Below are 228,499 nucleotides of genomic sequence, written 5' to 3'. Positions count from 1 at the left end.
AAGGCGTTCACCGAGCTGGGCGCCCGCCGCGTGGTCGCCGAGACCATGACGGTCAACAAGGGCTCCCGCCGCGTGATGGAGAAGGCCGGCCTGACCTACGTCCGCACGTACTTCGGGGACTGGCCCGAGGCCATCGAGGGCTCCGAGCACGGCGAGGTGGTGTACGCCCTGGACCGCGCCGACTGGGAGGCCGGGTGAGACCTCCCCGCCGCCGAGCGGAGCCGGGCATGCCGGGCATGCCGGAGCGGCCCGGGGCGTGCGCACACGGCGGCCGGGCCTTCCGCCGCCCGGGCGCGCTAGCCGGCGCCCGACTCGGCGCGGAGCTCGGCCAGGAGCTTGCCCTGGGTGTCGAGCATGTCGGTGAGGATCTGCCGCGCGGCGCCGAGGAGTTCGGCCACGTCGGAGGTGGACAGGGCGTAGACGACCGTCGCGCCCTCGCGGGTCGCCGTGACGATCCCCGCGCGGCGGAGCACGGCGAGCTGCTGCGACAGGCTCGACGCCTCGACGTCGAGCTCGGCGAGCAGGTCGCGCACCGGGCGGGGTCCCTCGCCCAGCATCTCCAGGACGCGGATCCGGACCGGGTGTCCCAGCGTGCGGAACAGCTCGGCCTTGGCCTGGTAGAGCGGCACGGACATGTCAGGAGGCCCTGCCAAGCCCGCTCGTCGCCTCCCCAGCGCTATCGTGTGGCTTCCAGCGCCGCGGGTCGGGTCCGGGTTCATGAGTGGCTCGTGCGCTCGTCGTGACTCCGGTCCGACCTCGCTTCCCGCCAGGCATCATCTCTTCATCGTGGGGCAAGTTTCAGAATTCTTCAACTTGCCAACGCATAATGTATGATGCTTACCCACTCTTCAGATGACACCCGGGGTCTCGGCCGGGCCACATGCGGGCCGGGAGCCCCGTGGTCCCGGACCGCGAAGTTCCGGACGACGAGAGGCCCGACACGGCCGGTGTGAGGGGGAGCCCATGGGGCGAGGTCGAGCCAAGGCGAAGCAGACGAAGGTCGCTCGCAGGCTGAAGTACACCGAGCACTCGATCGATCTTGACCGCCTCCGTCAGGAGCTGTCGGGAAGCGATGACACCGACCAGGTGGGCGAGGACGCCGAGGAGTACCTGGCCGCCGACCGTCCCTAGCGGTCCCGGCCCGTCCCTCCGTCCCCACCTGTCATAGCGGAAAGCGATCCGCGCGATCCGGCGGCGCCCGCTCATGCCGTACGGCCTGGGCGACGGCGCCGCCGTTCGCGGGGTCTCGCGATCTCGCGCCGGCCCGGATACGGCTCGGATACGGCCCGGGTTCTCGGGCCTGGGCCGGATACGGCCCGGGATGCGGCCCGGGTCCTCGGGCCTGGGCGCATCTGAGACCTCGGGTGGCGCTGGCGAGGGCCGCGGGTTTCGTCGCATGCGGGAGGCACGGAGGCGGTCGCCCCTGGGGATGCCTTGTGAGGGTGATTACCCCTCGGTAGGGTGATCAGGCGCTTGACTTAAAGTGTCGAGCATCCGCATCACAAGGTTAGGCGGCGCATGACCGACGGCGTTGACCCCGCACTGGTGGACCTGGACCGCCTCGCGGCCTGGATGGACGCGCAGGGGCTGCCGTCCGGCCCCTTCGGGCGGGTCGAGACGCTGGCCGGCGGCACCCAGAACGTGCTCGTGCGGTTCGAGCGCGGCGGCCGGGAGTACGTCCTGCGCAGGCCGCCCCGGCACCTGCGCCGCGCGAGCAACGAGGTGCTGCGCCGCGAGGCCCGCGTGCTCGCCGCGCTGGCCGGGTCGGACGTGCCGCACCCCGGGCTGATCGCCGCCTGCCCCGACGAGAGCGTGCTCGGCGTCGTCTTCTACCTGATGGAGCCCGTGGACGGGTTCAACCCGACCGCCGGGCTGCCCGCGCCGTACTCCCGGGACGAGTCCTGGCGGCACGCGGCCGGGCTGGACGTGGTGGACGGGATCGCGGCGCTGGGCGCGGTGGACCACGAGGCGGTGGGCCTGGGCGACTTCGGCAAGCCCGACGGGTTCCTGGAGCGCCAGGTCGGCCGGTGGATGCACGAGCTGGACACCTACGGCGAGCTGGACGGGTACGGCGGGCCGCGGATCCCCCAGCTCGACCGCGTGGCGGCGTGGCTGGAGGCCAACCGGCCGAGGACGTGGACGCCGGGGATCATGCACGGCGACTACCACCTGGCCAACGTGCTGCTCGACCGCGAGCGCCCGCGGCTGGCCGCGATCGTGGACTGGGAGATGTGCACGATCGGCGACCCGCTGCTGGACCTGGGCTGGCTGCTGGCGATGTGGCCGGTGGGCGGCGCGGAGCTGGGCGTGGCGACCTCGCTGGCGGACGTGAGCGGCTTCCCCGGCCCCGGCGAGGTGATCGCGCGGTACGCCGAGCGGAGCGCGCGCGACCTGTCCGCGATCGACTGGTACACCGTCCTGGCCTGCTTCAAGTGCGGCATCATCCTGGAGGGCACCCACGCCAGGGCCTGCGCGGGCAAGGCGGACAAGGGTGTCGGGGACCTCCTGCACGCGATCACCCTGGCCCTGTTCGCGAAGGCGGACACCTACCTGTAGGAGCCCCCATGGCCATCGACTTCACGCTGTCGCCGGAGCAGGAGGAGGTCCGGCGGCGCGTACGGACCTTCGTCCAGGAGACGATCATCCCCGCGGTGAAGGACTTCGACGACGAGGAGAAGGCCACCAGCCGCGAGGAGTACATCCGGACCCTCCTGGACCTGCGCGAGAGGGCCAAGGCCGAGGGGCTGTGGCTGCCGCACATGCCGGCGGAGTGGGGCGGCATGGGGCTCGGCCACGTGGCCCTGGCGATGGTCCAGGCCGAGGCCGCCAAGACCCGCCTCGGGCCGTGGATCCTCAACTGCATGGCGCCCGACGAGGGCAACATGCACACGCTGCTGCACTGGGGCACGGACGAGCAGAAGGAGCGCTACCTGCGCCCGCTCGCCGAGGGCACCAAGATGTCCTGCTTCGCCATGACCGAGCCCGAGGTCGCCGGGTCCGACCCGACCCTGATCCGCACGACGGCCGTCAAGGACGGCGACGAGTGGGTCGTCAACGGGCACAAGTGGTTCATCTCCAGCGCCCGCCGCGCGAGCTTCGCCATCCTCATCGCCCGCACCGAGACCGACGTGCCCGAAGGCCACCGGGGCGCGAACACCGCCTTCCTCGTGGACCTGCCGGCGGAGGGCTGGAACGACGTGCGGGAGGTGGAGACCATGCACGGCTCCACCGGCCACAGCGAGATCGTCATCACCGACCTGCGCGTCCCCGACGCGAACGTCCTCGGCGGCCGCGGCAACGGGCACCGCCTGGGGCAGTACCGCCTGGGCCCGGCCCGGCTGGCCCACTGCATGCGCTGGGTCTCCCAGGCCGAGACGGCGCTCGACATGATGGTGGACCGCGCCCTCAACCGGTACAGCCACGGCTCGGTCCTGGCCGACAAGCAGGGCGTCCAGTGGATGATCGCCGACTCGGCGATGGAGCTGTACCAGTGCAAGCTGATGATCCTGCACGCCGCGTCCAAGATCGACAAGGGTGAGGACTTCCGCACCGAGGTGTCGATGGCCAAGCACTTCGTGGCCAACAGCCTCAACCGCATCCTCGACCGCGCCATCCAGGTCCACGGCGCCCTCGGCTACTCCACCGACACGCCCCTGGCCAAGATGTTCCAGCACGCCCGCTGGGCCCGCCTCGCCGACGGCGCCGACGAGATCCACCAGATGCGCATCGCCCAGCGCGTGATCGCCGCCTACCGCGACACCGGCACCACCCACTCCGCGACGGGAGGCCTCCCCCTGTGACCCACACCGATTCCGGCGGCCTCCTCAGCGGCCTCGGCGCGCCCGCCCCCGTGCCGAGCCCGGTCGGCACCGGCACCCTCCCCGGCAAGGTCGCCCTGGTCACGGGCGCGAGCAACGGCATCGGCGCCGCCGTGGCCCGCCGCCTGGCCGACCTCGGCGCCTCCCTCGTCCTGGCCGACGTGGACGACGACCGGGGCAAGGCCCTGGCCGATGAGCTGGGCGCCGCCTACGTCCACTGCGACGTCTCCGACCTCGCGGCCAACAAGGCGGCGGTGAGCGCCGCCCAGACCGCCCACGGCCGCCTCGACCTGGTCTTCCTCAACGCCGGCATCGCCTCCGGCTGCGGCGTCGGCGACGACTTCGACCCCGAGCGCTACCGCCGCGCCATGGGCGTCAACCTCGACGGGGTCGTCTACGGCACGGTGGCCGCCCTCCCCGCCCTCAAGGCCGCCGGCGGCGGCACCATCGTCGCCACCGCCAGCATGGCCGGCATCGCGGGCATCCCCGGCGACCCCATCTACGCCGCCAACAAACACGCGGTGGTCGGCTTCGTCCGCTCCCTGGCCCAGGAGGTGGCCCCCCAGGGCATCAAGGTCCAGGCCCTCTGCCCCAGCTTCACCGACACCGCGATCCTCGGCGAGGGAAAGGCCGTCCTGGAGCGCATAGGCTTCCCCGTCCTGGAGGTCGGCCAGGTCGTGGACACCTTCACCACCCTCCTGGACAGCGAGGGAACCGGCGAATGCTGGTTCGTCATCCCCGGCCGGGAGAGCCGGCCCTTCACCTTCCGCCGAGCCCCCGGCCCCCGCGTCTAACCCGTCACCCGGTACGGCCCCCACGGCACCAGACGGCGGAAGCCGTACGGCCACCGTCTCGGCCGGCGCGTCCACCGACCCGCCGGGATCGGCCCCGAACGCTCGGCACCCGGTGCCGCCGCCGAGGGAACCGCGTATGTCGCAGCAGGCCGCCCGGGCGTGACTCCAGCTCCTCGACGTGGTGCCCGGCCAGGCCGAGCACGTGACGACCTGGCGCGCGGACACGCTTCCCGTCTCGGTGACCAGTACGCGCAACCGCCCCACCTCCGCCGGTCCCGACGACCCCCACTCCGCTCACGATGCCGCCCGCGCCCCCGTGCGCCACCGCCTCCCGCCGCCCCCGAGGCGTACGGCGGAGCGTCCGGTGTCAGGGGTGCCGCCGTGCCTTTATCGATCTCGGGGCCGGTCCCGGGGCCTGCCGGGGACACGCAGGGCGGGTCAGGGGAGGTGGCGCTCGGTCCAGGCGCGGGCACCGGGCAGCGCCTCGGGGAGGGGGAGGGCTCCGGGATGCCAGGCTTTCTCCCACTCCAGGCTCACCCAGCCGCGCCAGCCCGATCCGCGCAGGAGGGCGCCGGCCTCCTCCAGGGGGACCGCGCCGGACCCGAGCGGGATCGGGGTGAGGTCCGCGGGGGAGGCGACGTCCTTGATCTGGACGTACGCCAGGCGGTCGCCGAGGGCCGCCATCGTCGCCCCGGGGGATTCGCCGTGACGCCAGGGGTGCAGGAGATCCCAGATCGCGGCCGCGCCGGTCCCGGCGAGCAGGCGGGCCACCGCCTCGCCGGTGGGGTGGGAGTCGTGGGTCTCGACCAGGAGGCGCACGCCCGCCGCGTCCGCGTCCGCCGCCAGCGCGTCCAGCCGGCGGACGGCCCGGTCCTCGTCCGCGCCGTCACCCACGCCGCCGGGGAACAGCCGGATCGCCGCTCCGCCGAGGTCGCGGGCCAGCGCGATCGCCGCCCTCGCCTCCTCCAGCACCTCCCGATCCGGGGCGTCCCCGCATATCCGCACGTAGGTGGCCAGGCAGGGGACCTCCAGCCCCGCGTCCGCGAGGAGCGCCCGGATCCGGCGGCGTTCCCCCGTGTCCAGCCCGAGGCGCACCTCCTCGTCCGGGTGCACGCGCAGCTCCAGCCCCGCCGCGCCGTGCTCCCGCGCCAGCCGCACCGTCTCGGCCAGCGGCGCGCCCGGCACGCCCAGCGTGCTGAAGGCCCAGCGTGTCATGGATCCCCTCCCCGGCGGAGGCTCGCCGCCCTGGCGTCCTGTCCGCCCATCATCCGGTACGGCTCGCGCCGGGAGCCCCGCGGCCGCCGTTCCCCGGCCCGGCCCCGATCAACCCTTACGTGTGGGTTCGCCGTGTCCCGTACGGCTGGCGCCCGGCGACACCGGCGGGCGCCAGCCGTACCGGAGGTCAGACGACGTGTTCCTCGTAGCGGGCCCTGACCAGGGCGAGGACGTCCTCGCCGGGCATGGCCCACAGTTCCTCGTTGAAGATCTCCGCCTCGACCGGGCCGGTGTAGCCCGCCGTGTCCACGGCCTCGCGGAAGCGGCGGAGCTCCACGCAGCCGTCGCCGAGGAGGCCGCGGCCGGTCAGGACGCCCGCCGGGAGCGGGGTGGTCCAGTCGGCGACCTGGAAGGCGGCGATGCGCCCGGGGGCGCGGGCGATGTCCGCCCAGACCGCCGGGTCCCACCAGACGTGGTACGTGTCCACGCACACCCCGACCTGTTCCACCGGGAAACGGGACGCGAGGTCGATCGCCTGCCCGAGCGTGGAGATCACGCAGCGGTCGGAGCAGTACATCGGGTGCAACGGCTCGATCGCCAGGCGCACCCCGCGCTCGCCCGCGTACGGCGCCAGCTCGGCGAGCGCGTCCGCGACCCGCTCCCGGGCGCCGTCGAGGTCGCGCGAGCCGTCGGGCAGGCCGCCGCTGACGAGCACGAGTACGGCGGTGCCGAGCGCGGCGGCCTCGTCGATCGCGCGGCGGTTGTCGTCGAGGCCGGCCGCGGTGGTGAAGAAGCCGCCCCGGCAGAGCGAGGTGACGTCCAGCCCCGCGTCGCGCACCAGCTTGGCCGCGCGCTCCAGGCCGTACTCCCGCACCGGCTCGCGCCACAGCCCGGCCCCGACGCCCTCGCGGGCGCAGGTCTCGACCAGCTCCGGGAGGGGCCAGTGGCGGGCGGTCCACTGGTTGAGGCTGAACCGGGTCCCGCTCACGCGCTCACCCCCGCGACGGCGAGGAGAGCGCGCATGCGGGCCGCCGCCAGGTCCGGGTCGGGCAGCAGCCCGGCGGCGTCGGCCAGCCGGAACAGCTCGGCCAGGTGGGGCAGGGAGCGGGCGCTCTCCAGCCCGCTCACCATGCGGAAGTGATCCTGGTGCCCGGCCAGCCAGGCCAGGAACACCACGCCCGTCTTGTAGTTGAAGGTCGGCGCCTCGAAGACCTTCCGGGCGAGCGGCAACGTCGGCTCAAAAATCGCGTCATAAGCCGAAATATCACCAGCGTCCAGTGCGGCGAGCGCGGCCGCCGCCGCCGGGGCGATCGGGTCGAAGACGCCCAGCAGCGCGTCGCTGTGGCCCCGCTCGTCCCCGCGGATCAGCTCCGGGTAGTTGAAGTCGTCCCCGGTGAACAGCTTCACCCCGGCAGGCAGCCGCCGCCGCAGCGCGATCTCCCGCCCCGCGTCCAGCAGCGACACCTTGATCCCGGCGATCTTGCCGGCGTGTTCGCCGATCAGCGCGACCACGTGGCCGGTCGCCTCGTCGAGGTCGCCCGACCCCCAGTAACCGTCGAGCGCCGGGTCGAACATCGGCCCGAGCCAGTGCAGGATCACCGGCCGCGACACCTGGCCCAGCAGCCTGCCGTACACCTCGGCGTAGTCCTCGGGGCCGCGCGCCACCGCCGCCAGCCGCCGGCTCGCCATCAGGATGACGTCCGCCCCGGCCGCCTCGACGACCGCGAGCTGCTCCTCGTACGCCGCGATCACGTCGTCGAGCGTGCCGGTCCCGGGCGCGAGCTGGTCGGTGCCGACGCCGCAGGCGATGCCGCCGCCGCAGGCCGCCGCCTCGGCCGCGCCGCGCTCGATCAGCTCCCGGGTCGCGGCCCAGTCCAGGCCCATCCCGCGCTGCGCGGTGTCCATCGCCTCGGCCACGCGCAGACCGTACGACCACAGGTGCCGCCGGAAGGCCAGCGTGGCGTCCCAGTCCAGCACGGCCGGAGCGCCCGGCGTGTTGTCGGCGAGCGGGTCGGCGACGACGTGCGCGGCGGCGTACACGACCCGCGACCGCGGCTCCCCGGACGGCCGCGCGAACTCCCGCGGCTCACCCGTGGTGTACGGCCGCAGGCCGCCGTCGCCGTACGGCAGGCGCAGGGTCGCGCTCACGCCGTCAGCTCCGGGACCTCGATCCGGCGGCCCTCGCGCCAGGACCGCAGGCCCAGCTCGGCGAGCTGCACGCCGCGCGCCCCGGCCAGGAAGTCCCAGGCGAACGGCTCCCCGGCGTACACGTGCCGCAGGAACATCTCCCACTGGGCCTTGAAGCCGTTGTCGAACTCGGTGTTGTCCGGGACCTCCTGCCACTGCGAGCGGAAGTCGATCGTGGCGGGGACGTCGGGGTTCCAGACCGGCTTGGGCGTGGTGGCGCGGTGCTGGATCCGGCAGCGGCGCAGCCCCGCGACGGCGCTGCCCTCGGTGCCGTCCACCTGGAACTCCACCAGCTCGTCCCGGAAGACGCGCGTCGCCCAGGACGAGTTGATCTGCGCGATGATCCCGCCCTCCAGCTCGAAGAGGCCGTAGGCGGCGTCGTCGGCCGTCGCGGTGTACGGCGTGCCGTCCTCGGCGACGCGCTCGGGGATGTGCGTCGCCCCGAGGCACTGCACGCTGCGGACCCGGCCGAACAGGTTGTCCAGGACGTACCGCCAGTGGGCGAACATGTCCAGGATGATCCCGCCGCCGTCCTCGGCCCGGTAGTTCCAGGAGGGGCGCTGGGCCTCCTGCCAGTCGCCCTCGAACACCCAGTAGCCGAACTCCCCGCGCACCGACAGGACGCGGCCGAAGAATCCGCCGTCGATGAGCCGCTTGAGCTTGAGCAGGCCCGGCAGGAACAGCTTGTCCTGGACGACGCCGTGCCTGATCCCGGCCTGGTTCGCCAGCCGGGTCAGCTCCAGCGAGCCGGCCAGGTCCTCGGCGAGCGGCTTCTCGGTGTAGACGTGCTTCCCGGCGGCGATCGCGGCGCGGATGGCCTTCTCGCGCTGGTTGGTGACCTGGGCGTCGAAGTAGACGTCCGCCCCGGCCAGGGCCTCGGCCAGGTCGGTGGTCCACCGGGTGAGGCCGTGCGTCTCGGCCAGGCCGCGCAGCTTGGCCTCGCTGCGGCCGACCAGGACCGGCTCCGGCCACAGCACCGTGCCGTCGGGGAGGGGCAGGCCGCCCTGCTCCCGGATCGCCAGGATGGAGCGGACGAGGTGCTGGCGGTGTCCCATGCGCCCGGTCACGCCGTTCATGGCGATGACGACCGGCTTCCTGCCTTGAGTCACGGGTGCTCCTGAAGTGCGGGGGAACGGGAAAGCGCTCTCAGAAAGCGCTTTCCCGGCGTACAGTAGGCTCCTGCCGTACCGCCGTCAAGGGAGGCCCGTGACCCACACCACGCTCGGCGACGTCGCCCGCACGGCGGGGGTGTCGCTCGCCACCGCCTCGCGCGTGCTCAACGGCTCCACCACCGTCCGGGCCGACCTGCGCGAGAAGGTGATGGCCGCCGCCGAGGCCCTGGCGTACCGGCCCAACGCCCACGCCCAGGCCCTGGCCCGCGCGTCGAGCCAGGTCGTGGGGCTGATCTGCCACGACGTGAGCGACCCGTACTTCGCCGCCGTCGCCCGGGGCGCGATGCGGGTCGCCGCCGACCACGACCTGATGGTCATGCTGGCCAGCACGTTCCGCGACCCCGACCGCGAGATCGCCTACGTCTCCACGCTGCGCGCCCAGCGGGCCCGCGCGATCCTCCTGGCCGGCTCCGCCTTCCAGGACCCCGCCTGGGAACGCGCCCTGGACGCCGAGCTCACGCCGTACCAGGAGGCGGGCGGCCGGGTCGCCGTGCTGAGCCGCCACCGCGCCCGCGCCGACGCCGTCCTGCCCGACAACCGCGGCGGCGCGGCGTCCCTGGCCCGGGCCCTCCTCGGCCTGGGCCATCGCGACTTCGCCGTCCTCGCCGGCCCCCCGGCGCTGACCACGGTGGCCGACCGCGTGCGCGGCTTCCGCGAGGCCCTGGCCGAGGCGGGCGTACGGCCGGCGCCGGACCGCGTGGTGACCGGCGACCTCACCCGCGACGGCGGTCACGCGGCGGCCCGCGAACTCCTGTCCCGGGGGCCCCTCCCGACCTGCGTCTTCGCGGTCGCGGACGTCATGGCGATCGGCGCCCTCACCGCGTTCCGCGAGGCCGGGCTGCGCGTCCCCGAGGACGTGTCGCTGGCCGGATTCGACGACATCCCCGTGGTGGCCGACCTCACCCCGCCCCTGACGACGGTCACCCTCCCCCTGGAAGACCTGGGGGAACGCCTCATGACCCTCGCCCTGGCCCCCGCTCCCAGGCGTCGCCACCACCGGGTCCCCGCGGAGGTCACCCTGCGCGCCTCCACCGCGCCGCCCCGCCCCGCCTGACCCCGGCCCCCGCGCCGCCTGACCCCGGGCCCCCGCGCCGCCGTGATCACGCGGCTCGGAGCACCAGGTGTGCGCGGAACCGCGTGATCACCGCGAGCGGAGGGCGCCGGGGGCGCGAGCCGTACGGCCGGAGGCGGCGTCAGGCCGAGAAGTACTCCTTGGCCGGGGCGGACATGAGCAGGCCGATGATGACGGCGGCGACGACCACCGAGAAGACGCCGCCGGCGAAGGACTTCGACAGGGCGGCGTTGACGAGGGCGACGACGGCCGACAGGCCGAAGAACACGATGATGCCGGTCCGGGTGCTCGCCTGGCGGCGGGGGATGCGCAGGACCAGGATGAGCTCGGCCACGAGGAAGATCGCCGAGAGGATCGTCAGGCCCCAGAGCGCGCCCATGGGGGGCGGCTCGACCCCGGCGGCCTGGAACGCGCTGCCCGGCGACAGGAGCAGCGGGAGGGTCAGGACCAGGGCGATGACGCCGAACGCCACGCCGATCCACATCAGCACCTGGACGGCTCGTACCTGGCCGGGCATCGCCGGATTCGGGGCGTGGTTCTGCGCCATGGGCACTTTCCTCTCCTCGACGTGAGGGAAGGGTAGGAGCGGTGCGACCGCCGCTCCAGGGCCCAGGGGTCTCAGAACGGTTGCGAAGCGCGGCGGTCCCGCCGGACCCGTGCGCCGGAGGACGTGCGCGGGGCGGCGAAGCCGGGGATCGTAGGGGCGGGAGCCGTACACGGACTACCGGGAGGTCGCATGGTGGGCAGGCCCTTCGCGTCCTCCGCCGATCTGGCGGAGAAGCGGCGGACGCTGGAACGGGTCGGGGACGGGGTGTACGCGCTGACCGCGGAGGGGGACCCGAACGTGGGGGCGGTCGAGGGGGAGGACTTCCTCGTCTGCTTCGAGGCCATGGCCACGCCGGTCGCGGCGCGGGAGTGGCTGGAGGCGCTGCGCGAGCACACGGACAAGCCGATCCGGTACCTCGTGCTCTCGCACTACCACGCGGTGCGGACGCTGGGGGCGTCGGCGTTCGGGGCGGAGGTGATCGTGGCGCACGAGAACACCCGGGCGCTGATCGCCGAGCGCGGACGGGAGGACTGGGCGTCGGAGCTGGCGCGGATGCCCCGCCTGTTCAAGGAGCCGGCGTCGATCCCCGGGCTGACCTGGCCCACGCTGACCTTCGGCGACCGGCTGACGATCCAGCTCGGCGGGGACCGGGGCGAGCTGGAGCTGCGCCACCTCGGGCGGGGGCACACCGAGGGCGACATCGTGGCCTGGCTGCCCCGGCAGCGGGTGCTGTTCGCCGGGGACCTGGTGGAGGCTCGGGCCGCGCTGTACACCGGCGACGCCTACCACCGCGAGTGGGCCGCGGGCACGCTGGACCGGGTGGCCGAGCTGGAGGCCGCGGCGCTGATCGGCGGGCGCGGCCCGGTGGCGCACGGCCGGGACGCGGTGGACGCGGCGATCGCCCAGACGCGGGACTTCCTGCGCACCATGCTCGCCGAGGTGGGCCGGGTCCACACGGCGGGCGGGACGCTGAAGGAGGCGTTCGAGGCGGCGCGCGCCGCCCTCGCCCCCCGCTACGGCGCCTGGCCGATCTTCGAGCACTGCATGCCGTTCAACGTCGCCCGGCTGTGGGACGAGCTGTCGGGGGTCGGGCGGCCCGTGATCTGGACGGCGGAGAGGGACAGGGACGTATGGAACGCGCTCCAGTCCTGATCGCCGGGGCCGGGCCGGTCGGGCTCACGACGGCGCTGCTGCTGGCCAGGCAGGGGGTGCCGAGCGTCGTCCTGGACCCGGTCGCCGACACCGGCGGCGCGAAGGCCCGGTCCCGGGCGATCTGCTTCCAGCGGGACGTGCTCGACGTGTTCGACCGCGCCGGATGCGCCGAGCCGATGCTGGCCGAGGGGGTCACCTGGACCACCGGCCGCACCTACTACCGCGACCACGAGCTGTTCCACGTGACCTTCCCCGACCCGGGGCCGGGGACGCCGCCGCCCTGGATCAACATCTCCCAGGCCCGGGTGGAACGGCTGCTGACCGGGCGCGCGGTCGCCGAGCCGCTCGTGGACCTGCGCCTGGGCACGGCCCTCACCGGCTACCGCGAGACCGGCGGCGGCGTCGAGGCCGTCACCACGGACGGCGTCGTCACCGGATCCCACCTCGTCGGCGCCGACGGGGCCCACAGCACCGTACGGCGGCTCGCCGGCGTCGCCTTCCCCGGCCGGTCGTTCGACGACCTGTTCCTGATCTGCGACATCCGGGCCGAGCTGCCGTTCCCCAACGAGCGGCGGTTCTACTTCGACCCGCCGTGGAACCCCGGCCGCCAGGTCCTCGTGCACCAGTGCCCCGACTCCACCTGGCGCATCGACTGGCAGGTCCCGCCCGGCTTCGACCTGGCCACCGCCGACGTGGACGCGATGGTGCGCCGGATCACGGGCGCTCTGCCGTACGACATCGTGTGGGTGACGCTGTACCGGTTCCACGAGCGGGTGGCCGAGACGTTCCGGCGGGGGAGGGTGTTCCTGGCGGGGGACGCGGCGCACCTGTACGCCCCGTTCGGGGCGCGCGGGCTCAACTCCGGGACGCAGGACGCGGAGAACCTGGCCTGGAAGCTGGCGCTGGGCGGGGAGGACCTGCTGGACACCTACGACACCGAGCGCCGCGCCGCCGCGCTGGAGAACCTGCGGGTCACCGGGCGGACCATGGAGTTCCTGGTGCCGCAGACCGAGGAACGGCGGGCGTGGCGGCGCGAGACGCTCGCCCGCGCGGTCCACGACCCGTCCGCCCGCCGCGAGATCGACTCCGGCAAGCTGGCCGAGCCGTACTGGTACACCGACTCGCCGCTGACGACGTACGGCGGGCCCGTGCCGGACGGGCCGGGGGAGGCGCGGCCACCGCTGCCCGGGGTGATCTGCCCGGACGCGCCGGTGACCCGCGGCGGGCGCGGGACGCGGCTGCGGCGGCTGCTCGGGCCGGGGTTCACCGTGTTCACGGCCGCGGCCGGGCGCGCCGGGGACGTGCGGCGGGCCTGCGCCGGGCTGGGGCTGCCGGTCACCGCGCGGGCGCTGCCGGAGTTCGACGAGGAGGGGTACGCCGCCAAGGCCCTCCACGCCGGGCCGGACAGCGTCCACGTGGTCCGCCCCGACGCCCACCTCGCCGCCGTCCTGCCCGTCTTCGCCGAGGCCCCGCTCCGCGCCGCCCTCCTCCGCGCCGCCGCCCGCCCCCTCACCCCCTGACCCGGTCCCGCCCGGTCCTGCCCGTGCCCTCGTCCGCTCGGTCGGGCTCCGGCCGTACGGCGGGGCGGTGGCCGTACGGCGGGTGGCCGTAGGGCGGGGTTGTGACCGTACGGCGGGGCCGGTGGGCTCAGGGCGGGCGGAAAAGGGTTTGATCTCGGCTGGGCGGCGGGGCGTAGCATGGTGGGGATTCGGAGAACGCCGCGGAAGGAGGTCGGCCATGACACTCGGCATGGTGCTCGGCGACCTCCCGGCCCGCGCTTCGACGCCGGAGCCGCGCGCGACCTGAACCACCGGCTCCCGTCGAAGTGATCACGTGCCCCCGTCACGTCCGATCACCTGGAGCCCCGAGTGCCCGAGATCCGCTGGACCGAGTCCGGCGCCGTGCTGACCGCCCGCTGGCGTTCCGAGAACGGCGCGCCCCCGCCCCGCCGCGTCCGGCCCGCCGACGAGGCCCTGCCCGCCCCCGTGGCGTACCGCCTGGCCTGCGAGGGGACCGCGCTGCTGTGGCGCGGCGACTACCAGTCGGCGCGGCGGCTGCTGCGCGCGATGTCCCGGCGCGTGGACCGCGTGCCCGTCCCGCGCGGGAAGACCCCGGCCGAGACCTTCCACCTGCACCGCCGCGCCCGGGGCCACCGCGCCCGCGTGCTCGGCATGCTGCTGGTCCCGCTCGGGCCCGACCACGGGCTCGCGCTGCCCCGGTCACCTGACGTGCGGCGGGCGTGCGAGGAGGCGTACGGCCCCGCGGACGGTTCCTCGGTGACCTCGCTGCGGGAACTGCTCGGCGTGATCGGCGCGCACGAGTGGCGGCGGCGGGGCGTGGAGGTCCCCGCCCTGGGCGCCAGGATCCACCCGCACTACGGGGTGTTCTCGCCGGTCAGAGGGGAGTACGTGGACCTGGTCGCCGCCGCGCCCCTCCCCGCGGCGCACGACCTGGCCTTCGACGTGGGCACCGGCACCGGCGTCCTGGCCGCCCTCCTGGCGCGGCGCGGCGTCGGCCGCGTGGTCGCCACGGACGCGGACCCCCGCGCGGTGGACTGCGCCCGCGACAACATCGCCCGGCTGGGCCTGGCGGATCGTGTCGCGGCCGTGCGGGCGGACCTGTTCCCGCCCGGCCGGGCCCCCTTGATCGTCTTCAACCCGCCCTGGATCCCCGCCCGCCCCACCTCGCCCCTGGAACACGCCGTCTACGACCCGGACGGCCGCCTGCTCCGCCGCTTCCTGAGCGGGGTCCCCCGGCATCTGACCGAGGGCGGCGAAGCCTGGCTGATCCTCAGTGACCTGGCCGAACACCTGGCCCTCCGCACCCGCGCCGACCTGCGCGAGATGTTCGCCCGCTCCGCCCTCCGCGTGGTCGGCACGACGTCCACCACCCCCCGCCACCCGCGAGCCGCCGACCCCGAAGACCCCCTCCACCCCGCCAGATCCGCCGAGACCACCACCCTCTGGCGCCTGACCCTCACCCCTTGATCGCGGCTCCGGTACGGCCGGCGCACGGGCCTGCCGTACGGGAGCGGCCCCCGCCGCACCGCCGTGATCTCGCGATCCAGCGTCGGCGCCGGCCCTGGCCGAAGCCCCGGCCTGTAGGCGGGCAGGCGCGCGATCGCGAGATCACGGGGAGGGCCGGGGCCCTGGCGGGTGGGCGCGGGATCGCAAGACGGCGGGGGGGGCGGGCGCTCGCCGTCAGCGGGCGAGGAGGGTGCGGAGGATGTCCTCGGCGTGGGTCCAGAGGATGGCGCCGCCGCTGTCCGGGATGACGTGGCGGCGGGCCTTGGGGATGCGGGCGGCCAGGGTGGCGCCGTGGTCGGGGGAGTGGACGGAGCCGGGGTCGTGGCCGCCGTACCAGAGGTCCACGGGCACGGTGATGTCCGCGACGTCGAAGGGCCAGGGCCGGTAGGCCAGGGTGAGGTCGCGGGCGTACCCGGCGGCGCCCTGGGAGAAGCCCTCTGTGAGCGAGCGGCGGTAGGCGGGCTCGAAGGCCGGGTGCGCGTAGATCTCCATGTCGCGCTGCGGGCTGAACCGCTCGATGACGCCCCAGAGCATGTCGGCGTCGGCGTGGGAGGTGAACGACACCTCGAACGCGGCCGGGTCGGCGGCGGCCAGCCGTACCAGCTCGGCGACGTCCGGGTCGAGCAGCGGCGCGAGCTCCGGCCGGCTCAGCTCGTCCAGCCCGGAGACCACGGCCGCCGCCGAGAGCACCCCCGCCGCCGCGCAGACCAGCGTGAACGGCGCGCCGTGCGAGAACCCGACCCCGCGCGCCCCGGTCAGCCCGAGCCCGTCCACGAGCTGCGACACGTCCGCGGCCCAGTCCGTCAGCGACCGCTCCGGGTCGGCGTCGGAGGAGCCCAGCCCCGGCCGGTCCACCGAGATCAGGCGTACGCCCAGCCGCCCGAGCACGTCACCGCCGAACCCCAGGCTGCGTCCCATCGCCGAGCCGGAGAAGAACAACACCGGCGTCCCGTCCTCCGGTCCCCACTGGGCCCAGCCGAGCTGCCTGCCGTCTTCGAGCCGTACGGCCCCCAGCCGCTCCGGCTCCCTCACCCCGAATTTCATAGTGCCCGACGTTAGCCACCGCCCGCCGCCCGACGCCAACGCATTTCCCCCGCGTTTCCCGCCGCCCCTTCCGCCCCGCGGCCCCCGCCCCGTTCCCGCCCCACCAGCCCCGTCCGTTCCGCCCCACCGGCCCGTCCGTTCCGGCCCGCCGGCCCCCGCCCGTTCCCGCCGAAGCGGCTCCGGCCAGGGTGAGGACGTCGCGGCGGGGTGCCGAGGCCGCGGAGCATCGGAGGCGGGGGCACGGCCGTCCTTTTCGTGGAGTGGGGGCGGGGCGGCGCGCCGTACGGCGGACGGGGTGGGATGGGGGTGCGGGTTCGCGCGGGTCGGAAGCGGTGGAGAGGGCAGAATGCCGTACATGATCACGCGCGGTGGAGTGAGGGGGCGGCGGTGGAGCTACCGCTGAGGAGGCTCGGAGCGGTGCTGGTGGGAGGGAGCGCCGACGACCGGTACGGCCGCCGCCTGGTCGTGGCGCTGGCGGTGACGCAGACGGCGGGATACGGGGCGCTGTACTACGCCTTCTCGGTGTTCCTCACGCCGATGCAGGGCGAACTGGGCGCGGGGGTCGCGTCGCTGACGGTCGCCCTCACCCTCGGCCGGGTCGTCGCCGGGATGGCCGCCCCGGTGGTGGGGCGCTGGCTGGACCGGTGGGGCGGGCGGTGGCCGATGACCGCCGGTTCGCTGCTGGGCGCGGCGGGCCTGCTCCTGTGGTCGCGGGTGGAGACCCTGCTCCAGCTCTACCTGGTGTTCGTGCTCATCGGCGTGGCCTCGGCGATGGTGCTGTACGACGCGGCGCTGACGATCGTGGTCGGGTGGTTCGACCCGCGGCGGCGCGCCAGGGCCCTGCTCGCGGTCACGATCGTGGCCGGGCTCGCCTCCACCGTGTTCGTGCCGCTCACCGGGTTCCTCGTCGAGCGGTACGGCTGGCGCCTCGCGCTGGTGATCCTCGGCCTCGGGTACGGCGTGGTCGCGGTGCCCCTGCACGGGCTCGTGCTGCGCCGGAGGAAGACCGTGGACCGTTCCGAGGTGGCCCCGCCGAACGGGGCGGTGCGCGAGCGCGCGTTCCTGCTGCTGGCCGCCGCGTTCGTCGCGCAGACCTGCGCCACGACCGTCGTCGGCGTCCTCCTCGTGACGTACCTGATCGTGCTCGGCCACTCCCCGGTGTTCGCCGCCGCCGTGGCCGGGCTGCTGGGCGTGCTGTCGGTGACCGGGCGGCTGGTCACCTCGGGCCTGCGCACGCGCTTCCCGGTGGCGCTGGTGACCGCCGCCGTCTTCGCCCTCCAGGCCACCGCCGCCGCGCTGCTCCCCGTGGTCGGCCGCTCGCCCGCCGGGGCGATCGCGGCCGTGGTCCTGTTCGGGCTGGGCTTCGGCGTCGCCACGATCGCCCGCCCCACGCTGCTGGCGGACCGGTACGGCACCGCCGGGTACGGCGCGCTCAGCGGGGCCCTGGCCCTGCCGGTCACGGTGGCCGCGGCGCTGGCCCCGCTCGCGGCGGCGCTCCTGGCCGAGGAGGCGGGGTACGCGGTGGTGCTGTCGGCGGTGGCGGCGGCGTGCGCCGTGGGCGCGGTGGCGCTGCTGGGGTACCACCGGATCCCCGTGGTGTCCTCCGAGGCCGCCTGAGGCGTACCGGCGTCGCGGGTTCTTGCGCCGCGACGGTGTAAACGCAGGTCGGAGCGGCGCAAGTTGCGCCGCAAGAGGTCGGCGCCGCGGGCTGTGGCCGGGCCGGGAGGGGCGCGGAGAAGGTGGGGGAGCCCCCGGGGGCGGGGCGTCCATCCGCTTCACTCTGAGAGGAGTCCCATGCGTCATCGTCCGCTCTCCGCCGCGATCGCCGCCGGAACGCTCGGCGTCACCCTCGTCGCGGCCCCGGCCGGCGCCGCGTTCGCTGGGTCCGCCGCCGGGTCCGCCGCCGGGTCCGCCGCCGGTTCCGTCTCCGGTTCTGTCTCCGGGGCGCGGTCGGCCTCGGCCGCCGACCCGGGCGACCGCTCCGCCGCCGACCCGGCCGGCCGCTCGGCCTCCGACCCGGGGAGCCGGTCCGCGTCCGACCCCGGAAGCCGGTCCGCGTCCGACCCGGGGAGCCGGTCGGGGTCGGACCCGGGCGGGCGTGAGGCCGCGCCCGGGGACCGTTCGGAGACGAACTCCCCGCGCGGGCGGGCCGTGTCCGCGCCGACCCTGGCCCGGTGCGCCGGCGACCGCGTCACCAGGGAGGCCGTGACCGTCTCGGGCCGGACGGCCGCCTACCTGCACCTGTACTACGACTCCCGCACCCGCACCGCCTGCGCCTTCCTGAACTCCACCAACCGCACCTGGGGCACGGCCAAGGGCATGTGGCTCAAGATCAGGCAGTGCGCCGGCAGGCAGAGCGGGCAGTGCCTCCAGCCCGCCGGGGGCCGCGCCTGGCACACGTTCAGCGGCGTCCGGAAGGGGCGCAGCGGCGGAGTGTGGGTCCCGGTGAGCGTCGGCTGCTTCCAGGCTCACGCGAGCGTGCGCCTGGGCGGCGTCGGCTCCGTCTCCACCTCCATCTACTGTCTGCGGTCGCGCGTCTGACCGCGTCCATCCGCGGGGGCGGGGCCCCGTCCGCGTCGAGCGGGCGGGGCCCCTTCCCCGTCACGAGGGCGGGGCCCTTCCCCGTTACGAGGGCTGGCCCGCCGCGTCGTGCGGGCGGGCTTGTCGCGTGGGGCTCGTGTGGGGGTGTCGTGCGGGCCGTTCGGCGGGGTCAGCAGGCCCGGATGGCGTCCATGCGCGCGCCGAAGCGGCCGGGGTCGGTGTACTTGGCGCTCCAGTCGGTGGGCTCCGTCTCGCGCTCCTCGCCCGACTCGGTGTCCCGGAAGCAGGCGCGCGCCGACGCCACGAACGACCCCACGTGGTCGCGCAGGTCCGCGGGCAGCTTCCCGTCGCGGTCCTTCCCCGGCGTCCAGACCCGCATCTCGCCCCGGAACGCCCGCTCCGGCCACAGGCAGATCGCCCCTTCCCGGCAAGCCGGAGGCTTCACCGACGGGGTGGTCGACGGCGGCACCGGGGGCGTCGTCGGCGGCACCGGGCCGGGTCCGGGCCCGGACATCGAACGGCCCAGCAGGACCGCGACCAGCACGATGAGCGGCACGCCCACCCCCGCGACCACCAGCCGCGACCGCGCGAGCCGTACGTGCCAGGGCACGATCACCGGCGTCGGCGCGGTGACCTCCCCCGGCCCTTCCGGCGGCGGGCCGTCCCCGAACGCGGTCTCGGCCGGCCCCGGCCCCGCCGCCCTCCCCGCGCCGGCCGTATCAGCCGTATCAGCCGTATCAGCCGTACCGGTCGTGCCCGGCGCGCTCCCCGCGTCCGCCCTGCCGCCCGCTCCCGCCCTGCCGCCCGCGTCCGGCGTACCGCCCGAGCGTCCCGCGTCCGCCGTACCGGGCGTGTCCGCGGGGTTCTCCTGGCTCGTCGTCTCCGCCGGGCTTCCCGGGCCGGACGCGCCCGGCGGGCCGAGGAGGGCGGCGGCGCGTTTGCGCCAGGAGCGGTCTGCGGCCTCCAGCCGGGCGCGCAGGTCGTCGACGCGGCGGCCGAGGCGTTCCAGCTCGTCCGCGGCGCGGCCGGTCAGGCCCAGCGCGGCGGCGATCGCGCGGGTCTCCCCGGCGCCGGGCAGCTTCTTGCCGGAGGTGAGCTGCCCCCGCCCCTTCATCCACAGCGACACCAGCCCCTGGTTCACGCCCAGGCGGTTCGCCAGAACCTTCTGGGGCTGTCCCTGGAGGCCGATTTGTACGGCTTGCGAGATCTCGTCCAGGACCGCGGCGAGTTCCCGGGCCGTTTCGTCAAAGGACCACCGGGCCACTATCTCCCGGTGGTCCTCGCGCGATCAAGGCTACTGGTCGCCGCCCTGGTCCTGACGGAGCTGACGGCGGGTGGTCTCCCCGGTGTTCCGGTCGGGCACCTCGCGCTCCGCCTGGTCGGGGTCGGCGCCGATCGACTGGCGGGCCGCCTCGCCGCCCGTGCTCTGGTCGCCCAGCGCGCTCCGGGTGCCGGTGCCGCCCATGTCGCCGATGCCCTCGACCTGCCCGCGCGCGTCGCCCTGGTCCTTGGGCGGCTGCTCCCCCTTGTACCGCCGGCCGCGGGCCTCCGGATCGGTGCCGCCCCGCGCGGTCTCGCCGGACAGGTGCTGCACGTGCTCGGCCGCGACCTCCTGGAGCCGCTTGTTCCGATCGTCGCGTTCGCTCATGTGGGTCCTCCCTAGTCCACCCCGTCACCTGCCCACTTTCCGTCCTGCCAGCGGAGACGGCGCCCCATGTCTTGGCAATGCCCGCCCCATGCCCGCCCCGCCGGGACCGCCGCCCGCCCGCCCCGCGCCGGGCCGGGGCGCCGCCGTCGGGAGCCGGGGTACGGCGGCGCGAGCCTCTCCCGGCCGGAGGGCCGGCCTCGTCAGGCGGCGGGGCGATCTCCAGCGCGGCAGTCGGCCGTACGGCGGGCGGCGCAGGGGGCGCGGGCGGCGGGGCGGGCGCGGTGCCCCGCCGTGCCGTACGGCATCAGCGGGACGGCGGGGTGGCGGGAGCGGGGAGAGAAGGGCGCATACCGGTCCGGCCGCTGCCCTCGGGGGTGCATCCTTGGGGGACGGCGATCACGAGGAGATCAGATGTCGCAGGCCCCCGGTGCCCAGCCCGCCCTCAAGCGCACGCCCCTCGACTCGGACGAGAGGGCGCGGGCGGCGGCGAACTTCGTCCCGCTCGTCACCGAGCGGCTGACCGCGGACGGGAGTTTCCGGGTGAGCGCCGACACCCCGGAGCTGATCGACCTCTTCCAGGACGTCGCCCGGCGGGCCGGCGAGGTGCTCGGCCGCCCCGTGACCAGCTACGCCAACGGCCGCTACATGATCATCACGTTCGTCTCGGATCAGGGCCGGGCGCAGCTCCAGGGTTGACCCCGGCTCACCTCAGGTCGAAGAGCGCCTTGCCCCTCACGCGGCGGTCGCGCAGGGCGTCGGCGGCCTCGGCGAAACGCTCCCAGGAGCCGCGCCAGCCGATCTCGGGGGCCAGGACGCCCTCGGCGGTGAGCCGGACGAGTTCGGCCAGGTCGCCGGCCGCGCCGAACTCGTTGACGTAGGACACGAGGGTCTTGGGCGGCCCGACCGTGGCGTACGGCGGGAAGACGGCCGGCTCGCCCGAGGTCCACCCCACGGACTGGAGGCTGCCGCCGGGGGCGAGGAGTCCCCAGGCCGTGACCAGGTGCGATCCGCCGACGGTTTCCACCACGACGTCCACCGGCTCCTTGACGTCGTCCAGGCCCACGACCACCTCGGCGGCGCCGGCCCCGGCCAGGCCCTCGCCGCGCGCGGGGGAGCCGACCGAGGCGATGACGTGCGCCCCCGCGTGGGCGGCCAGCCGTACGGCGTAACGCCCGACGCCTCCGGAGGCGCCGGTCACCAGCACGCGCTTGCCGGGACCGGCCCCGGCGGCCCGCAGCGAGCGGAGCGCGGCCAGGCCGGCCGTGGGCAGGGCGGCGGCCTCGGCGAGCCCGACGCCGTCCGGGACCTCGGCCACCGACGACGCGTCCACGGCCACCCGCTCGGCGAACGCGCCGTCCGCGAACAGCACGACCCGGCTCCCGGCGGCGGGCCCGGAGCCGTCCGCCGCCGCCCGCACCACGATCCCCGCCGCGTCGAGCCCGAGCGGCGCGCCGGCCGGGATCCGCCCGGAGACCGCGTTGTTGAGGTCCGCGTAGTTGAGCGAGGCGTGGGCCACCTCGACGAGCACCTGGCCGGGCCCGGCGACGGGTTCGGGGATCTCCCCGAACCCGATGTTCCCGGGCGCGGACGGATCGACGATGAGGGCGCGCGTGGACATGGCTTCTCCTGTGCGTGGGAGGTTGAACGACAAGTGAGACCTTAACAGATGGTTATAAAAAAGACGATCTGTTTGTCTACTACTTGTCCCTCCTGAAGCCTCGGAGATCCACCGGGATCAGCGGGATCAGCGGGATCAGCGGGATCAGCGGGATCAGCGGGGATCACCGGAGATCAGCGGGAAGCCGCGAGGAGCCTGGCCCCGCGGAGCCTCGGGAAGCCCCAGGGGCTCGCGGGCGCTTCCGGGGTCGCGCGGCCTCACAGGGCCAGGGCGAGGCCGGCCGCCAGGGTGAGCAGGGAGGCGGCGATGAGCAGGGCCCCGGCGCGGGTCAGGAGCAGGCCGGGAGACCTCCCGCCCTCCTCGCCGACGGCCAGGTGCAGGAAGAAGCCGCCCGACTGCGCCAGCACCCCGGCCAGCAACGCGCCCCCGGCCAGCCACTCCAGGGCGGCGGGGAACCCGGCGCGCGGCAGGTGGAGCAGGTAGACGAGGGACAGCACCAGGAGGACGCCGGCGTGCGCGTGCCCGGCGCGGAAGAAGCGCTCGCGGAACGCGCCGAGCCGGCCCCGGTCCGTGGTGACGAAGCGGAGCAGCGCGTGCCCGCCGAACTCCACCGTGACGACCGAGACCAGGGCGACGATCGCCATGATCTTCGGCGCGGCGCTCGCTGACTGTCCCATCGGACCTCCTCACCTCGACGAACGACGCGTCGATGCTCGTGTGACGACCGGCGTGCGTGATCGGCACGCCCGGCGCACGAGATCGTCACATCCGCCGGATTCGGGCGGATAGTGCCCGGTGTCATCGGAGCCGCATGCGTTTCGCATGGCCCGGCGGAGGCCCACGGCGCGTGCGCCGGGCCCGGGTCAGATCCAGTCGGCCTCGGAGGCGATGCGGATGGCGTCGACCCGGTTCCGGGCGCCCAGCTTGGTCGCCGCCGACGCGAGGTAGTTGCGCACGGTCCCGTAGGTGAGGAACAGCCGCTCGGCGATCTCCACGGGCTGGGCGCCGGTCGCCGACATGCGCAGCACCTCGGTCTCGCGCTGGCTCAGCGGGCTCTCCCGCGCCTCCATCGCGGCCAGCGCCAGCGACGGGTGGACGGCGCGCCCGCCGCCCGCGACCGTCCTGATCGCCGCGGCCAGTTCCGCCGGCGGGATGTCCTTGGGGACGAATCCGGCCGCCCGCAGGCCGAACGCCCTGCGCAGCGCCCCCGGCTTGGTCAGCGCCGTCAGCAGGACGACCCGGCAGGAGGGCAGTTCGCGCCCCAGCTCGGCCGCCGCGCTGACCCCGTCCATCCCCGGCAGGTCGATGTCGATCACGGCCACGTCCGGCCGCTCCTCCAGCGCCGCGGGCACGATCTCCGTCCCCGCCGCGACCCCCGCCACGACCTCGATGTCCGGCTCCAGCGAGAGCAGCTCGGCCAGCGCCTCACGCAGGATGTGCATGTCCTCCGCGATCAGGACCCGGATCACGCCGCCCCCGCGCCGCGATCCCGCGGGACCGCCCCGGAGACACCCTCCGCCCGCGAGCCCGACCCGCCACTCACCATGATCGCCACACCGGCGACCCTACCTCCCGGCCCCCGCCCCCGCGGCCTCCGCGCCCGCCCCGGCCGTACGACCTGAGACGGGTCAGGCAGGGGGGATGGCCTGGGGGAAGTCGAAGAGGCGGGCGGGGTCGTAGGCGGACTTGACGCGGCGGAGGCGGGGCAGGTTGGGGCCGTGGTAGGCGCGCTGCCAGTCGCGCAGCTCGGGGTCGGTGTAGTTGACGTAGGCGCGGGGCCCGAGGTGGCGGTCCATGGCGCGGTGGACGGCGCGGAGCCAGGGACGGTCGCCGGGGGAGGAGAGGTACTGCAGGGAGAAGAGCGCCGAGCGGTGGGGGAAGGCGGTCGCCCCGGCGGGCACGCCGGAGACCGCGCCGCCGAGGGCGTCGAGGATGACGCTGCGGCCCCGCCCGTCCACGCGGCGCACGAGGTCGTGTACGGCCGGCGCGGGCAGCGGGCGCGTCGCGAAGTGGGACTTGGCGGTGTAGTCGGCGCGGGGCCAGCGGCCGGACGGGGTGGTGCCGGGCAGGGTCCCGCGGCGGTGGCACTGCTCGACCGTCATCGACGAGCACTCCGCGACGCTCATCATGGTCTCCTGGTAGGACCGCCGCCGGGCGACGCGCCCCGCGGGCTCGGCGCCGACGCGGGCCTCCAGCCGGTCCAGGTGGCGGTCCAGGTCGGCGGCGTCGCCCAGGAACACACCCATGACCTCGATCGTCGGCGGCCCGTAGAGCTGGACGTTCGACCACAGCTCGGCCGGCGCCCCCGGCCCCCACTCCTGCCAGGCCCGCAGCACCGCGGCGGCCCGCCGCCACGGCCACCACACGCGGAACATGGTCACGTCCTGGGTCCGGTGCGCCTGGAACAGGAACGACACCACGACCCCGAAGTTTCCCCCGCCGCCGCCGCGCGAGGCCCAGTACAGGTCCGGATGCCGCCGCGCGTCCGCCGTGACCAGCCGCCCGTCCGCCGTCACGATCCGGACCTCGCGAATGGTGTCGCAGGTCAGCCCGTACTTCCGCGACATCACCCCGATCCCGCCGCCCAGCGCGAGCCCCGCGATGCCCACCGTGGGGCAGGTGCCTCCCGGCACGCTCACGCCGTCCCTCGCGAGGCGGGCGTACATGTCCACCAGCCGCGTCCCGGCCCCCACCTCGGCGAGCCCGGACGCGGCGTCGTACCGCACCCGGTCCAGCGCCGACACGTCGATCACCAGGCCCGGCCCGGTGGACCACCCGGCGTACCCGTGCCCGCCGGACCGCAGGGCCGGAGGTACGGCGTGCCGCCGCGCGAACTCCACGCATTCGCGCACGTCATCGGGGTTGGCGCAGTAAGCGATCCCGGCCGGCCGCCGCCCGTCGAACCGGGGCATGTGCAGCCGCCGCGCCTGCGAGTACGCCGCGTCCCCCGGCCGGATCAACCGACCCTCAAGCCCCCGCTCCAGCGCTCCCCAGGGCACCCCCCGCCCCGTCGGGGCCGCGCGCGGAGCGGGAGAGCCGGGTGTTCCTGAAGCCGTCACCGCGGGCGTGGCCCGCCCCCCGTTCCCGCGTTCCGCGTCCCCGCACCCGCCGAGCGCGGCCGTCCCCGCCACTCCCATGAGAAACCCCCGCCGAGGCACCCTCTCCCCAACGTCCACGCGCCCAACATCCCCGCAAACCCTCCGATCAACCCGCGTAAGGAAAGGAACTACAAAACCCCCACCACCCGGCCACCCTCCCGCGAGCGCCCCCGGCCCGCCGCCCGCACCTCCGCGCGCCCCTGCCCCGGTACGGGTGAACGTCCGCGGAGAGGGAGGGGGGTCACGGCGGCCTCCGATGTGGGCGCAGCGCCCCCACGCCGGTGACCGGCGAGGCCGTCACGGCCCGGGGGAGGCGGCTTCCGGCGGGGAGTCCAAGGTCGGAGGCGGCGCCAGCCGTACGAGGACCCAGGTCGCCCGTCACCCCGCTGGGCGCGCAAGGGGGAGGCCGTCCGCCGAGGCGCGCCAGGGCCCAGGCCCGAGCGGCGGCGGCCTCAGGATCGGCGCGCGCCCTCTTCCGCCGAAGTCCGCCGGATCGCCGCGAGATACGGAAGGTCGTCGTTCTGGACGGCGGGCTTCAGCTCGTCGTAGGGGAGCACGGACCGGTGGCCGGGATCGACGGTGAGCATCCACGCCGCCCACGCGTCATGGACGTCCTCCGCGGTCGTCGCGACGCCTTTGGCCCGCACCAGAACGGCGTATATGAGAAAGAGGGCATCGGCTTCGGCCGGAGGGCGCGCTTCGGCGGGAAGATTCTCGCGGATGCGGTGAGCGATCTTCTCCAAGTAGGTCATCCAACGGTTCTCCCCGCTAAAAGCAGAATGTGCACTGCTATGAACACGAATGGGATAAGACGCTCGCTCACTCCCAGTTCGGCGTAGCGAGTGCGCCAGGACTTCACCGAGCCGCGTTTGAGCGCCGACCACTCGTCGGAGAAGACCTTGACGGGAAGCCGGTCCTCGATCCTGTTGATCACCTCGAACTTGGCCCGGTTCAGGTCGCGGTAGCTCTTGAGCTGCAGCCACCAGGTCGCCGACAGGGCGATGCCGGCCAGAGCCACCGCGATGGACGCCCACATGGACAGGGCGAGCTCAGGCGCCGACAGGCCGAACACGGCGACGAAGGCGGTCTGCACCGACAGGAAGAAGGAGTTGGAGGTCCCTCTCCGAGCTGATACCCGGTCGGCCATCTCCACGGCCAGCTTGTAGAGATCGACGACCTCCGGAGAGGGGCCGGGGACCTTCGGGGAGGGGTCCGGGACCTCCGGAGAGGGGCCGGGGATCTCTGGGGAGGGGCCGGGGATCTCTGGGGAGGGGCCGGGGATCTCTGGGGAGGGGTCCGGGACCTCTGGGGAGGGATCGGGGACCTTCGGGGAGGGGCTGGGCCCGGGATCTGGGCTCATCGTACGGAGCGCCTCCTCAATCTCGTTCCTCCGCCGGCGCGCCGGCTTCTCCGCGGCGGTCTTCCTCGCCTCTCTCACTCCGGCCCGAGTCGCGCTTCGCCCGCAGTGCCGCCTCCAGTTCCTCCTTGAGGCGCTCAAGCTGGGTGTTCCGGGGGATATCGGCGAAGGACGTGCCGAGCTCGGCGAACGGCAGGACGACCGGCGTCCAGTCCGCGTCGAAATGGATCGCCGCGCGCAGGGCCGGTTCCCGGTCGGGGTCGGGAACCGGCGGGAGCTCCCCTGGCAGGAGTACGTCGGCGACGGCGGCCCGCTCGCCGCCGGAGAGGGCCGCGCGGCGTTCGGTGAGGGCTCGGCCCGCGGCCGCCCGGAACGACGCGTATTCCTCGTCGGCTTGCTCGCCCGAGGGGACGAGCAGCACCAGACGGCGGGGCGGCAGCAGCCGTACCGCCTCGGTGAACTGCCAGAGGGTCGCCGGCGCCGTCCCGACCGTGGGCAGGAAGACCAGGTCGGCGTAGGGGAGCGCCCTGGTGAGCACCTCCCTCCAGCCGTCCTCGGGAAGCGGCAGCCGGGCCGGTCCGGTCGGCGGTGCCGTGGGCGGCAGGTGCCCGACCCGGAGCAGCCTCTTGTCGTCGGAGAGCACCACGTTCAGGTCGAGATCCAACGGGCCCGCCCAGGGAGAGAAGGGGAGCGGGTCGCCCGGGTGCGGGCGCAGGTACAGCCTGAAGGGCTCTTGGACCAGGTCCGTGGGGATGCGAGGCCGCAGCAGCCGTTCGTACATCAGCCGGACGTTGCGGCGGAGCCCGATCGCGTGCCGGGCCATCAGGAGGAGGAAGACCGCCACGCTGATCACGAGCTGCTCCGCCGGCAGCCGGTGGAGCAGGCCGAAGGGGAGGGCGCCGGCGGCGCCGAGGCCGAGGACGACGGCGAAGAGGACGACGGAGACCGGGATGGTGAGGAGGTGGTGCAGGGCGCGCGTGGCGAACTGGCGGCTCGTGGTGCCGGAGTGCACGTCGATCCGGTCGACGACCAGGATTCGGCCTCGCACGACGACGCCGCCCACGACGGGGTGGGTCCCGCGCGACACCGTGCTCCTCCGCACGGTGAGAACGCCGCTGAACGGCCGCGGCGCCGGAATGACGTCGCCCGCCTCGTCGAAATGCTCCTTGACGACGGCGAGCCCCAGCCCGCGAGGCCCGGGCCAGCGCACGACGTGCTCCCGGATGAGGCCCCTCGTTCCCGGTCGCGGGGCGGCGGTGCCGGAAGCGGGCCGTGGTTCCCGCTTCGCCGCCTCGGCGAGCCGAGCCGCCTCGGGGAGCCGGACCCCGATCAAAGCGTCGCCCACGATGAACCGGGTGCGTATCAGCGCGATGAGCCCGAAGAACATGGCCAGCGTCAAGCCGGTGAACCGCCAGAGCGGTCCGTCGCGCCAGGCTTCCACCAGCCAGTGCCCTATCCAGGCGAGGAACAGCAGCCCGAGCACCACGAAATGCGGGTGCGGGCGGACGGTCGCGCGCACGGCCTGCCCTGGCAGTCGCCGCTCGAACGCGTCCGCCCAGGGCTTGATCTGATGTCGCTGTGCCCCGCGCCATCGCGCGTACGGCGTGAGGCCGCGTTCGGCGGTGACGTCGAAATGCACGAACCGTGCGGTCCAGTCCTCGGCGAAGGTGACGACGCCGTTGAAGGGAAAGCCCCTCCCCGCCTTCCGCGGCCGTCGCGGCTCCGGCCAGGCGGGCAGGGCGGGCGGCGGCCGAACCGTGATCCCGGACGCCTTCAGTTCGGCGGCCCGGCGGCGGTGGTAATCGGTGGCTCGCGTCCGGAACCGCTCATAGGCGTCCCGTCCCGCGCAGGAGACCAGCACGATCCGCGACGGCGGCAGCAGCCGCAGCGCCTCGGAGTACTCCCACAGGGTCCCTTCGCCGCCGGCCGGGTTCTTCCCGACGGCGGCGACGATCACGACGAGCCGGGCCCGCTGAATGAGGTCGCTGACCTTGTCCTTCCAGACGTCGCCTTCCTTGCCCAGGGGGAAGCGCCCTATTCCTGGGGGCGTGAACGACTTGTCGGGATCGTCGACGGCCCGCACCCAGCCGAATCGCTCGAACACGTGGGCGAGGCGACGCTCCCAGGTGTCCTCCAGGTGCCTGGGATGGCGCACGCTGAACACGCTCGCCAGGGTGGTCGGGAGGTTCACCCCGCCCACCCGGTCGGACTCGAACAAGAGCGCGTCCACGGGAAACGTGCGGAGGAACAGGACGAAGTCCCGGTCTCCCCTCGGGGCTTCCCCCGCGGTGCGTCCCAGGAGGCGGCCGGTCATTCGCTTCCCGAGCCGCCGGTCGGCGCCCGCGACGATGACCAGGTTCGCCAGCGCGAGGGCCACGTACGGGAGCTGGGGCCAAAGAGACGAGCCTTCCTCGATGCTCTTGACCACCAGGGTTGGGACCATTATCAGGAGATAGGCCGTCGAGATCGAGAAGATGACGGTGACGACCCACGACCACCTGTTGTCGGGCTCGTGATCCGGCCCCTGTCGCCCATCCGGGGAAACCGTCACCACATAATCGTCACAGATCATCGCCGCATTGTCCGGAGAACTTTCTCCATGTTCGCCGGACAATGCGGCCTGGTATCTGAGATCGTCGTTTATCGCGGGCGCTTGCTCCGGCCATCCCTGGACCGCGAGCGCCTTTGGACGGCCGCCCGCACCACCGCGCGCCCCTGCCGCCGGTGAGGGTGGAGGTCTGCGGAGAGGGGAGGGGGTTCGCGGCGACCTCCGATGCGGGCGTGGCGCCCCCGCGCCGGTGCCGGGCGAGGCCGTCACGGCCTGGGGAGGCGGCTTCCGGCGGGGGGTCCAAGGTCGGAGGCGGCGCCAGCCGTACGGCGCGTGCGGGGGAGGCGGGGATCGGGGTCAGGGGGCGGGGACGGGCGGGGTGGGGGTGGTCTGGGAGGGGCGGGTCGCGGCGGGGGTGGGGGCGCGGCGGAGGGCTCCGGCGGCGATGCAGGCCAGGGGGACGGCGACCAGTTGGTAGCGGGGGTCGTAGGTGGTGATCACGGGCGGGGCGGTGATGAGGGCCAGGGCGGTGAGGGCGGGGAAGAGCGCGGCGCGGTTGTGGCGGCGGCGCAGGCCACCGGCGAGGGCCGCGACCAGCAGGACGCCGAGCACGGTCCCCGGGAGGAACACGAACCGCTCGTAGACCTGCATGACCTCGGTGAAGGGCGGCGTGAGCCGGGTGTTCGCCGGGCCGTCGCCGTACACCGCCGCCTCCTCGCGCGCGGGCAGGCCGCCCCGGAGGCGCACGGTGCCCGGGAGGGGGCCCTCGACGGGCGGCCAGGAGTACTTGTTGTAGACGTGGGGCCGCCGGGGCTCGGGGTTCCAGACCTGCCAGGCGAAGGTGCGCCGGAGGTCGTGGAAGACCGTGAGCGCGTAGTCGCCCGGCTGCGCGGCGATCGCGTGCAGGGCCAGACCCCGCGCCCTCCGGTCGATCTCCGGGGCCATCCGGTCGGCCGGGTACGCCACCGGATGCCCCGGGACCCGCGTCAGCGGCGAGTCCGGCCCCCACATGTAGTGCGGCGACGACGTCCGCCTCCCCGGGCCCGGGCACAGGACCGCCTCGTCGGCCGGCGGCGAGATCACCCGGCAGTCCGCGAACGGCGCCACCCGTGCCCACAGCCAGACGCCGTTCCCCCCGGTCAGCCCCGCCCTCCCGTGCACGGACGCGAACCAGCCCGCGTAGGCCGCCAGCGGGACCACGGCCGCGACCACCAGCGCCGCGCCCGCCCGGAACGAGTCCCGCCGCAGCACGAGCGCGAGGATCACCAGCGGCCCCAGCGCCAGCCCGATCGACCGCGTGAGCGCCGCCGCCGCCACGAGCCCGCCCGCGACCAGCGCCCGCCGCGCGCTCAGCCGCGGCTCCCACAGGACCACGATCACGGCGAGCGTCGCGGTGAGCGTGAACACGGTGTCGCTGAGCACCGTGTGCTCGAAGAAGATCTGGTAGGCGTCCAGCACCACCGGAGCGGCGAACAGCGCCGCCTTCCCCTGGGAGGCCCCGAAGCGCCGCCGCAGCAGCGCGTAGACGGCCACCCCCAGCGCCGGCCCGGTGAGGTGCTGGAGCAGGATGACCGCCGCGAACCCGGGCAGCGGCCCCAGCGCCCAGAGCAGCAGGGAGTACCCGCTGGGCCGCACGAGGTACGGCTCCGGCCGCAGCGCGACCCCCACGTACTCGAACGCGTCGTCGAACCACACCGCCGGCCAGAACCCCAGCGAGGCCACCACGCGCACCGCGACCCCGAACCCCAGCACCCCCGCCATCGCCGGATGCCGCCGCGCGCCCCCCGCCGCCCGCCGCGCCAACCCCCACGCCGCCAGCAGCCAGCCCCGCATCAGCCCGTCCTCGCCCGCCCGCCGACGCGAAGGCCGAACAGGACATACGCCACGTCTCGCCTAAGACCGAGTGACGCATGCTACGGGACAACCCCGGGCCCCACCCCCCATTTCCCGACATTTCCCGACCCGCCCCCAAGGCTCAGCCGTACGGCCGCCCGGCAACCTCGGTCATAGCCCGCGAAGACCAGGAGCGGCCAACACGCCGGCCCCAGACAGGCGTGCGGACAAGACGCAAAGAGGCGACGGAACAACGAGCGCCAGGTGGGGGGCGAAGATCAGCCCGAGCGGCCGGCGACAAGCCCGGGCGCACCGCCCGAGCCAGACGCCACAGGCCCCCAACCCGAAATCAGCGGCGCGAGAAGGCCCAGAACTACGCTAAGGTTGTACACGCCAGCCCGACGAGGGAGGGCAACGACCGGGACGTAGCGCAGTTTGGCAGCGCACTTGACTGGGGGTCAAGGGGTCGTGGGTTCAAATCCCGCCGTCCCGACTGGTCAGAAGGGGTCTTCCGTGATCACGGAAGACCCCTTTTCGCGTTGAGTGACTAAGCGAGTGACCAACTGCCTCCCTCTCCGGCCGCGCTAGCTCCCTGTCCTGGCTCCCGTCGAAGAGACGACCATGACGGTGGCGCCGGCGAGCAGGACCGGCCGGATCTGCAAGCGGTAGACCGCTTCCGTGACGGCGGTCCCGCTGTGATGTGGTGGGCGGCGGCGGCGACGCTGAGCCGTCCCGCGAGGGCAAGGCAGGATCTCCGCGCCGCCGCCGCCGTCTGGGCCCCGCGGCCGGAGCGCCCGCCCCATCCCCCAAGGAAAGAAGGCAGGCCCGCCCGGCCGCGGGGGGTCAGTGGCCGTTCATGTGGGCGATCATGTGCTGTTCCTGGAGCTCGCGGGCGAAGGTGACCAGGTTCGGTGCGGCCACCTCGGCGCGGAATCCCGCCTGCCGGAGCTGCTCGGGCACCGGGGCGAGCCAGGTCGCGCGGTAGGCGCCGGCGTCGTGGTGGTGCCGCCAGCCGGGGCACGCGGATTTGAGCCACCCCAGGACGTGTACCGTGTAGGCGTCGGCGAGCAGCTTGGCCACCTGCTCGACCTGCTCGGCCGGGTGGGCGTGCCCGTCCCAGATGAGCGCTTCGGTGGTGGCGGTGACCTCCTGGTCGCCGAGCCGCAGCCGCGCGGTGTCGCCGTCGAGGCGGACCGCGGCGGCCTTGACGTACAGCCCGTGCGCGGCGAGCTGCTCTCGCAGTGCGTCCATGAGCGCGGTTGGGGTCATGTGGTCCTCCCGGGGTGGACGCCGGGCCCGGCGATCAGCCAGAGCCGGTTCCCGGCGGCCTTGCGTTCCTGTGCGGCGATCAGCCCGCCGAGTTCGGCCAGGCTCTCGGCGTCCAGCCGCGCGAGGAGCCCGTCGCTCTCCTGCCGCGGGGTGGGGCGGCAGCGCCGCTCAGCGGTCCAGGTCTTGTTCTCGCGCCGGGTGATCTGCCAGCCGGGGTGGAGCGCCGCCATCGCCTCCAGCCGCCGCAGATCCTCGGGCGCGATCGTGAGCTCGGGGTCGTTCCACCAGCGCGTCACGACGCGCTCCGCACGCCCGGCTTCGTCCGCCGATTTCTCGCCGCGAGGGCCTGGCGGCGCTCCTGCTCGCGCAGCTTGTCCGCGAGCCCATCGAGGTCGTCGGCGTCCACCATCCGGTCGCAGCACTCGGCCATCTCGTATCGGGTCAGCTCGCGCCGGAGCGATGCCCACCATCGGCCCGCGTTGCTCTGGAAGGTCATCCAGCCGGGGAACTGGTCGGCGACCTGCTGTGACGTGACCATGACTCCTCCGGGTGAGAGGGGATAGGGGGCGCGGCGGGCAGCCCGCTCGCGGTGGGAACCTGGGGGCCGCTTCGCCGCGCCGCTCAAGGGGAGGCGTCCGCGCGCCGTAGGACATCTCGCAGTGCTTCGATGTCCGGAGCGCGCAGAACGCGATTTTCGTCGTCTCGGTGGATAGCCAGCCAGTCGCCGTGCCCCGCCTCGGTGAGCTCACGTTCGATCACCCAGTCGAGGTGCAGCGCCTGAACTTCCTCCGCGACGCTTGGCCAGCAGCCGCGCTCGCCGCTGTGGTCCGCATCCCGTGGTCGCATTCGCATCTCCCACCTCCGACACAAGGAAGGTAGAAGGCCGTCACACAGCGCGACAGCATCGAGGCGCAGTCCTTCGACTGCGCCTCGACGGGAAGGGCTATGGAACGTAGTCCCTTACTGCTTGACCCTGAGGAAGTCTGCTATCTCGCGCTGCTCGGCCGTGGGCAGCCTGGTCCGCGCGCGCAGGATGTCGTCGGCGATGTCCCGTGCCCGTTGCTGATAGCGCAGCCACTCGGGCGCCTTCGCCTTCAGGGACGCGAGCACCTCTGTGGCTTGGTCGGCGTCGCCCACGTCTACGAGCGCCTGCGCCTTCTCCAACTGGCCCCGGTTCCACGTTGAGGTGCTGGGTCGGCCGATGCCGCGTGGAAGGTTCGCCATGACCTCCAGGGCCCTGCCCGGCTCCCCAGCGATCATCTCCGTCTCGGCCCGCATCAGCGCGACCGATATCGGCCCGAAGGTCTTATGCCCTTCCAGATCTTGCTGCTCGCGCTCCATGCGTGTCCCCGCCGTGTCCGCCAGCGTCAGCAGCTCGCGAGCCTCGGCGGTCCGGTTGTTGCGAACGGCGGCAGCGGCGGCGCGTAGCAGCAGCCAGCCCCAGGCAGACAACTCTCCTGCTGTGGCTTGCGACATGCGCGGCTCGATCTGCTGAGCGGCTTGCACGCACAACCGCTCGACCTCGGCAAATCGGCCTTGCCGCATCATCGCCCACGCCTGGCTGCCCACGCCGGAGGCGGCCAGAGGCATGTCTCCGATCTCCAGCGCATCGCGGACCGACTGCTGGAGCGCGGTGAGGGCCAGGTCATGCGCCCGCACTTGGATCAGGTACCGGCCGGCGAGCCCGAGGAGGTCGCCTCGTAGCCGTACCGCCTGGCGGTGCTCCTCGCCGCCGTCGAACCGGGCCACGTGGTAGCCGGCGGAGCGGATGAGCGCGGGGAGGACCTGCGCGAGGTGGTCGTACTTGTTGCCGTGATATGCCATCGCGATGGCGGAGACCGCGCCAGCGAGCCGGGGCAGGGCGACGTCGTCGCCGTCTGCGGTGCCGTACATCGGGGTGCCCGACAGCCCGACCGGGGGCGCGATCGCGGCCCGCATGTCGGAGAGGAGCGCCACATCTCCTGTCTCGGGGACGGGCTCCGGCGAGCCGGGGGCGACGAACCAGACGGTGGTCACGCCGAGGGTGTTCGCGATCTGCCGGTAGGTCTCCATGCGGGCGCTGCCGCCCTGCTCGATCTTCTTGATGCACTGGACGCTGAGCCCGGCCATCTCCGCCAGGCGTTCCTGCGTGAGTCCCCGGCGGCGGCGAAGTTCGCGGAGTCGGTCGCCCGGCTCGCCTGAGGTGTTAACGTCATGCATAGCCCTGCGCCTCCTGAGACCTCGACAATCTCAGGCTAGGCGCAGGGCTTACTGCATGCGAGGGATATGCGGCAGGGGCCGTCACGGTTTCGACGGCCCCAGGAGGAGATCGGGAAGCTCCGTGAGGCGATCGATACGCCAGTCCGCCGCGCGGGCCGACACCTCGTCGTCCGCCCACAGGTAGCCCCAGGGGCCGCGCCGGATGAGCGCCGTGCGAAGTCCGGCGGCCCGGGCGGCGAGCACGTCGTTGTCGCGGTGGTCGCCCACGTAGACGATCTCCTCCGGCGCCCCCGGCGCCCAGGCGACGAGCCGCTCGAAGAAGGCGGGCTCCGGCTTGGCCGCCGACCACTCTCCCGAGGTCGCCACCGCGTCCACCGGAAGGTCGAGCGCGCGCAACAGCTCCGCAGCCCGAGCGGTCTGGTTTCCGGCGACGCCGACCCACAGCCCGCCCGCACGCAGCGCAGCCAGGGCCGGCCGGACATCGGGATACAGATCCGCCTCGGCGATCCGCTCTCCCCGTCCGGCCGCCTCACGCGCCTGGCGCTCGCGCACGAGGTCCAGGCCGGGACGGATGAGGCGAAGGGCCTCGGCGTTGTCCCGGCCAAGGGCCGTGACGGCGCCGACGAGCGCCGAGACGGTGTGCGGTGGAACGCCGAGCCAGTCGGCCCAGGCGCCCCACTCGCGCGTGTCATCGAGCAGCGTCTCCCCGATGTCGAACACCACGGCCCTGATCACGTCCACACCCTACGGCTGCCGTCGGTTCGTGGTGTAAGGGTCTGCGCGACGCTGGTTTCGGCGATGCGGCGTACGTTCCGGCCCCACCGCTCCTCTCATCCGTGGGCGAGGGCGATCTCCCGCCCGGTCGCCCGCCGGCCGGTGGCTTGCCATCGCTCGACCGCCCAGGCGGCGGCGCGGGCGTACGGCGTCGCGGCCTGGCTCGGCCTCGTGCCGCTCCGGCTCACTGGCGACCGGCTCCGGCGGCGGGGTGCCTTGGCGATCAGGGAGCCGGTCCTTGGCTGGACGCGTTCGGGGTCGGTGGGGATGGTCAGGGTTTGGCTTGGAAGCACTTGGTGGTGGCCGTGATCAGGCTTTCGCCGTTCTTGAAGGCGCGTTCGAGGCACTGGGCGAGGGTCATGGGGTCGGGCTCGGCGCTGGCGGGTACGGCGGTCGCGGCTCCGCCGGCCAGGAGTGCCCCGGTCGCCACCAGTACGGCCGTGGCCCGCCGGAGCGGGCGCTTGTGATCGGACATGAGACCTCCTCGTGGTCGCGGCCCGCGGGGTGGGGGCCGGAGCGGGATGGGACCCGCCTCGGCTCCCCGGGCCGCCGCGGCGGGAACGGACCGCCGCCTCTGCGGGATGCTGGGCCGGGTATAGCCCTTGACCTGGCACTATCCGTTCTCGGGGCGGCAAACCGCGGGCAGGGGCATTCGTTCCCGGTGACCCACGCGCGACCGTGATCCGTTCCCTCCTCCCTCCCGTGACCTCGCGACCGGGGCGCAGCGGATGGGCCGCGGCGGGGCCACGGGATCAGGGGAGGGCGGGCGGGTCGGGCCTCAGGCGGCGGGTTCGGGAGCTCGTGCGGAGGCCGGGTCCGCGGGCCGGGGAGGCCGGGTGTCCGTGCGGCGCAGGGTGAGGAGGCTGACGGGGATGCCGAGCGCCACGATCGCCGCGGCGATGATCAGGGCGAACTGGTAACCGTCGAGGAAGGCGGGCAGGCCGGGCACGGGGAAGGCGCTCTGCCTCGCGCTGACGATCGCGCCGAGGACGGTCACCCCGAGGAGGCCGAAGATCTCGCGGGACACGTTCAGCACCCCGGCGGCGGCGCCCGCGCGGTCCTGGGGGAGGGCGCCGACGATGGTGTTGGTCACGGGGATCAGGAGACCGGCGCCCAGGCCGTACACCAGGAACCAGGGGAGCAGGTCGCCGTAGCCCGCGGTCGCGCCGGCGAAGGAGATCGCGAAGATCGAGACCGCCATCAGGGCGACCCCGGCGGCGACGACGCCGGCCGTGCCGTACCGGCGGGCCAGGGCGGGGGCGGCGACGGCGACCCCCGCCATGACCACCGCCATCGGGACGAACGCGGCGCCGGCCTGGATCGGGGTGAAGCCGAGCACGTTCTGCACGTAGATCGCGGTGAAGAAGTAGATGCCGAAGACGCCGAACGACCACAGGCCCATGGTGAGGGTGCCGCCCCCGAACGCCCGCCGGCGGAACAGCGACAGGTCGATCATCGGGTCGGCGGTCCGGCGCTCGGCCAGCGCGAACGCGACCGCGGCCACGGCGGCCACCGCGAACGCGCCCAGGATCTCTGGCGAGGTCCAGCCACGGGTCCCGCCCTCGATGAGCGCGTACGTCAGGGACGCCAGGGCGGCCGAGGAGGTCAGCATGCCGGGCAGGTCCAGGCGGCGGCGGACCCGGCGGGCGGGGGCGGGGAGCACGCGCGCGGCCAGCGCGAGGGTGGCGACCCCGATCGGCACGTTGATCAGGAAGATCCAGCCCCAGTGCAGGTTCTCGCTGATCAGGCCACCGGCGAACGGCCCCAGCGCCATCGCCAGTGCGCCCGTCGCGCCCCAGATCCCGACGGCGGTCGCGCGTTCGCGCGGATCGGGGAAGATCGCGGGAAGCTGCGAGAGCGCGGTCGGGGTGAGCATCGCGGCGCCGACGCCCTGCAGCGCACGCGCGGCGATCAGCCAGCCCGCGTCGCCCGCGAGCCCGGCCGCCAGCGAGGCCAGCGTGAACACCCCGAGCCCGGCCATGAAGACCAGGCGCGCCCCGAACAGGTCGGCCAGGCGTCCGCCGGTGAGCAGCAACGCGGCGAAGACCAGGACGTATCCGCTCACGATCCACTCCAGGCCCCCGAGGGTGAGCCCCAGGTCCCGCTGGATCGTCGGGAGGGCGACGTTGACGATGTTGTTGTCCAGATACGAGACGAACGTCCCGAGTGAGACGGCCAGCAATCCCAGCCACTTGCGCTGCATGACACCCCTCTACGACGTACTTGTACGATGTATATGTACGTCGCATAGGAGAACATGTACGACGTATAGTTGGCAAGTGGCCGCAGAGAAGCTGACCCGAGAGACCGTCGTGGAGCGGGCGCTGGACCTCGCCGACCGCGAGGGCCTGGACGCCGTCACGATCCGCCGGCTCGCCGGTGAACTGGGCGTGACCCCGATGGCGCTCTACTGGCACGTCAAGAACAAGGACGAGCTGCTGCTGGCCATGGCCGACCACGCCATCGACCTCGTCGCCGCCCGGTCACGCCCCGGCGAGCCCTGGGACGTCCGCCTGCGCGCCATGGTCGAGGCGCTGGTGGACGCCATGCGGCGGTACCCCTGCCTGCCCGTTCTGCTCGGCCACGTCGACAAGACCCGCGCCGAGTCCTTCCGGCGGGCCACCGACACCGCGCTCGACGTGCTCGCCGAGGCCGGATTCACCCTGGCCGAGGGCTACCTCATCGCCAGTCATCTCCTGGTCGGCGTCGCCGAGCTGGTCAAGAACATCCCGGCGGTGCCGGCCGGCATGACGGACGCCGAGGCCGCCGAATGCGCCCGCCAGGCCCGCCTCCGCCTGGAGATGCTCCCCGCCGACCGCTACCCGAACCTCGTGGCCTACGCCCCCGCGCTCACCGCGCCCCCCGACCCCGACGCCTACCTCGCCTTCGGCCTGGACCTCCTCCTGTCCGGCGTCGAGGCCCAGGCCGCCCGCCTCGCCGACCCCGCCCAGCCCCGCTACGGCACCACCCCCTGACCCCTCCCGTACGGCTCCGCCACCCCGGGCCCGTGGCGTACGGCGCTCGCCGGCCCAGGAGCGTGGCGTACGGCTCGCCACGCGAGATCACGGGAGGGGGGCGCGCGAGGGGGGCGCGGGTGGGGGCGCCGGGAGGCGGATCCGGAGGGTGGTGCCCTTTCCGGGGGCGGTGTCGATCTCGGCGGCGCCGCCGTGGGCCTCGGTGACGGCGGCGACGATGGCCAGGCCCAGGCCGGAGCCCTCCGGGCGGGCGGCGCCGCCGGCCGGGGCGGTCCGGGCGCGGGAGGGGTCCGCGCGGTAGAAGCGCTCGAAGACCCGTGCCGCCCGCTCCTCGTCCAGGCCGGGCCCGTCGTCCGCCACCTCGATGACGGCCTGGCCGCCGTCCCGGCTCACCCGCACCCGCGCCTCGGTGCCCTCCGGCGTGTGGTGGCGGACGTTGGCCAGCAGGTTCGCGACGACCTGGCGCAGGCGGTCGGCGTCCCCGCGGACGACCACGGGCCCGCCCGGGGCCGTCTCCAGGTACACCAGGTGGGCCGGGCCGAGCACGCGGGCGTCGTCCACGGCCTCGGCCGCCAGCGCCGTCAGGTCCACCGGCTCGCTGAGCAGCGGCAGGCCCTGGTCCAGCCGGGCCAGCAGGAGCAGTTCCTCGACCAGCGAGCCCATCCGGCGGGCCTCGGCCTCGATCCTGGCCATCGCCCGCGCGAGGTCGTCCGGACGGCTCGCCGCGCCCCGGCGGAACAGCTCCGCGTACCCCCGGATCGCCGCCACCGGAGTGCGCAGCTCGTGCGAGGCGTCGGCCACGAAGCGCCGCAGCCGCGCCTCGGCCCGCCGCCGCTCGCCGAAGGCGGACTCGATCTGCCCGAGCATCGCGTTCAGCGCCGCGCCCAGCCGCCCCACCTCGGTGCGCGGACCGGCCTCCGGCACGCGGCGGGACAGGTCGCCGCCGCCGATGGCCGCCGCCGTGTCGGCGATCGCGGCCAGCGGGCGCAGGCCCCGCCGTACGGCGTGCCACGAGAGCAGCGTCACCGCGAGCAGGGCGGCCGCGGCCGAGGTGGCCGCCACCACGGCGGTGCGGGAGATCAGCTCGTCGGCCCCGGCGGTGCGCATGCCCACGATCAGCAGGCCGTCGGGGAGGCGGGACGTGTGCAGCAGCCAGCCGGGCGTCCGGCTGAGCACGCCCCCGCGCGGGCCGCCCCCGGAGGGCGGCGGGAGGACGCGCGGCAGCCCGGGCGCGGCCCCGAAGCCGGCCGTCTCCCTGACCCGGCCGTCCGGGGTCCGGATCTGGAAGAACGAGGGGACGTCGGCGCGCTCGGCCGCCGCCGCCCAGACGGCCGTCAGCGGCCCGGCCGCCGGGATCGCGAGCGGTTCGCCGGGCCGCGCGGCGAGGTGGCCGCGGAGCCGGAGCGCCGCCGCCTCCAGGACCTCGTCGCTCTGGTCGCCCCGCCAGTCCTGGAGCGCCCCGAACGTGGCGCCCACGGAGACCGCCATCCCCAGGGCGAGCAGCCCGGCGAGCACCAGGACCAGCCGGGCGCGCAGGGTCACGCGGTCTCCGCCTTCCGGGGCTCCGCGTCCCGGACCCGGATCACGTAGCCGACCCGCGGGACGGTGTGGATCAGCGCCGGCTCGTACGCGTCGATCTTGCGGCGGAGGTAGGAGATGTACGTCTGGACGACGGCGTCGCTGCCGCCGAAGTCGTACTCCCAGACGTGCTCCAGGATCTGCCGCTTGGTCAGCACCCGGCCCGCGTGCGCCACCAGGAGGCGCAGCAGCTTGAACTCGGTCGGCGTCAGGTCCACCACCGTGCCGTGGCGGCGCACCTCGTGCGCCTCGTCGTCGATCTCCAGGTCGGCGAAGGTCAGCTTGGTGCGCCGCGCGGGGTGCGCGGTCCGGCGCAGCACCGCCCGCACGCGCAGGATCAGCTCCTCCAGGCTGAACGGCTTGGTGAGGTAGTCGTCCCCGCCGATCGCCAGCCCGGCGATCCGGTCCTCGGTGGAGTCCCGGGCGGTCAGGAAGATCACCGGGGCCTCGCATCCGCCGTGCCGCAGCCTGCGGGTGGTGTCGAACCCCGACCCGTCCGGCAGCATCACGTCCATCACGATCAGGTCCGGGCGGAACTCCGCCACCCGCGCGAGGGCGGCGGCCCCCGTCCCCGCCACCGCCGTCCGGAACCCCTCGTAGCGCAGGGCGGTGGCGACGAGGTCGGCGAGGTAGCTCTCGTCGTCGACGACCAGGACACGAAGCGTCGTAGAGGTCACGGAGCCAGTGTGACCCGGTTCGGGAGGGTTCGGGGGAGCCGCCGGGCGATTGACAGAGATCTCTAAGAACGGTCACCGGGCGGCCGAAGAACGGCCTGGTGACCTGGATGCCATGAAGACCCTCTGCGACCTCGTCCTCGGACGGAAACGACTCGTGTGGGCGCTCGTCGTCCTCCTGCTGCTGGCCGGCGCCGGCGCGATCGCGCTGCTGGTCCCGGCGGCCGACGAGCGCAACGCCTATCCCGGGCTGCCCGCCTACGAGGCGAACCAGAAGATCATGCGGACCTACGGGAACGGCGGCCACGAGCGCCCGTTCGTCCCCGTCGTCACGTTCCCCGAGGGACGACGGGCCGACGCCCCCGGGACCCGGGAGGCCCTCGGCCGAGCGTTCGACCGGGCGGCCGGGGCGGTGCGGGGACGCGCCGCGTCGTACGCGAACACCGGCGACCCGGCCTTCCTTGGCGAGACCGGAAGGACGACGTTCGGCCTGGTCTTCGGCCCGCCGGCCGAGCAGGGCGGGCTGCCGGGCAGCGCCCTGGGCGAGGCCCCGGCCCTCGGCCCGCTGATCGCCGGCGCGATGCGGGCCGAACTGCCCGCGGGCGCGGAGGTCCGGGTGACCGGCCTGGACACCCTGGCGACCGGCGCGGACGCGGGCGGCCTCAACGTGCCGGCCAAGCTGCTGGTCACCGTCGGCGCGGCGATCGTCGTGCTGCTGTACGCCTTCCGGTCCGCGCTGGCGTTCGTGGCGCTGCTCACGGCGCTGGTCGCGGTGCCGGTGTCGTTCCTGGGGCTGCTGGCGGTCAGCCCGTTCATCGCCGTGCACGAGACGACGGTGATCACGTTGCCGCTGCTCGGCGTCGGCATCGCGATCGACTACGCGCTGATCCTGGTCACCCGGTGGCGCGAGGAGGAGGCCCGGGGCCTGCGCGGCGACGCGGCGGTACGGCGGGCCATGGCGACCTCCGGGCACGCCGTCCTCTTCTCGGCCGGCGCGGTGGCCCTCGGCCTGCTCACCATGGTGCTCCTCCCGATCCCGCTGCTCCGCAGCCTCGGCGTCGGCGGGATGATGGTCACCGCGGCGAGCGCCCTGGTCTCGCTGACCCTGCTGCCGCTCGTGCTCAGCGGGTCCGGCCGGCGCCTCGCCCGCAGGCGCGCGGCGGGCCGGCCGGTGCGGGGCGGGCCGGAGCGGGAGGCGGCCGCCGGGCGGTTCTGGAGCGCCGTCGCCCGGCGCGTGGTGCGCTTCCGGCTGCCCGTGGTGGTGGTCACCGGCGGCGTGCTGGCCGCCCTGGCGGTCACGGCCCTCGGCCTCAACCTGTCGGTGCCCACCACCGACCGGCTCGCGGCCTCCGGCCCGGGCCGCGCGGGGCTGACCGCGCTCACCGGCGCCGGCGTCCCCTCCGGCGTGCTGACGTCCTTCGACGTGTACGTGCCCCCGGGCGCCGACCCGGATGCGGTCGCGGGGTCGCTCCGCCGTACCGAAGGGGTGTTCGCGGTCGCGGCGCCCGGCGGGCCCGCGTGGCGCAGGGACGGCTCGGCGGTCCTGACGGTGCTCCCGCGTGAGGAGGGCGGCTCGCCCGCCGGGGAGGCCACCGTCGCCCGGGTGGCCGGGGAAGTGCCCGGAGGCGTCCTGGTGGGCGGCAACGTGACGCAGCAACTCGGCCACGCCGAGGCCGCCTACGGCGCGTTCCCCTGGATGCTGGGGGTGTTGTCCCTGGTCACCTTCGTGATGCTGGCGCGGGCCTTCCGCTCGCTGCTGCTCCCGCTCAAGGCGATCCTGCTGAACCTGCTCTCGCTCGGGGCCGTGCTCGGCGCGATGGTCGTCCTGTGGCAGTGGGGCTGGGGGACGGAGGCGCTGTTCGGGGTCGCGCCGGACGGCTCGATCGGCACGTTCGTCCCGATCACCCTCTTCGCCTTCCTGTACGGGCTGTCCATGGACTACGAGGTGTTCATCCTGGCCCGGATGCGGGAGGAGTACGACAGGACCGGGTCCACCGAGGCGGCGGTGATCGGCGGGGTGGGCAGGACCGGCCGCCTCGTCACCTGCGCCGCGCTGATCCTGTTCTGCTCCTTCGCCTCGATGGCCTCGGGCGGGGAACTGGACGTCACGATCTTCGCCTCCGGCGTCGCCCTCGGCGTACTGCTCGACGCGACGCTCATCCGCGGCCTCCTGGTGCCCGCCGCCGTGGCGATGATGGGCCGGTGGAACTGGTGGCTCCCGGCCCCGGCCGCCCGCCTCCTCCGCGTCCCGCCCTCCCCCCTCCGCGACCGCGCCGCCGGCCCCGCGGATCTCGCCGACCCCGCCGATCTCGCCGACCCCGCCGATCTCGCCGACCCCGCCGACCTCGCCGGCCCTGCCGGTCCCGCGCCGGAGCCCGGGGCGCCTCCCGCCGGAGCCGGAGCCGGGGCCGGGGTCACAGGACGCGGATGAGGAGGAGGCAGATGTCGTCCTCGGACTCCTCGGCGCCCAGGTCGCGGAGGAGGGTGTCGATGTCGCGTTCGGGGTCGTGGCCGTCGAGCGTGCCGGCGGCGCGCATGAGGTGGCGGACCCCGACCTCCAGGTCCTCGCCGCGGCGCTCCACGATCCCGTCGGTGTAGAGGATGATCATGTCGCCGGTCCGCAGCTCGGTCCTGGTCAGGGTGTACTCCACGTCCTCGAAGACGCCGAGCATCGTGCCCGGCTCGGTTTCGAGCAGGCTCGACTCGCCGTCCCTGACCAGGACCGGCGGCGGGTGCCCGCAGGAGGTCCACGCGAAGACGTGGTCGGCGGGGGAGTAGTGGCCGATGATCGCCGTGCCGGTGGCGGTGAACGACTGCGCGGTGTGGAAGGTCAGCTCGTTGAGCCAGGTGGCGAGCCGGTCGGAGGACGCGCCGGTGTACGCCAGGCCGGCCAGGCCCGCCTTCATCTGCGACATCAGCGTGGCGGCGGTCAGCCCGTGGCCCACCGCGTCGCCGATGGCCAGCAGCACGCGGTCGTCGGGCAGCGGGCGGGCCTTCCACCAGTCGCCGCCCAGCGGGGCGGGGTGCCCGGCGGGCAGGTAACGCACCCCCACCCGCAGCCCGGCGACGTCGATGACCCCGCGCCGCCGCGGCATGATCATGCTCTGCAGGCGGCCGGCGACGTTGTGCTCCTCCTCGGCGCGCTGCCGGTCCCGGGATGCCTGCTCGTGGGCGGAGGCCAGGGCGCGCTCGCGGCGGCGGCTGCGCGTCACGTCCTGGGCCAGGATGCGGGTGGCGATGGGCATGCTGCGCTGGTCGAGCACCGGCTCGATCACCACCCGCAGATGCCGGATGCCGTGCCGGTGCCGGATGCGGAACTCGGCGTCGGTGGCCTCGCGGTAGTCGAACAGGGTCCGGAGCTGCTCCTCCAGGATGGGCAGGTCCTCGGAGAGCACGAGCGAGGGCAGGTCCTCCAGCGGGGCGGGCCCGTCGAGGGGGTCGCGCTCGAAGATCTCGTACATCTGCCGCGTCCAGATCACCTGCCCGGAGTAGAACCCCCACTCGCCCCAGCCCAGTTCGGCGATGCGCTGCGCCCGGTCCCAGCCGGAGATCAGCCGCTGCTCGTCGTCGTGCGCGCGCCAGGTCATGAGCAGCCCGTCGCCCGCGGCGACGATGCGCATCGTGACCACCGAGGGCCACAGCCGGTCGTCGCGGGCCTCGATGTACTCGAACGGGCCCTCGGCGAACGTCCGCCCGCTCACGCACACCCGCTTGAAGACGTGGAACATGCCGGAGCCGGTGCTGCCCGGCCACAGTTCGAGCGCGCGCCGGCCGCGCATCTGGCCGGAGGTGCGCCCGGTGACGTCGCGGGCCCAGTCGTTGGTCTCGGCCACGAGGAAGTCCACGATCTCCCCCGCCTCGTCCCTGATGGGCAGCAGGTACGCGCCGGAGACCTGGATCGCCTCCAGGGCCCGGCACACCCAGTCCGGCACCTCCACCCGCTCCGGCGTCGGCACGCTCGCCGCGCGCTCGAAGTCCTCGCCGCCGTCCTCCCGGGAGCTCGGGGGCGGGCCCATCTCCTGGCGCAGCCGCTGTGCCTCGCGGCGGATGAGTTCGGCCAGCTCGATCGCCTTGGGTGACCGCAGATCGACGTTGATCGCCCTATCGCCTTTCCCTCGCGCCGGCGCCCGTCGGGTCAGGCGCCTTCCTGCCCGGTTAGTTGCCCGGCGGGGCCGCGCGTATAGGCCCCGGAGGCCGGGGTAGGGGATGCGCCCCGTGAAATTACGGCAACGCGCTTAATACCGCGTTAAAGGAGGATTCCGGCGTGACCGAGGACAAGGCCACGGGCGACGGCGGCCGGACGGCGAAGGACCGCCAGCTCGATGGGTACCGCGTGTCCCAGGAGGGCACGGCGCTCACCACCGACCAGGGCGTCCGCGTCGCGGACACCGACAACTCCCTCAGCGCCGGGGAACGCGGGCCGACGCTCCTGGAGGACTTCCACTTCCGCGAGAAGATCACCCACTTCGACCACGAGCGCATCCCCGAACGCGTCGTGCACGCGCGCGGGTCGGGCGCGCACGGTTACTTCCAGGTGTACGAGCCGCTGACCGACATCACCTGCGCGGACTTCCTCTCCGATCCCGCCCTGAAGACCCCGGTGTTCGTGCGCTTCTCCACGGTCCAGGGCTCGCGCGGCTCGGCCGACACCGTCCGCGACGTGCGCGGGTTCGCCACCAAGTTCTACACCCGGCAGGGGGTGTACGACCTGGTGGGCAACAACATGCCGGTGTTCCCGATCCAGGACGGGATCAAGTTCCCCGACTTCGTGCACGCGCTCAAGCCCGAGCCGCACAACGAGATCCCGCAGGCCCAGTCCGCGCACGACACGCTGTGGGACTTCGTGCAGCTCCAGCCCGAGACGCTGCACTTCATCATGTGGCTGATGTCCGACCGGGCCATCCCGCGCAGCTACCGCACCATGCAGGGCTTCGGGGTGCACACCTTCCGCTTCGTCAACGCCCGGGGCGAGGGCACGTTCGTGAAGTTCCACTGGAAGCCCCGGCTCGGCGTGCACTCGCTGGTCTGGGACGAGGTGCTGCGCCTGCAGGGCAACGACCCCGACTTCAACCGCCGAGACCTGTGGGAGACGATCGAGCGCGGCTCCACGCCGCCGGAGTGGGAGCTGGGCGTCCAGCTCGTGCCGGAGGAGAACGAGCACGACTTCGACTTCGACCTGCTCGACCCCACCAAGATCATCCCCGAGGAGGTCGTGCCGGTACGGCCCATCGGCAAGATGGTGCTCGACCGCAACCCGGAGAACTTCTTCGCCGAGACCGAGCAGGTGGCCTTCTGCACGGCCAACATCGTGCCCGGCATCGACTTCACCAACGACCCGCTGCTCCAGGCCCGGAACTTCTCCTACCTGGACACGCAACTCATCCGGCTCGGCGGGCCCAACTTCCCGCAGATCCCCATCAACCGCCCGGTCGCGCCCGTCCACAACGACCACCGCGACGCGTACCACCAGATGACCATCCACCGGTCGCGCACGAACTACGCGCCCAACTCCATCAGCGGCGGCTGCCCCGGCATCGGCTCGCACGGGGTCTTCCAGCACTACCAGGAGCGCGTGGACGGGCACAAGATACGCCGGCGCAGCCCCAGCTTCGGCGACCACTACAGCCAGGCCACCCTGTTCTGGAACAGCATGTCCGGCTGGGAGAAGGAGCACATCGTCGCGGCGTTCCAGTTCGAGCTGGCCCACGTCGAGCGGCGGTACATCAAGGAGCGGATGGTCGAGCACCTGGGCCTGATCCACCCGGACCTGGCCGGGCGCGTCGCCGCCGGGCTCGGCCTGCCCGCGCCCGCGGTCACCTCCGTGCACGACCGGAGCTCGCCCGCGCTGAGCCAGGCGCGCACCGCGTTCGACTCGATCGCCACCCGCAAGGTCGCGATCCTGGTCACCGACGACGTGGACGCCGCCCTGGTCACCGCCGTACGCCAGGGGCTCGAAGCGCGGGGCGCGATCTGCGAGGCGCTGGCCCCGCACGAGGGAGCGGTCGGCGAGCTCACCGCCGACCGGATGCTGACCTCGGCGGGCTCGGTCCTCTACGACGCCGTCTTCGCCGCCGGCGGCGACGCCCTCGCCGGGGTCGGCTACGCGGTGCACTTCGTCCGCGAGGCGTTCAAGCACGGCAAGGCGGTGGCCGCCGCGGGGGCGGGGCTGCGCCTCCTGGAGGCGGCGGCGCTGCCCGGGCCGCTGTCCGGCGTCGTCGAGGCCCCGGACGCGGACGAGGCGTTCGTCGGGGCCTTCGCCGACGCCATCAGGGCCCACCGCCACCACGACCGCGACACCGCCGCGGTGGCCGCCTGAACCTGCCGGCCCGCCCGCCGCGGCCGTACGGCTCTCGCCGCGGCGGGCGCGGGGGCGCGGGGGGCGCGGGGGGCGCGGGGAAGGGGCGGCGCGAGAGGGCGGGCCCGGGTGGATCGTCGGGGCTCGCGGGTAGCCTCGGGCCGTGGGCAGGAGGTGACGGTGGGCAGGCGGCAGAGCGTCCCGGTGGAGTTGCTGGCGTGCCTGCGCCGGGCGCGCGACCACATGGACCGGCACTACCGGGAGCCGCTGGACCTCGACGCGCTGGCGCGGGTGGCCGGCGTCTCGAAGTACCACTTCGCCCGCTGCTTCGAGGCGACGTACGGCGAGACGCCCATCCGCTACCTCACGCGCCGCCGCATCGAGCGCGCGCAGGACCTGCTGCGCGCTGCCAACCTCACGGTCACCGAGGTGTGCATGATGGTGGGCTTCTCCAGCCTCGGCTCGTTCTCCTCGCGGTTCTCCCAGCTCGTCGGGGAGAGCCCCGCCGTCTACCGCGACCGCTGGGCGGCCCGCGGCGGGGCGCGCGTCCCGGGCTGCTTCCTGTTCATGCGCAGCGTCTACGACCCCTCGGGCACCGCCGCGCCCCGCGCCGCCGTACCGGGCTCCGGCGGCCCGGGCGGCCCGGGAGGCTCCGACCGCTCCGGGAGCTCGGGCGGCTCCGGGGACTCCGACCGCTCCGGGGGCCCGGGTGGCCCGGGTGGCTCCGGGGGTTCCGACCGCTCCGGGGGTTCGGGCGGCTCACGCGATTCCGGTCTGCCGGGGGCACCGGCAGGCCCCGGCGGTTCCGGCCGGGAGGGCGGGCCCGCCGATCCGGGGGACCGGGGAGGGGCGGACGAGCCGGAGGAGACGGCTTCGCCGGGCGTGCCCGACTCGCCCGACGTGCCGGCGTCGCCCCGGGTGCCGGACTCGCCGGACGTGCCCACCTCCCCCGGCGCGCCGGACTCCCCGGACGTGCGCGACGGCGCGGCGGCGCGGCGCGGCACGTTGCGCAATTTGGGAGAAGCCCCAGGTCAGGGTGGGCGCGTACGCTCGGCCGTATGATCACGAACGTTTCACTCTGCACCGTTTACTGCCTCGACCAGGAGAAGGCCAAGGAGTTCTACACCGAGATCCTGGGCTTCGAGGTCCGCACCGACGTCACCATGGGCGAGGGGTACCGCTGGCTCGCGGTGGGACACCCGAGCCAGCCCGAGCTGGACATCACCCTGATGCTCCCGGGCCCGCCGCTCGACCCCGAGGCCGCGGACTTCTTCCGCAGGCAACTGGAGAAGGGGTCGCTCGGCGGCCTCGGCCTCCACGTGGACGACTGCCGCAAGACCTACGAGGAACTCAGCGCCAAGGGCGTGACGTTCATCCAGGAGCCCTCCGAGCGCCCGTACGGCGTCGAGGCGGTCATGCGCGACAACACCGGCAACTGGCTCGTCCTCGTCGAGCCCCGGGAGTACTCACCCGCCGACTTCGCCGAGTGAGCCCCCGCGCGAGCCGTACGGCGGAAGCGTGAGCCCCGCACGAGCCGTACGGGCGGAAGGTGGAAAAAAGGGGACGTGGAGTAGGAGAAGAACTACGCACCGCAGCGAAATTCCTAGTCATACCATGTATAAAGCGGCATAAACGTGATTCGGGTGTGACTTGGTAAACATTTAGGGCAAACCGGAAGTCCAGCGGAAAGTCGGGCGTTCCACCTTCGACGTTCCGTCAAGGTTAAGGATTTCCCGTGCGCTTCCCCGCGGCATCGCTGCGCGCCTTCCGCCATCGCAACTACCGGCTCTGGGCCGGGGCCGACATCGTCTCCGTTACCGGGACGTGGATGCAGGTCCTCGGTGTCAACTGGCTGATCCTGAAGGCCACGGGCTCGGCCACCAGCGTCGGCCTCAGCCTCGTGCTCACCGCCCTGCCGACGATGATCCTCGGCATGTGGGGCGGGTCGCTCGCCGACCGGCTGCCGTCCCGCCCCGTCGTGGTCGCCTCGCAGATCGCGCAGGCCGCGCTCGCCGCCACGCTGGCGATGATCGCCCTGAAGGACCCCGGCAACATCACGGCCGTGTACGGCGTCGCGCTGGCCGGCGGCGTGGTCACCGCGCTCGGCGGCCCGGCGCTGGGCCGGTTCGGGGCCGAGGTCGTCCCGCCGGAGGACCTGCCGAACGCCCTGTCGCTCGGCTCGGTGCTCAACTCCGCCGGGCGCATCCTCGGGATGAGCCTGGCCGGCGTGCTGATGCCGGTCGCGGGCATGCCGGGGCTGTTCATGATCAACGCGGTGAGCTTCTTCGCCGTCCTGGCCGCCCTGGCCATGATGCGCCGCTCCGAGATGTACGTCCTGGAGCGCGCCTCGGGCGAGAGCCGGGGCATCCGGGCCGGCGTGGCCTTCGTGCTGCGCACCCCGTGGCTGCTGACGATCTTCGGGCTGGCGCTCGTGCTCGGCAGCATGGGCCGCAACTACCAGGTCACGATGGCCTCGATGAGCGCCGGGCCGCTGGCCGCCGGCGCGGGCGGGTACGCCCTGCTGTCCACGGTCTTCGCCGTCGGCACCGTGATCGGCGGGATCGCCGCCGCCGGGCGTCCCCAGCTCACCATGCGGCTCCTGCTGGCCACCGCGATCGTCACCAGCCTCGCCCAGGCCTTCAGCGGCGTGATGCCGGTGCTGAGCCTGTTCGCCATGGTCATGCTGCCGATCGCCGCGGGCGGCGTGGTGATCGACACCACGATCGGCTCCCGCATCCAGCTCGACACGCCCGAGAAGATGCGCGGGCGCATCCTGGCCGTCAACGGCATCGTCGGCGCGGCCGCGGGCGCGATCGGCGGCCCCGTGCTCGGCTGGATGTGCGACAACCTGGGCCCGCGCAACGCCCTGGAGATCTCCGGCCTGATCACCGCCGGGGCGGCCCTGCTCGCCGCCGTGGCCCTGGCCCGGATCAACGGCGTGTCGGTCGCCGGCCTGCTCGGCCTGCCCTCCCTCCCGGTCCGCCGCGTCGCCGCCGCGGTCGAGGAGATCTGACACCGCGCCGCCGCCGTACGGCGTGAGCCCCGCCGCGCCGTACGCGAACCGGCCCCGTCCCTCGCTCCGAGGGGCGGGGGCCGGGGCGTTTTCGGCTGATTTGTTTCGCTCGGCTCCCCGGGGACACGAATAGCCCGTGCGCAACAGGGAAGATGAACATAGGCTGAGTCGATACGGTCAGAGGGGTGTCACGCGCCTCGGGCCGGCAGGAACCAGCGGCCCACCCTCTGACTGACACGACGATGCCCCAGGTACAACACCCGCGCCGACCCGACGGCCATGGGAGATTGTTGCTCGAAGCGGTCTTCACCCTCGGCGATCTCGTGCTGGTCCGCGGTTTCGTGAGCGAGCAGGCCGCGCGCGCCGGCCTGACCGGCCTGCGCCTGAAGGACTTCGTGCTCGCCGTCCACGAGCTCATGGCCAACGCGATCCTGCACGGGGGCGGCGGCGGCCGGGTGTCGCTGCGCCGCCACGACGGGCGGCTCCTGTGCACCGTCTCCGACCAGGGGCCCGGCCTGGGCGACCGCACCCTCCCCTCCGAGCAGCCCGGCCTGGACAGCTCGCGCGGCGGCCGGGGCCTGTGGCTCGTCCGGCAGATCGGCGACGAGGTCGACGTCACCACCGGGCCCGCGGGGACCTCGATCACGATCAGCATGGTCCTGATCTGAATCTCACTCTTTGCATCGCTCCGCTTACACTCACCGCGGCCGAGTGTCTAGACTCGACCCACGCCCATCGTCCCGGCCGAGCACCCCCGCGGGTGCGCAGACGCTCACGAGCGCCAGTGGAGGGACCGTGCCATCCACCTTCGCGGACCTACGTCTGGGCGACCACGTGTGCCATCCCTTCATCAGCGACGACGAGCGGCTGGCGGCGACCGTGGAGATCGCGGCGGACGCCCTGCGCCGCGGCCGCCGCGTCATGGTCTGCGCTGAGTCGCTCACCCCGCAGGTCACCAGCGCCTGGCTGCACGCCCGCGTCCCCGGATACGCCGAGGCCGCCGAGCGGGGGCAGGTCGAGGTGCTGCCCTGCGCCGAGGTGCAGCTCGCCGGGGGAACGTTCGACCCCGCGCGGGTGCGCGAGGCGTTCGCCGGGGTGGTCGCCGACACGACGGCCCGGGGCTATCCCGGCCTCCAGGTGATCACCGACATGGCGTGGGCGCTGCGGCAGCCGTACGCCCTGGACGCGCTGCCCGCCTTCGAGGCGTCGATCAACGACCTGTTCGCCGACGGGCGGCTGTCGGCGGTGTGCCAGTACGACCGGCGGCTGTACGACGGCGACCTCTTCCACCGGGTGTGCTCCGCCCACCCCGTCACCCCCGGCCAGGCCCTGCTGCGGTTCGCGCGCGCGACCGGCTCGCCCGGGCTCGTGCTGGAGGGCGAGGCCGACGTCACCAACCGCGACGCCCTGGCCGCGCTGCTCGCGTCGCTGCTGCCCTCCGACGGGCACGTGCTCATCGACGCCACCGGGCTCGAGTTCGCCGACGTGGGCAGCGCCCGCCTGTTCGCCCGCTTCGCCGCCCAGCGCGGGGACCGGCCCACCACCCTGCTCGGCTCCCAGTCGCTCACACACCTGCTGCGCCTGCTCGGCGCCCACGACCTGGTCCGCCTCCAGCCCGCCGAGGACCGCCGCGCGGCGTTCCGCGTGCGCCCGCTGCGCGACCCGCCCGGCCTGCGCCTGGAGGGCGACGTGGACGACTCCACCGCCCCGGTGCTGTCGCGCGCCCTGACCGACGCCGCCACCCGCGAGCCCGGCGACGTCCACGCCGACCTCAGCGGCGTCCGCTTCATCAGCCTGGGCGGCATCCGCGCCCTCGTCTCGGCCGCCCAGGGCCTCGGCGGCGACCGCGCCCTCGTCCTCGGCCCCGTCCCCGGCCACGTCCGCGAGCTCATCGAGATCACCGGCTGGTCCACCACCCCCGGCCTCCGCCTCCCCGGCCCCCCGCCCTCCGGCCCCCTCTGACCCCCCTCTGACCCCCTCCGGCCTTGTCCGGCCGTTTCCGCGCCCCCAGGCGGCCCGCCCGCCTCCGGCAATCGCTCCCGCGGCCTCGCCGTGATCCTGCGGTTCCGCGCCGGCCCCGGCACAGCCGAGACGCTTGGGCGGGGTGGGCGGGGTGGGCGGGGTGGGCGGGGTGGGCGGGGCGCGGACTCGCAGGATCACGGCGGGGATCGGGCGCGGGGGATCGGGTGCCGGGGATCGGGGCGGGGTCCGGGGGCGGGAGGCCGGCGCGGCGGGCCGGCGGCGGGCCTGGGGCGCCGGCCGTACGGGGGTCAGTATTCGTAGACCTCGACGCGGGTGGGGGAGTCGTGCCACATGGCGATGACGGCGGAGCCGCGGGGGCCGTTGACGAGGTCCACGCGGAACCAGCCCTTGTTGCGCCAGGTCTTGACCTGGTAGCCGGGGTTGGGGGTGGCGGAGACCAGGCGGGCGGAACGGGGACCGAGGGCGAGGGCCACCCGGCCACCGCGGACGGTGTAGCTGCGCACGTCGGTCTGGGCCGGGGGCGTCGCCCGGGGCCTGGGGGAACGGGTGGGGGTGGGCGCCGGGCGGGGGGCGCGCGGGGCGGCGGTGCGGGACGGCGCCGGCGACCGCGGGGCGGGGGAGGCGAGGGTCGTCTCGCTGACGGCCAGGGGCGGGCGCTCCCCGCGGGGGACCACGGTGACCACGCCGGGGTCGTCGAAGACCGCGCCGTGCAGGACCTCGCGGACGCCGAGCCACGAAACGCCGGAGGCGAGTACGGCCGCGCCGAGCCATGCCGCGGCATACCCGATCGCCCGTCGCATGCGTTGAATTATGGGGGATGCCGTACCTTTCGGTGCCATGGCGACGGTTCTCGTGGTGGAAGACGACGACATCGTGCGCGCGGCGGTGATCCAGGGGCTCACGCGCCTGCGGCACGCGGTCCGCAGCGCCGGGTGCGCGCTGGACGCCCTGCGCGAGGTGGCGCAGTCGCCGCCGGACGTCGTGATCCTCGACCTCGGCCTGCCCGACCTCGACGGGGCGGAGGCCCTGAAGATGATGCGCGGCCTCGGCGACGTGCCGATCATCGTGGCCACCGCCAGGGACGAGGAGGCCGAGATCGTGCGCCTGCTCCACGCGGGCGCCGACGACTACCTGGTCAAGCCGTTCTCCGCCGACCACCTCAACGCCCGCCTGGAAGCCGTGCTGCGCCGCGCCCGCGGCACGGCCGCCCGGCCCGCGGTGCTGCGCGTCGGCGGGCTCCAGGTCGCCCCCGAGCGCCGGGAGGCGCTGCTCGACGGGCGGCCGCTGGAACTGACCCGGCGGGAGTTCGACCTGCTGGCCTACCTCGCCGCGCGCGCCGGGCAGGTGGTGAGCCGCCGTGAGCTGATCAGCGAGGTGTGGCGGCAGGCGTACGGCGGCGACCAGACCATCGACGTGCACCTGTCGTGGCTGCGCCGCAAGCTGGGGGAGACCGCGTCCAGCCCCCGCTACCTGCACACCGTGCGCGGGGTCGGCGTCAAGCTCGTCGCGCCATGAGGCGCACCCTCGCGCTCGTCTCCTTCGCGGTGACCGCGCTGGTCGCGCTGGCCTTCCTGATCCCCCTGTCGATCACGGTCAAGGAGATCGCCAAGGACCGCGCGATCTCCGGCGCCGAACGCCAGGCCGCCGCGCTCATCCCCGCCCTGGCGATCACCACCGACCGGCCCGCCCTGGTCAAGGCCATCGCCAGCACCCAGGCGGGCGCCGCCGGGCGGCTCGCCGTACACCTGCCGGAGGGGCCGCCGCTGGGCCGTCCGCACGCCGCCCCGGACCTGGTGGCCGAGTCCGTACGGCTGACGCGGGCCCTGGCCGCGCCCACGGCCGACGGATACGCGCTGCTGCGGCCGGTCGCGCTCGACGGGGGCCGGGTCGCGGTGGTCGAGGTGTACCTGCCGGAGGGGGACCTGAGCCGGGGCGTGCGGCACGCCTGGGCCGTCCTGGCCGGCGTGGCGGTCGTGCTCGTGCTGGCCTCGGTGTTCGCCGCCGACCGGCTGGCCTCGCGCGTGGTGGGCGCCTCGCGGCGGCTGGCGGCGGCGGCGGGGGCGCTGGGCGCGGGGGACCTCCGCGTGCGCATCGAGCCGGAGGGGCCGCCGGAGCTGGTGGCGGCGGGCCGGTCGTTCAACGCGATGGCCGACCGGGTCGTCCAGCTCCTGGACGCGGAACGGGAGCTTGCCGCCGACCTGTCGCACCGGCTGCGCACCCCGCTGACCGCGCTGCGGCTCGAACTCGGCCAGCTCGGGCCGGCCGCGGAGCGGAGCAGGCTCGCGGTGGACCGGCTGGAGCACGAGGTGGACGAGATCATCGCGCAGACGCGGCGGCCGTCCCGCGACCAGGGGACGAGCTGCGACGCGGCGGCGGTGCTGCGGGACCGCCTGGAGTTCTGGGCGGCGCTGGCCGAGGACCAGGGCCGGCCCTGGGAGCTGATCGGGGCGGACGGCGGGCCGCTGGAGGTGCCCGTGTCCGCGGCGGACCTGACGGCGGTGGTGGACGCCCTGCTGGGCAACGTGTTCCGGCACACGCCGGAGGGGGTCGCGTTCACGGTCACGCTGCACCGGGGGCAGGAGGTCGCCGGGATCCTGGTGGCCGACGCCGGGCCCGGGATCCCGGACCCGGACGCGGCGCTGCGGAGGGGAGGCAGCGGGGCCGGCGGCACCGGCCTGGGCCTGGACATCGCCCGGCGCCTGGCCGAGTCGGCGGACGGGTCGCTGCGCGTCGACCGGTCCTCGCTCGGGGGCGCGCGGGTCCAGCTCTGGCTCCGGCTGGGACCACGGGCCGGCGGCCCGGCGAAGCGCGCGGGCAGGAGGCTCCTGCCCCGGCGCCGCCGGGCCGCCGGCGTCAGTTGAACTCGCCCCAGACGTGGTTGGAGCGGACCTTCGACCGGAAGATGAAGTAGTACTTCCCGCCGCTCAGGTCGTAGCTGAACTCACGGCGCTGGTGGTTGCAGGGCACCACGATCAGGGAGCCGATCGGCGGATCGGGCCGCCAGGGCCGGTCCCGGTAGAGCTGGGCGGTGATCTGCGCGCCCGGGCAGGTGGCCGTCATGTGGCCGCTGTGCTTCCCGGCGCCGACGTCCCAGCGCGGTGACTCGCCGCTGCCGTTGAACCACTGGTCGAACCCGTGGGCGTACGCCGCGGTCGCGGTGAACATGATCGCGGCCGAGGCGCCCGCGATGACGGCGGCTGCGGAGCGTCGTTTCATTACGCGTTCCTCCTCTTGATGGGGTCTGTGGGCCTTTCCAGTGAATTCGCGGGAATCCGCGGCTGGGCACCGGAATTACGCCCTGGAGTGGGACCCATCCTGCTGCCGTCACGCATCCGGGTTGCATAAACGGCGCACAATCGACGGGGTGGTACCCCCTTCCTAACCTGGGGTTCCACGGGTTATCCAGGAAGCATGGCCACATCGAACGCCTCCGGGCCGCACACCTCGCACCTGTCCGGAAGCCGTTTTCCCCAAGCCGAGTCGTCCGTGCGGTTCGGTCTTTTGGGCCCCCTCGATCTGACCGTCCGGGGAATGCCGGTCCCGCTGGGCTCGGGACGGCAGCGGGCCGTCCTGGCGACGCTGGCCCTGCGCGCGGGGCGGGTCGTGCCGGCCGCCGAGCTCGTGGAGTCGGTCTGGGGTGATGACGCGCCCCCCTCGGCGGCGGCGAACCTGCGGGGCTACGTGACGGCGCTGCGCCGCGCGCTGGGCCGGGCGGGTGAGACCGAGCCCCGGCTGCTCGCCAGGCCCGGGGGTTACCTGCTGCGGGCCCGCCCCGAGGAGGTGGACCTGCTCGTCTTCGAACGGCTGGCCGCCCACGGCCGTACGGCGCTGCGCGCCCGTGACTACGGCACCGCCGTCGCCCGCCTCCGCCGCGCGCTGTCGTGCTGGCGGGGGCGGGCGCTCGCGGACGTCCCGCTGGGCCCTCGCCTGGACACCGAGACCGTCCGGCTGGAGGAGTCGCGGCTCGCGGTGGTCGAGCACTGCCTGGAGGCCAGGCTGGCCCTGGGCGACCACGCGGCGGCCGTCCCCGAGCTGCGCGGCCTGGTCGCCGCCCACCCCCTGCGCGAGCGCCTGTGGTTCCACCTCATGCTCGCGCTGTACCGCTCGGGGCGGCAGGCGGACGCCCTGGCCGCGTACACCCGCCTGCGCGCCCACCTCGCCGAGGACCTCGGCCTCGCGCCCAGCCCCGAGCTGCGCCGCCTCGAACACGCCATCCTGCGCGCCGACCCCGCCCTGGACCTCCGCTCCACCCCGTCCGCCCACCGCCCGCGCTGCCTGCGCCCCCGCCCCCGGCCCCGCCCGCGCCCCCGCTGAGCCGTACGGCGGAGCGGCCGGGACGGCCGGCGGACCGGCCGGAGCGCGGCGGCCAGGGGACAGGGGGCCAGCAGGCCGGGAGACTCAGCAGGCGGGGAGACTCAGCAGGCGGGGAGACCCAGCAGGCGGGGAGACCCAGCAGGCCGGGAGATGAGGAACGGGAGCCGGGACGGCGGGCGCGGGGGTCAGGAGCGGCGGGCCCGGGAGCGGCGGAGGCGGGAGACGACGAAGCGGACGAGCAGGAGGACGATGACGGCGATCACGGCCCAGGTGAACCAGTCGGCGTACCGCGAGACGCGCTCCCACTGGGTGCCCAGGCCGTAGCCGAGCAGGACGAACGTGGTGTTCCACAGGAGGCTGCCCAGCGTCGTCAGCAGGCAGAACCGGGTCACCGGCATGCGCTCGGTGCCCGCGGGGATGGAGATCAGGCTGCGGACCACGGGGGCGAGCCGCCCGAAGAACACCGCCTTGCCGCCGTACCTCCGGAACCAGTTCTCGGCCTTGTCCAGGTCCTCCACGTCCACCAGCGGCAGCCGGTCGAGGACGCGCTCGGCCCGGTCGTGCCCCACCAGGCGCCCCAGGCCGTACAGGATGAGCGCGCCCACGAGCGACCCGGCCGTGGCCCAGGCGATCACCGGGATCAGGCCCAGGCGGCCCTGGCTCGCGGTGAACCCCGCGAGCGGCAGCACGACCTCGCTCGGGATCGGCGGGAACACGTTCTCCAGCGCGACCAGCAGCCCCACGCCCGGAGCCCCGAGCGACTCCATGACGCTCGACGCCCATCCGGCGAGACCTCCGGGATCCTGGGCCCCGTTCTCCAGCAGCACGCGCGCCTCCCCAGCCGGTTCGGACACAGGGCCTTCCCCGGCAGGGCCGGATGATTCATCGCCGGGGCGGGGAGGGCTCCTCCATCGCCCGCAGCCGCAGGCGCTCGGGGTTCACGATCATCGCGTGGATCACGCCGCCGACCCACGTGGCCAGCACGAACCCGACCGCGGCGTCGGAGAGCCAGTGGTCCTCGGGCGTGTTCGCGACGGCGGCGAATCCCGTGACGGCAAGCACGAGGTAGACCCCGCCCCACACGAGCCAGGCCCGCCTGCGGGCCCGCGCCCCGATGTAGAGGAAGGACACCCAGGTGAACATCCCGAGGAGGAGCACGGGCAGCATCCAGAGGCTGTGCGCGAGCTTCCACCCGGCGGGCAGGCCCGCCGTCGGGTTCCCGCCCGGGTACGGCCGCCCGTAGGCAGTGCCGGGCCCGAGGGGCCCGCTCCCGTACGCCGGGGGAGGCGTGGGCGCGGCGCCGTACGGCGGGCCGGTGGGCGGCACGCCGTACGGCACGGCCGGGGTGGGCGGCGTGACGCCGGGCCCGGGCGGAACGGAGCCCGCGCCGGGCGGAACCGAGCCGGCCCCGGGCGGCGTGACGCCCGCTCCGGGAGGCGTCACGCCGGCTCCAGGCGGCGTGACGCCCGCTCCGGGAGGGGTGATCCCGGCGCCGGGCGGGGTCGGCCCCGCGCCGGGCGGGACGGGCCGGCCGCCGGGCCCCCGCGGCGGGGTGACGTGGCCCGTGCGCTGGACGCCGGAGGGCGGGTACGGCCCACCGGCGTACGGCCCGGGGGCGGCGGGCCGGCCGGGCGGGCGCGGCGGCGTGTACCCGGGACCCGTGAGGCCGGACGGCCTCGGCGCACCGGGCCGCGCGCCGGGCCCCCCGGGAGCGGCGGGACCGGCCGGACCGCCCGGTCCCGCCGGGCGGGGCGGGGCCGGGGCGGTCACCTCGGGGAGGGTGGTGACGGCGGGGGCGGGGCCGAGGCGCGGCTCGAACGGGAGCCGGATGCCCGCGAGCGGCGGCGCGGACGTGATGTGCGGCACGAGGCGGCGGTAGACCTCGGCCGCGCCGCTCGGCCGCCGCCGCGGGTCCTTGGCCAGCAGGTGCAGGACCAGCTCCTCCAGGTCCGCCGGGATCGTCGGATCGCTCCAGCGCAGCCTCGGGGGCGGCTTCTCCATGTGCTGGTAGGCCATCGCGTGGTGGGAGCCCTCGAACACCGGACGGCCGGTGAGCATCTCGTGGATCACGCAGCCGAGGGCGTACAGGTCGGTGCGGGCCGTCGGGTCCTCGGCGCGGAGCTGTTCGGGCGACATGTAGGCCGGGGTGCCCACGCTCTCCCCCGTGCGGGTGATCCGGGAGGCGTCCAGGACCGCGGCGACGCCGAAGTCCAGCACCTTCACCGCGCCGTCGAAGGCCAGCATGATGTTCTGCGGCTTGAGGTCGCGGTGGATGAGCGACTGCCGGTGGGCGGCGTCGAGCACCTCGCACACGCGCGCGGCGATGGCGGCGGCCCACGGCACCGGCAGCGGCCCGTGCTCGGCGATGAGGCGGCCCAGGGTGTGCCCCTCGACCAGCTCCATGACCAGGTAGAGCGAGCCCTCGAACGCGCCCGCGTCGTGCACCGCGGGGACCCCGGTGTGCCGCAGCCCGGCCGTCACCGACGCCTCCCTGCGGAACCTGCGGGCCAGGTCGTCGGCGCGGTCGGGCCGGGCCGCGAACCCGTCGTCGCGCATCAGCTTGATCGCCACGGAGCGGTCGAGCAGCGTGTCGTAGGCCTTCCAGACCTGTCCCATCCCGCCCCTGCCGAGCGGGCTGACCAGTTCGTAGCGGCCCGCGATGACCGACTGATCCACCACTGCGCCCCATCCGCCTTCCGAGAGGCCACAAGTGTGACGGATCGGCGCGGCAAACCGAAACCGAACGGGGCGTATCCGCGGCTCCGGGGTACGGCGGCGCGGGCTCAGTTCTCGACGCTGGTGGCCCCGTGGGGCGCGCCGACGGGCTTGGACTCGGGGGAGCCGCGCTGGCGCAGGAAGACCGCCAGCGACACCATCGACGCCACGGCCAGGAACTCCGACTGCCAGTTCTGCAGCGTCCGGTTCCAGAACTCGGCCGAGCCGACGTACTGCGCCCACGTCACCGGATCCTCGAACGCCCCGAGCTGCTCGGCGTTGTACGCCGACAGGCCGGCGACGGACTGCCCCAGCCACGACAGCAGGAACAGGACGCCCATGACCAGGCCGAGGGAGTTGGACAGCAGCCAGCGCCGGATGCCGCCGGCCCGCGCCCAGCGGGGCGACCCGGCCCGCGCGAACGCCCCGACCATCGCGTCCTTGTCGGACCCGGCGCCCTCCTCGCCCGGCTGCTTCGACTCCGGCGACCCCTTCTGCACCAGCCAGACGGTGACCACGATGAACAGGAAGAACTGGAGGTACTCCGACTGCCAGTTCTCCGCGACGTCCACGGCGAAGTCGCCGGAGGTGACGTAGGCGAGCAGCGAGACCGGCGCCGCCCCCTCGGCCACCAGGTCGTGGTTGAGCCGGGCCATGCCCGTCACCGCCTGCCCCGCCAGCGCGAGCAGGAAGATCAGCAGGAAGAACAGCGTCAGCGCGTTCTCCCGGACGAAACGTCTCATCGTGCCTCCCCGATCAGTTCCCGGCCGGGCCCGGCCCTCGGGGCCCCGCGGCCCTCCCGGATCGGGTCCGGCCCGCTCAAAAGCGCCCGCTCATCGGTGCAGCAGCCCGATGACCAGCACGAAGGCCAGTCCCGCAGCGATCAGTGCGAGCGTCAGGGTGAATGTTGCGCGCATCTCAGGCCTCCACCTCGCAGTCGTACGGCTCGGCCGGGCGCGGCTCGCAGCCGGCGGCGGTGACGCGCCAGCCGGACGCGAAGCGCGTGAGGAAGAGCGTGTCGCCCGCCGTGCGGACCTGGGCCGCGCGACCCCAGACCCGCACCTCCCGGACGTCGCCGCCCGCCAGGTCCAGCCGGAGGATCTCCTCCCGGCAGACCGCGCCACCGGTCTCCAGTCCCTCGGCGGCGCGGGGGGCGAGCAGGGCGCAGGCGGCGTTCCCGTCGCGCCGCGCGAGCGCGTCGTGCAGGGCCCGGGCGGCGTCCGCCGCCTCGGCGTCGCGGGCGGATCCGGCGCACCCGGAGAGCCCCGTCACCGCGATGAGCAGGGCCGCGACCACCATCCCGGTCCGCAACCGGGTCCACTCGGTCAACAACCGCATCATGCACGGCCCTTACCCAAAGAAACCGCGACAATTACCCAAAGAGACGACTACGGACCGGCGTCGCAGGTCGGCGGAGCGTCAGGCGCGGGCCGTGTTCCGGCATTCCTCTCATCGCGCGGTTTAGTTGTTCAGGATGTCAAATATCGTCGGATGCGCGAGGATCGGGCACAGCCGAAGCATCAAGAGGAACACCAGGACGGCCATGCACCCGAACTCCACGACCCCCGGAACCGGCACGCCCGGCACCCCGCCCCCCGGCGCGCAGCCGTCCGCCCACCCCCACGAACCCGCTCCCGCCCCAGCCGAGGCGGCGCCGTACGGCGGGCCGCTGCCCAAGCGGGAGAGCAAGCTGCCGCCGCCCGACGGCACGGCGGCCCCCGGCGTGGTCCCCGCGCGTCCCGGTCCGCCGGGCCCTCCCGGTCCGCCGGGGCCTCCCGGTCAGCCGGCCGGCCCCGGCCCGCTCCCGCCGCCGGGTCCGCCCGGCGGGGAGGGCCCCGCGCTTCCCCCGCACCAGCCCCAGCCCGGGCCGCCGCCCCAGCCGCCCGCGCCCCACGGCCCCCAGCCGCCGTATGAGCCGCCCCGGCAGCCTCCGCGGGGGACGCGCCCGCAACCGCCGCACCCGGCCCCGCAGCAGCCGCCCCAGCCGCTTCAGCCGTCTCAGCCGCTTCAGCCGTCGCAGGCGCCCCGGCCGCCGCAGGGCCCGCCGGCGTCGGCGAACGCGGGCGTGCCCGGCCACCCCGAGCACGTGGGCGTGCCCAGCCCGCCCGAGCACGGGGCGACCGGCGAGCACGAGATCCCGCTGGAGGAGCGGACCCCGGTGGACCCGATCGAGCGGTTCATCGGCTACCTCGACCGGATCGAGTGGGCGCCCCAGGCCGTACGGCTGCGCCGGCTGTCCTACGACCTGCTGGCGGAGGGCCCGGCGGGGCTCACGCTGGACGCGGGCAGCGGCGGCGGGTGCGCGGTGGCCGAGCTGACCGAGCAGGGGCAGCAGGCCGTGGGCATCGACGTGGCCGAGCGCATGATCGAGATCGCGCGACGGCGGTTCCCGCACTGCGAGTACCGCATCGCGGCGGTGGAGGGCCTGCCGTACGACGACCACACGCTGGCCCGGTACCGGGCCGAGGGCGTCTACCAGCACCTGGCCAACCCCGAGGTCGCGCTGGCGGAGGCGCGGCGCGCGCTGGTCCCCGGCGGGCGGATCGTGCTGCTGGACCAGGACCACGACATGTGGGGGCTGGACGCCGACGACGTGCAGCTCACCCGCGTGATCACCCGGGGGTACACCGGGGCGATCGCGCAGCCGTGGATCGGGCGGCGCTACCGCGACCTGCTGACCAGGGCCGGGTTCGTCAACGTGGCGGTGGACATCCACCCGATGGTCTACACCGACATCGAGCACACCGGCGCGATGCTGCCCCGCCTGGCCGAGGCGGCGGTCAAGCGCGGCGCGATCCGCCCGGCCCAGGCCAAGGCGTGGCTCGCCGAGCAGGAGGAACGGGACGTGGACGGCCGCTTCTACCTGGTCATGCCCATGTTCGTGGCCTCCGCCAACACCCCGACCACCCCCTGACCCCACCCCCGCCCCAGCCCCCGGCCCCTTCACCGGGTCGCCGTGCCGGGTTCCCTTCATGCCGAGCATGGAGGTCAGCGAGCCGGCCAGGTCGAACCGGCTCCCGTTCACCGGGGCCCCTTCACCGGGCCGCGGACCGCCCCGGCGCCTGTCCCTCGTCGTGATCATGCGGTTTCGCGCACACGTTGTGATCAGAACCGCATGATCACGGCGAGGGGAGGGGCCGCCGGGGCGGGAATGCGGGGTGCGCGCCGGGGGTGGAAGGCGCGACGGCCGCCCGCGAGTGGTCCGCGGGCGGCCGTCGCCGGTTCGGCGGGGGTCTACTCCAGGACGAAGGTGACCATCATGTTCACCTTGTAGCCCGTGATCTTCCCGTCCGGGCTGAGCTCGACCTCCTGCTCCTTGATCCAGGCCGACTGGAGGCCCCGCAGCGTCTCGGAGGCGCGGGCGACCCCGGTCTTCACGGCGTCCTCGAAGCTGATCTCGGACACCGCGCTGATCTCGGTGACCCTGGCTACGGACGACATGGCACTCCCTTCCAGGGGGTTGCGGAGTTTGCGGAGCCCTTTACCCGTATTTACCGGGAATATCGCCGAATGTTCTGGCAATGCCGAGTAGTCCCCGCCCAGCCCGTACGTCTCGGACGCCCGCGGCCCGCCGTACGGCACGGCGGTCTCGCCGCGCGATGGGCGGCGGAGGGTCGGGGATGACCGATAGATCCCCGTATCGGGGGTATGGCGACTGATCAGGATGTGACGAGGGAGGCCGACGATGACCGAGCACGACCCCCGGTCCCGGCAGGAGGACGAGGGAATCCCGGACCTGCAGGACAGCAGCCCCGAGCGCATGTGGTCGGTGGACCCGCAGGAGCAGCCGATCCCGGGCGAGCGCCCGGCCGGCGTGGAGGAGTTCGGCACGACCGACGAGGAGCAGGCCCAGGGCGAGTCGCTGGACCGCAGGCTGTCGCGCGAGGAGCCCGAGGCGGAGTACGCCGGGAGCGTGCGGGAGACGGCGGGGCGGCTGGTTGAGCCCGACGAGGGCGTGCACCTCGACACCGAGCCCGACGCGATCGCCGAGGACGTGGGCGGCGACTTCGGCGGCTACACCGCCGAGGAGGACGCGATGCGCGTCTACCGGCCCGAGTAGGCGCCGGGCGCGGGGCCCGCGCGGCCCGGCGACCGGACGGGCCCGCCGGCCCGGTGGCCCGCGCGCCGCTCTTCCGCCACCATCGTCCCCATGCCGTACGCACTGGGGGCGATGTCGTGAACGCACTCTCCGAGCCCGAACGCGCCCTGTGGGCCGCCTTCCCCCACGGCGGCCTCGTCGACCTCCAGGGGACCGGGCAGGAGGTGCGGGCGGAGTTCGTCAGCGAACTCCTGCTCGGCGGGCGCACCCCCGCCGCCGGCCGCGTGCCCGCCGTGCGGGTGCTCGGGGCGCGGGTCACGGGCCCGCTGGACGTGTCGTACGCCCAGCTCAACGCGCCGGTGCTGATGCGCGGGTGCGAGTTCGACGAGGCCCCGGTGTTCCTGGAGGCGAGCACCAAGGCGATCGACCTCAGCGGCAGCCGCCTGCCCGGCCTGGACGCCCGCGGCGTCCGCACGGACGGGGGCCTGGTGCTCTCCGATTGCCGGTTCGCGGGCCCGCTGATCCTGCGCGGGGCCCGGATCGGCGGCTCGCTCTACCTCGACGAGACCGAGATCGGCTCGTCCGGCGAGGACCCGGTCAACGCGTCCAACATCGCCGTCGACGGGGACCTGGCCGCCCGGGGCCTGTCGGTGGAGGGGCGGATCCGGTTCTACAACGCGCGGGTGTCCGGCCGGGTGATCCTCAACGGGGCGCGGCTGGTCCACCCCGGCAGCGTCGCGCTCGGGCTGGGCGGCGCGGTCGTGGAGGGCGGCGTGTTCTGCTCGCGCGGCTTCCATGTGGAGGGCGAGATGCGGCTGCCGGGCGCGCGCCTGAGCGGCAACCTCACGATCCAGGACGCCACCCTGGCCAACCCCGGGGGCCTGACGCTCAACCTGGAGCGCGCCACGATCGCCAACGTCGAGGCCCACCTCGTCTCGGAGGGGGAGATCCGCCTCGTGGGCCTGCAGGTGCAGGGCCGCGTCGATCTGAACGGCACCAGGGCGGGCGGCGGCGCCACCGGGCGCGCGATCAACGGCGACGGCATGGTCGTCGGGGACGCGCTCATGCTCAACCACGTGCGGGCCGAGGGCGAGGTACGGCTGCGCACGGCGCGGGTCGGGGGCCGTGTGCTGATGTTCGGGGGGAGGTTCGAGAACCCCGGGGGCATCGCCGTGCGCGCCTCACGGATCGAGGTCGGGTCGGACTGGTTCGCCGACCAGGCGGTGTTCCACGGCGAGCTGCGCATCTCGGGGGCGCGGATCGGGCGGCTGACGATGTCCGGGGCGCGGCTGGTCAACCCGGCGGGGCCGGCGCTGCGGGCGCCCTCGCTCACGGCCGAGGAGATCGAGTTCCAGCCGGCCGAGCGCCCCGAGGGCGAGGTGAACCTGCGGCACGCCAAGCTGTCGGTGCTGCGCGACCGGCCGGAGACCTGGCCGGAGACGCTGGAGGCCGGCGGGCTCGTCTACGAGACGCTGGAGCCGGTGCTGCCCGCCCGCGACCGCCTGCGCTGGCTGGCCCGCGGGCCGTTCGCGGCGCAGCCGTACGAGCAGCTCGCGGCGACCTACACCCGGATCGGGCACCACCTGGACGCGCGGCGGGTGCTGTACGCCAAGGAACGGCGGCAGCGGAGCACGCTCGGGCCGCTGGGACGGGCCTGGAACGTGCTGCAGGAGGTCACCGTGGGGTACGGCTTCCAGCCCTGGCGGGCGGCGCTGTGGCTGGTGGTCCTGCTCAGCGTGGGGACGGGGGTGTACGCGGCGAACGAGCCGCAGGCGCTGAAGGAGAACGAGGCGCCGCACTTCAACCCGCTCATCTACACGCTGGACCTGCTGCTGCCCATCGTGGACCTGGGGCAGGAGCGGGCGTTCAACCCGGAGGGGGCGTTCCAGTGGTTCGCGTTCGGGCTGGTGGCGGCCGGGTGGCTGCTCGCCACCACCATCGCCGCCGGGGTGGCCCGCACGCTGTCGCGCCGCTGAGCGGCCGGCCCCCGCTGAATGCCAGGGCCTCGCGGGAAAGCCCGGGGCCCGGCAGGCCGCGGATTCCAGGTCGTGAGGGAAGGCGGGAGAAAGGGGTGAGGCCGGGACGGCGGGGGACCGTCCCGGCCTCGGGGCTCCGCGGGGCGCGAAGTGGGTGGGTGGCGCGCCCGCGGACTCGGGGAGGCTCTACTCGTCCACGCTGTGGTGGCGGCCCTGCCGGCTCCCGCGGACGCGCTGGACCAGCGCGGCCGGCTTGAGCGCGGCGAGGGAGAGCTTGCGGGTGCGCACCTGCGCGGCGATCACCGCGGTGGCGAGCAGCGCCGTGAGCACGCCCGCGGGGACCGCGGAGTACTGCACCGCGTCGCCGGCCGGCGGCAGGCTGGGCATCGCGTGCGCGGCCAGCGCCGTCGTGCCGCCGTTGAGGCTGACCTGCTGCGCCGGGAGCGACCCGCCGTCAGCGCCGTTGCCGCCGTTGCCGCCGCCGCTCACCGGGACGGCCGCGGTGTCGGACGACTCGGCCTTCCGCGCGGACTGGGGCCGGGCGTCCGGGGTGGTCGCCGCGGTCTTGCCGGCGTCCGCCTCGGCCTTCCGCGCGGCCGCCTGGTTCCCGGCCGGGGTGAGGCCGAACAGGGTGGCGAGCGACTGCTCGGCAGCCGCCGGGGCCTGCGCGGGAGCCTGGGCGGCGTCCTCGGCGGGGGCGGGGGTGGGGGCCTCGGTGGGGGTCAGGGCCTGGGCCTTGGCGGCCTCGGCGTCCTTCCGCTCCTTCACCTTGGCCGGCAGGCCGTATCCGACGATGTCGCCCTCGTCGCGCACCTGGCGCTTGACGAAGATGCCGTCGGAGTTGCCCTCGATCGTGTGGACCTTGCCGTTCTCCCCGGGCTTCTCGACGATGCCCACGTGATCGATGTTGTCGATCTCCTTGGAGCCGCCCCAGTCGAAGAACACGATCGCGCCGGGCTCGGGCTTGTCGGTCCAGGCGCCCTGCTCCTTGAACCAGGCCGCGTGGTAGGGGGTGTACGCGAATTCGCCGACGTATTCCTGCGCCCCGACCTTGTGGCCCGCCCACGTGAGGAACATGTCGCACCACGCGGCGTTCTTGAACACCGGGTCCTTGTCGATGTTGACGCTGTACCAGTCGCCGAACTTGCTGTAGCCGCCGGGGCCCTCGGTGTACCCGATCTGCTCCGAGACCACTTTCAGCATGTTTTCAGAGATTGGATCCATGAAAAAAAGCCGTTGCTCCTCCTTGGCCGCCTACCGGGTTAGCTGACGGGTTCGGGCCAGGAGTAGCCCTACCGCTGACGTGCGGATTCACCCCAATGGAACCTGGGTCCCCGGCTCCCGCTGACGCGGGACTCGGCGGTCGGCCGGGCGCCTCCGACGAAGGCGTACACCCGACCTGTGTCCGGAACTGTAATAACGTTTCGCCCGATTTGCCAAAACGGGATAGGTAAAATCCAAAAAGGATCTACCTTGCCACTCCGGCGATCACGGCGTCGTATCACGGTCCGGAAAAGATCGTCGATCTCCGTCACATCACGGTTCGGCGCATAAAAAAGATCTCGCGGGAACCCCGGTGACACCGGGGTTCCTGCGAGATCGCGGGGACGGTGATCAGGCGCGCGCGGCGAGCTCCGGACGCGCGCTCTCGGCCGCCGGACCGGGCTCCTGCGGGCGGCGGCGCCCGCGCCCGCGGCGGGCCCGTTCCTTTACCTCCTCGACCAGCGTGTAGAGGGTCGGGACGAGCACCAGCGTGAGCAGCGTGGAGCTCACCAGGCCGCCGATCACGACCACCGCGAGCGGCTGCGAGATGAACACCCCGCCGCCGGTCAGGCCGAGCGACATCGGCAGCAGCGCGCAGATCGTGGCGACCGCCGTCATCAGGATCGGCCGCAGGCGGTGCCGGCCGCCCTCGATCACGGCCTCCCGGATGCCCATGCCCTCGGCGCGATACTGGTTGATGAGGTCGATGAGCACGATGGCGTTGGTCACGACGATGCCGACCAGCATGAGCATGCCGATGATCGCCGCGACGCCCATGGGCGTGTCGGTGATCCGCAGCAGGCCCAGCGCGCCGGTGGCCGCGAACGGCACCGACACGAGCAGGATGAGCGGCTGGATCAGGCTGCGGAACGTGGCCACCATCACCAGGAACACGATGGCGATCGCGGCCAGCAGGGCGATGCCGAGCTGGGCGAAGGACTCCTGCTGGTCGGCGCTGACGCCGCCGATGGAGGCCTTGGCGCCCTGCGGCAGGGTCAGCGCGTTCACGCGCTCGGTCAGGTCGGCCGTGACGGTCCCGAGGTCGCGGCCCTCCGGCTTGGCCGTCACCTTGGCGGCCCGCTCGCCGTCCACGCGGCTGAGCTGCGTCGGGCGGCGCACCTCGCGCACCGTCGCGACGTCCTCCAGGTCCACGGTCTTGCCGGTCGGCGAGGTGATGTCGAGCTTGCGCAGGTCGGCCGCCGTCTCCGGCACCACGCCCGAGCGCAGGTACACGTCGCGCTGCTCGCCGCCGACCAGCGCGCTCTGGCGGGTGCCGTTCAGCGCCGTCTGCACGGCCTGGGCGATCTGGGCGTCGCTCAGGCCCGCCTCGGCCGCCTTGCGCCGGTCCGGGGTCACCGAGACGCCCGGCTCCTCCGCGGCCAGGTCGCTGGCCACGTCCGCGGTGCCCTGGACGCCCTTGACCGCCGTCACCACCTGCGCGGTCGCCGCCTCCAGGCTCTCCTGGTCGGGCGCCTGGACCAGCACCTCGATCGAGGTGCCGAACCCGCCGCCGCCGGCCTCGCTGATCTGGAGCGTGCCCACGCCGTCGAGCCCGGCCAGTTTGCGCCGCAGCGAGTCCTCGAACGCCGTCTGGTCGATGTCCGGCTTGGTGTTGATGGTGTACCGGGCGCGGTTGCCGCCGCCCCCGCCGAACACGCCGCCGCCGTTGCCGCCCACGGTGACCTGGTAGTTGTCGACCCCGTCCAGCTCTCTGACGGCCTGCTCGACCTTGCGGGCGGCGGCGTCGGTGGCCGCCAGGGACGTGCCGGCCGGCATCTGCTGGGTGACGTTGAGCGTGTTCGCGCCCGCGTCGCCGAGGAAGTCGGTCTTGAGCCCGGAGGTCAGCCCGAACGTCCCCACGAAGATCACCAGGGCGACCACGATCGTGATCACCTTGTGGCGTACGGCGAAGCGGATCACCGGCACGTAGGACCGCTGCAGGAGGCTGCGCCGCTCCTTCTCGTCGGCGCGCGCCCGGATCTCGCGGACGGCGGCCTCACGCGCGGCGGGGTCGTCGCCGGCCTTGTCCAGCGCCTTGAGGACCGCGCGGCCGGGCTTGAGGAACCAGTACGCCAGCACCGGGATGATCGTGAGCGACACGAGCAGGGAGGCCAGCAGCGCGATCGTCACCGCCACCGCGAACGGCCGGAACAGCTCGCCGACCTGCCCGCCGACCAGGCCGATCGGCAGGAACACGGCGACCGTGGTGATCGTCGAGGCGGTGACCGCGCCGGTCACCTCGCGCACCGCCGTGAGGATCGCCGGTCCGCGCGCCTCGCCGTACTCCAGATGTCGCTTGATGTTCTCCAGGACCACGATCGAGTCGTCCACCACGCGGCCGACGGCGATGGTCAGGCCGCCCAGCGTGAGGATGTTCAGCGAGTGGTCCCCGGCGTACAACCCGATCATCGCGATGAGCAGCGACAACGGGATCGACACGGCGGTCACGAGGGTGGACCTGAAGGAGAACAGGAACAGCAGGATCACGACCACCGCGAAGATCAGGCCGAGCAGGCCCTCGTGCGTCAGCCCCTCGATCGACTCCTGGATGAAGGGGGCCTGGTCGGTGATCACGGTGAGGTCCGCGCCCGGGCCGAGCGTGGTGCGCAGCTCGGCGACCTTCTCGCGGATCTCCTCGGAGATCTGCACGGTGTTGCCGTCGCGGGTCTTGGTGACCGAGATGCCCAGCGTGGGCTGGCCGTTCGTGCGGGTGTACGCCGTGGCCTTGGCCTCGATCATCCGTACGGTGGCCACGTCGGCGAGCTTGACCGGCTTCTTCGGCGCCTGCGGCGGCAGCCCGGGGATCATGGGGGAGGGCGCCGGGGCGAGGTAGATGTTCTCGATGTCCTTGACGGAGCGGAAGGAGCGGCCCACGTCGATGGACAGGGCGCGGCCGTTCGCGTCGAGGCTGCCGCCGGGCAGGACCAGGCCGTTGGCCTGCAGGGCCTGCGTCACCGTCTGGTTGTTCAGGCCCTTGTCGAACAGCTTCTCCGGGTCGAGCAGGATCGAGACCTCCTGCTTGCGCACGCCGGTGACGGTCGCGTCGCGCACGCCCTCGATGCCCTTGAGCGCGGGGACGACGGCGCTCTCCAGCCTGCGGGACAGCTCCTGCTGGGTCATGCCCGCGCTGGCCGCCATCTGGATCACCGGGAAGTCGTCGAAGCTGCCGGCCTGGACGACGGGGTCCACGTTGTCCGGCAGCCGCCCGGAGATGCGGCCGATGGCCTGCTGGATCTCCTGCACGGCCCGGTCCAGGTCGGTGCCGTACGCCAGCTCCACCTGGACGCTGGACATGCCCGTCCGGGAGGTGGAGGTGATCGTCTCCAGTCCCTCGACGCCCTTGATCGCGTTCTCGATGGGCTCGGTGACCTCACGCTCCACGACATCGGGGGAGGCCCCCTGGTACGGCGTGGCGACGGCGGCGATCGGGAACTCCAGCGAGGGGATGAGCTCCTGCCGCAGGGAGGCGGTCGCCACGAACCCGAACGCCATGACCAGGATGGTCGCCAGCGCGATCAGGCTGCGGTTGGCAAGGCTGAGCCCGGCCAGCTTCGACATGGGGATGTCCTCGTGTTGTGCGGATGACACGGTTGTGCGTATGACACGGTGTGCCCTGAGGGCGCGGCTGTACGGCTCGCGCCGTCCGGGCGCGGGAGCGGCAAATTACTTCGCTCCACACTGACTATACGGGCGAGGCGTTGCATCAGTTCCGGAGCGGGTACCTTTAGCCGGGCACAGAGAGGTGTTGATGGAAGAGAAGGACGCGCTGATCGACGCCATCGAGCGGTCGGAGCGGCAGTTCCTCCGCCTGAGCGCGCGGGAGCGGTCGGTCGGGCTGATGGCGCTGGATCTGACGATGCAGCAGCTCAAGGTGCTGATGGTGCTCCAGATGGAGGACAGCGTCCCGGCCAACGACCTCGCCCGCCGCCTCGGCGTCGGCCTGGCCACCGCCACCGGCATCGTGGACCGCCTCGTCGCCCGCGGCCTCGTCCGGCGCCGCGAGGACCCCAGCGACCGGCGCGTCCGCCGGGTCGAGATGACCGGGGAGGGCCTGCGGGTGATCCAGGAGGTCTCCGACGCCGGGCGCGAGCGCAAGCGGCGCGTCCTGCACCGCCTCGACACCGGCACGTTGCGGGACCTGGCCCGGATCATGGACGAGGTGTACGCCGCGCTGGAGGCCGACGTCGCCGAGTCCGGCGAGGACCGGGAGCTCGACGTCTCCTGACCCGCCGGGTAAGAAGGGTTTCCGGTTGGATGTCCGGAAGGTCCCTTCGCCGTCCGCCCGCCGGTGCTACGTTCCCGATCATGACCCGCTTCCCCCGTTGGTCGGAGATCCCGCAGGCCGCGCCCACCGCCGAGATCGATCCCGACGTGCCCAGCCCCGCCCGCATGTACGACTACTTCCTGGGCGGCAAGGACAACTTCGCGGCCGACCGCGCCGCCGGCGACCGGGTGATCGCCGCCGCGCCCGAGGTCCTGGCCGCCGTCAAGGACAACCGGGCCTTCCTGCGCCGCGCGGTCACCCACCTGGCCGGCGACCTGGGCATCCGGTACTTCCTCGACCTGGGGGCCGGCCTGCCCACCCAGGGCAACGTGCACGAGATCGCCCGCGCCGCGCAGCCGGACAGCCACGTCGTCTACGTGGACAACGACCCCATCGTGCTCTCCCACGGCCGCGCCCTCCTCGCGGGCGACGCGCACACCCGGGTGATCCAGGGCGACGTGCGCGACCCGGCCGCGATCCTGGCCGACCCGAGCGTCGCGGCGATGTTCGAGCTGGGCGAGCCCGTCGCGGTGCTGTTCGTGGCGGTGCTGCACTTCGTCTCCGACGAGGAGGACCCCATGGGCGTCCTGGACACCTTCCGCGCCGCGATGCCGCCGGGCAGCCACCTGGTCATCACCCACGCCAGCCCCGGCGGCAACCCCGGGGGAGCGGCCGCCGCCGCCGAGGCGTGGCGGCGCAGCACCGCGAACATGCACCTGCGGTCCCCGGCCGAGATCGCCGCCTTCTTCAAGGGCTTCGAACTGCTCGACCCGGGCCTGGTCCCGGCCCAGCGGTGGCGCGCCGACGCCCCTCCGCCGACCGGCCAGGGCGTCTTCCTCGCCGGGGTCGGCGCCCTCACCTGAGCCGCGCCGAGCCGCGCCGCGCCGGCCGCCCCCTGGCCGTACGGCGGGCACGGCCGTACGGCGGCACGGACCTCGCGCCGGCCGTACGGCGGCACGGACCTCGCGCCGGCCGTACGGCGGCACGGACCTCGCGCCGGCCGTACGGCGGCACGGACCTCGCGCCGGCCGTACGGCGGCACGGACCTCGCGCCGGCCGTACGGCGGCACGGACCTCGCGCCGGCCGTACGGCGGCACGGACCTCGCGCCGGCCGTACGGCGGCACGGACCTCGCGCCGGCCGTACGGCGGCACGGACCTCGCGCCGGCCGTACGGCGGCACGGACCTCGCGCCGGCCGTACGGCGGCACGGACCTCGCGCCGGCCGTACGGCGGCACGGACCTCGCGCCGGCCGTACGGCGGCACGGACCTCGCGCCGGCCGTACGGCGGCACGGACCTCGCGCCGGCCGTACGGCGGCACGGACCTCGCGCCGGCCGTACGGCGGCACGGACCTCGCGCCGGCCGTACGGCGGCACGGACCTCGCGCCGCGCCCGCCGTACGGCACGGGGGACGCGTCGTGAGGACGGCGGGCTCAGCGGGTGTCGTCGTCGTGGTCGGGGTCGTAGTCGGTGGGCTCGGCCGGGAGGGTGTAGCGGCGGTTGACCAGGTCGGCCACGCGCTCACGGGTCTCGCGGGGGTCGCCGCCCGCGCGCTCCACCTCGGCGACGTGCCCGGCCAGCTCGTCGTCGCCGACCTTGTCGCGGATCCAGGACGAGTAGTCGCCGCGTTCCAGGTGGTGCAGCCAGGTCTCGTCGTCCACGCCCTCGGCCAGCTCCAGGAACATGTCGAGGTTGCGCGCCCGCAGCTTCAGCCGGTCGTCCGGGCCGGTGAAGTAGAAGCTCTTGTCCCGCGACATCGTGCCCGCGGCGTACTTGCGGCGGTGCCGGGTCCGCTGCACCCGGGCCGGCAGCAGCCGCACCGCCTGGGCCGCGCCCTCGGCCGTACGCCACAGGACCAGGTCGGCGTCGTCCCAGCCGGGCGCGGGCTCCGGCGCGGGGCGGTCCAGGGCGCCCGCGAACGCGGACAGGGTCCGCTCGGGGTCGTCCCCGACGGCGACCACGGTGTCCACCTGCGTGAGGGCGGCGGGGCTGATCGACTCCGGGTGCACGGTGATCATCAGGAGCGCGCCGACGTCCTCGGGAGAGCGCAGCGGGATCTCGCCCAGCTCGGCGGGGAGCAGATGGTGGGCCTCGTCGAGGATCACCCAGTGCGGATGGCCCAGCCGGGCGCGCAGCCCGGCGAGCCGGGGCAGCAGCTCGGCGCAGAAGGCCGGCCGGTCGCGCAGCGGCATGCCCAGCAGGTTCACCACCAGGCTCTGCCGGGGCGGCTCCAGCAGCCGCAGCGCCTCCTCCACCGTCGGCACCCGCTCGGGGTCGCCCAGCACGTTCGCGTCGGGGTACTCCGCGTAGTCGCCCTCGGGGTCGATGATGCAGCACTGGTACCCGCGCGAGGTGAGCCGTTCCAGCAGCGCCGTCGCCGCCGTGGACTTGCCGCTCCCCGACGGCCCCGCCACGACCACGCCCGAGCCGTACGGCGCCAGCCGTACCTCCGACTCGTCGCGCGTGTGGCCCAGCACGACGTCCCAGCGGGAGACGTCCACGTCCGCGAGGTCGTCGTCCAGGAGACGTTCGGCCAGCTCGGTCACGCCCTGCCCGTCGGGCCGGGCCAGCACCAGGTCGCAGGCGTCCTTGAGCGAGGGGAGCGCGTCGGCGACGGCCACCCCGCACTCGGCGGCGGACAGGAAGGCGTGGTCGTTCTCCGCGTCGCCCACCCCGACGACGTTGTGCGGCGACATGTTCAGCCGCTCCAGCGCGGCCGCCAGCCCGCTCGCCTTGTTCACCCCGGGCGGCAGCACCATCACCGCGCCCTTGTTGTAGATCACGTGGAGCTCCAGCCCCATGTCCCGGATCGCCTCCAGCACCGCCTTGTCGTACGGCTCGCGCGTGGCCACGATCACGTGCCCCACCCCGAGCGGCGAGGCGCACTCGGCGCGCAGCCGCTCCACGAACGCCGGCGGCGGGGGCGCCGCCAGCGGCTGTACGGTCCGGTGGGCCGGCTCGTACAGCACGCCTCCGTTCTCCGCGACGATCAGGTCGAACAGGTCGCAGTGCGGGAACACCCGGAAGAGGTCGTCCAGCTCCCGCCCGGTGACGAGGATGAGCTTCCGCCGCGATCGCGAAACCCTCTCCAGCGCCCCGATCGTCTCCTCGCCCACGGTCCCGCCGTGCGCGATCGTCCCGTCGTAGTCACAGGCCAGCGCGTGATACCGCATGCCAACCCGGTTCCCGCCCCACCGGTTTCACACCCGCGGGCGCGGGGGGACCCCCGGCCGCCGGGGCGAACGCCGAGGTCATCCGGCACGCGGCCGGGACCGATCGGCCGCCGGGACGGGCGCGGATCAGTCGCGCCGGGCGCGGAGGACGACCTCCAGCTCGAAGCGGGTGTCGGGGTCCTGGAGCTGGTCGCCGAACAGCTCCTCGATCCGGCGCAGGCGGTAGCGGACGGTCTGCGGGTGGACGTGGAGGCGGGCGGCGATCTCGGGTGCGCCCCGGCTGTGCTGGAGCCAGGCGAGCAGCGTCTCCGACAGCCGGTCGCGCTGGTGGGGGCGCAGGTCGGCCAGCGGGGCCAGGCGGGTGGCGGCCAGGAGGTCCACCAGTTCCTCGGAGTTGTGCACGATCAGGTCGATCATGTGGTCCTGGCAGCGGAAGACGCCCGAGCCGTTGGCCCCCGCGTCCCTCCGCGCGAGCTGGAGGCCCAGCCTGGCCCAGTGGAGGGAGCGGGCGGCCCTGGAGACGGGCATGGTCGGGCCGACGGCGGCGCGCCAGCCGCGCAGGGCGCGGTCGAGCATCTGCGGGCGGCCGGGCCCGTCGGGGTCGGGCACGATCAGGCAGGGCTGCGCCCGGCCCAGGTCGGACAGGACGTCGGCGGGGAGGGCGGGCATCTGGAATCCGGCCTCGTCCAGCGCCACCGCCGCGACCGTGCGCGGGACCTGCCACTGGGCCAGGCGGGCCAGCTCGGCGACGGCGTCGCGCGGGGCGGCGGGCTCGGCGAGCAGGAGGTCGAGCAGGCGCAGGCGGCGGCGCTCCATCTCCCCGGCGGAGCGGGCGCGCATCTTGGCGTACCCCTCGGAGGCCGCGGCGGCGATCTCGTCCAGGAACACGAAGATCGCCTCGGCGAGCGCGCCCACCGTGCGCGTGGTCAGGTTCAGGCGCTCGCACTCCTCGGTGAGGCGGCGGCAGGCGATGCGGGACGCGGTGCGCATCGCCTGCTGGAGCGAGTCGAGGCTGCGCCCCTCGGCCGCCTCGACCTTGCCCAGCGTGTGGAACACCTCGGCGACCCGCTCCCGGGACTTCTCCGGCTCCCGGACCCACACCATGAACTGCTGCACGGCCTGCTCGACGCCGAGCCGGATGTGGTGGCCGTACGCCTCGTCGCCCGGCCGGGCGTACTCGGCGATGCCCGCGTAGATCTCCTCGATCATCTCCTCGGAGATCGCGGCCATGTACGGCTTGAGCCGGTCCACCACCTCCCTCGACAGAGCGGGCCACGGCGCGGGCGGCGCTGACATGCGGACCTCCCCGGGGGAAAGCTCTCGCGGTCAGCGCACGGTACCCCGCCGCGGCGGGCGCATCTGCGTGCCCGCACTCACACTCTCGCGGCCCCTTTGTCACCCGGGTGACAAGCCGCCCGCCGCGCCCGCCGCGTTCACAGCTCCAGCAGCGAGTCCCAGAACCACGTCTCGTAGGCGTGCAGCAGCCGGGCGGCGCGCACGGCCTCGGCCGGGTCGTCCCCGGCGTCCAGCCCGGCCTGGATCACCGCGGTGGCCTGGGCGGCGAACCCGGGCGGCGGGGCCGAGAAGAACCGGAAGAACTCCACCGCCTCCTCCGCCAGGCCGTACGGCCCGGCCAGGATCTCCGCGACCCGCGCGCAGTACCCGCCCCACTCGTCGAGGTTGGTGAGCATGGCCGTCACGATCGCCGAGCGCGGGCCGTACGCGGCGCACTGGGCCACGAACGCCGGGTAGGCCTGCGCGGACGGGTGCGGCTCGTAGGCGGTCAGGTCCGGCTCGGCCCAGCCGAACGCGCCCGCGAAGCGGTGCAGCAGGGTCAGCGCCCGGCCCTCCCCGGCCGCGAGCCCGAGGAACAGGTCCCCGGCCGGGTTCTCCGGGAAGCGCGAGGCGAGCAGCGAGAAGCTGCGGCGGTCGCTCACCAGGATCCGGTACTGCTCCCCGGCCAGCCGCCGCAGCCCCGCCTCGGTCACCCGCCCGGCGGCGAGCTCCTCCAGGAACCGGTTCGGCTGGGGGCGGGTGCGGGCCCGCGCGGCTTCGATGATCTCTTCGGCCTTCATGCCCTCCAACCCAGCACCCGGCCCCGGGAGCGTCAAGCGGACGCGGCGGCCAGGTCCAGGAACAGCGCGGCCGACCAGCCGAAACCGCTCGTGGCGCGGGCGGCCCTGGCCCCGGTGAGCGGGTTCCAGTACTCGTAAAGCCCGCCGCCGTCGCGGACCATCGCCAGGGTGCGGTCCGCCAGCTCGTCCGCCGTGCCCGCGTGCCCGGACCGGCGCAGCCCGTCGATCAGCAGGTGGTTGACGTTGAGCCAGACCGGCCCGCGCCACATCGCGTCCGGCTCGAACAGCGGGTCGCCGAACGCGACGGTCGGCACCGGCCGCTCGCCCCAGAAGGCCGGCGAGCGCAGGTCCGCCACCAGCCGGTCCGCGATCTCGGCGGGCAGCCGCCCGGTGAACAGCGGCATCAGCTCCAGCGGCGTCCGGGTCTCCACGACCGTCTCGTACGGCGACCCGCCCGCCGCGATCGTCCGGAACCGCGTGCCGGACCAGCGCCGCCGTACCAGGAGGGCGGTGTGCTCGCCGGCGCGCTCCCGCCAGCGGGCCGCGTCGGCGCCGCGGCCCAGGACCTCCGCGATGTCGGCGAGCCGGTCGTACTGGTGGGCGAGGTAGGAGTTGAGGTCGGGCGGCTCGGCGCGGGGGCCGTGGTCCCAGATCGGGCTGTCGTCCAGGCCGGAGGAGTAGGGGTGCAGGTATTCGGGCAGCCCGTCCCCGTCCGGGTCCGAGTGCGTGAACCACCACTCCTGCGCCCGCGCCAGCGGCTCGTAGACCTCGGCCAGGAACGCCGGGTCCGGGTCGGCCTCGTGGATCTTCCAGACCGCCCAGGCCGTGAGCGGCGGCTTGGTCACCGGGACGACGCCGCCGATCGGCCCGTCGCCCTCGCGCGCCCCGCCGACGTGCTGGGCCAGCCGGGCGTGGTCGGACCGGGGCAGGTCGGTGGTCTCGGCGAGCACGCCGTGGTCGTGCACCACGTCCGGCAGCAGCCCGTCAGGGAGCTGGTGGCCGAGCAGGACGCGGAGCTGCTCGCGCGCGAGCTCCGGCGCGCCGTGCCGCAGGCCGACCGCGTGGAAGCAGGCGTCCCAGTTCCACAGCCCGACATATCCGTACTTCGAGGGCACGAGCGCCTCGTGCCCCCGGATGTCCACCAGGTTGACGCCCAGCGTCCACCACGCCTGCTCGGCCCGTTCCCGCAGGTCGGCCCGTACGGCGGGCATCCGCGCGAACCACGCGGCCCACCGCTGCGCCGCGCGGGCCAGGACCGCGGGGCCGTCATGGCGCGCCGAGCCGGACAGAGTGCCGGACAGAGTGCCGGACAGAGTGCCGGACAGAGTGCCGGGCGGTGCCCCGGGCGGGCCGCCGGTCAGGGCGAGGCAGCCGTCCACGGCCGCCCCGCCGCCGTCCCAGCGGGCCTCGAACCCGGGGCCGGGGGCGGTCAGCACGAGCGTCTCGGCGTCGGCGAACGCCAGGCACGCCCCGCCGTCGAACTCCACCCGGTCCGGCGCGGCCCGCCGTACCCGGGCCTCGGCCCCGCCGGCGAGGACCCGCAGGCCCGTGAGCACGGTCGTGTCCGCGAGAGGGGTCTCGTAGAGCGCCCGCGCGATCCGCAGCGAGCCGTCGTCGCAGGCCATGACCAGCAGCCGGGACCCGCGGTCGGTGAAGGGGCGCTCGCGCAGGTCGAGCGTCATGGACACGGACATCAGCGACCTCCCAGGCCGGAGGCGGCCATCGAGTTGATGATGCGGCGCTGCCCGATCAGGAACGCGATCAGGGTGGGCACCACGGCGATCGCCGAGGCGGCCAGGATCAGGCCGTACTCGACCGCCCCGTGCTCCCCGGAGAACCGCTGGAGCAGCAGCGGGAGCGTGGCCAGTTCCTCGGTGTTGAGGAAGACCAGCGGCATCAGGAAGGAGTTCCACGAGGTCAGGAACGTGATGATGCCCAGCGCGCCCAGCCCGGGCCGGATGTTGGGCAGCACGACGCTCCAGAAGATCCGGAAGCGGCCCGCGCCGTCGATCCGCGCCGCCTCCTCCAGCTCCACCGGGACCGCCCGGATGAACTGCCGCAGCAGGAACACCGCGAACGGGTTGGCCACGGCCGGCAGGATCAGCGCCAGGTGCGAGTCCACCAGGCCGATCCTGGCCAGCATGAGGTACAGCGGCACCAGCGTGACCTGGATCGGGACCATCTGGGTGGCCAGGAACAGCACGAACAGCACGCCCGAGCCGCGGAACCTGATCCGCGCGAAGGCGTAGGCGGCCATCGCCGACGTGAGCAGCGTCAGCGCCACGGTGACGACGGCGATGTAGAGGCTGTTCCAGTAGGCCCGCCCGAACGGCATCTTGCCCAGCGCGTCGGGATAGTTCTGCGGGCGCCACGGGTCCGGCAGCCAGTCGAGCGGATTGTTGATCATCTGGTGCACGCCCTTGAAGGACGTCAGCAGCATCCAGACGAACGGGAACAGCATGGCGAGCCCGCCGAGCAGCAGCACGGCGTGCAGCGCCGCCTGCCCGGGACGGACGCGGCGGGGCGTGCCGGGCGTGCCGGGGGTGGGGGTGATCGCGGCCATGTTCTCGCGCCCCTAGGAGTCGTAGTGGACGAGGCGCTTCTGCGCCGCGAACTGGACGAGCGTGACGAGCAGGGTCAGCACCAGCAGGAGCAGCGCGGCGGCGCTGCTCGGGCCGAGCTGGAACTCGCGGAAGCCCAGGCGCCATACGAGGTACACGATCGTGCGCGCGCCCTCGTTCTTGTACGGGTCGACCAGCACGTAGATCTGGTCGAACGCCTGGAGAGAGCTGATCACCGCGACGATCGTGGAGAAGAAGACCGTGGGCGAGAGCATCGGCAGCGTGATCGACCTGAACGTGCGCCAGGGGCCGGCCCCGTCGATCCGGGCCGCCTCCATGAGCTGCGGCGGGATCGTCTGGAGCCCGGCCAGGAAGATCACCACGTTGAGCCCGAGCGAGGACCAGATCGTCACGATGGAGATGGAGACGATCACCCACTGCGGGTCGAACAGCCAGTCCGGCCCGCTGATCCCGAACCAGCGCTCCAGCGAGGTGTTCAGCACCCCGTTCTCGTTGTCGGCCAGGATGATCTGCCACATCAGCGCCGCCGCGACCGAGCTGGTCACCACCGGCAGGAAGTACAGCACCCGGTAGACGTGCGCGGCCCGGCCGCGGATGCTGTTCAGGCCCACGGCGATGGCCACCGCGAGCCCCAGCCCGACGGGGACCGTGATCAGCGCGATCTTGATGGTGTTCCAGGTGGCGTCCAGGAACGCGGGACTGGTGAGCTGCGCGCCCAGGTTGTCGAGTCCGACGAAGGTGACCGGGCCCAGGCCGTCCCACTGGACGAACGCCAGCACCAGGGCGAACGCCAGCGGGAAGGCCAGGAACAGCAGCAGGCAGAGCACCTGCGGCGCCAGGAAGAACGCGGCCCACCAGCCGTCCCGGGTCCGCACGCCCCGCCCGGCGGGCGGGGCGGCGGCGGCCCGGGGGCGGGCCCGGGTGAGGAGGGCCATGACTCAGCCCTTGTGGTTCTCGACGAGCTTCTGCAGCTCGGTCATGCCCTGGTCGAACGGCAGCTTGCCCTGCCAGACCTTGAGCAGGTGCTCGTTGATGGCGAACGTGAGGCCCGGCACGGCGACCTCCTCGGGGTAGTTGGCGAAGCCCGTGTCGCGCACGTCGATGAAGGTCTTGGCGTGCTTGGGGTAGCCGCCTTCGAGCACCAGCGACTCGGCGCCCTTGACGGACGGCACCGCGCCGCCGCTCTTGAGCCGGATGAGCTGCCCCTCCTTGCTGACGAACTCGGTCAGGAAGGTGAAGGCCTCCTTCGGGTGCTCGGTGTCCTTGTTCAGCGCGAGGTAGGACGCCGCGACCGCGCCGGGCATCGGCTTGCCGTCGGGGGAGGGGAACGGGACGATGTCGTAGTTGTCCTGCTCACCGCCCTTCTTCACGATGTCGATCATCCACCGGCCGCCCGCGTAGAACCCGGCCTTGTGCTTGACGAACTGGGTGTTGGCGCTGTCGCTCTCCGGGAGCAGGTCCACGCACAGGAACGTCTTGTCCTGATATCCCTTGGCCAGCGTCTCCAGCGCCTGCCGGGTCTTGGGGTCGGTGGTGGCGACGAACTTCCCGCCGTCCCACACCTTGCCGCCGAAGCCGCCGACGAAGCTGTAGGTGGAGCCGTACCAGTTCCAGAAGAGCGACCCGGCCTTGCCCGCGGCCTTGAGCCGGGCGTTCATGTCGAGGTACTTGGCCATGGTCCACTGGCCGGCCTCGTGCAGCGCCGCCGGGTCCTCGGTGATCCCGGCCGCCTGGAGCGCCTTCTTGTCGTACCAGAGCACCTCGGGGTTGGTGTCGTTGGGGACGCCGTAGATCGTCCCGTCGCGCTTGGCCCCGCCGTACAGGCCCTCGCCGAAGTCCTCCGGACGGCTCTTGGAGTCCGGGCCGGCCAGCTTGTCGTTGAGCGGGGTCAGCACGCCCGCGGTGACGAACTTGCCGATGTTGTCGTCCCCGACGAAGATCACGTCCGGGGCGGTCTTGCTGGTGAGCTGGGTGAGCAGCTTGGGGTGGTAGTCGGCGTACTTCGGCACCGACTCCAGCTTCAGCTTGATGTTGGGGTGGCGCTTCTCGAAGTCCTGGGTGAACTCCTCGTACAGCTTGATGTCGTCGGCCGAGCCCCAGGTGGACCACCGGATGGTCACCTTGCCGCCGGATCCGCCGTCCTGCCGCACGCCGGGGCCGGTGCCCCCGCCGCCGCTGCACGCGGCCGCGGCCATCGCCGTCAGGGCGAGTACGGCTAACGCACGCTTCATGGTCTTACTCCTTCGGGGGATGGTGCGTGGGGCTAGGCGAGGCCGCCGCCGTCGACGACGAGGGCCGAACCGGTGACGTAGCTGGAGGCGTCGCTCGCCAGGAACAGGACGGCCTGGGCGATCTCCTCGGGGGAGCCCGCGCGGCCCATCGGCCGGTCGGCCGCGTCGGCCGCGAACGCCGCCCAGTCCTCGCGGAGCTGGCGCGCCTCCTCGCGCAGCATGGGCGTGTCGGTGTCGCCGGGGTTGACGGAGTTCACCCGGATCCCGTCCCGCGCGTGGTCGATGGCCAGCGCGCGGGTCATGTTGACGACGGCGGCCTTGGACGCGCAGTAGGAGATCGCGTTGCCGCCGCCCTTGAGTCCCCAGCCGGAGCCCGTGTTCACGATCGAGCCGCCCTCCGTCATGGCGGGGATCGCGTACTTGCACATCAGGAACACCGAGCGCACGTTGACGGCCATGACCCGGTCCCACTCCCCGGCGTCCAGGTCCAGGACGGTGGTGCGGCGGATGATCCCGGCGTTGTTGAACAGCACGTCCAGCCGGCCGAAGCCGTCCACCGCGCTCTTCACGACCCGCTCGCAGTCGGCCGGGTCCGAGACGTCCGCCGGTACGGCGAGCCCGTCGGCGCCGATCTCGGCGGCCGTCGCGGCGGCGCCGTCGGCGTCGATGTCGGCCACGACGACCTTCGCGCCCTCGCGGGCGAACAGCAGCGCCGTGGCGCGGCCGATCCCGGACCCGCCGCCCGTGACGATCGCGACCTTTCCGGCAAGGGTGTTCATATGTGCTCCTCGTTCGCCGCGGCGACGCGGTAGATCGTGCTCTCGCGGTATCCGGTGATCACCTGGACGTGCCCGCCGAGCCTTCTGTCGGTGTCCTCCTCGCCGGTGTCGGCGAGGAGCGGCCGGCCGCCGAGCGCGGCCAGCTTCTGCTGGGTGGCCAGCACGAGCAGGTGCCGCACGGCGCGCAGCACCCGGGGCGAGAGCTGCTGGTTGCCCCGCCCCAGCAGGAACCCCTGGCCCCCGATCACCGACAGGACGGCGACCGCCTCCCGGCCGGTGACCAGCTCGAACAGCTCCCGCTCCGAGACGTCGGCGGCGACCAGGCGGGGGCCTTCCCCGCCCGTCTCGACGACGTCCACCCCGAGCAGGGTGGTGGGCAGCCCCAGTTCCCTGCCCACGGCGGCGGTGGTCGCGCCCGGGCCGAGCACGTAGCGCACGCCCGGCCGCATCCGCGACACGACCTCGCGGGCGATGCCCTCGGCCGTGCCGGGCGCGAGGGTCCCCGAGCCGGTCTTGCGCCCCGACAGCCGCTCCCGCGCGGCGGGCACCCGCAGCGTGCCGTAGAGCCGGGCGGAGACCAGGCCCGCGCGGTACGGCTCCTCGTCGAGGTCCACCACCTCGGCCTCGGTCAGCCCGCCCGCGCCCCGGCGGCCCGGGGACGCGGCGCGCTCGCCGTACTCGCCGTACTCGCCGTACTCGGCGGCCAGCAGCCCCGCCGCCGCCGGGCTCACCGCGAAGCAGCCGGAGTAGACCTTCACCCCGGCCGGGATCCCGAGCACCGGCGGCGCGGCGTCCCCCAGCTCGCGCACGGCGTCCAGCACGTCCCGCGCGGTCCCGTCCCCGCCCGCGAAGAGCAGCAGGTCCACGCCGGACAGGGCGCGCACGGCGGCCCGGGTGTCGGCCGCCGTCGTCCCGGCCACCTCGTCCCACGCCACGGCTCCCGCGCCCGCCGCCCCGGCCCCGCCGTCCGCCCCGGCCCCGCCGTCCGCCCCGGTTCCGCCGTCCGCCCCGGCCCCGCCGACCTCCGCGATGGCGGCCGGGACCGGCGCGAGCCGTACGGCGGCGCCGCCCGCCCCGCCGGGCGCGGGCCGTACGGCGTCGGCGGGGGGCGCGATGAAGACCAGGTCGTGGTCGGCCCCGGCGGCCCAGGCGCTGTGCTCGCCCATCGGCCCGGGGACCGTGACCAGCCGGGTGCCCGGGCGGCGGGCGAGCAGGGCGCGCACGGCCTCCGCCGCCCGCGCGCCCGCCCGGGGGGCCGCGCCCCGGGCGACGGCCTCGCGCTGCACGTCGTCGCCGTCGCTGCCCTTGAGCCCGGCCGGGCCGCCCAGCCCGGCGACCGGGTTGACGACGAGGCCCGCGGTGAACGCGCCGGACACGATCAGCCTTCCGACCCGGAGCCGGACAGGTGCTTGCGGACGTAGGCGCGCCAGGTCGGCGCCCACCGCTTCGGGTCGTCCAGCGCCGTCGGGTCGATCTTGTGGATCGTCTGGTTGTACGGCGCCCCCTTGACGAACTCCGGATCCCGGCGGGCCTCCTCGGCGACGTGGGCCAGGATCGCGGCGTACTCGTCGAGGTCCTCCCGGGAGTACGACTCGGTCGGCTCCAGCGTGAACGGCTCCGGCACCAGGTAGGGGTGGTGGCTGGTCCAGTAGTGCACGCCGAAGTCGGCGGCGCGGACCCCGATCTCCTCCGAGTGCACGCCGGTCTCCTCGGCCAGCTCCCGCCAGGAGTAGCGCACCTGCTCGACCCGCCGCTTGTCCCACGGCGCGGACGCGCCCGGGATCTGGAGGATCTGGTGCATCAGGTAGTTGTTGTTGAGCACGGCGGTCTCGGCCACCTCGCGCAGCCCCTCCGCGCCCAGCGCCATGATCCAGGCGTACGCCCGCACGATGTTCGGCGTGACCCCGAGGAACGGCCGGATCTTGCCGACCGACCGCTCCGGCGTCTCCAGCCCGTACCGCTCGCCGTCGAAGGAGACCACCGGCCCCGGCAGGAACGGCTCCAGCTCCGGGGCGACGCCGCACGCGCCGGCCGCGGGGCCGCCGCAGGCGTGCGGGGTGGAGAACGTCTTGTGCAGGTTGAAGTGGCACAGGTCGAACCCGGCGTCGCGGGCCCTGGTGATCCCCAGGATGCCGTTGGCGTTGGCCTGGTCGTAGCAGGCCAGCCCGCCCACCCCGTGCACCAGCTCGACGAACTCGCGGATGCGCGGGTTGAAGATCCCGGTGTCCTCCGGGTTGGTGATCATCAGCGCGGCGGTGCGCGGCCCGACCGCGGCGCGCAGCGCCTCGATGTCGGGGTACCCGTCGGCGTCCGGCATCAGCGTGATGACCTCGTACCCGGCGGTCTTGGCGCAGGCCGCGTTGGACGGGTGCGAGAACATCGTGGTGATGACCTGGTCGCGGTGCCCCTCGCCGCGGGCCGCGTGGTAGGCGCGGATCATCGCGATGTTGGCGTAGATCGCGGCCGAGCCCGAGCCCGGCTGCAGCGACACCCGCGACATCCCGGAGATCTCGGCGAGCATGCGCTCCAGCCGCCAGTAGATCTCCAGCACGCCCTGCACCGTGTCCTCGTGCTGGAGCGGGTGCAGCTCGGCGACGGCGTTCGCGAACGTGTCGTTGACCTTGGGGCTGTACTTCATCGTGCACGTGCCCTGGCCGACGTCGATGTTGAGGTCCACGCCCAGGTTCTCCTGCGACAGGCGCAGGTAGTGGCGGAGCACGTGGAGCTGCGACATCTCCGGCAGCGCCGGCGGGTTCTCGCGCCGCACGCCCTCGGGCAGCTCCACGGGCGGGGCGTCCGGAGCCGGTACGGCGACGCCGCGGCGGCCCGGGTGCGACAGCTCGAAGATGATGGGCTCGTCCCAGCGGGCCTGGTGGAAGCGGCGCAGCGGCGGCTTGGGCGCGACCGGCAGGTCCGCGAACGACTCTCCGTGGGAACTCACAGCGCCTCCCGCACGGCCGTGGCCAGCCGGTCGATGTCCGAGATGGAATGCCGCTCGGTCACGCAGACCAGCAGCGTGCGGTCGTCCAGCGGGACGCCGCCGTAGATGTCCCGGGCGCGCAGCGCGTCCAGCAGCGCGCCCGCGGACGGCACCCGCACCGCGAACTCGCGGAAGTGGATCGCGTCCTCGTGCAGCACGGTCGCGCCGGCCGCCTTCAGCGCGTCCATGGCGTACCGGGTGCGCGCCAGGATGGTCTCGCCCACCTCGCGCATGCCCCGCGGCCCCATGAGCGCCAGATAGACCCCGGCCGTGATGCCCCACAGGGCGGCGGCCGTGCCCACCCACTCCTTGCCCTCCTCGCGCAGCGCGAAGGAGGTGCGGTCGTAGAACACGTCGCCGAAGCCGTACTCGCCGGGCACCTTCGTGGGGGCGATCCCGAACAGCCGGGAGGGGAACTCGGCCACCAGCGGCTCGTGGTCCTGGGTCGCGATGTACCCGGCCTGGCCGCCGCCGTGGTTCTGGTGGATCCCGAGCGACTGGATGTCCCCGCACGCGATGTCCGCGCCGTACGCCGCGGGCGGCGCGAGGACGCCCAGCGAGATCGGGTCCGCCCCGACGACCAGCAGCGCGCCGTGCGCGTGCGCGAGGTCGGCCAGCTCCCGGCCGCGGGTCTCGACCACGCCGTAGACGTTCGGCGTCTCCAGGTAGACCGCGGCGTACCCCGCGTCGAGGGCGACCTCGCCGATCTCGCCGTTCCCGGCGACCGGGGCCAGGACGATCTCGATGTCGGGGGCGAGGAAGTCGCGCAGCTTGCTCAGCTTGTCGGCCGCGATCGCCGAGGTGACCAGCACCTTGCTCCGCCCGGTGTACCGGCAGGCCATGCGCAGCGCGGTCCCGGCCGCCTGGAAGCCGTCGTACGTCGGGACGTTGACGACGTCCATCTCCAGCAGCTCGCCCATCATGCTGACGTACTCGAACAGCGCCTGGAACCGGCCGTGGTCCTCGTACGGCTCGCCCGCGTACGCCGTCAGGAACTCGCTGCGGGAGTTCACCTCGTCGCACACGGCCGGGACGTGGTGCGGGTAGCAGCCGTGCCCGAGGAAGCTCAGCGCGCGCGTGGTGTCCGTGGTCCGGTCGAGCAGGCCGCGCATGTGGCGGACCAGGTCGTGCTCGGCCACCAGCGGGGCCGGCAGGTCCAGCGGCCGGTCCAGGCGCAGGTCCGGCGGGATGTCGGCGTAGAACTCCCCGACGCTTTCCGCGCCGATCGCGGCGAGCATCGAGGCCCGCGCGCCGGGCTCGGCGTTGGGGATGTAGGGGTGGGTCACTTCTCTCCTTCGATCCGCAGCACGATCGCGTCGCGGCCGGCGAGCACGATCTCGCCGTCCAGCCGCCGCCGCGACAGCAGGTCGAACCCGGCGGCGGGCAGCGCCAGCCGCGCCGGCTCGGTCGTGTGGTTGAGCAGGAACAGGTAGCCGCCCCTGCGGGTGGCCTCGACCCCGGGCGGCACCGCGGCCACCGGGGCGACGCCCGTCTCCGCGAGGGCGTGGTCCAGGATCGGCGTCACGTCCTCGGGCAGGCAGCTCACGTAGGTCGCGCCGCCCTTGCGGGTGATCGCGGGCAGCCCGTCCAGCTCCCCGCCCTCGTAGCGGGCGACCACCTCGGCGTCCAGCACGCGGACCCACTCGGCCCACGTGCGCGCGGTCAGCCGCGGCTCCCCGCCCTCCGCGGTCCCGGGCCGCACGGCCCCGGGCACGAGGCGCACGGACTGGGTCTCGCCGTCGGGCAGCGGCCAGAACTCGTCCACGGCGACGCCGAGCAGGTCGCGCAGCGGGCCGGGGGCGCCGCCCTCGTGCACCTGGTCCGCCGCGTCCACGACCCCGCTGAACGGGCCCACGATCAGGCGCCCGCCGTACGCGGCCAGGGCCTTCGCGTGCTCCTCGGTGCACAGGTAGAGGTTGGGCACGATGACCAGCCGGTAACCCGACAGGTCGCGGCCGGGCGGGGCGAGGTCCACGGCGACGCCGCGCTCGTGCAGCGGCCGGTACCACGTGAGGAGCAGATCCTTCAGCCGCAGCCGGTCCGACGGCATGGACTCCGGCGCCTCCAGGCCCCACAGGCTCTCCCAGCCGAACACGATCGCGACGTCGGCGTCGGTCCCCGTCCCGGCGATCTCGTGGAGGTTCCGCAGGTCGTCGCCCAGGCGGAGGGTGTCGCGCCAGCCGCGTGCCGCGGTGCCGCCGTGGGGGAGCAGCGCGGAGTGGAACTTCTCCGGGCCGTACTTGGCCTGCCGCCACTGGAAGAACATGACGCCGTCGGAGCCGTGCGCGAGGGCCTGGAGGCTGTGCAGCCGCATGACGCCGGGCGGCTTGGGCGCGTTGACCTCGCGCCAGGACACCGCGCTCGGCGCGGACTCCAGCAGCAGCCAGGGCCGCCGCTTGAGCGAGCGCATCAGGTCGTAGCTCAGCGCCGTCGCCACGTGGGACGCGGGGTCGGCCGGGTCGGGGTAGGCGTCGTCGCTGACCAGGTCCTCGGCCTCGGCCCAGCGCCAGTAGTCCAGGCCGGGCAGGAGGCTCATGAAGTTCGTGGTGACCGGAACGTCCGGGGTCAGCTCGCGCAGCACGGCCTTCTCCGCCTCGAAGCACTCCAGCAGCGCGTCGCTGCAGAACCGGCGCCAGTCCAGCAGTTGCCCGGGGTTGATCGGCCCGGGGGCCTTGCGGGGCGGGTTCACCTGGTCGATCGAGGTGTAGTGCTGGCCCCAGCAGGAGGTGCCCCACGCCGCGTTGAGCCCGGCGACGTCGCCGTGGCGCTCGGTCAGCCAGCGCCGGAAGTGCCGCGCCGACTCCTCACAGAAGCATTCGAGCGTGTGGTCGGCGTACTCGTTGCCGACGTGCCACATCGCCAGCGCCGGGTGGCCGCCGTAGCGGTCCGCCATCGCGCGCGCCAGCCGTACGGCGTGCGCCCGGTAGATCGGGGAGCTGGGGCAGTAGCCCTGGCGGGAGCCGAACTCCAGGCGGGTGCCGGCCGCGTCCACCGGCATCGCCTCCGGGTGGTCGCGGACGAGCCACGGCGGGGGAGTGGCGGTGGCGGTGGCCAGGTCGGCGGCGATCCCGTGGGCGTGCAGCAGGTCGAGGACCCGGTCCAGCCAGCCGAAGTCGTACTCGCCGGGGCGCGGCTCCAGCCGTGACCAGGCGAACACGGCGACCGTGGCCATGTTCACCCCGGCCTCGGCCATCAGCCGGGCGTCCTCGGCCCACACCTCCTCCGGCCACTGCTCGGGGTTGTAGTCCCCGCCGAACAGCAGGCCAGGCACCCGCGTCAGCACGCCGCCACCTCCTCAATGTGACATGTAATATTTTGTATGCAGAATTCTTAGTGCAGTATTTTGGACGTCGTCAAGAGCGGGATCCGGACGGCCGGGACGCCGGTCAGGAGGAGTGGAGATGGGGATCGAGCGGCGGCCGTTGCGCGAGCAGATCAGGGAGGAGCTGCTGCTCAGGCTCGACCGCGGCGACTTCGCGGCGGGCACCGACATCAACGAGGCCGCCCTCGCCGCCGAACTGGGCGTCAGCCGCACGCCGCTGCGCGAGGCCCTGATCACCCTGGCCGGGGAGGGGGTGCTGGAGAGCAACCAGGGCCGGGGGTTCCGGTTCGCCCCGGTCAGCCGCAAGGAGTTCCGGGAGCTGTGCGAGATCGTCGCCGCCTTGGAGACGCTGGCGCTCCGCCTGTCCGACCCGGCCTACCTGCGGCGCGTCGCCCCCGAACTGCTCGCCCTGGCCCGCGGCTTCCCCGACGCGGTGGCCGAGCGGCAGGTCATCGAGCGCCACGACGACGAGTGGCACGACCTGCTCCTGAGCGGCTGCCCCAACGAGCGCCTGCTCGACCTCATCACCAGCGTCAAGGCCGGCATGCGCCGCTACACCCACCTCCTGGCCGGCGACGACGCCCCGCTCGAACGCGCCGCCGCCGAGCACTGCCGCATCGCCGAGCACCTCGCCGAGGGCGACCTCCCCGCCGCCGCCGAGGCCCTGCGCGACAACTGGGTCAACGGCATGGAGCGCATGCTCTCCCGGATCCCCGCCCCCTGACCGGCCCCGGCCCGGCTCGGTGAGCCCCGCCCCGGTGAGCGCTTCGGCCCGCCTCCGCCGTGGCGGTGTTTCGGCCCGCCCCGGCGTGGCGCGTGCCGTACGGCGTCAGCGGTGGCGCGTGCCGTACGGCGTCAGCGGTGGCGGCGGGCCAGGAGATCCTCCACCTGCTGGTTGAGCTTGGCCCCGCGCGGCCAGCCGGCGTAGTGGGTCAGGAAGAGGACGATCTCCCGGAGGTCCCGCGGGGTCAGGTCGCCCTGGTTGAGCGCGCAGTCCAGTTGCAGGGCGGTCACGTCGTCGAGGCCCTGGCCCACGAGCAGCCCGACCAGCAGCAGCCGCCGGTCCCGCAGCGACAGCCCCTCCCGGCTCCACACCTCGGCGAACAGGTGGTCCACGGTCATCCGCACGAAGTCGCCGTGATCCCCGTCGCCGACGTCCCAGCCGTACACCTCGCGCATCTTCGCCAGCCCGCGGGCCCGCGCGTCACCCTCCATGGCCTCCTCCTTCACGATTCCGGTCTCCCGCGGTCCGGCCCCGCGCGGCTTCCGGGCCGGCTCCCCGGGGCGTGCGCCGCGTCTGACCGGGGCGGGTCAGGGGTGGGGGACTCCCAGGTCGCGGGCGAATCGGGCCCGGGAGATGCGGGCCAGGGGCACGTCCACGTCCAGGTCGGCGGCCAGGTCGAGGGCCAGGGAGAGGTCCTTCTCGGCCAGGGCGCGGGTGTGCAGGAGGATGTCGCGCAGCGGGTCGCCCTCCGGCGCCGGCGCGGTCGTGTCGCGGATCATGATGGCGCCGGGACCGCCGGTCACCGCGTCGGAGTGGCGGACCACCCGGGCCAGGTCGCGCAGGTGCACTCCCGCGGCCTCGGCCAGCCGCTGCGCCTCGAACGCCGCCGCGAACGCCACGAACTGCAGCAGGTTCCGCGCCAGTTTGGCCCGCGTCCCGGCCCCCGGCGGCCCCACGCGCACGATCAGCCCCGCCCACGCCCCGAACACCGCCCGGCAGCGCTCCGCCGCCGCCTCCGACGCGCCGAGCATGACCGCCAGGTTCCCCTCGTGCGCGCCCATGAAGCCGCCGCTGACCGGCGCGTCCGCGATCTCCACGCCGTACGGCCCCGCCCGCGCGGCCAGTTCCTCGGCCGTGCCGTCGGCGATCGTGGAGTGGATCGCGATCACGGTCCCGCGCGCGGCGGCCGGGAGCATCGCGGCGACCACCTCCCGGACCTGCGCGTCGTCGCGCACCATCACCAAGATCACGTCGGCCGCCGCCGCCACGGCCGCCGGGTCCGCCCCCGTCCGCGCCCCCGCCTCCGCGAACGGCCGCACCGCCTCCGGCCGTACGTCGCAGACGACCAGCCCGCCGTCGCGGCCGAGCAGCCGCCGCGCCATCGGCTCGCCCATCTGCCCCAGCCCCACGAACCCGGCCCGCACGGCCGTGACGCTCTTCGCGGCGTGCTCGCGGGCCCCGGGGGCGGCGGGCCCGCCGTTTCGGGGGGCGGCGTGCTCGCTCATGCCCGGAACACCTGCCCGCCGTCCACGTTGAAGACCTGGCCGGTGACCCAGGACGCCTCGTCCGACAGCAGGAACAGCAGCATGCCCGTCAGGTCCGCCGGCGTGCCCAGCCGCTTGATCGCGAACTGTTTCACCAGGTCGCCGATGTACGGCTCGGGCACGACCGTGCGCGTGGCCTCGGTGTCGGTGGGGCCGGGCGCGATGGCGTTGACCCGGATGCCGCGCCCGCCCAGCTCGTGCGCGAGCTGCTGGGTCAGCCCGTTCACCCCGACCTTGGCCAGGCCGTAGAAGCCGGAGTACACCCAGGCGGCCGTGGAGGACTGGTTGACGATCGCGCCGCCGCGCCGCATGTGCGGGTAGCAGGCGCGGGCGCAGTTCAGCGCGCCGTCCAGGTTCACCGCCATGAAGCGCTTGTAGTAGTCCCAGTCCACCGTGATCAGCAGGTCGAGCCGCATGCCGCCGTAGATCGCGGCGTTGTTGACCAGGAAGTCGATCCCGCCGTACCGCTCCACGGCCAGGTCCGCCATCGCCCGGGCCGAGTCCGGGTCCGACACGTCCACCCGCGCGAACACGCCGCCCACGGCCTCGGCGACCTTCGCGCCGCGCTCGGCGTCCAGGTCCGCGACCACCACCGAGGCGCCCTCGCCCGCCAGCGCCCGCGCGTACGCCTCGCCGATCCCGCGCGCCGCCCCGGTGACGATCGCGACCTTTCCCTCGAATCTCCCCATCGCACACCTCTCAGGCGGGTTCCGCCACCGTCTTGGTCTCCAGGTACTCCTCGAACCCGGCCACGCCCATCTCGCGCCCGACGCCCGACTGCTTGTAGCCGCCGAACGGGGCGTCCCCGCCGTACCACTGGCCGCCGTTCACGCTGACCGTGCCGGTCCGCAGCCGCCGCGCGACCGCCCAGGCCCGCTCCGGGTCCTCGGAGTGCACCGCCCCCGAGAGCCCGTACGGCGAGGCGTTGGCCAGCCGCACGGCGTCGTCGTCGCCGTCGTGCGGGATCGCCACGAGGACCGGGCCGAAGATCTCCTCCTGGGCGACCCGCGCCTCGTTGGGCAGCCCGGTGATCAGCGTCGGCTCGATCCAGAAGCCCCGGTCGCGATCCGGCGGGCGGCGTCCCCCGCAGGCGAAGCCGCCGCCCTCCTCGCGGGCGAGCCGGAGGTACCCCTCCACCCGGTCCCGCTGCCGGGCCGAGATCAGCGGCCCGCAGATCGTGCCCCGGTCCCGGGGGTCGCCCACGCCGATCGCCCGCATCGTCTCGGCCGTCGCCTCGACCGCCTCGGCGTACCGGGCGCGCGGCACGAGCAGCCGGGTGGTGATCGCGCAGCCCTGCCCGGCGTGCGCGCAGACCGCGAAGGCCGCCGTCGCGCAGGCCGCGGCCAGGTCGGCGTCGTCGAGCACGACGAACGCGGACTTGCCGCCCAGCTCCAGGAAGACCCGCTTGATCGTGGCGGCGGCGGAGGCCATGACCGCCCGCCCGGTCGCCGTGGATCCGGTGAACGACACCAGGTCCACCCGGGGGTCGGCGGCGAGCCGCGCGCCCAGCTCATGCGAGGAGGAGGTGACGATGTTTACCACCCCGGGTGGGATCTCTGTCTCCTCGGCGATGATCCTTCCTACCGCCGCCCCGCACCACGGCGTGTCCGGCGCGGGCTTGAGCACGACCGTGTTCCCCGCGGCCAGCGCCGGGCCCAGCTTGGCCAGGTTGATCTGGTGGGGGAAGTTCCACGGCGTGATCGCCCCGACCACCCCGGCCGGCTCCTTCAGCACCCACCGTCGGCTGCGCATGCCCATCGGCGCGGCCTCCCCGAGGTCGGTCCGCCAGGCGTACGCCTCGGCCAGGTCCGCGAACCAGCCCAGGTCCGCCACGGGCGTGTCGAACTGCGGCCCGCGCGTGAGCAGCACCGGGCAGCCCACCTCCGCCACCGTCCGCTCCCGCAGCTCGGCCGCGTTGCGCCGCAGGGCGTCGCGCAACTGCCGCAGGCAGCGCACCCGCAGGTCCAGGTCGGCCGCCCAGGTCCCCTCGTCGAACGCGCGCCGCGCCGCCGCGATCGCCGCGTCCATGTCGGCGGCGGTGCCGTCCGCGACGGTCGCGGCCACCTCCTCGGTCGCCGGGTCGATCGAGTCGAAGACCGACTCGCCCGGGCGGATCTTCCCGTCGATCAGCACGGGTCAGTCCCACAACCCGGCCGGGGCGCGGCCGATCCGGTACCAGCCGGGCGGACGCGTGGCCAGCCGGTCCATCCGCCGCCTCATGCCGTCGCTGAGCGTCCCTGCCTCCATCATCTCCACGAACAGCGCGGTCGCGTTGCCCACGTCGAAGAAGTCGCGCTGCCACGACCACCTGCCGCCCCCGCCGTACCGGAACCAGCTCCCGCCGATGCCCGGCACCTCGTACGGCGAGCCGTCGGGGCGCTTGGCGTCGGCCACCTGCTTCCAGAAGCCGACCACCTCGCCCTGCCGGTCGTCGATCAGGATCCGCTGGTACGGGTAGCTCCAGCCGTCCAGGCCGCCCATCTCCAGGCCCAGCGCGACGTCGCGGATCTCCTCGCGGCCGACGGCCATGAACTCGTCGCGCGGCCCGAGGTTCCAGCCGTAGGTGGCGTCCTCGGTGTAGAGATCGGCCAGCGGCCGCCAGTCGCCGCGCGCCTCGCACTCGCGGTTGGCGGCGAGCCAGCGCTCGACCATCTCCTCCAGCTCTTCACGGGGGTAGGCGGGCATTCAGTCCTCCAGCCTGAGCGCCTGGGTGGGGCAGTTACGGACGGCCTCGCGCACGGCGGCGCGCAGCGACTCGGGGGGTTCGGGGTCGAGGATCTCGGCGACGCCCCCCTTGGGCACCGCGAAGACCTCGGGGGCGGCCAGCTCGCACTCGGCGTGGCCCTGGCACAGGTCGCGGTCCAGGCGGATCCACGCGCCGCGTCCCGCGCGCTCCTCCTCCGCCGTCCCCCGGGACGCTCGTCCCGCGCCGCCGGCTCGCGGGCCCGCCGCTCCGCGCCGCCTCCGGTAGCGGACGGCGCAGGGCTGTTCGAGCTGGACGACCATCTTGCTGTGGTCGTTCCGGTACGTCTCGGACGGCTGCGCGAGCTCGAACTCCCAGTCGCGCAGCAGTACCGAGAACACCGCCTTGAGCTGGATCATCGCGAACGCCGCGCCCACGCAGCGGTGCCGCCCGGCCCCGAAGGGGATCCAGGTCCACCGGTTGACCAGGTCCTCCTGCCGCGGCTCGGCGTACCGCTCCGGCCGGAACCCGTCCGGGTCGGGGAAGTCCCCGGGCAGCCGGTTGGAGACCGCCGGGCTGACGGCGACCAGCTTGCCCGGCGCCAGCTCGTACCCCAGGACGGTCCGCGGCGTCTTGACCTTGCGCATCAGGATGATCAGCGGCGGGTGCAGGCGCAGGGCCTCCTTGATCGCCGACTCCAGCAGCGGGATCTCCCGCAGCGCCCGGAAGCTGATCGCCGCGCCCCCGGCGTACAGCTCGTCCAGCTCGGCGACCACGCCGGCCATGAGGTCGGGGCGGCGCAGCAGCTCGATGAGGGTCCAGGCGGCGGTGCCGGAGGTGGTGTGGTGCCCGGCGAACATCATCGAGATGAACATGCCGGTGACCTGGTCCGCCGAGAAGCGCGGCGTCCCGTCGCCGTGCCTGATCGACATCAGGACGTCGAGAAGGTCGCGGTCCTCGCCCGGGTCCCTCTCGCGGGCGTCCATGATCTCCTGCACCAGTCTGACCAGCTCGGCGCGGGCCGCGTCCCTGCGGGCGAAGCTCTCGATCGGGGCGTACGGGTCCACGAACGCGATCGGGTCGGTCCCGCGTTCGAGGTCGTGGTAGAGGCGCGCGAACCGGCCGTCCAGCGAGCGGCGGAACTTCCGGCCGATCAGGCACGAGGAGGACGTGTAGATCGTCAGCTCGGCGAACCAGTCGAGCAGGTCGAACTCGCCCTCGTCGGCGAGGCCGGCGGTCATCTCCCGGACCTCGGCCTCGATCGTCTCGGCGTGCCCGCGCATCTGCTGCGCCCGCAGCGCCTGGTTGTGCAGCATCTCGCGGCGGCGCTCCGGCGGCGCGTCGAACACCACGCCCTCGCCGAAGATCGGCGTCATGAACGGGTACGCCTCGGCCTGGTCGAGGTCCTCGTCCGGCGCGCGGAAGAAGAACTCGTTGGCCTCGGCCCCGGTCAGCAGCACCACCGGCCGCCCGGACAGGGAGAACTCCCCGACCTGGCCGCACTCGCGCCGCACCCGCCACATCAGCGAGATCGGGTCGGTGCGGAACTCCTCCATGTGGTCGTCCCCCGAGACCTTCGGAGGACTCTGCACGCTCGTGCCGGTCACGCGGTCACCCCTCCCCGGGTCGCGGTGATCTCTGGTCGTGCGGGCCGTCGTCCGCCGGGGCTCTCTTGCGCAGCGGGGCCTCGGGTTCCACCTCGACGAGGGTCAGGTGGGTGCCGGGCGGCGCGGAGACGACGGCCAGGACCGCCGCCGCGACCGCGTCCGGGGACAGGAACCGCTGGTGCCGGGCCACGCCCCAGCGCACCCACTCGTCCAGCACCTCGACCAGGGTCGCGGGGTCCCAGTCGGCGCCCATCTCCGTGCCGCCCGTCGGTCCCGGCCGGACGATCGAGGCGCGCACCCCCGTGCCCTCCAGCTCCATCTGCATCGTGCGGGCCAGCCCCTCGACCGCGTGCTTGGCCGCGATGTAGGCCCCCATCCGGGGCCGCGGCGCCCGCACCACGTCGGAGCTGACGAACACCAGGTCGCCGCGCCGCCGTTCCCGCATCCCCGGCAGCAGCAGGGAGACCAGGCGCTGCGGCCCGGCGAGGTTCACGTCGAGCTGGGCCCGGAACCGGTCGGCGTCCAGGTCGCCCACGGGGTCCGGGCTGAGTGCCCCCGCGTTCGACACGACGATCTCGATCGGCCCCAGCGCCTCCTCGGCCACCGCGGCGAACCGCTTCACCGAGTCCGGGTCCGTGAGGTCCAGCGCCGCCGCCACCGCCGTCCCGCCGTCCTCGCGGATCCGCCGCGCCACCTCCTCGCACCGCTCCACCCGCCGCGCCCCCACCGCCACCGGATGCCCCGCCGCCCCCAGCCCCCGCGCGATGGCCGCCCCGATCCCCGCCGACCCCCCGGTGACCACCGCCGCCCGCACGCTCGGATGCTCCCGCCCCATCACGCCGCCCTCCTTCGCAGCCCCTCCAGAACCCCCACACCCACAGACCGCCCCCGAGCGCCCGCAGGCCGGGACCCCCGCACGCCCCCTTGCGCGCCTCCGCCCACTCGTCCGCCCGCGATCGGGCCCGCCCCTCGGCCCGCCGGCCCTTCTCGTGATCTTGCGATTCCGCCCCCGGGTGGACACCGGCCGGGGCCTCGGGTGGGGCCGGGGGCGGGGCGGCATTGCAGGGTCACGGGCGCGGGGAGGGAGGGCGCCGGGCCGTACGCGCTGATGGCGGATCTGGGCATCAGGGGACCTTGACGGTGGTGGGGAGGGTGGCGAAGCCGCGGACGTTGGCCGAGTGGACTCGGCGGGCGCCCTCGGGGTCGATGTCGTACGTCCTGACGCGGCGGACCAGTTCGGTGAGGGCGACGCGGGCCTCCAGCCGGGCCAGGGAGGCGCCCAGGCAGAAGTGGCGGCCGCTGCCGAAGCTCACCAGTTGCGAGGTGTCGCGGGTCAGGTCGTAGCGGTCGGGGTCGGGGAAGACCCGGGGGTCGCGGTTGGCCGAGCCCACGATGAGGACCATCGGCTCGCCCGCGGGCACGCGGGAGCCGTACAGCTCCAGGTCGCGCGTGGGGGTGCGGGCGATGGACTGGGAGGAGGTGTCGTAGCGCAGGGTCTCCTCGATCCACGGGTCGATCGCGCCGGCGAACGCCGCCGCCCGCTGGTCCGGGTTGCGCCACGCCCAGTACCAGGCGTTTCCCAGGAGCTTGGTCGTGGTCTCGTTGCCCGCGACGACCATGAGGAAGAGGAAGGCGATGACGTCGCGATCCGTCAGGCGGTCGCCGTCGATCTCGGCCCGCAGGAGCGCGCTCGTCAGGTCGTCGCGGGGGACGCGGCGGCGTTCGGCGATGAGCTCCTCGAAGTACGCCACCAGGCGCAGCGACGCCTCCATGCCGGCCGGGGGCACGTCGTTGAGTCCCTCCTCGCGGTGCACGACCACGTCGGCCAGGGCGCGCAGCTCGTCGCGGTCGGCCCCGGGAACGCCCATCAGCTCGCAGATCACGTCCATCGGGAGCTTCCCGGCGAAGTCGGCGATCAGGTCGAAGGACCCCTTCTCCAGTGCCGGTTCCAGGTGCCGCAGCGTCAGCTCGCGGATCCGCGGCTCCAGATCGCGCACCCGCCGTACGGTGAAACCGCGGCTGACCAGGGCGCGCATGCGGGTGTGCCGGGGGTGGTCCATGGCCAGGAAGGACATGGTCCGGTGGGCGTGCGGGCCCCACGCGGTCGGCTCCAGGGAGACGCCGTTGGCGCTGGAGTACGTCTCGGAGTCGCGGAACGCCGCCACCACGTCGGCGTGGCGCGACAACGCCCAGAAGCCCAGCTCCTCGTCGCGGTAGAGCGGGGCCTCCTCGCGGAGGCGGGCGTAGATCGGGTACGGGTCCTCGTGGACGGCGTAGTCGAACGGGCTGTAACGCAACCTCACGCGGTGCCTCCGCAGATCAGCTCGGCGGCCTCGGTCAGCCGGTCGGCCATGCGTTCGTAGGTGAGGTGGCCCATGCCCGCCTGCACCATCGCGCCGGTGTACGCCAGCTCCAGCGCGCCCAGCACCCCGGGCGCGGCGGCGGGCCCGAGCGCGTGGGCCAGCCGGCGGTGGATCCAGCCGCCGATGCGCTCGCGCAGGTGGCGCACGTCGGGCTCGCTCGTGAGCATCGCCGCGGTGCAGGCCCGGGCGAGCGCGGGCTCGTCGGCGACCAGCAGCACCACGTCCCGCAGCGCGGCCACGGCCCGGGCGGCCAGGGAGTCGCCGGGGCCCGGCGCGGGGTCGGGGAGCGCGCGCAACCGGCGCCAGAACACCTCGGTGACCAGGTGGTCCTTCGAGCCGAAGTAGGTGTACGCGGTGGCGGGCGCGACCCCCGCGCGCCGGGCGACGTTCCGCACGGTGAGCCCGTCGTACCCGTGCTCCCGCAGCTCCGCCACGGCCGCCTCGACCAGGCTCCCCACCGTGGCCGCCTGCCGCCCGGTCAGCCGCCGCCGGGGAGCCTCCTCCGGTACGGCCTCGCGCGCCGCGCCCGGGACGCCGCCCGGCTCCGCCGTACCGAGAAGGGGTTCGGGCATGGGCTGCGCTCCCTCACTGGACACCTGTCCGGAAAGTAGTCCGGTAAGTGAGGACTGACAAGGCCCAAAGCGGGATTCATCCGGCGGACGGCGGCTCCGGGATGTGCGGGGTGCCGTCGCGCATCGGCGGGAAGACGGCGCGTGCGGCGGTGGTCCCCCTGGTCAGGCGGGTGATGTCGGCCTCGGGCAGGACCTCGGTGTCGTCGTCGATGGTCAGCTCCCACCGGCAGTGCGGCACGCGGCCGGCCGGGTCGCGCGGCGGCCGGTGCACCGCCCGGATGCGCGCCTTCGGGTTGATCGCCTGCGCGGTCACGTCGAACGTGCCGTCCTCGATCGTGTGACACATCCCGCGTACGGCGCGCTCGCCCCACGGCTCGACGTCGAGCAGCGCCCCGCACGACTTCAGCTCGAAGTACCCGTGCTTCTCGTCCACGACCTCGTAGCGCACGTCCATGTAGTGGTGCGGGAAGCCGGGGTCGACCTGGAGCACCTTGAAGATCGCCGCGCAGTCGTCGCCCTCGATGTTGAGGATCCGCCGCAGCCGCTCCCCGTAGATCGGGCTCGCCCCGCGCCACTCGTCGATGGCGATCTCCTCGACCGCCTGCTGGCCGTACCGCATCCCGATCGCCGCGAACACCGACCTGTCCAGCAGATGCACGATCAGGGCGTACTCCCGCACCAGCCGGACCAGCGCCTCCTTCGACAGATCCTCATACCGGAAGTCCGGATCGAACGCCCCCGAATAATCCTGCCGCCCGCCGCCCCCGCCCGGCCCAGCGTCCTCACCCACAGCGACTCCTCCCTACGAGACCCCCCGATAATGACCCGACCAACCAACCAAGCGCTAGCCCACCAAGCCCAACGCCCGGCCGCCCCCACCCCCACCCCCACCCCCACCCCCCAGCCTCCGAGCCCCTCCTCGCCGTGATCATGCACTTTTGCGCACGGGGTGTGATTAAAACTGCATGATCACGGCGAAGGGGAGGCCGGCGAAGTCGGGCGGGGAGGGCCGAGCGGGGAGTGGGGAACGTGAGCGTGGGCGCGGAGCGATGAGCGGGGGCGGTGGGCCGGGGGTGGGCGAGGGACTAGGGCGGGGACGCGATGAGCGAAGGGCGGGGATGGTGGAGTTGAGGGGTTAGGGGGTGAGGGTGGGGGTCAGGTCTTGGATGACTTTGATCAGGAGGTCTATGTCGGCCTCTGTGGTGCTCCAGTTGACGATGGCGGGGCGGAGGGCGGTCTTGCCCCGGTAGACGGTGGTGCCGGCGTAGACGCGGCCGTCGGCCAGGAGGGCGGCGCCGAGCCGGCTGTTCAGGTCGTTGAGGCGGTCTTCGGGGACGCCGGGCGGGTGGTAGCGGAAGCAGGCGATGTTGAGCCGGACCGGGGCGAGGAGCTCCAGGTCGGGGGCCTCCTCGACGAGGCGGCCGAGGCGCTGGGCGAGGTCGAGGTGGCGTTCGACCATCGCGCGGTGCCCTTCGCGGCCGTACGCCCGGAGCGCCGCCCAGATGGGGAAGGCGCGCGCCCGCCGCGAGGACTCCGGCCCGAGGAAGGCGTAGTTGAGGTGGTCGTCGCCCGCGCCGGGCAGGTAGGGGGCGTCCCACGCGCCGAACGCCCGGCCCATCCGCGTCACGTCGCGCACGAACGCGAACCCGCTCTCGTACGGCACGTTGAGCCACTTGTGCCCGTCGCCGATCACCGAGTCCGCCCGCGCCACCCCGCGCAGCAGGTGCGCCGTACGCGGGGACACGGCCGCGAACAGGCCGAACGCGCCGTCCACGTGCAGCCAGGCCCCGTACCGCTCGGCCAGGTCGGCCATCGCGTCGATCGGGTCGAAGTCCCCGGTGTTCACCTCGCCCGCGTTGGCGATGATCACGGCGGGGGCGTCCAGCTCGGCCAGCGCCCGCTCCATCGCCGCCAGGTCCACCCGCCCGGAGTCGTCTCGGGCGAACCGCCGTACGGTGTCCCGGCCCAGGCCCAGCATCTGGAGCGCCTTCCGGCTGCTCACGTGCACGTACCCGCTGGACAGCACCGGCATCGGCGGCAGCCCCGCCAGCCCGTCGGCCGTCACGTCCACACCGTGCCGCTCGGCCCACCAGTGGCGCGCGCAGGCCAGGCCGGTGAAGTTGGCGAACGTGGCGCTCGGCGTGAGCACCGCCCCGTGCGACTCCGGCAGGCCGAACAACTCCTTGAGCCAGCCCAGCGCCACGGTCTCGGCCGTCGTCGCCAGCGGGGAGGCGATCCAGTTCCCCGGGTTCTGGTCGAGCAGGGACGTCAGCCAGTCCCCGGCCAGCGCCGCCGGAGTGGTCCCGCCCACCACGAAGTGGAAGAACCGGGGCCCGCTCGAATGCGTCGCGGCCGCCGTGCCGATGGACACCAGCCGCCGGACGCTCTCCATCGTCCCGTCGCCCTTCTCCGGCAACGGCCCGCCCAGCCCGTCGATCAGCCCCGCCGCCTCCGCGTCGTTGACCGGCCGGGTGGCCAGCGACTCCAGGTACGGCCCCGCCGCGTCCGCCACGACCCGCACGGCCTCACCCGCGAGCCGCCGCTCCTCCAATGGATCCGTCATGGGGAAAGAAGATCACACCACTTTCCCGGGAAACCACCCCATCGACGACATCCCCGCCCATTCCCCGCCCCTCTGTACGGCGGGCACTGAGCCTCTTGCGCGAAGGGTGGGGTCCGCCTCGCCGCGAGCGCCCGCGCCGGGGGACGGGCGGCCTGCCGTACGGCGGGCGGAGCGCGTGCCGGAAGCGGCCGCCGTACGTCCGGAGGGGCGCCGGCTCGCGGCGAGACGCCCGCCCGCTGTACGGCGAGACGCCCGCGCAGGCTGTACGGCGAGGCGTCCGCCCCGGGTACGGCGAGAGGCGTCCGCCCCGGTGCGGCGGGGCGCATGCCTCGGGCCGGGGGCTCGCCCGCCGTACGGTGACCGGGTCAGCCCTGGTAGGGCGGGGCGACGCCCCAGCCCCAGCGGGGGACGGGGGCCTTGCGGGGCGGGGTGGCGCCGGGCTGGGAGTTGGCCAGGGCCAGGCGGGTGCCCCATTCGAGGTAGCTCGCGAACGCGGCGCGGAACTCGGGGTCCGTCGGGAGGCCCGCGTCGTCGGCCGCGTCGTGGAGGAGTGCGACCCAGCGGCGGCGCTGCGCCTCGGTGATCCCCTTGCCCAGGTGCTTGGAGAGCATGTGGGGGTAGCCGCCGTGCTCGTCGGTGTAGCGGGCGGGCCCGCCGAAGACCTCGGCCAGCCAGTGGGCGACGTGGCGCGGGTGCTCGGGGTCCATGTGGCGGAAGAGGGGTTCCAGGAGGTCGTCGGCCAGGACGCGGCGGTAGAAGATCTCCGTCAGGCGCTCGAACGCCTCGGCGCCGCCGGCCCAGGCGTACAGGGTGGGCACCGCGCCGCCCGTGCCGCGCACCCCGGTCGGCTCGTAGTGGCGCATCTCCTCGATGGCCGTCACGTAGGGCTTGATCTCGGCGAAGAAGGCGGGGAAGTGCTCGCCCCGGCGGAAGCCGTCCAGGTGGTCGGAGGCGGACGTCCAGGTGATGCGCAGGATGTAGACGTCCTTCTCCTCCGCGCAGCGGCTGAGCTCGTAGTCCAGGCACTGGGGGGCGGCGGCCAGCGACGTCGCGGCGCGGGCGTAGGCGTCCTCGAACCGGTCCCCGCCGCCGTCGGGGACGCGGTAGCGGATGTACTCAACGATCACGAGCCCGATGAAATCATGTAATCACTGCAAATGACAGGCTTCGCCGGCAAAGCGGGAAAACCTGGCCGCCCAGCCATCGCGAGGCCGGTCCGGTACGGCGGGCCTCGCGATGGCGGCTCGGCGTGATGCGGTGCGGAGGCGCGGATATGCCCACCCGCGCGGCCGGGGGGAGGGGCCGCGCGGGTGGTGGGAGGGGTGGAGGTGGATCAGAGGGCGGGGAAGGACGGGGGGAGGGCGGCTTCGAGGTGGGCCGCGAGCGTGAGGGTGGTGAGGTCCTCCAGGTGGGGGCCGATGATCTGGATGCCCACGGGGAGGCCGTCGGGGCTGAGGCCGACGGGGGCGGCGGTGGCGGGGAGGAGTGCCGCGCTGGCCAGGCCGGTCCAGGCGTTGATGGGGATGTCGGGGGAGACGCGCTGCCCGTTGACGGTGATCGGGCGCTCGCCGGGGTCGCGCGGGTGGGGGAAGGCGGTGGCCTGGACGACGGGGGTGAGCAGGACGTCGTAGTGGGTGAAGAAGTCGGCCCAGCGGGCGCGCAGGAGGCACCGCTCCTCGTCCGCGAGGTTCCACTCGCGCTTGCTCGTGAGCACGCCTCGGGCGTAGTCCCCCGCCCTGCCCTGGTCCGACGCCCGCGCCACGTGCCCGGCGAACTCCTCCTCGGGCAGGACGTGGCTGAAGAGCGAGGCGCTGAGCACCGTGAACATCCGGTGGTGGGCCGCGAGGCTCCCCATCGGCTGGTGCACCTGCGTCACCTCGGCCCCCGCGTCCTTCAGCGCCTTGACCGCCGTCTCCAGGCGCAGGCGCACCCCGTCGTCGAGCGGGGTGTAGGGGTCGTCGAACCAGTAGGCCACCCGCATCGGCCAGGGGCGGGCGGCGGGCAGGGTGAGCCGCCAGGCCAGGGCCTGGTCGTCGAGCGGGCCCGCGGTCACGCGCAGCGCGATCTCCAGGTCGCGCGCCGAGCGGGCCAGCGGGCCGAGCACGCCGAGGTCGGGCTGCGCGTGGCTGCCCGGCATCGGGGGGATGTGGCCGAGCGTCGGCACGAACCCGTGGGTGGGCTTGTGCCCGAAGACCCCGCAGAAGTGGGCGGGCATGCGGTTGGACCCCGCGTCGTCGCCGCCGAGCTCCAGGGCGGTCAGCCCGGCCGCCAGGGCCGCCGCCGAGCCGCCCGAGGAGCCCCCGGCGGTGCGCGTGGGGTCCCACGGGTTGCGCGTCACGCCGAACAGGGGGTTCTCGGTGATCGCCATGGACTCCAGGGCGGGGGTGTTCGTCTTGCCGAAGATCACCGCCCCCGCGGCGCGCAGCCGGCCCACCACGGGCGCGTCCTCGGCGGGCACGTGGTCGGACAGCCCCGGCAGCCCGCACGTGGTGCGCACCCAGGCGGTCTCCACGCTGTCTTTCACCGTCATCGGCACCCCGTGCAGGGGCCCCAGCGAACCGCCCCGCGCCCGGATCTCGTCGGCCCGGAACGCCTGCTCCATCGCCCGCTCGGCGTCGAGCGTCACGATGGCGTTGACGTGCGGGTTGATCCTCTCGACGCGGTCGAGGTAGATCCCGAGCACCTCGCGCGAGCCGATCTCTCCGGCGGCGATCATGCGGGCCAGCCGGTGGGCGGGGAAGTAGGCGAGTTCATCCACGCGGTCATCGTGGCACGAGGGAAAGCCCTGCTCTCCGGGCCGGGAGAGGATCCCCTACCTCCGGCGGAGACATCTCCGGAACCCGGTGTAGTCACGCCTCACCTAAGAGTGAACACCCTCTCCCCGGACGCCCCCCGCACCCCCGGTCTCCGCCCGGAAAGCACGGCATGAGCCCCGTCCATCCGCCGTACGGCATGAGCCACGGGACGGCACGCGCCGCCGTACGGCATGAGCCACGGGACGGCACGCGCCGCCGTACGGCATGAGCCGGGCTTCCGGCGGCGGGAGGTCAGTCGCAGGGGAGGACCCGGCCGAGGACGCGGGCGTACATCCGCCCCGGGCTCGGGACCGAGGGCGGCGTGAGGAACCCCGGCAGCATGGGCAGGTCCACCGCGAACGGCTGGAGCCGCTCGAACAGCGACCCGGCGTCGGGGGGCCGGTTCTCCGGGTCCTTCTCCAGCAGGGCCGACAGCAGCCGGTCCAGCTCGGCCGGCGCGCCCGGGACGCGCGGCGGCGGCTCCTTGACCTGCTTCTCGAAGATCGCGTACGCCGTGGGCCCGGTGAAGAGCTGCCGCCCGGTGAGCATCTCGTGCAGCACGCACCCGAGGGCGTACAGGTCGCTGCGCGGCCCGGCGACGCCCCGCTGGATCTGCTCGGGGGCCATGTAGGCGGGGGTGCCCAGGATCTGCCCGCTGCGCGTGAACTGCGCGACGTCGGTCTCGCGCAGCATGGCCAGCCCGAAGTCCAGCACCTTCACCCCGCCGTCGGGGCACAGCATGAGGTTGGTCGGCTTGAGGTCGCGGTGGCAGATCGACAGCGAGTGGGCGGCGGCCAGCACGGCGCACGCCTGCGCGGCGATCGCGGCCGCCCAGGGCACCGGCAGCGGGCCGTGCTCGCTCACCAGGTCGGCGACCGTCACGCCCTCGATGAACTGCATCACCTGGTACAACCGGTGCTCGAACATCCCGAAGTCGTACAGGATGGGCGCGCCCGCGTGCTCCAGCCGGGCCAGGATCCGGGCCTCCCTGATGAACCGGCGTTCGAGCTCGGCGTCGCGCCCGCCCGGGAGCTGGAGGAACTTCACCGCCACCCGGCGGTCGAGGTGCTTGTCGTGGCCGCCGTAGACCGCGCCCATGCCGCCCTGGCCGAGCGGGAGCTCGTCCAGCTCGTATCGGTCAGCGATGAGCATGCGGGACCTCGGGCCGGCTTCTCGGCCGCAGATGGCCGTCGATCAGACCGTCAAAGCCTAGCCGGACCAGCGTCCGCCCGAGTTCGGCGCGCCGCCGCACCTCGTCCTCCAGCGCCGCCAGCCGCCGGAACGCCTCGCCGTACGCCCGCTGCCCGCGCAGGCTCAGCCGGGGCACGCGGGTCCGGCGGGCGTCCAGGCGGCTGTGGCTGACGTTGGGCCGCAGGTCGGCCGACCGCAGGAACCCGGCGAGGAAGTGGGCGTCCAGCCGCTCGGGGTCCACCCGGTACAGCGTCAGGTTCGGCCCGAGCACCGTCCCCGGCTCCAGGTCCTCGCCCAGCACCCGCACGTGCCCGATCGGCGAGGCCACCACGTCCCCGGCCCGCAGCTCAGTCAGCCCCGAGTCGTACGGCGCGCGCCCGGTCGGCGTCGTGCCCTCCACGAGGTCGTCGGCCAGCAGCACCGGCGTCTCGCCGTCCCCGGACGGGGGCCGCACGGGGGAGTGGTGCACGGTGACGAGCCCGGCCTTGGCCAGCTCCCCGATGGTCGTCGTCGGCGGGCGCTGCGGCTCGTCCAGCACGTCCAGCTCCGGCGGCCCGGCCGAGGGCGCGGAGAACGCCTCCAGCGCCGCGGCGAAGTCCGCCCCCAGGTCGGGTCCCCGCTCGCGCAGCCGCTGCCGCGCCGGGCTCAGGTCCACGTCGTCGTCGAGGAGTTCGATGATCCGTACGGCGGGCGGCGCCTCGGGGTCGGCGAGGTACGCCTCCCACGCGGCGGGCACCGCCGAGAGGTCCTCCGCCTCCATGAGCAGGATGTGCGAGCGGGGCCGCTCGCCGGGCACGGGCCGGCGCAGCAGCCACAGGTCGGGCCCGCCGCCGGGGAGGGTCACGACGGCGCGCAGGGCCCCGGCCCGTAACAGGTTGGCGCGGATGCGGCGGCCCGGGCGGCGGCCGGCGGCGGCCGTGGGCATGAGGATCGCGACGAGCCCGCCGGGGCGCACGTGGGCCAGGCAGTGCTGGACCCAGGCCAGCTCCGGCTCGCCGCGGGGCGGGGTGCCGTACTCCCACCGCGGGTCGCCGGTCAGCTCGGCGTGCCCCCACGCGCGCTCGTTGAAGGGCGGGTCGCACACGACGGCGTCGGCGAGTTCGCCGTCCAGAGCGTCGTCACGCAGCGAGTCCCCGGCGACGATGTGCGCCTCCAGCCCGGCCAGGCGCAGCCGTACGGCGCTGATCAGGGCCGCCGCCTCGCCCAGCTCCTGGCCCAGGGCGCGGGCGGGACGGCCGCCGGGCGCGCCCTCGGCGAGGAGCAGGGTGCCGACTCCGCAGGCGGGGTCGAGCAGCGTGCCCCCGCCTGCGGGGAGGGCCAGCCTGGACATGAGCGCGGCGGTGGGGGCCGGGGTGACGAAGAGCTGGCGGGAGTGGGCCTCGGCGTAGCGCTCGCAGAGGAACTCGAACGCCTCCCGGTGGCCTCGCTCCTCGGCGAGGTCGGTGAGCAGCCGGGCGAGGCCGGGGTCGTCGAGGTCGCCCGGGTCGCCGGGCAGGCCCTTGCGCAGGGCCGGGTCGCGCAGGCCCAGCAGGAAGGCCCCGGCGCGCCCGACGAGGTGGCCGAGGCGCAGGTCGTCGCCGGAGGCGCGGAGGCGCTGCCAGGCCAGATCGGCGTCGGACAGGCGGTGTCGCTTGCCGTTGCGGCGCAGCCAGTCTTGAATCTCTCGCAAGGAGAACAGCGGGCTGGACGCGGTGCCCCCGACAGGACGGGGGAAGTCCTCGTGCCGCCTGCGCCAGTTGCTCACCGCGGCGCGCCCCACGTCGGCCAGCCGGGCGATGTCGCCCGCGTTCACGGTGGGGTCCTGGTTGCTCACCACTCCCACCCTAGGGGATCGCGTGCGAACGGTCCACCAAGTCTCTGCTTGTGAATTCATTCAACCAGTGGTTCACTTCCACCATGACAGACAACGGGCTGCTTGAGCTTCGCTACGCCGTCGGGTCCGACACCGGCCTCCGCCGCGAGCTGAACGAGGACTCGGCCTACGCGAGTCCCCGGCTGCTCGCGGTGGCCGACGGGATGGGCGGGCACGCCGCGGGCGAGGTGGCCAGCTCCGTTGCCGTGGCCGCGCTGTCCGACCTGGACGACGGGCTGCCCGAGGACCTGGGCGGGGTGGACCTGATCGCCGCGCTGTCGGCCGGGGTGGCCGACGCCTCCCACCGGCTGAAGGACCTGGCCGAGCGCAACCCGTCCCTCGAAGGCATGGGCACGACGCTGACGGCCGTGCTCTGGCACGACGGGCGCATGGCGCTGGCGCACGTCGGGGACTCACGGGGATACCTCCTGCGCGACGGGAAGCTGTACCAGATCACGCGGGACCACACGCTGGTCCAGTCGCTGGTGGACGACGGGCGGATGGACCCCGAGCGGGCGGCCGAGCACCCCCGCCGCTCGATGCTGATGCGGGCGCTGCAGAGCACCGGCTCGGCCGAGCCGGACCTCGTGATGCGCACCGTGGTGCCCGGCGACCGCTACCTGCTCTGCTCCGACGGCCTGTCCGGCGTCGTCCAGCCCGAGACGCTGCACGAGATCCTCACCGACGTGGACGACCGCGAGGAGGCCGTCCGCAGGCTGATCGAGCTGGCCAACCAGGGTGGCGGCCCCGACAACATCACCTGCGTCGTCATCGACGTCGTCGAGGTCACCCGCCCCGCCCCGCACACGGGCGAGAAGAGCCTGGCCGGCGCCGCCGCCAACCCCCGCTGACCGCCCGGCCGTACGGCGGGCGCCCGCCCCGGGCGTCCCGCCGTACGCCCCTGGACGGCGGAGGGGGCCTCCGACGAGATCGGGGAGTCCGCTCGCGGGCGCGCGCGGGACCGTATGATGCGCGTGCATTAGACGTCGAGGGCGGGGGAGCGATGCGGACCGGGGAGCGCGGAGGACGGGCCGGCGGGGGCGCGGGGACGCGCGAGCGGCTGATCGCCGCGGCGGAGGAGCTGTTCGCCGAGGAGGGCGTGGACGCGGTCAGCCTGCGCGAGATCGTGCGGGCGTCCGGGGCGCGCAACGTGACGGCCCTGCAGTACCACTTCGGCGACCGCGAGGGCCTGGTCGCGGCCCTCCTCGCCAAGCACCACGCCGGCGTGGACGCCCGCCGCCACGCCCTCCTGGACGCCGCGCGGGACCCCTCCCTGCGCGACCTCGCCGCCATCCTGGTCCGCCCGCTGGCCGCGAAACTCGCCGACACCGACGGCGGCCCCGCCTACCTGCGGATCCAGGCCGAGCTGATGAACCGCGCCCGCCCCTGGATCGACCCGGCCGCGCTGGACGACCCCTCCAACAGCATGTACCGCTGGCGCATGATGGTCGCCCCCCACCTGACCGAGGACGCCCTCAGGCTCCACCGCCGCTTCGTGGCCTACCGCTTCACGGTCGGCGAACTCGCCCGCCGGGCCCGCACCGCCCCGCACACCGACGACCGCCTCTTCACCGAGCACCTCATCGACCTGGTGACCGCACTCCTGGCCACCCCGCCCAGCCCCGAGACCCTCCGCCTGGAGGCCGAGAAACAGGCCGGCCGCCCCCCGGCGCCGTGACCGGGGGGGCGCGGGCTTCCTCTGCTCAAGGGGCTCAGGGGAGGAGGTCGGCCATCCAGGACTCGATCTCGTCGGGGTGGCGGGGGAGGGCGCCGGACATGAGACGGGCCCCGTCGGCCGTGATGACCAGATCGTCCTCGATGCGGACGCCGATCCCGCGGAGCTCGGCCGGGAGGGTGAGGTCGTCGGGCTGGAGGTAGAGGCCGGGCTCGACCGTGAGGACCTGGCCCTCCTCCAGCACGCCGTCCAGGTACGCCGAGGCGCGGGCCTGGGCGCAGTCGTGGACGTCGATGCCGAGCATGTGGCCGCTGCTGCACAGGGTGTACCGGCGGTGCAGGCCCGAGTCCGGGTCCATCGCCTCGTCCGCCGAGATCTTGAGGACGCCCCACTCGCGCAGGCCCTCGGCGATGACGCGCATCGCGGCGAGGTGGAAGTCGCGGAAGCGCGCACCCGGCCGCAGGGTCGCGATCGCCGCCTGCTGCGCCTCGTACACCAGCTCGTAGACCTGCCGCTGCACCGGGCTGAACGTGCCGGAGACGGGCAGCGTGCGGGTGATGTCGGCGGTGTAGAAGGAGTCGGTCTCGACGCCCGCGTCCAGCAGGAGCATGTCCCCGCGCGGCAGCGGCCCGTCGTTGCGGATCCAGTGCAGCACGCACGCGTGCGCCCCGGCCGCGGCGATCGTCTCGTAGCCGACGCCGTACCCCTCCAGCCGGGAGCGCAGCCCGAACACGCCCTCGACGTACCGCTCGCCGCGCGGGTGCCGCGACGCCTCGGGGAACGCGCGCACGACGTCCTCGAACCCGCGCACGGTGGCGTCCACCGCGTGCTGCAGCTCGGCGACCTCGAACTCGTCCTTGACCAGCCGCATCTCCGACAGGAACGTGGTCAGCTCCGCGTCCTCCCCGGCCACCCGGGCCGGCGCCTTCGCGTCGAAGGAGTCGATGTGGGCGCACGCGATGCCGTACATCGCCTCGGCCTCGGCCAGGTCGGGACGGCGCCCCACCCAGAACTCGCCGTACCGCCGGTCGCGGTAGAACTCCTGCCCGTCGCGCGGCGACCGGGGCCGCATGAAGAGCGTCGCGTCCCCCTCCGGCGAGATCACCAGCACGTCGTCCGGCTCCTGCGCGCCGGTGAGGTAGGCGAAGGCGCTGTACGGCCGGAAGCGGTAGTCGCAGTCGTTGCTGCGCACCTTGAGCCCCCCGGCGGGGATGACGAGCCGTTCTCCCGGGAAGCGCGCGGCCAGCGCGGCCCGGCGCTTGGCGGTGTACGGCGCGACGCGGACGGTCTCGACGTCCGGCGCGGTGGTGTCCGCCCAGCCCGTCATCATGAAGTCCGCCAAGGCCGCGGGCACCGGCAGATCATGGCTTCCGGTGTTGAGACGCTCGTTCACCCGAGCCCACCCCCTCGTTCTGTGCAGTCGGGACATTTTAGGCGTGTCCGGCAATATTCTTGGGCGGATGGCGACGAGCACGCTGCCGCGCGGAGACGCGCGGCCCCAGCCCCCCGCGCCCCGCCGGCTCGCCTGGCTCGACGCCCTCCGCGGCGTCGCCGCGCTGATCGTGGTCTTCGAGCACTCGATCGACCCGCTCTACCCCGAGATGTTCTCCATCAGCAAGCCGTGGTTCGACGCCGGCAAGTGCGGAGTGCTCGTCTTCTTCCTGGTCAGCGGATACGTGGTCCCGGCGTCCCTGGAGCGCCGCGGCGACGTGCGCGCCTTCTGGACCGGCCGCCTCTTCCGCCTCTACCCCCTCTGGCTCGTCGCGATCGCCGGGGCGATCCTCCTCGCGGTCACCGGCCTGGACCCCATGGGCCGCGACATGACCGACCGCCCGGACGTCACCGTCCTGGCCCACCTCACCATGCTGCAGGACATGCTCCGCGTGCCCAACGCCCTGAACGTGCTGTGGACCCTGTCCTTCGAGATGGTCTTCTATCTGCTGGTCACGGCCATGTTCGTGGCGGGCGTCCACCGGCGCAGCGCGGAGACGGCCTTCGCCTTCGCGGCGGGAGCCCTGGCCCTGGGCGCCGTGCTCCCCGCCGCCTGGATCTCCCGCACCCTGGGCGTCTCCTGGACCGTGTACGGCGTGAGCGCCCTGATGGCGGCCGGCATGGTCCTGCTGCTCCGCGAGCGGACCCGGCGGTACGGCGCGGCGGTGCTGGGCGTGCTGGCACTGACCCTGCTGGCGGTGAACAGCCGGGTCGGGGTCTGGGAGGCGTTCCTGATCCTCGCCACCATGTTCTCCGGCACGGCCCTCTACCGGCTGGAGCGGGGCACGCTGCCCAAGTGGCGGGGCGTCCCCCTGGTGGCGGCCGTGCCCGTCCTGTCGGTGGCCGCCGCGATCTGGCTCTCCGCGGGCTGGTCCCTCACCGACTCCGACCGCGGCGTGTTCCTGTGGACCTGGTCCAGCGCGGTGGTCGTCGCCTGGGCGGTCTTCCTGGCGGGGATGGCCCTCCGCGGCCGCGAGATCCCCCGCGTCCTCACCTGGCTGGGCATGATCAGCTACTCCGTCTACCTCCTCCACCCCCTCGTCATGGAGACCTTCGACGGCCTGATCGCCGACCCCGCGGCCCTGCCCCTGTCCCTCCGCCTCGCCTTCGGCGTCCTCGCGCTCCTGGTCCTGCTCACCGCCAGCGCGGCCGCCTACCGCTGGATCGAGGCCCCCATGCAGAACCTCGGCCGCCGCCTCTCCCGCCGCCCCGCCCCGCCCGCGCCCCACCCGATCCCCCCGGCCCCCCGCCCCGCCCCCTGACGCCGTACGGCCACCGCCCCGTCCCGTCCGGTGCGGGCCGTACGGCCGGCGGGCGCGCCGCGACGGCCGTACGGCGGGCGCGAGCCGTACGGGCGTGCGGCGTACGGGCGTGCGGCGTACGGGCGTGCGGCGTACGGGCGCGGACGGCGGGGGGTCAGGTCGCGGGCGGGACCTGGCCGATGTCGTAGACGAGGTGGTTGCGGTCGGCCGCGTAGACGGTGACGATCAGGCGCAGCGGCCTGCCGTGCTGGTCGAAGCCGACGCGGGTCACGCCGATCATCGAGATGCTGCCGTCGTCGGGGATCCGGAAGAACATGCTCTCGATCTTGTTCGGGGGGCGGGCGATGAGCCGGTCCCGGAAGCCGGTCTCGCGCAGGTCCAGGGTCTCGTCGAGGTACCGGGACACCCCCTCGCGGATCGGGTCGGCGACGCGCAGGCGTTCGGCGCCCTCCTCGACGAGCCGGTGGGGGTAGAAGGTCGTGTGCAGGGAGCAGGGCCGCCCGTCCACCATGCGCTGCTGGTGCCGCAGCACGACCAGCTCACCCTCCCCGATCCGCAGCCCCGCCGCGACGTCGGCGTCGGCCTTCTGGATCTCCACGCGCGGAGTGGTGAGCGTGCTGTCGCGTCCCTGGAGGCGGCTGTCCTCCAGGTAGGGGTCCGTCTCGCCGCCGCCTGGACCCGTGGCCGTCATCGTGACGACGAAGGGGTCGACCGTCTCGGCGACGAACGTGCCCCGGCCTGCTCGGGATTGGACCAGGCCCCTGGTCGAGAGCCATTTCAGGGCGTCGCGGACGGTGTTGCGGGAGGCGTTGTACCTCGCCCTGAGCTCCACCTCGGGCGGGAGCAGGGCCCCGGGCCGCCACTCGCCTCTCTCGATCTGCTGCTGGAGGTCTTCGGCGATCTCGCGCCACAGCGGCTGGGCACCCATCGGGAGCTCTCCCACCTATCCCAACGACCCTGATAATCGGAAGTCTAGCCATCGGAAGGGATGATTCCGGATGAATCGGTAACCATGCTCCGGGGGCATTCGGAAGACCTCGGCGGCCGGGGGCGCGCGGGGCGGGCGCGAAGTGTTTCCCCTGCCTATGACGGCGGCGGCATAGGCAGAGGCGGCGCCTGGGGCCCGATGTGTGAGCCCTTCCGCGGGAAGGCGCGAGTGCCATTCGGGCATGAGGTCAGGCGCGACGGCGGGGACCGCGGTGGACGCGCAGCCCGAGAAGTCGCCGCGTCCCACTGAGGAGAGGGCCGAGAGGCTCGTGATCGAGCTTCCCCGCCTCCTTCGCCGTGGCATCCTCCCTGCGGATCCCCCATGCCATGACCAGCATGAGGGCGGCGAAGAAGCCGATTCCCGCCGCGAGCGCGTGGCTGACGAGGAAGTGCATGCGGGCCCCTTTCCATCGCTCCTTAAGCGAGCGCTGGCATGGGGCCTCCTAGTGGGATTGTCCATCCTGTCCCAACATTTGGGGTAAGTGGGGTTTTTCCGGGATTCGCGGCTTCTAAACATGGTCGTCCGCAGTCGTCCCCGGTTCCGGCGGCCGGGCGGAGCGGCCGGTTAATTCGTCAAATCGATACGGGTGGGATGCGGCGGGGGATCGGAGCGGGTCGTTAGCATGCCGAGCATGTCGGGTATCAGGGTTCGCTTATTGGGGCTTGTCCTCGCCGTGACCGCGATCGCCGGGTGTTCCCCGGGCGGGGGCGAACGCCCCGGGGAGACGCTGCCGCCGGCGGGGGATCTGCTGAAGAAGTCGGCGACGGCCATGAGCGGGCTCAAGTCGGTCGGGTTCCGGATCGAGACCGAGGGGGAGGCGCCGGTCCCGCTCAAGCGGGCCGAGGGCAGGCTCGCCGCCTCCGGCGACGCCCAGGGGTCGCTGCAGATGGACCAGCTCGGGCAGCGGATGGAGATGGAGTTCGTGGTCGTCGGGGACGACGTGTACTTCAAGGGGCCGACCGGCGGCTACCAGAAGCAGCCCCGGCAGCTCACGACCGCGATCTACGACCCGGCGGCGATCCTCGACGCCGAGCGGGGCGTGCCCAAGCTGCTCGCCACCGCCACGAACGCCAAGACCGCCGCCAGGGAGGACGTCAACGGGCGGCCGGCGTACCGCGTGAACGGGACCCTGGCGCAGCAGACGCTGGGCGCGCTCGTGCCCGGGATCACCGCGCCGATCACCGGCGACATGTGGATCGACAGCGCCGACAACCGCCTGCTCAAGGCGAAGCTGCCGGTCGCGCCGGGCGCGGTGGTCGTGCACTTCAGCGACTTCGACGCGCCCGTGGACATCAAGGCGCCGGCCGGGTGAGGGGCGCCGGCGGGGTGAGGGGCGGGCGGCCCGGGGTCGCGATCACGGTCGGCGGGGTGGCGGTGCTGCTGGCCGCGCTCGACGCGTACGTCGTGGTGACCCTGCTGATCGACATCGTGCGCGACGTCGGCGTGCCGGTGAACCACCTGGAGCGCGCCACTCCGGTCGTGACCGGCTTCCTGCTCGGGTACGTCGCCGCGATGCCGCTGCTCGGGCAGCTCTCCGACCGGTACGGCCGGCGCCCGCTGATCCACGCGTGCCTCGCCGGGTTCGCCGCGGGGTCGGCGGTGACCGCCCTGGCCACGGCGATGCCCGCGCTCGTCGCCGGGCGCGCGCTCCAGGGCGTCGCGGGCGGCGCGCTGCTCCCGATCACGATGGCGCTGGTCGGCGACATGTTCGACGAGCGCCGCCGTCCCGTCATCCTCGGCGCGGTCGGCGCGGCGCAGGAGCTCGGCGCCGTCCTCGGCCCGCTGTACGGCGCGGGCCTGGCCGCCCTCGTCGGCTGGCGCGGCGTCTTCTGGGTCAACCTGCCGCTCGCGGTGGTCGCCGCCGTCGCCGTGCACCGCGCCGTCCCGCCCGGCAGGCCCGCCGCCCCGTCCCTGACCCAGCCCCCGCCCGCGTCCCCGGCCGAGTCCCGGCCCGCGTCCCCGGCCGGGTCCCGGCCCCCGTCCCCGGCCGGGTCCCGGCCCCCGTCCCCGGCCGGGTCCCCGCCCGAGTCCCCGCCCGGGTCACGGCCGGGGGCGGAGTCGCCGTACGGCGGGCGCGGGCGCGTGGACGTCGTGGGCGGGGCGCTGCTGGCGCTCGCGCTGGGGCTGCTGGTCGTGGCCGTCTACAACCCCGAGCCGCAGCACGCGGTGCTGCCCTCCTGGGGGCTGCCGGTGCTGGCGGCCGGGGCCGCGGCGCTCGCGGCCTTCGCGGTGTGGGAGACGCGGTCGCGGGTGCGGCTGCTGGACCTGACCGGGGTGCGCCGCGCGCCGGTGTTCGGCGCGCTCGGCGTGAGCTTCCTGGCCGGGGCGGCCCTGATGGTCACGCTGGTGGACGTGCAGCTCGTCGCGCAGACGATGCTCGGCGAGGACGCCGTGGGCGGGGCCGTGGTGCTGGCCAGGTTCCTGGTCGCGCTGACGGTGGCGGCGGTGCTCGGCGGGGCGCTGGCCCGGCGGATCGGCGACCGGCCGACCGCGTGCTGCGGGTTCGCGATGGCCGCCGCCGGATACCTGCTGGTGTCGTCGTGGCCGCTGGCGGTGCCCGGCTGGCGGCTGACCCTGGACCTGGTGATCTGCGGCCTGGGCCTGGGCCTGGTGATCGCGCCGGTCTCGTCGGCGATCCTGCGCGCCGTGCCGCCCGCCCGGCACGGCGTCGCCTCCGCCGCGATCGTCGTCGCCCGCATGATGGGCATGCTCCTCGGCGTGGCGGCCCTGTCCGCCTGGGGCTTCCACCGGTTCCAGGCCCTGACCGGCCACCTGGACACCCCGCTCCCGTTCGGCGTGGACCCCGCCGACTACGCCCGCAGGCTGGCGGAGTACCAGCTCGCGGTGAAGACGGCCCTCCACACCGAGTACCGCGAGATCTTCCTGATCACCGCCGTCCTGTGCGCCCTCGGCGCCCTGGCCGCCCTGACCCTCACCCGGCGCGACCCCGCCCCGTCACCCGCGTCCCCGCAGGAGTCCGAGCCGGTCCCCCAGGGCTGACCCGCGTCCCCGCCGTACGGCGAATCGCCCTGGACGCTCCCGCCGTACGGCGGAGGCCCGGCGCTGTACCGCGAGGCGGGGGCCGGCGGTGCCGTACGGCCGGAGGAGCGGGGCCGTACGGGCGGGTCATCAGGGGCGGCGGGTCATCAGGGGGGATCGGGTCACCAGGGGCGGTGGGTCACCAGGGGTAGGCGTAGAGGCCGTAGTAGCTGGCGGCGAGCATCAGGAGGCCGGTGCCGCCGACGGGGCCGAGGACGGCGAGGTACTGGCGGCGGCTGAGACGCCACCCCTCGCGCAGCCCCTCGATCACGGCGGCGACGGTCGTGACCTGCAGGACGAGCATGAGCAGGGTGGTGCCGCGCAGGGTGATCCAGCCCAGGTGGAGGCCGACGAAGGACCCCGCCTGATGGATCGAGAAGAGCACCACCGTGGCGATGAAGCCGAGGAAGGCGACGATGAACGCGACGCCGCTCAGGGCCAGGCGGAGCAGGCGGCGGTTGAGGGTCGCCCAGGGGAGACCGCCGTCGCCGGAGCGGCCCCGGCCGTCGCGGGTGCGCAGGCGGGAGACCAGGGCGGCCGTGGGCCAGGCGAGGTAGCCGGCGCAGGCCAGGATCACGGCGGCGAAGGCCATCGAGCTGCCGCCGTACCAGGGGGTCTGGGGCACGTCGATCGCGGCGTACCGCTGGACCGGGGTGCCGCCGGCGACGCGGGGCTCGGGGGCGGCGGTGGCCGGCAGGCCGCGCATCCAGTTGGCCATGCTCTCCAGGTAGCCGGGGACGAAGCCGGATCCCGGGATGCGCATGCCGTGGTTGGCGTTCGGGATGAACCGGATGGAGTAGGAGGTGTTCCCGGCCCGGTCGAGGGCGTCCGACAGGGCGCGGGCGCTCTCGATGAAGGGGATCGCCGGGTCCGCCGTGCCGTAGATCGCCAGGACCGGCTGCCGGATCCGCTCCAGCACCGGGATCGGGTCGTACCGCAGGAAGTCGAACTCGGCCAGGCCCATCGCCCGCCCGAGCATCTGGCGGGCGCCGTCGGGGGCGTGCAGCCTGCGGAGCTGCTCGTTCATCGCCCAGGCGACCTGGCGCAGCGGCGACACGTTGGGCGCGGACACCAGGATGAGGAAGGCGACCTCGGTGCTCTGCGCCGCCGCGATGGGCGCGACCCAGCTCCCCTCGCTCACGCCCCACAGGCCGACGCGCGAGGGGTCCACGTCGGGCCGCGCCCGCAGCACCCGCAGGGCGGCGAGCGCGTCGTCGGCGAGCAGCCGGAAGTCGCGGTGGCGGAAGGAGTAGCCGACCCCGCGCTTGTCGAACGACATGGTCACGATCCCGGCCGCCGCCAGCCGCCGCGCCTGCCCGACGAACTCCGACCGTTTGGCGCTGCCCGACCCGTGCACGAACACCATGGCCGGGTGCCGCCCGGGCGAGGCGGGGTAGTAGATCGTCGATTCCAGGACGGTGCCCTTGACCGGGATCCGCAGGTCGATCTGGCGCACGGGGGCCAGGGGCGCGGGGCGGACCTGCTCGGCGGGCGGGATCGGGGGCAGGGAGGAGTACCGGGGCTCCGCCCGCAACGGCGGGGGATCGAACGCCGGTGGCGAGAGAGTGCCCCCGGTGATCGCGAGTCCGATGAGCACCGCCCCGGTGATCAGGCCGAGCCTGTGCCGCCCAGGAACCATGCCGCCCTCTTCCGGTCAAAGCGCCGGTTCCACACCACCTCCCAAGTGTGACGATCCGATCAACTCTCGGGAAGGGGGAGCGGAAGCCGCGGTTACCCCTTGGTTTATGCGTACCCAGGAGAAAGCCCAGGTCGCAGGAGGTTTGCCGGAGAGGCGAAGAAGGTTCGGTAAGAGAGGTTTCCTTATTGTTATTGGCGCACCGTCCGCCGGGTGCACTAGCCTGATCCACCGCTATCGATCATGCGGGTACATACAACCACAGACCCCCTGACCTGGGGCGTGCTGTGACTAGGAGGTCCACGATGAGGCTCGGCCGCGCCGGTCTCGTAGCGCTCACCCTCGCTCTGTCCCTGACCGCGACCGCGTGCGGCGGCGGCTCCGATTCCGCCAAGAGCGGGGACAACCCCAAGGGACTCGAGAAGACCAACCTCAACATCGGGCTCGTCCCGGTCCCCGACTCCGCCGCCGCGGTGATCGCCGATCAGAAGGGCTTCTTCAAGGAAGAGGGGCTGACGGTCAAGTTCACCCCCATCCCGGTCTCGGGCGCGGCCACCCCGCTGATGCAGAACGGCTCGATGGACTTCGCCCTGCTCAACTACGTCTCCACGTTCATGACGCAGGGCCAGGGCGCGGTCAAGTTCAAGTTCGTCTCCGACGCCTACCAGGGCGTCCCCAAGGGCTTCGCCCTCCTCGCCAAGAAGGACTCCAAGATCCAGACGGCGAAGGACCTCAAGGGCAAGAAGGTCGCCGTCCCGGCGCCGCAGTCCATCACCCACCTGCTCGCCCAGTCGGCGGCCCAGGCCGACGGCATCGGCAAGGACGACTTCGAGGCGGTCAAGGTCGGCCTGCCCGAGATGATCGGCCAGCTCGACAAGGGCACCGTGGACGCGATCGCGGCGGTCGAGCCCTTCATCACCGAGGCCCAGAAGAAGATCGGCGCCCGCATCGTCGCCGACCTGGTGAGCGGCCCGACGGCCGACTTCCCCGTCGCCGGCTGGGGCGGCCTGGCCTCCTTCGTGGACAAGAACCCCAAGACCGTGGCCGCCTTCCAGCGCGCCCTGGCCAAGGCGCTCAAGGTCGCGCAGGACCGCCAGGAGGTCGTCAAGGTCATCCCGTCGTACACCACGATCAAGGCCGACACCGTCTCGATCATCGCCCTGGGCACCTACCCGACCACTCTTGAGCCCGCGCGCCTCCAGCGGGTCGCCGACATGCTCGACCAGTTCGGCTACCTCAAGAACAAGCTCGACGTCCAGCAGATGATGGCCCCTCAGCCGAAGTAATGAACACTCTGCTCAACGGCAAGACGGCACGCGGGGCCATCGGCTTCGTCGTCTTCTTCGCCCTCTGGGAGGCCTGCTGCCGCATCGGGGTCATCGACCCCGACCTGCTGCCGCCGGCCTCCGTCACCCTGGCCCGGGCGGCCGAGCTCGCCGTGGACGCCGAGTTCCTCGGCTACGTCGGCGAGACCCTGGTCACCTGGGCCATCGGCCTGCTCGTCGCCGCGGTCGTGGCGATCCCCCTGGGCGCGCTCATGGGATCGCTGCGGCCGGTCGAGAAGGCGCTGCGGCCGCTGGTGGAGTTCCTCCGGCCGATCCCCGCGGTGTCGATCATCCCGCTCGCGATGCTGCTCATCAGCGACGTGCAGCGGATGCAGATCACCATCGTGGTCTACGCCGCGACCTGGCCGATGCTGATCAACACGATTTACGGCATGCACGACGTGGACAAGGTGGCCAAGGAGACGCTGCGCAGCTTCGGCTTCAGCCCCGCCGCCGTCGTGTGGCGGGTGTCGCTGCCCAGCGCCGCGCCGTTCATCGCGACGGGCGTACGGCTCAGCGCCGCCATCGCCCTCATCGCGGCGATCAGCGCGCAGCTCCTCGGGCCGGGCTCCGGCATCGGCGGCTTCCTGATCCAGGCCCAGTCCGGGCTGGACAGCCTGGACACCCTGGTCGCCGCCGCGCTCTGGGCCGGGCTCCTGGGCGTGGTGACCAACGCCGCGCTGGCCCTCACCGAGCGCCGGATGTTCCGCTGGCACATCGCCAAGGCGAAGGGGGGCCGGGCGTGAGGCGTCTTCTCCACCTCTGGATCGTCCCGGCGGTGCTGGTCCTGTGGGAGGTGATCACGCGGCTCAAGGAGGACCCGTTCTTCCTGCCGCCGACGAAGATCGTCGCTCACATGCACGAGGTGTGGTTCTCGGGCCCGCCGCAGCGCCTCTTCCTCACCGACGAGGCGATCGGCAACATCCTGCCGAGCCTGCAGCGGCTCCTGCTCGGCTGGCTCATCGCGTGCGTGCTCGGCGTCCTGCTGGGCGTGGCCATCGGCCGGTCGCGCCGGCTCGGCGACTACGTGGACCCGCTGATCAACTTCCTGCGGGCGATCCCGCCGCCGGTGCTGGTGCCCGTCTTCATCGCGATCTTCACCATCGGGGCCGAGATGCAGCTCGCCACGATCGTGTTCGGCGTGGTGTGGCCGGTCCTGCTCAACTCGATCGACGGCGCCCGCTACATCGAGCGGCTGTACTTCGAGACCTGCGACGTCTTCCGCTTCTCGCGGAGCGTCCGGCTGTTCCGCGTGATCATCCCGGCCGCGCTGCCGAAGATCTTCGCGGGCCTGCGCCTGAGCATGTCCACCGCGCTCATCCTCATGATCATCTCTGAGCTGGTGGGCTCCACCGACGGCATCGGCTACCTGGCCATGCTCGCCCAGGGCAGCATGGACATGGGCGGCCTGTGGTCCAGCATCGTCCTGCTGGGCATCCTGGGCCTCCTTCTCAACTTCATCCTCCTTCGCGTGGAACGCCGGGTCCTGACCTGGCACCACGCGGCCCGCACCTGAGGACGAGGTCTTCCAGGGAAGCCGCCGGGGCATGAGGCCCCGGCGGCTTTCCCATGCCCGCGCCGCCTATCCCCCCTCCCGCCGGGCGCGTTCCGTCATCCCCCGCAGGATCCGCCGCGCCTTCTCCACCGTCCGCGCCACGGGCACCCCCTCCGCCACGCCGTACGGCAGCGCCCCCGGCCCGAGCAGCCCCCCGCTCCCGCCGTACGGCCCGGCGGGGCGCTCGGCGGGGTCCTGCGGATCGCAGACGGCCAGGAGACTCCAGGCGGCGGCCAGCCGGTCCTGGGCCGCGAGCTTCGCGCCGAGTTCGGCCAGGCTCGCGGCGGAGAGAGCGCCCACGAGCCCGGCGGCGGCCTCCCGGGGACCGAGGACGCCGCGCCGCACCGCGCTCCAGCCGCCGCCGTTCTCCCGGCTCAGCTCCCAAACCGGGTAGAGCGCCGCCAGCGCGTCCAGCCGCACCCGGTCCCCGGGCCCCAGCCCCGCCCCCGGGTCGTTCCACCACCGGCTCACGGCGCCACCCACCCCAGCCCGAGCGCCGCCCGCTCCCGGTCCGCCCGGACCCGCGCCGCCCTGGCCCGCCGCACCTCCTGCTCCCGCAGCACGGCCGCCAGCCCGCCCGGATCGTCCCCGTCCACCACCCGCGCGCACCCCTCCGCCATCTCCTCCCCGCTCAACCCCCGCCGCGAGGTGGCCCAGACCCTCCCCGCGTCACTCCGCCACACCACCCACCCCGGAAACTCCTCCGCCAGGGAGGCGATGGTGATTTCGGGGGATTGCGCGATGACCGGGACACCGGCTCGGGGGCCGGGGAAGGACGTGGATTCGGACACGGCTCTGCCACCTTCCTGGTCGGGAATCTCGTCGCGGCGGTGAATTCGCTGCGTTGGGTTCAGGACTCCTCACGGAGTGTGAGACCTGTGGTCTCATGGTGGCCGGGGGTGGGGGATCAGACCAAGAGCCCGATGCTGGAGCCTCGGCCTCCAGCCATCACCAGATACTCGGAGCCGCACATGCCGCGCCCGCTCACACCGGTCAATCCGGCGCTGTCTCCCTGGCACCTGCTCGGAGCCGCCATTCGGCACTGGCGCGATGAGGTCCGGGGCCTCTCGCAGCCGGGACTCGCGAAGGCCGCATATGTGGACTCCGGGGATTTATCCAAGTGGGAGAGGGGGCTCGCCCGGCCGTCGGCGAAGGCGGTCGCGGACATGGACGCGGCACTCGGCGCGGGCGGACAGCTTTCGGCGCTGTACGCCACTGTCGTCGAGCTGGAGCGCTTTCGTACGCTGGCGAGGGAAGGCTCTCCGGGAGAGGAGGAGGCCACGGAACGGCGACGGTTGCTGGGGCTCGCCGCGGGTGCCGGGGCGGGGGCGCTCGGGGTGCCGGCGGAGCAGGCGCGGCGTTTGCTCGAGCTGTCCTTCGGGGCGGAGGGGCCGAGCGTCGAGGAGTGGGAGCTGACGTGCGCGGACCATCTTCATGGGTTGCGCACCCGGGCGCCGGCGGGGGTGGCGGCCGACCTGCTCGCCGATCTGCGGGTGCTGCGCGGGCAGTTGGACACGGCCCGCTCGGGTGAGGTGGGGGAGTTGTGGCGGGTGGCCGCCATGCTGTCCGCCGTCCACGCGAACGCCCTGACCAGGCTGGGTGACCACGGGGCGGCGATCCGGTGGTGGCGGACCGCGCGGAGGGCCGCCGACGCCTGCGGGGAGCCGGGGATCCGGCTGCTCGTCCGCGACGAGGAGGCCGGGCACGGGCTGTACGGCCAGCGGGAGCCCGCGACGGTCCTGCGGCTGGTCGAGGACGCCGGGCGGATCGCGGGCCGCCCCTCGGTGGGGCTGGTGACGACGCGGTTGAAGGCACTGGCGATGCTGGGCAGGCACGACGAGGCGCGGGCGGGGCTCGCCGCGCTGCATGACGCGGCGGACCGGGGGGCTGACGGGGACCCGGTCGGCTTCTGGAAACCGGACCAGGTCCACTTCGCCGAGAGCTGGGTCCACGCCGCGCGCGGGGACGAGGACGCCGCCGGGGCCGCGCGGGACAGGGTGCTCTCGCTGGCCCGCGACTACCAGTACCGCGCCAACGTCACGCTCCACGCCGCGTGGTGCGCCGTCGCCGCCGGAGGCGTCTCCGAAGGCGTACGGCAGGCCACCGAGCTGGTCGCCTCCCTCGCCCCGGCCTACCGCAGCCACCACATCCTCGAAAGCGCCCGCGTGGTCCTGCACGCCGTGCCTCCGGGGCGCCGGTCCCTGCCTCAGGTCAGGGACCTCCGCCGCGTCCTCGCCGCGCCCCTGTGAGGGCCCGCCCCGCGCCCGGGGGCGGAGAATCCCCGCGGTGATCTTGAGCGCGATCGCGGCGGATTCCCGTGGGGTCAGTCCGTGAGGAGGTGGCGGGCTTTGAGGGAGAGGTGGAGGAGGAGGCGGTCTTCGCCGTTGGCGAGGTTGAGGCCGGTGACGCGGGCGGCCTTGGAGAGGCGGTAGTAGAGGGTCTGGCGGTGGATGTTGAGGGCGGTGGCGGTCTCCTGGGCGTGGCCGGCCTTGTCGAGGTAGGTCTCCACCGTGCGGATGAGGTCGCGGTCGCCCTCGGCCAGCAGGAGGTACGCCGGGGGGTCGGCGGCCAGGTCGCGCAGCTCCGAGCGGGAGAGGCGGGACAGGGGACGGTAGACGCCGAGGTCCGGCCAGCTCGCGACCGGGCCCATGCCGGGCACGGCCGTGGCCACGCGGAGGGAGAGCACGGCATGCCGCCAGCTCCGCCACGCGTCCTCGCGGTGGGCGGCGGAGCCGATGCCCGCCAGCGCCCGGCCCGGCGGCGACGCGGCGCGGTCGCGCACGCCGTACGCCTCCAGCAGCTCCCGGGCGACGCGCCCGGCCTGGGGCGAGGGGGCCAGGACGGCGTACGGGGTCTCGGAGGTGTCGGCGATCACGCCGTGCGGCGGGGTCCAGATCGGGGTGGCGGCGGGGGTCACCGCGATCAGCGTGACCTCCGCCCCGGCGGGGACCAGGTCCTCGGCCGCCTCGCGCACGTCGGGGGAGGGCGAGATGAGGTCGCGCAGGCGGCGGCCCCGGTCCTGGCGGGCGCGGGCCTCCTGGGCGAGCAGGAGCGCCACGCGGTCGATCGCCGGGCGCAGCGGCAGCAGCCGGTTCTCGTCGATCTCCCCGGCGTCGTCGAGGAGCCACAGGTAGCCGTACGTCACGCCGGCCCGCCGTACCGGCACGCACAGGCGGCCCAGGACCGACAGCCCGGGGTTGGGCGGCACGCGGACCGGGTGCTCGGCCGTGCCGATGCCGAACCCCTCGAAGTAGGCCCTGACCTCGGGAGACGCGCGCCGGCGGAGGATGGACTCCTGGCGCACGGAGTCGATCTCGCGGTCCTGCGCGCTGGACGCCAGCAGGTTGAAGGCGCGGTCCTCCAGCGTCGCGGGCGCGCCGGTGACCCGGGCCGCCTCGTCCACCGTCTCCTGCATCACCCGATCATTGTCATACAGATGTCTGAATGCTTGGGACGCAAGAAGTGGCGGATGTCCATATATCGCGCTGACCTGGGTATTTAGTGTTGAGTCATGCTTGGATCGGTACTACTCGCAGCGTCCCGGAGCCCGCGCGTACGACGCCTCGTCTCCGGGGTCCCCGTCACGCGCTCGGTCGTGGACCGCTTCGTGGCGGGGGACTCCCGCGCCGACGCGATCGCCGCCACCAAGCGGCTCGCGGAGAGCGGGCTGGACGTCACCCTCGACCACCTCGGCGAGGAGACCCGCGACGCCGAGGCCGCCGCCGCGACCGCCCGCGCGTACGGCGAGCTGCTGCGCGACCTGGCCGGCCTCGGCCTGGGCACCCGCGCCGAGGTCTCGGTGAAGCTGTCGGCGGTCGGGCAGGCGCTCGGCGCGGACGGCGACAAGATCGCGCTGGAGCACGCCCGCGAGATCTGCGTGGCGGCCAAGGAGGCCGGCACCACGGTCACGCTCGACATGGAGGACCACACCACCGTGGACTCCACGCTGGAGATCCTCCACGCGCTGCGGGAGGACTTCCCCGACACGGGCGTGGCCATCCAGTCGTACCTGTTCCGCAGCGAGTCCGACTGCCGCGACCTGTCCCACGCCGGATCCCGCGTCCGCCTGGTCAAGGGCGCGTACGCCGAGCCGGCCTCGGTGGCGTACCAGGACAAGCGCGAGGTGGACGCCGCGTACGTCCGCTGCCTGCGCATCCTCATGGACGGCGCGGGCTACCCCATGATCGGCTCCCACGACGGCCGCCTGATCGCGATCGCCGGGCTCCTCGCGCGCGACGCCGGCCGCTCCCGGGACTCCTGGGAGTACCAGATGCTGTACGGCATCCGCGCCGACGAGCAGCGCGACCTGGCCAGGGAGGGCTTCGGCATGCGGGTCTACGTCCCGTACGGCGACGACTGGTACGGCTACTTCATGCGCCGCCTCGCCGAGCGCCCCGCCAACGTGGGCTTCTTCCTCCGCGCCCTGGTCTCGCGCGGCTGACCTCGCGCGCGGGTCTCGCGCGGCCACCTCGCGACGACCGGCGGAGCGGGCCCCTTCCCGCGCCGGTCAGGTGATTTCCGCCTCCAACGGCGTGGGCGGGGATCACCTGACCGGCGCGGGGGAGGGGCCGGCCCGCCTTCCCCTCACGCCGCGGCCCCGATCCGGCCCGCGGCACCCCGATCATCCGTACACCTTCAGAAAGGCGGTCCCCTTGGACGCTGTGACGAACGTTCCCGTCCCCGCCAACGAGCCGGTCCTCGGCTACGCCCCCGGCAGCGCCGAGCGCGCCTCCCTGGAGGCGGCCATCAAGCGGCTGACGGCCTCCGAGCTGGAGCTCACGATGACCGTGGGCGGAGAGCAGAGGATGGGCGGCGGCGACCTCATCGACGTGGTGCAGCCGCACAACCACGCGCACGTGCTCGGCCGTACGGCGAACGCCACGGCGGCCGACGTGAAGGGCGCGATCGACGCGGCGCTCGCGGCGGCCCCGGCGTGGCGGTCGCTGTCGTTCGACGAGCGCGCGGCGGTCTTCCTGAAGGCGGCCGAGCTGCTGGCCGGGCCGTGGCGGCAGACGCTCAACGGCGCGACCATCCTGGGCCAGTCGAAGTCGGTGCAGCAGGCCGAGATCGACGCCGCCTGCGAGCTGATCGACTTCCTGCGGTTCAACGTGGCGTACGCGCGGCAGCTCATGACCGAGCAGCCGATCTCCTCGCCCGGCGTGTGGAACCGGATGGAGTACCGCCCCCTTGAGGGCTTCGTGCTGGCGATCACGCCGTTCAACTTCACGGCGATCGCGGCCAACCTCCCGGCCTCGGCGGCGCTGATGGGCAACGTCGTGGTGTGGAAGCCGTCGCCGACCCAGCAGTTCGCCGCGCACTTCACGATGCGGCTGCTGGAGGAGGCGGGCCTGCCCCCGGGTGTGATCAACATGGTCACCGGCGACGGGCAGGCGATCTCCGAGGTCGCGCTCACGCACCCGGAGCTGGCCGGGATCCACTTCACCGGCTCGACCGCGACGTTCCAGCACCTGTGGGGCGCGGTCGGCGCGAACATCTCCGGCTACCGGTCCTACCCCCGGCTCGTCGGCGAGACCGGCGGCAAGGACTTCGTGATCGCCCACCCGTCGGCCGACCCCGACGTGCTGCGGACCGCGCTGGTCCGGGGCGCGTTCGAGTACCAGGGCCAGAAGTGCTCGGCGGCCTCCCGCGCCTACGTGCCCCGCTCGGTGTGGTCGCGCATGCGGGACGAGTTCGTCGCGGTCACCGAGTCGCTGACGGTGGGCGACGTGGCGGCGGACCTGTCCACGTTCATGGGCGCGGTCATCGACGGGCGCGCGTTCGCCAAGCACAAGGCCGCGCTGGAGCGGGCGCACGCCACCGCCTCGATCGACGTGCTCACGGGCGGCACCTGCGACGACTCCACCGGGTACTTCGTCCAGCCGACGATCCTGGAGTGCCGCGACGCCGCCGACCAGGTCTTCACCACCGAGTACTTCGGCCCGATCCTGGCGGTGCACGTCTTCGACGACTCCGACTACGACCGGGTGCTGGCCCAGGCGGCCGACATCGCGCCGTACGCCCTGACCGGCTCGATCATCGCCCGCGACCGGCACGCGATCGCGGCGGCCTCGGAGGCCCTGCGCTTCTCGGCGGGCAACTTCTACGTCAACGACAAGCCCACCGGCGCGGTCGTCGGCCAGCAGCCCTTCGGCGGCGCCCGCGCCTCCGGCACCAACGACAAGGCCGGCTCGGTGTTCAACCTGATCCGCTGGGTCAACGCCCGCACGATCAAGGAGACCTTCGTCCCGCCGACCGACCACGCCTACCCCCACATGGGCTGACGTCCGCCGCGTCCGTACGGCCCCGGCACTCCGCCGCCGGGGCCGTACCCCTTTTTCCGGGCCGCCTTTTCCGCCGTCCGCCCCCCGCCGTGCCGTACGGCTCACGCGGGGCGGGACCGGCGCGGCCACGGGGCGACCGCCGGAAGGAAGGGGAGGGCCGCGCGGCGGCTCAGGACCGGGGCGGGGCGACCAGTTCGGCGACGGCGGCGCGGTCCACGCCCAGGGCGCGCAGGGTGAAGCGGGCCACCGCGGCCCACGCCTCGTCCAGCGTGGTCTGCCCGCGCAGCAGGGGCACCCGCTGGGCCCCGATGGCCGCCAGGATCAGCCGCGACGCGCCCTCCGCGTCGGTCTCGTCGAACTCGCCGGAGTCCATCCCGGCCTGCACGATGTCGCACAGCACCCGCTGCATCGGGGCGACGTGGTCGGCGAGCGCCTGGTAGGCGTCCGGGCCGAGGGTGGCGCCCAGCTCGGCGGCGGCCGGGTGGGGGTGGGCCATCAGCCCTTCGAGCTGGAGGTGCACGAAGGCGCTCAGCCGCACGGCCGCCGTGGCGTCGGTGGGCAGCTCGGCCTCGTAGCGCTGGATGAAGTAGGACGTCACCCGCTCGGTGAACGCCAGCAGCAGCGCGGCCTTGTCGGGGAAGTAGTTGTACAGGACCGTGCGGGTGATGCCCGCCGCCGCCGCCACCTCGGTCATCGAGATCTCGTCGATGCCCCGCTCCCTGGCCAGGCGCGAGACGGCCGCGAGGATGCGCTCCTCCGTCTGGGCGCGGTGCTCGCTGATCGTGGCCGCCGAGATCCTTGGCATGCACTCATCGTCGCACAGCGGGACGGGTCAGGCGACGAGGTGCTCCCGCGTGACCCGCGCCAGCTCGTCCATGATCTCGATGTTGAGCTGGTACGCCAGCCGCGTCTCGCGGATCACCCGCCGCCGCTCGGCCTCGTCGAACGGCAGCGCGTCGAGCCGGGCCCGGTAGTCCTTGCGGAACGCCGGCAGGCTCGGCACGTCGTCGAACACGTAGGACTCCAGCCCGCGCCGCTCCAGGCCGTACGTCTCGCGCATGCGGCGGCGGATGACCTGGCCGCCGGCCATGTCGCCCAGGTAGCGGGTGTAGTGGTGCGCGACGTAGCCGCCGGGCCACTCGGCCACCTGCTCGATGCGGGCGACGTAGGTCCGCGTGGGCTTGGAGGGGGAGATCCGGTCGCGCCACGCCGCGCCGTACAGGAACTCCAGGTCGCGCTCCAGCGCGGGCACCCGGTAGATCTCGGGGATCACGAACGCGCCGGCCACCGGGTGGCCGGCCAGGTCGCGCGCCGCCGTCTCCAGGGCCGCGTAGGCGAAGTAGTGCTGCGCGAGCATCTCGGCGTAGCCGTCGCGGCTCAGCCGCCCGCCGAGCAGCCAGGTGATGTAGCGCCCGTCGGCGGCCTCCTCGTGGCTGGGCCACGTGGACTCCTTGAGCACCTCCGAGAACGGACCCTCGCCCACGATCGACTCCTCCCGCCTCGCCGCGCGTTTCACGACACAGTGTCGCAAAACCTGGAGGGCCTCGCAAGATGGTGACGACACGTCGTCATATAAACGTCGTCATAGGAACGGCCGGGCCGTGCGCCGCAGCGAGACCGCCGCGACCGCGGCCAGCCCGAGCGCGAACACCGGCAGCAGCGCCAGCCGCGCGGCGATCCAGTCGGGCGAGTCGGGCGCGGCGTGCAGGCCCGGCAGCGGGGCGCCGGGGAGCGTCACCAGCACGGCCAGGACCAGCACGGACTGGTGCCACAGGAACACCGGCATCGCCGCGAGGTTCGCCAGCGCCACGGCGCCCCACAGGCGGGGCCGCCGCATGAGCCGGGCCAGCGGCTCCCGGAGCAGCAGCGCCAGCCCGGCCTGGGCGGACCCGAAGGCGACGGCGGCCAGCGACGGCGGATCCAGGTTCGACACCCGCGCCCCCGTCACGCCCACCATGCTCGCCGGATAGCCGAACCACGTGATCAGCGCGCCCGTGACGGCCGCCCCGCCGAGGAACAGCCCCCACGCCGCCCGCCGCCCGCCCAGCCCGCCGCGCGCCAGGTCGCTCCCCAGGGCGTACGGCACCAGCCACCCGGCGACCACGTTCACCGCCCCGGCCCAGGCGGGCCCGCCGGCCCCGAACCGCGCGACGTCCGACACGAGCACGACGCCGGCCATCGAGGCGGCGACCACCCCGCGCGGCGCCCGGATGAGCATCGGCGTGCACACCGTGACCAGGACGTACACCGCGACGAACCACAGCGGCCCCAGCCCCGTCATCGCCATCGCGCGCATGGTCGTGGCCGGGACCCCGGCGTACGCCATCGCCGCCAGCAGCGCCCCCCACGCCGCCAGCAGCGGCACGACCGGCCGCGTCAGCCGCGACCATCGCGCCGCCACCCAGTCGCGGTACGGCACGGCCGCGCGGACCCCGCGGACCCCGCGGGTCGCGACGTATCCGCCGACGAAGAAGAACACGGCCAGCGTCTGCAGCGCCCACGACACGGGCGACAGCTCCGGCATGTGGGCCAGGGGACTGTCCGTCAGGTGGCCGCCTCCGGCGGCGGGCCGGAACGCGCTGACCAGCCAGTGCCCGAGGACGACGCCCAGGATCGCCGCCGCCCGCAGCGCGTCCACGCCCCGGTCCCGCCCCGCCGGCGTCGCCTCCGCGATCCCGCCGAGGACCTCGCGCACGCCCCGCCGCGCCCCGCCGCCGCTCCGGGAGGGGGCAGCGGGCCGGGGCCCGGTCATCGGGCCGCCTCCGGGGTACGGCCCAGCGCGATCCGGGCGAGGCTGGCGAGGGCGGGGGAGCCCGGGGCGAAGTAGCCGCTGTGCCCGGCGTCGCCGGCGTCGAAGACCCCCGCGCCGTACTCCCGCGAGGTCGGGTCGGCGCCGAACCCGACCCCGCCCAGCCGGACGTTCGGCACGAGGCGGATCCAGTCCGAGGTCCCCCGGCCCGCCCACACGCGCGCCGTGGTGCCCAGGTCCGCGGCGGTGTCCACGCCGGTGCCGGGGCTGCCGAAGAACGCCACGTCGGTCACCGGCAGGCCGCGCAGGCCCTTCGCGCAGACCACCGAGCCGTAACTGTGGCACAGCAGCCCGATCCGGGCCCGCGAGGAGGACGCGAAGCCCCGCACGTAGCGCCGCAGCGCGTCCGCGCCCGGCGCCGCCATCGCGTCCGTCAGGATCTCGGCGCTCTTGGCGCGGGGCGTGGTGTAGCCGAGCCAGGCGACCACCGCGAGCCGCGCGGACGGGTCCTGCCGCAGGGCCTCGCCGTACAGCGCGCGGGCGTCGCGGAGCTGGCGGTCGAAGGTGCGCGTGGTCATGTCCGAGCCGGGCACGACCACCACGACCCGGTCGGCGGTGGCGGCGTCCCCGACCACCTCGACCCGGCGTTCCCGCCGTACGGCGTCGCCGGGATCCGGTGCGGGGGGCGCGACCGCCGCCAGGACGGGCAGCGCGATCAGGGCGCCGGCGAGGAACCGGGGACGGGCCGGGCTCTTCCTGTCATGGCTGGTCACGACGGAAAAGCTAGGAATCGGGGGGCCTCGCCCGCGTCCCCCGCGAGGGCGCAATCCCCGCGTCACCCGCGCGGGTGACGCGGGTGAGACCCGCGGCTACTCCCCGGGCCTGACGAGGCCGGTCTCGTAGGCGTAGACGATCGCCTGGGCGCGGTCGCGCAGGCCCAGCTTGGCCAGGACGCGCGCGACGTGGGTCTTGACGGTCTGGTCCGAGACGACCAGCTCGGCCGCGATCTCCTGGTTGGACAGGCCCTGCGCGACCAGCCCCAGCACCTCGCTCTCGCGCTCGGTCAGCGCCGCCGGCCGCTGCCGCGCCGGGGCGCGCCGGGCTCCGAGGCGGGAGAACTCCGCGATCAGCCGCCGCGTCACCGAGGGCGCGATCAGCGCGTCCCCGGCGGCGACCACGCGCACGGCCTCGGCGAGCTGCTGCGCGGACGCGTCCTTGAGCAGGAACCCGCTCGCCCCCGCCCGCAGCGCCTCGTACACGTAGTCGTCCAGGTCGAAGGTGGTCAGGATCAGCACCCGGACCGGGCCGCCGCCGTTCCGGCCCGCGTCCCCGCTCCCGCCCGCGTCCCCGCCCCCGGCTGTGCCCCCGGCTGCGCCCTCGGCTGTGCCCTCGCTTTCGCGTGGGCCGAGGATGGCGCGGGTGGCCGCCAGGCCGTCCATGACCGGCATCCGCACGTCCATGAGCACCACGTCGGGAGTCAGCTCGGCGACCGCCCGCACGGCCTCCTCGCCGTTGGCCGCCTCGCCCACGACCTCGATGTCCGGCTGCGTGCCCAGGAACACGCGGAACCCCGTCCGCACCATGCCCTGGTCGTCCGCGATCAGCACCCGGATCGTCATTCGCCCTCCTGGAGGGGGAGCGTAGCGGTGACGACGAACCCGCCGTCCGCGCGGGGCCCGGCGGTCACGCTCCCGCCCAGCATCGCGGCCCGCTCCCGCATCCCGACCAGCCCGTGCCCGGTCCCCGGCGCGGGCGGGGCGGGTTCGGCCGCAGGCGGTCCGTTCTCCACGCGCAGCCGCAGGTGCCCGCGCCCGTGCAGCACGTGCACCAGCACCCGGGAGCCGGGAGCGTGCCGCATGGCGTTGCTCAGCGACTCCTGCACGATCCGGTAGGCCGACAGCCCCACCCCGGGCGGCACCTCACGCTCCGGCCCCGAGACGCGCGCGGTCACGTCGAGCCCCGCGCCCCGCGCCGTCTCCACGAGCTCCGCGATCCTGTCCAGCCCCGGCTGCGGAGCCGTGTCGCCCGTCCCGTCGCCGTCACGCAGCACCCCGAGCACCCGCCGCATCTCGGTCAGCGCCTCCAGCGACATCGTCCGGATCTCCGCCAGCCCCGCCTTCAGCTTCTCCGGGTCGTCCCGGGCGCTCAGCGGCGTCGCCTCCGCCTGAATCGCGATCACCGACATGTGGTGCGCGACCACGTCGTGCAGCTCCCGCGCGATCCTGGCCCGCTCCTCCAGTACGGCTCCCGCCGCCCGCGCCTCCTCCGTGGCCCGCCGCTGCTCGGCCAGCCGCACCTGGGCGGAACGCCGTACGCGCACGTTGTAGCCGAGCAGGGCGATCGGGGTGAGCACGAGCACCGCGATCGGCAGCGAGATCGGGTGAATCACGAAGGTGCCGATCACCGAGGCGGACCAGGCGGCGACGGTGATCCGCCGCTGGCAGCGGGCGGCGAGGGTGTACAGGCACAGCAGGTAGACGCCGATGACGAGAACGTCGTACATCTGGAAGAGGGACTTGTTCACCCACCCGGACATCGCGATCCCGGCGAGGGCCACCCGCCAGGCTCCGAGCGGCCACCGGCGGCGCAACACCAGCGGGGCCGATCCGGCCAGCGCCACGAGCGCGAAGGTGAGATCGCTCCACGGCGGCCCGATCCCTGTCCGCTCCCAGTAAGGCGTCAGGCCGTTCTGCGTGGCCGCCAGGCTGTTGAAGGTGACCAGGAAGACCAGGCAGGCGACCACGGCCTCGAACGCCGTCAGGACGTCGAGGCGGCGCCCCAGCAGCCGGGGCGACCGCGGCACCTGGACGGACCCCCAGCCGGACGGGGACGGCGCGGGATCCGCCTCTCCCGTCGCCAGGGCCTCCGCGAACGGGCGCGCCAGCCGTACCGCGAACTCGGGCACGCCAAACACCGCAGCAGCATATGCCGGACATGCCGGGGTGCGCGTGCCCCCTGAGGGTGATCCCGGCGGGTCACCCGAAAGGGTGACGGGACCGCCGGAATAGGGGCGGGGGTGGGATGGCTGTAGGGGGTATCCGCCCGGGGCTGAGATCGCTTACAGCGAACAGGCGCAACTTCGGGAACAATGCGGGACTGAAACAACTTGAGCCAATCAGACTCAAGTGAGGATGGACTGTGATGAGCGAGATCTTGACCCTCCCCGTGCTCCCCCTGGACGACGCGGTCGTGCTGCCCGGCATGGTCGTCCCGCTGGACACGTCCGAATCCGAGATCGGCGCCGCGGTCAACGCGGCCCAGGCCGTTTCCCGCCCGAAGGGCCCCGGCATCCGCTCCGCCGGCAAGCCGACCGTGCTGCTCGTGCCCCGCGTCGAGGGCCGCTACGCCGCCGTCGGCACGCTCGGCGTCGTCGAGCAGGTGGGGCGCCTCCCCGGCGGTGAGCCCGGCGTGGTCGTGCGCGGCGTGTCCCGCGTCCGCGTCGGCGCCGGCGTGACCGGTCCCGGCGCCGCCCTCTGGGTCGAGGCCACCGAGGTCGAGGAGCCGTCGTACGCCCCGGGTCGCGCCGAGGAGCTGATCGGCGAGTACAAGGCGCTGGCCACCGCCCTGCTCTCCAAGCGCGGCGCCTGGCAGGTCGTCGACGTCGTGCAGCAGATCGACGACCCGGGCGAGCTGGCCGACAACGCCGGCTACTGGCCGTTCCTGAGCACCGAGCAGCGGGTCGAGCTGCTGGAGACCGCCGACCCGCTCGCCCGCCTGGAGCTGGTGGTCCAGTGGACCCGCGACCACCTGGCCGAGCTGGACGTCGCCGAGACGATCCGCAAGGACGTCCAGGAGGGCATGGAGAAGCAGCAGCGCGAGTTCCTGCTGCGCCAGCAGCTCGCCGCCGTCCGCAAGGAACTGGCCGAGCTGAACGGCGACCCCGCGGACGAGGAGGACGACTACCGCGCCCGCATCGAGGCCGCCGACCTGCCCGAGAAGGTGCGCGAGGCCGCCCTCAAGGAGGTCGACAAGCTGGAGCGGTCCTCCGACCAGTCGCCCGAGGGCGGCTGGATCAGGACCTGGCTCGACACGATCCTCGACATCCCGTGGAACGAACGCACCGAGGACACCTACGACATCGCCGGGGCGCGGCGGATCCTCGACGAGGACCACGCGGGCCTGGACGACGTCAAGGAGCGCATCGTCGAATACCTCGCCGTGCGCAAGCGCCGCCACGACCAGGGCCTCGGCGTGATCGGCGGCCGCCGCAGCGGCGCCGTGCTCGCCCTGACCGGCCCGCCCGGCGTCGGCAAGACCTCGCTCGGCGAGTCCGTCGCCCGCGCCATGGGCCGCAAGTTCGTCCGCGTCGCCCTCGGCGGCGTGCGGGACGAGGCCGAGATCCGCGGTCACCGCCGCACCTATGTCGGCGCGCTGCCCGGCCGCGTCGTCCGCGCCATCCGCGAGGCCGGATCGATGAACCCGGTCGTGCTCCTGGACGAGGTGGACAAGGTCGGCGCCGACTACCGGGGCGACCCGACGGCCGCGCTGCTGGAGGTGCTCGACCCGGCGCAGAACCACACGTTCCGCGACCACTACCTCGAGGTCGAGCTGGACCTGTCCGACGTGCTCTTCCTGGCCACGGCCAACGTCATCGAGGCCATCCTCGGCCCGCTGCTGGACCGCATGGAGGTCGTGCAGCTCGACGGCTACACCGAGGACGAGAAGGTCACGATCGCCCGCGACCACCTGCTCCCGCGCCAGCTGGAGAAGGCCGGTCTGACGGCGACCGACGTGACGGTCTCCGACGACGCGCTGCGCAAGCTCGCCGGGGAGTACACCCGCGAGGCCGGCGTCCGCACCCTGGAGCGCGCGATCGCCCGCGTGCTCCGCAAGATCACCGCGGGTGTGGCGCTCGGCGACAAGGAGCTGCCGGTGTCGGTCGGCGCCGACGACCTGGTCGGCTACATCGGCCGGCCGCGCCACCTGCCCGAGACGGCCGAGCGCACGGCGGTGCCGGGCGTGGCCACGGGCCTGGCGGTCACCGGGGCCGGCGGCGACGTCCTCTTCGTCGAGGCGTCCCTGGCCGACAAGGAGACCGGCTCGACCGGCGTCACGCTGACCGGCCAGCTCGGCGACGTGATGAAGGAGTCCGCCCAGATCGCCCTGTCCTACCTGCGCTCGCGCGGCGCGGAGCTGGAGCTCCCGGTGGGCGACCTGAAGGACCGCGGCGTCCACATCCACGTCCCGGCGGGCGCCATCCCCAAGGACGGCCCGTCGGCGGGGGTGACCATGACGACCGCCCTGGCGTCGCTCCTGTCCGGCCGCCCGGTCCGCTCCGACGTGGCCATGACCGGCGAGGTCTCCCTGACCGGCCGCGTCCTGCCCATCGGCGGCGTCAAGCAGAAGCTCCTGGCCGCTCACCGCGCCGGCATCACCACGGTGCTGATCCCCAAGCGCAACGAGCCGGACCTGGACGACGTCCCCGCCGACGTCCTGTCGCAGCTCACGGTCCACGCGGTCAGCGACGTCCGCGAGGTCCTGGCCCTGGCCCTGGAGCCCGCCCGGATCGCGGCCCCCGCCGCGGCCGCCTGACCCGGGGCGCGGCGAGCGCCTTCCGCGCCCGCCGCGCCCGCCGCGCCGGCCCGCCGTACGGCGAGCCGCCCGAGAACGCGCCGCCCCGTGTGGAAGGGGGAACCCACACGGGGCGGCGTCCTCATGCCCTGTTCGAAGCCGCTAAGGTGACCTGATGATCTCGCTGGAACCGCTCCGGGCCGACCACGCGGCGGCGCTGCTCGCCTTCGAACTGGAGAACCGCGCCTACTTCGCGGCGTCGATCCCCGACCGGGGGGACGCGTACTTCGCGGAGTTCGAGGAGCGCCACCGGGCCCTGCTGGAGGAGCAGGAGACGGGGACGATCCGGTTCCACGTGCTGGTGGATCCGGCGGGGGAGATCCTGGGGCGCATCAATCTCATCGACCTGGCGGAGGGTTCCGCGGAACTGGGATACCGGATCGCGGAAAAGGCCGCCGGGCGCGGACTCGCCACCGAGGGCGTGCTCCGCGTGTTCGCGCTGGCCTCCGGGGAGTACGGCCTGCGCGAACTGCGCGCCGTGACCAACCTCGACAACATCGGCTCCCGCCGCGTCCTGGAGCGCACCGGCTTCCGCCCGGTCGCCGAATTCGACCTGGACGGCCGCCCCGCCATCCGCTACCTCCGGCCCCTCCCCTGACCCCTTAGCCGGGCCCGCCCACCCCTCCGCCAGAGACACCCTCCTCGCCCGCCCCCGGCACCGCCTCCTCGCCCGCCCAGAACCTCGGCGCTCCCTCCTCGCCCGCCCCCGCCCCCGGCGCCCTCTCCTCGTCCGGCCTCACCCCCGGTGCCTCTCCTCGCCCGGCCACATCCCCGGCACCGCCCCCTCGCCCGGCCACATCCCCGGCACCGCCCCCTCGCCCGGCCACATCCCCGGCACCGCCCCCTCACGCGGCCAGACCTCGGAGCTCCCTCCTCGCCCCGGCCGCACCCCGGTGCCCCTCCTCGCGCGGCCCCGCCTCCGGCGCCCGTTTCCCCTGCGGCCCTCACCCCCGGGAGCCCTTTCCTCGCGGTGATCATGCAGTTTTAAGCACACCCTGTGCTTAAAACTGCATGATCACGACGAGGGGGAGGGTGAGGGGGCGAGGGGCGGGGGATGTGGAATCGCCGGAAAAGGTATTACGGCCTGGGGAAACATCCTTAATCCCGGTGTTCGTGAAATAGGCGAATGATGCGGTGGAAAGGGCTGTCCGGCGTCATACTGGGATGCCAGGTGCGCCAGTGAGCAATGTGGTGCTGATCTCCCCGACTGCCCGTGATCATGTTTCGCGCTCGGTCGGCGTTGAGGGAGCGGATCATGGAGCAGCGTACGGCTCCGGCCGGCGGGCGGCGGGCCCGCTGGGCCGAACGTGAGAACCACCGGCGGCAGCAGGCCCACGCGGCGGCCCTCGCCCGGTGGCAGGCCGACGAGGCGGAACTGCGGGCGATGGCCGAGGCCGCGCGCTCGCCGCGGCCCGCCCGCCTCCCGCACCCCGCCGACCTGCGGCGCGGCGAGACCCCGCGCTGGGCCTGCCCGCGTGCCGCGATGGTGGAGCCGGCCGCCCCCGGGCCCCTCGAAGGCGTCGGCCACGCGGGCTTCTCGCTGGAGACCGTACGCCTGCGGGCCGCGTCCGGGCCGCCCCCGCCCGCCGTACGCGACCAGGGCACCGTGATCGTGACCGACCGCCGCGTGATCTTCCAGGGGGCGCGCGCCAACCGCGAATGGTCGTACGCCAAGCTCATCGGCCTCCACCACGACCCGCGCCTGCCGTACACGCTGATGCGGGTCGGCAACCGGAAGAAGGTGTCCGGGATCCTGCTCGACCCCGGCGACGCCGCCGGGTTCCGCTTCGCCTGCACGCTCGGCCTGGCCGAGCACGCCGGCGACCGCGCGGGGTTCGTCGCCCACCTGGAGCGCCTGCTCGACGCCTGCCGGCGCGCCCGCCCGCAGCCGCCGCCCCCGGCCCGGCCGGACGAGGCGCCCGCGCCGATGGGCGCGATCGTGGGCGCCGCCGTCGCCGTGGTGGTGGTGATCCTGCTCATCGCCGGGGCGCTGGCCCCCGACCCGCCGGCCGCCGAGCCGAGCCTGGCCGCCGACCGCTCGTCGTCGTCCCCGGCCGCCGAGCCGCAGTCCGCGTCCGCCGCCGCCTCGCCCGCCGCGTCGGCCCCGGTGACGCCGGCCTCCGAGACGCGCACCGTCACGGAGACCAGGAAGATCCCCTTCCCGGTCAGGAGGGTGCGGGACCCCGCGCTCGCCGAGGGCGTCACGAAGGTGAGGCGGCGCGGCGTCCCGGGGGTCAGGACCCTCAGGTACGAGGTCACCGTCGAGAACGGCGTGAGCAAGGGCCGCAAGCTGCTGGGGGAGACGGTCACGAGGAAGCCCGTCACCCAGATCGTCGTCGTCGGTACCAAGCGGCCCCAGGCCCCCCGGTGCCACCCGAACTACGGCGGCGCGTGCGTCCCCATCGCCAGCGACGTCGACTGCGCGGGCGGGGGCGGCAACGGCCCGGCCTATGTCTCCGGGCCGGTCCGCGTGATCGGCGAGGACGTCTACGACCTGGACCGCGACGGCGACGGCATCGCCTGCGACTAGCCGCCGAGCCCCGGGCCGCGTCAGAAGAAGGAGCGGGCCACCGGCGTGCGGAAGGCTCGCCACACCCACCACTGCGCGGCCGCCATGAAGGGGAGGAGGGGGAGGGCGACCAGCGACATCGCGCCGAGGGTGGAGGCGCTCGCGGTGTGCGCGAGGAGGTACGGCAGGAGCGCGCCGAAGGTGGCCAGCGCGGGCGCGGCCGCCGCCAGGGCGGTGGCGGGGAAGGAACGCGTGGCGAGGAGGGCGGCGGCCACCGCGAGCACGGCCGCGGGCCACGCCCCGGGGTGGGCGAGGACGACCGGGACGGCGGCCACCGCGGTCAGGAGCACGGCGGGGAGCGCGGCGCGCCGGGCGACGGCCCCGGCCAGCGGATCGGGCCCGCCGCCGGGGGCGGGCAGCCGGCGGGCGGCGAACCCGGTCCCGTGGGCGGCGAAGAGGGCGGCCAGGGCGGCGCCGTAGGCCACGCCGGTGAGAAGGCCGCCCCCGATCGCGCCGGAGAGGATGAAGCCCCAGCTCAGGGTGAGCCCGGCGCTGCCGGCGACGACGGCGGCCTCCCACGTGCGCCGCCAGGCCGGGCTCTTCTCGCGCAGGCGGAACCAGAAGCCCGCGTCCCGCACGACCCAGGAGAGCAGGAGGGCCACGAACGCGGGGTAGAGGCCGCTCAGCACCTCGCCTTCGAGGACGGGGAAGACCCCGACGAACACGCCCGCGAGGGCGACCAGCCAGATCTCGTTGGCCAGCAGGAACGGCCCCACGGCCGCGATCAGCCGGTCGCGGCGCTCCGGCGTGCGGGCGAGCACGGGCAGGAGCAGGCCCACGCCGATGTCGAAGCCCTCCAGGGCGAAGTAGCCGGCCAGCAGAAGGCCGAACAGCGACGGCCAGACGACGTCCACGACGTACTCCTCACAACTCGTTCGGCGGGCCGGACCGGAAGGCCAGGGCGGATCGGAAGGTCCGGGCGGGTCAGAAGGGCAGGGCGGTTCGGAAGGTCCGGGCGGTTCGGAAGGTCCGGGCGGGTCAGAAGGTCAGGGCGGGGGCGCGGCGGTCGGCCTCGGCGGGCGGGGGAGCGCCGAGGGCGACGTCGCCGGGGCCCCGCCGTACGGCGCGCATGATCAGGAACCAGTCGATCAGGGCGAGCAGGCCGAGGACGGCGGTGAAGCCGACCAGGGAGACGAGGACCATCTCCCGGGTCACGCCGGGGGAGACGGCGTCGGCGACCGTGAGCCGGCCGTACACGAGCCAGGGCTGGCGGCCGATCTCGCGGACGAGCCAGCCGAGGATGGAGGCGGCGAACGGCAGCGGGACCAGCAGGATCAGGAAGCGCAGGAACAGCCGCCGGCGGGCGTACCAGCGGCCGAACAGCATGAACGGCAGCACGAAGGTGGACACCAGGGCGAGCAGGTTGCCGAGCGCCATCATGAGACTGAGGTGGTCCCCGACCGTGTCGAACTTGCCGGGCTGGGTGCCGCCGACGACGCCGAACTGGGCGTAGCCGAAGCCGACCACGACGCCGCCGCCGAGGATCGCGACCGTCGCCGCCAGGCGGGTCGAGCGCACGAAGAACTCCGGGTCGGGGGTGCGCCTGAGGAAGTGGTACGCGCTGACGCCGATGATCACGAAGCTCGCCGCCCACATGCTCGCGCCGATGACGTGGCCGAGGGCCATGCCGAGGTTGGGGTTGGTCAGCAGGGCGCCGAAGTCCACGAGCTTGAGGCGGTCGCCGGCGAGGACGCTGCCGACGGGGTTCTGGAGGAACGAGTTCGCCACCATGATCCAGAAGGCGCTGGCGTACGCCGTGAGGGTGACGAGCCAGATCAGCGTCAGGTGGAGCCCGCGCGGGATCCGGTTCCAGCCGAAGATCCACAGGCCGAGGAACGTGGACTCCAGGAAGAACGCCACGAGCGTCTCCAGGGCCAGCGGCGCCCCGAACACCTCGCCGGCGAAGTGCGACAGGCCACTCCAGTTCATCCCGAACTGGAACTCCATCACCAGGCCGGTGAAGATCCCGAGGGCGTAGTTGATCACGTAGATCTGGCCCCAGAAACGGGTCATGCGCTCCAGGACCGGTTCGCGGCCGAAGTGCGCCCGGGTCTGCATGATCGCGACCAGCGGCGCCAGGCCCAGGGTGAGCACCACGAACAGGAAGTGCAGGCTCGTGGTCAGGGCGAACTGCAGCCGGGACAGCTCAAGTGCGTCCATCCGCGTCTCCTCGTCAGGCTGGATACGTAGACACTCTACATGTAGGTTGTCTACGTATGGAGAGCGAGGGTGGCCGGTGTCTCTAGACTCATTCGGTGTGAACGCGGATTCCCTGCGTGGGCACATGGACGCGCTGATACTCGCCGTGCTGGAGGCCGAGCCCCTGCACGGCTACGCCATCATCGAGGCGCTCCAGCAACGGAGCGGGGGAGCGCTGACCGTCCCCACGGGCACGGTCTATCCGGCCCTGCGCCGGCTCGAACGCGCGGGCCACCTGGCCGGCGAGTGGGCCGTCGTGGGCGGCCGCAAGCGCCGCACCTACCGCCTCACCCAGGCGGGCGCCAAGGCCCTGGCCGGGGAACGCGCCGCCTGGCGCGACTTCACCTCGGCCATCGGCAGCGTCCTGGACCCCGAGACCAAGTCCGGCCCGGCGTGAGGCACGCCCTGGTACGGAGGACGTCCTGGGACGGAAGGACGGTCAGGCGTCAGGGGCGGTCACGCGTGAGAGGTGGTCACGCGTGAGAGACGGTCAGGCGCGAGGAAGCGGTCAGGCGTAGGCGGCGGCCTTCCGGGCGGCGCGCACGCAGCGCACACCGCTGAGGACGGCCCAGGCGCTCAGGGCGGCGCTCACACCTGAGGCGATCGTCGCCGGCGTGCTCGGGGCCGGGGCGACGCCCGCCGAGAGCGCCGCCGACAGCAGGTAGATCACCGGGACCTGCACGATGGCCAGAATCCCGACCGCCCGCGTCACCACGCGGGTGCGCGCGGGCCCGCCCCGCCGGAACGCGTACGCCGCGGCCACCGACGCCAGCGCCACGCCCGCCTGCAGGTAGTCCAGGGCCCGCGCGAGCGGGTGCGCCCACTCGGCCCCGTCGTCCCAGCCGGCCCCGCCCCCGCCGGGGAAGACCCGCCAGACCCCCCACCACATCAGCACGCTGCCCACCAGCGCGAAGAACTGCACGAGCGCCGTCCACCGGCCCTGCGCCGCCGTCAGCTCCGCCTGGAACCCTGCCGCGACCTCACCCACGCCGCCGAACTCGGCCACCGCCTGGCGCCGGGCCTCCGCCTCCGGCATCCCCTCGGCGACCAGCGCCTCCGCCGCGTCCTCCAGCCCGTCGCGCACCTCGGCCACGAAGTCCCGCCGCACCCGCCGAGGCCCGTACAGGACCTCGTCCAGCTCGCGCACGAAGCCCCCGACCGCGTCCCCTCCCACGCCCGGAATCCTAATCGCCCCGCTTCCCCCGAGGAATCCCATACGCCCCGGATCCCGCAGGCCCCGGATCCCGTACGCCCTCGGATCCGTACGCCCTCGGATCCGTACGCCCTCGGATCCGTACGCCCCGGATCCCGCGGGCCACGCACGCGCCCGACGGCGGGTCATGCCGTCCGGGCGGGGACGCGGAGGCTCGGGCCGTACGGCACACGGCCGCCGGGCCCGGTCAGAGGCCGGGTTTGTTCTGGGGGGGTTGGGTGCCGGCCAGGTCGTCGGAGATGAGGAGGTCGCGGCGGATCCTGCGGGTGCGGTAGGCGGCGCGGCCGGCCATGTGGGCGGCGACGGGGACGGTGAGGAGCTGGAAGGCGGCTATGAGGACGAGCATGCAGATGTCGGCGGGGTCGCGCAGGCGCAGGCCGAGGCCGACGAGGACGAGGAGGAGGCCGAGGACCTGGGGCTTGGCGGCGGCGTGCATGCGGGTGAGGGTGTCGGGGAAGCGGAGCAGGCCCACGCCCGCGATGAGGCTGAGCAGGGATCCGAGGACGAGGCAGACTCCGGCCGCGGCGTCGAGGGCGCCGGTCACGTGGCGTTCCTGTCGGGGCGGGAGGCGAACCGGGCGACCGTGACGGAGCTGGTGAAGCCCAGGACGGACAGCACGATGAGGGTGGGGAGCGTGGTGTCGTGGCGGCCCACCGCGGCCTCCACGCTGACGGCGGCCATGACCACGGCGACCATGGCGTCGAGGGCGACGGCGCGGTCGAGCATGGACGGGCCGCGCGCCAGCCGGGCGACGGCCATGGTCGCGGCGGCGGTGAGCAGGAGCACGGCGACGGCGTAGAAGACGGTCACGAGCGTTCGACCCTCCGGAGATCGCTGGTGGAGCCGACGGCGCGGACGAGACGCCGCTCCAGGTCGCGCACCTGGCGGCGGACGCGTTCGATGCCCTCCTGGTCCGACACGTCGAGCGAGTGCACGTACAGGGTGCCGGTGGCGCGGCGCACCTCGATGATCACGCTGCCGGGCACCAGCGACAGCGCGAGCGCGATCAGGGTCAGCATCAGGTCCGAGCGGCTGCGCAGGTCCACGGCGACCACCGCGCAGGACGGCTCCCGGCCGAAGCGGAAGATCGCGCGGGTGACCTGGGCGCTCGCCTGGACCAGCTCGACGGCGAACCGGCCGAGGAAGCGCAGGCAGGCCAGCGGGCGCAGGTGCTGGCCCCGCTCGGGCGGGGGCTGGGGGAACAGCAGGGCCATGAGGACGACGAGCGCCGTGCCCGCGAGCACGTTCGCGACGCTGAGGTCGCCCCAGAGCAGCACCCAGATGATGACCATGCCCAGGGTGAACCCGGGCGTCATCGTGCCGCGCCGCGTGCGCCCGCTCACCGGCCGATCCCCGGGAACACGGCGTGGATGTAGGCGTCCTGCCGGAGCGACTCGGTGGCGGCGCGGTCGGCGTAGGCGATGAGCGGGCCGGCGAACGGGGTGAACGCCAGGCTCATCACGACCAGCGCGATCGTGGAGCCGAGCATCAGCCGGGGGAACCGCGCGGCCGTCACCGAGCTCTCGCCCAGCCCGGTGGTGTCGGTGCGCAGCTCCGGGCTCCGCGCCGCGTGCTCCTCGGGCCCGGGCGAGGAGACCACCGTGCCCGGCTCCGCGACCGGCCCCCGGGGCCTGCGCCAGAACGCCGCCCCCCACGCCCGGCTCACGGCGTACAGGGTGAGCAGGCTGGTCGCGATGGCCGCGCCCAGCAGGACGTACGCCGCGGGGGTGCCCATGATCGCGCCCGCCTGGAGCAGTCCCAGCTTGCCGAGGAACCCCGACATGGGCGGGATGCCGGCCAGATTGAGCGCCGGGACCAGGTACACCACCCCGATCAGCGGCGACACCCGCGCCAGGCCGCCCAGCCTGCCGAGGTTGGTGCTGCCGCCGCGGCGCTCGATGAGCCCGGTCACCAGGAAGAGCGTGGCCTGCACGGTGATGTGGTGGAACGCGTAGAAGATCGCGCCGGACATGCCGTCCACGGTCCCGAGGGCGACCCCGAAGATCATGTAGCCGATGTGGCTGACCAGCGTGAACGACAGCATGCGGCGGAGGTCGGCCTGCACGATCGCGCCGAGGATGCCGACGATCATCGTGAGGAACGCGCCGACCATGAGCAGCAGGCCGAGCCGGTCCCCGGGGAACAGCAGGGTCTGCGCGCGGATGATCGCGTACACGCCGACCTTGGTGAGCAGCCCGGCGAACGCGGCGGTCACCGGGGCCGGGGCGGTCGGGTAGGAGTCCGGCAGCCACATCGACAGCGGGAACACCGCCGCCTTGACCGCGAACGCCGTGATCAGCATGACGTGGAGGACCAGCGCGACGTCGGGCGGCAGCAGCGCGATCCGCACGGCGAGCTGCGCCATGTTCACCGTGCCCGTCGCCGCGTAGATCATCGCCACGGAGACCAGGAACGACAGCGACGACAGCATGCCCACGATCACGTACGTCGCGCCCGACCGGATGCGCGGGCCGGTGCCGCCCATGGTGATCAGCACGTAGCTGGCGACGAGCAGGATCTCGAAGCCGACGAACATGTTGAACAGGTCCCCGGCGAGGAACGCGTCGGAGACGCCGGCGACCAGGATCAGGAACGTCGGGTGGTAGACGGTCAGCGGGCCGGACGCGCCCTGGTCCACCGCGCCCTGGCCGATCGAGTAGATCAGGATGCACAGCACCACCGTGGACGTGATGACCAGCATCATCGCCGACAGCCGGTCGGCGACCATGGTGATGCCGACGCCCGGGGAGAACCCGCCGAGCGTGAGGACCAGCGGCCCGTCGCGGTCGTCCGCGGCGAAGAGCAGGGCGATCTCGGTGAGGAGCGTGACGATGGTCACGACGACGCTGATCAGCCCCTGCAGCCGGTTGCCGCGCGGCCCGATGATGAACTTCACCCCGGCGGCGAGCAGCGGCAGCACCACGGGGAGCGGGATCAGGTACTCGACCTTCACAGCTCCTCCTCGTCCTCGACGTCCTCGGCCCGCGCCTGGTGGACGCGCGACTCCCGGATGTGCCTGCGCAGCTCGCGCCGGGCCGCGCGCCACTCCCAGAACATGGCCCGGCGCGCCTCCCGCTCCCGGCGGCGCTGCCAGCGCATCTTGTCGCGCAGGTCGCGCTCGGCGGCGGCGATCCGGCGCTCGTGGCGGGCGTACTCCGACAGGGCCTCCAGCCGGTCCCGCTCCGCGCTCTCGCGGGTCTCCGGGTCGTCCGAGGGCGCCGCCTCGACGCGCTCCACGCGCTCGCGGGCCTCGGCGAGCAGCCGCTCCAGCTCCGCCCGCCGTTCGCGCTCCTCGGCGCGCACCTCCTCGAAACGCCGCCGCAGGCCCTCGCGCCGTTCCGCCGACCGCCGCCGGAACCGCTCGCGTTCCTCGCGCAGCAGCTCGCGGACCTCCGCGCGCTCGGTCCTGGTGACGATGCGCCGGTCCTCGACGTCGTCGGGCACCTCGTCGTCCCCGAAGAGCTGCCAGCCCCGGTACGCCATTGCCAGCAGGAACGAGGTCATGCCCATCGTGATCACGATGGCGGTGAGGATCATGGCCTGGGGGAGCGGGTCGGACATCCGGTCCGGCGGTGTCACCCCCAGCACGGGCGCGCCCCCGCCGGGCCCGCCCGCGGCCAGGAGCAGCAGGTTCCCGGCGTTGCCCAGGATCACCATGCCCATGATCACCCGGGTCAGGATCCGGTCCAGGATCAGGTGCACCCCGGCGGCGGCCAGCACCCCGGCGGTCACGAGCAGCACGAGGGAGGTCGTCATACGACCGTCTCCTCGCGGCGTTCCCCGGGCCGGGCCTCGCGCTCGACCTGCCCGTCGATGCCCGCGCCCAGGCTGCGCAGGATGTCCAGGACGAGCCCGGTCACCAGCAGGTAGACGCCGAGGTCGAAGAACAGCGAGGACGACAGGTGCACCTTGCCCAGCAGCGGGACGGCCCCCTCCCACACGCCCAGGGTCAGCACGGACCCGCCGAACAGCAGCCCGGCCAGGCCGGTCAGGCAGGACAGGGCCAGGCCCAGGCCGATCAGCAGCCCGGGGCCGACCGGGGCCGCCTCCGACAGCTCGTACCGCCCGCCCGCCAGATACCGGATGACCAGCCCGAAGCCCGCCACGATCGCCGCCGCGAAGCCCCCGCCGGGGCTGCTCCCGGCACTGAACAGCAGGTACAGCGAGAGCAGGATGATCGGGGGGAACACCAGCCGGGCGACCACCTCGAAGATCAGGGAGCGCCGCTCGTCGGCCAGGGTCTCGCTGCCCCGCAGCCACGGCCGCTCGGGCCGGTCGGCCTTGGCCTGGCTCCACTCCGGCGGCGGCTCCTCCTCGTCGCCCTCCGGGGACCAGGCCCACACGTTCCGCGGCGAGGTCTCGGCGGCCGGGTCGGGCAGGTGCCGCGGCGCGCGGTGCCGCAGGAAGATCAGGCTGGTGAGCCCGGCCGCCGCGATGCCCAGCACCGCGCTCTCGCCCAGCGTGTCCCACGACCGGATCTCGACGATCAGGGCACTGATGATGTTGTGCTCATGCAGGTCGGCCACGGTCTTGGGGAACACCACCGAGACCGGGGGCAGCGACCGCGCCCCGGTCGCGAGCACGCCCACCACGACCACCACCACCCCGACCGCCACCGCGATCACCGAGTGGGTCACGCGGCGCACGGGCGAGAGCTTCTCGGTGAAGTGAACCGGCAGCCGCCGCAGCACCAGGATGAAGATCACCAGGCTGAGGGTCTCGACGAGGAACTGCGTCAGCGCCAGGTCCGGCGCCCCGTGGAGCACGAACAGCATCGCCGTGCCGTACCCGGTGACGCCGACGAGCACGACGGTGGTGAGCCGCCGCCGGGCCCGCAGCGCCAGCGCCGCCCCGACGATCACGAAGCCCGCGGGCACGAGCTGGGCCGGGGCGTCCCACACGTGCGCGATCGCCGGCGGCCACGGCGAGCCCAGCAGCAGCGCGCCGGTGACGAGCACGATCGCGGTGACCAGGATGACGCCGAGGTACGACGGGAGTGAGCCGCGCTGGGTGTACCCGGTGATCTGGAGGGCGGCCCGGTCCACCCGGTACAGCAGGTCGCGGTACACCTCCTGCCCGTCCGCGAGCGCGAGCCGCGCCCCCAGCCGGGCCACCGGCTCCCGCGCCAGGAACAGCCCCGTCCCGGCGGCGATCACGAGCAGCGTCAGCGCGAGCGGGACGCCCACGCCGTGCCACAGCGCCAGCCCCTCCACCGGCCGGTCGCCCTCGGGGAAGGTCCGGGCGTACGGCGTGAGCGCCGCGTTCAGCGGGCCCGCCACCAGCCCGGCGACGAGCCCGGCCAGGGACAGGACCACGGGCGCGGCGAGGAACAGCGGGCCGGGGCGGTGGACCTCGCGCGGCTCGGCCCCCGGCTTGGGCGCGAACGCCCCCCACAGGTAGCGGGCGCTGTAGGCGAACGTGAGCACCGACCCGGCCACCAGCGCCGCGAGGGTCACCGTGGCCGTCGTGCCGTCGTGGGTGTAGGCGGTGAACGCCGCCTCCTTGGCGACGAAGCCCAGCAGCGGCGGCAGCCCGGCCATCGAGGCCGCGGCGAGCACGGAGGCCCAGAACGGCACCGGCAGCTCGCGCCGCAGCCCCGTCAGCCTCCGCAGGTCGCGGGTCCCGGTGGCGTGGTCGATGATCCCGGTGACCAGGAACAGCGTGGACTTGAACAGCGCGTGCGCGAGCAGCAGCGCGACGCCCGCCAGCGCCGCCTCCCGGGTGCCGGTGGCCACCAGCGTGGTCAGGAACCCGAGCTGGCTCACCGTCCCGTACGCCAGCACCAGCTTCAGGTCGGTCTCCCGCAGCGCCCGCCACCCGGCCAGCACCATCGTGAGCGCGCCGAGCGCCATCGCCGTGACGCGCCAGGCGGCCACGTCGTGGAACGCCGGGGACAGCCGCGCGACCAGGTAGACCCCGGCCTTGACCATCGCCGCGGCGTGCAGGTACGCGCTGACCGGGGTGGGCGCGGTCATGGCCGACGGCAGCCACACGCTGAACGGCAGGATCGCCGACTTCGACAGCGCCCCCACGAGGATGAGCACCAGCGCGGCGGTCACCTCGGGCCCGCGCGGCGGCTGGGTCACGATCACCGAGAGCCGCCACGTCTCGGCGACCGTGCTCAGCATGACCAGCCCGAGCAGCATGACCAGGCCGCCGAACGTGGTCACGAGCAGGGCCTGGAGCGCCGAGCGCCGGGCCTCGAGCCGCCCCCCGTCCTGCCCGATCAGCAGGTACGAGAAGACCGTGGTCAGCTCCCAGAAGACGTAGAGCAGCACCAGGTCGTCGGCGAGCACCAGCCCGAGCATCGACGCCGCGAACGCCAGGAAGTACCCGGCGAACCTCGGCAGGCCCTCCTCGCCCGCCTCGAAGTACCGCGAGCAGTACAGCACCACCAGCCCGCCGACCCCGGTGACCAGGGCCGCCATCAGCAGCGACAGCGCGTCCAGCCGGAAGGCCAGGTTCAGGTTGTACGACGGCACCCAGTGGATCAGGTCGAGCCCGCGCCGGGTCGCGAGCAGCCAGCAGAGCGCGGCGAACAGCGGCACGGACAACAGCACGAAGGCGTTCCGCCCGATGGACCGCACGACCCAGGGTGCGGCGAGCGCCACGACGAAGAGCGCGGCGACGAGTGCCGTCACGCGTCACCTTCCCCCCGGTAAGGCCCCACCCGTCCCCGGCGAGTCTAAAGATCAGGCCCTCTCACCTGCGCTTTCCCACGCCGCCCGGGCCCAAATCCGTTGCCGGGCGCCCGCCGGGCCCACGCCGTACGGCGAGCGCGGGCGTCCCGGAGACGCGCACAGGCGGCGGCGCACGGCGAGCGGCGCGCACGGCGAGCGGCGCGCACGGCGAGCGGCGCGCACGGCGAGCGGCGCGCACGGCGAGCGGCGCGCACGGCGAGCGGCGCGCACGGCGAGCGGCGCGCACGGCGAGCGGCGCGCACGGCGAGCGGCGCGCACGGCGAGCGGCGCGCACGGCGAGCGGCGCGCACGGCGAGCGGCGCGCACGGCGAGCGGCGCGCACGGCGAGCGGCGCGCACGGCGAGCGGCGCGCACGGCGAGCGGCGCGCACGGCGAGCGGCGCGCACGGCGAGCGGCGCGCACGGCGAGCGGCGCGCACGGCGAGCGGCGCGCACGGCGAGCGGCGCGCACGGCGAGCGGCGCGCACGGCGAGCGGCGCGCACGGCGAGCGGCGCGCACGGCGAGCGGCGCGCACGGCCAGCGGCGCGCACGGCGAGGACCGCCGCGCGCTGCACCGCGCTCAGGAAAGGGGAGGGATCAGTCCCCGGCGACCGAGAAGAAACCGTCGGCGACGAGGGGGCGGAGGGCGGCTGGGGCGCGGTCGCGGAGCGCGGCCTCGTCCTCCCCGGTGAGCTGGGCGATCGCGGACAGCAGCGGCCCGAGCGGCATCGTGCCGTCGCAGACCCCCGCGAGCGCCGCCTCGACCGTCCCCACCTGGGCGGACCGCATCAGCCCCCGCGTCTGGCGCAGCACGATCCGCTCGGGGTCCTCGGCCCCGGGCGGTCCCACGCGCTCCTCGACGAGGCCGTCCGCGGCGCGCAGCACCACCGAGTCCCAGGACTCCACGCGCTCGGCGGTGGTGAACGCGCCGAACACGTCCCCGGCGTACGCCCCGACGGGCAGCTCGACGCGGTGCCGCAGTTCCTCGACCCGGACCACCGGCCGTTGCGCCCCGGAGGCGTGCAGGCTGATCCAGCCGAAGCCGATCCCGGTGACGCCGAGCGAGTCGAACCAGCCGAGCCAGGAGTCGTACAGCTCCGTGTAGCGCGCGGTCCCGGCCTCGACCGAGTCGCGCAGCCACAGCTCGACGTATTCGGCGGGGTCCTGCACGTCGCGCTGCACGACCCAGCCGTCACACCCGGTGCCGGCCAGCCAGCCGCCCACCCGGTCCTGCCAGGGCTCCGCGTCCGTGTGCAGCCAGTTCGCCAGCAGGTGGCACCAGCCGTCCGGCTCCAGGTGGCCGGGCGCGCCCCGCACCAGCTCGGCGCACACGTCATCGCCGTTCAGCCCCGACTCCCGGTACGTGAACCGCCCGCGCGGCGAGATCACGAAGGGCGGGTTCGACACCACCAGGTCGAACCGCCGCCCCGCCACCGGCTCGAACAGCGAGCCCTCCGCCGTCTCCACGTTCGCGACGCCCGAGAGCGCGAAGCTCAGCGCGGACAGCTCCAGCGCGCGAGGGTTCACGTCGGTCGCGGTGACGGCCCCGGCCCGCCGGGACAGGTGCAGCGCCTGCACCCCGCAGCCGGTGCCGAGGTCGAGCGCGGTCTCCACGCCGTGCCGTACGGCGAGCTGCGCCAGGTTGGCCGACGCGCCGCCCGCGCCGACCACGTGGTCGGGCCGCAGGGCGGGGTCGCCGGGCCGTACCTTGAGGTCGGACACCAGGTAGAACGTCTCGTCGCCGTCCTCCCACGGCTGGATGTGCACCGCCGCGCGGACCTCGTCCCCGGCCACGGTCACCAGGCCCGGCGGGAGGTCGCCGAGCACCCGCCGGGCGTCGGCCGCGCCCACCGGGACCTGCAGCCACCACAGGCGGATCAGCACGCCCAGCGGGTCGAGGTCGGCCGTGGCGCGCAGCGCGGGGACGATCTCCTCCCTGGACAGGGCGGTCGCGGCGGCGTCGCCCAGGCGCCGCCGTACGCCGTCGATGGTGTAGTCGCAGGCGAGGAAGGTCTCGCGGAGTCGTTCGAGCACGAAGCCTATTCTCAGCGAGGATCAAACCGAGTAGCGTTCGGTTTCATGCACCTCGGAGCCGTCGCAGCGCAGACGCCCGACAGGCCGGCCGTGATCATGGCGGGTTCTGGGCGCGTCATCACCTACCGTGAGCTGGACGAGGAGTCGAACCGGCTCGCCCGGCTGCTTCACGCCGAGGGCCTGCGCCCCGGCGACCACATCGCGTTCATGCTGGAGAACCATCCGCTGTTCCTGGCCGTCGCGTGGGCGGCGCAACGGTCGGGGCTCTACTACACGGCGATCAGCCCGCGCCTGCAGGCCGACGAGCTGGCCTACATCGTGGACAACTGCGAGGCCAAGGTCTTCGTCTCCTCGGCCGCGCTCGCCGGCGTCGCCACCTCGATCACCGCCGGCACGCCCCGGGTCGCCCGCCGGCTCATGCTGGACGGCGTCGCGGAGGGGTTCGACTCCTACGAGAAGGCCGTGTCCGCGCACCCCGGCGAGCCGCTTCCGGACGAGTGCGAGGGCGTGGACATGCTGTACTCCTCCGGCACCACCGGGCGGCCGAAGGGGGTCAAGCCCACGCTGTCCAGGGCCCCGATGGGCACGCCCGGCCCGCTGCTCCAGCTCATCCAGTTCCTCTTCGACCCCGCGCCCGGCTCGGTGTACCTCTCGCCGGCGCCGCTCTACCACGCCGCGCCGCTGCGGTACTGCATGACGTTCCAGCGGCTCGGCGCGACCATCGTCGTCATGGAGAGGTTCGACGCCGAGGGCGCGCTCGCCGCGATCGAGCGGTACGGCGTCACGCACAGCCAGTGGGTGCCGACGCACTTCATCCGCATGCTCAAGCTGCCGGAGGAGACGCGGCGGAAGCACGACCTGTCGAGCCTGCGGTACGCCATCCACGCCGCCGCGCCGTGCCCGATCCCGGTCAAGCGGGCCATGCTCGACTGGTGGGGGCCGGTGGTGCACGAGTACTACGCCGGGACGGAGGGCAACGGCTTCCTGTACGCGGGGCCGCGGGACTGGCTCGCGCACCCGGGCACGGTCGGCCGGCCGCTGCTCGGCGTGGTGCACATCCTGGACGAGAACGGCGACGAGCTGCCCCCGGGCGAGCACGGCACGGTCTACTTCTCCGACGGGCCGCGCTTCGAGTACCACGGCGACCCGCGCAAGACCGCGGACTCGCTGGACCCCAAGGGCCGGGGCTGGTCCACCCTCGGCGACATCGGGTACCTCGACGAGGAGGGCTTCCTCTACCTCACCGACCGCAGGTCGTACATGATCATCTCGGGCGGGGTGAACATCTACCCGCAGGAGGCCGAGAACGTGCTCGCCGTGCACCCCAAGGTGGCGGACGTGGCCGTGCTCGGCGTGCCGCACCCGGAGATGGGCGAGGAGGTCAAGGCCGTCGTCCAGCCGGCGTCCCCCGGCGAGGCGGGGCCGGAGCTGGAAGCGGAGCTGATCGCGTACTGCCGGGAGAGGCTCGCGCACTACAAGTGCCCGCGCTCGGTGGACTTCCGCGACGAGCTGCCCCGGCACCCCACGGGTAAGCTCTACAAGCGGCTCCTCAAGGCGGAGTACTGGGGGACCTAGTTCCGGTGTGAGGGGTTTGTTCCCGTACGGCTTGGCAAGTCTGCGCCGTCGTCCTGGGAGACGCGGGAGGGTGTTCGGCAGGTTACGCCAAATTCGCCGGAAAGTTGCGAAATCGTCGAAACCCACCCATACGCTCCCGACCATGCGTCTTCTCTCCCGGGCGGCGGCCGCCCTCACCACGGCGGGTCTCGCCGTGGGCGGCCTCGTCTCCCTCAACCTCGCCCCGGCCTCCGCCGAGCCGGGCGCCGTCGTCATCAGCCAGGTGTACGGCGGAGGCGGCAACTCCGGCGCCCCCTACACCCACGACTTCGTCGAGCTCTTCAACCGGGGCTCCGCCCCGGTGTCGCTGGCTGGCTGGACCGTCCAGTACACCAGCGCCGCCGGCACCGGGCACTTCGCGGCCAACAAGGTCGCGCTGTCCGGCACCGTCGCGCCCGGCGGATACCACCTCGTCCAGCTCGGCGCCGGCGCCGGCAACGGCGCCGCCCTGCCCGCCCCCGACACCACGGGCGGCATCGCGATGGGCGGCACCGGTGGCAAGGTCGCCCTCGTCGGCTCCGCGGACGGCCTGGCCTGCAACGGCAGGTCCGCGCCGTGCACCCCCGAGCAGCTCGCCCAGATCCGCGACCTCGTGGCGTACGGCTCCGCCGACTTCTACGAGGGCACCGGCCCGGCCCCCGCCCTGTCGAACACGACGGCGGGCCTGCGCAAGGGCGGCGGCTGCGCCGACACCGACGACAACGCGGCCGACGTCGAGGCCGGCGCCCCCGCGCCGCGCAACTCCGCCTCCCCGGCCGCCCCGTGCGGCGGCTCCACCCCGGACCCGACCCCCACGGCGACGGCCACCCCGACCCCGACGCCGTCCCCCACGGCCTCGCCGGACTGCGACACCCCGGTCACGCACCAGATCGCCGAGGTCCAGGGCACGGGCGACGCGAGCCCGCTGGCCGGCAAGGCCGTCCGGGTCGAGGGCGTCGTCACCGCCGACTTCCAGGCCCCCGGGCAGCTCAACGGCTTCTACGTGCAGGACGACACCCCCGACGCGGACCCCAGGACCTCCGAGGGCCTGTTCGTCCACGCCCCGGCCTCCGCGGGCGATGTCAAGCCCGGTGACCGCGTGCGCGTCTCCGGCACGGTCAAGGAGTACGAGGGCCTGACCGAGGTGACCTCCGTCAGCGACCTCGACGTCTGCGGCACCGGCTCCGTCCGCCCCCTGGCGTACAAGCTGCCCCGGCCCGAGGGCGTCACGTTCGAGCCGGTCGAGGGCATGCTCACGACCTTCCGCGAGCCGCTGACGGTCACCGACCACTACCGCCTCGGGCAGTACGGCGAGATCGCCGTCTCCTCCGAGGGCCGGGTCTTCCAGCCGACCGACCGCGAGGGCGTCTCCAAGGAGCTCAACGCCCGCCGTACCCTCGTCATCGACGACGCCGCGCCCGGCACGTTCCCGGCGACGATCCCGCACACGACCCCGCGCGTGGTCCGCCTCGGCGACACCACCCTCGGCGTGACCGGCGTGATGAGCGAGTTCAAGGGGCACCGCCTGCTGCCCACCAAGCGCGTGGACTTCCTGCGCACCAACCCGCGCCTGCCCGCCCCGCTGCCGCTGTTCGGCAACGTCAAGGTGGCCGGCTTCAACACGCTCAACTGGTTCACCACCGACAACCCGCCCGGGCGCGGCGCCAACAACGCCGCCGAGCGGGAGCGCCAGCTCGCCAAGCTGGTCGCGGCGATCAAGGGCCTGAACGCCGACGTCGTCGGCCTCATGGAGGTCGAGAACAACGGCGACACCGCGCTGAACGCCCTCGTCGAGGCCGTCAACGCGAAGCTGGGCGCGGGCACCTACAAGGGGATCACGCACCCGCTCCCGGGCACCGACCAGATCAAGGTCGCGATGATGTACAAGCCGGCCAAGGTCTCCCCGGTCGGCGCGGCGATCTCCGACCCGAACCCGGTCTACAGCCGCCCGCCGCTCGCCCAGACGTTCCAGCGCGCCGGCGGCAGCGAGCCGTTCACCCTGATCGTCAACCACTTCAAGTCCAAGGGCTGCGGCGACGCGACCGGCCCCGACGCCGACCACGGCCAGGGCTGCTGGAACGCCACCCGCGTCAAGCAGGCCGAGGCGATCAACGCCTTCATCGCCGGGAAGAAGCTGCCCAACCCGATGGTCCTCGGCGACCTCAACGCCTACGGCGAGGAGGACCCGATCAAGACCCTGGAGAAGGCCGGCCTGCGCAGCGTCACCAAGCGCTTCGTCCCGGCGCCCCTCCGGTACAGCTACCTGTTCCAGGGCCAGCTCGGCGAGCTCGACCACGCCCTCACCGGCGGGAACCTGAGCGCCCGCGTCACCGGCGCGACGATCTGGCACATCAACAGCGACGAGACCGCCTTCCAGGATTACAACATCTACAAGGACGACAAGCAGCCGGACTTCTACACCCCGGACGCCTTCCGCTCCTCCGACCACGACCCGGTCCTGATCGCGCTGAACCTGCGCCGCCGCTGACCGGACCCGCCATCCCGTACGGCCCCCGCCCCGTGGCGGGGGCCGTACCCATCCATATTCCAGGAAGACCGATGGGGCGGCGTTGATGTGCCACGGGGCCCGGGGATGTTCAGGGGGGACCGGTCGGGGTATGCGGGGCGGTTGACCGTTCCCTCCGACGGTGGAAGTCGCCATGGAACTCAAGATTCTGAACCCCCAGCCCAGGTACCGCATGGTGCCGTTCCAGGAGCCGTCCCCCAACGGCTACATCCACCTCGCCGCCGCCGTACGGCCGCCGTCCGGGCGGGTGCCGCGCCCCGGGACGGGGGCGGGGAAGCAGGCGCTGCTGGCCCGGCTCAAGACCCTGGCGCACGACCTCGACGACCTCGGCGACGTCGTCAAGGCGACCGTCTACCGCGCGGTCGTCATCCCGCCCGTCGTCACCGGCTACGCCCGCATCGCCGCCGCCCGCCCCGCCCGGTACGACGTGGTCGTGCTGGTCGAGACGGCCACGCCGGACGTGATCGGCGCGGTCGAGGACAGCGAGCCGTACCGCCAGATGCTCCAGGCGGTGCAGGGCGTCACCAAGGACGTGCACGTCATGAACGCGCGGTGCGCCCGCCGCCTCGGCGACGTGGACAAGAACCGGCAGGGCCTGTTCCTGTTCAACTACTTCGTGGCCGAGGACCCCGGCGTCGCGCTGGAGCTGTGGGAGCACCTGGCCGGCTGGTTCGTGGTCGAGACCGGCCTGGACAACTCCACCCTGCTCCAGCCGATCGGGGAGTCCGCCTACACCTTCGTCAACCACGCGCGCTGGGACGTGAGCTTCCCGCGCTTCGCCGCGCGCGCCTTCGCCAAGCCGAGCTTCCGCTCCTACGTCTCGGCCAACCTCCTGCTCAACCGCACCGGCTCCATGCCGGCCTTCTACCGCCTGGCCTGATCACGGTCGTACGGCCCGCGCCCGCTCTGGCGCGGGCCGTACGGCGGATCAGTCCTCGACCATGTCGTCGAACTCGCCGTCCTTGACGCCGAGGGTGAAGGCCTCCCATTCGCTGGGGGTGAAGGCGAGGACGGGGCCGTCGGGGTTCTTGGAGTCGCGCATCAGGTAGAGGTATTCGGCGTCGGCCTTGTGTGGGATGTCCACCTCCCCGGCCGCCACCCGCGTCACCTCGACGCAATCCCCGCCCGTGGAACCGCTGCGCCGGGACTTGCGCCAGACCGTGCCATCTGCGTCCATGCCTTCTCCATCTCGCGGAGCAGGTCGACGCTCGCCTTGGCCGGAAGCGCGACGGCCCGGATGGCGTCGAACCTGACGTTGGCTGCTGCTACGTCCTCATCTCGGTCGGTCACGGTGCCGCCGAAGGGACCCTCAGAGTAGACGCTATCGCGCCCGTTGTCGCCGCGGCGCGTGGCGAGCGCGAACGGCCCGGGAAGCCCCGCGTGGGCTCCCGTGTCGAACGGGATGAGCTGGATCGTCAGCCGGGGTCTCACGGCGGCCTCGACGAGGGCGGCGAGCTGACCGGCCATGACGGCGGCCGACCCGACCGGGCGGAGGAGCGCCGCCTCGTCGATCAGGGCGGTGAAGATGGGGGCGTCGCCGCCGGAGAGGATGTCCTGCCGCTCCAGGCGTGCCTGGGTCAGCCTCTCCACCTCCTCGGCCGACTTGTCCGATTCCACGCTGAAGAGCGCGTGGGCGTACTCGTAGGTCTGGAGGAGCCCGGGGACGACGAGGGGCTGCCAGGAGCGCAGCCGGTAGGCCTCCTGTTCGATCTCGAACCAGGAGCGGAACCAGGCGGGGTAGGCGGCGGCGCGGGTGCGTTCCCAGAGGCGGGTGAGCGCGCCGCCGGTCTGGAGGACCCGGTCGCAGTGGTCGACGAACGTGGAGTCGGGGGCGCGGCGCGCCGTCTCGACGTGGCCGACCTGGCTGGAGGAGTAGCCGATGCGGGCGGCCAACTGCTCCTGGGACATCTCCGCCTGCTGGCGCCAGATCCGCAGCTCCTCGCCGAACCAGCGCAGGTGATTATCGCTTTTGGGCATGACTCACCTTCCGGTAAGAGCGCTTTTCCGATACGCGGAAACTACATCTCGCCTACGGGAAAGGGGGGTGGAAATGGAGGGGGATGGAGTTATGGAGTGTGTGCGGAGCGTATCGCGGGCGTGGTCATATGGCCACACGAAGGGAAACGCGAACGATTCGAGGTGGTGGGGCCGATGGCCGGGGAAGAGCTCGTCGCGCATCTGAGGAGGCTGGGCGACGAGGTCGCCGAATTCGGGTTGCGGGCGCGCGTGTGCGCCGAGCGGAATGGCTGGCCCTATCTGCGGGTGGTCAACCCCGAGGCGGAGACCATGGCCGAGAACGTGAGCTGCGCGACCGGCGCGTACGTCTGGAGCTGGGGCGACCGGATCGGCCCGGTGGGGAACCCGCGCCGCGTCGCGCTGGTCATCGCCCGCGTTCTCGCCGTACGGGAGGACGCCCCCGGCTGAACCCGGCGACCCGGGTACGGCGGGCGTCCGGAGCCGGGGCGCCCCGCCGTACCCGGGATCGCCGATTCCGGCGGTCCGGTTTTCGGCTTCCGTCAGTTGTATGCCGTAAGGTCTACCCCTGTCCGCGTATATGCGTAGGCCGACCTATGCCGTGAGGATGATGCGCGAATTCGAGGGGACGCCGCCTCCGAAATCGGTGGTGCGGCGCGTGTCGGGGTGGATCGGCGATCACTGGCAGCTCGCGGACGCCCTCCTGGCGGCGGGGGTCTGCGTCTTCCTGCTGATTCACGTGCCGTATTCCGGGCACAGCATCACCGCGCGCGTGCCCTGGAGCTTCCTCGGCGACCTGGCGGCGTACGCCAGCCTGGCGCTGCGGCGGAGGTACCCCATCCCGGTGCTCGTGCTCGTCTGGGGGCTGTGGCTGGCGAGCGGCCGGTGGGACGTGTGGACGGAGTTCAACGGGACCTGGGCCGAGCTGGGCACCCCGACCGCGCTCATGTACACGCTCTACACCGCCGCCAACTGGTCCGGCTCACGGTGGAGCCAGGTGGTGCTGGCGGCCACGCTCGCGCCCGCGCTGGTGGCGCTCGCGCAGGCGGCCGGGGTGGAGACGCCCGCGTTCGTGCCACCGCCGAACCCGCCCCAGTCCTACCCGCTGTCGTTCCTGCTCTGCGCGGGGGTGTGGGGCGTGGGCCGGGCGCTGCGGATCCAGCGGGCCGCCGCCGAGAGCGCGCGGGAGAACCACGCTCAGGCCGTACTCGCCGAGGAGCGAGTGCGGATCGCCCGCGAGCTGCACGACATCGTCGCCCACAACGTCAGCGCCATGGTCATCCAGTCGGCGGCGGCCTCGGCCGCGCTGCGGTCCCGGGACGAGGCCGAGGCCGCGGTCGCGCTCAAGGCGATCGGGTCGCTGGGCACGACGGCGCTGGACGAGCTGCGCATGCTCCTCGGGGTGCTGCGCGACGCGCCGGTCGATTCGCGGCCGGGGATCGAGGCGATAACCGACCTCGCCGACCGCCTGCCATTGGATGTGCGATTGAATATAGAACCGCCTCCCCGGGAGATCCCCGAGGAGGCCGCCCTGACGGCCTACCGCATCGTCCAGGAAGCTCTGACCAACACGCTCAAGCATGCTGGGAAGGACGCGACCGCCACCGTGCAGCTCAGCTACACAGACAAGGGCCTGGCCGTCGAGGTGGCCGACGACGGCGGCCGCAACCGGCCGGACCGCCCGAGGCTCCCCGGAGCGGGGCACGGCCTCGCGGGCATCCGCGAACGCGCCGAGACGCTCGGCGGCGTCGTCGAGGCGGCACCGCTGCGGCCCCGCGGGTTCCGGGTGAGGGCGCTGGTGCCGTGGACGTGATCCGTGTCGTCCTGGTGGACGACCAGGAACTCGTGCGCACGGGTTTCCGCCTCGTGCTGCGCGGCGCCGAGGGCGTCGAGGTCGTCGGCGAGGCCGCGGACGGCCGGCGCGCGCTCGACCTGCTGGAGACCGTCGAGGCCGACGTCGTGGTCATGGACGTGCGCATGCCGGAGATGGACGGCCTGGAGGCGACCCGCCGCCTCTGCGCGCGCGGCCCGCTGCCCAAGGTGCTCATCCTGACGACGTTCGACCTGGACGAGTACGTCTTCGACGCGCTCAAGGCCGGGGCGAGCGGCTTCCTGCTCAAGGACACCGCCGCGCACTCCCTCATCGAGGCGATCCGCGTCGTGCACGCGGGCGACTCGGTGATCGCGCCCTCCGTCACGCGCCGGCTCATCACCCGCTTCATCCCGCGCCTGCCCGGCCGGGACGACGCCCCGGACGAGCGTGCGTCCCGGCTGAGCCCCCGCGAGCGCGAGGTCCTGGCCGAGATCGCCGCGGGCCTGTCCAACGCGGAGATAGCCGAGCGGATGTACCTCTCGGAAGGCACGGTCCGCACCCACGTGAGCCGGATCCTGAGCAAGCTGGGCCTGCGGGACCGGGTCCAGGCGGTGGTCTTCGCCTACGAGAACGGCCTGACGCAGCCGGGGTGACCGGGCCCGCCGCGCCGGCGCCGCGACGGCCTCGCGCCCGGCACTTCCGGATCCGGGGGTACGGCGGGCCGTCGCGGGAGCCGGTAAAGCCGGTAAAGCCGGTAAAGCCGGCGTCAGCCGTACCGGCCGGGCGTTGACCCGGCGGCCGGGGGACGGCGAAGATCTCTCCTCGGGACGGTAATCGGGCCCGCCGCGGGGAATCCCTGGATCGAAGGGCGTGTTGGAGGGGGCATGGCGACAATCGAGGTAACCGAGCAGAACTTCGATCAGGTGGCGGACGAGGGCATCGTCCTGCTCGACTTCTGGGCGGCCTGGTGCGGCCCGTGCCGGATGTTCGGGCCCATCTTCGAGAAGGCCTCGGAGAAGCACACCGACGTGAAGTTCGGCAAGATCGACACCGAGGCGCAGCAGGCGCTGGCGGCCGGGTTCGAGATCACCTCGATCCCCACGGTGATGGCGATCCGCGACGGCATCGTGGTCTACGCCCAGCCGGGCGCGCTTCCGGCCGAGGCCCTGGAGGACCTGATCGGCCAGGTCCGCGCGCTGGACATGGACGCGATCCGCGAGGAGATCCGCAAGGACATGGCGGCCAACGACCCCACCGGCTCCGCCAACCCCGACACCCGGCAGTGACACCGCCGGCGACCTGACGACTTCCCGGGCCGCCCTCGCCCGACCGGCGAGGAAGCGGCCCGCCGTCGTTCATGGCGCCGCCCGTCCAGCCGCGAGCCGGGCCGCCGTGAGGCGTCGCGCCCGCCGTTCAACCTCGCGCCAGCCGTACAACCTCGCGCCGGCTGTTCAGCACCCGCTCCGGGTCGTCAGACGGGGCCGTCAGACGTCGCGACCCGGCCCGTCCGTGGACGGGCGCTCGGCGGTCGCGGGGGAGGGGCCGGCGGAGGCGTCGAACGCCGCCTGTCCGGCGCGCCGGGACTCGATCTCGCGCGGCGTGTCCTCCTCGTCCCGTCCCGCGGCGGACGGCTCGTCCGTACGGCGGGGCTTGGCCGGGGCCAGCTCGCCGGTGCCGGTGAAGGCGCTGGTGATCGTCTGGAGGGCGGAGGTGACCTCGCCCGGGATGACCCAGAACGTGTTCCCCTGGCTCTCGGCGATCTTCGGCAGGGTCTGGAGGTACTGGTAGGCCAGGACGCCGGGGTCGGCCTCGTTCTCGTGGACGGCCTGGAAGACGTTCTCGATGGCCTTGGCCTGGCCCTCCGCGCGCAGGATCGCCGCCTGGCGCTCGCCCTCGGCGGTCAGGATCGCGCTCTGCTTCTCGCCCTCGGCGGTGAGGATCTTGGCCTGGCGCTGGCCCTCGGCCGTGAGGATCGCGGCGCGCTTGTCCCGCTCGGCGCGCATCTGCTTCTCCATGGCCTCCTTTATCGTCGCCGGCGGGTCGATGGCCTTGATCTCCACCCGGTTGACGCGCAGGCCCCACTTGCCGGTGGCCTCGTCGAGCACGCCCCGCAGCAGGCTGTTGATCTGGTCGCGCGAGGTCAGCGTCTTCTCCAGGTCCAGCCCGCCGACCACGTTGCGCAGCGTCGTGACCGTGAGCTGCTCGACCGCCTGGATGTAGTTGGCGATCTCGTAGGAGGCCGCGCGCGGGTCGGTGACCTGGAAGTACAGCACCGTGTCGATGTTGACGACGAGGTTGTCCTCGGTGATCACCGGCTGCGGGCGGAACGAGACCACCTGCTCGCGCAGGTCGATCAGCGGGCGCACCCGGTCGATGTACGGGATGACGAAGTTCAGGCCGGGCGTCAGCGTGCGCTGGTAACGGCCCAGGCGCTCCACGTTGGCGGCGCGCGCCTGCGGAACGATGCGCACGGTGCGCAGGACCGTGATGATCACGATCAGCGCGGCGACGATTCCGGCGACCAGGCCGGCGATCTCCATGACTACTCCCGCGGGTAGACGAGGGCCGTGGCGCCCTCGATCTCCATGATGTCCACGGTCGCCCCCGGCGGGATCACCAGGGTCTCGTCGTAGGCGCGCGCGGACCACTCCTCGCCGCCGATGCGCACGCGCCCGGAGCGGCCGGTGACCTCCTGGACGACGTACGCGCTGCGCCCGACCAGGGCCTGCACGCCGAACCGCTGCGCCTGCGGCTGCTGGAGGAACCGCTTGGTCAGCGGCCGCACCAGGATCAGCGCGGCCAGCGAGGCGACCGCGAACACGATCAGCTCGACGCCCACGCCGAGCCCGAGCGCCGCGACTCCCGCCGTGAGCAGCGCCGCCACGGCGAGCAGCCCGAGTGAGGCGGTCAGCGTGAACACCTCGGCGATGCCGAGCGCCGCCGCCACGATCAGCCAGATGATCCACGAGTCCATCGCATCGGCCTCCCGGAGCCCCTTGCCCCAACCGTATCTCCCGAAGGGCCCCGATGGTCAGAGGGACTTCCGCGACATCAAACCGTGACAGCGTCCGGTAAAAGCGGAAAGTGCCATCTATTACTGTGTAGCCATCGAAATCGCGCGCCTGGTCAGGCTGTTCACCGTACTGCTGGCGATCGCGCTCGGGGGGACGGTGATCGCGCCCGTGCCGGCGCACGCCGCCGGGCCGCGGGTCGTCCTGATCGGCGTGCCCGGGCTCGCCTGGGATGACATCACCCCCGAAGGCGCCCCGGCGCTGCACGCCCTGACGGCGTCGGCCTCGCCCGGCGGCATCTCCGCCCGCGCCGTCGCCAACCCCTCCTGCCCGGTCGACGGCTGGCTCACGATCTCCGCCGGGACGCTCGCCGACGGCGCCGACGCCTCCTGCCCCTCGCCCCGCGAACCCGGCCCCGACCTGCGCGTCCCCGGGTGGGACACGCTGCGTGCGGTCAACGGCGCGACCATCTGGAAGCCCCCGCTCGGCCGCCTGGCCGACGCCGTCGCCCGCGCGGGGGGCTGCGTCACCGCCGTGGGCCCCGGGGCCGCGCTCGCCGCCGCCGACTCCACCGGGCGCGTCGCCCGCTACGCCCGCACGGTCGCCGAGGCCGACTTCGCCGCGTGCCCGGTCACGATCGTGGCCGCCGGGGAGATCGCCGAGGCGTACGCCGGAGGCCGGGAGGTCACCGCCGCGCGGCGCGCCGAGGCCGTACGACGGGCGGACGCGACCGTCGCCGCCGCCCTCGGCCGTGCCCCGGAAGGGGCGACGCGGCTGGTCACGGCGGTCTCCGACACCGAGGGGCCGCACCTGCGCCCGGCGTTCGCGCTCGGCCCCGCGCCGGGCGGGGGCGAGTTCGGGTCCCACGTGCTGACCTCGCCGAGCACCCGGCGCGCCGGGCTGGTCAAGGTCACCGACCTGACCTCGACCGTCCTGGACGCGGCGGGCGCGCCCCGGCCGGAGGGCCTGGCGGACGTCGCCTGGCGGCCCTCCGGCGTCGAGCGCGGGCCGGACACCGCCGGGCTCCTCTCCTCGGCCGACCGCCGCTCCCGGACCGTGCAGGACCTGGCCGGGCCGTTCTTCGTGGCCGTCGGGATCGCGCACCTGCTGGCGTACGGCCTGCTGGCCCTGGCGTACCGCCGTACGCGCGGGCACGGGGGACCCGGCCGCACGGCGGGCAACCCGCGGCGCGAACGCGTCCTCGCCGCCGCGCGGACGGCCGCCGTGGTGCTCGGGGCGGTGCCGGTGGCGATGCACCTGGTGAACCTGCTGCCGTGGTCGCTCGCGCCGGTCCCCGGGATCGGGCTGATCGCCGGGATCGCGCTGGTGGTGGCGGTGGTCGCAGCGTTCGCGCGCGGGCGGCGCGGGCCGCTGGGCCCGGCGGTGGCGATCGCGGCGGTGACGGCCGGCACGATCACGCTGGACCTGCTGACCGGGTCGAACCTGCAGATCGACAACTTCAACGGGCTGTACCCGATCAACGCGGGGCGGTCCTTCGGCCTGGGCAACGAGGCGTTCGCGGTCTACGTCACGGCGGTCCTGCTCGCGCTGGCCGCGCTGGGGGAGCGCCTGCGGGCGGCGGGCAGGCCCCGGTTCGCCGCCGCCGCCGTGCTCGTCCCCGGGCTGGGCGCGGTCGCGGTCGTGGGGTCGCCCTCGTGGGGCGCGGACTTCGGCGGCGTGCTGGCGCTGACCCCCGGCGTCCTGCTGCTGACCCTGCTCACGGCGCGGGTCCGGCTGACCGTCCGCCGCGTCGGCGGCGCGGTCGCGGCCGGCGCGGTGGCGGTCCTCGGCCTGGCCTGGCTGGACTCGCTGCGCCCGAGCCCCACGCACTTCGGCCTCTTCTGGGACGAACTCGTCACCGGCCGCGCCGGGGAGACGATCACCCGCAAGCTCGCCATGATGCTCGGCTCCCTCGGCGGCCCGTGGGCGACCCTGCTGGTGGTCCTCCCGGTCCTGGCGCTGACGCTCGCGATGGCGTACGGCACCCGCGCCGCCCCGCCCGCGCTGCGCGCCGCCTACGCCCAGGCCCCCGCCCTGCGCCACGCGCTCCTCGCGGTGTGGCTCACCATCGCCGCCGGGTTCGCCCTCAACGACTCCGGCGCCGCCGTACCCGGCCTCGCCCTCCTCCTCGCGTTCCCCCTCACCCTCTCCGCGGCCGCCACCGCCGCCTCACCTCCGCACCCGCCTCCCGTCCCCGCCGAACTCCCCGAGACCTCCGAGGACCTCCAGGCGCCGGGCCTCCCCAGGCCCGCGGAGCCCCCTCAAGACCGCCCGAAACCCCAGCCCATCTCCTGAGCCCGGCCCCCTCGGCCCCCTCCGTCGCCGTGATCACGCGGTTTCAAGCACACCCTGTGCGTAAAACCGCATGATCACGGCGAGGGGGAACCACCTGAGGAGTGGTCGCGGGGCGCGTGGATTCTCGGGATTCGCCCGGCTCCGGTGGCCCTGGGGGGCGGTGCGGCACCGAGCGTCTCCCTTCCGGGGTCGGCGCGGCATGCGAGAGCCCGCCACCGGGCCCCGGGCGGGGCGGGTGGCGGGCTCTCGGGGGTCAGTGGGTCTGGCGGTACATCTCGGCCACGAGGAAGGCGAGGTCCAGCGACTGGCTGCGGTTGAGGCGGGGGTCGCAGGCGGTCTCGTAGCGCTCGTGGAGGTCGGCCTCGGAGATCTCGGCGCCGCCGCCCACGCACTCGGTGACGTCGTCGCCGGTGAACTCGATGTGGATGCCGCCGGGGTGGGTCCCGAGGGCGCGGTGGACCTCGAAGAAGCCGGCGACCTCGTCGAGCACGTCGGTGACCCGGCGGGTCTTGTGGCCGCTGGGGGCCTCGAAGGTGTTGCCGTGCATCGGGTCGCAGATCCAGGCCACCTTCGCCCCGGTGGCGGTGACCTTCTCGACGAGCGTGGGCAGGGCGTCGCGCACGCGGGAGGCGCCCATGCGGGTGATGAACGTCAGCCGGCCCGGCTCGCGCTCGGGGTCGAGCTTCTCGATGAGCGCCAGGGCCTCCTCGGGCGTGGTCGTCGGGCCCAGCTTCACGCCGATCGGGTTGCGGATGTGCCGCAGGAACTCCACGTGCGCCCCGTCGAGCTGGCGCGTGCGCTCCCCGATCCAGACGAAGTGCCCCGACACGTCGTACGGCAGGCCCGTGCGCGAGTCGGTGCGGGTGAGCGCCCGGTCGTAGTCGAGGATCAGCGCCTCGTGGGAGGAGTAGAACTCCACGGTGTGGAACTCGGCCGGGTCCGCGCCGCAGGCCTGCATGAACGTCAGCGCCCGGTCGATCTCCCCGGCGAGCCGCTCGTAGCGCTGCCCGGCGGGGGACTCGGCCACGAAGTCCTGGTTCCAGGCGTGGACCTGGCGCAGGTCGGCGTAGCCGCCCATGGTGAACGCCCGCGCGAGGTTCAGCGTCACCGCCGCCGAGTGGTAGGCGCGCAGCAGGCGGCGCGGGTCGGGCGTGCGGGCCTCGGGGGTGAACTCGAACCCGTTGACCATGTCGCCCCGGTACGCCGGGAGCGTCACGCCGTCGCGCGTCTCGGTGGGCTTGGAGCGCGGCTTGGCGAACTGGCCCGCGATGCGCCCGATCTTGACCACCGGGACGCTCGCGGCGTACGTCAGGACGACCGCCATCTGGAGCAGCGTCTTGAGCTTGTTGCGCACGTCGCTCGCGGTCGCGCCGGCGAACGTCTCGGCGCAGTCCCCGCCCTGGAGGACGAACGCCTCACCGCGGGCCACGGCCGCGAGCCGGTCCTTGAGCTGGTCGCACTCGCCGGCGAACACGAGGGGCGGGAGCTGGGAGAGCTCGTCGACGACGGCCTTGAGCTCGCCCGGGTCGGGCCACTCCGGCTGCTGGACGGCGGGGAGGTCACGCCAGGTGTCGAGGTTGCTGTTGGTCGGAAGGACGCTCACGATGGACCAGGTTATTGCAGCGCCCGTCCCACGGGTAACGGCGTCCAGGTGCTGAGAATCCGGCCCGTCCGGAACGGCCACGCCGCCCGCCGTACGGCCGCCCGACCCCTTTTCCGAAAGGCGGACGACCGTAACCGGGATTCCGGCGTGAATTCCGGGCGGCCGGGCGGTGACCGGAAGGTTGACTCGCGCGGTCATGACCTCTCCGCGTCCGTATCCCCGCCCTCCGCGTTCCCGCGTGAAACGGAGCCGGGCGGTTCGCCGCGGCGAGCCCGCCCACGGTCCGGGTGATTTCCGGGAGTTCCGATGAGTGGCGGCGGCCCCGGTCGTGGGCACGTCGCGGGCGCCCGCCGTACGGCGCGGGCGGCGGCGCCGCCGATATCTAGATCGTTTTCCCGGTGTGACGGGGGAGCACTCCCGGGTGATTCTGACTCATCTGAAAAATAAGCAATTAACGGGTCCTGACAGAGATCGTGGCTCTTTCTATGCTTCGATACATGTCAGATGAGCCTGTGGCACCGGCCGGCCTCATCGAGGCATACGCCGACCGGCTGTACGACTACTGCCGGTCCCACCTGAGCGTGGAACGGGCCGAGAGCGTGGCCCGCGCGACGCTCCTGCAGGCCCGCGGCGACCCCGCCCTGCAGGAGGACCCGCGCGGCCTGCGCGCCGAGGTGTACGCCCGGGCGCGCGCCGCCTGCCTGGACGAGGAGACCGGGCCGCGCGGCGAGCTGGCGGCCGAGGCCACCGACGACGGGCGGCCCATGGCCCTGCTGGTCACCGAGGGGCTCGGCGGGCTCGGCCCGGTCGAACGCGAGGCGCTCGACCTGTCCGTACGGCATGAGCTGCGCCCGGACGAGGTGGGCCGGGTGCTGGGCGTGGACGCCGAGGCGGCGCGGCGGCTGCTCGCCGGAGCCGAGGACCGCCTCGAACGCTGGATGGCGGCCGTGGTGCTCGCCCGCGACGGGCGCTCGCCCTGCGTCCCCCTGTCGGAGCTGGTGCGTCAGTGGCTGGCCGAGCCGACGCCCGCGCTGCGGGCCCAGCTCAGCCGGCACGTGCGCTTCTGCGAGGTCTGCGACCGGGCCCCGCGCCTCGGCGTGCCCGCGCAGGCGCTGCTGCGGCGGCTGCCGCTGCGGCGGATGCCCGTGCGCGCTCCGGACGACCCGGACGAGGACTTCTGGGCGGTCGCGGCGGACGAGAGCGACCCGGAGAGCCGGCTGCGCGTGCGCCCGCTGGTCGTCGTGGCCGCCGCCTCCACGTTCGTGGTCGGGCTCGCGCTGGTCATGGGCGGCGAGTCGGACCGGCCCCCGGCGGTGTCGCCGCTGGCCCACGCGACCAGCACCCCGGAGAGCGAGCCGGTCCGGCCGCCGCAGAGCGCCGGGCCGCGGGCCCAGGGCACGGCGCTGCGGCCGCCGCTGTTCACGCCCGCGCCGATGGCCTCCGCCCCGGCCGAGCCGCCGCCCGCCTCGCCCGCGCCGCGCCTCGTGCTCCCCAAGCCGACCGCCCCCGAGACGGCGGTGCTCACGCCGGTGAAGGCGAAGGCGGGCAAGGCCCCCGAGCGCAAGGCGGGCGAGCGCGGCCAGGGCGCGTCGGCCCGGAGCCAGGGCGGCCGTCCCACCGGCAAGGCCCCGGCGGCCAGGACCCCCTCCCGCGACGACCCGCCTCCCAAGCGGCGCTCCCCGGTCAAGCCCAAGACCCCTCCCAAGACGCCCCCCAAGCCGCGCAAGCCCGTCTCGTCCGGCCGGCTGGCGCTGTCCACGGCGTACATCGGCATGGGCTCGGTCCGCAGCGCGCCGGTCACGATCACGGCCGTGGGCGGGCCGGTGAGCTGGTCGGCGTCCGGCGGCGGCGCGTTCGCCAGCCCGGGCGGCGGCAGCCTGGGCGCGGGCCAGAGCCGCAGCATCCGGATCGTGGTGTCCGGCTGCGGCGAGGGCTCGGCGACGGTCGTCTTCTCCTGGCGGGGCGGCAGCCGGGGCATCCGCGTCGTCTGGGACCGGTGCCAGTGACGGTGTCCTGACCACCCGGTTCCGAGGAGGGCGATCAGCCCGGCGCGAGGAGGGCCGAGCCGTCGTGTTCGCTCACGCGCGGCTCGGCGCCCAGGACCGCCAGGGCCGCGACGTGGCCCGGGGGCGGCGTGAGGTCGCGCAGGGCGACGTCGAGGCTGGGCCGGTGCGGCCAGGAGAGCAGGCGCGGGGGCTCGTCCCCGCGCGTGAGCGTGAGCGAGGTGAGGCCGCCGGACAGGCCGTCGCCGGTGGCCTTCAGGAGCGCCTCCTTCCGGCTCCAGGAGGTCAGCAGGGCCAGGACGGGGTCGGCGGGAGGCCGCCCGGCCAGTTCCTCGCGCTCCCGCGCCGACAGGGCCATGCGCGCCAGCGAGGAGTGGTCGCCGAGGGTCTTCACCAGCTCCACGTCCACGCCCAGCTCCACACCCGCACCCGCGCCTGCGTCAGCGCCCACACCCGCACCCGCACCCGCACCCGCGCCCGCGCCCGTGCCCCTGCCCCTGCCCCTGCCCGGGGGAGCGTCCCGCCCAGCCCCCGCCCCGGCGTCGCCGGCCAGCGCGACGACCACGGCCTCGCCGGAGTGGGACAGGGAGAACGCGGGCCCCCCGTCCACCGCGGGCTTGCCGTGGTCGGACGCGCCGCAGGTGCGGCAGCTCACCACGTACTCGACGGAGGCCGGCTCGATCCCGAGGCGGCGTCCCAGGAGCAGGCGGGCCAGCGCGTGCGACGCGAGATACCGGTCGCGGTCCTCCTCCCGCCGGAACCGGGACCAGCGCTCCCGCTCCCCGGGGTCGAGCAGCGGCAGCAGATGGGGCCCGGCCGCGCCGCGCGGCGCCCACCACACCTCGACGTCCAGATCCCGCACTCCGCCCTCCGTCCCGCGCCGGCGTCGCCGCCGCACCGCCGCGCCCCGCTCCGCCGTACGCCCTGGGGCCGTACGGCGGGCGGCGCCGAGGCACACGGTATCCCGGCGCGGCCGGGCCCGCCTCAGATCCGGGCGGGGGCCGGGGCCATGACGGCGACGAGGTCGGCGATGCGGGACAGGCGTTCGAGCTCGGCGGGGTGGAAGGACGGCCCCGACTCGCGGGCGGCGATCACGCGGGCCTCCTCCAGCGGGACGCACATGTAGTGCACGCCGCCCCGGCTGTGCAGTTGCGGGCGGGGGAGCGAGGAGTCCGGTAGCACGGGCTCGTCGGGGGCCTGCCAGCTCCGGTGCGCCACCGCGCCGTCCCCGGACACCGCCACCGCCCAGTCCGCGCTGACCAGGTGCGGCACGGCGTCCACCAGGGCCGGCAGCGCCCGCTGGGGCTCGGCGGCGACGTGGGCGAACAGGTCGTAGTCGGGCAGCGCGCCGGGCGCCTCCCGGGCCACCCAGCTCCCTTCCACGCGCACCCCGGGGAGCGCGCCGATCCGCTCGGCCACATCCGCGCCGGGGTCGCGGCCGGCCACGATCGACGCGGACGGCAGGGAGACGGTGAAGTCGTCCACGGCTCGGCCGGTCTCCCGTTCCAGCACCGTGACCTGCAGGATGTCCGCCCCGAGCACGCCCAGCACCCGGGCGACGTGCCCGAGCGTGCCCGGCCGGTCCGGCATCGAGACCCTGAGCCGCAGCAGCAACTGCCTCACCTCCGTCTGGCGTCCTGGGCAACCGAGTGTGACCTGGATACGTTTCCGCGGAGTTACCGGCGTATGCCGGAAAAGTTCGAAATTTACTGATTTGGCCAAAACCCTCGCCGTGACCAGAACCCGGATAGAAGGGATCTTTGGCATCGGAAGAGGACGGGGGCCCGGCACGGCACTAGGCTGTGCGGACAACCGGCGCGAGCGGCGCGGCGGGCACGTGATCAGGAGGCGGGTGTGGAGCGTCGTCGCGCGTTCCCCGCGGCCCTCATCCGCGCCCTGCTCGCGATCCTGCTCTCGTCCGGCCTCGCGGGGCTGGCCCACCGCGCCACCGAGGCCGCCGTCCAGGCGGGCAACGGCCCCGCCTGGGACACCTCGGGGGAGCCCGCCGACAACGCGGCCGGTGCGCCCATCCGCAGCGCCAAGCACGCCGGGGTCCTGGCCCACGCCGTGCAGACCGGCGCGCACGCCTCGCCGGCGGGGCTGCTCACCCCGTCCCCCCGGCCCGCGGGGCCGGGCCGCGCGCACCGGGCCGCGCCCGCTACGGGCCCGGACGCGCTCCCGTCCGTGCATGTGGGCGCCACGCCGGGCCGGTCCCCGCCGCGCGCCGCGAATCCCTGACGCGTCCGGCGCGCCGCCCCTGACCGGCGACGCGCGCCGCCGTCCCCCGCGCCGCACCCCGGCCGGGGCGCCCCGCCGTACCGCCTGACCGGGCGGCCGCGCGGCCGCGCCCCGAGCCGTGGACGCGACGCCGTACGACCGCGCCGCGGCCCCCGCGACACCTCGCCGGGAGCGGCGCGCTCCGCCGTACCGAAGATCCAGACCGTCACCGATTCGTGGAGGCTCTCGTGTCTCGCGCCGCCATGGTGCGGGCGCTCCTCGCGCTTGCCGTCATCGCGGGATCCCTGTGGATCACGCTCACCCAATCGCCGCGCCTAGGGCTCGACCTGCGCGGCGGCACCCAGCTCGTCTTCGAGACCAAGGACTCGCCGACCGTCAAGGCCAACGCCGAGTCCACCGACCGCACCCTGGAGGTCCTGCGCAGGCGCGCCGACGCGCTCGGGGTCGCCGAGCCCACGCTCGTGCGCTCGGGCGAAAAGCGCATCGTCGTCGAACTGCCCGGCGTCCAGGACCCCCGCAAGGCCGCCGAGGTCATCGGCAAGACCGCCCAGCTCACCTTCCACGCCGTGAAGGGGGTCGGCGACGACAAGACCAAGCCCGGCCCCGGCGAGCAGCTCGTCGCGGACGAGAGCGGGCAGAAGCTGCTGCTCGGCCCCGCCGCCCTCACCGGGGACGGCGTGAGCAAGGCCGAGGCCGGCATCGACTCGCAGGGCACGGGCGCCTGGTTCGTCCAGGTGCAGTTCCGCGACAGCGGGGACAAGGCCTGGGTCAAGCTCACCGGCGACGCCGCGTGCAAGCAGCCGGGCGACCCGGCCCGGCGCGTCGCCATCGTCCTCGACAACAAGATCATCTCTTCGCCGCAGGTCACCGAGTCCATCCAGTGCCAGGTCGGCATCCAGGGCGGCACCACCCAGATCACCGGCTCGTTCACCGGTGAGGAGGCCAACGAGCTGGCCATCCTCATCCAGGGCGGCGCGCTGCCCGTGCCCGTCACCATCGTCGAGCAGCGGACCGTCGGCCCCACGCTGGGCGCCGCCGCCATCGACGCCAGCTTCGGCGCCGGGATCATCGGCGTCGCGCTGACCGGGCTGTTCATCATCGTGATGTACCGCCTGTCCGGGTTCCTGGCCACGGTCGCGCTCGCGTCGTACGCGCTCATCTCCTACGCCGTGCTCGTCGCTCTCGGGGCGACGCTCACCCTGCCCGGCCTGGCCGGGTTCGTCCTGGCGATCGGCATGGCGGTGGACGCGAACGTGCTGGTCTTCGAACGCGCCAGGGAGGAGTACGCCGAGAAACCCGAGCGCGGGCTGCACAAGGCGCTGCTCGCCGGGTTCCGCAACGCCTGGAGCGCCGTCGCCGACTCCAACGTGACCACGGTGCTCGCCGCCGGGCTGCTGTTCTTCCTGGCCTCGGGCCCCGTGCGCGGCTTCGGCGTCACCCTGACCATCGGTGTGCTCGCCTCCATGGTCTCGGCCATGCTGATCACCCGCGTCCTGACCGAGACGACGATGAAGCGCCGCTTCGTCGGCACCCGCCCGGTCATCACCGGCATCGGCAACACCGGCGCCGTCCGCCAGTGGCTCACCCGCCGGAACTTCGACCTGATGTCCCGGCGCAAGCTGTGGCTGGCGATCTCCGGGGCCGCCCTCGTGCTCGCCGTCGCCGGCATCGCGGTCAAGGGCCTGAACCTGGGCATCGAGTTCACCGGCGGCCGCCTGATGGAGTACTCCACCAGCCAGACGCTCAGCGCCGACCGTGCCCGCGAGCTGGTCAGCGGGGCCGGGTTCTCCAACGCCGTCGTGCAGAACTCCGACGACGGCATCTCGGTCCGCACCGGCCAGATCGGCAACGACGACCAGGAGCGCATCCGCGCCGCCCTGGCCACCGAGGGCGGGAACGTCGTCAAGCTGCGCGACGAGCTGATCGGCCCGTCCCTCGGCGACGAGCTCCGGCAGAACGCCCTCATCGCCCTGGCCGTGGCCCTGCTCGCCCAGCTCCTCTACCTGGCCGTCCGGTTCCGCTGGACGTTCGGCCTGGCCTCGGTGCTGGCCATGTTCCACGACGTGGCGATCGTGGTCGGCGTCTTCGCCTGGCTGGGCAAGCCGATCGACGGCGTGTTCCTCGCGGCGATCCTCACCGTCGTCGGCTACTCGGTCAACGACAAGGTCGTCGTCTTCGACCGCGTCCGCGAGATGTGGGGGGCCGACCGCACCGGGATCTTCGCCCGCATCGCCAACTCGGCGATCCTGCAGACGGTCCCGCGTACGGTGAACACCGGCCTCGGCGCGCTGTTCATCCTGGCCGCCCTCGCCGTCCTCGGCGGCGACTCGCTGCGCGACTTCGCCATCGCCCTCCTGGTCGGCATCGGGGTCGGCACCTGGTCCTCCGCCTTCACCGCCACGCCCCTGGCGATCGTCCTGGAGAAGCGCAACTCCGCGCCGCCGCCCAAGCCGGTCCGCGCCGCCAAGCCCAAGCCCACCCGCTACGCCGACCGCCGGGACTCCGGCGCCGTCGTCTGACCCACCCCGCCCGGCGCCCCCGCCTCCACCAGGAGCCGGGGGCGCCCCCATCTCCACCCCCGACGCCCCCGTACGCCCCGGGAGGGCCCGGCGGCGCCGTACACCACCGGAAGCACCGGCCACACACCTCGGGCGGGCGGAGCACCACGCCGGGGAAGAGCCGTCCGTGCCTCGCGGGTGAGCGGCTGTGCGAGATGTTGGGACGGCATGGGTGGGGGGTCGCGGCGGGGGTCGCGGGCAATCCGGGCGCCTCGGCGGGGTTGCTGGAGGCGGTGGTACGGCGGGCGCCCGCGCGCGAGGCGCTGAAGCGGGTCGCCCGCCATCCGAACGCGAGTCCGGCGGCCCTCGCGGTGTGCCTCACCGACGAGTACGCGCGCCCCCTGGCCGCCGCCCACCCCGCCCTCCCGGTCCCGGTCCTGGTCGCGCTGCTGGGCGACGAGGACGAGGCGGTCGCGGAGGCCGCCGCCGCGAACCCCTCGCTGCCACCCGCCGAGATGGCCCGGCTGATCCCCTGACCGGGCCCGGGAGCAGGCGATCGCCCCCCGCGCGGGGGGCGCTTCCGTTCTCAGGGACCGGGAGGAGGGGGCGCGGGAAGAGGGGAGGACGGGGGTGGACAGGGCAGGGGTCGGGTGTGATGATGTTATTCATCAGGCGTTGAATTCCTAGTCCGGGAGGTGCGCTATGGGGCGCATCGAGACGACGACCGTGGCCATCGCCGGGGGCGGGCCCGCCGGGGCGATGCTGGCGCTGCAGCTCGCCCGCGCCGGGGTCGAGGTGGTGCTGCTGGAGAAGCACGCCGACTTCCTGCGCGACTTCCGCGGCGACACCATCCACCCCTCGACCCTGCAGGTCCTCGACGAGCTGGGGCTCGCCGAGGAGTTCCACCGGATCCCGCACCGCAAGACGCGGCGCATCAGCGTCTACACCGACGAGGGGATCCAGCCGTTCGCCGGGCTGGAGAACATCCCCGGGAAGTACAAGTACGTCGCGTTCGTCCCGCAATGGGACTTCCTCAACATGATCACCGAGAACGCCAAGCGCTACCCGACGTTCAAGCTGGTCATGCGGGCCGAGGCGTACGACGTGATCCGCGAGGGGCAGGCCGTGCGCGGGCTGCGCTACCGCGACGCCGAGGGCGAGCACGAGCTGCGCGCCACGCTCACGGTGGCCGCCGACGGGCGCGACTCCCGCATCCGGCGGATGGCCGCGCTGGTGCCCACCGACATCGGAGCGCCGATGGACGTGGTCTGGTTCCGCGTCGACCGGGGCGAGGGCGACCCGCCCGACTCGTTCCTGCGCATCTCCAGCGGCTACATGATGGCGGCGATCAACCGCGAATCCTACTGGCAGTTCGCCTACATCATCCCCAAGGGGGCGGCCGGGGAACTGCGCGAGGCCGGCGTCGAGGCGTTCCGCGACCGCGTGCGCGGGCTGCTGCCGTTCCTCGGCGACCGGGTCGGGCAGGTCCGGGCCTGGGACGACACGAGCGTGCTGCGCGTGCAGGTCAACCGGCTGCGCCGCTGGCACCGGGAGGGGCTGCTGTGCATCGGGGACGCCGCCCACGCCATGTCGCCGGTGTTCGGCGTCGGCATCAACCTGGCCGTGCAGGACGCCGTGGCCGCCGCGAACGCGCTGGCCGGGCCGCTGCGGCGCGGGGGACCCGTCCCGCGCTCGGTGCTCGCCCGCATCCAGCGCCGCCGCATGCCGCCGACCGTCATCACGCAGGAGGCGCAGCGGTTCGTGCAGAACCAGGTGATCAAGCGGGTGTTCGAGGGCGACACCCCGCCCCCGGCCGTGTTCCGCCTGATCCCCCGGGTGCCGCTGGTCCGTGACCTGATCCCGCTGTTCGTCGGCCACGGCGTGCTGCCCGAGCACGTCCGCACCCCCGAGGCGCTGACCCCGGCCCCGGTCGCCCAGCGGGCCTGACCCGGCCGTACGGCCCCGCGGCCGCGCGACCTGACGCCCGTACGGCCGTAGGGCCCGCGCCGTAACGGGCACACGGCCCCGGGCCGTACGGGCGCGGGGCCGGGGGCGAGCGCGGGCGGTCAGGCGGAGGCGCGGACCACCAGGTGCGTGTCGAGTATGAGCACCGACTGCTCGGAGCGCTCCCCGTTGATGCGGGTGACGAGCAGGTGGGCCATCTGGCGGCCCATCTGCTCGGCCGGCTGGTGCACGGTGGTCAGCGGCGGGTCGGCGTGGGCGGCGACGGGGGAGTCGTCGAAGCCGATCACCGCCACGTCCCCGGGAATGCTGCGGCCCTGCTCGCGCAGCACCCGCATCGCCCCCACCGCCATCGGGTCCGAGGCCGTGAACACCGCGTCCAGGTCCCCGTGCTCCGCCAGCAGGGCGCGCATCGCCTCGACGCCGCTCTGCTCGCTGAAGTCGCCGTACGCCACCAGCTCCGGCAGCTCCGCAGCCGCCAGCGCGTCGCGGTACCCGGCGAGGCGGTCCACGCCCACCCCCATGTCCTGCGGGCCGGCGATCGCCGCGATGCGCCGCCGCCCCCGCTCGGCCAGGTAGCGCACCGCCTGCCGCGCGCCGGCCCGGTTGTCGGCGTCCACGTAGCTGACGCTGGCCGCGCCCGGGGGACGCCCGCCGAGCACGACCGGCACGCCGATGCGCTCCAGCCGTTCCCACAGCGGGTCGCCCCCGTGCATCGAGATCATCAGCACGCCGTCCACGTGCCGCCCCGCCAGGTAGGTCTCCAGCCGCTCGTGGTCCTCCCGCGTCTGCGCCATCGCCAGGATGAGCTGCAGCCCGGTCTCCGACAGCGCCGACCCGATGCCGCGGATGATCCCCGCGAAGTACGGCTCCGCGAAGATCCGCTCCTCCGACTCCGAGACGACCAGCGCGACCGTGTCCGTACGGCGGGTCACGAGCGACCGCGCGGCGCGGTTGGGGACGTACCCCAGCTCCTCGACGGCGCGCAGCACCGCGTCGCGGGCCTTCGCGCTCACCTTCGGCGACCCGTTGATCACCCGGGAGACCGTGCCCCGGCCGACCCCGGCCCGCGCGGCGACCGCCTCCAGGGTCGGCCGCCCGCTCACCGGCTGGTGTTCCGCGCCCACCGCACGCCCCCCTTCCGAAACGCTCATTCTGCCGGAGCCCGGCGCGCCTTGATCACCTCCGCGTACCAGCGCGCGCTGTCCTTGGGGATCCGTCGCTGGGTCGCGAAGTCAACGTAGACGAGGCCGAAGCGCTTGCCGTAGCCCCACGCCCACTCGAAATTGTCGAGGAAGGTCCACGCGAAGTATCCGATCAGCGGCACGCCCTGTTCCACCACGTCGCGGCAGGCCCGCAGGTGGGCGTCCAGGTAGGCCAGCCGCTCCCCGTCGTGCACCTCGCCGTCAGGGGAGACCTCGTCGTCGAAGGCCGCGCCGTTCTCCGTCACCGCCAGCTCGACGCCGGGGTAGTCCCGCGCCAGCCGTACCAGGATCTCCGACAGGCCGGTCTCGTCGATCTCCCAGTTCATGTTGGTGACGGGGAGGTCGTTGGACAGGAAGCTCACGTGCTCGCTGCCCACCCAGGGGGAGCCGGCGCCGGTGGGGGCCGCCGAGGCGTTCTCCTTGCCGGTGCCCGGCGTGCCGCTCACCCGGTAGCGGCTGTAGTAGTTGATGCACAGCGTGTCGATCGGGACCGAGATCGTCGCCAGGTCGCCCTCGCGGATGAACTCCTCGGGGGCGGTCACGGCGCTCAGGTCCTCCAGCACGTCCGCCGGGTAGGCCCCGCGCAGCACCGCGTCGGCGAAGAACCGGTTCTGCAGCCCGTCGATGCGCCGGGCCGCGTCCCGGTCGGCCTCGCTGTCGCTGGCGGGGGCCACCGGGTAGAAGTTCAGCCCGACCCCGATCCGCGCGCTCGCGCTGCGCGCCCTGATCGCCTGCGCCGCCAGGCCGTGCCCGAGCATCAGGTGGTGGGCCGCGTGTACGGCGGCGCGGGGCTCCCGGCGGCCCGGGGCGTGCTCACCCGAGGCGTACCCCACGAAGGCGGCGCACCAGGGCTCGTTCACGGTGATCCAGTTGGACACGCGGTCGCCCAGCGCGCCGTGCACGACGTCGGCGAACTCCGCGAACCGGTACGCCGTGTCGCGGTTCGGCCAGCCGCCCGCGTCCTCCAGCGGCTGCGGCAGGTCCCAGTGGTAGAGCGTGATCCACGGCTCGATGCCCGCCTCCAGCAGGGCGTCCACGAGCCGCCGGTAGAAGTCGAGCCCGGCCTCGTTCACCGCCCCCGAGCCCGCCGGCACGATCCGCGGCCAGGCCACCGAGAACCGGTACGCCGTCAGGCCCAGCTCGGCCATCAGCCGCACGTCCTCGCGGTAGCGGTGGTAGTGGTCGGACGCGACCTCGCCGGTGTCGCCGCCGACCACCTTGCCCGGGGTGTCCGCGAAGGTGTCCCAGATCGAGCGCCCCCGCCCGTCGGCGGAGACCGCCCCCTCCACCTGGTAGGCGGAGGTGGCGGCGCCCAGCGTGAACCCGGTGGGGAGCACGGGCGGGGCGTCGACGCGGCCGGGGGTCCATTGCGTGGTCACGCTTTCACGGCACCTTCCATGAGTCCGCCGACGATCTGGCGGCCGAACAGGACGAAAATGAAGAGCAGGGGGACGACGGACAGCGCCGTGCCCATGAAGATCAGCGGATAGTCGTTGGTGTACTGGCCGTTGAGGTTGCTGATCGAGAGCTGCACCGTCGGGTTCTGCGGGTCCAGCACGACCAGCGGCCACATGAACTCGTTCCAGGTCTGCATGAAGACCAGCAGCGCGAGCACCGCCATGCCCGGCCGTACGGCGGGCAGCACGACGTTCCACCAGATGCGCATCGTGGCGGCACCGTCCACCCGGGCGGCCTCGACCAGCTCGTCGGGCACGGCCTGGGTGGTGTACTGCGTCATCATGAAGACGCCGAAGCCGTTGACGAGGAACGGCAGGATGACGGCCTTGAGCGTGCCGTTCCACTCCAGCTCCACCATCATCAGGTAGAGGGGGACGACGCCCATCTGCTGGAGCGGCACCATCATCGTGATGAGGATCGTCAGCAGCAGCACCTTCGCGCCGCGGAAGCGGAGCTTGGCGAAGGCGAACCCGGCCAGCGTCGAGATGGCCACGACCGACAGGGTGACGGTGGCCGCCACGATGAACGAGTTGGCCAGGCCCAGCAGGAAGTGGGCCTCCTCGGCGTCCAGCAGGCGCTGGACGTTCTCGCCGAGCCGGCCGCCGGGCAGCAGCGGGGGCGGCACGTCCACGGCCTCGTCGTTGGTCCGGGTCGCGATGATGATCATGAAGTAGAGCGGGAACGCCGACAGCAGGACGCCGAGGGCGAGGGTGATCTTCGTGAGGGGGCCGGCGTGCCAGACGCGACTCCCGGTCGCGGTGCTCACTTTCCGCCTCCGATCCGTCGTGCCAGCGAGTAGTTGACGAGGGCGCCGATCAGGATCAGCGCGAACAGCAGCCAGGCCGCGGCGGCGCCGTACCCGTAGTCGAACTCCCGGAAGGCCTCCTTGTAGATCAGCATCGCGACGGTCTGGAACTGGCCGTCGGTGCCGCCGTCGGCGAGCCCGCCGTCGAAGATCATCGGCTCGGCGAAGAGGGTGAAGCCGCCGATCGTGGAGACGAAGACCGTGAAGATGATCGTGGGGCGCAGCATCGGGACGGTGATCTGCCAGAACTGCCGGCGGGGGGAGGCCCCGTCCAGCTCGGCCGCCTCGTACACGTCGCGCGGGATGGTCTGCATGGCGGCGAGGTAGATGATCGCGTTGTAGCCGGTCCACCGCCAGTCGACCATGGACGCGATCGCGATCCAGGAGGACCACTTCTCGCCCTGCCAATGGATGTTGTCCACCCCGAACAGCCCGAGGAACCAGTTGATCAGGCCGTAGTCGCGCTGGTAGAGCTGGCTGAACACGACCGCCACCGCGACGACCGAGGTCACCATCGGCAGCAGGATGGAAAGGCGCAGGAACAGCCGCGCCCGCAGCCGCTTGTTCAGGGCGTTGGCCAGCATCAGCGCCAGCACGAGCTGCGGGACGGTGGACAGCGCGAAGATGCCGATGGTGTTCAGGACGGCGTTCCAGAACACCGGGTCGGAGATCAGGTAACCGTAGTTTTCCAGGCCCAGGAACGTCTTGTCCCCGGCGAGCTCCCAGTCGTGGAGCGAGACCCAGGCCGTGTAGACCAGCGGGAACACGCCGAAGATCGCGAAGAGCAGGAAGTACGGCGCGACCAGGACGTAGCCGCTGGCGCGCAGGTCCAGCCAGGACAGCAGGCGCCGCCCGCGGGCGGGAGGGGGCGGGGCCGCGCGCTCGGCGGGCGGCGCCGCGACGTGGAGGGTCATCGTGGTCCTTTCGACGTGCGCTGGGGTGACCGGCCCGCTGCCGGGCCGGTCACCCCAGGCGCGGCTCCGGTCAGCGCGCCGCGCTCTTGCCCGCGTCGAGGAAGCGCTGCCAGGCCTGGTCGTACTTGATCGAGCCCTGGTCCATGCCCTCGACCACCCGGCCCACCGCGGCCTTCACCGCCGCGTGGTCCTTGCCCAGGAAGACCGGCTGGAGGCTGGTGACGGAGGCGGTGAAGATCTTGCCCACGGGGGCGTTGTTGAAGTACTCACTGGTGAGCCCGGTCACCGCCGCGTCCTGCTGGGCGGGCAGCGAGCTGGGCAGGCCCTTGGCCTCCTTGAAGGCGCCGATGTGGCCGTCCTTGCTGGTGAGGAAGTTCAGCAGGTCCGCGGCCTCCTTGGGGTGCTTGCTCTGCTTGGGCACCGCCAGCCAGGAGCCGCCCCAGTTGCCGCCGCCGCCCGGGACCGCCGCGACGTCCCACTGGCCCTTGCCCTCCGCGCCGGTCTTCTCCTCGATGATGCCGAGCATCCACGAGGGGCAGGCGATCGTGGCGAACTGGCCCTTCTTGAAGCCGGTGTCCCACGTCGGGTCGAAGGCGCGCAGCTTGGCCGTCAGACCGGCCTTGCTGACCTGCTGCACGTAGTCGAACGCGGCCTTGACCGCCGGGTTCTTGTCCACGACGAGCTGGTTCTGCTTGTCGAAGTAGGTGATGTTGCCGTTCTTGGCGGCCTCCTGCGCGAGCACGGCCTCATAGACCGTGTTCGGGCCGTCGACGAACTTCGGGTCGTCCTTGCCGGTGTTCTTGGCCGCGAACTTCTTGCCGGTCTCCAGGTAGCCGTTCCAGTCCGGCCAGAGCTTGGCGACCTCCTCGCGGTCGGTGGGCAGGCCGGCCTTCTCGAACAGGTCCTTGCGGTAACACATGTTCAGGCCGCCGACGTCGGTGCCGAGGGCGAACAGCTTGCCCTCGGAGTTGATCCCGGCCTGCCACTTGAAGGGCGGGAACTCCGACTCGCGCTTGTCCAGGCCGAACTGCGCCAGGTCCGTGAAGTAGCCGGGGTTCGCGGCCATGAGGCCCATCGCGCCCTCGTCGATGCCGATGACGTCGCCCGCGCCCCGCCCGGCGTTGAGCCACTGCGTCATGCGGGGGAGGTACTGGTCCTCGAACCGCTGGACGATCCGGTGCTCGATCTTGATGTTCGGGTGGGCCTGCTGGTACTGGTCGATCAGCGCCTTGTAGCCGAAGTTGCCGAAGGTGTCGAGCGTCAGCGTGATCTTCCCGCCGCTCTCGCCGCCGGACTTGCCGGCGCCGCCGCCGCTCTCGCCGCCGCCGCCGCAGGCCGCGGCCGCGAGCAGGGCGGTCAGCGCCGCCGCGACCGCGGCGAATCTTCCGTGCCGCCTGTCGATCCTCATCGCGGACCCCTCTCAGGTCTCTGCCAACTGGTGCTGAAGCCGCCTCCGGCCCGTCCCCGATCGTCCGGTGACGCGGTGTGCGCGTATGTGGGAGCGCTCCCACGAAGTGAATCCGAGGCGACACACGGGCGTCAATAGCCTGAAATCCAACCGTTACCGGGCCTTCGAATCCCATTCGGGCGGGCTCCGAGGGGGTATATGGGAGCGCTCCCAAACATCCTGGCCGGTCACCGCGCCTCCGCCGCCCGCGCCGCCCGCGCTGTACGGCCACGGGCCCGCCGTACGGCCGCCGGCCCGCCGCGCGCACGCCGTACGGCCGGCGCGGGCCACGCCGTGCCGGACGGGAACGCCGAGGACGGCGGTGGCACGGGGGAACGCCGGGCGAGGCCGTACGCGGCGGCACGGGTGAGGGCGGCCGGGCGCGGGGTCAGGCGGAGGAGGCGGCGTCGTCCCAGCCGGGGTCGCCGATGATGGCCTTCTCGTCGCGCTTGAAGGCGAGCACGTTCTCCACGTACGACCGGGTGGCGGCGGGCAGGCCCACGTCGTGGCCCGCCGCCTCGGACAGGAACCAGCGGTGGTCCAGGACCTCGTGGTAGAGCTGGGCCGGCTCCAGCTTGTGGCGCAGCTCCTTGGGCACGGCCTCCACCGTGGGGTGGAACATCTCGGCCAGCCAGCGGTGCGCCACGATCTCCTCGCTGTCGGAGCGCTCGTGGGCGGGGAGCCGGGCGCGGAAGGTGTCCAGGTCGTTCAGCAGCCGCCGCGCCTGGTTCTCCTCGACGTCCAGGCCGGTCAGCCGGAGCAGCCGCCGCTGGTGGTGCCCGGCGTCCACGACCTTGGGCTGGACGATCACCCGCGCCACGCCCGGCTTGCTGCGCACCTGGAGCTCGGCCACGTCGAAGCCCAGCTCGTTCAGCCGCCGGATGCGCTTGTCCACCCGGCGCCACTCCACGATGTCCACGACCTCGGGCTGGGTCAGCTCGTTCCACAGCGCGGTGTACCGCCGGCAGATCTCCTCGGAGGTCTCCAGCGGGTCGATCGAGGGGTGCAGCGCGCCGCCCGCCTCCAGGTCCAGCAGCTCGCCGAAGATGTTGACGTGCGCGACCTCGATGTCGTGCAGGCGCTGCCCCTCGCTGATCGTGGGATGCTGCTCGCCCGTCTCGGCGTCCACCAGGTAGGCCGCGAACGCGCCCGCGTCGCGCCGGAACAGGGTGTTCGACAGCGAGCAGTCGCCCCAGTAGAAGCCGGTCAGGTGGAGCCGCACGAGCAGCACGGCCAGCGCGTCGAGCAGCCGCGTGATCGTGTCCGGCCGCAGCGTGCCGGAGAACACCGCCCGGTACGGCAGCGAGAACTGCAGGTGGTGCGTGACCAGCGCGGAGTCCAGCTCGCGCCCGTCGTCGGCGGTGCGGCCGGTCACGACGGCCACCGCGCGCACTGAGGGGAAGTCGATCCTGGCCAGGTCGCGCAGCCGCTGGTACTCCCGCCTGGCCAGCCGTTCCCCGATCTCCTTGATCGCGTAGACCTTCCCGGACAGCTTCACGAAGCGCACGACGTGCCGGGAGATGCCGCGCGGCAGCGGCACGATCAGGTGCTCCGGCCAGTCCTCCAGCGGAAGGTGCCACGGCAGGCTCAGCAGCGCCGGGTCGCCGGGTGCTCCGGTGATCTGGAGGGGCATGTGAATTCTCCGCCTTTGTCCGATCTTGTTCGGCCAAAGACACCCTATTCATCCCACTCGTCCCGCGCAGTGCCCCGGGTACGGCGGGCGCCCGCCGTACCCACGCGGAAGCGGGGCGGAGACGGGGGCGGACGCGGTGCGGGGACGGAGTGAGGACGGATGTGAGGGGTTCTCTGTACAGAGGCCGGTGTGGCTACTTAATGTGATAGCAATCTGACGGTAAGCGACCGACAGTCCGGAAGTCCTGGAGGACGTCATGCTGGTAGCCGCGCTGGCGGCCCTCGCCGCGGTGCTCGCCGTGGTCGTGGCCGCGCTGATCTTCCGGAAGGTCGGGCGGGCCACCGACGACGGGGAGCCGGACGGCCCCACCGCGGGGCACGCCGGCGCCATGCTGTCGGCGCTGTTCCTGCTGGTCTTCGCGATCGCGATCGTGGTCCCTTGGACGACCGCCGACGCCGCCAGGGTGAACACCGGGTCCGAGAGCCACGCGATCGCCGAGGCGTACTGGGCGGCGGGCGGCCTGCCGTCCCCCGCGGCCGGCCAGATCCAGGGCGAGCTGCGGGAATACGTCCGCTTCGTCGCCGAGCGCGAGTGGCCGATGATGCGGCGCGGCCACCTGAGCTCCGAGGGCTGGACCCGGCTCGACTCCATACGCGCCCGGGTGGACGGCCTCAAGGTGGAGGGCGACGACGCCAAGGACGCCCAGGCCGACGTGCTGGAGAAGCTCGGCGACGCCTCCGCGGCCCGCCGTCAGCGCGGCCTGGACGCCAGTGCCTCGCCCCCGTCGGGGCTGCTGGAGCTGACGGCGGTCACCGGCGCGCTCGTCGTGCTCTTCCCGTTCATGGCCGGGGCGCGCCCGCGCCGCCTGGCGATCCTGCCCATGATCGCGACCGCGGCGCTCGTCGGCCTCGGGGTCTTCGTGACCTACGACATCGCCCGGGTCTTCGACGGCCCGCTCGCGGTCCAGCCCGAGGCGTTCACCGCGGTCATGCAGGAGTTCCAGCGCATCCCCGCGGGCGGCTGAGATGCGCCCCCGCCGGGCCGCCCTCCTGGTCGCGGCCGCCTTCGCCGTCCTCGCCGTCGCCCCCGCCCCTCCGGATCCGCCCGACCGCCGCGCCCCGGCCCAGTCCCGGGACCATTCCGCGCGGTCCGAGCCCCGTCCTGACGGCGCCGACCCCGGCCGCGACGGCTCGGTCCGCCGTCACACCCCGCGTGCCGTACGGCCCGGGCCCGCGCACGCCGTACGCCCGGGGAGCCGCCGCCCGGTGCGGCCCGAGGTGCGGGTCCGGCTGTTCCCGCCCCGGGGCGTGACGGTGCGGGTGACGCCGAACCCCCTCGCGCCCCCGCCCCCGCCGCCCGAGCCCGTGGACCCCGACCGGCGGCCGGAGCCCGAGACCCGGTGCGTGGACGTCGACCCCACGAGCGTGAGCAAGAGCGACCCGTACGCCGCGTGCTCCCGCCCCCGCCGTCCGGTCCCGTCCCCGGAGCCGCGGCCGGAGGCGCGTCCCGCCGTGCCCGCCCCGCGTCCCCCGGCGCGGCCCATCGCGCGGCCCATCGTGCGCCCGGCCGCGCCCCCGGCCGAGCCGCGGGCCGAGCGCCCGGCGGAGTCCGCGCGGCCCTCGCCCCCGGAGCGGTGGCAGCGGCGGCGGGCGGACGCCGCGCCGGCGCCGCGCCGCCGCCACGCGCTCGCCAGCGTGGTCGTCCTGGTCGCCGTCGTCACGGCCATCGCCGCCGGAACGGGCATCGCCTTTTCCTCCCGGTGACAATTCATGGCCGCCGCGGCGCGTTCACATGAATTGTTTTGGATGTCCCGGTTGAGGGCTGTTCAATTGTGAGGAACTCTCGCTGATCACGCCTCTGAAAAGGGCTTCGACAACCCATTGTGATCCGCGTTAACGCCACGTAATGTGAGGGTCAAAGGGCGCGCGATTTCGCCGGTCCCCCCGGCGATGCGATCGTGAATTCGCGCGTCCGGACCATTCACGTTCGCAATCGCTGATTGGTGGTGTGCCATGTCGGAGTCCGCGGGCATCGAGGTTCGGCAGGAGGAGCAGCGGCGGTCGCTGGGCACGGCGGCGGCGCGGAACCTCGCGACGACGACCAAGTCCGTCCCCCAGATGCAGGAGATCTCCTCCCGCTGGCTCCTGCGCCTGCTGCCGTGGGTCCACGTCAAGGGCGGCGCCTACCGCGTCAACCGCCGCCTGTCCTACTCCGTCGGCGACGGCCGGATCACGTTCACCAACGAGGGCGCGGCCGTGCGCGTGATCCCCGGCGAGCTGTGCGAGCTGGGCCTGCTGCGCGGGTTCCCCGACGACGAGGTGCTGGCCGCCCTGGCCGACCGGTTCACCCAGGCCGAGTACGAACCGGGCCAGGTGATCGTGAGCGAGGGCGACGCGGTGGACCGCGTGATCCTCATCGCCCACGGCAAGGTCGCCAGGATCGGCACCGGCCCCTACGGCGACCCGGTGGAGCTCGACGTGCTGGCCGACGGCGACTTCCTGGGCGAGCGGGCCCTGATCGACGACGACGGCGACTGGGACTTCACCGCCAAGGCCGCCACCGCCTGCACCGTCCTGGTGCTGGACCGGGCCGCGTTCGCCGAGGTCGCCGAGAACTCCCCGGACCTGACCCGCCGCCTTGCGGCGTACCGCGCGGGCCGGAACGTCCCCCAGAACGACCACGGCGAGGCGGCGATCGCGCTGGCCGCGGGCCACTCCGGCGAGCCGGACCTGCCGGGCACGTTCGTGGACTACGAGGTCTCGCCACGGGAGTACGAACTGAGCGTCGCGCAGACCGTCCTGCGGGTGCACACTCGTGTGGCCGACCTCTACAACGAGCCGATGGACCAGGTGGAGCAGCAGCTCCGCCTCACGGTCGAGGCGCTGCGCGAGCGGCAGGAGCACGAGATGATCAACAACCGCGAGTTCGGCCTGCTGCACAACGCCGACCTGCGCCAGCGCATCCACACCCGCACCGGCGCCCCCACCCCCGACGACCTGGACGACCTGCTGTCCATGGTCTGGAAGAACCCCACGTTCGTGCTCGCCCACCCCAAGGCGATCGCCGCGTTCGGCCGCGAGTGCAGCCGGCGCGGGGTCTACCCGCAGAGCGTCGAGATCATGGGCCACCACGTCCCGGCCTGGCGCGGCGTGCCGATCTTCCCCTGCAACAAGATCCCGATCAGCAAGGCGCGCACCACCTCGATGATGGTCATGCGGGTGGGGGAGAAGGAGCAGGGCGTGGTCGGCCTGCACCAGGTCGGCATCCCCGACGAGTACCAGCCGAGCCTGAACGTCCGCTTCATGGGCATCGACGAGAAGGCGATCATCTCCTACCTCGTCAGCGCCTACTACTCCTGCGCCGTCCTCGTCCCCGACGCCCTCGGGATCCTCGACAACGTCGAGATCGCCCACGGCGCGGCGTGATCCCCGCACGCGCCATGACAGGGGGTGATCGCCGGTGACCGGACCGGCGGACGTCCGGGACCCGCGCCGCGCGCTCGGCACCGCGGCGGCGCGGAACCTGGCCACGACGACCAAGACCGAGCCGGTGATGCGGGAGATCTCCTCCCGCTGGCTGCTGCGCATGCTCCCCTGGGTGGACGTGCGCGGCGGCACCTACCGGGTCAACCGCCGCCTGACCTACACCGTCGGCGACGGCCGGGTCACGTTCACGAACGACGGCGCGGCCGTGCGCGTCATCCCGCGAGAGCTGTGCGAGCTGGGCCTGCTGCGCGGGTTCGGCGACGACGAGGCGCTGGAGGCCCTGGCCGGCCGGTTCACCCAGGTCGAGTACGCCCCCGGGGAGGTGATCGCCGCCGAGGGCGGGCCGGTGGACCGGCTGATCCTGATCGCGCACGGCAGGGTCGGGAAGACCGCCGCCGGGCCGTACGGCGACCGCGCCGAGGCGGGCGTGCTCGCCGGCGGGGACTTCCTCGGCGAGCGGGCGCTGACCGATCCGGGCGCGGTGTGGGAGGCGGAGGCGCGGGCGGTCACGGCCGTCACGGCGCTGGTGCTGGACCGGGCCGCCTTCGCCGAGATCGCCGACGTCTCGCCCGCGCTGCGGGAGCGTGTGGCGGCGGTCCGGGCGGGGCGGCGGGCCCCGCGCAACAAGTACGGCGAGGCGGAGATCGCGCTGGCCGCCGGGCACTCCGGCGAGCCGGACCTGCCGGGCACGTTCGTGGACTACGAGCTCTCGCCCCGGGAGTACTCCCTGAGCGTCGCGCAGACCGTCCTGCGGGTCCACACGCGCGTCTCCGAGCTCTACAACGACCCGATGGACCAGGTGGAGCAGCAGCTCCGGCTGACCGTCGAGGCGCTGCGCGAGCGGCAGGAGCACGAGATGATCAACAACCGCGAGTTCGGCCTGCTGCACAACGCCGACCCGCGGCAGCGGATCCGCACCCGCACCGGCCCGCCCACCCCCGACGACCTCGACGAGCTGCTGTGCCGCCGCCGCGGCTCCCGGTTCTTCCTCGCGCACCCGAAGGCGATCGCCGCCTTCCGCCGGGAGTGCACCCGGCGCGGCCTGTCGCCGCAGGACGTGGAGATCGAGGGGGAACGGCTGACCGCGTGGCGGGGCGTGCCGATCCTGCCCTCAGACAAGATCCCGATCACCCGGTCGCGGACCACCTCGATCATGGTGATGCGCACCGGGGAGAAGGAGCAGGGCGTCATCGGCCTGCACAAGACCGGGATCCCGGACGAACACCGGCCGAGCCTGTCGGTGCGGCACATGGGCGTGGACGAGAAGGCGATCGCCACCTACCTCGTCAGCGCCTACTACTCCGCCGCCGTGCTCGTGCCCGACGCGCTCGGGATCCTCGACGATGTGGAACTCTCACGCTGACCAGGGGGGTCTGGCACATGCCGTACGGCGAAGAGACGAGGACCGCGCGCGACGCCCGCGAGGTGCTCACCTGGGCACGGGGCCTGCTGGAGCCGGGGCTGCGGGAGGTCGTCGAACGCCTTCCCGCGGCCACCCGGCACGTCGCCGGCTACCACTTCGGATGGTGGGACGAACGCGGGAGGCCCGGCGACGGCGACGGCGGCAAGGCGATCCGGCCGGCGCTCGTGCTGCTGGCCGCGGAGGCGGTCGGCGGCACGGCCGAGAAGGCGGTCCCGGCGGCGGTCGCCGTGGAGCTCGTCCACAACTTCTCCCTGCTGCACGACGACGCGATGGACGGCGACGTCATGCGGCGGCACCGCCGTACGGCGTGGAGCGTCTTCGGCCTGAACCCGGCCATCCTGACCGGGGACGCGCTGCTCATCCAGGGCTTCGCCGTCCTGGCGGCGACCGGGCACCCGGCGGCGCGGGACGGCGTGGCGACGCTGAGCACGGCGGTGCGGGAACTGGTGGACGGGCAGACCGCGGACATGTCGTTCGAGACGCGCTCGGACGTCGACCTCGACGAGTGCGTGCGCATGGCGGGGGAGAAGACCGGGGCGCTGATCGGCTGCGCGTGCGGCCTCGGGGCGAGCTTCGGGGGCGGCACGGCCGACCAGGTGGCCCGGCTGACCGGGTTCGGCACGCGGCTGGGCCTGGCGTTCCAGCTCGTGGACGACCTGCTCGGCATCTGGGGCGATCCGGAGGTCACCGGCAAGCCGGTCTACTCCGACCTGCGCAACCGCAAGAAGTCGCTGCCCGTGGTGTTCGCGCTCACCTCGGGCACCGACGCGGGGAAGGAACTGGCCGCGGCCTACCACCGGGTCAACCCGCTGGCCGACCCCGAGCTCCGGCACGTCGCGGCGCTCGTCGAGGCCGCGGGCGGGCGCGCGTGGGCCCAGGCCGAGGCCGATCGGCTGCTCCGCGAGGCCATGGGCGACCTGGCGGACGCCGTCCCGTCGCCGGGCCCCGCCGCCGACCTGGCCACCCTGGCCCGGCTGATCACCCAACGCACGAGCTGACGCCGCGCCCGGCCCCCGGCCCCCGGCCCGCCCGCTCGTGTCGGCGGGCCGGCGGGCGCGGCTGGTCGGGTGGCGGGGTGGCTCGGTGGGTCGGCGGGCCGCTGGGCGGGGCCGCCGGGTGGGGCCGCCGGGTGGGGCCGCCGGGTCAGCGGGCCAGGGCCGTGACCCGGCGGTGCAGGTCGGTCACGTACGTCTCGGACTCGGGCTTCATGAGCACGCTCCGCAGGACGCGCACGCCGTCGGCGTCGGCCGCCGCCCGGTGCCCGCGCGCGGCGAACGCCTCCGCCGTGACCCGCATCGTGGAGACGAACACCTCGGCGTCCCGCATGCCCGCGTCCAGCACGTGCGCGGACGCCGCGTCGATCGCCGACAGCCGGTCCCGGCGCGGGTAGTAGGTCACGATGTCCAGCTCCGGCCGCTGGTACGGCGCCAGCTCCGGCGACTCCTCCAGCAGGTCCGCCCAGCGCAGCGCCGCCCGGCGGCCCGCCGCCAGCACCTCGCCCAGGCCCTCGCGGGTCGGCGGGAGCACCTGGAACGTGAGCCACAGCGCGGCCGCCGCCGCCCCGGCCCGCGAGCACTCCAGGCTGATCTCGCCCAGGTGCAGGTCGTCCGAGGTGAAGTACGTGTACGGCGAGTCGTGCGCGTAGAAGCGGCCCACCGCCGGGTCCCGGAACAGCACCGCGCCGCAGCCGTACGGCTGGAGCCCGTGCTTGTGCGGGTCGATCACCACCGAGTCGCACCCGGCGATCGCCCGCCACGGGCCCTCCTCGACCAGGTCCCCGGCCAGCAGCGTGAAGAACCCGCCGTACGCGGCGTCCACGTGCAGGCGCACGCCGTACCGCTCCCGTAGGGCCAGGGCCTCGTCGATGGGGTCCACCGCGCCGAGCCCGGTGGTGCCCGCCGTGAGCACGACGGTGCCGACCTCGCCCGTGCGCAGCAGTGACTCCAGGGCGTCCAGGTCCATCCGCCCGCGCGCGTCCGTGGGCACGGCGTGGCCGCGCACGCCGAGCACGTGGCACATGCGCGAGTGCGTGTAGTGGGCGTCGGCGCTGTAGGCGACGCCGCGGCCGGGATGGGACTCGCGGGCGACGAACAGCGCCTCCAGATTGGCGATCGTGCCACTGCTCGTGAGATGGCCCAGGTGGGTCCCGAAGCCGAACATCTCCGCGAGGCGGGCGACGACCTCCTTCTCCATGCGCGCCGTGGCCGGGCCGCCGTCCAGCGCGTGGTTGTTCGGGTTGATGAGCATCGCCGTCAGGTAGCCGACCACGGCGGCCGGGTGCGGCGGCTTGAGCATCTGCCCGGCGTACCGGGGGTGGAAGAAGGGGTAGTTGTCGGTCAGGCGCTCGGTGAACTCCCCGAACGCCTTCTCCAGATCCGCCTCCAGCGAGGGGTGGGCCTCGTAGCGCCCGAACCCCGCCTGCCACGCCTCGACCGCGGCGATGCCGCGCTCCACCCAGTGCCGCAAGTCCACCCGCCGACTATATGGCGATATGTGCCCACGTTTGCCGCGGGGCCGGGCTAGATCCGCTCGGTCAGGACCACGGACACCGTGTCGCCGGCCTCCTTTCCGATCGCGGCGCGCACCTCGGACCTGACCGGGAGCTTGTGCGTGCCGTCCCCCAGGGCCATGAACGCGCTCTCGAACGCGTGCCCGTCGATGGTCCCGCGCACCTTCACCAGCCCCCGCGTCCCGAAGAACGCCGCCGACTCCGGCCACACCACGAACGTGTGCCCGCCCTTGGCCGGACTCCTGCGCAACTCGGCGTCGAACCGCACATCGATCTCCATGACCCCTCCACCTCTCGGCCGCCCCTCCAAAGAGCCGCCCCACCCTTACACGAACACCCCCACCCAACCTCGACACCCCAGCCCCCCTTTTTTCCACCCCACCCCCCGTACGGCGCCGCAGGCAGCGCCCCCCGACCCGCGCCGCCAACCCCTCGCGCCCCGGCCCCCCGGAGCGCCCCCTCGCCGTGATCATGCAGTTTTAATCACACCCTGTGCTCAAAACTGCATGATCACGGCGAAGGAGTTGCCGGGAGGCGGGGGCGGTCTCGGAGTGGGTTGCCCGGCGATTCCGCCACCGGCCCTTGATTCCGGGGTGGGGAGGCTCTGGGTGGGCTCGCTCGTGGTGCCCTTCGGCGGCGTGGGGAGGCGCCGGGGGTATATGCGCCCGGGGTGGATCCGTCGTCGTGATCATGCAGTTTTAATCACACCTTGTGCTCAAAACTGCATGATCACGGCGAGGAGTTGCCGGGGGGCGGGGGCGTCCCGGGCGCGGATTCCTTCGTGACCCCGCCACCGGCCCTCGATCCCGAGATGGGGAGATCCTGGGTGGGTTCGCTTGTGGCGCCCTTCCGGGGGCGTGGGGAAGCGCCGGCGGTGTGCGGCCGGGGTGGGTGCGGCGTCGTGATCATGCGGTTTCGCGCACACCCTGAGCTTGGGACCGCGTGATCACGGCGAGGGGGCGGGCCGTGAGGGGTGCGGGTCGCGGGGCTGTCGAGGGCGGGGCGGGGGTGTGCGGGGTGGTGGGAGGTCAGGGGGTGAGGAGGGTTTGGAGGGCGTGTTCCAGGGCTCGGGGGCAGGTGGCGGGTTCGGGCCAGGGGAAGCGGATCTGGTCGGGGCCCACCTGGACGGTCGCGCCGAAGCGGTCGAGTTCCCAGAGCCAGACCTCGGCCGGGGGAGCGGGCCTGCGCAGGGCGTGGGTCATCGCGTGGGCCAGGCTCTCGCGGTGGGACTCGTTCACGTGGGCGAGCATGCGCTCGGCGGCCCCGGCGATCGGGTCGGGCTCGGCGGCGAGGTAGTCCTCGGCGTCCAGGGTGCCGTGGTCGCGCCCCGCGACGTACATCACGGTGGCGACGTCGACGCGGGCGAGCAGCGGGAACGCGGGCTCGCCGGGATATTCGAGGGCCAGGAACAGATCCTCGTCCGGGTGGCGTTCCGCGATGAGGACGGCGGCCTCGCGGCGCTCGGGCGCGGGCACGGGGGCGGCCCAGCCCTGGATACGCAGCAGGGCGCGGGGGCGCTCCTCGTCTCCGATGCGGCGGGTCACGGCCAGGTTGACGGTCACGGCGGCGTCGCACGCGGCGTTGAGCGCGGAGCGCAGCGGCTCGCCGGGCTTGAGCAGCAGGAGCGGGCGGCCCGCGCGGTCCACCGCGCCGCGGGCGCCGACGAGCGCCGAGGGGGCGTCGGCCAGGGCGAGGCGGGTGGGAACGGCGTCCGCCGCGAGGGTGCGCACCCGCGATCCAACGGCATTCTGGCGCAAACCGGGTCTCCTTCGATAAGGTTAGGCATACCTAAGTAAGGATTACCTAACCACAGAGGGGTTCTGTTGCGCTATACCGGTCCCAAGGTGCGGCTGTCCCGCCGGGCGGGCGTCCCGCTGACCAAGAAGGCGGTGCGCTACTTCGAGCAGCGGCCGTACCCGCCGGGCGAGCACGGCCGCAAGACCAACCGGCGGCAGGCCGGCGACTACGGCGTGCGGCTGATGGAGAAGCAGCGGCTGCGCTGGTACTACGACCTGTCCGAGCGGCAGCTCCGCCGTACCTTCGACCAGGCCCGCCGCCTGGAAGGCCGCGCGGGCGCGGAGCTGGTGACGCTGCTGGAGTGCCGGCTCGCCTCGCTCGTGCTGCGCGCGGGACTGGCCCCCTCGATCTACGCCGCGCGGCAGTTCATCGCCCACGGGCACATCACCGTGGACGGCCGCAAGGTGGACATCCCCAGCTATCTCGTCCGTCCTGGCCAGGTCGTCGGCGTGCGCGAGCGCTCGCGCAAGATGGTTCCGTTCGTCGAGGCCGCCGAGGGCGTCCACGCCGACGAGCGCGTCGCGCCGTACCTGTCGGTGGACCTGCCCAACCTGACGTTCACGCTGGTCTCCCGGCCCGAGCGCGCGCAGATCCCGGTCGAGTTCGACGAGCAGCTCGTCGTGGAGCACTACTCCCGCTGACCCCGCCCGCCGCCCCCGCCCTCCCGGCCGAGCGCGGGGGCGGCGGACGTTAGGGCCGCGCTGGCGGGGTAGGAACCCGGGGCACGATCACCGGACGTCACATCGGGAGGGCAGTAATGACCGAGGGAGTCGACCCCCGGGAACTCAGTGACGAGGATCTGTTCCGGGAGCTCCAGCACCTCCACGAGACCCGCACGGACACCCTGCTGCACGGTTCCGACGACGCGCTCGAACGCCACACCTCGCGCACGCAGGAGCTGGAGGAGGAGTACCTCCGCCGCTACCCCGAGCGCGACGTGGACCCCGACCGCCTCCGCTCCGGCGCCCGCCGCCGGGGCTGACCGGCCCCGCCGCCGAGCTGACGACCCCGCCGCCCGTACGGCGCACCGCGCCCGCCTCCGGCACGTACGGCGGCGCGCCGGCTTCCCCCGGCGTACCGGCGGCGCCCGCCTCCCCGGCGTCCGCTCCCACGGCGTACGGCGGCGCTCGCTCGCACGGCGTACGACGGCGCTCGCTCGCACGGCGTACGGCGGTGCGGCGATGCGGCGGTGACCGAGGGCGCGCCCCGCCCGGCCGTACGGCGTGGGCTCAGGAGGCGGCGGGATGGGCCGCGGGCTCCTCGGCGGGGGCGCCGCAGAGGTGCTCGCCCTCGGGCGGGCCCTGCTCCAGGTGGTCCTCGTAGACGCGGATCTTGAACTCGATGAGGTCCATGCACTCGTCGAGGCGGGCCATCCGCTCCCGCACGCGATCGCGGTGGGCGCGCAGGAGGGCCAGGCGCTCGGCGGCGGTGTGCCCGCCGCGCCGGACCAGTTCGGTGTACTCCCGGATCGCGGGCAGCGGCATCCCCGAGGCGCGCAGCAGCACGCACAGGTTGAGCCACTCCACGTGGTGCTCGCCGTAGACGCGGCGCCCGCCGGGCTCACGCCGTACCGGATCGGCCAGGATCCCCTCGCGCTCGTAGAAGCGGAGGGTGTGGACGCTCAGCCCGGTCCGCCCGGCGACCTGGCCGATCGTGAGATCTCCCGACATGTCGCCCAGCATACGGACTTGAGCTAGAGCCGACTCGAACTCCTAGGCTGCGACGCGTTCGCGGCGGAACCCCCGCCGCGGGCGTACGGCATCGCATCTGAGGAGCACGGCATGCGTTATCGCGTTCTCGGCGGCACGGGCATGGAGGTCAGCGTCTTCTGCCTGGGCGCCATGATGTTCGGGACCGTGGGCAACCCCGACCACGACGAGTGCGCCCGCATGGTCCACACGGCGCTGGACGCGGGGATCAACTTCGTGGACACGGCGGACATGTACTCCCTGGGGGAGTCCGAGGAGATCGTGGGCAAGGCCCTGGCCGGCCGCCGCGACGAGGTGATCCTGGCGACCAAGGTCCATTTCCCGATGGGGGAGGACCACGACGACCCCCGGCCCAACAACGGCGGCAACTCCCGGCGCTGGATCGTCCGGGAGGTCGAGGCGAGCCTGCGCCGCCTGCGCACCGACTGGATCGACCTGTACCAGGTCCACCGGCCCGACCCGCGGACCGACATCGAGGAGACCCTGTCGGTCCTGGGCGACCTGGTGACGCAGGGCAAGATCCGCGCGTTCGGCTGCTCCACGTTCCCCGCGGAGGAGATCGCCGAGTCGCACCACGTCGCCGAGCGCCGGGGCCTGGCGCGGTTCCGCACCGAGCAGCCGCCGTACTCCCTGCTCGCCCGGGGCGTCGAGACCTCCGTGCTCCCGACGGCCCAGCGGTACGGCATGGGCGTGCTGACCTGGTCCCCGCTGGCGTCCGGCTTCCTGACCGGCCGCTACCGCAAGGGCGAGCCCGTGGACCTGACCAGCGGCCGCCCGGCCCTGGTCCCGTTCCGCTTCGACCCGTCGATCCCCGGCAACGCCGCCAAGTACGACGCCGTGGAGTCCCTGCTCGGCGTCGCCGCGGACCTGGGCCGGACCCTCCCGGAACTCGCCGTGGCCTTCCCCGCCGTCCACCCGGCCGTGACGTCGGTGATCATCGGCCCCCGCACGCCCGGTCAGCTCCGGTCCCTCCTCAAGGCCGCCGACCTCGTCCTCGACGACGCCACCCTGGACCGCGTCGACGAGATCGTCCCGCCCGGCACCGACCTCTACCACCCCGACGGCTCCTGGCGGCCGGTCTCCCTCACCGACGTCTCCCTCCGCCGCCGCGCCGTGGCGGACCGCGCCGCCGCCTGAGCTCCGGTACGGCGTCCCGCCGCGTCCCCGGTCCCCGGATCGGGGACGCGGCGGCGGGCGGCGGCCGTACGGCGATTCGCCGGCCGCGTGGCCCTCAGCTCCCGGCCCGCGCCCGCGACGCCCAGCCGTGGACGTGCCGATCGTGCGCCCCTCAACCGCCCCGGCGGCAGAATTCCAGGGCCATGGACCACCAACTGTCCGGCTCCTCGAAGGAGAACGGATCCAGGGCCCTCAGCCGGCTCGACAACTCGCGGAAGGACTCGTCCCGAACAGCGGGGTCCTCGGCGGAACGGACTTCGTGGATCTTGATCTGGTAGAGGAATTCGATGAACTCGCCCAGGTTGTTGTTCACGACTTCGCCCTTCGGGCGAGGTCCGTTCAACTGGACCAGCATGACGAAGCTCTCGTACGCGCTCAGCGAGAACCGCAGGCCGGAGTCGCCGGGCGGGCCTCCGATGATCACCTCTCGGTGGTTCACGCCGTTGGACGTGGTGACGTCGAAGGTGGCCAGGAACCTGGGCCCGCCCACGACCTCGGTGGTGAAGAACGGGGAGCCGCCGACGGGAAGCCCGACGGTCCCCAGCGCTTCGGCGTCCCGCGGCGTCAGCCCGAACTTCTCGAGCTGCGCCGCCGTCGCCGTGAAGAGGTTCTCACGACCGTAGAGAGCCGCCATCTGCTCGTGTGTGGGCACGTCGTTCCTTCGTGTGGTGCCGGACGGGAATTCCCCGCGGTGATCTTGCGAGCCGGCGCTCTCTGAGGCGCGGCCCCGGGGCGTGAACGATCACGATCAAGGGGGAGGGGGAGCGGCCCCGCGACCTCGGCGCCGTACGGGATCGAGATGGCGCGAGTCCCCGGGGGACGGGGGCTCGCGCCATCGGGGGTCCGGCGAGGGGCGGGTGGCCCCGGTCAGGGGGCCAGGGGCTGGCCCACGCGGCTCTCGGCGCTCAGGTGGGCGAGGATGTCGAGATCGCCGCGGTGGCGGAGGCGGGTGAAGAGGCGCTCGCGGTCGGCGTCGTTCTCGTTGTCGCCGATGCGGCGGGCGATGAGGCGGACCGCCTCGTCGAAGGTGGCGGGAGCCGTGTGGCCGACCAGGCGCAGGGCGCGGGCCAGCGGCGTCGGGCCGTTGCCGTTGAGGTGGGCCAGGCCGGGCAGGCGGTGCACGTCCAGGCGGTGGTCCTTCATGGCCACGAAGACGTGGTCGCCCGGCTCGGCGTTCAGCAGGCGCAGCAGCGGCTGGACCGAGTCGAACGCCGGGTGGTCGCGCCACACGAGCACGATCGCGTTGCCGCCGGGGCCGGTGACCGACAGCACGCTGCCGGGGCGCAGGCCGTGGTGGGCGGCGTACCCGTCGGGCACGCTGACCGGGCCGCCGCGGAGGTGGTCCACCGTGACGTCGATGCGGTGCCACCAGCGATGGTCCGGCGCCAGGAAGCAGCGCGGGGACTCCTGCACGCTGGCGCGCGGCTCAGGAGGGCGGGCGGCCCCGTTCCCGTCGTCGCGCCGGCCGAGGCCGCTGGCCCCGGGCTTGCGCGACGGCAGCGAGGACGAGGACGGCGAGGACGAGCCGCCGGTCGCGGCGCCCGTGGAGGAGGCGGCGGCGCCGGGGGAGGGCTCGGCGGGCAGCTCGGGGATGGTCGAGAGCCACTGGCGGGCCGAGTGCGGGCGGATGCCGATCTGGCCGAGCAACTCGATCACGTCCGCGCCGGGCTGCCGGGTGGACAGGAGCTGGCGCGTGCGCTCCCGCAGCGCGCGGGGATCGCCGACGATGAGCCAGCCGTCGTACATCCGCCGGTCGGGCATGAGCGCGACCAGGACGCGCCACAGGGCCGTCCGCAGCGTCGGCACGATGGTCGGGTGCGCCGCGTCGGCTGCGATCAACTGCTCCTCCGTGGCGGCGACACCGAGGCGCTCGGTGAGGGCGAACAGATGGCGGGTGAGGGGCGCGGCCTCGGGCGAGCGCAGCCAGCGGATCACGCGCTCCTCGGCGGAGCGCTGGGCGCGGCGGAGCCGCTCGCGGTCCACGCCCAGGCGGGGCGCCAGCGCCCGCAGGCTCACCGGCTCGGACGCGAACAGCCGCTCCACCGCGACCGTGTGCTCCAACTGGTCCCAGCCGCGGAAGGCGCGGTCCACGAGATCGACCAGGCCGGTGGAGGCGGGCGTGCTCAGCGGCGCCTCGGGGCGCGCGCCGGGGTCGCGGACGACGGGCTGCGGCCCGGTGTGGCTGCCGTGCACGACCGGCTGCGGTCCCGTCGCGTCACGCCGTACGGCGGGCTGCGGCCCGGTCACGTCGCGGCGGACGACCGGCTGCGGGCCGGTGGCGTTGCGCGAGACCTGGCGGAACGGGCCGGTGTTCTCGCGGGGACCGCGGACGGCGCTGACCCGGGTGAAGACCTCGCGCAGCACCGAGACGATCACGGCGGCGGGGTCGGCGGGCGTGGGATGGGACCAGCGGCGCAGGTCGGCGGGGGTGAGGCGGCGCAGACCGTCCCAGCTTCCGACGTTGCCGGACACGGCCTCGCGCACGGGGGCGGGCCAGCCGGACATGGCCGGCTCCAGGTCGGCCACCATCAGCGCGGGCACGATGTAGTTCAGCGGGAGGTGGTCCCACTGTGCGGCGGCGAGCCGGGCCAGGCGGTCGCACAGCCACTCGACGCCGGTGGTCGTGGTGACGCGCGGCAGCGAGACCGACATCCACCAGCCGGCGGGCAGGCGGGGGTCGGCCAGGGCCTCGGCGATCTGCGCCGGGTGGCTCCAGCGCAGCGCCGGAACCAGATCGCTCAGGCAGATCGGCGACTCGGTGTCCATCAGCGGACCGTAACCTCCCCGGTCGGATAACCCATGGGACCAAGGGGATGCTAGCGGTCAACCGTTACGAATGTCGCGAACTGCAGCCGTTTCTCTTCTCACTTTTTCCGCCCCAAGACCCCCATTCAGGGTGTCCTTAAGTGCTCTGACCTCGGCTTGCAGGCTCGCGAGCTCCGCCAGGATCCGGTCGTCGCGGTCCGCGGAATTCTTCTCGGACGCCGCCCGCGAGTCGGCGGCGGTCTCGTCCTCCATCGCGCGTACGACGACCGCGATGAAGAGGTTCAGCACGACGAAGGTGCACACGAGGATGAAGACCACGAAGAACACCCAGGCCGACGGGTGCTTGGCCATCACCTCCTGCGCCACGTCCGACCACGCGTCCCCGGTCATGACCTGGAACAACGTCAGCAGCGACGTCCCCAGGTCCGAGAAGTAGCCCGGGGCGGCCGCGCCGTACAGCTTGGTGGCCATCACGGCGGCGACGTAGAGCACGAGCGCGAGGAGCACCCCGATCGAGGCCATCCCGGGAACGGCGGTCAGCAGCGCCGACACGACGCGGCGCAGGCTCGGCACCACCGAGATCAGCCGCAGCGCCCGCATTATCCGCAGCGCCCGCAGCACCGACAGCCCGCCCGTCGTGGGCAGCAGCGACATGCCCACGATGAGGAAGTCGAACACGTTCCACGGGTCGCGGAAGAACCGCAGCCGGTAGGCGTAGACCTTGGCCGCGAGCTCCGCCACGAACACGTACAGCGCGGCGTGGTCCACCGCGTGCAGCGCCCCGCCGTACTCCCGGAGCATGGCCGGCGAGGTCTCGATCCCGAGCGTCGCCGCGTTGACCAGGATCACCACCGTGATCACCCGCTGCGCGCGCCGGGACTCCACGGCCGCGCGCACCCGCTCCCGCGAGAGGACGGCCGGTCGCGGCGGCGCCGGGACGAGAGGCTCCGAACTCACGCTCCAGGACCCTAGTGGATCTCCGCCCCCCAAGATCACCGAAGTCCCGCTCCGCCAGGGGCGGGCCCGCGGGCTCCGGCCGGGACGGAGCCGCGTGCACGGCGGACGGGGAAGGGCCCGCGCCCCGCGGCGGGCGGGACGCGGGCCCTGGCCGGGCGGCGTGGATCACCTGGAGATGACGGCCTCCACCGTGACCGTCGAGCCGCCGGTCAGGCTCATCTCCATCGAGGCGCTGATGGAGCACTTGAACGCCGTGGCGACGTCGGCGACCTCGTTGACGCGCACGATCACCCGGTCGCCCTCGCGCAGCGCACGCGCCACCAGGGAGAAGGTGGATCTGGCACGCTCCAGCTTGATGCGCTGCACCGCCGCCTGCCGGGCCGGGGTGAGCGCGAACAGCTTGGCCAGCAGCCGGCGGGGGTCCCGGTCGAGCTCGGCCGCGACCTGCCAGGCGAGCTCGTCGTCGGCGCAGATCTGGTCCACGACGCGCTGCGCGTCCTCGGTGGTGACCGGGGTGGAGCGGGGGATCTTCGTGAGTGTGTCGGTCATGTTCGTCTTCCCGTCGAGGTGATGGACACCCCTACTTCGTCAGACGGCCCCCGGCGGATGTCCCCGCGTCTCCCTCGCCCGCCCGCACGCCGCGGAGCCCGCGCCGCCCGGCCGAGGCCGCTGCGAGAGGGGAACGGGCCGGGGGCGGCCGGGGTGGGCCGCCGGTGCGCGGCCGAGGCGTGCCCTGGGGCGCTCAGGCGCGTACGGCGGAGCGGGCGGGGACGGCGGCGGCCGGAGGCGCGGCGTGGAGGGCGTGGGTCACGGCGTCGGGGGCGAGGATGTGGTCCAGGACGAGGACGGCGCACCCGGCGACGGCCGAGCGCTCGCCCAGGGAGCTGGGGTTGATGCGCAGGCGGCGGGAGGCCAGGGCGGTCGCGCGCTGGTAGACGACCTCGCGCACCCCGGCCACCAGCGGGTCGAACGCGTCGGCGAGGTCGCCGCCCAGGACGACGACGTCGGGGTTGAGGAGGTTGACGGCCATGGAGACGACGTCCCCGAGGCGGCGGCCGGCGTCGCGGACCAGGGCCTCGGCCTCGGGGTCGCCCTCGCGGAGGAGGGCCACCACGTCGCGGGCGCGGATGGCGGTGCGGCCGAGCTCGCGCAGCCGGGCGGCCAGGGCCGCGCCGCTGGCCACCGCCTCCAGGCAGTCCACGTTGCCGCAGCGGCACTCGGCGCCCAGGCCCTCGCGCACCGGGATGTGGGCGATCTCCCCGGCCGCGCCGAGCGCGCCGCGCTGGACCTGCCCCCCGGCGACCACGCCCGCGCCGATGCGCGTGGAGACCTTGACGAACAGCAGGTCGTCGGCGTCGCCCTGGTAGACGAGCCGGTGCTCGCCGAGCGCGATCATGTTCACGTCGTTGTCGACGAACAGCGGCACGCGGAACCGCTCGGCGACCAGCGGCGGGATCGCGACGCCGTTCCACTTGGCCATGACCCGCGTGCTCTGGACCCGGCCCGCCGCGAACTCCACGGTCGCCGGGAGCCCGATCGCGGCGCCGCGCACGGCCGACGCGGGCACGCCCGCCTGGCCGAGGAGGGCGTCCCACTCGTCGAGGATCATCGGCACGATGACCGACGGGGACTCCTCCACGTCGAGGTATCCGTCGCTGCGCGCCACCTCGTCCCCGGCCAGGTCGCAGACCGCGATCTGGGTACGGCTGACGCCGAGCGCCGCGGTGAGGACGACGCCGCCGGAGGCGTTGAACTCCAGCCGGACCGGGGGCCGCCCGCCGGTGGAGGGGCCGTCGGTGCGCTCCACGACGAGCCCGTGCGCGAGCAACTCCTGCACGCGCAGCGCCACCGCCGGCCGGGACAGCCCGGTGATGCGGCCGATCTCCGCGCGCGTGACCGCCTCGCCGGTCCGGATGAGGTGGAAGACCTCGCCGCTGGTGGCGAGATCGGAGGCGGGGCGTCGGGCCATTGACACAGTGAAGCACATCCATTACGCGAGTGGAAGTTCACGAAGTCCGCGAACTTATTCATCTCAAGTTACAAAACTACGCTTGTGTAAGAGCAGAACCCCCGCTACCGTTCCAATCTCGCACCACCAGCCCGTGAGACCCCTCTCTCCACCCCTCTGCACGCACCGGAGACGACCGATGTCCCAGCCTCACGCCGCCGACCTGATCGTGTTCGGCGGCACCGGCGACCTGGCCATGCGCAAGCTCCTGCCGGCGCTGTTCCACTCGGACCTGGACGGCATGCTCGCGGACGAGACCCGCGTCATCGCGCTCTCGCGCGGCGGTCTCGACGACGCCGACTACCGGGGCAAGGTCGACGCCGAGGTACGGCTGGCCGGGGCCGTGCCGGACGAGGACCCGGCGGCCTGGGAGCGGTTCCGGGCGCGCCTGCACCACGTCACGGTGGACGTCGGCAGCGGCGAGCCCCTCGGCGGCGAGCTGGGCGCGCTGCTGGCCGGGCACGAGGACCGCGCCCGCGTCTTCTACCTCGCGTCCCCGCCGATGACCTTCGGCCCGTTCTGCCGCGCGATCCAGGAGGCCGGCCTGGTCACCCCGGCCTCGCGCGTCGTGCTGGAGAAGCCGCTGGGCAAGGACCTGGCGAGCGCGCAGCGCATCAACGACGAGGTCGGCGCGATCTTCGACGAGAACCAGATCTTCCGGATCGACCACTACCTGGGCAAGGAGACGGTGCAGAACCTGCTGGTCCTGCGCTTCGCCAACACCTTCCTGGAGCCGATCTGGAACTCCCGCTGGATCGACCACGTGCAGATCACCGCCGCCGAGACGGTCGGCACCGCGGGCCGCCGCGGCTACTACGACGGCTCCGGCGCGCTGCGCGACATGGTCCAGAACCACCTGCTCCAGCTCCTCTGCCTGACCGCGATGGAGCCGCCGCTGCGCAACGACCGCGAGGCCGTGCGCGACGAGAAGGTCAAGGTGCTGCGCGCGCTGCGGCCGCTCACCGGCGGCGACGTCGCCCTGCACACCGTGCGCGGCCAGTACGCCGCGGGCGTGTCCGGCGGCGCCGAGGTGCCCGGTTACCTGGACGAGCCGGGCAGCACCCCGCCCACCGACAAGTCGCGCGAGGTCGAGACGTACGCCGCGATCGAGGCGCGCGTGGAGAACTGGCGCTGGGCCGGCGTGCCCTTCTATCTGCGCACCGGCAAGCGGCTGGCCTCCCGCCGCACGGAGATCGTGGTGCAGTTCAAGGACGTGCCCCACTCGATCTTCCCCGGCGGGGCGCCGAACCGGCTGGTCATCCGGCTCCAGCCGAGCGAGGGCATCCACATGCACCTCGTCGCCAAGGAGCCGGGGTCCGGCGAGCTGCGGCTGCGCCCGGTGGCGCTGAGCCTCAGCTTCGCCGACACCTTCGAGACGCGCGTCCCCGAGGCGTACGAGCGGCTGCTCATGGACGTGCTCGCCGGCAACCCGACGCTGTTCATGCGGCGCGACGAGGTCGAGTCGGCCTGGCGCTGGATCGATCCGATCCTGTCGGCCTGGGAGGGCACCATCCCCGAGCCGTACGTCGCGGGCGGCACCGGGCCCGCGGCCGCGGACGAGCTGATCGGCCGCGGCGGCCGCACCTGGCACGAGGAGGGCTAGCGTGAACCCTGTCATCCAGCGGGTCACCGAGCGGGTGATCGAGCGGAGCGCGCGGACCCGCGCGGCCTACCTGGAGCACATCCGGGCGGCGGCGGCCGAGAAGGCCGGCAAGCCCATGCGCACCCAGCTCGGCTGCGCCAACCTGGCGCACGGCTTCGCGGCCTGCTCCCCGGCCGAGAAGCTGGCGCTGCGCGGCGACGTGAAGCCGGGCATCGCGATCGTGTCGTCCTACAACGACATGCTCTCGGCGCACCAGCCGTACGAGACCTACCCGGCCACGCTCAAGGCGGCCGTGGCCGAGGCGGGCGGCGTCGCGCAGTTCGCCGGCGGGGTGCCCGCGATGTGCGACGGCATCACCCAGGGCCGCGCCGGCATGGAGCTGTCGCTGTTCAGCCGGGACGTGATCGCCATGTCCACGGCGGTCGCCCTCGCGCACGACATGTTCGACGGGATGCTGCTGCTCGGCGTCTGCGACAAGATCGTGCCGGGCATGCTGATCGGCGCGCTGCGGTTCGGGCACCTGCCCGCGCTGTTCGTGCCCGCCGGGCCCATGCCGTCCGGCCTGCCCAACAAGGTCAAGGGCCGCACCCGCCAGCTCTTCGCCGAGGGCAGGATCGGCCGCGAGGAGATGCTGGAGGCCGAGTCCAAGTCCTACCACTCGCCCGGCACCTGCACCTTCTACGGCACCGCCAACTCCAACCAGGTGCTCGTCGAGGTCATGGGCCTGCACCTGCCCGGCGCGACCTTCGTCAACCCCGGGACCGAGCTGCGCGAGGCGCTGACCCGCGAGGCGGGCCGCCGCATCGTCGAGCTGTCCCGCGGGGACGCCCCGATCGGTGAGGTCGTGGACGAGAAGGCGATCGTCAACGCCGTCGTGGCGCTGCTGGCCACCGGCGGCTCCACCAACCACACGATGCACCTGGTCGCGATCGCCGCCGCCGCGGGCATCGAGCTGACCTGGGACGACTTCGCCGCCCTGTCGGAGGTCGTGCCGCTGCTCACCCGGATGTACCCCAACGGCCAGGCCGACGTGAACCACTTCCAGGCCGCCGGCGGCATGGCGGTGCTGATCGGCGAGCTGCTCGACGCCGGGCTGCTCCACGGCGACGTGCTCACCACCTCCGGGCGCGGCCTGGACGCCTACCGCGAGGAGCCCGGTCTCAAGGAGGGCGAGCTGCTCTGGTCGGCCCGTACGGCCGGCAGCGAGGACCTGGACGTGCTGCGCCCGGCCGCCGAGCCGTTCATGCACCACGGCGGGCTGAACATGCTGAACGGCAACCTGGGCTGCGCCGTCACCAAGACCTCGGCCGTCAAGCCGGAGCACCTGGTGATCGAGGCCCCGGCCAAGGTGTTCGAGGACCAGGCCGACCTGCTGGCCGCGTTCGCCGCCGGGGAGCTGGACGAGGACTTCGTCGCCGTCATCCGCTTCCAGGGCCCGTGCGCCAACGGCATGCCCGAGCTGCACAAGCTCACCCCGGCGCTGGGCGCGCTGCTCGACCGGGGCCGCCGCGTCGCCATCGTCACCGACGGGCGCATGTCCGGGGCCTCGGGCAAGGTGCCCGCCGCGATCCACGTCTCCCCGGAGGCGGCGGCCGGCGGCCCGCTGGCCAGGGTCCGCGACGGCGACCTGATCCGCCTCGACGCCGAGGCCGGCACCCTCGCGGTGCTCGCGGAGGACTTCGAGGACCGGGAGCCCGTGCCGGCGCCCGCCCGCCCCTGGTCGGGGACGGGCCGGGAGCTGTTCGAGGCGCTCCGCCGTACGGCGGGGCCGGCCGAACGCGGCGCGGGTGTGTTCGGGACGTTCGGAGTGGCAGGAGAAGTGGCGTGAAGCCCACTCCTGAACGTCCCTGGCTCGTCGCCGACATCGGCGGCACCAACGCCCGCTTCGGCCTGATCGAGGGGGCGGGGGAGGAACCGCGGTCCGTCGCGGTCCTGCACGACGCCGACCATGCCGGGCTCACCGAAGCCGTAGCCGCGTATCTGGCGGAACACGCCCGCGGAGTGCGACCGGTGGCCGGATGCGTCGCGATGGCCGGACCCGTGGACGGCGACCGTTACCGGCTCACGAACGCCGGGTGGAGCGGGTCGATCACCGACACCGCCCGGGCGCTGGGGATCGAGCGGATCGGGCTCCTCAACGACTTCGAGGCGCTGGCGATGTCCCTGCCGCGCCTGAAGCCGTCGGAGCTCGTGCGGATCGGCGGGCCGGGGCTGCCCCCGGCCGGCGGGATCAAGGCCGTCCTCGGCCCGGGGACCGGCCTCGGCGTGGCCGGGCTGGTCCCCGCGCCCGTGGGCGGCTGGGTGCCGATCCCGGGCGAGGGCGGGCACGTCTCCGTCCCCGCGATCACCGCGCGGGAGGTCGAGGTCGTCCGCGCGCTGCGGGGCTCCGGCTTCACCCCCGAGGGCGCGCTCGTCGCCGAGAACCTGCTCTCCGGGCCGGGCCTGTCCCTGCTCCACCGGGGCCTCGCGCTGGTGGACGGCGTGGCGGACGCGCCCGTGCTGAGCGCCGCGGAGATCAGCACCTCCTCCGACCCGTGCTGCGTGGAGACCGTCGAGGTGTTCTGCGGTCTCCTGGGCACCTTCGCGGGCAACGTCGCGCTCACCCTGGGCGCGCGCGGCGGCGTGTTCCTCGGCGGCGGCGTGCTGCCCCGCATCGCCGGGCGGCTGGCCGCCTCCGACTTCCGGCGCCGCTTCGAGGACACCCCGCGCCTGGAGGACTACCTCGCGGCGATCGCCACCGTGCTCATCGTCGCTCCGCTGCCCGCGCTGGCCGGGACGGCGGCCTGGCTGGAACAGAACCTGGAGACCCCGTGAACCCGCTCGACCTGGCCCCCGTGATCCCCGTCGTCGTGATCGACGACGTCTCCACGGCGGTGCCGCTCGCCCGCGCCCTGGTCGCCGGGGGCCTGCCGGTGATCGAGGTGACGCTGCGCACCCCGGTCGCCCTCGACGCGATCGAGCGCATCGCCGCCGAGGTGCCGCAGGCCGTCGTCGGCGCGGGCACCGTCAGGACCCGGGCCGAGGTCACCGACGCCCGCAACGCCGGCTCCCGCTTCCTGGTCAGCCCCGGCTGTACCCCGCGCCTGGTCTCGGCGGCCCTCGGCAGCGGCCTGGCGTTCCTGCCCGGCGTCGCCACGGTCTCGGAGGCGATGTCGCTGCTGGAGGAGGGCATCACCGAGATGAAGTTCTTCCCGGCCGAGGCCGCGGGCGGCGTTCCCTTCCTCAAGTCCATCGGCGGCCCGCTCCCGCAGGTCCGCTTCTGCCCCACCGGCGGCGTCCGCCTCGCGACGGCCCCGGACTACCTGGCCCTGCCCAACGTCGCCTGCGTCGGCGGCACGTGGCTCACCCCGGCCGAGGCCCTCAAGACCGGCGACTACGCCCGGATCGAGGCGCTCGCCGCCGAGGCCGCCGCCCTCCGCCCCTGACCGTCGCCCCGGTCGGGGGCGGAGGCGCGGTGCTCACACGACGGGCGCGGGGCGCGATGGCATGATCACGCCGGGGAGCGGGGGTTCGCCGGCGTGATCTTGCGATCGCGTCCCGCGCCCTTCCGCGTTCCGCCGGGGTACGGCCGCGCGCCGTACTCGCGGGGCGGCGCGGGGGGCAGGGGGCTGGCGGGAGAGGTCAGGAGGCGGGGCGGGAGAAGCCCGCGAGGGCGCGGCGGCAGGCGGTGAGGCCGGCGGCCAGGGCCTCCTCGTCGGAGTGCCCCTCGCTCAGGGTGACGGCGACGGCGGCGCTGACGGCCCCGGTCGCGGCGGCGACCATGGCGAAGGCGGTCACGCGGTCGACCTCCCCCGCGCAGGCGGCGACGAGCGCGCCGCCCAGGCGTTCCAGGCGGGTGTCGGACCAGGCCAGATAGGCGCCGGGGGAGGGGATCGGCAGCGTCAGGGCGTTGCCGATCATGCCGGCCGTCATGCCCATCTCCCAGCTGTCCTCCAGCATCGCCGCGAAGGCCCGCGCCAGCAGCTCGGCCGGGGGCTCGCCGGGCTCGCGGGAGGCGATCGCGCGCTCGCCGACCGCCAGCCGCTCGGCGCTGTTGTGGTAGACGACGTCGGCCTTGCTGCGGAAGTACGTGAAGAACGTCCGGGTGGAGACGTCAGCCGCGGCGGCGATCTGCTCCACGGTGGTCGCGTCGTATCCCTGCTCCTCGAACAGCCGGGCCGCCGCGTCGACGAGGGCCTGCCGGGTCCGCTGTTTCTTCCGCTCGCGCAGCGACATGGGCTCATGTTAGTTCACGCCCATGCATGTTTACAGTCATGCAAGCTTGCATTAGCGTGCAAAACATGGCGACCGTGATCTCGGCGGCCGGACTCGTCAAGACGTTCGGCCGGACACGCGCCCTGGACGGCCTGGACCTGGAGGTCGCCGCCGGAGAGATCCACGGCTACCTCGGCCCCAACGGCGCGGGGAAGACGACGACGCTGCGCGTCCTGCTCGGCCTGATCCGGCCTGACGGGGGCCGGGTCCGGCTGCTCGGCGGCGACCCCTGGCGCGACGCGGTCGCGCTGCACCGCCGGCTGGCGTACGTCGCGGGGGACGTGGCGCTGTGGCCCGGCCTCACCGGCGGCGAGACGATCGACCTGCTGGGCCGTCTGCGCGGGGGCCTCGACCGGCGCCGCCGCGACGAGCTGGTGGAACGCTTCGGGCTCGACCCCTCCAAGCGGGCGCGCGCCTACTCCAAGGGCAACCGGCAGAAGGTCGCGCTCGTCTCGGCGCTGTCCTCCCGGGCCGAGCTGCTCCTCCTGGACGAGCCCACCACCGGGCTCGACCCGCTCATGGAGGTCGAGTTCCGCCGCTGCCTGGCCGAACGCGCCCGCGAAGGCGTGACGGTCCTCCTGTCCAGCCACGTCCTCGCCGAGGTCGAGGCGCTGTGCGACCGCGTGAGCATCGTCCGGGCCGGCCGTGTCGTGGAGTCGGGCCGTCTCGCGGACCTGCGCCGGCTGACCCGCACCACGATCACCGCCGACCTGGACGCCCCGCCGCCGGACCTCGCCGCCGAGCCCGGCGTCCACGCCCTGCGCGCGGACGGCCCGCGCGTCACCCTCCAGGCCGACCGCTCCCGCCTCGGCCCCATCCTCGCCCGGCTGGCCGCCGCCGGAGTCCGCGACCTCACCGCCCGGCCGCCCACCCTGGAGGACCTCTTCCTCCGCCACTACACCCCGCCCGCCGACGCCGCGGGGGCCGCGGCCGCCGCTCCGCCCGCCGACGCCGCCGCGAAGGCCGCTCCGTCCGCCGACGCCGGGCCGCCGGCGGACGTCGGCTCATCCGCTGACGCCGCCCGGTCCGCCGGCGCCGCCCCGCCGGTGGGCGGGCGCGAGAGCCGTACGGAGCGGTCGTGAGGGGGGCGGCGCTCGCGGGGACGGGGGCGCTGGTCCGGTTCCTCGCGCGGCGGGACCGGGCGGGGCTGGCCGCCTGGGCCGCGCTGGGCGCGGGGCTGCCGGTCTTCAACGCGTACTCGCTGGGCGCGCTGCTGCCGACGCCGGAGGCGCGGGAGGTGTTCGCGGCGGGGAGCGACGGCAACCCGGTCGTGGCCGTGCTCCTCGGGCCGATCTCGGACACGAGCCTCGAAGGCGTGGTGGCCTGGCGGTCCGGCCTGCAGAGCCTGCTGGTGACCGGGGTCGCCGGGATCGTCTTCACCGTACGGCACACGCGGGCCGAGGAGGACGCGGGGCGGCGCGAGGCCGTGGCGGCGTGCGCCGTGGGCCGGCACGCCCCGCTGACGGCCGTCCTCGCCGTGACGGCGGCCGTCAACCTCGCCGTCGCCGCGCTCACGGCGGCGGCGCTCGCGCTCGGCCCGGGGTTCCCCTTCGGCGGGTCCCTGCTCTTCGGGCTCACGGCGGCCGCGGGCGGGACCGCGCTGGCGGCGGCGGGCGCGCTCGCCGCCCAGCTCGCGCAGACCGCCGCCCTCGCCAGGACCCTGGCGATCGGCGCGCTCGCCGCGAGCCTGGGCCCGTTCGTGGCCGGCGCGCGGCCCTGGCCGCTGCCCGCCGAGTGGCCCCGCCTCGCCCGGCCGTACGCCGACGCCCGCTGGTGGGCCCCGCTCGTCCCGCTGGCGGCCGCGGCGATCCTGGCCGCGGCGGCGTGCGCCGTCTCGGCCCGCCGGGACCTGGGCTCGGGCCTCCTGCCCGACCGCGCGGGGACCACCGGTCCCGCCGCGGCCACGCCACGCCTGTCCGGCCCCCTCGCGCTGGCCTGGCGCACGTCCGGGGAGCGCCTCGTGAGCTGGGCCGCCGCGCTCGCGGTCGTCGGGGCCGCGGTGGGCGCCGTCTCGGTCACCCTCGACGCCACCTTCGCCGAGAGCGACCTGATCCGCCGCCTGCTGGGCCGCCTGGCCGCCCAGTCCCCCGGCGACGCCCTCCTGGCGATCTTCACCTACGTCTTCTGCCTGGTCATAGCCGCCCTCTCGGTCGTCGTCGCGCTGACCCCGCTGGCGGAGGAGGAACGCGGGCACGCCGGCGCGGTGCTGGCCGCCGCCGTGTCCCGCCCCCGCTGGCTGGCGGCCCACCTCCTCCTCTCGCTCGCGGCCCCGGCGGCGCTCCTCGCCGTGACCGGCCTGGCCTCGGGGCTCGCCGCGGCCCTGGCCACCGGCCGCGCGGCCCCGCTCCCCGCCCAGCTCGCCGCCACCGCGCACTTCATCCCGGCCGCCTGGACCGTCGCCGCCGTCGCCCTCGCGGTGTACGGCCTGCGGCCACGGCTGGCCGCTCCCGCCGCCTGGGCCTTCCTCGCGGTGTCGGCCCTGGCGATCGCCCTCTGGGAGGCCGCCGTCATCCCGCGCGCCGCCTTCCTCCTCACCCCCTTCGCCTACGCGCATCCCACGATCACGCCCGCCCCGGCCGCCCCCCTCGCCCTGACCCTCCTGACCGCCCTCCTCCTGGCCGTCGCCACCACCTCCTTCACCCGCCGCGACCTCCTCACCTGACCACGATCACGGCCTCCCGCGACCCCCCGAACCCCGTTCTGTGGACAACCCCGAGCCCCCGCTCTCCCCACGCCGCGAGCACGCGCCGGCGCGACCACCGCCCCGGCCGTCGCCCCGCCACAGCCGTCGGCCCGCCACAGCCGTCGGCCCGCCACAGCCGTCGGCCCGCCACAGCCGTCGCCCGGCCACGGCCCGGAGGCCCGGCGCCCGCCGCGAACGGCGCGCCCCCGCGCCGCCGTACGGGCGGAAAGTGATCCGGCAGGGTGGCGAGAGGGGCGTCCTTCTGGGACCGTGGGGCGATTCGCCCCGTCGATCATGAGGATGGCGCTGTGCGGCGATATCGGTACGGCACGGCCGCGGCGGTCCTCGCGGCGGCGTACGCGGCCGTCGTGGTCGCGGCGGCGGCGGCGTATCTGGGCGGCGCCTGGTGGCCGGGTGTCTGGACGCTCGCCCTGGGATGGCCGACGGAGGCCCCGGCGGGGATGGAGCCCTGGGCGGCGGCGCTCCTCCTGGTGACGGGCGGCCTCCAGGCGTGGGCGATCCGGGAGATCGTCAGCGGGCCCCGGACGGGAGACGCGCCCGTGCGCCTCGGCGGATCCGCCCGTTCGCTGCGGTGGGTGCTGTACGTCACCGCGGTCCTGGCGCTCCTCCAGCCGGTCCTGACGCAGGGCCTGCTCTTCGCCCTGGGACGGTCGTGGCCGGCCCCGGGCGGCCTCCTCCTGACCGGCGCGGACGTCTACGCGTGCGCGCTGGTCGTGGTGCTGGCGGTGCTCGTCCCCCGGGCGCTCGCGCGCGGCGGCCCGCGCCGGGCGCTGATCGCCGCCGGGCTGCCGGTCCAGGTGTGCTTCGGGCTGTACGGGCTGCTCCTGGCATCCCTGATCCCGCGCGCGTTCGAGGACGCGGCCGGGAGGTTCCTGACCCGCGTCTGGCCGTTCGACCTCCTCGCCCTGGCGCTCTGGCTGATCCTCGTCCTCGTCGCCATGGGCCGGGACGGCCGGTGGTCCCCGGTCACGCTGGGGGCAGGCGGCCTCACCGTGCTCCTCGTCGCGCGCGAGATCCCGGCCCAGGCCCTGACCGCGGCGGCCGACCCGTATCTCGGCCCGGCCCTCATGGCCGCCGCGATGGCGCACGCCGCGCTCGTCGCGGTCTGGGCCGCGCGCGGCGGCCGGGAACTGGGGCGCGCCCCGGCCGCGGCACGGGCCGCTGCCGTGCCCGCACCGTCCGCCGGGCGTCCGGCGTAGCCGAGACGGTGCGGGCGGCGCCCGGTCAGCCCTTGGAGAAGGCGGCGTCGAAGGAGGTGGACGGGGGTTCGATGGCGTTCAGGGCGCGGATGAAGGCCAGGGACTCGGGGGCGCCCTGGAGGCGGTCCATGCCGGCGTCCTCCCACTCGATGGAGATGGGGCCCTGGTAGCCGATGGCGTTGAGGGCGCGGAAGCAGTCCTCCCAGGGCACGTCCCCGCGCCCGGTGGAGACGAAGTCCCAGGCGCGGCGGGGGTCGGCCCAGGGGAGGTGGGAGGAGAGGCGCCCGCGCCGCCCGTCCGCGCGCCTGATCCGGGTGTCCTTGCAGTCCACGTGGTAGATGCGGTCGGCGAAGTCGAGGATGAAGTTCGCCGGGTCCACGTCCTGCCAGACCATGTGCGAGGGGTCCCAGTTGAGGCCGAACGCCTCCCGCCGGTCCACCGCCTCCAGCGCCCGCGTGGTCGTGTGGTGGTCGTACGCGATCTCGCTGGGGTGCACCTCGTGGGCGAAGCGGACGCCTTCCCGGTCGAAGACGTCCAGGATGGGGTTCCAGCGGTCCGCGAAGTCCTGGTACCCCGCCTCGATCATCGCGGGCGGCACCGGCGGGAACATCGCGACGGTGTGCCAGATCGACGAGCCTGTGAAGCCCACCACCGTGGTCACGCCGAGCCGCGCCGCCGCCCGCGCGGTGTCCTTCATCTCCTCGGCGGCCCGCCGCCGCACCTCCTCGGGGTCGCCGGAGCCCCAGATCCGCGCCGGGAGGATCGCCTCGTGGCGGGCGTCGATGGGGTGGTCGCAGACGGCCTGGCCCACGAGGTGGTTCGAGATCGCGTAGACGCTCAGGTCGTACTTGGCCAGCGTCTCCCGCTTGCGCGCCACGTAGTCGTCCTCGGCGAGCGCGCGGTCCACCTCGAAGTGGTCGCCCCAGCAGGCGATCTCCAGCCCGTCGTAGCCCCACTCGGCCGCGAGCCGGCACACCTCCTCGAACGGCAGGTCCGCCCACTGGCCGGTGAACAACGTGATCGGTCGTGCCATGTCCTCATACCTCCACAGATCTTCCGTCGTCCGGCCCCGTTCCCGGTACGGCTCCCGCCCGCCCCCGCCGGGAGTACGGCTCACGCCGCACGCGGGGCGCGAGCCGTACCGGGTGGGGTCAGCCGGGGACGGGGGTCCAGCGGCTCTCGTTCGCGGCGCTCTCCTCGACCGCCGCCAGGACGCGCTGGACCTGGAGCCCGTCGGCGAACGAGGGGAGGGGGTCGGCGCCGGCGGCCACGGCCTGGAGCAGGTCGGCGGCCTGGTGGGTGAACGTGTGCTCGTAGCCGAGGGCGTGGCCCGGGGGCCACCACGCCCCCGCGTAGGGGTGGCCCGGCTCGGTGACGAGGATCCGCCGGAAACCCGCCTCGGCCGCGTCCCCGGCGTGGTCGTGGAACCACAGCTCGTTCATGGACTCGAAGTCGAACGCCAGGCTGCCCAGCGACCCGTTGACCTCCAGGCGCAGCGCGTTCTTGCGCCCGGCGGCGAACCGCGTGGCCTCGAACGACGCCAGCGCCCCGCCCCGGAACCGCCCGATGAACAGCGCGGCGTCGTCCACGGTCACCTCGCCCCGCCCGGTCCCCTCCGGCAGGGGGCGCTCCCTGACGAAGGTCTCGGTGATCGCCGAGACCCCGGCGAGCAGGTCGTCCGTGACGTACTGGGCCGCGTCCACGATGTGCGCGCCGATGTCGCCCAGCGCGCCCGAGCCCGCCCGCTCCCGCCGCAGCCGCCAGACCAGGGGGAAGGCGGGGTCCACGATCCAGTCCTGGAGGTACTGCGCGCGGACGTGCCGGATCTGACCGAGCCGCCCGGCCCGCACCAGTTCCCGGGCGTACGCCAGGGCGGGCACGCGCCGGTAGTTGAAGCCGACCATGGAGCGGACGCCCCTGGCCCGCGCCCGGCCGGCGGCCTCGGCCATCGCCTCGGCCTCGGCCACCGTGTTCGCCAGCGGCTTCTCGCAGAGCACGTGCCGCCCCGCCTCCAGCGCGGCGATCGCGATCTCGGCGTGGCTGTCGCCCGGCGTGCACACGTCCACGAGCTGGACGTCGTCGCGGTGGACCAGGTCCTTCCAGTCCGTCTCGACCGCGGCCCAGCCCAGCTTCGCGGCGGCGGCGGTGACCCGGGCGGCGTCCCGGCCGGACAGCGCGGCCATGACCGGGCGCAGCGGCAGGTCGAAGAACGCGGCGGCCGAGCGCCACGCCTGGGAGTGCACCCGGCCCATGAACGCGTACCCGACCATGCCGACGCCGATCCGCTCCGCGTCCTCCCCGGCCGCCTCCGGCCGTACGGCCGGGCCGGGGTCCCCGATGACCGGGCTCACGATTCGAAGCCCAGCGGCAGATAGGCGTCCACGTTCTCCTTGGTGATGGTCTCGGAGGCGAGCGTGATCGACTGCGGCACCTGGTTCTCGACCAGGTCGCCCATGCCCTTGCCCTGCGCGATCAGCCGGGCCAGCCGGATCGCCGACGACGCCATGGTGGGGGAGTAGGTCACGGTGCACTCCAGCACGCCGCCGGCCTTGATCTCCCGCATCGCGTTCGCCGACCCGGCGCCGCCGACCATGAAGAACTCGTTCCGCCCCGCCTGCTTGATCGCCGCGAGGACGCCCACGCCCTGGTCGTCGTCGTGGTTCCACAGCGCGTCGATCTTCTTGTGCGCCTGGAGCAGGTTGCCCGCGACCTCGTTGCCGGTCTGGACCGTGAACTTGGCGTCCTGCTTGGCGGTCACGCCGAAGCCGTACGACTTGAGCGCGTCGGCGAAGCCCTTGCTGCGGTCCTGGGTGAGCGGGAGCGTGGCGATGCCCTGGATCTCCACGATCACCGGGTTGGACACGCCCTTGTCCTTGAGCTTCTTGCCGATGTAGTGCCCGGCCGCGACGCCCATGCCGTAGTTGTCGCCGCCGATCCAGGTCCGGTACGACAGCTTGTCGGGGAAGACGCGGTCCAGGTTGACCACCGGGATCCCGGCGTCCATGGCGCGGCGGGCGACCTGGTTGAGCTGCTCGCCGTCGTTGGGGAGCAGCACGAGCACGTTCACCTTCTGCTGGATGAGCGACTCGACCGCGGAGATCTGCTGGTTGATGTCGTTGGTGGGCTCGACCGGCCGGAAGGTCACGTCGGAGTACCTCCCGGCCTCCGCCTGGGCGTTCTTGGCGATCGCCGCGATCCAGCCGTGGTCGGCGGCGGGCGCGGAGAAGCCGATGGTGACCTGCTTGCCGGGCTTGTCGTTGTCGCTCCCGGCGGCCGGGGCCTGGGAGGCGGCCGGCTTGCTCGCCGCGGGCGGCTCGTTGCTGGTGCAGGCGGTCGCGAGCGCGCCGGCGCCGACGACGGCCCCGCCGAGCAGGAATCCCCGGCGGCCGAGCGGACCGTTCTCGGGCATGGTCTCTCCTACAGATCAGGGGGTTCGGGGGTTCGGGGGTGGGATGGGCAGGGAGGGTCAGGGACTGCGGGAGCCGAGGCCGCGCCGCTGGAGCAGCACGGCGACGACGATGATCAGGCCCTTGGCGATGAGCTGGTCGCTGGTGTTCAGGCCGTTGAGGATGAAGAGGTTCGTGATCACCGTGAAGATCAGCAGACCCAGGATCGAGCCGATGATCGTGCCCTTGCCGCCGGTCAGCAGCGTGCCCCCGATGATCACCGCGGCGATGGCGTCCAGCTCGTAGAGGTGGCCGTGGGTGCTGGAGCCGGTGGTCGTGCGCGCCATGATGATGACCGCCGCGATGCCGCAGCACAGGCCGGAGAGCCCGTACAGCAGGACCGTGTGCCGCCGCACGTCGATGCCCGCGATGCGCGCCGCCTCGGGGTTGCCGCCCACGGCGTACGTGCGCCGGCCGAAGGTGGTGCGGTTGAGCAGCACCCACCCGGCGGCCACGACCGCCGCGAACACGTACACCACGAGCGGGATGCCCAGGACCCGTCCGGTGGACAGGTCCACGATGGCCGAGTTCTCCGGCCGGACGAGCTGGGTGCGCCGGTCCGACATGCGCTGCGCCAGCCCGCCCGCCGCGACCATCATGGCCAGGGTCGCGATGAACGGCACCACGCGGCCGTACGAGATCAGCAGCCCGTTCACCAGCCCGGTCCCGGTCCCGACGAGCAGCGCGCAGATCACCATCACGACCGGGCCGTACGACTGGGTCGCCAGCGTCGTCGCCCACACCGAGGCCAGCGCCATGATCGCGCCGACGGACAGGTCGATGCCGCCGCCGATGATCACGAAGGTCATGCCGACGGTGATCACGCCGATCGTGGCGGCCAGGGACAGGATCGTGACGAGGTTGGAGTACGTCGCGAAGGTCTCCGGACGGGTCGCCAGCCCGACGAGCGCGAGCAGCACCAGCGCGGCCACCAGGCCGAGGTGCCGGACCTCGCCCGCCCGGGCCAGCAGCGGGAACCGCGCCAGGGCGGGGAGCTTCGCCGACCCCGACGCCGACCCCGACGCCGACGCCGACGCCGCGTCCGTACGGCCTGCGGGCGCGGGGCCGGGTCGCTCCCCGGGCGGGGAGCCGGGCTGGACGCCGGGGCGGTCGGCTCGTCCGGGGGCGGACGTGGGGGCGGAGGCGGGGTCGCGGCCCGCGGCGTCGTTCGCGGCCTCGTTCACGAGAGGCTTCCTTCCATGATCATGTCCAGGACGCGGTGCTCGTCGAGGTCGCGCGCGTCCGCCTGGTGGATCACCCGGCCCTCGCGCACCACGAGCACCCGGTCGGCGAGGCCCAGCACCTCGGGGACCTCGCTGGAGACCAGCAGCACGCCGAGCCCCGCGTCGGCCAGCCGCCGGATCAGCGCGTACAGCTCCGCCCGCGCGCCCACGTCCACGCCGCGGGTGGGCTCGTCGAGCAGCAGCAGCCGCCGCCCGTTGATCAGCCAGCGGGCGAGCACGGCCTTCTGCTGGTTGCCGCCGGACAGCGTCTTCACCGGCCGCCGCGCGTCCGCCGGGCGCACGTCCAGCGCCGCGATCTGCTCCGCCGCGTCGGCCAGCGCCCGCCGCCGGTCCAGCCACCCCAGGCGGCTGTAGCGGGGGAGCCCGGCGAGCGTGATGTTGTCGGCGAGGGAGTCCTCCAGCAGCAGCGCCTGGCTCTTGCGCTCCTCCGGCGCGAGGCCCATGCCGAGGCGTACGGCCCGCGCCGCGCTGCCCGGCCGTACCGGCCTGCCGTCCAGCAGGACGCGCCCCGCCGAGGGCCGCCGCAGGCCGTACACCGTCTCCAGGATCTCCGTGCGGCCCGAGCCGACCAGCCCGGCCAGCCCCACGATCTCGCCCGCCCGGACCGAGAACGACACGTCCGCGAACTCCCCGGGCACGGTCAGCCCCTCGACCCGCAGGATCTCCGTCCCCAGGCCGTCCGCCTCGGGGTCGCGCCCCCCGGCCTCCGGTACGGCGGGGCGGGGGCGCCTCGGCGGGAAGACGTACTCGACGGAGCGGCCGGTCATCAGGCGCACGATCTCCGGCGTCGGGGTGGTCGCGGCGGGCAGCCCGACCGCGACCGTGCGGCCGTCCTTGAGCACCGTCACCCGGTCGCCGATCTCGCGGATCTCCTCGAGCCGGTGCGAGATGTAGATCACCGCGACCCCGGCGGAGGTCAGCTCGCGCACGAGCCGGAACAGGTTCGCCACCTCGTCGTGGGCCAGCGCCGCCGACGGCTCGTCCATGATGATCAGCCGGGCGTCGTGCGACAGCGCCCGCGCCATGCTGACCACCTGCTTGCCCGCCGGGGACAGCCGCTCGACCAGCCGGTTCGGCGGGATCTCCGGGTGCCCGAGCCGGGCCAGCAGCTCGCCCGCCGCCCGCGCGGCCTCCCGGCGGCGGACGAACCCGTAGGACGCCCGCTCGTGCCCGAGGAAGACGTTCTCGGCGACCGAGAGGCCGTCCACCAGGTCGAGCTCCTGGTAGATCGTGGCGATGCCGAGGCGCATCGCGGCGGTCGGGCCCGCCAGCCGTACGGGCTCGCCGCCGAAGCGCACCTCGCCCTCGTCGGGCTGGTGCACCCCGGAGAGCACCTTGATCAGGGTGGACTTCCCGGCGCCGTTCTGGCCGAGGAGGCAGTGCACCTCGCCGGCCTCGACCTCCAGATCCACGCCGTCCAGGGCGCGTACGCCGGGGAAACGTTTGGTGATGCCGCGCATCCGCAGGAGCGGCACGGGGGCCTCCGGGGGATCGTCGGCCGGCCGGTGCCCCGGCCGGCCGGGGTGTCAGTCGACGGAGAACACGTGGTCGCTGATCAGCCGGGTCGCCCCCACGACCCCGGCGGTGCCGCCCAGCTCGGACAGCACGATCGGCAGGTTGCCGGTCGCCAGCGGCAGCGACCGGCGGTAGACGACGCTGCGGATCTCGGCGAGCAGCGTGTGGCCGAGCCCGGCCACCCCGCCCGCGATGATCACGAGCCCCGGGTTGAAGAAGCTCACCAGCCCGGCCAGCACGAGCCCGACGCGCCGCCCGCCCTCGCGCACCAGCCGCACGGCCGCCGCGTCCCCGGCCGCCGCCGCCTCGCCCACGTCCGCCGCGGTTAGCGTCTCGCGGGTCTCCAGCCGTTCGGCGAGGTACGGCGACTGCCCGCCGCGGGCGGCGGCGAGCGCGTCGCGGGCGAGGGCGGCGCCGCCGAAGTACGCCTCCAGGCAGCCGGTGTTGCCGCAGGCGCAGGCCGGGCCGAAGTCGTCCACGCGGATGTGGCCGATGTCGCCCGCGCTGCCGGAGACGCCGCGGTAGATGTTGCCGTCCACGACGATCCCGCAGCCCACGCCCGTGCCGATCTTGATGAGCAGGAAGTCGGCGACCTGGCGGGCGAGCCCGGCGTGCAGCTCGCCGAGGGCCATGATGTTCACGTCGTTGTCCACCAGGGCCGGGCAGCCCAGTTCCTGGCTGACCGCCTCCCGGACCGGGAACCTGTCCCAGCCGGGCATGATCGGCGGCGCGACCGGGACCCCGTCGCGGAAGCTCACCGGTCCCGGCACGCCGACGCCGACGCCGTGCACCTCCTCGGCGAGCCCCTGCGCGCGCAGCTTGGCGACCATCTCCATCGCCCGGTCCAGCACCGCCGCCGGGCCCTGGCGCACGTCGCACGGCTCGCTCGCCGTGCCCAGCACCTCCAGGTCGCCGCCGGTCACCGCCACGTCGATGGAGGTCGCGCCGACGTCGATGCCGACGAAGCGCAGCCGGGGCGACAGCCGTACCAGGCCCGACCGGCGCCCGCCCCGCGAGGCGGCGAGCCCGGACTGCTCGGCCAGCCCCAGCGCGACCAGCCGGTCCACCTCGACCGCGAGCTTCGAGCGGGACAGCCGCACGACGTCGCCCAGTTCCGCGCGGGAGCGCTCGCCGTCGCGCAGCAGCCGGAGCAGCGCCGCCTGATGCCGGTTCTCGGGTCGCACCGTCAACCTCTTCACGCCGTCCCTCCGTCATCGCGGGGACTTCCGGGTGCGCCGAACGTAGCCCACCTTTCGCCGCGGCGGAAGACCCATTTCGTCGCTGAGTCGCGAACTTTCGCATCCAGCAGGACAAAGTGCGTGACGCGCGTCACAAGAAGTGGATCGATCCCCTGAGCGGGCGTGCGAGGGACGGGTGACGGGCGCGCGGGAGCCGCACCCCGGGCCACCACCCGGCACGCCCGCCCGGGGACGGGCGCGCGCGGGAGCCGCCCTCGGTTCACGGCGAGGAGGTGGCCGGCGTCCCAGGGGCCGGTGAGCGTGGCGGCGGAGTCGCCCGGGGTGGTGGCGGGAGCCGGGGCCGCCGGGTGGCGGGAGCCGGGGTCGCCGGGCGGCGGGGTCGCCGGGTCGCGGTGGCGGGAGGGCGCCCGCGCCGTGCCGTACGGCATGAGCCCGCCGCGGCGTGGGGCGTCGTCAGCGGGGTGCGTGGCGGTGGAGGGTGCTCGCCGGGGCGTGCGGCCGCCCGAGGGTCAGCGGAGGGACCAGTCCTGGCAGCCCATGGACTGGAAGGCCTTGTCGGCGGGGTCGATGGTGATGGTCTGGGGGCCCTTCTGGTAGCCGTTGGCGATGATGTCCGAGGCCTGGCCGCTCACGCCCTTCAGGCGGGCCCAGTAGCACGCCGGGCTGCCGGAGGCCGGGCCGGCCGACGCGTAGGTGCCCGCCTGGACGTCCTTGCCGACGAGGAAGATCCCCTCCCCGCGGATGGTGCCGGTGGCGGGGCTTCCCGCGTCCGGCTGCTGTTGGGCGGGCTGCCGCTGGACCGGCTGCTGCTCGGCGGGTTGGCGCTGGGCGGGCTGCTGCGCGGGCTGGTCCTGGACGGGGGCCTGGTCGGCGGGGTACTGGCCACCGGACTGGTCGGCCGGGGGCTGGTCCTGGGCGGAGGGGTCCTCGGCGGGGCCGGCGAACTCCGTGACCGTGACGGTGGGGGCCGCGGCGGCGTTCTGGCCGAGGGCGGGCGCGCCGACCATGGCGCCGAGGATGAGGCCCAGGAAGAAGCAGACGACCCCCGCGCCCCCCGCCACCAGCACCAGGATCGACCCCGGCGGCTTGCGCCGCTCGTCCTCGGGGCCGGGCCCGGCGCCGCCCGGCTGGTAGTAGACGGTCTGCCGGTACGGGCTGTGCGGGGGATGGCTCATGGTTCCTTCTCCGGCTCGACGGATACCGCCGCCGGTCGCCGGCGCGGATCCCGGTCGCGGCCCGGGGCGACGGCTCGTGGCGGCGCACTCCGCGCCCCCGGCCGCGGTCGCCCGGCGCGAGCCGGAGTGATCATCCCACACGCGATCTCGCCCCTCAACGCGAGAAGGCCCGCCCGCGCGGCCACCGCTGGACCGAGCGTAGACCCCGCGTCCCGGTCGCAGAAGGGGCGCGGAGGAGCCGGGGATCCGGCAGGATGGGTGGATCATGGGGAATGGGAAGCCCGCGGAGGTCTGGGTGGTGTCCGGGCCTCCGGGCGCGGGGAAGACGACCGTCGCGGCGATGCTGCTGGAGCGGCTGCGGCCGGTGCCGGCGCTGCTGGACAAGGACACCGTCTACGGGGACTTCGTGGCCGCGACGCTGCGCTCCCACGGGCGCGACCCGGGCGAGCGCGAGGGCCCCTGGTACGACGAGCACATCAAGGCCCACGAGTACGCCGGGCTGACCGCCACCGCCCGCGAGATCCGCTCCCACGGCTGCCCGGTCCTGCTGTCCGGCCCCTTCACCGGCCAGGTCCACGACGCCGCGCGCTGGCGCTCCTGGGTGGCCGATCTCGGCGGCGACCCCGTCCGCCTCGTCTGGGTCCGCAGCGACGCCGAGACCCTCCGCGGCCGCCTCACCGCCCGCGCCTCCCACCGTGACGCCGGCAAACTGGCCCGCTTCCCCGAGTTTCTCCGCGCCGTCCGCGTGGACGAACCCCCGGCCGTGCCCCACATCGAGATCGACAACCGCCTGGCCGCCCCGCCCCTGACGGCCCAGCTCGACCGCCTCCTCCCCGCCCCGCCCTTCTGACGGGAAACCGCTCGCGGTGCTAGGGTCCCGGCCATGACGCGTGAGCGAGCGGTGGGACCCGCCGGCTTCGGGTAGCGCCAGGAGACACCTGGCGGTGCCGTCCCAGGGAGCCGCTGTGTCCCGCACCGCCCACCACATCGACCGTCCTCGCCCGGGCCGGCCTCAGGGGAGCCCCCTGGCGGTCGGTGACGATCACCGACCTGCGGTACGGCGCCGCGTGCCTGCGGCGGGCGTGCCGCGCCGGCCATCGCCCGCGCCCGTCGTCCCTCCGCCACAGGGCCGAGGTCCGCACCTGGGCCAGGGCTCACGTCCGCGACCGCTCCGTCGCCCGACGGGCGCGAGTCCAGGAGCGCCAGGAGCGCCGCCGCGTGCGCCACGCGCTGGACCAAGCCCGCCGCCGGATCAACGCCGCCCGCGGAAGCCACCTCGCCTCCGGCCCCCTCGGCGACATCGACGTCCCCCCGACCCGCCACCGCCACAACGCCGTCTGGCAGTACTGATCCCCACCTGGCAGTACTGATCCCCACCGCGCCTGGTGGTCCCGCCCCCATCGCCCAGGCGGACGTGCCGTCCGCCGCTCGCCCAAGCGGACGGCCCGCCCATCCCCGTGCCGTGATCTTGCGATTTCCGGCACCCCCGGGGGCACCGCCTGAGGCCCCGGGGTGGGTCTGCGTGGTGCGGAATCGCGATCACGCGGGGTTGCCGAGGTGTTGGAGGTGGCCGGGGCCGGGGCGTTGGCGCGGGTGGATCCGGGGAAGGGGGTGGGGGAGCGTGGTCGCCGGGTCGCAAGGGGAGCCGGCGGGAGACAACGGGGGGAGCGCGCCGTGAGCGAGCGGATGAAGGCGGTTCAGTACCGGGGGGCGGGGGCGGAGCCCGTGGTGGTGGAGGTCCCCAGGCCGGTCCCGGGGGCGGGGCAGGTGCTGCTGCGGGTCACGGCGGCGGGCGTCTGCCACTCCGACATCGCGGTGATGAGCATCCCCGACGCCCAGTTGCCGTTCCCGCTGCCGCTGACCCTCGGGCACGAGGGCGTGGGCACCGTGGCCGAGGTCGGCGACGGGGTGACGGGGGTGCAGGTGGGGGAGGCGGTCGCGGTCTACGGGCCGTGGGGGTGCGGCCGCTGCGCCGAGTGCGCGCAGGGCAAGGAGAACTACTGCCTGAACGCCCGCCGCCTGGGGATCTTCCCGCCGGGGCTGGGCGCGCCCGGCGCCATGGCCGAGTACATGATCGTGGACAGTGACCGCCACCTGGTCCCGCTCGGCGACCTCGACCCGGTCGGCGCCGTGCCCCTCACCGACGCGGGCCTCACCCCCTACCACGCGATCAAGCGCTCCCTGCCCAAGCTCGTGCCCGGGGCCACGGCCGTCGTCATCGGCGCCGGCGGCCTCGGCCACGTCGCCATCCAGATGCTCCGCGCGCTCACCGCCGTCCGCGTGGTCGCCCTGGACGTGAGCCAGGAGAAGCTCGACCTGGCCCGCGAGGTCGGCGCGCACGAGGCGCTGCCCTCCGACGAGGGCGCCGCCGCCCTCGTCCGCGACCTGACCGGCGGAGTCGGCGCCCAGGCCGTCTTCGACTTCGTCGGCGCCACCCCCACCGTCGCGATCGCCGGCGCCTGCGTCGCGATCGAGGGCGACGTCGTGATCGTCGGCCTCGGCCCCGGCCGCCTCCCGGTCGGCTTCGGCGCGCTGCCGTACGAGGCCACCGTCACCTCCCCCTACTGGGGCAGCCGCGGCGAACTCATCGAGGTGCTCGACCTGGCCCGGACCGGGCTGGTCTCCGTCCACACCGAGACCTACCCCATCGACGACGCCCCCGTCGCCTACCACCGCCTCCACGAAGGCCGGATCCGCGGCCGCGCCGTCATCCTCCCCGGCGCCTGACCCTCCCGTACGGCCGCGCGCCCGCCGCCCGCCGCGCGCCGCGCGCCGCGCGCCCGCCGTACGGCATGGCGTCCGGGTCCCGCCGGACGCCCCGCCGTACCGCGCCATCCCCGGCGGGGGTGGGGCTGGGCGCACCCCGGGGCGGGGGGTGGAGTCATTCCGGCGGGGCCGGGGCGCGGTTCATAGTTGGGGCATGTCTCCTCGGGCGCGGGCGCTGGCCCTGCTGCTGATGAAGCCGGCCGAGCTGCTGGTCGGACTGCTGTCGGTGCCGCTGATCATGTTGCACTTCACGCTGGGGATGGTGTTCCTGCTGGGACCGGTCACGCGGGTGCACCGGGGCGTCACCGCGCGGATGCGCGAGCTGTCGGAGCGGTGGTGCGGCGTGCCGATCGCGCCGCCGTACCTGCCGGAGCCGCCGCCGCCGGTCCGGCAGCCCGACGGGTGGTACCGCAAGGACCGGTCGCTCTACAGGACGCCCTTCTGGCCGCGGTGGCAGGCGCGCCTGGAGTGGCGCATGTCCGACGCCGGCACCTGGCGCGACCTCGTGTGGTTCCTGGTGGACCCGGTGGTCGGCGGGATCCTGGCGCTGGCGGCGGTGGTGGGCGGCCGGCGGGTGCTGCGCTGGCACGGCCTGTGGTGGCGTTCGCTCCTCGGGCCGACGCGGGGGCAGGCGATGCGGGCGCGCCTGCGGCGGCTGGCCGGCGCCCGCGCGCAGGCCACCGACCAGCAGGCCGCCGAGCTGCGGCGGATCGAGCGCGACCTGCACGACGGGGCCCAGGCGCGGCTGGTCTCCATGGGCATGACGCTCGGCGCGGCCGAGGACCTGATCGATCGCGACCCGGCCGCCGCCAAGGCGCTGCTCGCCCGCTCCCGCGAGTCCTCCGCCAAGGCCCTTGCCGAGCTGCGGGACCTGGTGCGCGGCATCCACCCGCCGGTGCTGGCCGAACGCGGTCTCGCCGACGCCCTGCGGGCCCTGGCCCTGGACAGCCCGCTCGACGTCGAGGTGACGGCGGAACTGGACCGGCGCCTGGAAGCGTCCGTGGAGTCGGCGGCCTACTTCGCGATCGCCGAGGCGCTGACCAACGCGGCCCGGCACGGCGGGGCGGCCCGCGCCTGGGTGGACCTGCGCCTCGCCCGGGACTCCCTGCGGATCGTGGTCACCGACGACGGGGACGGCGGCGCGGACCCGGCCAGGGGCAGCGGCCTGCGCGGCGTCGAGAAGCGCCTGGCGGCCTTCGACGGCGTGCTGGTCGTGAACAGCCCCGAGGGCGGCCCCACCATGCTCTCGATGGACCTGCCCACCTCCCGCCCCGGCCCTGAGCGCGACGAGATCAGGCTCACCACCCGGGAGAAGGTCGCGATCGCCGCCGGCTGGAGCCTGGGCTGGCTGCCGCTCTTCCCGCAGGGACTGGTCCCGCTGATCCTGAAGCTCTCGGGGAGCGAGGACGAGATGGGCTGGGCGCTGGCCTTCCACACGCCCGAGCCGTTCCGGTCGGCCATCATCGTCCTCATGATCGCCCTGGGCCTCGGGCTCTACGGGATGGCCGTCTCCGCCCCTATCCTGGCCAAGCGCAGGAAGCTGTACGGCGGGGCGGAGGGCTGACGGGTGCGGGTGGTGCTGGCCGAGGACCTCTACCTGCTGCGCGACGGCCTGACCCACCTGCTCCAGGCCCACGGCTTCGAGGTCGTGGCGGCGGTCGAGAGCGGCCCGGAGCTGGTGGCGGCCCTGGTGGGCCACCGCCCCGACGTGGCCATCGTGGACGTGCGGCTGCCGCCCACGTTCACCGACGAGGGACTCCAGGCGGCGCTCCAGGCCCGCGCGAGGATCCCCGGCCTGCCGATCCTGGTCCTGTCCCAGCACGTCGAGCAGCTCTACGCCCGCGAACTCCTCGCCGACGGCACCGGCGCGGTCGGCTACCTGCTCAAGGACCGCGTGTTCAACGCGGCCCAGTTCGTGGACGCCGTCCGCCGCGTCGCCGCCGGCGGCACCGCGATGGACCCCGAGGTCATCGCCAAGCTCCTGGCCAGCAACGCCCGCAGCGAGCCCCTCGGCCGCCTCACCCCGCGCGAGCGCGAGGTGCTGGAGCTGATGGCCGAGGGCCGCTCCAACGCCGCGATCGGCGCCCGCCTCCACCTCAGCGAGAGCGCCGTCGGCAAGCACACCGCGAACATCTTCGCCAAGCTCGGCCTGGCCCCCTCCGACGACGACAACCGCCGTGTCCTGGCCGTCCTCGCCCATCTCAACGGCACCCGCCCCTGAGACCCCGAGGCCCCGCCGGCGGCGACCCGTACGGCGCTCGCCGGCCGCGTCCCGCCAAGCCGTACGGCGTCCCACGCGGGAGCCGTACGGCGTGCCGCCCGGCGTCGCGGGCGGAGCCGTGCGGGGGACCGGCCGGGAAAGGCGGCGTCAGCCGTACGGGAGGCTCACTCGTCGACGGGGCTGAGGCGGAAGACGCGGAGCTCGCGGCCCGACTTCTCGGTGTAGCGGTCGTAGGGGGGCCACAGCCTGAGCACGCGCTCCCACGCCTCGGCGCGGTCCTCGCCCTCCAGCAACGTGGCGTGGACGCGCAGGTCGCGGCCGTGGAAGCGCACGCGGGCGGCGGGGTCGGCCAGGAGGTTGGTGCTCCAGGCCGGGTGATGGGCGCGGCCGAAGTTGCTGCCCACCACGATGAAGCTTCCCTCAGGCTCGGGCAGGCAGGCCAGCGGGGCCTGGCGGGGCTGACCGCTCTTGTGCCCGGTCGTGGTGAGGACCAGCGTCGGGATCATCCCGTCGCTCATCAGGACACGGCCCCCGGTGAGGCGGCTCAGCCCCCGGTCGATCCTGGGCACGACCTTGGGGCCGACCTTCGCGAACCAGCCGGAGGTCGCCATGCGCTCCAGCAGCGGGCGTATCCGGGCCTTGAGATCCATGCGGCAAAACTAGAACCAACCAAGCGTTCGGTCAATCATCCTCCCGGGGCTCGGGAGGGCCGAAGGGCTCGATCCGGGGGTCGGCGAAGGGACCCTCGGCGTCGGGCCGCTGACCGGCGCGCACGGCCGCGGCCCGGGTCACCCGCAGGGCGTACAGGCCGTCGTCGGGATCGACCGGGACGAGGCCGTACTCGACGTCGACCTCGTCCCGGTCCAGCTCCAGCCGGTCCATCGCGTCGCGCAGACGGGCCCCGCGCGGTAGCCGTACTGTGATCAGCACGGTGGGCTCGTCCGCGGACATCACGACACTCTCTTGGCCCTGCGCTGGAGGGCCTGCAGCACTCCCATGACATCCAGGATGCCGAATCCGTAGTCGAAGTCGAACCCGGCGTCGGCGCGGTCGTCGGCCGTGCGCTGGATGAAGGTGCGGAGCTGGGCGGGCGACAGCTTGGACACCGGCCACTTGGTGCGGATCGCGGCGACGACCCCGGCGGCGACCGGGCAGGCGGCGGAGGTGCCCGAGTCGGGCTCGCCGTCGCCGAACGCCTTGGACCCGGAGAAGTGGGTGTAGGCGCAGATGTCGGGCTTGCGCCGGGACAGCCGGCCCGGGCCCTGGGAGGAGTAGCCGACGCGCTCGTTGCGGACGTCCACGCCGCCGATCGACAGCACGGACGGGTGGGAGTTGGCGCCGACGATGGGGCGGTCGGGATAGGCGCAGCGGCCGTCGCGGCAGTCGCGCCCGCAGTTGCCGGCGGCGAACAGGACGTCGGCTCCGGCACGTTCCAAACTGGCGACGGCGACGTTGAACGGGTGCGCGGCGTTGTCGGAGTAGTTGCCCGGCTGGCCGACGGGGAAGTCCCAGGCCGGCGAGAACGATCCCCAGCTGTTGCTGACCACGAGGCGCTTGGAGTCCTGGGGCAGGGCGTCGAGCACGGTGCGCAGGTGGGCGAACGCCGCGACCGCGTCGGACAGCAGGCCGTCCAGCGCCGAGCCGCCGCGCCGCTGGGAGCGCAGCAGCGGGATGTCGATGACGGACGCCTTGGGCGCGGCGATCATGGCGTCGAAGGCGCACATGGTGCCGTGGTCCACCTTGAACTCGCCCGGCTTGCCCTTCACGCCGGTGGGGTTCCAGCTGTTCTTCGCGTCGATCTTGATCTGCTCGCCCATGACCTGGGTGACGTGCTTGGCGTTGATGCCCGTGTCGAGCACGGCCAGCGGCACGCCGTCGCCGTCCAGGCCCTCGGCGCGCAGGTCCGCCACCTTGAGCAGGTGGCCCACGTCCCGCCAGTCGCCCACCGGTGGATCGCCGCCGCAGGTCGGGCAGGTCTCGATGACGGGGTCGGAGAACACGCCCACGACGTCCGAGCGCGCGGAGGACAGCAGGCTCAGGCGGGCGCCGAAGTCGCGGTCGGAGATCTCGCCCCGGACCAGGACGGTGGCGTCGGAGGCGGCGAGGGAGAAGTCGAGCTCCTGGTCCATGGACAGCGGGTCGGCGTCGCGTCCGGTGGGGACGGGACGGGGGAGGGCCACCGGAGTGTAGCCCTCGTCGAGGGCGACCCCGGGCAGTCGCGCGGCCACGTCGGCGGCGGCGGGGGTGGCGGTCGCGGGGTCGGCGACCGCGGCCACGACGTCGGGGGAGGGGCGGAGCTGGATCAGAACGCGCATGTCTTCACCACCAAGGTATAGACGGACCCTGTGATGACACCATTCCCCTTCGTGACTCCGGCGTCTATCGTTTTCACGGGTTGAACAGTAATATTGCGCCGCGTGAGAGCGGCCCCCCGTCTGGTGCTCAGCAGTGCGTTCATGCTTTTCCTGGAGCTTGCCCTCATTCGATGGACAGGCTCGAACATCGTGCATTTAAGCTATTTCACCAATTTCGTGCTCCTGGGCTCCTTTCTCGGGATAGGACTGGGGTTCCTGAGGTCCGGGAGGAGCCGCCTGCCACCGCTCTACTCACCGGTCGCGCTGGCCGCGCTGGTCACCCTGGTGCTCGCGGTCCCCGTCACCGTGGACCGGCAGGCCGAGGGCGTCGTCTACTTCACGAGCCTGAGCACCGGCGGGCCGCCCGCCTGGCTGATCCTGCCCGTCGTGTTCGCCGCCGCCGCGATCGTCCTCATGGGCCCCGCCGAGCTGGTCGCGGACTGCTTCCGGGAGCTGGGCCGGCTCGACGCCTACCGGTACGACCTGGTCGGCAGCCTCGCCGGGATCGCCGTGTTCACCGCGCTGTCGTTCACCGGCGCGCCGCCCGTCGCCTGGGGGGCCATCGCCGCGGCCGCCTACGTCACGCTGCTCGGGCGCCACCTCGTCGTGCTGGCCGCGGCCGTCGTCGTCGTGGCCGCCCTCGCCTTCGAGACCGTGGCCGCCGGGGCGAGCTGGTCGCCGTACTACAAGGTCACGGCCGAGTCGAAGGTCGAGCACGGGGTGCCGGTGCTGAACATCGCGGTCAACGGCGTCCCGCACCAGCAGGCCATGCCCGCCGCGACGCGGGTGCGGCTGGAGCGGCAGTACGCCCTGCCGTACGAACGGAGCAGCGGGCCCGTGGACGACGTGCTGATCGTCGGGGCGGGCAGCGGCACGGACGTGGCGATCGCGCTGGCCAGGGGGGCCAGGCGCGTGGACGCGGTGGAGATCGACCCGCGCCTGCGCGAGCTGGGGGCCGGGCACCACCCCGACCGGCCGTACTCCGACCCGCGCGTGACCACCCACATCACCGACGGGCGCGCCTTCCTGGAACGGCCGGGGCGGAGCTACGACCTGATCCTGTTCGCGCTGCCGGACTCGCTCACGCTGGTCCAGGGGGCGAGTTCACTGCGGCTGGAGAGCTACCTGTTCACCGAGGAGGCGCTGCGGGCGGCCAGGGAACGGCTCAAGCCGGGCGGCGCGTTCGCCATGTACAACTACTACCGCGAGCCGTGGCTGGCCGACCGGCTCGCGCTCACGGTCAGGGCCGCGTTCGGGCACGAGCCGTGCGTGGACGTGGTCTCGCGCGGGTGGCACCAGGCCGTGATCACCGCCGAGCGCGACCCGGCGGCGCAGCGCTGCGGGGTCCCGTGGGCGGGCCCCGTCGCGGGGACGCCGCCGCCCGCGACGGACGCCCGCCCGTTCCTGTACCTGTCGGGGACGTCCATCCCGGCGCTGTACCTGGTCACGATCGGGCTGATCCTGCTGGTGTCGCTGGTCGCGGTGCGCGTGCTCGCCGGGCCGTACCGGCGCATGCGGCCCTACGCCGACCTGTTCCTGCTGGGCGTGGCCTTCCTGCTGCTGGAGACGAAGAGCGTCACCGGGTTCGCGCTGCTGTTCGGCACCACGTGGGTGGTCAACGCCGTCGTGTTCGCCGGGGTGCTGGTGGCCGTGCTGGCGGCGGTCGAGGTCACCCGGCGGCTGCCCACCCCGCCCGTGCCGGTGATGTACGGCGTGCTGCTCGGCGGGCTCGTCCTGGCCTGGGCGGTGCCGGACGCGTGGCTGCTGGGGCTGCCCGTGCCGGTGCGCGCGGTGGTCGCGGTCGCCGTGGCGTTCCTGCCGATCTTCGCGGCGAACGTGGTGTTCGCCAAGCGCTTCGCCCAGGCCGCCGACCCCACGGTGTCCTTCGGCGCCAACCTGCTCGGGGCCATGGTCGGCGGCTGCCTGGAGTACCTCGCGCTGGTCGTCGGCTATCCCGCGCTGCTCGCGGTCGCCGCCCTGCTCTACCTGGGAGCCCTCGCGCTCTCACCCCGCCCCGCCGCACCCGGGTGAGGGTACGGCGGGGCGCGGGCGGGTCAGAAGGCGCAGACCTCGTCGAGGCGCTTGGCCGGCTTGTCGTCCGGGGCGGAGGAGCCGCCGGTGCCGGTGGGCTTCGGCTTGGGCGTCTTGGTGGGCTTGGGGGCGCCGGGGGACGGCGTCGCGGCCGGCCGGTCGGGGGCGGCGGTGCCGATGGCGGCCACCGTCTCCGAGGCGGCCTCGGACTGCTTGATCGCCTTCAGCGTCTCCCGGCGGATCTTGGCCCAGTCGGGGTTCCCCGTCGAGATGAGCGGCGGCACGAACTGCAGGCTGGTGATCTTGGCGTCCTTGACCTTCAGGCCCAGCGGGACCAGGTGCTCCAGCAGGTCGCGCGGGATGTCCGTCTTGAACATGCGCTTGGCGGCGCCGAAGATCTTCTCGAACCGGGTGAGCACCAGGGCGGGGTTGGCCTGCTTGGCGATCGCCCCGAGCAGGCAGCGCTGGCGGCCCATGCGCACGTAGTCGCTGCTGTTGGTGCGCGACCGGCCGTACCACAGCACCTCCTCGCCGCTGAGCAGCCGGGTGCCCTTCTTGACGCTGAACTGGCCGTAGGGGCCGTACTGCACGTCCTGCTCGACCTTGACCGTGAGACCGCCGATGGCGTCGATCAGCTCGGCGAAGCCCCACATGTCCACGAGCGCGTAGTAGTCGATCTTGAGGCCGAGCGTGTGGCCGATGGCGGTCTTGAGCGCCTCGGGGCCCGTGTGCTTGGCGCCCATGACCTCCGGGTGCGCGTCGGCGTACTCCCAGACCTCGTTCAGCAGGCCGCCCGAGCCCGGCTCGCCCTGGAAGCCGTTCGGGAACTGCCGGTGCAGCGGGTGGCCCTTGGGGAAGCGGACGTACTGCAGGTTGCGCGGCAGGCTGAAGAGCACGGTGTTGCCGCTCTTCACGTCCACGCTGGCCACGGTCATGCTGTCGGTGCGCACGCCGACCCGGTTCCTGGCCGCGTCGCCGCCGAGCAGCAGGAAGTTCACCCGCTGGTACCCCGCCCAGGGGTCCTTCTTGTCGATGGGCTTGGCCGCCACGCCGCCGCCCGGCGAACTGGGGAAGATGTCGTTGAGGTCGTTGCGGGTGCTGATCACGTTGCGCGCGGTCAGCCCGAACGGGGCCATCACGGCGACGCACAGCACGCCGACGGCCAGGCCCGAGCCGATCTGGCTGTTCCCGGTCAGCCGGTCCGGATCCTGCACGATGTAGGACGACAGGACGAGCACGAACCACACCAGCGCCAGCACGATCGCCGCGACGATGACGACCATGATCGTGCTGTCGCGGATGGCGAAACCGCCGAGCGAGCCCAGGTCCTGGCTGAGGGCGAACGCCGCCACCCCGAGCAGGACCACCAGGTACGTCCCCAGGATCGCGGCGCCGAGACGCTTGCGGCCGGCGCGCAGGTGGGCGGCGCCGGGGGCGATGATGGAGAGCGCGGTCCAGCCGACGATGCCCCACGGGGTGGGACGGCGCCTGGCGGGAGTCTTCCCGGGCGTCTCGGCCGACGCCGCGGCCTTGCCGGTGTCCTCGCCGCCGGGCCCGTCCGCCGCAGGGGGGCGGCCGATGGTCGTGGGGGCCTCGTCCTTCGCGGAATCGGTCCGCGCCTCCGGGCGGTCCGCCGCGGGAGTGGCGCCCGCCGCGCCCTCGCCTGCCGGGGCCTTCGGTCCCGGGGTCTTCGGGGTCGGGGTCTTGCCCGTGGTCTCCGCCTTCCCCGGCCTCCTCGGCTTCTCCGGCTTCCCGGAGGTCTCCGGGGTCTCGGCGTCCGCGGCGTTCTCCGCCCGTTCGCCGTCGCCCGGCTCCCGCGTGGCCGTGCCGTCCTGCGCCGCCGTACCCGGGGCGGGGGTGGCGTCCCGCGGGGTCGGGGCGGAGCCGGCGTGGATCAGGGGGACGTCACCGGGCTCCTGGGAGGAGTCGTCCGGCTCCGGACGGGCATCACCCGCGCCTCGTCTGAAGCCCATCGGAACTCCGTTTCTCGCGCTGGTGCTGGGGGACCATCGACCCGGAACAGCAGGGTCCCTCCAAACCGGCCCCCGTCGAGTCTGCCAGGGATTCTACGCTCCATACCCGGGCATGAACGACACATGCGACGGATCGGACGTGCAGGCATCCGCCCTGATAGTAGGCCAGATCCGGGCTGAGTTTTCCCCTCTCGTCGTCTTAACGCTCGATGAAAGCGTGACATGCGATGCCTGCGACAGGTTGGTGCGGATCGCGTGTGTCGCATATTCGGATCTGCTGATATATCCGGATCGATGGTGGTTGGCGGCTCTAGGAGACGGTCGAGGAGGGCGCCCGCCACGTGTTGCACTGGTAGGCCGCCGTCCGCTCGAACCCCTGCCGGAACCAGCGCCCGCTGTTCGGCGGCGAGCCGTGGTCGCGGGGGCGGCCCGGCCAGTCCCCGACGTTCGAGAAGAAGTGGTAGAGCGTGCGGCGCTGGTTCGGCCCGATCGGGTACGACCCGGCCATCGCCCGCATGGCCATGCCGCCGAAGCAGTTGGCCTGGAGCTCGAAGCGGCGGCTCAGCGCGAGCTGGGTGTTGCGGTTCGAGCGCAGGTGCAGCCGCCAGTGCGACATGCCCAGCCCGGTCAGCGTCTGCACGTGGTGGCCGTACTCGTGCGCCATCATGCCGACGATCGCTCCGTGGTAGGTCGTGATGTTGCCGTACCCCCGGGCGAGCGCCGAGGTGGAGGCGTAGATCGTCATGTTGCGGGGGCAGTAGTACGGCACGTAGGACCCGCGCTGGGGGAAGTCGCCGCAGGCTCCGCGCCCCTTGCGGGAGACGATGGCCCAGCCAGGGGGCTCCCAGTCGATCCCGACCCGGCGCAGCGCCGGGGCCCACGCCTGGTCCATGCAGCGGCCGGTGCGCAGGATCAGGTTGCGGAGCTGGGTGTTGTTGTAGATGTTCACGGCGGCGCCGGGGCACTTGACCTTGGGCAGCGTGCCCGCGGTGTAGACGGTGTTCCGCTCCAGGCTCGTGTCCAGCGTGACCGGCGGCCGGGACGTCTCGTCCGACGGACGGGACGAGGAGGTGTCCCGGGGGCGCGGGGTGTAGCGGGGGCGCGGCGTGGAGTCGTCGCCGGGCCGGCGGGTCTCGCCGGTGTCGCGGTCGTCGCCGGGGAACGTCGGCAGCGGCGGCGGGGTGTACGACGGCAGCGCCGTCGAGCTCCCCGGGTCGTCGTCGGCCGAACTGAACACCGCCACGCCCACGATGGCCAGCACGAACAGCGCGGCCACGGCCCCCAGCAGCCCGGCCACGAGAGCCGCCGCGCCCGACTTGCGCCGGGGCGCGGGACGCCAGGGCCGCGGCCCGTAGGGCCCGGGATGACCCGCGGGACCTGGCGGCCACGGCGGTCCCGGAGGCCCGGGCGGACCGGGAGGCCCAGGAGGCGCAGGAGGTCCCGGCGGTCCCGGAGGCCCGCCGTGCGGTCCCCGGGGCGGTCCGCCGTACGGCGGGCGCTGGGGAGGCGGGCCGTACCCGGGCGCGGGCGGCCCGCCGTAGGGGTGGCCGGAGGGGGGCGGGGGAGGGGCCGCGGGGCCGTGCGGGCCCGGCGCGGCGGGGGGTCCCTGGGGTGGCCCGTAGGGCCCGGGGGGCGGCTGGTGACCGCCGGGCGGCCCGGGCGGAGGGGGCGTGGCCCGGCGGGGCGGTTGCGGACTTCCGTAAGGGGGGCGTTGCGGTCCGGAGGGCGGACGACCCTGTGGACCGTACGGCGGATACGGGCCCTGACCAGCCACGGACTGCCCCCTTTCACGCACTCCCACCGGAGGAATGCGATCAATTCCGGCAAAACTGTAGCGATTCCGGTCCCTGTGCGTGCAATTGAAGGGGGACGAGCTGCGCGATGTTCCAGACCGATGCGCCCTTTGTGCCATAACTTCGGGGCATGAATCTCCAGCAGCTCCGCTATGTCGTGGCGACGGCGGAGCACCGCACCATGACGGACGCGGCACGCTCGCTGTACATCGCGCAGCCCGCCCTGTCCCGCGCGATACGCGACCTGGAGCGGGAACTCGGCATGACCCTGTTCGCCAGGTCCGGCCGCGGCGTCGTCGTCACCCCCGCGGGCCGCCGCGTGGTCAAGCTGGCCCGCGAGGCCCTGGACGCCATCCACGAGATCGAGGAGCTCGCCGCCCAGCGTCAGGGCGGCCCCGTCGAGCTGCGCATCGCCGCCACCCCCACCCTGGAGGCGGGGCTGGCCGGGCGGCTGCTCCCGGCGTACGCCTCGGGCCATCCCGAGGTGCGCGTGCACATCGTCCGCTGCGACGGCAGGGAGGGGGTGGTCAACGCGATCCGCGACAAGAAGGCCGACCTCGGGCTCACCGACCTGCCCGTGCCGGCCGACCTGGTCACCCATCCGCTGGAACGCCAGGAGATCGTGCTCGTCTCCCCGCCGGGCATGGACCTGCCCGACCCGGTGCCGATGGCGCGGCTCGACGACCTGCCGCTGCTGCTGCCCTGCCCGGGTACGCCCCGCCGCGCCGAGTTCGAGGCGATGTTCACGCGGTACGGCGTCAAGCCCGCCGCCGCGGCCGAGTCCGACGACCGGGCCACCTGGCTGACCACCGTCCGCGCCCGGTCGGTGTCGCTGCTGTGGTACCGCTCGATCGCGACCGAGGCCGTCCGCGCGGGACTCGCCGTGCGCTCGCTGGACCCGCCGGTG

Annotated in this window: 201 protein-coding genes, 1 tRNA gene and 1 riboswitch (2 of these 203 only partly in view); of the genes, 80 read left to right on the top strand and 122 right to left on the bottom strand. The window is 73.9% G+C overall.

Annotated elements, in window-relative coordinates:
- On the top strand, positions 1-198 hold the 3' portion of the coding sequence (locus D5H75_RS18985; protein ID WP_119927804.1) for a GNAT family N-acetyltransferase. Its footprint begins 354 nt before the window's first position; the window shows 198 of its 552 coding nt (coding positions 355-552); its start codon lies off the left edge, out of view; it ends in the stop codon at positions 196-198.
- A gap of 98 nt (positions 199-296) precedes the next feature.
- Here the strand turns inward: D5H75_RS18985 and D5H75_RS18980 are convergent, their stop codons facing one another.
- Positions 297-635, bottom strand: a complete 339-nt coding sequence (locus D5H75_RS18980; RefSeq protein ID WP_119927803.1) for an ArsR/SmtB family transcription factor — start codon at positions 633-635, stop codon at positions 297-299.
- 328 nt (positions 636-963) lie between these two features.
- Here D5H75_RS18980 and D5H75_RS18975 point away from each other — a divergent pair, with 328 nt between their 5' ends.
- The 4 genes from D5H75_RS18975 to D5H75_RS18960 all read left to right on the top strand — a co-directional run bounded on the left by D5H75_RS18975 (position 964) and on the right by D5H75_RS18960 (position 4,612).
- Complete coding sequence (locus D5H75_RS18975; protein ID WP_119927802.1) at positions 964-1,131, top strand: DUF3073 family protein; 168 nt, start codon at positions 964-966, stop codon at positions 1,129-1,131.
- Positions 1,132-1,518: 387 nt separating this feature from the next.
- Positions 1,519-2,556: a phosphotransferase family protein gene (locus tag D5H75_RS18970; protein ID WP_119927801.1), complete on the top strand. Its 1,038-nt coding sequence runs from the start codon at positions 1,519-1,521 to the stop codon at positions 2,554-2,556.
- Positions 2,557-2,564: 8 nt separating this feature from the next.
- Positions 2,565-3,800 (top strand): acyl-CoA dehydrogenase family protein, encoded by a 1,236-nt coding sequence (locus D5H75_RS18965; RefSeq protein ID WP_119927800.1) that lies wholly within the window; start codon positions 2,565-2,567, stop codon positions 3,798-3,800.
- Positions 3,797-4,612 (top strand): SDR family oxidoreductase, encoded by an 816-nt coding sequence (locus D5H75_RS18960; protein WP_242454352.1) that lies wholly within the window; start codon positions 3,797-3,799, stop codon positions 4,610-4,612. Before D5H75_RS18965 ends, D5H75_RS18960 begins: the two co-directional genes overlap by 4 nt.
- 438 nt (positions 4,613-5,050) lie before the next feature.
- Here the strand turns inward: D5H75_RS18960 and D5H75_RS18955 are convergent, their stop codons facing one another.
- From D5H75_RS18955 to D5H75_RS18940, 4 genes are all read right to left on the bottom strand, one after another.
- Positions 5,051-5,827, bottom strand: coding sequence for a sugar phosphate isomerase/epimerase family protein (locus D5H75_RS18955; protein ID WP_119927799.1), 777 nt, complete (start codon positions 5,825-5,827; stop codon positions 5,051-5,053).
- A 187-nt stretch (positions 5,828-6,014) separates the two neighbouring features.
- Positions 6,015-6,815, bottom strand: coding sequence for a sugar phosphate isomerase/epimerase family protein (locus D5H75_RS18950; protein WP_119927798.1), 801 nt, complete (start codon positions 6,813-6,815; stop codon positions 6,015-6,017).
- Positions 6,812-7,975, bottom strand: coding sequence for a dihydrodipicolinate synthase family protein (locus D5H75_RS18945; RefSeq protein WP_119927797.1), 1,164 nt, complete (start codon positions 7,973-7,975; stop codon positions 6,812-6,814). The genes D5H75_RS18950 and D5H75_RS18945 overlap by 4 nt, the downstream gene beginning before the upstream one ends.
- The gene (locus tag D5H75_RS18940; protein WP_119927796.1) at positions 7,972-9,090 is read right to left on the bottom strand and encodes a Gfo/Idh/MocA family protein; all 1,119 of its coding nucleotides are present in this window, start codon (positions 9,088-9,090) and stop codon (positions 7,972-7,974) included. The genes D5H75_RS18945 and D5H75_RS18940 overlap by 4 nt, the downstream gene beginning before the upstream one ends.
- A gap of 130 nt (positions 9,091-9,220) precedes the next feature.
- On the opposite strand from D5H75_RS18940, the gene D5H75_RS18935 reads away from it, so the two are divergent.
- The gene (locus D5H75_RS18935; RefSeq protein ID WP_119927795.1) at positions 9,221-10,240 is read left to right on the top strand and encodes a LacI family DNA-binding transcriptional regulator; all 1,020 of its coding nucleotides are present in this window, start codon (positions 9,221-9,223) and stop codon (positions 10,238-10,240) included.
- A gap of 139 nt (positions 10,241-10,379) precedes the next feature.
- Here the strand turns inward: D5H75_RS18935 and D5H75_RS18930 are convergent, their stop codons facing one another.
- On the bottom strand, positions 10,380-10,805 hold the full coding sequence (locus D5H75_RS18930; protein ID WP_119927794.1) for a hypothetical protein: 426 nt from the start codon (positions 10,803-10,805) through the stop codon (positions 10,380-10,382).
- 189 nt (positions 10,806-10,994) lie between these two features.
- Here D5H75_RS18930 and D5H75_RS18925 point away from each other — a divergent pair, with 189 nt between their 5' ends.
- From D5H75_RS18925 to D5H75_RS44165, 3 genes are all read left to right on the top strand, one after another.
- Positions 10,995-11,957: an MBL fold metallo-hydrolase gene (locus D5H75_RS18925; protein WP_119927793.1), complete on the top strand. Its 963-nt coding sequence runs from the start codon at positions 10,995-10,997 to the stop codon at positions 11,955-11,957.
- Entirely contained in the window at positions 11,936-13,477 is a 1,542-nt protein-coding gene (locus tag D5H75_RS18920; RefSeq protein WP_119927792.1) for an FAD-dependent monooxygenase, read from the top strand. The genes D5H75_RS18925 and D5H75_RS18920 overlap by 22 nt, the downstream gene beginning before the upstream one ends.
- A 348-nt stretch (positions 13,478-13,825) precedes the next feature.
- The gene (locus tag D5H75_RS44165; protein WP_119927791.1) at positions 13,826-14,944 is read left to right on the top strand and encodes a methyltransferase; all 1,119 of its coding nucleotides are present in this window, start codon (positions 13,826-13,828) and stop codon (positions 14,942-14,944) included.
- A gap of 213 nt (positions 14,945-15,157) precedes the next feature.
- Here the strand turns inward: D5H75_RS44165 and D5H75_RS18910 are convergent, their stop codons facing one another.
- Positions 15,158-16,027 (bottom strand): alpha/beta fold hydrolase, encoded by an 870-nt coding sequence (locus D5H75_RS18910; protein WP_119927790.1) that lies wholly within the window; start codon positions 16,025-16,027, stop codon positions 15,158-15,160.
- 387 nt (positions 16,028-16,414) lie between these two features.
- On the opposite strand from D5H75_RS18910, the gene D5H75_RS18905 reads away from it, so the two are divergent.
- Both D5H75_RS18905 and D5H75_RS18900 read left to right on the top strand, forming a co-directional pair.
- Positions 16,415-17,644 (top strand): MFS transporter, encoded by a 1,230-nt coding sequence (locus tag D5H75_RS18905; protein WP_242454351.1) that lies wholly within the window; start codon positions 16,415-16,417, stop codon positions 17,642-17,644.
- A gap of 177 nt (positions 17,645-17,821) precedes the next feature.
- Positions 17,822-18,568, top strand: coding sequence for a hypothetical protein (locus tag D5H75_RS18900; RefSeq protein ID WP_119927789.1), 747 nt, complete (start codon positions 17,822-17,824; stop codon positions 18,566-18,568).
- Positions 18,569-18,737: 169 nt separating this feature from the next.
- Here D5H75_RS18900 and D5H75_RS18895 read toward each other — a convergent pair whose 3' ends face one another.
- Both D5H75_RS18895 and D5H75_RS18890 read right to left on the bottom strand, forming a co-directional pair.
- Positions 18,738-19,832: a hypothetical protein gene (locus D5H75_RS18895; protein WP_119927788.1), complete on the bottom strand. Its 1,095-nt coding sequence runs from the start codon at positions 19,830-19,832 to the stop codon at positions 18,738-18,740.
- A 30-nt stretch (positions 19,833-19,862) separates the two neighbouring features.
- On the bottom strand, positions 19,863-20,216 hold the full coding sequence (locus D5H75_RS18890; RefSeq protein ID WP_119927787.1) for a hypothetical protein: 354 nt from the start codon (positions 20,214-20,216) through the stop codon (positions 19,863-19,865).
- Between the two features lie 411 nt (positions 20,217-20,627).
- Here D5H75_RS18890 and D5H75_RS18885 point away from each other — a divergent pair, with 411 nt between their 5' ends.
- Positions 20,628-20,912: a hypothetical protein gene (locus tag D5H75_RS18885; protein ID WP_119927786.1), complete on the top strand. Its 285-nt coding sequence runs from the start codon at positions 20,628-20,630 to the stop codon at positions 20,910-20,912.
- Positions 20,913-20,919: 7 nt separating this feature from the next.
- Here D5H75_RS18885 and D5H75_RS18880 read toward each other — a convergent pair whose 3' ends face one another.
- The 8 genes from D5H75_RS18880 to D5H75_RS18845 all read right to left on the bottom strand — a co-directional run bounded on the left by D5H75_RS18880 (position 20,920) and on the right by D5H75_RS18845 (position 30,670).
- Positions 20,920-21,834 carry a zinc-binding dehydrogenase gene (locus tag D5H75_RS18880; protein WP_119927785.1) on the bottom strand — a complete coding sequence of 305 codons (915 nt, stop codon included), beginning with the start codon at positions 21,832-21,834 and terminating at the stop codon, positions 20,920-20,922.
- Positions 21,835-22,091: 257 nt separating this feature from the next.
- Positions 22,092-22,511 carry a hypothetical protein gene (locus D5H75_RS18875; RefSeq protein ID WP_119927784.1) on the bottom strand — a complete coding sequence of 140 codons (420 nt, stop codon included), beginning with the start codon at positions 22,509-22,511 and terminating at the stop codon, positions 22,092-22,094.
- 186 nt (positions 22,512-22,697) lie between these two features.
- Positions 22,698-23,303, bottom strand: coding sequence for a response regulator transcription factor (locus tag D5H75_RS18870; RefSeq protein ID WP_119927783.1), 606 nt, complete (start codon positions 23,301-23,303; stop codon positions 22,698-22,700).
- Positions 23,304-23,462: 159 nt separating this feature from the next.
- Positions 23,463-24,794, bottom strand: a complete 1,332-nt coding sequence (locus D5H75_RS18865; RefSeq protein ID WP_202638292.1) for an FAD-binding oxidoreductase — start codon at positions 24,792-24,794, stop codon at positions 23,463-23,465.
- A 590-nt stretch (positions 24,795-25,384) separates the two neighbouring features.
- Positions 25,385-25,684 (bottom strand): DUF7701 domain-containing protein, encoded by a 300-nt coding sequence (locus tag D5H75_RS18860; protein ID WP_119927781.1) that lies wholly within the window; start codon positions 25,682-25,684, stop codon positions 25,385-25,387.
- On the bottom strand, positions 25,681-26,292 hold the full coding sequence (locus tag D5H75_RS18855; protein ID WP_202638291.1) for a RipA family octameric membrane protein: 612 nt from the start codon (positions 26,290-26,292) through the stop codon (positions 25,681-25,683). The genes D5H75_RS18860 and D5H75_RS18855 overlap by 4 nt, the downstream gene beginning before the upstream one ends.
- 16 nt (positions 26,293-26,308) lie before the next feature.
- Positions 26,309-28,732, bottom strand: a complete 2,424-nt coding sequence (locus D5H75_RS18850) for a hypothetical protein (RefSeq protein ID WP_147425210.1) — start codon at positions 28,730-28,732, stop codon at positions 26,309-26,311.
- 462 nt (positions 28,733-29,194) lie between these two features.
- Complete coding sequence (locus D5H75_RS18845; protein WP_119927779.1) at positions 29,195-30,670, bottom strand: hypothetical protein; 1,476 nt, start codon at positions 30,668-30,670, stop codon at positions 29,195-29,197.
- Between the two features lie 419 nt (positions 30,671-31,089).
- Here D5H75_RS18845 and D5H75_RS18840 point away from each other — a divergent pair.
- Positions 31,090-31,163: transfer RNA gene (locus tag D5H75_RS18840), tRNA-Pro, on the top strand.
- Between the two features lie 350 nt (positions 31,164-31,513).
- Here D5H75_RS18840 and D5H75_RS18830 read toward each other — a convergent pair.
- The 8 genes from D5H75_RS18830 to D5H75_RS18795 all read right to left on the bottom strand — a co-directional run bounded on the left by D5H75_RS18830 (position 31,514) and on the right by D5H75_RS18795 (position 37,115).
- Positions 31,514-31,939, bottom strand: coding sequence for a hypothetical protein (locus D5H75_RS18830; RefSeq protein WP_147425209.1), 426 nt, complete (start codon positions 31,937-31,939; stop codon positions 31,514-31,516).
- On the bottom strand, positions 31,936-32,235 hold the full coding sequence (locus tag D5H75_RS18825; protein WP_119927776.1) for a hypothetical protein: 300 nt from the start codon (positions 32,233-32,235) through the stop codon (positions 31,936-31,938). The genes D5H75_RS18830 and D5H75_RS18825 overlap by 4 nt, the downstream gene beginning before the upstream one ends.
- Positions 32,232-32,477 carry a hypothetical protein gene (locus D5H75_RS18820; protein WP_119927775.1) on the bottom strand — a complete coding sequence of 82 codons (246 nt, stop codon included), beginning with the start codon at positions 32,475-32,477 and terminating at the stop codon, positions 32,232-32,234. Before D5H75_RS18820 ends, D5H75_RS18825 begins: the two co-directional genes overlap by 4 nt.
- 83 nt (positions 32,478-32,560) lie before the next feature.
- Positions 32,561-32,785, bottom strand: coding sequence for a hypothetical protein (locus D5H75_RS18815; protein WP_119927774.1), 225 nt, complete (start codon positions 32,783-32,785; stop codon positions 32,561-32,563).
- A 114-nt stretch (positions 32,786-32,899) separates the two neighbouring features.
- Positions 32,900-34,138, bottom strand: coding sequence for a helix-turn-helix domain-containing protein (locus D5H75_RS18810; RefSeq protein WP_119927773.1), 1,239 nt, complete (start codon positions 34,136-34,138; stop codon positions 32,900-32,902).
- Positions 34,139-34,219: 81 nt separating this feature from the next.
- Entirely contained in the window at positions 34,220-34,873 is a 654-nt protein-coding gene (locus D5H75_RS18805; protein WP_119927875.1) for an HAD family hydrolase, read from the bottom strand.
- 310 nt (positions 34,874-35,183) lie between these two features.
- A complete protein-coding gene (locus D5H75_RS18800) occupies positions 35,184-35,387 on the bottom strand; it encodes a hypothetical protein (protein ID WP_119927772.1) in 204 nt (67 codons plus the stop codon).
- Between the two features lie 303 nt (positions 35,388-35,690).
- A complete protein-coding gene (locus tag D5H75_RS18795; RefSeq protein ID WP_119927771.1) occupies positions 35,691-37,115 on the bottom strand; it encodes a DHA2 family efflux MFS transporter permease subunit in 1,425 nt (474 codons plus the stop codon).
- A 76-nt stretch (positions 37,116-37,191) separates the two neighbouring features.
- Here D5H75_RS18795 and D5H75_RS44160 point away from each other — a divergent pair, with 76 nt between their 5' ends.
- On the top strand, positions 37,192-37,887 hold the full coding sequence (locus D5H75_RS44160) for a TetR family transcriptional regulator (protein WP_277949954.1): 696 nt from the start codon (positions 37,192-37,194) through the stop codon (positions 37,885-37,887).
- 87 nt (positions 37,888-37,974) lie between these two features.
- Here D5H75_RS44160 and D5H75_RS18785 read toward each other — a convergent pair whose 3' ends face one another.
- Complete coding sequence (locus tag D5H75_RS18785) at positions 37,975-39,429, bottom strand: HAMP domain-containing sensor histidine kinase (protein ID WP_202638290.1); 1,455 nt, start codon at positions 39,427-39,429, stop codon at positions 37,975-37,977.
- Entirely contained in the window at positions 39,426-40,142 is a 717-nt protein-coding gene (locus D5H75_RS18780) for a response regulator transcription factor (RefSeq protein WP_119927769.1), read from the bottom strand. Before D5H75_RS18780 ends, D5H75_RS18785 begins: the two co-directional genes overlap by 4 nt.
- Positions 40,143-40,254: 112 nt before the next feature.
- On the opposite strand from D5H75_RS18780, the gene D5H75_RS18775 reads away from it, so the two are divergent.
- On the top strand, positions 40,255-42,570 hold the full coding sequence (locus D5H75_RS18775) for an MMPL family transporter (RefSeq protein ID WP_119927768.1): 2,316 nt from the start codon (positions 40,255-40,257) through the stop codon (positions 42,568-42,570).
- Here D5H75_RS18775 and D5H75_RS18770 read toward each other — a convergent pair.
- The gene (locus D5H75_RS18770; protein ID WP_119927767.1) at positions 42,554-44,155 is read right to left on the bottom strand and encodes a PP2C family protein-serine/threonine phosphatase; all 1,602 of its coding nucleotides are present in this window, start codon (positions 44,153-44,155) and stop codon (positions 42,554-42,556) included. The genes D5H75_RS18775 and D5H75_RS18770 overlap by 17 nt on opposite strands.
- Before the next feature lie 248 nt (positions 44,156-44,403).
- Here D5H75_RS18770 and D5H75_RS18765 point away from each other — a divergent pair, with 248 nt between their 5' ends.
- The 6 genes from D5H75_RS18765 to D5H75_RS18740 all read left to right on the top strand — a co-directional run bounded on the left by D5H75_RS18765 (position 44,404) and on the right by D5H75_RS18740 (position 51,409).
- The gene (locus D5H75_RS18765; RefSeq protein ID WP_119927766.1) at positions 44,404-46,455 is read left to right on the top strand and encodes a catalase; all 2,052 of its coding nucleotides are present in this window, start codon (positions 44,404-44,406) and stop codon (positions 46,453-46,455) included.
- A gap of 159 nt (positions 46,456-46,614) precedes the next feature.
- Positions 46,615-47,496, top strand: coding sequence for a helix-turn-helix transcriptional regulator (locus D5H75_RS44525; RefSeq protein ID WP_340137768.1), 882 nt, complete (start codon positions 46,615-46,617; stop codon positions 47,494-47,496).
- Entirely contained in the window at positions 47,493-47,924 is a 432-nt protein-coding gene (locus tag D5H75_RS18755) for a VOC family protein (protein WP_119927765.1), read from the top strand. The genes D5H75_RS44525 and D5H75_RS18755 overlap by 4 nt, the downstream gene beginning before the upstream one ends.
- 245 nt (positions 47,925-48,169) lie before the next feature.
- Positions 48,170-49,447: an MFS transporter gene (locus D5H75_RS18750; RefSeq protein WP_202638289.1), complete on the top strand. Its 1,278-nt coding sequence runs from the start codon at positions 48,170-48,172 to the stop codon at positions 49,445-49,447.
- Between the two features lie 290 nt (positions 49,448-49,737).
- Positions 49,738-50,115 carry an ATP-binding protein gene (locus D5H75_RS18745; RefSeq protein ID WP_202638288.1) on the top strand — a complete coding sequence of 126 codons (378 nt, stop codon included), beginning with the start codon at positions 49,738-49,740 and terminating at the stop codon, positions 50,113-50,115.
- A gap of 127 nt (positions 50,116-50,242) precedes the next feature.
- Complete coding sequence (locus D5H75_RS18740) at positions 50,243-51,409, top strand: MEDS domain-containing protein (protein WP_202638287.1); 1,167 nt, start codon at positions 50,243-50,245, stop codon at positions 51,407-51,409.
- Positions 51,410-51,717: 308 nt separating this feature from the next.
- On the opposite strand, the gene D5H75_RS44155 is transcribed toward D5H75_RS18740, so the two are convergent.
- Positions 51,718-52,230 carry a hypothetical protein gene (locus tag D5H75_RS44155; protein WP_202638286.1) on the bottom strand — a complete coding sequence of 171 codons (513 nt, stop codon included), beginning with the start codon at positions 52,228-52,230 and terminating at the stop codon, positions 51,718-51,720.
- A gap of 37 nt (positions 52,231-52,267) precedes the next feature.
- Here D5H75_RS44155 and D5H75_RS18730 point away from each other — a divergent pair, with 37 nt between their 5' ends.
- Positions 52,268-52,945, top strand: coding sequence for a response regulator transcription factor (locus D5H75_RS18730; RefSeq protein WP_119927761.1), 678 nt, complete (start codon positions 52,268-52,270; stop codon positions 52,943-52,945).
- A complete protein-coding gene (locus D5H75_RS18725; RefSeq protein ID WP_119927760.1) occupies positions 52,942-54,291 on the top strand; it encodes a sensor histidine kinase in 1,350 nt (449 codons plus the stop codon). The genes D5H75_RS18730 and D5H75_RS18725 overlap by 4 nt, the downstream gene beginning before the upstream one ends.
- Here D5H75_RS18725 and D5H75_RS18720 read toward each other — a convergent pair.
- Entirely contained in the window at positions 54,284-54,646 is a 363-nt protein-coding gene (locus tag D5H75_RS18720; RefSeq protein WP_119927759.1) for a hypothetical protein, read from the bottom strand. The two genes, D5H75_RS18725 and D5H75_RS18720, sit on opposite strands and share 8 nt — an antisense overlap.
- A 315-nt stretch (positions 54,647-54,961) precedes the next feature.
- On the opposite strand from D5H75_RS18720, the gene D5H75_RS18715 reads away from it, so the two are divergent.
- Positions 54,962-55,744: an AfsR/SARP family transcriptional regulator gene (locus D5H75_RS18715; protein ID WP_202638285.1), complete on the top strand. Its 783-nt coding sequence runs from the start codon at positions 54,962-54,964 to the stop codon at positions 55,742-55,744.
- A gap of 185 nt (positions 55,745-55,929) precedes the next feature.
- Here the strand turns inward: D5H75_RS18715 and D5H75_RS18710 are convergent, their stop codons facing one another.
- From D5H75_RS18710 to D5H75_RS18695, 4 genes are all read right to left on the bottom strand, one after another.
- A complete protein-coding gene (locus tag D5H75_RS18710; RefSeq protein ID WP_242454350.1) occupies positions 55,930-56,598 on the bottom strand; it encodes a DedA family protein in 669 nt (222 codons plus the stop codon).
- Between the two features lie 28 nt (positions 56,599-56,626).
- Entirely contained in the window at positions 56,627-58,420 is a 1,794-nt protein-coding gene (locus tag D5H75_RS18705; protein WP_147425207.1) for a serine/threonine-protein kinase, read from the bottom strand.
- A gap of 107 nt (positions 58,421-58,527) precedes the next feature.
- Entirely contained in the window at positions 58,528-59,202 is a 675-nt protein-coding gene (locus tag D5H75_RS18700) for a DUF6766 family protein (RefSeq protein ID WP_119927756.1), read from the bottom strand.
- A gap of 175 nt (positions 59,203-59,377) precedes the next feature.
- Positions 59,378-59,788: a hypothetical protein gene (locus D5H75_RS18695; RefSeq protein ID WP_206781961.1), complete on the bottom strand. Its 411-nt coding sequence runs from the start codon at positions 59,786-59,788 to the stop codon at positions 59,378-59,380.
- Positions 59,789-60,524: 736 nt separating this feature from the next.
- Between D5H75_RS18695 and D5H75_RS18685 the strand changes: the two genes are divergently transcribed.
- Positions 60,525-61,373: a methyltransferase domain-containing protein gene (locus D5H75_RS18685; RefSeq protein ID WP_119927754.1), complete on the top strand. Its 849-nt coding sequence runs from the start codon at positions 60,525-60,527 to the stop codon at positions 61,371-61,373.
- 320 nt (positions 61,374-61,693) lie between these two features.
- Here the strand turns inward: D5H75_RS18685 and D5H75_RS18680 are convergent, their stop codons facing one another.
- Complete coding sequence (locus tag D5H75_RS18680; protein ID WP_119927753.1) at positions 61,694-61,900, bottom strand: dodecin family protein; 207 nt, start codon at positions 61,898-61,900, stop codon at positions 61,694-61,696.
- A gap of 244 nt (positions 61,901-62,144) precedes the next feature.
- Here D5H75_RS18680 and D5H75_RS18675 point away from each other — a divergent pair, with 244 nt between their 5' ends.
- Together D5H75_RS18675 and D5H75_RS18670 are read left to right on the top strand one after the other, a co-directional pair.
- Positions 62,145-62,519 carry a DUF5709 domain-containing protein gene (locus tag D5H75_RS18675; protein ID WP_119927752.1) on the top strand — a complete coding sequence of 125 codons (375 nt, stop codon included), beginning with the start codon at positions 62,145-62,147 and terminating at the stop codon, positions 62,517-62,519.
- Between the two features lie 116 nt (positions 62,520-62,635).
- Positions 62,636-64,474 carry a hypothetical protein gene (locus tag D5H75_RS18670; protein ID WP_119927751.1) on the top strand — a complete coding sequence of 613 codons (1,839 nt, stop codon included), beginning with the start codon at positions 62,636-62,638 and terminating at the stop codon, positions 64,472-64,474.
- Positions 64,475-64,660: 186 nt separating this feature from the next.
- Here the strand turns inward: D5H75_RS18670 and D5H75_RS18665 are convergent, their stop codons facing one another.
- Both D5H75_RS18665 and D5H75_RS18660 read right to left on the bottom strand, forming a co-directional pair.
- The gene (locus D5H75_RS18665; RefSeq protein ID WP_242454349.1) at positions 64,661-65,677 is read right to left on the bottom strand and encodes a CHAP domain-containing protein; all 1,017 of its coding nucleotides are present in this window, start codon (positions 65,675-65,677) and stop codon (positions 64,661-64,663) included.
- Positions 65,678-65,710: 33 nt separating this feature from the next.
- A riboswitch (cyclic di-AMP (ydaO/yuaA leader) is annotated at positions 65,711-65,846 on the bottom strand.
- 242 nt (positions 65,847-66,088) lie between these two features.
- On the bottom strand, positions 66,089-69,325 hold the full coding sequence (locus D5H75_RS18660) for an efflux RND transporter permease subunit (protein ID WP_242454348.1): 3,237 nt from the start codon (positions 69,323-69,325) through the stop codon (positions 66,089-66,091).
- Between the two features lie 160 nt (positions 69,326-69,485).
- Between D5H75_RS18660 and D5H75_RS18655 the strand changes: the two genes are divergently transcribed.
- Both D5H75_RS18655 and D5H75_RS18650 read left to right on the top strand, forming a co-directional pair.
- The gene (locus D5H75_RS18655; protein WP_119927748.1) at positions 69,486-69,962 is read left to right on the top strand and encodes a MarR family winged helix-turn-helix transcriptional regulator; all 477 of its coding nucleotides are present in this window, start codon (positions 69,486-69,488) and stop codon (positions 69,960-69,962) included.
- 80 nt (positions 69,963-70,042) lie between these two features.
- The gene (locus D5H75_RS18650; RefSeq protein ID WP_119927747.1) at positions 70,043-70,864 is read left to right on the top strand and encodes an SAM-dependent methyltransferase; all 822 of its coding nucleotides are present in this window, start codon (positions 70,043-70,045) and stop codon (positions 70,862-70,864) included.
- 572 nt (positions 70,865-71,436) lie between these two features.
- On the opposite strand, the gene D5H75_RS18645 is transcribed toward D5H75_RS18650, so the two are convergent.
- The 12 genes from D5H75_RS18645 to D5H75_RS18590 form a co-directional block, all read right to left on the bottom strand.
- The gene (locus D5H75_RS18645; protein WP_119927746.1) at positions 71,437-73,176 is read right to left on the bottom strand and encodes an HAD family hydrolase; all 1,740 of its coding nucleotides are present in this window, start codon (positions 73,174-73,176) and stop codon (positions 71,437-71,439) included.
- Between the two features lie 126 nt (positions 73,177-73,302).
- Complete coding sequence (locus D5H75_RS18640) at positions 73,303-74,472, bottom strand: PucR-like N-terminal domain-containing protein (RefSeq protein WP_242454347.1); 1,170 nt, start codon at positions 74,470-74,472, stop codon at positions 73,303-73,305.
- 137 nt (positions 74,473-74,609) lie between these two features.
- A complete protein-coding gene (locus tag D5H75_RS18635; protein WP_119927745.1) occupies positions 74,610-75,251 on the bottom strand; it encodes a thiaminase II/PqqC family protein in 642 nt (213 codons plus the stop codon).
- A gap of 32 nt (positions 75,252-75,283) precedes the next feature.
- Positions 75,284-76,945, bottom strand: a complete 1,662-nt coding sequence (locus D5H75_RS18630; protein WP_119927744.1) for an amylo-alpha-1,6-glucosidase — start codon at positions 76,943-76,945, stop codon at positions 75,284-75,286.
- Positions 76,945-77,814, bottom strand: coding sequence for a carbohydrate ABC transporter permease (locus D5H75_RS18625; protein WP_119927743.1), 870 nt, complete (start codon positions 77,812-77,814; stop codon positions 76,945-76,947). The genes D5H75_RS18630 and D5H75_RS18625 overlap by 1 nt, the downstream gene beginning before the upstream one ends.
- Before the next feature lie 12 nt (positions 77,815-77,826).
- Complete coding sequence (locus D5H75_RS18620; RefSeq protein ID WP_119927742.1) at positions 77,827-78,768, bottom strand: carbohydrate ABC transporter permease; 942 nt, start codon at positions 78,766-78,768, stop codon at positions 77,827-77,829.
- A 3-nt stretch (positions 78,769-78,771) separates the two neighbouring features.
- Complete coding sequence (locus D5H75_RS18615) at positions 78,772-80,064, bottom strand: ABC transporter substrate-binding protein (protein ID WP_119927741.1); 1,293 nt, start codon at positions 80,062-80,064, stop codon at positions 78,772-78,774.
- Positions 80,065-80,096: 32 nt separating this feature from the next.
- Positions 80,097-80,843, bottom strand: a complete 747-nt coding sequence (locus D5H75_RS18610) for an SDR family NAD(P)-dependent oxidoreductase (protein ID WP_119927740.1) — start codon at positions 80,841-80,843, stop codon at positions 80,097-80,099.
- Positions 80,840-82,219, bottom strand: coding sequence for an ATP-NAD kinase family protein (locus D5H75_RS18605; protein WP_202638283.1), 1,380 nt, complete (start codon positions 82,217-82,219; stop codon positions 80,840-80,842). Before D5H75_RS18605 ends, D5H75_RS18610 begins: the two co-directional genes overlap by 4 nt.
- Before the next feature lie 2 nt (positions 82,220-82,221).
- Complete coding sequence (gcvPB, locus tag D5H75_RS18600) at positions 82,222-83,784, bottom strand: aminomethyl-transferring glycine dehydrogenase subunit GcvPB (protein ID WP_119927738.1); 1,563 nt, start codon at positions 83,782-83,784, stop codon at positions 82,222-82,224.
- Positions 83,781-85,109, bottom strand: coding sequence for an aminomethyl-transferring glycine dehydrogenase subunit GcvPA (gene gcvPA, locus D5H75_RS18595; protein ID WP_119927737.1), 1,329 nt, complete (start codon positions 85,107-85,109; stop codon positions 83,781-83,783). Before gcvPA ends, gcvPB begins: the two co-directional genes overlap by 4 nt.
- A complete protein-coding gene (locus D5H75_RS18590; RefSeq protein ID WP_242454346.1) occupies positions 85,106-87,106 on the bottom strand; it encodes a beta-galactosidase in 2,001 nt (666 codons plus the stop codon). The genes gcvPA and D5H75_RS18590 overlap by 4 nt, the downstream gene beginning before the upstream one ends.
- A 118-nt stretch (positions 87,107-87,224) precedes the next feature.
- On the opposite strand from D5H75_RS18590, the gene D5H75_RS18585 reads away from it, so the two are divergent.
- Positions 87,225-87,869, top strand: a complete 645-nt coding sequence (locus tag D5H75_RS18585) for a GntR family transcriptional regulator (protein WP_119927736.1) — start codon at positions 87,225-87,227, stop codon at positions 87,867-87,869.
- 131 nt (positions 87,870-88,000) lie between these two features.
- Here D5H75_RS18585 and D5H75_RS18580 read toward each other — a convergent pair whose 3' ends face one another.
- From D5H75_RS18580 to D5H75_RS18510, 15 genes are all read right to left on the bottom strand, one after another.
- On the bottom strand, positions 88,001-88,360 hold the full coding sequence (locus D5H75_RS18580; protein WP_119927868.1) for a carboxymuconolactone decarboxylase family protein: 360 nt from the start codon (positions 88,358-88,360) through the stop codon (positions 88,001-88,003).
- A 96-nt stretch (positions 88,361-88,456) separates the two neighbouring features.
- A complete protein-coding gene (locus D5H75_RS18575) occupies positions 88,457-89,374 on the bottom strand; it encodes an NAD(P)-dependent oxidoreductase (protein WP_119927735.1) in 918 nt (305 codons plus the stop codon).
- Positions 89,371-90,102, bottom strand: a complete 732-nt coding sequence (locus D5H75_RS18570; RefSeq protein WP_119927734.1) for an SDR family oxidoreductase — start codon at positions 90,100-90,102, stop codon at positions 89,371-89,373. The genes D5H75_RS18575 and D5H75_RS18570 overlap by 4 nt, the downstream gene beginning before the upstream one ends.
- Positions 90,103-90,112: 10 nt before the next feature.
- The gene (locus D5H75_RS18565) at positions 90,113-91,546 is read right to left on the bottom strand and encodes an aldehyde dehydrogenase (RefSeq protein WP_119927733.1); all 1,434 of its coding nucleotides are present in this window, start codon (positions 91,544-91,546) and stop codon (positions 90,113-90,115) included.
- 3 nt (positions 91,547-91,549) lie between these two features.
- Positions 91,550-92,098, bottom strand: coding sequence for a Cif family virulence factor (locus tag D5H75_RS18560; RefSeq protein WP_119927732.1), 549 nt, complete (start codon positions 92,096-92,098; stop codon positions 91,550-91,552).
- Positions 92,099-93,703, bottom strand: coding sequence for a cytochrome P450 (locus tag D5H75_RS18555; protein ID WP_277949953.1), 1,605 nt, complete (start codon positions 93,701-93,703; stop codon positions 92,099-92,101). It lies immediately after the preceding gene.
- A gap of 4 nt (positions 93,704-93,707) precedes the next feature.
- On the bottom strand, positions 93,708-94,538 hold the full coding sequence (locus tag D5H75_RS18550; protein ID WP_119927731.1) for an SDR family oxidoreductase: 831 nt from the start codon (positions 94,536-94,538) through the stop codon (positions 93,708-93,710).
- A gap of 289 nt (positions 94,539-94,827) precedes the next feature.
- Complete coding sequence (locus D5H75_RS18545; protein WP_202638282.1) at positions 94,828-96,006, bottom strand: cytochrome P450; 1,179 nt, start codon at positions 96,004-96,006, stop codon at positions 94,828-94,830.
- The gene (locus D5H75_RS18540; protein ID WP_119927729.1) at positions 96,003-96,638 is read right to left on the bottom strand and encodes a TetR/AcrR family transcriptional regulator; all 636 of its coding nucleotides are present in this window, start codon (positions 96,636-96,638) and stop codon (positions 96,003-96,005) included. The genes D5H75_RS18545 and D5H75_RS18540 overlap by 4 nt, the downstream gene beginning before the upstream one ends.
- A gap of 76 nt (positions 96,639-96,714) precedes the next feature.
- On the bottom strand, positions 96,715-97,428 hold the full coding sequence (locus D5H75_RS18535) for a hypothetical protein (protein WP_119927728.1): 714 nt from the start codon (positions 97,426-97,428) through the stop codon (positions 96,715-96,717).
- 345 nt (positions 97,429-97,773) lie between these two features.
- Positions 97,774-99,201, bottom strand: a complete 1,428-nt coding sequence (locus D5H75_RS18530; RefSeq protein WP_119927727.1) for a pyridoxal phosphate-dependent decarboxylase family protein — start codon at positions 99,199-99,201, stop codon at positions 97,774-97,776.
- Positions 99,202-99,566: 365 nt separating this feature from the next.
- On the bottom strand, positions 99,567-100,328 hold the full coding sequence (locus D5H75_RS18525; RefSeq protein ID WP_119927726.1) for a group II truncated hemoglobin: 762 nt from the start codon (positions 100,326-100,328) through the stop codon (positions 99,567-99,569).
- Positions 100,329-100,534: 206 nt separating this feature from the next.
- Positions 100,535-101,959, bottom strand: coding sequence for an amidase family protein (locus D5H75_RS18520; RefSeq protein WP_119927725.1), 1,425 nt, complete (start codon positions 101,957-101,959; stop codon positions 100,535-100,537).
- Positions 101,960-102,248: 289 nt separating this feature from the next.
- Positions 102,249-103,148, bottom strand: a complete 900-nt coding sequence (locus D5H75_RS18515; protein ID WP_119927724.1) for a serine/threonine-protein kinase — start codon at positions 103,146-103,148, stop codon at positions 102,249-102,251.
- Positions 103,135-105,000 carry an HsdM family class I SAM-dependent methyltransferase gene (locus D5H75_RS18510; RefSeq protein WP_242454345.1) on the bottom strand — a complete coding sequence of 622 codons (1,866 nt, stop codon included), beginning with the start codon at positions 104,998-105,000 and terminating at the stop codon, positions 103,135-103,137. The genes D5H75_RS18515 and D5H75_RS18510 overlap by 14 nt, the downstream gene beginning before the upstream one ends.
- A gap of 83 nt (positions 105,001-105,083) precedes the next feature.
- Between D5H75_RS18510 and D5H75_RS18505 the strand changes: the two genes are divergently transcribed.
- The gene (locus tag D5H75_RS18505; protein WP_119927722.1) at positions 105,084-105,890 is read left to right on the top strand and encodes a PP2C family protein-serine/threonine phosphatase; all 807 of its coding nucleotides are present in this window, start codon (positions 105,084-105,086) and stop codon (positions 105,888-105,890) included.
- Between the two features lie 152 nt (positions 105,891-106,042).
- Positions 106,043-106,717 (top strand): TetR family transcriptional regulator, encoded by a 675-nt coding sequence (locus D5H75_RS18500; protein ID WP_119927721.1) that lies wholly within the window; start codon positions 106,043-106,045, stop codon positions 106,715-106,717.
- A gap of 34 nt (positions 106,718-106,751) precedes the next feature.
- Here the strand turns inward: D5H75_RS18500 and D5H75_RS18495 are convergent, their stop codons facing one another.
- Entirely contained in the window at positions 106,752-108,143 is a 1,392-nt protein-coding gene (locus tag D5H75_RS18495) for an aminopeptidase P family protein (RefSeq protein ID WP_119927720.1), read from the bottom strand.
- Between the two features lie 31 nt (positions 108,144-108,174).
- Between D5H75_RS18495 and D5H75_RS18490 the strand changes: the two genes are divergently transcribed.
- On the top strand, positions 108,175-109,467 hold the full coding sequence (locus D5H75_RS18490; RefSeq protein ID WP_119927719.1) for an acyltransferase family protein: 1,293 nt from the start codon (positions 108,175-108,177) through the stop codon (positions 109,465-109,467).
- 154 nt (positions 109,468-109,621) lie between these two features.
- Here D5H75_RS18490 and D5H75_RS18485 read toward each other — a convergent pair whose 3' ends face one another.
- Positions 109,622-110,395 carry a GntR family transcriptional regulator gene (locus D5H75_RS18485; protein WP_119927718.1) on the bottom strand — a complete coding sequence of 258 codons (774 nt, stop codon included), beginning with the start codon at positions 110,393-110,395 and terminating at the stop codon, positions 109,622-109,624.
- Between the two features lie 247 nt (positions 110,396-110,642).
- Entirely contained in the window at positions 110,643-110,849 is a 207-nt protein-coding gene (locus tag D5H75_RS18480) for a hypothetical protein (RefSeq protein ID WP_119927717.1), read from the bottom strand.
- 261 nt (positions 110,850-111,110) lie between these two features.
- Here D5H75_RS18480 and D5H75_RS18475 point away from each other — a divergent pair, with 261 nt between their 5' ends.
- The gene (locus tag D5H75_RS18475; RefSeq protein WP_202638281.1) at positions 111,111-111,767 is read left to right on the top strand and encodes an LppX_LprAFG lipoprotein; all 657 of its coding nucleotides are present in this window, start codon (positions 111,111-111,113) and stop codon (positions 111,765-111,767) included.
- Positions 111,764-113,455, top strand: a complete 1,692-nt coding sequence (locus D5H75_RS43185) for an MFS transporter (RefSeq protein WP_242454343.1) — start codon at positions 111,764-111,766, stop codon at positions 113,453-113,455. The genes D5H75_RS18475 and D5H75_RS43185 overlap by 4 nt, the downstream gene beginning before the upstream one ends.
- 178 nt (positions 113,456-113,633) lie before the next feature.
- Here the strand turns inward: D5H75_RS43185 and D5H75_RS18465 are convergent, their stop codons facing one another.
- The gene (locus D5H75_RS18465; RefSeq protein ID WP_119927714.1) at positions 113,634-115,133 is read right to left on the bottom strand and encodes an alpha/beta hydrolase family protein; all 1,500 of its coding nucleotides are present in this window, start codon (positions 115,131-115,133) and stop codon (positions 113,634-113,636) included.
- Between the two features lie 302 nt (positions 115,134-115,435).
- On the opposite strand from D5H75_RS18465, the gene D5H75_RS18460 reads away from it, so the two are divergent.
- Genes D5H75_RS18460 through D5H75_RS18450 form a run of 3 tightly spaced genes read left to right on the top strand, consistent with a single transcriptional unit; the run spans position 115,436 to position 117,971 of the window.
- Positions 115,436-116,416, top strand: a complete 981-nt coding sequence (locus D5H75_RS18460) for an ABC transporter substrate-binding protein (RefSeq protein WP_119927713.1) — start codon at positions 115,436-115,438, stop codon at positions 116,414-116,416.
- Positions 116,416-117,201, top strand: coding sequence for an ABC transporter permease (locus tag D5H75_RS18455; protein ID WP_119927712.1), 786 nt, complete (start codon positions 116,416-116,418; stop codon positions 117,199-117,201). The genes D5H75_RS18460 and D5H75_RS18455 overlap by 1 nt, the downstream gene beginning before the upstream one ends.
- A complete protein-coding gene (locus D5H75_RS18450) occupies positions 117,198-117,971 on the top strand; it encodes an ABC transporter permease (protein ID WP_119927711.1) in 774 nt (257 codons plus the stop codon). Before D5H75_RS18455 ends, D5H75_RS18450 begins: the two co-directional genes overlap by 4 nt.
- Positions 117,972-118,037: 66 nt before the next feature.
- Here the strand turns inward: D5H75_RS18450 and D5H75_RS18445 are convergent, their stop codons facing one another.
- Both D5H75_RS18445 and D5H75_RS41695 read right to left on the bottom strand, forming a co-directional pair.
- The gene (locus D5H75_RS18445; RefSeq protein WP_147425206.1) at positions 118,038-118,481 is read right to left on the bottom strand and encodes a hypothetical protein; all 444 of its coding nucleotides are present in this window, start codon (positions 118,479-118,481) and stop codon (positions 118,038-118,040) included.
- On the bottom strand, positions 118,478-118,801 hold the full coding sequence (locus D5H75_RS41695; protein ID WP_202638280.1) for a hypothetical protein: 324 nt from the start codon (positions 118,799-118,801) through the stop codon (positions 118,478-118,480). Before D5H75_RS41695 ends, D5H75_RS18445 begins: the two co-directional genes overlap by 4 nt.
- A 375-nt stretch (positions 118,802-119,176) precedes the next feature.
- On the opposite strand from D5H75_RS41695, the gene D5H75_RS18435 reads away from it, so the two are divergent.
- Positions 119,177-120,259, top strand: coding sequence for a hypothetical protein (locus tag D5H75_RS18435; protein WP_147425205.1), 1,083 nt, complete (start codon positions 119,177-119,179; stop codon positions 120,257-120,259).
- A 74-nt stretch (positions 120,260-120,333) separates the two neighbouring features.
- Here D5H75_RS18435 and D5H75_RS18430 read toward each other — a convergent pair whose 3' ends face one another.
- Complete coding sequence (locus tag D5H75_RS18430; RefSeq protein WP_242454361.1) at positions 120,334-121,425, bottom strand: PucR family transcriptional regulator; 1,092 nt, start codon at positions 121,423-121,425, stop codon at positions 120,334-120,336.
- Positions 121,426-121,521: 96 nt separating this feature from the next.
- On the opposite strand from D5H75_RS18430, the gene D5H75_RS18425 reads away from it, so the two are divergent.
- Complete coding sequence (locus D5H75_RS18425; RefSeq protein WP_119927707.1) at positions 121,522-122,451, top strand: proline dehydrogenase family protein; 930 nt, start codon at positions 121,522-121,524, stop codon at positions 122,449-122,451.
- 211 nt (positions 122,452-122,662) lie between these two features.
- Positions 122,663-124,291 carry an L-glutamate gamma-semialdehyde dehydrogenase gene (gene pruA / locus D5H75_RS18420; protein ID WP_119927867.1) on the top strand — a complete coding sequence of 543 codons (1,629 nt, stop codon included), beginning with the start codon at positions 122,663-122,665 and terminating at the stop codon, positions 124,289-124,291.
- 169 nt (positions 124,292-124,460) lie between these two features.
- Here pruA and D5H75_RS18415 read toward each other — a convergent pair whose 3' ends face one another.
- From D5H75_RS18415 to D5H75_RS18390, 6 genes are all read right to left on the bottom strand, one after another.
- Positions 124,461-125,096 (bottom strand): TetR/AcrR family transcriptional regulator, encoded by a 636-nt coding sequence (locus D5H75_RS18415; protein WP_119927706.1) that lies wholly within the window; start codon positions 125,094-125,096, stop codon positions 124,461-124,463.
- 27 nt (positions 125,097-125,123) lie between these two features.
- Positions 125,124-125,774, bottom strand: coding sequence for a biliverdin-producing heme oxygenase (locus tag D5H75_RS18410; protein WP_119927866.1), 651 nt, complete (start codon positions 125,772-125,774; stop codon positions 125,124-125,126).
- 99 nt (positions 125,775-125,873) lie between these two features.
- Positions 125,874-127,043 carry an acyltransferase family protein gene (locus tag D5H75_RS18405; protein WP_119927705.1) on the bottom strand — a complete coding sequence of 390 codons (1,170 nt, stop codon included), beginning with the start codon at positions 127,041-127,043 and terminating at the stop codon, positions 125,874-125,876.
- On the bottom strand, positions 127,040-127,813 hold the full coding sequence (locus D5H75_RS18400) for an alpha/beta hydrolase (RefSeq protein ID WP_202638279.1): 774 nt from the start codon (positions 127,811-127,813) through the stop codon (positions 127,040-127,042). The genes D5H75_RS18405 and D5H75_RS18400 overlap by 4 nt, the downstream gene beginning before the upstream one ends.
- Before the next feature lie 96 nt (positions 127,814-127,909).
- Entirely contained in the window at positions 127,910-128,659 is a 750-nt protein-coding gene (locus tag D5H75_RS18395) for a response regulator (protein WP_119927703.1), read from the bottom strand.
- Positions 128,656-129,954 carry a sensor histidine kinase gene (locus D5H75_RS18390; protein WP_147425204.1) on the bottom strand — a complete coding sequence of 433 codons (1,299 nt, stop codon included), beginning with the start codon at positions 129,952-129,954 and terminating at the stop codon, positions 128,656-128,658. The genes D5H75_RS18395 and D5H75_RS18390 overlap by 4 nt, the downstream gene beginning before the upstream one ends.
- Positions 129,955-130,181: 227 nt before the next feature.
- Between D5H75_RS18390 and lon the strand changes: the two genes are divergently transcribed.
- The 3 genes from lon to D5H75_RS41690 all read left to right on the top strand — a co-directional run bounded on the left by lon (position 130,182) and on the right by D5H75_RS41690 (position 135,141).
- Entirely contained in the window at positions 130,182-132,572 is a 2,391-nt protein-coding gene (gene lon / locus D5H75_RS18385) for an endopeptidase La (protein ID WP_119927701.1), read from the top strand.
- A gap of 154 nt (positions 132,573-132,726) precedes the next feature.
- Positions 132,727-133,209, top strand: coding sequence for a GNAT family N-acetyltransferase (locus tag D5H75_RS18380; protein WP_119927700.1), 483 nt, complete (start codon positions 132,727-132,729; stop codon positions 133,207-133,209).
- 657 nt (positions 133,210-133,866) lie between these two features.
- Positions 133,867-135,141: a G5 domain-containing protein gene (locus D5H75_RS41690; RefSeq protein WP_202638278.1), complete on the top strand. Its 1,275-nt coding sequence runs from the start codon at positions 133,867-133,869 to the stop codon at positions 135,139-135,141.
- A gap of 20 nt (positions 135,142-135,161) precedes the next feature.
- On the opposite strand, the gene D5H75_RS18370 is transcribed toward D5H75_RS41690, so the two are convergent.
- Both D5H75_RS18370 and D5H75_RS18365 read right to left on the bottom strand, forming a co-directional pair.
- Positions 135,162-136,034: a cytochrome d ubiquinol oxidase subunit II gene (locus D5H75_RS18370; protein WP_119927699.1), complete on the bottom strand. Its 873-nt coding sequence runs from the start codon at positions 136,032-136,034 to the stop codon at positions 135,162-135,164.
- Between the two features lie 124 nt (positions 136,035-136,158).
- Positions 136,159-137,340: a cytochrome ubiquinol oxidase subunit I gene (locus D5H75_RS18365; RefSeq protein ID WP_119927698.1), complete on the bottom strand. Its 1,182-nt coding sequence runs from the start codon at positions 137,338-137,340 to the stop codon at positions 136,159-136,161.
- A 97-nt stretch (positions 137,341-137,437) separates the two neighbouring features.
- Here D5H75_RS18365 and D5H75_RS18360 point away from each other — a divergent pair, with 97 nt between their 5' ends.
- The gene (locus D5H75_RS18360; RefSeq protein WP_119927697.1) at positions 137,438-137,776 is read left to right on the top strand and encodes a helix-turn-helix transcriptional regulator; all 339 of its coding nucleotides are present in this window, start codon (positions 137,438-137,440) and stop codon (positions 137,774-137,776) included.
- A 111-nt stretch (positions 137,777-137,887) separates the two neighbouring features.
- Here D5H75_RS18360 and D5H75_RS41685 read toward each other — a convergent pair whose 3' ends face one another.
- The 8 genes from D5H75_RS41685 to D5H75_RS18315 all read right to left on the bottom strand — a co-directional run bounded on the left by D5H75_RS41685 (position 137,888) and on the right by D5H75_RS18315 (position 147,306).
- On the bottom strand, positions 137,888-138,553 hold the full coding sequence (locus tag D5H75_RS41685) for a permease prefix domain 1-containing protein (RefSeq protein ID WP_202638277.1): 666 nt from the start codon (positions 138,551-138,553) through the stop codon (positions 137,888-137,890).
- 226 nt (positions 138,554-138,779) lie between these two features.
- The gene (mnhG, locus tag D5H75_RS18350; RefSeq protein ID WP_119927696.1) at positions 138,780-139,136 is read right to left on the bottom strand and encodes a monovalent cation/H(+) antiporter subunit G; all 357 of its coding nucleotides are present in this window, start codon (positions 139,134-139,136) and stop codon (positions 138,780-138,782) included.
- Positions 139,133-139,402: an MrpF/PhaF family protein gene (locus D5H75_RS18345; protein WP_242454342.1), complete on the bottom strand. Its 270-nt coding sequence runs from the start codon at positions 139,400-139,402 to the stop codon at positions 139,133-139,135. The genes mnhG and D5H75_RS18345 overlap by 4 nt, the downstream gene beginning before the upstream one ends.
- Positions 139,399-139,935, bottom strand: a complete 537-nt coding sequence (locus tag D5H75_RS18340; protein ID WP_119927695.1) for a Na+/H+ antiporter subunit E — start codon at positions 139,933-139,935, stop codon at positions 139,399-139,401. The genes D5H75_RS18345 and D5H75_RS18340 overlap by 4 nt, the downstream gene beginning before the upstream one ends.
- Complete coding sequence (locus D5H75_RS18335; protein WP_202638276.1) at positions 139,932-141,545, bottom strand: Na+/H+ antiporter subunit D; 1,614 nt, start codon at positions 141,543-141,545, stop codon at positions 139,932-139,934. Before D5H75_RS18335 ends, D5H75_RS18340 begins: the two co-directional genes overlap by 4 nt.
- Positions 141,542-142,348, bottom strand: coding sequence for a Na(+)/H(+) antiporter subunit C (locus tag D5H75_RS41680; RefSeq protein ID WP_202638275.1), 807 nt, complete (start codon positions 142,346-142,348; stop codon positions 141,542-141,544). The genes D5H75_RS18335 and D5H75_RS41680 overlap by 4 nt, the downstream gene beginning before the upstream one ends.
- Entirely contained in the window at positions 142,345-145,233 is a 2,889-nt protein-coding gene (locus tag D5H75_RS18325) for a Na+/H+ antiporter subunit A (RefSeq protein ID WP_119927693.1), read from the bottom strand. The genes D5H75_RS41680 and D5H75_RS18325 overlap by 4 nt, the downstream gene beginning before the upstream one ends.
- A gap of 636 nt (positions 145,234-145,869) precedes the next feature.
- On the bottom strand, positions 145,870-147,306 hold the full coding sequence (locus D5H75_RS18315) for a DUF7059 domain-containing protein (RefSeq protein WP_422674037.1): 1,437 nt from the start codon (positions 147,304-147,306) through the stop codon (positions 145,870-145,872).
- Between the two features lie 45 nt (positions 147,307-147,351).
- Here D5H75_RS18315 and D5H75_RS18310 point away from each other — a divergent pair, with 45 nt between their 5' ends.
- The 3 genes from D5H75_RS18310 to D5H75_RS18300 all read left to right on the top strand — a co-directional run bounded on the left by D5H75_RS18310 (position 147,352) and on the right by D5H75_RS18300 (position 152,306).
- Positions 147,352-148,881 carry an acyl-CoA synthetase gene (locus D5H75_RS18310; protein ID WP_119927863.1) on the top strand — a complete coding sequence of 510 codons (1,530 nt, stop codon included), beginning with the start codon at positions 147,352-147,354 and terminating at the stop codon, positions 148,879-148,881.
- Positions 148,882-149,023: 142 nt separating this feature from the next.
- A complete protein-coding gene (locus D5H75_RS18305) occupies positions 149,024-151,387 on the top strand; it encodes an ExeM/NucH family extracellular endonuclease (RefSeq protein WP_119927691.1) in 2,364 nt (787 codons plus the stop codon).
- Positions 151,388-151,559: 172 nt separating this feature from the next.
- Positions 151,560-152,306, top strand: a complete 747-nt coding sequence (locus D5H75_RS18300; RefSeq protein WP_119927690.1) for a hypothetical protein — start codon at positions 151,560-151,562, stop codon at positions 152,304-152,306.
- Positions 152,307-152,354: 48 nt separating this feature from the next.
- Here D5H75_RS18300 and D5H75_RS18295 read toward each other — a convergent pair whose 3' ends face one another.
- A complete protein-coding gene (locus D5H75_RS18295; protein WP_340137767.1) occupies positions 152,355-152,534 on the bottom strand; it encodes a DUF397 domain-containing protein in 180 nt (59 codons plus the stop codon).
- A complete protein-coding gene (locus D5H75_RS18290; protein ID WP_119927688.1) occupies positions 152,531-153,403 on the bottom strand; it encodes a helix-turn-helix domain-containing protein in 873 nt (290 codons plus the stop codon). Before D5H75_RS18290 ends, D5H75_RS18295 begins: the two co-directional genes overlap by 4 nt.
- 174 nt (positions 153,404-153,577) lie before the next feature.
- Here D5H75_RS18290 and D5H75_RS18285 point away from each other — a divergent pair, with 174 nt between their 5' ends.
- The 4 genes from D5H75_RS18285 to trxA all read left to right on the top strand — a co-directional run bounded on the left by D5H75_RS18285 (position 153,578) and on the right by trxA (position 156,499).
- Positions 153,578-153,850, top strand: coding sequence for a hypothetical protein (locus D5H75_RS18285; protein WP_119927687.1), 273 nt, complete (start codon positions 153,578-153,580; stop codon positions 153,848-153,850).
- A gap of 208 nt (positions 153,851-154,058) precedes the next feature.
- Entirely contained in the window at positions 154,059-155,213 is a 1,155-nt protein-coding gene (locus D5H75_RS18280; RefSeq protein WP_206781960.1) for a sensor histidine kinase, read from the top strand.
- Positions 155,210-155,866, top strand: a complete 657-nt coding sequence (locus D5H75_RS18275; protein ID WP_119927862.1) for a response regulator — start codon at positions 155,210-155,212, stop codon at positions 155,864-155,866. Before D5H75_RS18280 ends, D5H75_RS18275 begins: the two co-directional genes overlap by 4 nt.
- 231 nt (positions 155,867-156,097) lie before the next feature.
- A complete protein-coding gene (trxA, locus tag D5H75_RS18270; protein WP_119927685.1) occupies positions 156,098-156,499 on the top strand; it encodes a thioredoxin in 402 nt (133 codons plus the stop codon).
- Positions 156,500-156,697: 198 nt separating this feature from the next.
- Here the strand turns inward: trxA and D5H75_RS18265 are convergent, their stop codons facing one another.
- Together D5H75_RS18265 and D5H75_RS18260 are read right to left on the bottom strand one after the other, a co-directional pair.
- The gene (locus D5H75_RS18265; protein ID WP_119927684.1) at positions 156,698-157,753 is read right to left on the bottom strand and encodes an SPFH domain-containing protein; all 1,056 of its coding nucleotides are present in this window, start codon (positions 157,751-157,753) and stop codon (positions 156,698-156,700) included.
- A gap of 2 nt (positions 157,754-157,755) precedes the next feature.
- Positions 157,756-158,187, bottom strand: coding sequence for an NfeD family protein (locus D5H75_RS18260; protein ID WP_119927683.1), 432 nt, complete (start codon positions 158,185-158,187; stop codon positions 157,756-157,758).
- 196 nt (positions 158,188-158,383) lie between these two features.
- Here D5H75_RS18260 and D5H75_RS18255 point away from each other — a divergent pair, with 196 nt between their 5' ends.
- A complete protein-coding gene (locus D5H75_RS18255) occupies positions 158,384-160,519 on the top strand; it encodes a hypothetical protein (RefSeq protein ID WP_119927682.1) in 2,136 nt (711 codons plus the stop codon).
- Between the two features lie 253 nt (positions 160,520-160,772).
- Here the strand turns inward: D5H75_RS18255 and D5H75_RS18250 are convergent, their stop codons facing one another.
- Positions 160,773-162,122 carry a class II 3-deoxy-7-phosphoheptulonate synthase gene (locus tag D5H75_RS18250; RefSeq protein WP_202638273.1) on the bottom strand — a complete coding sequence of 450 codons (1,350 nt, stop codon included), beginning with the start codon at positions 162,120-162,122 and terminating at the stop codon, positions 160,773-160,775.
- Positions 162,123-162,619: 497 nt separating this feature from the next.
- Between D5H75_RS18250 and D5H75_RS18245 the strand changes: the two genes are divergently transcribed.
- Positions 162,620-164,128 carry a hypothetical protein gene (locus D5H75_RS18245; RefSeq protein WP_147425203.1) on the top strand — a complete coding sequence of 503 codons (1,509 nt, stop codon included), beginning with the start codon at positions 162,620-162,622 and terminating at the stop codon, positions 164,126-164,128.
- A 34-nt stretch (positions 164,129-164,162) separates the two neighbouring features.
- Here the strand turns inward: D5H75_RS18245 and D5H75_RS18240 are convergent, their stop codons facing one another.
- Together D5H75_RS18240 and D5H75_RS18235 are read right to left on the bottom strand one after the other, a co-directional pair.
- The gene (locus D5H75_RS18240; RefSeq protein ID WP_119927680.1) at positions 164,163-164,987 is read right to left on the bottom strand and encodes a 4'-phosphopantetheinyl transferase family protein; all 825 of its coding nucleotides are present in this window, start codon (positions 164,985-164,987) and stop codon (positions 164,163-164,165) included.
- Between the two features lie 122 nt (positions 164,988-165,109).
- A complete protein-coding gene (locus D5H75_RS18235) occupies positions 165,110-165,748 on the bottom strand; it encodes an ACT domain-containing protein (RefSeq protein ID WP_242454341.1) in 639 nt (212 codons plus the stop codon).
- 231 nt (positions 165,749-165,979) lie between these two features.
- On the opposite strand from D5H75_RS18235, the gene D5H75_RS18230 reads away from it, so the two are divergent.
- The 4 genes from D5H75_RS18230 (at position 165,980) to D5H75_RS18215 (ending at position 170,808) form a co-directional block, all read left to right on the top strand.
- Positions 165,980-166,363 (top strand): hypothetical protein, encoded by a 384-nt coding sequence (locus D5H75_RS18230; RefSeq protein WP_119927678.1) that lies wholly within the window; start codon positions 165,980-165,982, stop codon positions 166,361-166,363.
- A 227-nt stretch (positions 166,364-166,590) separates the two neighbouring features.
- Positions 166,591-168,882, top strand: coding sequence for a protein translocase subunit SecD (gene secD, locus D5H75_RS18225; RefSeq protein WP_119927677.1), 2,292 nt, complete (start codon positions 166,591-166,593; stop codon positions 168,880-168,882).
- A 194-nt stretch (positions 168,883-169,076) separates the two neighbouring features.
- On the top strand, positions 169,077-169,397 hold the full coding sequence (locus D5H75_RS18220; RefSeq protein ID WP_147425202.1) for a hypothetical protein: 321 nt from the start codon (positions 169,077-169,079) through the stop codon (positions 169,395-169,397).
- Between the two features lie 166 nt (positions 169,398-169,563).
- The gene (locus tag D5H75_RS18215) at positions 169,564-170,808 is read left to right on the top strand and encodes an FAD-dependent oxidoreductase (protein WP_119927675.1); all 1,245 of its coding nucleotides are present in this window, start codon (positions 169,564-169,566) and stop codon (positions 170,806-170,808) included.
- Between the two features lie 119 nt (positions 170,809-170,927).
- On the opposite strand, the gene D5H75_RS18210 is transcribed toward D5H75_RS18215, so the two are convergent.
- The 6 genes from D5H75_RS18210 to D5H75_RS18185 all read right to left on the bottom strand — a co-directional run bounded on the left by D5H75_RS18210 (position 170,928) and on the right by D5H75_RS18185 (position 178,285).
- On the bottom strand, positions 170,928-171,950 hold the full coding sequence (locus D5H75_RS18210) for a LacI family DNA-binding transcriptional regulator (RefSeq protein WP_422674036.1): 1,023 nt from the start codon (positions 171,948-171,950) through the stop codon (positions 170,928-170,930).
- A 23-nt stretch (positions 171,951-171,973) separates the two neighbouring features.
- Positions 171,974-173,407, bottom strand: a complete 1,434-nt coding sequence (locus D5H75_RS18205) for a GH1 family beta-glucosidase (protein WP_119927673.1) — start codon at positions 173,405-173,407, stop codon at positions 171,974-171,976.
- Positions 173,404-174,252: a carbohydrate ABC transporter permease gene (locus tag D5H75_RS18200; protein ID WP_242454340.1), complete on the bottom strand. Its 849-nt coding sequence runs from the start codon at positions 174,250-174,252 to the stop codon at positions 173,404-173,406. Before D5H75_RS18200 ends, D5H75_RS18205 begins: the two co-directional genes overlap by 4 nt.
- On the bottom strand, positions 174,249-175,205 hold the full coding sequence (locus D5H75_RS18195; protein WP_119927672.1) for a carbohydrate ABC transporter permease: 957 nt from the start codon (positions 175,203-175,205) through the stop codon (positions 174,249-174,251). The genes D5H75_RS18200 and D5H75_RS18195 overlap by 4 nt, the downstream gene beginning before the upstream one ends.
- 70 nt (positions 175,206-175,275) lie before the next feature.
- The gene (locus D5H75_RS18190; RefSeq protein WP_119927671.1) at positions 175,276-176,613 is read right to left on the bottom strand and encodes an ABC transporter substrate-binding protein; all 1,338 of its coding nucleotides are present in this window, start codon (positions 176,611-176,613) and stop codon (positions 175,276-175,278) included.
- A gap of 427 nt (positions 176,614-177,040) precedes the next feature.
- Positions 177,041-178,285, bottom strand: a complete 1,245-nt coding sequence (locus D5H75_RS18185) for a DUF4032 domain-containing protein (RefSeq protein ID WP_119927670.1) — start codon at positions 178,283-178,285, stop codon at positions 177,041-177,043.
- Between the two features lie 256 nt (positions 178,286-178,541).
- Here D5H75_RS18185 and D5H75_RS18180 point away from each other — a divergent pair, with 256 nt between their 5' ends.
- From D5H75_RS18180 to D5H75_RS18160, 5 genes are all read left to right on the top strand, one after another.
- Positions 178,542-179,309: a bestrophin-like domain gene (locus D5H75_RS18180; protein ID WP_119927669.1), complete on the top strand. Its 768-nt coding sequence runs from the start codon at positions 178,542-178,544 to the stop codon at positions 179,307-179,309.
- Position 179,310: 1 nt separating this feature from the next.
- Positions 179,311-180,048: a hypothetical protein gene (locus tag D5H75_RS18175; protein ID WP_119927668.1), complete on the top strand. Its 738-nt coding sequence runs from the start codon at positions 179,311-179,313 to the stop codon at positions 180,046-180,048.
- Positions 180,049-180,297: 249 nt separating this feature from the next.
- Positions 180,298-181,710, top strand: a complete 1,413-nt coding sequence (locus tag D5H75_RS18170; protein WP_119927667.1) for a family 2B encapsulin nanocompartment shell protein — start codon at positions 180,298-180,300, stop codon at positions 181,708-181,710.
- Between the two features lie 34 nt (positions 181,711-181,744).
- Positions 181,745-183,133: a family 2B encapsulin nanocompartment shell protein gene (locus D5H75_RS18165; protein ID WP_242454339.1), complete on the top strand. Its 1,389-nt coding sequence runs from the start codon at positions 181,745-181,747 to the stop codon at positions 183,131-183,133.
- 17 nt (positions 183,134-183,150) lie between these two features.
- Entirely contained in the window at positions 183,151-184,191 is a 1,041-nt protein-coding gene (locus tag D5H75_RS18160) for a family 2 encapsulin nanocompartment cargo protein polyprenyl transferase (RefSeq protein WP_119927666.1), read from the top strand.
- A gap of 145 nt (positions 184,192-184,336) precedes the next feature.
- On the opposite strand, the gene D5H75_RS18155 is transcribed toward D5H75_RS18160, so the two are convergent.
- From D5H75_RS18155 to D5H75_RS18145, 3 genes are all read right to left on the bottom strand, one after another.
- On the bottom strand, positions 184,337-185,665 hold the full coding sequence (locus D5H75_RS18155) for a pyridoxal phosphate-dependent decarboxylase family protein (RefSeq protein ID WP_119927665.1): 1,329 nt from the start codon (positions 185,663-185,665) through the stop codon (positions 184,337-184,339).
- A 47-nt stretch (positions 185,666-185,712) separates the two neighbouring features.
- Positions 185,713-185,982: a DUF1905 domain-containing protein gene (locus D5H75_RS18150; RefSeq protein ID WP_119927664.1), complete on the bottom strand. Its 270-nt coding sequence runs from the start codon at positions 185,980-185,982 to the stop codon at positions 185,713-185,715.
- A gap of 748 nt (positions 185,983-186,730) precedes the next feature.
- The gene (locus D5H75_RS18145; protein ID WP_242454338.1) at positions 186,731-187,432 is read right to left on the bottom strand and encodes a DUF2470 domain-containing protein; all 702 of its coding nucleotides are present in this window, start codon (positions 187,430-187,432) and stop codon (positions 186,731-186,733) included.
- Between the two features lie 93 nt (positions 187,433-187,525).
- Here D5H75_RS18145 and rpsD point away from each other — a divergent pair, with 93 nt between their 5' ends.
- Together rpsD and D5H75_RS18135 are read left to right on the top strand one after the other, a co-directional pair.
- Complete coding sequence (gene rpsD, locus D5H75_RS18140; protein WP_119927662.1) at positions 187,526-188,140, top strand: 30S ribosomal protein S4; 615 nt, start codon at positions 187,526-187,528, stop codon at positions 188,138-188,140.
- 116 nt (positions 188,141-188,256) lie between these two features.
- Entirely contained in the window at positions 188,257-188,481 is a 225-nt protein-coding gene (locus D5H75_RS18135; RefSeq protein WP_119927661.1) for a DUF6158 family protein, read from the top strand.
- A gap of 247 nt (positions 188,482-188,728) precedes the next feature.
- Here the strand turns inward: D5H75_RS18135 and D5H75_RS18130 are convergent, their stop codons facing one another.
- Positions 188,729-189,169, bottom strand: coding sequence for a MerR family transcriptional regulator (locus D5H75_RS18130; protein ID WP_119927858.1), 441 nt, complete (start codon positions 189,167-189,169; stop codon positions 188,729-188,731).
- 111 nt (positions 189,170-189,280) lie between these two features.
- Between D5H75_RS18130 and D5H75_RS18125 the strand changes: the two genes are divergently transcribed.
- Positions 189,281-190,345 (top strand): aldo/keto reductase, encoded by a 1,065-nt coding sequence (locus D5H75_RS18125; RefSeq protein WP_119927660.1) that lies wholly within the window; start codon positions 189,281-189,283, stop codon positions 190,343-190,345.
- A gap of 151 nt (positions 190,346-190,496) precedes the next feature.
- On the opposite strand, the gene D5H75_RS18120 is transcribed toward D5H75_RS18125, so the two are convergent.
- The 5 genes from D5H75_RS18120 to D5H75_RS18100 form a co-directional block, all read right to left on the bottom strand.
- Positions 190,497-191,036 carry an SUKH-4 family immunity protein gene (locus D5H75_RS18120; protein ID WP_147425200.1) on the bottom strand — a complete coding sequence of 180 codons (540 nt, stop codon included), beginning with the start codon at positions 191,034-191,036 and terminating at the stop codon, positions 190,497-190,499.
- Positions 191,037-191,251: 215 nt separating this feature from the next.
- Complete coding sequence (locus tag D5H75_RS18115) at positions 191,252-193,150, bottom strand: hypothetical protein (RefSeq protein ID WP_119927658.1); 1,899 nt, start codon at positions 193,148-193,150, stop codon at positions 191,252-191,254.
- 57 nt (positions 193,151-193,207) lie between these two features.
- On the bottom strand, positions 193,208-194,107 hold the full coding sequence (locus D5H75_RS18110; protein ID WP_119927657.1) for an ion transporter: 900 nt from the start codon (positions 194,105-194,107) through the stop codon (positions 193,208-193,210).
- Positions 194,108-194,272: 165 nt separating this feature from the next.
- Positions 194,273-194,656 carry a hypothetical protein gene (locus tag D5H75_RS18105; protein WP_119927656.1) on the bottom strand — a complete coding sequence of 128 codons (384 nt, stop codon included), beginning with the start codon at positions 194,654-194,656 and terminating at the stop codon, positions 194,273-194,275.
- A 193-nt stretch (positions 194,657-194,849) separates the two neighbouring features.
- Positions 194,850-196,076: an ROK family transcriptional regulator gene (locus D5H75_RS18100; RefSeq protein ID WP_119927655.1), complete on the bottom strand. Its 1,227-nt coding sequence runs from the start codon at positions 196,074-196,076 to the stop codon at positions 194,850-194,852.
- 178 nt (positions 196,077-196,254) lie between these two features.
- Here D5H75_RS18100 and zwf point away from each other — a divergent pair, with 178 nt between their 5' ends.
- The 4 genes from zwf to eda are packed head-to-tail and all read left to right on the top strand — an operon-like array spanning position 196,255 to position 201,143.
- Positions 196,255-197,718, top strand: a complete 1,464-nt coding sequence (zwf, locus tag D5H75_RS18095; protein ID WP_119927654.1) for a glucose-6-phosphate dehydrogenase — start codon at positions 196,255-196,257, stop codon at positions 197,716-197,718.
- Between the two features lies 1 nt (position 197,719).
- Positions 197,720-199,546 (top strand): phosphogluconate dehydratase, encoded by a 1,827-nt coding sequence (edd, locus tag D5H75_RS18090; RefSeq protein WP_119927653.1) that lies wholly within the window; start codon positions 197,720-197,722, stop codon positions 199,544-199,546.
- Positions 199,543-200,532 carry a glucokinase gene (gene glk / locus D5H75_RS41675; RefSeq protein ID WP_202638271.1) on the top strand — a complete coding sequence of 330 codons (990 nt, stop codon included), beginning with the start codon at positions 199,543-199,545 and terminating at the stop codon, positions 200,530-200,532. The genes edd and glk overlap by 4 nt, the downstream gene beginning before the upstream one ends.
- Positions 200,529-201,143, top strand: a complete 615-nt coding sequence (eda, locus tag D5H75_RS41670; RefSeq protein ID WP_202638270.1) for a bifunctional 4-hydroxy-2-oxoglutarate aldolase/2-dehydro-3-deoxy-phosphogluconate aldolase — start codon at positions 200,529-200,531, stop codon at positions 201,141-201,143. Before glk ends, eda begins: the two co-directional genes overlap by 4 nt.
- Before the next feature lie 196 nt (positions 201,144-201,339).
- On the opposite strand, the gene D5H75_RS18080 is transcribed toward eda, so the two are convergent.
- Positions 201,340-201,933, bottom strand: a complete 594-nt coding sequence (locus D5H75_RS18080; protein WP_119927652.1) for a TetR/AcrR family transcriptional regulator — start codon at positions 201,931-201,933, stop codon at positions 201,340-201,342.
- A gap of 65 nt (positions 201,934-201,998) precedes the next feature.
- Here D5H75_RS18080 and D5H75_RS18075 point away from each other — a divergent pair, with 65 nt between their 5' ends.
- From D5H75_RS18075 to D5H75_RS18065, 3 genes are all read left to right on the top strand, one after another.
- Positions 201,999-203,054 (top strand): ABC transporter ATP-binding protein, encoded by a 1,056-nt coding sequence (locus tag D5H75_RS18075; protein ID WP_119927651.1) that lies wholly within the window; start codon positions 201,999-202,001, stop codon positions 203,052-203,054.
- The gene (locus tag D5H75_RS18070; RefSeq protein ID WP_119927650.1) at positions 203,051-204,634 is read left to right on the top strand and encodes an ABC transporter permease; all 1,584 of its coding nucleotides are present in this window, start codon (positions 203,051-203,053) and stop codon (positions 204,632-204,634) included. The genes D5H75_RS18075 and D5H75_RS18070 overlap by 4 nt, the downstream gene beginning before the upstream one ends.
- Positions 204,635-204,963: 329 nt before the next feature.
- Positions 204,964-205,875, top strand: coding sequence for a hypothetical protein (locus D5H75_RS18065; protein WP_119927649.1), 912 nt, complete (start codon positions 204,964-204,966; stop codon positions 205,873-205,875).
- Between the two features lie 25 nt (positions 205,876-205,900).
- On the opposite strand, the gene D5H75_RS18060 is transcribed toward D5H75_RS18065, so the two are convergent.
- From D5H75_RS18060 to D5H75_RS18030, 7 genes are all read right to left on the bottom strand, one after another.
- On the bottom strand, positions 205,901-206,908 hold the full coding sequence (locus D5H75_RS18060; RefSeq protein ID WP_119927648.1) for a sugar phosphate isomerase/epimerase family protein: 1,008 nt from the start codon (positions 206,906-206,908) through the stop codon (positions 205,901-205,903).
- Positions 206,909-207,026: 118 nt separating this feature from the next.
- Positions 207,027-208,226 (bottom strand): Gfo/Idh/MocA family protein, encoded by a 1,200-nt coding sequence (locus D5H75_RS18055; protein WP_242454337.1) that lies wholly within the window; start codon positions 208,224-208,226, stop codon positions 207,027-207,029.
- Positions 208,223-209,284, bottom strand: a complete 1,062-nt coding sequence (locus D5H75_RS18050) for an ABC transporter substrate-binding protein (RefSeq protein WP_119927647.1) — start codon at positions 209,282-209,284, stop codon at positions 208,223-208,225. Before D5H75_RS18050 ends, D5H75_RS18055 begins: the two co-directional genes overlap by 4 nt.
- A gap of 57 nt (positions 209,285-209,341) precedes the next feature.
- Positions 209,342-210,505: an ABC transporter permease gene (locus D5H75_RS18045; RefSeq protein WP_242454336.1), complete on the bottom strand. Its 1,164-nt coding sequence runs from the start codon at positions 210,503-210,505 to the stop codon at positions 209,342-209,344.
- On the bottom strand, positions 210,502-212,040 hold the full coding sequence (locus D5H75_RS18040) for a sugar ABC transporter ATP-binding protein (protein ID WP_242454335.1): 1,539 nt from the start codon (positions 212,038-212,040) through the stop codon (positions 210,502-210,504). The genes D5H75_RS18045 and D5H75_RS18040 overlap by 4 nt, the downstream gene beginning before the upstream one ends.
- 51 nt (positions 212,041-212,091) lie before the next feature.
- Positions 212,092-213,279: an ROK family transcriptional regulator gene (locus D5H75_RS18035; RefSeq protein WP_202638269.1), complete on the bottom strand. Its 1,188-nt coding sequence runs from the start codon at positions 213,277-213,279 to the stop codon at positions 212,092-212,094.
- A gap of 509 nt (positions 213,280-213,788) precedes the next feature.
- Entirely contained in the window at positions 213,789-214,454 is a 666-nt protein-coding gene (locus tag D5H75_RS18030) for an Rv1352/Rv1906c domain-containing protein (RefSeq protein WP_119927645.1), read from the bottom strand.
- 265 nt (positions 214,455-214,719) lie between these two features.
- On the opposite strand from D5H75_RS18030, the gene D5H75_RS18025 reads away from it, so the two are divergent.
- The 5 genes from D5H75_RS18025 to D5H75_RS18005 all read left to right on the top strand — a co-directional run bounded on the left by D5H75_RS18025 (position 214,720) and on the right by D5H75_RS18005 (position 219,441).
- A complete protein-coding gene (locus D5H75_RS18025) occupies positions 214,720-215,304 on the top strand; it encodes a P-loop nucleotide/nucleoside kinase family protein (protein ID WP_119927644.1) in 585 nt (194 codons plus the stop codon).
- A 185-nt stretch (positions 215,305-215,489) separates the two neighbouring features.
- Complete coding sequence (locus D5H75_RS18020) at positions 215,490-215,804, top strand: hypothetical protein (protein ID WP_119927643.1); 315 nt, start codon at positions 215,490-215,492, stop codon at positions 215,802-215,804.
- Between the two features lie 336 nt (positions 215,805-216,140).
- Positions 216,141-217,181: an NAD(P)-dependent alcohol dehydrogenase gene (locus D5H75_RS18015; RefSeq protein WP_119927853.1), complete on the top strand. Its 1,041-nt coding sequence runs from the start codon at positions 216,141-216,143 to the stop codon at positions 217,179-217,181.
- Positions 217,182-217,374: 193 nt separating this feature from the next.
- Complete coding sequence (locus D5H75_RS18010) at positions 217,375-218,784, top strand: sensor histidine kinase (RefSeq protein ID WP_242454334.1); 1,410 nt, start codon at positions 217,375-217,377, stop codon at positions 218,782-218,784.
- 3 nt (positions 218,785-218,787) lie between these two features.
- Complete coding sequence (locus D5H75_RS18005; protein ID WP_119927642.1) at positions 218,788-219,441, top strand: response regulator; 654 nt, start codon at positions 218,788-218,790, stop codon at positions 219,439-219,441.
- A gap of 164 nt (positions 219,442-219,605) precedes the next feature.
- Here the strand turns inward: D5H75_RS18005 and D5H75_RS18000 are convergent, their stop codons facing one another.
- From D5H75_RS18000 to D5H75_RS17990, 3 genes are read right to left on the bottom strand one after another with little or no spacing between them, the layout of a single operon-like run.
- The gene (locus D5H75_RS18000) at positions 219,606-220,091 is read right to left on the bottom strand and encodes a nitroreductase family deazaflavin-dependent oxidoreductase (protein WP_119927641.1); all 486 of its coding nucleotides are present in this window, start codon (positions 220,089-220,091) and stop codon (positions 219,606-219,608) included.
- Between the two features lie 31 nt (positions 220,092-220,122).
- Positions 220,123-220,392 carry a hypothetical protein gene (locus tag D5H75_RS17995; RefSeq protein WP_119927640.1) on the bottom strand — a complete coding sequence of 90 codons (270 nt, stop codon included), beginning with the start codon at positions 220,390-220,392 and terminating at the stop codon, positions 220,123-220,125.
- Positions 220,392-221,756, bottom strand: a complete 1,365-nt coding sequence (locus tag D5H75_RS17990) for a S8 family serine peptidase (RefSeq protein WP_119927639.1) — start codon at positions 221,754-221,756, stop codon at positions 220,392-220,394. Before D5H75_RS17990 ends, D5H75_RS17995 begins: the two co-directional genes overlap by 1 nt.
- Before the next feature lie 189 nt (positions 221,757-221,945).
- Between D5H75_RS17990 and D5H75_RS17985 the strand changes: the two genes are divergently transcribed.
- Positions 221,946-223,826: a spermidine synthase gene (locus tag D5H75_RS17985; RefSeq protein ID WP_242454333.1), complete on the top strand. Its 1,881-nt coding sequence runs from the start codon at positions 221,946-221,948 to the stop codon at positions 223,824-223,826.
- Positions 223,827-223,849: 23 nt separating this feature from the next.
- On the opposite strand, the gene D5H75_RS17980 is transcribed toward D5H75_RS17985, so the two are convergent.
- Positions 223,850-225,799 (bottom strand): LCP family protein, encoded by a 1,950-nt coding sequence (locus D5H75_RS17980; protein ID WP_119927638.1) that lies wholly within the window; start codon positions 225,797-225,799, stop codon positions 223,850-223,852.
- A gap of 310 nt (positions 225,800-226,109) precedes the next feature.
- Positions 226,110-227,096, bottom strand: a complete 987-nt coding sequence (locus D5H75_RS43175; protein ID WP_202638268.1) for a neutral zinc metallopeptidase — start codon at positions 227,094-227,096, stop codon at positions 226,110-226,112.
- 626 nt (positions 227,097-227,722) lie between these two features.
- Here D5H75_RS43175 and D5H75_RS17970 point away from each other — a divergent pair.
- Positions 227,723-228,499, top strand: partial view of a LysR family transcriptional regulator gene (locus D5H75_RS17970; RefSeq protein ID WP_119927636.1) — the 5' portion only. Its footprint extends 93 nt past the window's final position; 777 of the gene's 870 nt are visible here — the first part of the coding sequence; it begins with the start codon at positions 227,723-227,725; its stop codon lies beyond the right edge, outside the window.

The sequence above is a fragment of the Bailinhaonella thermotolerans genome (assembly GCF_003594875.1).
Lineage (GTDB): Bacteria > Actinomycetota > Actinomycetes > Streptosporangiales > Streptosporangiaceae > Bailinhaonella > Bailinhaonella thermotolerans.
The sequence above is the reverse complement of the archived record's forward strand: the minus strand, read 5'-3'. Positions and strand labels throughout refer to the sequence as shown.

What these genes read in the sequence shown, in the direction of transcription:
- D5H75_RS18965 (WP_119927800.1), top strand. Translation starts at nt 2,565, where the DNA reads ATGGCCATCGACTTCACGCTGTCGCCGGAGCAGGAGGAGGTCCGGCGG.
- D5H75_RS18170 (WP_119927667.1), top strand. Translation starts at nt 180,298, where the DNA reads ATGTCGGAGTCCGCGGGCATCGAGGTTCGGCAGGAGGAGCAGCGGCGG.
- D5H75_RS18260 (WP_119927683.1), bottom strand. Translation starts at nt 158,187, where the DNA reads ATGGACTCGTGGATCATCTGGCTGATCGTGGCGGCGGCGCTCGGCATC.
- D5H75_RS41690 (WP_202638278.1), top strand. Translation starts at nt 133,867, where the DNA reads ATGGAGCAGCGTACGGCTCCGGCCGGCGGGCGGCGGGCCCGCTGGGCC.
- D5H75_RS18955 (WP_119927799.1), bottom strand. Translation starts at nt 5,827, where the DNA reads ATGACACGCTGGGCCTTCAGCACGCTGGGCGTGCCGGGCGCGCCGCTG.
- D5H75_RS18115 (WP_119927658.1), bottom strand. Translation starts at nt 193,150, where the DNA reads ATGGACACCGAGTCGCCGATCTGCCTGAGCGATCTGGTTCCGGCGCTG.
- D5H75_RS18060 (WP_119927648.1), bottom strand. Translation starts at nt 206,908, where the DNA reads ATGGCACGACCGATCACGTTGTTCACCGGCCAGTGGGCGGACCTGCCG.
- D5H75_RS18380 (WP_119927700.1), top strand. Translation starts at nt 132,727, where the DNA reads ATGATCTCGCTGGAACCGCTCCGGGCCGACCACGCGGCGGCGCTGCTC.
- D5H75_RS18125 (WP_119927660.1), top strand. Translation starts at nt 189,281, where the DNA reads ATGCGTTATCGCGTTCTCGGCGGCACGGGCATGGAGGTCAGCGTCTTC.
- D5H75_RS17980 (WP_119927638.1), bottom strand. Translation starts at nt 225,799, where the DNA reads ATGGGCTTCAGACGAGGCGCGGGTGATGCCCGTCCGGAGCCGGACGAC.
- D5H75_RS18050 (WP_119927647.1), bottom strand. Translation starts at nt 209,284, where the DNA reads ATGCCCGAGAACGGTCCGCTCGGCCGCCGGGGATTCCTGCTCGGCGGG.
- D5H75_RS18220 (WP_147425202.1), top strand. Translation starts at nt 169,077, where the DNA reads ATGTTGGGACGGCATGGGTGGGGGGTCGCGGCGGGGGTCGCGGGCAAT.
- D5H75_RS18175 (WP_119927668.1), top strand. Translation starts at nt 179,311, where the DNA reads ATGCGCCCCCGCCGGGCCGCCCTCCTGGTCGCGGCCGCCTTCGCCGTC.
- D5H75_RS18515 (WP_119927724.1), bottom strand. Translation starts at nt 103,148, where the DNA reads ATGCTCATCGCTGACCGATACGAGCTGGACGAGCTCCCGCTCGGCCAG.
- D5H75_RS18875 (WP_119927784.1), bottom strand. Translation starts at nt 22,511, where the DNA reads ATGGGACAGTCAGCGAGCGCCGCGCCGAAGATCATGGCGATCGTCGCC.
- D5H75_RS18980 (WP_119927803.1), bottom strand. Translation starts at nt 635, where the DNA reads ATGTCCGTGCCGCTCTACCAGGCCAAGGCCGAGCTGTTCCGCACGCTG.
- D5H75_RS18640 (WP_242454347.1), bottom strand. Translation starts at nt 74,472, where the DNA reads ATGTCAGCGCCGCCCGCGCCGTGGCCCGCTCTGTCGAGGGAGGTGGTG.
- D5H75_RS18180 (WP_119927669.1), top strand. Translation starts at nt 178,542, where the DNA reads ATGCTGGTAGCCGCGCTGGCGGCCCTCGCCGCGGTGCTCGCCGTGGTC.
- D5H75_RS18720 (WP_119927759.1), bottom strand. Translation starts at nt 54,646, where the DNA reads ATGAAACGACGCTCCGCAGCCGCCGTCATCGCGGGCGCCTCGGCCGCG.
- D5H75_RS18130 (WP_119927858.1), bottom strand. Translation starts at nt 189,169, where the DNA reads ATGTCGGGAGATCTCACGATCGGCCAGGTCGCCGGGCGGACCGGGCTG.
- D5H75_RS18405 (WP_119927705.1), bottom strand. Translation starts at nt 127,043, where the DNA reads ATGACCGGGCCCCGGCCCGCTGCCCCCTCCCGGAGCGGCGGCGGGGCG.
- D5H75_RS18030 (WP_119927645.1), bottom strand. Translation starts at nt 214,454, where the DNA reads ATGAGCCATCCCCCGCACAGCCCGTACCGGCAGACCGTCTACTACCAG.
- D5H75_RS18185 (WP_119927670.1), bottom strand. Translation starts at nt 178,285, where the DNA reads ATGCCCCTCCAGATCACCGGAGCACCCGGCGACCCGGCGCTGCTGAGC.
- D5H75_RS18880 (WP_119927785.1), bottom strand. Translation starts at nt 21,834, where the DNA reads ATGTCCACGCGCGCCCTCATCGTCGATCCGTCCGCGCCCGGGAACATC.
- D5H75_RS18015 (WP_119927853.1), top strand. Translation starts at nt 216,141, where the DNA reads ATGAAGGCGGTTCAGTACCGGGGGGCGGGGGCGGAGCCCGTGGTGGTG.
- D5H75_RS18080 (WP_119927652.1), bottom strand. Translation starts at nt 201,933, where the DNA reads ATGTCGCTGCGCGAGCGGAAGAAACAGCGGACCCGGCAGGCCCTCGTC.
- zwf (WP_119927654.1), top strand. Translation starts at nt 196,255, where the DNA reads ATGTCCCAGCCTCACGCCGCCGACCTGATCGTGTTCGGCGGCACCGGC.
- D5H75_RS18495 (WP_119927720.1), bottom strand. Translation starts at nt 108,143, where the DNA reads ATGTCCCGACTGCACAGAACGAGGGGGTGGGCTCGGGTGAACGAGCGT.
- D5H75_RS18675 (WP_119927752.1), top strand. Translation starts at nt 62,145, where the DNA reads ATGACCGAGCACGACCCCCGGTCCCGGCAGGAGGACGAGGGAATCCCG.
- D5H75_RS18160 (WP_119927666.1), top strand. Translation starts at nt 183,151, where the DNA reads ATGCCGTACGGCGAAGAGACGAGGACCGCGCGCGACGCCCGCGAGGTG.
- D5H75_RS18800 (WP_119927772.1), bottom strand. Translation starts at nt 35,387, where the DNA reads ATGTCCGATCACAAGCGCCCGCTCCGGCGGGCCACGGCCGTACTGGTG.
- D5H75_RS18285 (WP_119927687.1), top strand. Translation starts at nt 153,578, where the DNA reads ATGGCCGGGGAAGAGCTCGTCGCGCATCTGAGGAGGCTGGGCGACGAG.
- D5H75_RS18500 (WP_119927721.1), top strand. Translation starts at nt 106,043, where the DNA reads ATGCGGACCGGGGAGCGCGGAGGACGGGCCGGCGGGGGCGCGGGGACG.
- D5H75_RS18730 (WP_119927761.1), top strand. Translation starts at nt 52,268, where the DNA reads ATGGCGACGGTTCTCGTGGTGGAAGACGACGACATCGTGCGCGCGGCG.
- D5H75_RS18575 (WP_119927735.1), bottom strand. Translation starts at nt 89,374, where the DNA reads ATGAGCGAGCACGCCGCCCCCCGAAACGGCGGGCCCGCCGCCCCCGGG.
- D5H75_RS18395 (WP_119927703.1), bottom strand. Translation starts at nt 128,659, where the DNA reads ATGACGATCCGGGTGCTGATCGCGGACGACCAGGGCATGGTGCGGACG.
- D5H75_RS18810 (WP_119927773.1), bottom strand. Translation starts at nt 34,138, where the DNA reads ATGCATGACGTTAACACCTCAGGCGAGCCGGGCGACCGACTCCGCGAA.
- D5H75_RS18975 (WP_119927802.1), top strand. Translation starts at nt 964, where the DNA reads ATGGGGCGAGGTCGAGCCAAGGCGAAGCAGACGAAGGTCGCTCGCAGG.
- D5H75_RS18505 (WP_119927722.1), top strand. Translation starts at nt 105,084, where the DNA reads ATGACAGACAACGGGCTGCTTGAGCTTCGCTACGCCGTCGGGTCCGAC.
- D5H75_RS17990 (WP_119927639.1), bottom strand. Translation starts at nt 221,756, where the DNA reads ATGCGCGTTCTGATCCAGCTCCGCCCCTCCCCCGACGTCGTGGCCGCG.
- D5H75_RS18930 (WP_119927794.1), bottom strand. Translation starts at nt 10,805, where the DNA reads ATGGCGCAGAACCACGCCCCGAATCCGGCGATGCCCGGCCAGGTACGA.
- D5H75_RS18635 (WP_119927745.1), bottom strand. Translation starts at nt 75,251, where the DNA reads ATGAAGGCCGAAGAGATCATCGAAGCCGCGCGGGCCCGCACCCGCCCC.
- D5H75_RS18645 (WP_119927746.1), bottom strand. Translation starts at nt 73,176, where the DNA reads ATGCGGTATCACGCGCTGGCCTGTGACTACGACGGGACGATCGCGCAC.
- D5H75_RS18135 (WP_119927661.1), top strand. Translation starts at nt 188,257, where the DNA reads ATGACCGAGGGAGTCGACCCCCGGGAACTCAGTGACGAGGATCTGTTC.
- D5H75_RS18580 (WP_119927868.1), bottom strand. Translation starts at nt 88,360, where the DNA reads ATGGAGGGTGACGCGCGGGCCCGCGGGCTGGCGAAGATGCGCGAGGTG.
- D5H75_RS18430 (WP_242454361.1), bottom strand. Translation starts at nt 121,425, where the DNA reads ATGCAGGAGACGGTGGACGAGGCGGCCCGGGTCACCGGCGCGCCCGCG.
- D5H75_RS18365 (WP_119927698.1), bottom strand. Translation starts at nt 137,340, where the DNA reads ATGGACGCACTTGAGCTGTCCCGGCTGCAGTTCGCCCTGACCACGAGC.
- D5H75_RS18190 (WP_119927671.1), bottom strand. Translation starts at nt 176,613, where the DNA reads ATGAGGATCGACAGGCGGCACGGAAGATTCGCCGCGGTCGCGGCGGCG.
- D5H75_RS18485 (WP_119927718.1), bottom strand. Translation starts at nt 110,395, where the DNA reads ATGGGTGCCCAGCCGCTGTGGCGCGAGATCGCCGAAGACCTCCAGCAG.
- D5H75_RS18195 (WP_119927672.1), bottom strand. Translation starts at nt 175,205, where the DNA reads ATGACCCTCCACGTCGCGGCGCCGCCCGCCGAGCGCGCGGCCCCGCCC.
- D5H75_RS18885 (WP_119927786.1), top strand. Translation starts at nt 20,628, where the DNA reads ATGTCGCAGGCCCCCGGTGCCCAGCCCGCCCTCAAGCGCACGCCCCTC.
- D5H75_RS18530 (WP_119927727.1), bottom strand. Translation starts at nt 99,201, where the DNA reads ATGACGGATCCATTGGAGGAGCGGCGGCTCGCGGGTGAGGCCGTGCGG.
- D5H75_RS18715 (WP_202638285.1), top strand. Translation starts at nt 54,962, where the DNA reads ATGCCGGTCCCGCTGGGCTCGGGACGGCAGCGGGCCGTCCTGGCGACG.
- D5H75_RS44155 (WP_202638286.1), bottom strand. Translation starts at nt 52,230, where the DNA reads ATGCGACGGGCGATCGGGTATGCCGCGGCATGGCTCGGCGCGGCCGTA.
- D5H75_RS18455 (WP_119927712.1), top strand. Translation starts at nt 116,416, where the DNA reads ATGAACACTCTGCTCAACGGCAAGACGGCACGCGGGGCCATCGGCTTC.
- D5H75_RS18755 (WP_119927765.1), top strand. Translation starts at nt 47,493, where the DNA reads ATGATCACGAACGTTTCACTCTGCACCGTTTACTGCCTCGACCAGGAG.
- lon (WP_119927701.1), top strand. Translation starts at nt 130,182, where the DNA reads ATGAGCGAGATCTTGACCCTCCCCGTGCTCCCCCTGGACGACGCGGTC.
- D5H75_RS18665 (WP_242454349.1), bottom strand. Translation starts at nt 65,677, where the DNA reads ATGCTGAAAGTGGTCTCGGAGCAGATCGGGTACACCGAGGGCCCCGGC.
- D5H75_RS18910 (WP_119927790.1), bottom strand. Translation starts at nt 16,027, where the DNA reads ATGAAATTCGGGGTGAGGGAGCCGGAGCGGCTGGGGGCCGTACGGCTC.
- D5H75_RS18550 (WP_119927731.1), bottom strand. Translation starts at nt 94,538, where the DNA reads ATGGGGCGGGAGCATCCGAGCGTGCGGGCGGCGGTGGTCACCGGGGGG.
- D5H75_RS18245 (WP_147425203.1), top strand. Translation starts at nt 162,620, where the DNA reads ATGTCAGATGAGCCTGTGGCACCGGCCGGCCTCATCGAGGCATACGCC.
- D5H75_RS18815 (WP_119927774.1), bottom strand. Translation starts at nt 32,785, where the DNA reads ATGCGACCACGGGATGCGGACCACAGCGGCGAGCGCGGCTGCTGGCCA.
- D5H75_RS18305 (WP_119927691.1), top strand. Translation starts at nt 149,024, where the DNA reads ATGCGTCTTCTCTCCCGGGCGGCGGCCGCCCTCACCACGGCGGGTCTC.
- D5H75_RS18970 (WP_119927801.1), top strand. Translation starts at nt 1,519, where the DNA reads ATGACCGACGGCGTTGACCCCGCACTGGTGGACCTGGACCGCCTCGCG.
- D5H75_RS18795 (WP_119927771.1), bottom strand. Translation starts at nt 37,115, where the DNA reads ATGCAGCGCAAGTGGCTGGGATTGCTGGCCGTCTCACTCGGGACGTTC.
- D5H75_RS18265 (WP_119927684.1), bottom strand. Translation starts at nt 157,753, where the DNA reads ATGGAGATCGCCGGCCTGGTCGCCGGAATCGTCGCCGCGCTGATCGTG.
- D5H75_RS18105 (WP_119927656.1), bottom strand. Translation starts at nt 194,656, where the DNA reads ATGACCGACACACTCACGAAGATCCCCCGCTCCACCCCGGTCACCACC.
- D5H75_RS18560 (WP_119927732.1), bottom strand. Translation starts at nt 92,098, where the DNA reads ATGCCCGCCTACCCCCGTGAAGAGCTGGAGGAGATGGTCGAGCGCTGG.
- D5H75_RS18000 (WP_119927641.1), bottom strand. Translation starts at nt 220,091, where the DNA reads ATGGATCTCAAGGCCCGGATACGCCCGCTGCTGGAGCGCATGGCGACC.
- D5H75_RS18480 (WP_119927717.1), bottom strand. Translation starts at nt 110,849, where the DNA reads ATGCACTTCCTCGTCAGCCACGCGCTCGCGGCGGGAATCGGCTTCTTC.
- D5H75_RS18770 (WP_119927767.1), bottom strand. Translation starts at nt 44,155, where the DNA reads ATGGGCCCGCCCCCGAGCTCCCGGGAGGACGGCGGCGAGGACTTCGAG.
- D5H75_RS18010 (WP_242454334.1), top strand. Translation starts at nt 217,375, where the DNA reads ATGTCTCCTCGGGCGCGGGCGCTGGCCCTGCTGCTGATGAAGCCGGCC.
- D5H75_RS18830 (WP_147425209.1), bottom strand. Translation starts at nt 31,939, where the DNA reads ATGACCCCAACCGCGCTCATGGACGCACTGCGAGAGCAGCTCGCCGCG.
- D5H75_RS18585 (WP_119927736.1), top strand. Translation starts at nt 87,225, where the DNA reads ATGGGGATCGAGCGGCGGCCGTTGCGCGAGCAGATCAGGGAGGAGCTG.
- D5H75_RS18700 (WP_119927756.1), bottom strand. Translation starts at nt 59,202, where the DNA reads ATGAGACGTTTCGTCCGGGAGAACGCGCTGACGCTGTTCTTCCTGCTG.
- trxA (WP_119927685.1), top strand. Translation starts at nt 156,098, where the DNA reads ATGGCGACAATCGAGGTAACCGAGCAGAACTTCGATCAGGTGGCGGAC.
- D5H75_RS18290 (WP_119927688.1), bottom strand. Translation starts at nt 153,403, where the DNA reads ATGCCCAAAAGCGATAATCACCTGCGCTGGTTCGGCGAGGAGCTGCGG.
- D5H75_RS18415 (WP_119927706.1), bottom strand. Translation starts at nt 125,096, where the DNA reads ATGCCAAGGATCTCGGCGGCCACGATCAGCGAGCACCGCGCCCAGACG.
- D5H75_RS18855 (WP_202638291.1), bottom strand. Translation starts at nt 26,292, where the DNA reads ATGAGCCCAGATCCCGGGCCCAGCCCCTCCCCGAAGGTCCCCGATCCC.
- D5H75_RS18725 (WP_119927760.1), top strand. Translation starts at nt 52,942, where the DNA reads ATGAGGCGCACCCTCGCGCTCGTCTCCTTCGCGGTGACCGCGCTGGTC.
- D5H75_RS18435 (WP_147425205.1), top strand. Translation starts at nt 119,177, where the DNA reads ATGGACGCGGCACTCGGCGCGGGCGGACAGCTTTCGGCGCTGTACGCC.
- D5H75_RS18310 (WP_119927863.1), top strand. Translation starts at nt 147,352, where the DNA reads ATGCACCTCGGAGCCGTCGCAGCGCAGACGCCCGACAGGCCGGCCGTG.
- D5H75_RS18570 (WP_119927734.1), bottom strand. Translation starts at nt 90,102, where the DNA reads ATGGGGAGATTCGAGGGAAAGGTCGCGATCGTCACCGGGGCGGCGCGC.
- D5H75_RS18850 (WP_147425210.1), bottom strand. Translation starts at nt 28,732, where the DNA reads ATGGTCCCAACCCTGGTGGTCAAGAGCATCGAGGAAGGCTCGTCTCTT.
- D5H75_RS18925 (WP_119927793.1), top strand. Translation starts at nt 10,995, where the DNA reads ATGGTGGGCAGGCCCTTCGCGTCCTCCGCCGATCTGGCGGAGAAGCGG.
- D5H75_RS18620 (WP_119927742.1), bottom strand. Translation starts at nt 78,768, where the DNA reads ATGGCCCTCCTCACCCGGGCCCGCCCCCGGGCCGCCGCCGCCCCGCCC.
- D5H75_RS18300 (WP_119927690.1), top strand. Translation starts at nt 151,560, where the DNA reads ATGGAACTCAAGATTCTGAACCCCCAGCCCAGGTACCGCATGGTGCCG.
- D5H75_RS18775 (WP_119927768.1), top strand. Translation starts at nt 40,255, where the DNA reads ATGAAGACCCTCTGCGACCTCGTCCTCGGACGGAAACGACTCGTGTGG.
- D5H75_RS18610 (WP_119927740.1), bottom strand. Translation starts at nt 80,843, where the DNA reads ATGAACACCCTTGCCGGAAAGGTCGCGATCGTCACGGGCGGCGGGTCC.
- D5H75_RS18900 (WP_119927789.1), top strand. Translation starts at nt 17,822, where the DNA reads ATGCGTCATCGTCCGCTCTCCGCCGCGATCGCCGCCGGAACGCTCGGC.
- D5H75_RS18940 (WP_119927796.1), bottom strand. Translation starts at nt 9,090, where the DNA reads ATGAACGGCGTGACCGGGCGCATGGGACACCGCCAGCACCTCGTCCGC.
- D5H75_RS18460 (WP_119927713.1), top strand. Translation starts at nt 115,436, where the DNA reads ATGAGGCTCGGCCGCGCCGGTCTCGTAGCGCTCACCCTCGCTCTGTCC.
- D5H75_RS18920 (WP_119927792.1), top strand. Translation starts at nt 11,936, where the DNA reads ATGGAACGCGCTCCAGTCCTGATCGCCGGGGCCGGGCCGGTCGGGCTC.
- D5H75_RS18845 (WP_119927779.1), bottom strand. Translation starts at nt 30,670, where the DNA reads ATGCGGGGCTGGCTGCTGGCGGCGTGGGGGTTGGCGCGGCGGGCGGCG.
- D5H75_RS18075 (WP_119927651.1), top strand. Translation starts at nt 201,999, where the DNA reads ATGGCGACCGTGATCTCGGCGGCCGGACTCGTCAAGACGTTCGGCCGG.
- D5H75_RS18680 (WP_119927753.1), bottom strand. Translation starts at nt 61,900, where the DNA reads ATGTCGTCCGTAGCCAGGGTCACCGAGATCAGCGCGGTGTCCGAGATC.
- D5H75_RS18215 (WP_119927675.1), top strand. Translation starts at nt 169,564, where the DNA reads ATGGGGCGCATCGAGACGACGACCGTGGCCATCGCCGGGGGCGGGCCC.
- D5H75_RS18860 (WP_119927781.1), bottom strand. Translation starts at nt 25,684, where the DNA reads ATGACCTACTTGGAGAAGATCGCTCACCGCATCCGCGAGAATCTTCCC.
- D5H75_RS18150 (WP_119927664.1), bottom strand. Translation starts at nt 185,982, where the DNA reads ATGGAGATCGATGTGCGGTTCGACGCCGAGTTGCGCAGGAGTCCGGCC.
- D5H75_RS18540 (WP_119927729.1), bottom strand. Translation starts at nt 96,638, where the DNA reads ATGCCCGAACCCCTTCTCGGTACGGCGGAGCCGGGCGGCGTCCCGGGC.
- D5H75_RS41680 (WP_202638275.1), bottom strand. Translation starts at nt 142,348, where the DNA reads ATGACGACCTCCCTCGTGCTGCTCGTGACCGCCGGGGTGCTGGCCGCC.
- D5H75_RS18100 (WP_119927655.1), bottom strand. Translation starts at nt 196,076, where the DNA reads ATGGCCCGACGCCCCGCCTCCGATCTCGCCACCAGCGGCGAGGTCTTC.
- D5H75_RS18890 (WP_119927787.1), bottom strand. Translation starts at nt 20,216, where the DNA reads ATGAGCGAACGCGACGATCGGAACAAGCGGCTCCAGGAGGTCGCGGCC.
- D5H75_RS18025 (WP_119927644.1), top strand. Translation starts at nt 214,720, where the DNA reads ATGGGGAATGGGAAGCCCGCGGAGGTCTGGGTGGTGTCCGGGCCTCCG.
- D5H75_RS18820 (WP_119927775.1), bottom strand. Translation starts at nt 32,477, where the DNA reads ATGGTCACGTCACAGCAGGTCGCCGACCAGTTCCCCGGCTGGATGACC.
- D5H75_RS18465 (WP_119927714.1), bottom strand. Translation starts at nt 115,133, where the DNA reads ATGGTTCCTGGGCGGCACAGGCTCGGCCTGATCACCGGGGCGGTGCTC.
- D5H75_RS18425 (WP_119927707.1), top strand. Translation starts at nt 121,522, where the DNA reads ATGCTTGGATCGGTACTACTCGCAGCGTCCCGGAGCCCGCGCGTACGA.
- D5H75_RS18625 (WP_119927743.1), bottom strand. Translation starts at nt 77,814, where the DNA reads ATGGCCGCGATCACCCCCACCCCCGGCACGCCCGGCACGCCCCGCCGC.
- D5H75_RS18630 (WP_119927744.1), bottom strand. Translation starts at nt 76,945, where the DNA reads ATGTCCGTGTCCATGACGCTCGACCTGCGCGAGCGCCCCTTCACCGAC.
- D5H75_RS18490 (WP_119927719.1), top strand. Translation starts at nt 108,175, where the DNA reads ATGGCGACGAGCACGCTGCCGCGCGGAGACGCGCGGCCCCAGCCCCCC.
- D5H75_RS18655 (WP_119927748.1), top strand. Translation starts at nt 69,486, where the DNA reads ATGGAAGAGAAGGACGCGCTGATCGACGCCATCGAGCGGTCGGAGCGG.
- D5H75_RS18650 (WP_119927747.1), top strand. Translation starts at nt 70,043, where the DNA reads ATGACCCGCTTCCCCCGTTGGTCGGAGATCCCGCAGGCCGCGCCCACC.
- D5H75_RS17995 (WP_119927640.1), bottom strand. Translation starts at nt 220,392, where the DNA reads ATGTCCGCGGACGAGCCCACCGTGCTGATCACAGTACGGCTACCGCGC.
- D5H75_RS18615 (WP_119927741.1), bottom strand. Translation starts at nt 80,064, where the DNA reads ATGAAGCGTGCGTTAGCCGTACTCGCCCTGACGGCGATGGCCGCGGCC.